The organism is Janthinobacterium sp. SUN128 (assembly GCF_030587275.1).
In the GTDB taxonomy this organism is placed as follows: Bacteria; Pseudomonadota; Gammaproteobacteria; order Burkholderiales; family Burkholderiaceae_D; genus Janthinobacterium; species Janthinobacterium lividum.
Genome location: NZ_JAPWHY010000003.1, coordinates 56487 through 287172, shown reverse-complemented (window position 1 = coordinate 287172; position 230686 = coordinate 56487). Strand labels below are relative to the sequence as shown.

Here is a 230686-nt window from a genome sequence, read left to right as displayed (position 1 = left end):
CGGTACCCGTATTTTTGGACCTGTCACGCGCGAACTGCGCACTGAGAAGTTCATGAAAATCGTGTCCCTGGCACCGGAAGTCCTGTAAGGAGTCGTAATGGATAAGATTCGTAAAAACGACGAAGTCATCGTTCTGACCGGGAAAGACAAGGGCAAACGTGGTGTGGTACAGCAGCGTATCGATGCTGAACATATCGTGGTTGACGGCATTAACATCGCTAAAAAAGCGACTAAGCCAAACCCGATGACTGGCGTAACTGGTGGTATCGTCGATAAGACCATGCCAATTCACGTGTCCAACGTTGCATTGTTTAATGCAGCGACTGGCAAGGCAGATCGCGTGGGTTTCAAAGAAGTGGACGGCAAGAAAGTTCGCATCTTTAAATCCTCCGGCGAAGTAGTGAAGGCTTAAGAAATCATGGCACGTCTCCAAGAATTCTATAAAGAAAAAGTCGTTGCCGACCTGACCAGCAAGTTTGGTTACAAGTCGGTAATGGAAGTTCCACGCCTGACCAAGATCACCCTGAACATGGGTGTTGGTGAGGCTATCGCGGATAAAAAAGTTCTCGAGCACGCAGTTGCTGACTTGACCAAGATCGCCGGCCAGAAGCCAGTGACCACCAAGTCCCGCAAAGCGATCGCAGGCTTCAAAATCCGTGAAGGTTACCCGATCGGTACGATGGTCACCCTGCGCGGCGCTCGCATGTACGAGTTCCTGGATCGCTTCATTACCGTGGCTCTGCCGCGCGTACGCGATTTCCGTGGTGTGAACGGCCGTGCATTTGATGGTCGTGGCAACTACAACATCGGTGTCAAGGAACAGATCATTTTCCCTGAAATCGAATACGACAAGATTGACGCGTTGCGCGGTATGAATATCAGCATCACGACAACCGCTAAGACCGATGACGAAGCCAAAGCTTTGCTCGCCGCCTTTAAATTCCCTTTCAGGAACTGATCATGGCCAAACTGTCACTGATTAATCGTGAGATCAAGCGTGCTGACCTGGTGGCGAAATTCGCCCCTAAGCGCGAAGCTCTCAAGGCCATCGTCGATGACCAATCGAAATCGGAAGAAGAGCGCTACGAAGCTCGCCTGAAATTGCAGGCGCTGCCACGTAACTCGAACCCGACGCGTCAACGTAACCGTTGCGCCATCACTGGTCGTCCGCGCGGCACATTCCGTAAATTCGGTCTGGGTCGTATCAAGCTCCGTGAATTCGCCATGCGTGGTGAAATTCCGGGTATGACAAAAGCAAGCTGGTAATAGGAGAATATGCAATGAGTATGAGCGATCCTATCGCCGATATGCTGACCCGCATTCGCAATGCACAAGGCGTGCAAAAGACGACCGTGGCCATGCCATCGTCGAAAGTCAAAATTGCGATTGCCAGCGTCCTGAAGGACGAGGGTTACATTGAAGATTTCGCTGTTGCCGAAGCTGGTGGCAAAGCGGAACTGAAAATCGGTTTGAAGTATTATGTTGGCCGTCCCGTTATTGAGCGCTTGGAGCGCGTGTCCCGTCCGGGTCTGCGCGTCTACAAGGGTAAAGACGAGATCCCTGTTGTGATGAATGGCTTGGGTGTGGCGATCGTGTCGACTCCGCAAGGCGTCATGACTGACCGCAAAGCACGCGCTACCGGTGTCGGCGGCGAAGTTATTTGCTACGTGGCTTAAGGAGTTACACATGTCTCGAGTAGCTAAAATGCCTATCGTAGTGCCAGCTGGCGCCGAAGTCGCCATCTCCGCACAAGCGATCACCGTAAAAGGCCCGCTGGGCGTACTTTCCCAGGCCCTCACCGGCCAGGTCAAAGTGGAAAACAATGCAGGAACCCTGAGTTTCGACGTGGCGAACGACAGCCGCGAAGCCAATGCCATGTCCGGCACGCTGCGCGCACTGGTCAACAACATGGTTGTTGGCGTCACCAAGGGTTTCGAGAAAAAGCTGAACCTGGTAGGCGTGGGTTACAAGGCGCAAGCTCAAGGCGACAAGTTGAATCTGTCCCTGGGTTTCTCGCACCCTGTAGTGCATGACATGCCAGCCGGCGTTACCTGCGCAACACCAACCCCGACCGAGATCCTGATTAAAGGTATCGACCGTCAACAGGTTGGCCAGGTAGCCGCTGAAGTTCGTGCTTACCGCGCTCCTGAGCCTTATAAAGGCAAGGGCGTTCGCTATGCGGACGAAGTGGTTAAGCTTAAAGAAACCAAGAAGAAGTAATTAGGGGCTGACGATGGATAAGAAAGAATCACGGCTTCGCCGCGGACGCCAAACCCGCATCAAGATTGCGGAATTGAAAGTAAATCGCTTGTCGGTGCATCGCACCAACCTGCACATTTACGCCAACCTGATCAGCCCGGACGCTAAAGTCCTGGTTTCGGCCTCGACGGCTGAAGCGGAAGTTCGCGCTGAACTGGCAGGCCAATCCGGCAAAGGCGGCAATGCCGCTGCTGCAGCCTTGATCGGCAAGCGCGTCGCTGAAAAAGCGTTGAAAGCAGGGATTACCGAAGTTGCGTTTGACCGCTCCGGTTTCCGTTACCACGGCCGTGTGAAAGCGTTGGCAGAAGCCGCACGCGAAGCCGGTCTGAAGTTCTAAGGATCAATCATGGCAAAAATGCAAGCAAAAATGCAAAGCGACAAGCCGGATGATGGCATGCGCGAAAAAATGATCGCGATCAACCGCGTGACCAAAGTGGTCAAGGGTGGTCGTATCATGGGTTTCGCCGCGCTGACCGTAGTTGGTGATGGCGATGGCCGCGTCGGCATGGGCAAGGGCAAATCGAAAGAAGTGCCAGTTGGCGTGCAGAAGGCAATGGAAGAAGCCCGTCGCAACCTGATCAAAGTACCGCTCAAAAACGGTACCTTGCATCACACGGTTGTTGGTCGTCACGGCGCCTCCAAGGTCCTGATGAACCCAGCTAAGCCTGGTACTGGCGTTATCGCTGGTGGCGCAATGCGCGCTATCTTCGAAGTGATGGGCGTGACGGACGTGGTGGCGAAATCCACCGGTTCGAACAACCCATACAACCTGGTACGCGCTACGCTGGACGGCCTGTCGAAAATGAGCACTGCTTCCGATATCGCTGCCAAACGCGGCAAGTCGGTCGAAGACATTCTGGCTTAAGGTGGACAAAATGACAAACACAGTCAAAGTGCAATTGGTCAAGGGCTTGATCGGTACGCGCGAATCGCATCGCGCTACCGTGCGCGGTCTGGGTCTGCGTCGTGTAAATTCGGTTTCCGAATTGCAAGACACCCCATCCGTACGCGGCATGATCAATAAAGTATCGTATCTCGTTAAAGTTGTCGGGTAAGCCTTCGGGCTTACACGAACGGAGCAAATCATGGAATTGAATACTATTGCACCAGCCGAAGGCGCTAAGCACTACAAGCGTCGCGTCGGTCGCGGTATCGGCTCCGGCCTGGGTAAAACCTCGGGTCGTGGTCACAAAGGTCAGAAATCGCGTTCGGGCGGCTTTCATAAAGTCGGTTTCGAAGGCGGTCAGATGCCTCTGCAACGCCGTCTGCCTAAGCGCGGTTTCAAATCGATGCACGCAACCTTCAAAGCTGAAGTGCGCCTGTCCGATCTGAACAACCTGGCTGTTGGCGATGTCGACATTCTGGTCTTGAAGCAAGCTGGCGTTCTGGGCGTGTTGGCCCGTGACGTGCGCGTGATCTTGTCCGGCGAAATCACCAAAGCGGTGAATTTGAAGGGCTTGAAAGTGTCCGCTGGCGCGAAAGCAGCCATCGAAGCAGCCGGCGGCTCGGTAGCCTGAGTTGACCGCTAACAGCTTGATCGGAGCGAAAATTGGCGACTAATCCACAACTTGCTAAAAGTGCAGCGGCCGGTTTCCCTTGGGGACGGCTCTGGTTTTTGCTTGGCGCATTGGTGGTTTATCGTATCGGTGCTCACGTCCCGGTTCCCGGGATTGACCCGACACAATTAGCCTCGCTGTTCAAGGAGCACGAAGGCGGCGTCCTGGGCATGTTCAACATGTTCTCGGGCGGTGCCTTGTCTCGTTTTACAGTGTTTGCGCTGGGTATCATGCCTTATATCTCGGCCTCGATCATCATGCAATTGCTGTCGATCGTGTCACCGCAGATGGAAGCGTTGAAAAAAGAAGGCGAAGCAGGTCGTCGCAAGATCACCCAGTACACCCGGTATTTCACGGTTGCCCTGGCACTGTTCCAAGCGTTAGGCATTGCAGTCGCACTGGAGTCGCAAGCTGGTCTGGTGTTGGAACCTGGTCTTGCATTCCGCTTCGTGACGGTCGTCACTTTGTTGACCGGAACAATGTTTTTGATGTGGTTGGGTGAGCAAATTACCGAGCGTGGCTTGGGGAATGGCATCTCGATCATCATTTTTGCCGGGATTGCAGCAGGTCTGCCGTCGGCGTTGGGTGGCTTGTTCACTCAGGTGTCGAATGGTTCGATCGGCAGCTTCAGCGCGATTTTCATCGTGATCCTGGTAGCACTGGTAACGTACTTCGTTGTATTCGTTGAACGTGGTCAGCGCAAAATATTGGTCAATTACGCGAAGCGCCAGGTAGGCAACAAGATTTATGGCGGTCAAACCAGCCATTTGCCGTTGAAGCTGAACATGGCCGGCGTGATCCCGCCGATCTTTGCTTCTTCGATCATCTTGTTCCCGGCCACTATCGTGGACTGGTTTTCAAAGGGCGCCGACAACGCTAACCCTGCGGTGCGGTTCTTGAAAGATTTGGCAGCATCGATGGGGCCTGGTGAGCCTATCCATGCGCTGTTGTACGCAGTGGCGATCGTGTTTTTCTGTTTCTTCTATACAGCGCTGGTCTTTAACAGCAAGGAAACAGCGGATAACTTGAAGAAAAGCGGTGCGTTCATTCCCGGGATCCGTCCAGGCGAGCAGACAGCCCGTTACATCGACAAGATCCTGACACGCTTGACACTTGCCGGCGCAGTCTACATCACCCTGGTGTGTTTATTGCCGGAATTTATGCAAGCCCAGTGGAAAGTACCATTCTATTTCGGCGGTACTTCTTTATTGATTATTGTAGTTGTCACCATGGATTTCATGGCGCAAGTACAGAACTACGTGATGTCGCAGCAATATGATTCGCTGCTGCGCAAAGCAAATTTCAAGGGCGGAATTCCGACGCGTTAAGCGCGGTAAACATACCGAATGGCAAAAGACGACGTCATACAGATGCAGGGCGAGATTCTTGAGAATCTCCCAAATGCAACATTTCGAGTGAAGCTGGAGAACGGACACGTGGTGCTCGGGCATATTTCAGGTAAAATGCGGATGAACTATATTCGCATTCTCCCTGGAGACAAGGTGACGGTGGAGTTAACGCCGTACGACCTGAGCCGAGCCCGCATTGTGTTCCGTACCAAGTAACACACTGAATCAAACCAAAGAAGCGAAAGAAAGAGCCCAAAAATGAAAGTTCTCGCATCAGTCAAGCGGATCTGCCGCAACTGCAAGATCATCAAGCGCAAAGGCGTAGTCCGCGTTATCTGCGTGGAACCACGTCACAAGCAGCGTCAAGGTTAATCGAGGAATAACAAATGGCACGTATTGCAGGGGTTAATATCCCAAATCATCAGCATACCGTTATCGGCCTGACGGCCATCTACGGTGTGGGCCGTCCACGCGCAGAGAAAATCTGTGCATCGACCGGTGTAGCAACCAACAAAAAGATCAAAGATCTGGATGACAGCGAACTGGAAAAGCTGCGCGATGAAGTAGGTAAATTCATCGTCGAAGGCGATCTGCGTCGTGAACTGTCCATGAACATCAAGCGTTTGATGGATCTGGGTTGCTACCGCGGCATGCGTCATCGTAAGGGTCTGCCTTGCCGTGGCCAGCGTACGCGTACGAACGCACGTACCCGCAAGGGACCGCGTAAAGCCGCTCAATCGCTGAAAAAATAATCCGCTAGGGAATAATTATGGCTAAGTCGCAAAATAACGCCGCATCAGCACGCGTGCGTAAAAAAGTTAAAAAGAACGTCGCTGAAGGCATCGCACATGTCCACGCTTCGTTCAATAACACCATCATTACCATCACCGATCGTCAAGGCAATGCCTTGTCGTGGGCTACCTCCGGCGGTGCAGGCTTCAAGGGTTCGCGTAAATCGACCCCGTTCGCAGCGCAGGTCGCCGCGGAAGCCGCTGGTAAAGTGGCTGTTGAGTGTGGCGTGAAGAACCTGGAAGTACGTATCAAGGGCCCAGGTCCTGGTCGTGAATCCGCCGTTCGCGCGCTGAACAACCTGGGCATCAAGATCACCGAGATCCAGGACGTGACGCCGGTACCGCACAACGGTTGCCGTCCACCGAAACGTCGTCGTATCTAAGATAGTGTTGCAGAGGGCGCTTCGGCGCCAGCTGCTTTGCTGTCTGTTGTAACTCAGTACAGTTGTGTGAAAACGCTGGAGCAGGGAGCCGGAAACGGTTATACTGCCCGGCTGTTCTTGCCTGTCAAATTCTGTTTGACGGGTTTTTCGTTTTCAGCCACCGTCTGATTGAAACCAAATCAGACTAGCGCCTAACCGCATCAGTGTGTTTGATCATGCATGTGGCTGGGGCGTTATCATTTAAAAAAAGGAAGTATCGTGGCACGTTATATCGGACCTAAAGCAAAACTTTCCCGCCGTGAAGGTACAGACCTGTTCCTGAAGAGCGCACGTCGCTCGCTGGACAGCAAGTGCAAACTGGACGTCAAGCCAGGCCAACACGGTGTCAAATCCGGCGCCCGCACCTCGGACTACGGTAACCAACTGCGCGAAAAGCAAAAAGTCAAGCGCATGTACGGCGTGCTGGAACGTCAATTCCGCCGCTACTTCGCTGAAGCAGACCGTCGTAAAGGCAACACCGGCGAAACGCTGTTGAAGTTGCTGGAAACGCGTCTGGACAACGTTTGCTACCGCATGGGCTTTGGCTCGACCCGCGCTGAAGCGCGTCAATTGGTCAGCCACAAAGCGTTCACCGTGAACGGTATCGTTGTGAACATCGCTTCGTACGCAGTCAAAGTTGGCGACATCGTTGCTGTTCGTGAAAAATCGAAAAAGCAAGTGCGTATCGTTGAAGCACTGTCGCTGGCTGAACAAGTTGGTATGCCTAGCTGGGTTTCGGTTGATGCCAAGAAAATGGAAGGTACTTTCAAGTCCCTGCCAGAGCGTAACGAAATCGCTAACGACGTCAACGAATCGCTGATCGTCGAGCTGTACTCGCGTTAATAGCAGTTAGCACCATCACCGCCCACTCGTTTTCTTTCGGGTGGGCGTTTTACTAATGCCATCAGCCTTATCGGTGTAATGAGCCGAGGGTATTGAAAAGGACATTTCATGCAAAACAGTTTGTTGAAGCCACGTATTATCGATGTTGAAGCTCTCGGTGCAGGTCACGCCAAGGTCGTGATGGAACCGTTCGAGCGCGGCTATGGCCACACATTGGGTAACGCGTTGCGCCGCGTTCTGCTGTCGTCGATGGTAGGCTACGCGCCGACCGAAGTGACGATCGCTGGCGTAGTCCACGAATATTCCTCCCTCGATGGCGTGCAAGAAGACGTCGTCGATCTGTTGCTGAACTTGAAGGGTGTGGTTTTCAAAGTCCACAACCGCGATTCGGTAACCCTGACCCTGAAAAAAGAAGGCGAAGGCGCGATCCTGGCCTCCGATATCGACCTGCCGCATGACGTCGAACTGATCAACCCTGACCACGTGATCGCCCACCTGACCGCTGGTGGCAAGCTGGACATGCAGATCAAGGTTGAAAAAGGCCGCGGCTACGTTCCTGGTAACGTGCGTCGCCTGTCGGAAGACACGAACAAGACCATCGGCCGCATCATCCTGGATGCGTCGTTCTCGCCAGTGCGCCGTGTATCGTACTTCGTTGAATCGGCCCGCGTTGAACAGCGTACCGACCTGGACAAGCTGATCATCAACATCGAAACCAACGGCGTGATCTCGCCGGAAGAAGCGATCCGCCAGTCGGCCCGCGTCCTGGTGGACCAGTTGAATGTGTTCGCTGCCCTGGAAGGCACGGAAGCCGCCGCCGAAGCGCCATCGCGCGCTCCGCTGGTCGATCCTATCCTGTTGCGTCCAGTCGACGACCTGGAGTTGACCGTGCGTTCGGCGAACTGCCTGAAAGCGGAAAACATCTACTACATCGGCGACCTGATCCAACGTTCGGAAAACGAACTGCTGAAAACGCCAAATCTGGGCCGCAAGTCCCTGAACGAAATCAAGGAAGTGCTGGCATCGCGCGGCTTGACCTTGGGCATGAAGCTGGAAAACTGGCCGCCTGCCGGCCTGGAAAAGTAATCGCAGTAAAAGCAAGTTGCAGCAAACTGCCTGGGACAGGTGTCCCAGGCTTTTATTTTGTAGTACCAAACCGGTCCGCGGCTGTAAGGGGTTTCCCACTCAGCTGATCGAAGAACTGGAATTTAAACACTCACCGAAAGGATTTATCATGCGTCACGGTCACGGCCTCCGTAAACTGAATCGTACCTCGTCCCACCGTCTGGCAATGCTGCGCAACATGACAGTATCGCTGCTGCGTCACGAAGCGATCAAAACCACCCTGCCAAAAGCAAAAGAACTGCGCCGCGTTGTCGAGCCAATTCTGACCCTGGGCAAAACCGACTCCCTGGCAAACAAGCGTCTGGCCTTCAACCGCCTGCGCGACCGTGAAATGGTCGTCAAACTGTTCGCTGAACTGGGCCCACGTTTCGCCAACCGTAACGGTGGTTATGTGCGTATCCTGAAAATGGGTTTCCGCGTCGGCGATAACGCTCCTATGGCGTTCGTTGAACTGATGGATCGTCCAGATACGACCGAAGCAGTTGAAGTTGCTGGCGAGTAATCCCAGTAATTGCATCAATGAAAGCCAGGCCTAGCCTGGCTTTTTTGTTTTCTGCTGCAGCTATCCTTGCTGCGGTGTACTATTCTTCTTTCGCGCCGGCCCTGCAGCCACTGCACGCCCCGCGCGTCCTCTGTCGAATGGTTGAAAAGGTAGTTCATGTCCCGTTTCCCCTCCAGCGCCACCGCGCGCGCCGCTCCCCTACATCAACTGCTGATCTGGTTTGCCACCTGTTTGCTGCTGGCCATGGCCGTCTTTGGCACGGGTCAAGCCCGCGCCGACGATGAATTCCTCGACCCCGAACTGGCCTTCAAGTTTTCCGCCCGCATGCAGGATCCGGCCACCATCGCCGTCACGTATGTGATTGCCGATGGCTACTATATGTACCACGAGCGCTTCAAGTTCGAGGCCGTGGGCGCCAAGCTGGGCACGCCGGTGTATCCGGCTGGCAAGGTCAAGTTCGACGATACCTTCCAGAAGAACGTGGAAACCTTCCGCAAGACCCTCACCATCACGATTCCCGTGGAAGCTGCCGGGCCGTTTACCTTGAAAGCGACGGGACAGGGCTGCTCCGACAAGGGGCTGTGCTATGCGCCGCAGGATGCGACAGCCCAGCTGGTGGGCGGTGGCGGCGGCCAGAGCATGGCGCCGGGCGGCTTGCCGTCGAAGTTTGCCTTGCCGGCCGCGCCCGCAGTCGACACGGCGGCCGTCAACGGCCCGCAGGCGCAAGCATCGCCTGGCGTGTCCGTAATGAGCATTCCGCAGGCCGATATCACCAGCACGCCCGAGCCGGTCGCGGCGGCGCCCGTGGCGGCAAGCTCCGCGCCCGCGCAAAGCGAGATGGGCAAGATCGAAGCGGCGCTGAAGAGCGGCAAGCTGCTCGTCATCGTGCCCCTGTTCATGCTGCTGGGCCTGGGCCTCGCATTTACGCCGTGCGTGCTGCCGATGGTGCCGATTTTGTCGTCGATCATCATCGGCGATGGCGCCAAGGTCAGCCGCTCGCGCGGCTTGCTGCTGTCGCTGACGTACGCGCTGGGCATGGCCATCGTCTACACGGCGCTGGGCGTGGCGGCCGGTCTGGCGGGCGAAGGCTTGGCGGCCCAGCTGCAAAACCCGTGGGTGCTGGGTTTCTTTGCCCTGCTGATGGCGGGCCTGGCGCTGTCGATGTTCGGCTTGTATGAACTGCAAGTGCCGGCTTTCCTGCAAGGCAAGCTGACGTCCGTATCGAACCAGCAGTCTTCGGGCCGCCTGGCGGGCGTGTTCGTCATGGGCGCCATTTCCGCCCTGATCGTGGGACCCTGCGTGGCCGCGCCGCTGGCCGGCGCCTTGCTGTACATCAGCCAGACGCGCGATGTCGTCATCGGCGGCAGCGCCCTGTTTGCCATGGCGGTGGGCATGAGCGTGCCTTTGCTGCTGGTGGGCGTGTCGGCTGGCACCTTGCTGCCCCGTGCCGGCGCCTGGATGGATGCCGTCAAGCGCTTCTTTGGCGTGCTGCAACTGGGCGTGGCCTGGTGGCTCGTCTCGCCCGTGCTGCCGGGCGCCGTGCAGATGCTGGGCTGGATGGTCTTGTTCGTCGGCTATGGCATGTATTTGTTGGTGGGCAAGAGCGGCGCGAAGAATGCCTGGGTAGCCAAGGCCTTCGGCCTCGTGTTTGCCTTGCTGGGCGCGATGCAACTGGTGGGTGTGGCCAGCGGTGGCCGCGACCCGCTGGCGCCGCTGGCCCACCTGGGCGGCGGGCAGGTGCATGCCCAACCGTTTACGCGCGTGAAGACCGTGGCGCAGCTGGACGCGGCGCTGGCCCAGCTCAATGGCAAGCCGGCCCTGCTGGACTTTTATGCGGACTGGTGTGTGTCGTGCATCGAGATGGAAAAACTGACCTTCGTCGATCCCGCCGTGCGCGAGAAGATGGGGCAAGCCGTACTGCTGCAAGTGGACGTGACGGCCAATGACGCGGACGACAAGGCCATGCTGAAACGTTTCCAGCTGTTCGGCCCGCCGGGCATCATCATGTTCAACCCGCAAGGGCAGGAAATTGCCCAGTCGCGCGTGATCGGCTTCCAGAATGCAGCCACCTTCCTGGCCTCCTTGCGCAAGCTCGACGAGTAGGTCGGGTTAGCCCGTAAGGGCGTAACCCGACACCACCATACACGCCAACAAAGTTGTCGGATTACGGGCCTGCGGACCTAATCCGACTTACCCAGCTTTCGGCTGCTGATGCATGCCATGGTGGCCGCCGCGATGGCCGCCGTGCTTGCCGCCAGGCACGTTCTCATCAAACACTTTCTTTTGCTCCGGCGTCAGCACGGCGTAGAAGGTTTTCAGCGAGGCCAGACGGCTTTCCTGGCTGGCGATGCGTTCCTTCGACATGGCGATCCATTGCTCCATGCGTTCCGGCGCCGACAGCTTGGCCATCGCTTCGCGCTTGGCCTTCCAGTCACCCATCGGTTTTTTCGGCGCGTTGGCGGCCGTGAATGTGGCCCAGGCCGGTTCCTGCGCGGCCGTCAGCTTCAGCTTGTCATGCAGGCGGGCCTGGTACTTGGCCATGCGCTCGGCAGGATTGCCGCCGCGGTGCTGGCCGCGGTGGCCGTCGTGTTGCATCTTGGTACTGGCGGCAGGCGCGCTGGCGGCCGCTTCCTGGGCGTGGACGGTCAGCGATGCCGCACCCATGCCGAGTACGCTCATGGCGATGATCAAGTTCTTGCGCAAGGTTGTCATTGAGGCGTTCATCTGGATTCCTTTGTAAAAGTGAGGGATGTACATGTTGCTGCACATGAATCCATGTTGGACGCGCCATGTTTCCCCGAAGTGTCCGCTGCCAGACAGTTTGTATCTATATGTTTCTTCGGGTCTTCTATATACAAGACGATACAAATGCGTTGTGCAAGGGCGGGGGAAGTGGGGATAATTCGTACCATGGAACCCACTTCTACAATTCTCATCGTCGACGATGACCGCGATATCCGCAGCTTGCTGGCGGACTACCTGGAAACGAACGCCTACCGTACCCTGGGTGCGGCGGATGGCACGGCCATGTGGAAAATCCTCGATGAAACGCGGCCCGACCTGATCGTGCTCGATTTGAACCTGCCTGGCGATGACGGCCTGACCTTGTGCCGCAAGCTGCGCGCCCAATCGACCGTGCCGGTGATCATGTTGACGGCGCGCAACGAGCCGCTGGACCGCATCCTGGGCCTGGAAATGGGTGCCGACGATTACTTGCCGAAACCGTTCGAGCCCCGCGAATTGCTGGCGCGCATACGCAGCGTGCTGCGCCGCAGCCATGCCATGCCGTCGAACGTGCCGTCGGACAAGGCGCAGCAAATCCGCTTTTCCGGCTGGACGCTGGACCTGACGGCGCGCCACCTGCTCAATCCCAGCGGCCTGGTGATCATGCTGTCGGGCGCGGAATTCCGCTTGCTGCGCGTCTTCCTGGAACACCCGAACCGCGTGCTTAACCGCGACCAGCTGCTGAACCTGACGCAGGGCCGCGACGCCGATCCGTTCGACCGCTCGATCGATATCCAGATCAGCCGTCTGCGGCAAAAGCTCGGTGAAGATGCCCGCTTGCCGCAAATTATCAAGACCGTGCGCAACGGCGGCTACGTGCTGGCTGGCCAGGTCAATGTGGAGCCGCACGCGTGAAGGCCTTCCTGGGCTCGATGACGGGCCGTGTCTTCATGTTCTTGTTGATCGGCATCGTCGCTTCGGCCGCGCTGACGCAGTGGCTGGCCGTGGGCGAACGCCAGCGCGCCATCGAGCAATACCGCGACTACCATGCCGTCGAGCGAGCCGAGCAGCTGGTGATGGCGGCCGACGTGGTGCCGCTGGCCTCGCGCGCCGCCTACCTGAAAGTGGCCAACAAGGGCAGCGTGCGCCTGGAATTGCGTCCCGATACGGAACATAGGCCCGGTGCGCCGACGGAATTTTCCACCGCCCTGCAAGCCAAGCTGGGCGAAGGCTTCAAGGTCAGCGCGCTGGCCGAACGTCCGGCCGCCTGCGTCAAGCCGCGCCAGTCGCCGGGTATGTTTTCCGCCAAGCCATGGGGCGGCACCTGCGAAAACCTCGACGTGCGCATGCAGGATGGCCACGTGCTGCGCCTGATGGTCTTGCCACCGCGCCAGCAGCCACCGTTCAATGAACATAACGACTGGATGACCCTGCTGCCTTTCCTGATCAGCATCGCCATCCTCGCCTATCTGGTCACGCGCATGACCATGCGCCCGCTCAAGCAGCTGGCGCAGGCGGCGAAAGACCTGGGCAATGACATCAACCATCCGCCGCTGACCCTGTCGGGCGCCAGCGAGATCCGCCAGGCCAGCGCCGCCTTCAATGCCATGCAGGCGCGCATCCGCCAGCATATTTCCCAGCGGACACAGATGCTGGCGGCCATCACGCACGACTTGCAGACGCCGCTGACGCGCTTGCGCTTGCGCCTGGAAAAAGTGGCGGATACGGAATTGTATGATCGCCTGGTGGGCGACCTGTCGGCCATGCAAAGCATGGTCAAGGAAGGGCTGGACCTGGCCCGCTCGATGGACAGCACGGAAGCGATGCAGGCGCTCGATCTCGATTCCCTGCTCGATAGCGTCTGCTCCGACGCGGCCGATGCCGGCCAGAAAGTCACCCTCAGTGGACAGGCGGGCATGGCCCTGATGGCGCGCCCCATTGCCATGCGGCGCTGCCTGGTGAACCTGATCGACAATGCCGTCAAATATGGCCTGTACGCGCAGGTGACCGTCGAGCGCATCGCCGGTGCCGCGCGCATCTGCATCCGCGACGGCGGGCCGGGTATTGCGCCAGATCAACTGGCTAAAGTGTTCGAACCGTTTTACCGCATCGAGACGTCGCGTTCGCGCGAATCGGGCGGCACGGGCCTGGGCCTGACCATCGCGCGCAATATTGCCGAGCAGCACGGCGCCACGGTTTCACTGCGCAATCACGTCGACGGTGGACTGGAAGTCACCCTCATCGTGCCAGAGTATTACGCAGGAAAGTGAGCATTTCCGTGCGACAATATTGTGCTTTATGCCCCCCTGGCAACTACATTCAACCTGCAGCCCTGCGCTGCAACAGCGTGACAGAACAATGAAAAAGACTAGTCTGGCAATCCTCGTGGGTGCGGCCCTGTGTATCGGTGGCGGCATCTGGTATTTCAATCATCAGTCCGGTGCGGCGACCAGTGGGCAGGATGGCAAAGGGGGCAAGGGCGGACAGGCGCCGACGACCGTGAGCGTGGTCGCGCCGGTGCGCCAGGATGTGCCGATGGTGCTGCAAGCCAATGGCAGCGTGATGCCCATCAGCAGCGTCGACTTGCACCCGCAGACGACCAGCACGATCACCAAAGTGCATATCCGCGAAGGCCAGTTCGTCAAGCAAGGCGAGCTGATGTTTACGCTGGACGCGCGCAGCGAGCATGCGAATGTCGACAAGGCGCAGGCGCAGGTCTTGCGCGACCGCGCCTCGGTGCAGGACTTCGAGCGCCAGCTCAAGCGCAACCAGGATTTGCTGAGCAAGAATTTCATCGCCCAGGGCGCCGTGGATACCCTGCAAAGCCAGCTCGACGCGGCACGCGCCTTGCTGGCCGCCGACCAGGCTGCCTTGCGCGCGGCCCAGGTCGACTCCAGCTACACCGTCCTGCGCGCGCCGCAGGCGGGCAGGGTGGGCGCCATCAATGTCTACGCCGGCAGCCTGGTGCAGCCGACCACGTCGCTCACCAGCATCACCCAGCTCGACCCGATCGACGTGTCGTTCACCTTGCCGGAAAGCAGCCTGTCCGGCTTGCTGGCGGCGCAAAAGGCGGGCGAGGTGCCTGTCACGGCACTGCTGTCCGATGCGGGCGGCAAGCAGCTCGATGGCAAACTGAATTTTATCGACAATGCCGTCGATCCCGCCACGGGCGTGATCAGGATCAAGGCCCGTTTCAATAATGGCGGCACCGATTTGTGGCCCGGCCAGTACGTGAATACGCAGCTGACCGTGCGCACCCTCAAGGATGCGCTGGTGATCCCGCAAAACGCCATCATCACGAGTACCGCCGGCACCTTCGTGTATTCGATGGAAGCGGACAACACGGCCAAGATGCGCAAGGTGACGCGCGTGTATGCATTCGGACCGAACGCCGTCGTTACCGGCCTGGCGGGCGATGAAAAAGTCATCGTCGATGGCAAGCAGAACTTGCGTCCAGGTAGCAAGGTGCGCCTGGTGGAAAAACACAAGGCTGCCGATGGCGCCGCCGCACCGCAGGACAAGCCAGCATGAACCTGTCCGAACTGAGCATCCGCCGCCCCGTCATGGTGGTGCTGCTGTCCCTCTCCATCATCCTGGCCGGCGTGCTGGCCTATCTGCAAATTCCCGTGGCGGCCTTGCCGAGCTATAACACGCCCGTCATCAACGTCAGCGCCGACCTGGCCGGCGCCAGCCCGGAAACCATGGCCTCGTCGGTGGCCTTGCCGCTGGAAAAGCAATTTTCCACGATTTCCGGCCTGAGCCTGATCACCTCCACGAGCACCCTGGGCAATACCTCGCTGACTCTGGAATTTGACGCCAGCATCAATGTCAACGAGGCGGCTGTCGACGTGCAGGCGGCCCTGCTGCGCGCGCAGCGCCAGTTGCCGACGGAAATGACGGACTTGCCGTCCTACCGCAAGGTCAATCCGGCCGATGCGCCGGTGCTGTTCATCCAGATGACGTCGCCATCGCTGAACTTGTCGGACCTCAACGATTACGCGGAAAACCTGATCGCCCCCAGCCTGTCGACCTTGCCGGGCGTGGCCCAGGTCATCGTCAATGGCCAGAAGCGCTTTGCCGTGCGTGTGCGCGCCCGTGCCGACCTGATGAATGCTCGCAATCTGACGATGGACGAATTGGCCACCGCCTTGCGCACCTCGAACACGAATTCCCCGCTGGGCATTCTTGACGGCCCGAGCCAGACCCTGACCATCCAGGGCAATCCGCAAATGATGAAGGCGGCCGATTTTGCCGAACTGATCGTCGCCAGCCGCAACGGCCAGCCCGTGCGCCTGAAAGACGTGGCCGAGGTGGAAGACAGCTTTCAATCGATCAAGGCCGTCGGCAGTTTCAATGGCGAGCGCTCGATCAGCCTGATGGTGCAGCGCCAACCGGACGCCAACACCGTGCAAGTGGTCGATGGCGTGCGCCGTTTGCTGCCGGGCTTCAAGGAACAATTGCCGCAGTCGATACAGATCAGCCTGGTCAACGACCGTTCGCTGTCGATCCGCGAAGCCATCCACGACGTGAATCTGACCTTGGCCCTGACGGTGGTGCTGGTGGTGCTGGTGATCTTCCTGTTCCTGCACCGCGCGGCGGCCACCTTCATTCCTGCCGTCACCATGCCGATTTCCCTGCTCGGCGCGCTGGCCCTGCTGTACTGGCTCGGCTACAGCCTCGACAACGTTTCCCTGCTGGGCATTACCCTGGCCGTGGGCCTCGTCGTCGACGATGCCATCGTGGTGCTGGAAAACATCGTGCGGCATATCGAGATGGGCAAGAAACCCATACGCGCGGCGCTGGAAGGGGCGAAAGAGATGGGCTTTACCATCATCTCGATCTCCGTCTCGCTGGTGGCCGTGTTCATCCCCATCTTCTTCATGCCGGGCGTGATCGGCTTGCTGTTCCATGAATTCGCCGTTGTCGTCTCGCTGGCCGTGCTGGTGTCGGCCGTCGTGTCGCTGACCCTGGTGCCGATGCTGGCCAGCCGCTTCCTGCCGGCCGATTCGCGCGAGCACAATGACAGCGACCCCAGCCATGGCGAAAAAACCTTCATCGGCCGCCATTTCGAAGCGGGTTTCACGAAATTGCGCAACGGTTATGTGCATCTGCTCGACAAGGCCCTGGCGCACCGCAACGTGGTGCTGTTCGTTGCCGTGTGTACCTTTGCGCTGACGGTGCTGCTGTACGCGACGATACCGAAAGGTTTCTTCCCGGAAGAAGACCTGGGCCAGATCCAGGTGAATACGGAAGCGTCGGAAGATATTTCCTCGGCCGCACTGCAAGACTTGCAAGCGCGCGTGGCGGCCGTGCTCAAGGCGGACCCCAGCGTGCAGGACGTGACGTCGTTCGTTGGCGGCGGCAACACGGGCCGCATGTTCATGGTCTTGAAACCGCGCAGCGAGCGGCCGAAAATGCCGGTGGTGCTGGAAAACCTGCGCCGCGCGGCGGGCACCGTGCCAGGCATGGCCGTGTATTTCCGGCCCGTGCAAAACTTGCAGCTGGGCGGGCGCCAGAGCAAGAGCCGCTACCAGTACACCTTGCAAAGCGTCAGTCCCGACGCCTTGAATGACTGGGCGGAAAAGTTTATTGCCGGCATGCGCACGGATCCCGCCTTCCGCGACGTCACCAGCGATTCGCAGATTAAGGGCTTGCAGGCATCGCTCAGGATCGACCGCGACAAGGCCAACCTGCTGGGCGTGCAAATGTCCGACATCCGCACGGCCCTGTACAGCGCCTTTGGCGAGCGGCAAGTGTCGACCATCTATTCCTCGGCAGCCAGCTATTACGTGATCCTGGAGGCGGCCACGGCCGACCGCCAGTATGATGATGCGCTCACGCGCGTGTCCGTGCGCAGCAAGACGGGCGAACTGGTGAAACTGTCGAGTATTGCCTACGTGGAACGCACGATTGGCCCCACCTCCGTGAATCACCAGGGGCAGTTGCAGGCCGTCACTATTGCCTTCAACCTGGCGCCCGACGTGCCGCTGGGCATCGCCACAGGCAAGATCGATGCGATGGCCAAGGACATGAGCTTGCCGGCCTCCATCATCACGCGCTACGGCGGCGACGCGGCCGTGTTCCAGAGCTCGCAGTCCAGCCAGATCATCCTCATCATTGCCGCGCTGGCCGTGATCTATGTCTTGCTCGGCGTGCTGTATGAAAGCTATATCCACCCGCTGACCATCCTGGCCGGCTTGCCATCGGCGGCCGTGGGAGCGCTGCTGACCCTGCGCCTGTTCGGCATGGACCTGACCATGATCGCCATCATCGGCATTTTGATGCTGATCGGCATCGTCAAGAAAAACGCCATCATGATGATCGACTTCGCCCTGCATGCGCAGCGCAACGACGGGCTGGCGCCGGCGGAGGCCATCCGCCAGGCGTGCATCCTGCGTTTCCGCCCCATCATGATGACGTCGGCGGCGGCCTTGATGGGCGCCTTGCCGATCGCCCTGGGCCTGGGCGCCGGCGCCGAGCTGCGCCAGCCGCTGGGTCTGGCCGTGGTCGGCGGCTTGCTCTTTTCGCAAGTGATCACCCTGTTCATCACCCCCGTGATCTATTTGTTCCTGGATAAGTACAGCGGCACGGGACCGTTGACGGACGAGCAATTGGTGGCGCTCGACAACAAGGCCTGAGTCGCCACACGGCCAGCACCGGCGCCCCGTTCCTCAGTGAATGCGGCGCCGGTTTTGTATGGGCCGTGATACATACGGTAACAACCGTCAAGCGACGGCTCGGGTACTCTGGTTACCGCTGCAAGGAATGTCGCTATCCTGTACGCTTCGGGTTGGATATGCCGAGGAAGTGTTCCCAAAAGCAAGGGACTCTGGCACTATGGCTGCCCTGTAAGATTACTTTTGTCGCTACACAGAAAGCACGATTCATTTTGCATGACACGACCCATTTGATGGCTGCCGATTCCGATGTTTGCCCCACCTGCGGGCAAGTGATCCAGCCACCACCGGCCTACGGGTCCACGACCAGCACCATGCGCAAGGTGGCGCTCGGCGTGTCCGTCTTGCTGCACGTGCTGCTGGCGGCGTATGCATTGTTTCGCAGCGATACGATCGAAAAGATCCCGCCGCCGAAGAAGGAAAGCGCGATGGTCTACATTGCGCCGCTGAAAGACAAGCCGCAGCCGCAGCCGCAGCCGAAACCCACGCCGAAGCCGAAGGACACGAAGGTGGCCAAGGTCAAACCGCCACCGGCGCCGAGCAAGCGCGTGGTCACAAAAGACGTGCCGCGCGACAAGCCAAAACTGGAAACATTCACGCCGCCGCTGGTGTCGAAGGTGCCGTTGCCGCCGCCGCCGGCTGAAGACATGAGTTCGATGATCGAGCAGCGCCGCAAGCAGCGCGAGGCGCAAAACCCCGCGCCGCCGGCCGAGGAAAGCGAAAACGACCGCGCCATGCGCGTGGCCAAGGCGAATATCGCCGGCGCCCAGGGACGCAATTCCGGCAGCGACCGCGAGGATTCGGGCGGGGTGTTTTCCATCGTCAACCAGACTTCGTTCAGTGCCGAAGTCAAGTTCAAAGGCTGGAACGGCAACTTCAAGCGCAACTGGCTGAAGCAGGAAAAAGTCGAGCTGGGCAATGAGCCCGATATCGAAACGGCCATCTTGAAGAAGATGATCCAGCTGATCCGTGCCGAAAAGCCCGGTGATTTCGTCTGGGAATCGCGCCGCCTGGGGCGCAACGTCAACCTCAGCGCCCGCGTGGAAGACACGGCCGAGCTGATGGCCTTCCTGCGCCAGGAATTCTTTTCCGAGAAACGGCCAGGGCCGGGACGGCGCTAGGCGCTCGTAAAACTGGCAATAAAAAAGGCTGCACCGTGTGAACGGGCAGCCTTTTTTTACGCAGCGTTGATCTCGATCAAGCCGATTTGTCGGTTCCTGCTTCCGGTTCGACGTCGTCTTCCATGTCGATCAGTTCGACCATCTGGGCCGCGCCATCTTCGCTGATGCCGGCCAGTTCCATAATCTTGTCGTTGGCTTCGTCGATGCCGACGCGCTTCAGGGCCGAGAACAGTTGCACGGTGAACGGGAAACCGACGCCGTCTTCATCCACGTAGCTGTCGAGCTTGGCTTTCGCCTGGCGCAAGGCATTCACGGATTCATTGCGGTTCAGCTTATCGACTTTCGTCAGGATGCAGTGGATCGGTTTACCCGTCGGGGCGAACCATTCCAGCATCTGGATGTCCAGGTCGGTGAATGGGCGGCGCGAATCCATGATCAGGATCAAGCCGGCCAATTGCTCGCGGCGCTGCACATAGTCGCCCAGCAGGCGCTGCCAGTGCAATTTGGCCGAGCCCGAGACTTCCGCATAGCCGTAGCCCGGCAAGTCGACCAGCAGGCATTCGATCTCTTCGACGATGGTGGCATCCTTGCGGTGCTGCGCCACGTGGGCGCCGCCGATGGAGAAGTAGTTGATATGCTGGGTACGGCCAGGTGTCTTGGAGGCGAACGCCAAGCCTTTCTGATTACACAAGATGTTGATGGCGGTCGATTTACCGGCATTGGAGCGGCCGGCAAAGGCGATTTCCGGCACCGTGGTATCGGGCAGGTCACGCAATTGGTTGACGGTCGTAAAGAAGCGGGCTTGCCAGAGTTTTGACATGGGAGTAGTAAAGCAACAAAAGGGAGCGATAAGGGAGCGATAACGCCAAGAAGCTATTGTACAATAAGGGGTTGTTTATTGTTGCCGGCGTAGCAGCGATGCGGCTTGCGGCCCTGAAAATAAAGCAAAAATCCACAGGGCGCGGCAATGTCCACCACTAATTTCTCACTGTCTCAGGGTGCCTGAATGAATCGTGCGTTTTCACCGTTTATCAAATCCATGCTGCTCGCTTTGCTGGCTGTATCGGCAACTGCCTCTGCGGTCGAAGCAGCGAAACCGGCCGTCAAGGTCGACGCGGCCAAGGGCGCTACCCTGTACGCCGATGGCGATGCGGCACGCGGCCTGCCTGCCTGCGTCTCCTGCCATGGCGCGGCCGGCAATTCGACCATCACGGTCAATCCGAAGCTGGCCGGCCAGCACGAAAGCTATATCTACAAGCAACTGGTCGACTTCACCACGCCGGAGCGCAACCAGCCCGTCATGACGACGTACGCGAAGATGCTCAGCGACGCCGACAAGAAGAATATCGCCGCCTACCTGGGCGCGCAGCTGTCCAAGCCGGGCGCCGCGAAAAACAAGGATACGATCGACCTGGGCAAGAAAATCTACCGTGGTGGCATTGCTTCCAAGCAAGTTGCCGCCTGCGCCAGCTGTCATGGTGCGACGGGCAATGGTATTCCCGTCCAGTATCCGCGCATCGCCGGCCAGCACCAGGACTACACGGTGGCCCAGCTGGCCATGTTCCGCAGCACCAAGGCTGATGCCCGCAAGAACAGCGCGCAAATGCACACCATCGCCGCCCGCATGTCGGATGACGAGATCGCCGCCGTTGCCGATTACATCGCCGGCCTGAAGTAAGTTTTCATAGTGGCAAGAGATTGCCAGGCGCACCAGCGCGCATGAACCAGGGCGGCCGTCTCGACAGGCTGCCCTTTTTTATGGCAGGGGCCAAACAGGAGTATGCTGCCGCCTTGCGCGGAGAAACTATCTGCTCCATGCCTAAATTTTCTTGAAGATTGCATATCCCGTATGAGTATCAACGTATGAGCACAGGCACGACCGGAATCGAGTTAAAGACCCAACGCCGCAGCCTGGCTGAATTCGTCGAGCTGGTCTCGTCGATGCGCTTTGCCATCAGCCTGCTGACCCTGATCGCCGTCGCGTCCATCATCGGCACCGTGCTCAAGCAAAATGAGCCCATGCCCAATTATGTGAACCAGTTCGGTCCGTTCTGGTTCGCCGTCTTCGACAAGCTGAGCCTGTACTCCGTGTATTCGGCCTGGTGGTTCCTGGTCATCATGGGTTTTCTCGTCGCCTCGACCTCGCTGTGCATCGTGCGCAATGCACCGAAGATGCTCAAGGATATGCGCAGCTGGCGCGACAATGTGCGCGAACAATCCCTGCGCAATTTCCATCACAAGGCGGAATGGCAGGCGCCGCTGCCACGCACCGTGCTGGCGCAGCAGATGGTGATGCGCCTGAAAGACGCCGGCTACGCGGCCAAGGTGGTCGAGAAGGACAACGCCACCCTGGTCGCCGCCAAGCGGGGCGCGGCCAATAAATGGGGCTATATCTTTGCCCACGGCGCTATCGTCATCATCTGCGTGGGAGGCTTGCTCGATTCGGAAATGCCGATCCGCGTACAGCAATGGTTCTTTGGCAAGACGCCGTTTTCCGGCAGCGGCGTGATCGCCGACATTCCCGCCCAGCACCGCCTGAGCCTGTCGAACCCCACTTTCCGCGGCAACACCATGATCCCGGAAGGCGCGTCGAGCAACACGGCCATCATTCCCCAGGCCGATGGCGTGCTGATCCAGGACCTGCCCATCACCATCCTGCTGAAAAAATTCCACATCGATTTCTACAGCACGGGCATGCCCAAGCTGTTCGCCAGCGATGTCGTGGTGACAGATCATGAAACAGGGAAAAGTTTCCCTGCAACCATCAAAGTCAACCAGCCGCTGCTGTACAAGGGCCTGGCCCTGTACCAGTCCAGCTTTGAAGATGGCGGCAGCAAGCTCAAGTTGACGGGCTTTCCCATGACGGGCAAGACGACGAAACGCTTCGATATCGGCGGCGAAGTGGGCGGCAGCACGCCGCTCGAGCGCAGCGATGGCAATTCCTACACGGTGGAATGGTCGGGTTTCCGCCCGTTCAACGTGGAAAACCTCAGCGCCGGCCAGGACGTGCGGGCCGTCAGCAAGGCGGAAAGTTTCAACGATAAGTTTGCCGTCGGCCTCGATAAACGCCTCGGTTCGGCCGCCAAGAACGCGAACAACAAGGATCTCAAGAACGTCGGCCCTTCGGTGCAATACAAATTGCGCGACAAGACGGGCCAGGCGCGCGAGTACCAGAACTACATGCAGCCGGTCACCGTGGATGGCACGACGGTGTTCCTGGCCGGCATGCGCGTCAACCCCAGCGACCCGTTCAGCTATCTGCGCATTCCCGCCGATGACAATTACAGCGTGAACGAATGGATGCGCTTGCGTGCCGCGCTGCAAGATCCCGCGCTGCGCCAGCAGGCCGCCACGCGCTATGCGGCGCGCGCCATGCCGCAACCGGGTGCGGAAGCCTTGCGCGGCCAGTTGCAGGAATCGGCGGCGAAAAGCCTGGGCATCTTTGCCGGCAATGGGCACGAGGGCGGCTTCCTCGCCATTTCGCGCTTCCTGGAGAAAATTCCTGCCGCCGAGCAAGAAAAAGCGGCCGATATCTTCATGAAGATACTGAATGGCAGCCTGTGGGACTTGTGGCAGGCGGCGCGCGCCCAGGATGGCTTGAAAGCCATCGAGGCCGATGACAAGCATGGCCGCTTCCTGCAACTGGCCACGAATGCGCTGTCCGACAGCTTCTTCTATGGCGCGCCCGTGTATCTGCAACTCGACGACTTCACGGAAATCAAGGCGTCCGTGCTGCAGGTGACGCGTTCGCCGGGCAAGAGCGTGGTCTACCTCGGCTGCCTGTTCCTCGTGATCGGCGTGTTTTCCATGTTTTATATCCGCGAGCGCCGCCTGTGGGTGTGGATCAAGGATGGCGAGGGCGGCAGCGATGCCTTGATGGCCATGAGCACGCAACGCAAGACGCTGGATTTTGAAAAAGAATTTGAGAACTTGAAGGCAAAGCTGCCGCAATCGGCGTAAGCTGCGCTGTGTCTGGGACGCTTGCGCGTCGCCTGCAATGGAGAAAATGATGGAATTGGCAAACAAGCAAATATATACGCAAGAACCAGGATTTTTCAAGCGCCTGAGCCTGATCGATTGGCTGTATGGCGCCGGCTTGCTAGCCGCATCCCTGTTCGGCCTGGTGCGCTTTGGCGCCTTCATGGATATCTATGAAAAAGCCATCTTGCTGGCCGCGGCGCCCACGTTCGCGTGGCTGGGCTGGTACTGGAAGCCCGTGCGCTGGCTGATCCCCGTGGCAGCCGTGCTGTCGCTGTTCGCCATCGAGCTGTACGCTGGCCACCTGGAGATGGCGAACCAGAAATTCTTCCTGAAATATATCTTGTCGAGCCAATCCGCCATCTTGTGGATGGGCACCCTGTTCGTGTTGTCGACCCTGTTCTACTGGATCGGCCTGGTGGCGCGCTCGGAATTCGGCTCGTCCGTCGGCTCCCTGCTGTGCTGGGCCGGCGTCGTGCTGGGCCTGACGGGCATGCTGGTGCGCTGGTACGAGTCTTACCTGATCGGTGCCGACGTGGGCCACATTCCCGTGTCGAACCTGTATGAAGTGTTCATCCTGTTTTCCTTGATCACGGCCATGTTCTACCTGTACTACGAGCAGCATTACGCGACGCGCCAGCTGGGCGCCTTCGTCATGCTGGTCATTTCCGCGGCCGTCGTGTTCCTGATGTGGTACACGGTCACGCGCGACGCGGCCGAGATCCAGCCGCTGGTGCCGGCCCTGCAAAGCTGGTGGATGAAGATCCACGTGCCGGCCAATTTCATCGGCTATGGCACCTTCGCCCTGTCGGCCATGGTGGCGGCGGCCTACCTGCTCAAATCGAGCGGCTACCTGGTCGACCGCCTGCCGTCGCTGGAAGTGCTCGACGACGTCATGTACAAGGCTATTTCCGTCGGCTTCGCTTTCTTCACGGTAGCGACCATCCTGGGCGCCTTGTGGGCGGCCGAAGCATGGGGCGGCTACTGGTCATGGGACCCGAAAGAAACGTGGGCGCTGATCGTCTGGCTCAACTATGCAGCCTGGCTGCACATGCGCCTGATGACGGGCTTGCGCGGCCGCGTTGCCTCGTGGTGGGCGCTGGTGGGCTTGCTGGTGACGACCTTCGCGTTTTTGGGCGTGAATATGTTCCTTTCTGGATTACATTCTTACGGCAAGCTTTAATTGTTTTTTGCATGACAGAAGCGTCATGAACGGCCCGGGAAAACTGGTGTAAGGTACAAACAATCACCTTTTCCCGGAGCCGCCATGTTGATCAAGCGCAGTCCCAACGGCATTGAGTTGCCGTATTCTTCCGAAATCACGCCGCGTGCCGTGTTTGAATCGCGCCGCAGCTTCATCAAGCAAATCGCCCTGGGCTCCGTGTCCAGCGCGGCCTTGCTGGAAATGGCCAGCCGCGAAGCGTTCGCGCAAGGCACCAATCCCAAGCTGGCCGCCAAACTGAATCCTGCCTATTCGGCGTTGGAAAAGCAGACGGCGTATAAAGACGCCACCAGCTACAACAATTTCTACGAGTTCGGCACGGACAAGAGCGACCCGGCGCAAAACGCGGGCACCCTGCGCACGCGGCCCTGGACGGTCAGCATCGAGGGCGAAGTCAAGAAGCCCATGACCCTGGACCTCGACGCGCTGCTGAAGCTGGCGCCGCTGGAAGAGCGCGTGTACCGCTTGCGCTGCGTGGAAGGCTGGTCGATGGTCATCCCGTGGGTCGGTTATTCATTCTCGGAAATCATCAAGAAGGTCGAGCCGACGGGCAATGCGAAGTACGTGGAATTCATCACCCTGGCCGACAAGAAGCAGATGCCAGGCGTGGGCAGCCGCGTGCTGCAGTGGCCCTATACGGAAGGCTTGCGCATCGATGAAGCGAATCATCCGCTGGCGCTGCTCACCCTGGGCATGTATGGCGAAACCTTGCCCAACCAGAATGGCGCGCCCGTGCGCATGGTGTTACCGTGGAAATATGGTTTCAAATCCGCCAAATCCATCGTCAAGATCCGTTTCGTCAAGGAGCAGCCGCGCACCTCCTGGAACCTGTCGGCGCCGTCCGAATATGGTTTTTACTCGAACGTGAATCCCAACGTCGATCATCCGCGCTGGTCGCAAGCTTCCGAGCGGCGCATCGGCGAAGACGGTTTTCTCACCCGCAAGCGCAAGACCCTGATGTTCAATGGCTACAACGATGTCGCTTCCTTGTATGCGGGCATGGATCTGAAGAAGTTCTTTTAAGGAAATACCATGGCCATCAATCCCACGAGCAGGCAGTTGTCGCTGCTGAAAAGCCTGATCTTCTTGCTGGCGCTGCTGCCGTTCGCGCGCATGGTCTGGCTGACGTACACGGGGCAACTGGTGGAGCCGCTGGAATTCATCACGCGCGGCACGGGCGACTGGACCCTGTATTTCCTGTGTATCAGCCTGGCTGTCACGCCCTTGCGGCGCCTCACGCAATGGAATTGGCTGATCAAGCTGCGGCGCATGCTGGGCCTGTTCGCCTTTTTCTACGCGGCGCTGCACTTCACCACTTTTTTATGGTTTGATCACTTTTTCGATGTGCAGGAAATGTGGAAGGATGTGCTCAAGCGTCCGTTCATCACGGTGGGTTTCATCGCTTTCGTGCTACTGATTCCGCTGGCCGTGACGAGCACGAACGGCATGGTGAAACGCCTGGGGGGCAAGCGCTGGCAGTGGCTGCACAGGTTGATCTATGTCATCGCGCCGCTGGGTATCTTGCACTTTTGGTGGATGAAGGCGGGCAAGAATAATTTCGCGCAACCGATCCTGTTTGGCAGCATCGTCGCGCTACTGCTGTTAATACGCGTGTATTTCGCCTGGGGCAAGCGAGAGAAGAGCGCCAGGGCGGCCAAGGCTGCCACCCCGGTACGCTCGGCTTAGGTTGCTGGCACGATCACTGGTGGCGGCGGCACGGGGGCCGGTTCGACCGGGCCTTTGGCTGGCGCGCCCTTGGCCGCTGGCGGCTTGGGCAGGTACAGGGGGCCGGGCTGGCCGCAGCCGGCCAGGACGCTAGAAACCACAATGGCGGTGCCGATATAAAACGCTGAGGATGACTTCACGATTAGAATCACGGTTTGATTAAGATCTTTGGAGTGTAGCATGAGCGAATCGGAATTCCTGGCCCTGGCCGAAGCCACCCTGACCCAGATCGAGGCGGCGCTGGACCGGCTGAACGATGAAGACGTGCTCGACGTCGAATGCAGCCGCAGCGGCAATGTGCTGGAAATCGAGTTCATCGATAACGGCACGAAAATCATCGTCAACAGTCAGGCCCCCATGCGCGAAATGTGGGTAGCCGCCCGTTCCGGCGGTTTCCACTACAAGCGCGTGGGCGACGAGTGGATCAACACGCGCGACAGTTCGGAACTGTTTGCGGCTTTGTCGGCCATGGCCAGCGAGCAGGCGGGCGCGGCAGTTGTATTGAAGTAAGTGTTTGAAGTGATGCATGAAAAATGGGCAGCCTTTGCGGGCTGCCCATTTTTTTGTGGTCCAGTGTCGGGTAGGTCGGGTTAGGCCGCAGGCCGTAACCCGACACCACCACCGGCGTCAACGATGTTGTCGGATGACGCGCTTGCGCGCTAATCCGACCTACCCGGCCTACGTGTTTAAAATAGCTCGTTCTTCACAGCCTCTTTCGCCTTCTCTTCCTCCGGCGTGCCGCGCGCCGCGCCTTCCAGGCTGCCCACGCCCGTGCCCGGTGGATTTTCCGCATAGTAATACTCGTCGCCCACGTGGATCAGGCCTTCCGGCACGGCGCGTTCCTCGACGGGGATGCTCTTCAGGGCTTTCGCCATGTAGCTGATCCAGATCGGCAAGGCCAGGCCGCCGCCCGTTTCCCGGTTGCCCAGGTTGCGCGGCTGGTCGTAGCCGATCCAGGCGATGCCCACCAGCTTGGCCTGGTAGCCGGCGAACCACGCGTCGATCGAATCATTGGTCGTGCCCGTCTTGCCGGCCAGGTCGGGGCGCTTCAAGGCCATGGCTTTATTGGCCGTGCCGAAGCGCACGACGTCGTTGAGCATGCTGTTCATCATGAAGGCGTTGCGCTCGTCGATGACCCGGTTGGCTTCCTCGCCCGCCAGGTCCGGCTTGGCTTGCGACAACACATTGCCGTCGCTATCGGTCACCTTGGCGATCAGGTACGGGTTGATCTTGTAGCCGCCATTGGCGAACACGGCGTACGCGCCCGCCATCTGCAGCGGCGTCACGTTGCCGGCGCCCAGGGCCAGGGTCAGGTACGGCGGGTTCTTGTCCGCATCAAAGCCGAAGCGCGTCGCGTATTCCTGGCCATACTTGGCGCCGATCTTGTGCAGGATGCGGATGGAAATCATGTTCTTCGATTTCATCAAGCCCTTGCGCATGGTCATCGGGCCATCGTATTTGCTGTCGTAATTCTTCGGCTCCCACGCCTGGCCGCCCGTCTGGCCCGCGTCGAATGAGATCGGCGCATCGTTGATGATGGTGGCCGGCGACAGGCCCCGTTCCAGCGATGCGGAATAGATGAAGGGCTTGAAGGCGGAACCTGGCTGGCGCCACGCTTGCGTGACGTGGTTGAACTTGTTGCGGTTGTAATCGAAGCCGCCCACCATGGCGCGAATGGCGCCGTCCGTGGTGCTGGCCGACACGAACGCCGATTGCACTTCCGGCATCTGCGTCAAGACCCAGGCGTTGCCTTCTTGCATGACGCGGATCACGGCGCCGCGCTTGATGCGGCGGTTCGGCGCCGCTTTTTCCGACAGCCAGGCCGCGCCGAAGGTCAGGCCGGGGCCCGTGATCGTGATTTCCTCGCCGGCCGACGTGACTGCCTGTAGCGATTTGGGCGAAGCTTGCAGCACCATGGCGGCGATGATGTCGTCGCTGTCCGGGTGGTCGGCCAGTTCCGTCTCGATCGCGTCATCCGCTTCGGCCTTGGTTTTCGGAATCTCGATATACGCTTCCGGGCCGCGGTAGCCGTGGCGCTTTTCGTAATCCATCACGCCCTTGCGCAAGGCGATATAGGCGGCGTCCTGGTCTGCCTTGGTGATAGTGGTGTAGACATTCAGGCCGCGCGTGTAGGTGTCTTCCTTGAATTGCTCGTAGACCAGCTGGCGCGCCATTTCCGACACGTATTCCGCATGCACGCCAAAGGCGCTGCTGTCGGTTTTCACTTTCAGCTCTTCATTCTTGGCTTCCGTGTATTGTTCTGGCGTGATGTAGCCCAGCTGCGCCATGCGCTGCAGGATGTACTGCTGGCGCATGCGCGCGCGTTTCGGGTTGACAACGGGATTGTAGGCCGACGGCGCCTTCGGCAAGCCGGCCAGCATGGCCGCTTCGGCCACGGTCAGGTCCTGGATGTTCTTGCCGAAATAGATTTGCGCGGCCGAAGCGAAACCGTAGGCGCGCTGTCCCAGATAAATCTGGTTCATATACACTTCGAGGATCTGGTCCTTGCTGAGATTTTTCTCGATCTTCCAGGCCAGCAAGACTTCATACGCCTTGCGCTTCAGGGTCTGTTCGCTGGACAGGAAGAAATTGCGCGCCACCTGCTGCGTGATGGTCGAGGCGCCTTGCTTGGCGCCGCCCGTCAGGTTGTGCAGGGCCGCGCGGGTGATGCCCAGGTAATCGACGCCGCCATGTTCATAGAAGCGGTCATCTTCGATGGCCAGCACGGCTTTCTTCATGACATCGGGAATATCCTTGATGTGCACCATGTTGCGGCGTTCCTCGCCGAATTCGCCGATCAGCACGCTGTCGGACGTGAACACGCGCAGCGGCATCTTTGGCTTGTAATCGGTCAAGGTATCGAGCGCCGGCAGGTTCGGATAGGCCATGGCCAGGCCAAAGACCACCAGCAAGACGCCGACGATGCCCAGGCCCAGCAGCGATGCCAGGGCCATTAGCAGGAAACGTTTGGGTTTGCTGCCCTTGGTGGGCGGCTTCGAGCCAGCGGGGCCAGCGGATTTTGAAGATGTCATGCGTCGTATGTCTTTCGGTTAATTATGCCGGCCAATTATAAGCGAGCTTGCCGGGGTGGCAGCGCGCTGTGGCGCTTGCCGGGGGGAGTGTCGAAACTTGCCGATACTCTATATAAGCGTGTATTGGCCCGCTGGCAACCAGGATTTGGTAACAATTATTCTGCGCCAGATCACGGCCCGGCCAGATAGGCGCCGCGCGCAGCACACTCCGGCGTGAAATCCGTTTACAAGCCAGCGCTGCCGGGACTAGGCTTTCGGATGGCAGGAACCCTTCCCACGCTGACGTTTCTCTATGAAAAACATGTCCATCAGCAATTTTCTTGGCACCAGCTTGCTGGGCGTCGATATCGCGGACGATGCCGTGCGCGTCGTCGAGTTGAGGCGCCGGCGGGGAAAGCTGTCGTGCCGGCATTGCGGCGCTGCCACGCTGGCGCCCGGCGTGATACTGGAAGGTAATGTCGAGGACATGCTGGGTCTGGCCGATGCCCTGCGCCAGGCACACCGCGACAGTGGCAGCGCCAGCACGCGGGTGGCGCTGGCCATGCCGGCCACGGCCCTGATCACGCATGCGATCCGCTTGCCCGCCGGATTGGCGGAAGAACAGCTGGAAATCCTCGTGGAACTGGAAGCGGCGCAATACATGCCGTTTGCGCTGGAAGACGCCAGCCTGGATTTTTTCATTCTCGGCCCCGCGCCGCCGCTGCTCGGCACGGCAGGCAAGGAGGTCGACGTGCTGCTGGTGGCGGCGCGGCGCGCCAGCGTGCAGCGCCGTCTCGATGCGGCCAGGGCCGCGGGCCTGCTGGCCGTCGTCATGGATAGCGAGGCGCTGGCCTTGCAGGCGGCGCTCGCGCAGGGTGGCTGGCAAGCCTTGCCCGACGGTGGCGTGGCGTACCAGCTGGCCTGGGGCCTGGCCTTGCACCGGTACGCCCGATGACGGTCCGGGGGCAAGTCCAGCGCATCAACCTGTTGCCGTATCGCCCTGCGGCACGGCGCAGGCGCATTCAGCTGCTGCTGGGGCAACTGGCGGGCGGGGCGCTGCTGGGATTGCTATTGGCCCTGGCGACAGGCGCTTGGCAGCGGCACGAGCTCGACGCGCAGCTGCGCGGCCAGGAGGGCTGGCGCAGTGCCATGCAGCAAGTCGATGCCGTCCTTGCCACCAGCAAGCGGGTGCAGGGCGAGACGGCGGCGCTGCTGCTGCGCCAGCAGGCCATTGCCAGTTTGCAAGAGCAACGCAATGCCTGGGTGCGCATGCTGGACGCGCTGGCCCGGGCGATGCCGGCCGGCGTGGCCTTGCACAGCGTGCGCCAGGAAGCGGCGATGGTGCGTCTGCAGGGGCAGGCTGCGTCGCAGGACAAGGTCGCGGCCCTGCTGCTGGCGCTGGAACAGGCGGCGCCCTGGTCCCGACCGGAATTGCTGGAAGTGCGACTGGAAGTGCGCGGCGCGGCCGATGGCGCCGTGGAGTGGACGGTACGGCTGGCTTTGGCACCTAGTCCTGGAGGTTGATCATGCTGAGCTTGAAGACTGCGTCGCTGTGGCCGCTACCTGCGCGCCTCGCTTGTGCTGCCCTGGCCGGTACGCTGGTGGCGGCCGTACTGCACCTTGCATGGCTGGATGGCCTGAGTGTTGCCGTGCAGGCGGCGCAAGGCGAGCAGGCCCGTTTGCGCGCCGCCTATCTGTCGGCGCAGGCCAGGGCGAAGCAGTTGCCGCAATGGCGCACACAGCAGCGCCAGGCCGGCGCCGAACTGGCCCTGCTGGAACAGCAACTGCCCGACCAGCAGGCGATGGCGCTGCTGTTGACGCAGATTAATGCCGCAGGCCAGTCGCGCGGACTGCAATTTTCCCTGTTCAAGCCCGGTGCGGCCCAGCCGCAAGCGCCGTATGTCGCCTTGCCGATCGCCATACAGTTGCGCGGCGAATACCACGCCATGGGCGCGCTGCTGGCGGACCTGGCGCGCCTGCCGCGCATCGTCACGGTGCATGGGCTGGCCTTGACCCTCGGCAAGGATCGCTTGCTGACCCTCGATGCCGTGCTGCACGCGTATCGCTTGCCCGCAGCGGGGGAACGGTTGGTACAAGCGGCTTTGGCACCCAAGGCCGGCGCGCCGGCATGGCGTCCGCTTGCCGCTGTCGCCCCGCATCCCTACCAGGCCGCCGCCTTGCCCGATCCTTTCAATGCATTGCCACCAGCGTCCGAGCCCGGTCAGCGGGGTGGCGTGGCTGGGCCCGACCCACGCCGTGTGCGCGAAGCGCTGGAAAGCGTGTCCTTGACGGCCATCAGCATGGTCGGCAGCGTGCAGCAGGACGGGCGTCTGAGCGCGCTGCTGCTGGCGGGCCAGCGCGTGTACCGGGTAGCGGTGGGCCAGTACCTGGGGCAAGACCACGGCGTGGTGACGGGTATCAGTGAACAGGCTGTGCAGTACCGTGAATTGCTGCGCGAGGCGGATGGTCCCTGGCGCGAGCGGCGCGGCAGCCTAGCCTTGCAGGTGGCGGGGGCGGGGCCGAAGGCCAGCGTGCCCGAGGCGGCGCCATGAGGCCGCGCCGCATGCTCCTGGCCGCTTTGCTGTGTCTGCATGCCTGCGGGCTTGCCCGCGAGGCCGTGGTGCACGTGTCGGCCCCGCGCCTGTATGCGGGCGAGAAGATTTCCGTCGATTTCCAGAACGTGGGCGTGCGCGCGGCCCTGCATATCCTGGCCGATGCGTCGGGCCAAAACATCATCGCCAGCGATAGCGTGGCGGGCAATGTGACCCTGCGCCTGCGTGACTTGCCGTGGGACCAGGCGCTCGACGTGCTGCTGCAGGCCAAGGGCCTGGACATGCGGCGCAATGGCAGCGTGCTGTGGATCGCGCCGCGCGAGGAAATGCTGGCGCGCGAAAAACTGGAACTGGAACAGCGCGCGCAGATCGCGGAACTGGAGCCGTTACAGTCGGCCATCTTCCAGCTCAACTACCAGAAGGCCGAAGCGTTCCGCACCGTGTTCGGCCTGGACGCGGGGGAAGGGCGCAGCCGGCTGCTGTCGCGCCGTGGCAGCGTGCTGATCGAGCCGCGCACCAACCAGCTGTTCGTCACCGACGTACCGGCGCGCCTGGAGCAGATCCGTCAACTGATCGCCAAGACAGATATTGCGACACGGCAGGTAATGATCGAGGCGCGCATCGTCGAGGCGAACGACAGTTTCAGCCGCAACCTGGGCGCGCGCCTGGGTTTTACGGACCAGCGCCTGGCGGCGGGCCAGCTGCCCGGTTTTTCCCTGGGCGGCAGCGGGCGCCGCGCGGCCATCGGCGGCAGCTACCAGGGCGTGGGCGAGGCGACGGGGCAAACGGTGGCAGGTAGCGGCGCCTTCGTGCCGAACACGCAATTCGTCAACTTGCCAGCGGCCAGCATCAATGGCTTGCAGCCGGCCAGCTTCGCCCTGAGCCTGTTTTCGGCGGCCGCCAATCGCTTCCTGAACCTGGAACTGTCCGCGCTGGAGGCGGACGGCAGGGGCAAGATCATTTCCAGCCCCCGCGTGGTGACGGCCGACAAGGTGCTGGCGCTGATCGAGCAAGGCATCGAACTGCCGTACCAGGTGGCCACCAGCAGCGGCGCCACGTCGATCACATTCCGCAAGGCGAACCTGCGCCTGGAAGTGACGCCGCAGATCACGCCGGACGGCAACGTGGTGCTGGAAGTGGATGTCAACAAGGATAGCGTGGGCCAGGAAACCCGTTCCGGCTTCGCCATCGACACCAAGCACGTGCGCACGCAAGTGATGGTGGAAGACGGCGGCACGGTGGTGCTGGGCGGCATCTATCAGCAATCCGAACGGGGCACGGACAGCAAGGTGCCGCTGCTGGGCGACATCCCCGTGCTCGGTGTTTTTTTCCGCAGCACGGGCCGCAGTCAAGAAAAAACGGAACTGATGGTGTTTATTACGCCGAAAATAGTGGCAGATCGGCCAGCAACACGTTAATGTCACATCTTTACGTTTAAGTAACAATGCAAACGAAAGCGGACTGATGGCGACTATGCGGAATGTATCTTGGGGCAACACTTATTGGAGTCGGGTATCGAATTGGCTGGTCTTGCTGGCGCTGGGCACCTTGCTGGCCGCGTGTGGCGGCGGTGGCGGTGATCCGACCTTGGGCGTCAAGGATGGCGCGAACGCCGGCGTCGGCAGTGTGGTACTGGTTGCAGGTGCCACAACGATTGTTGCCTCGGGCGCGGACGGCACGGAAGTCGTGCTGACGGCAGTGGTGAAAAATCCCGGCAACAATGCCATGACAGGCCAGACGGTGACCTTCACCGCCAGTTCCGGCATCATCAGCAATACCAACCGCGTGACGGATGCCAATGGCACGGTGACGGAAAAGCTCAGCGTGAAAGGCGATGCGAGCTTGCGCGACATTACCATCAAGGCCAGCAGCGGCGGCGTTGAATCGGCCCCCGTAGTGGTGAAAGTGGTGCCCGTCACCTCCGGCATTGCCAGCTTGCTGCTGACGTCTTCCGGCGGTACCCTCGCTTCGTCGGGCGGCACAGCCGTCAACATGATCGCCTTTGTCAAGGATGCCAACAATGCCGTTGTGCCCAATGCCAGCGTGACATTCAGCGCCGATTCGGGCGCGCTGGGCGCGACCAAGGTGAATACCAATGCGCAGGGACAGGCGCAGGTCAGCCTGAATACGGGTGGCGACGCCAGCTTGCGCACGATCAAGGTCACGGCCAGCGCAGGCGCGCAGACGGCCAGCACGGATATCGGCGTCAGCGGCACCCGGCTGGTCATCAGTGCCTTTTCGACGGTGAACCTGAAGACGAGCACCGACATGGTGGTCAAGCTGGTCGATTCGAGCGGCAATCCCCTCGTCGGCAAACCGGTGACCTTCAGCGCCCGCAGCAATGCCATCACGGTCAAGGGCGGCGGCGCCAGTCCTGCGCTGACCGACAACAACGGTCAACTGGTGTTGAGCTACAACGCCCAGGCCGGCAGCAGCGACAGCATCAGCGTCAAGGCGCAGGGTGACAGCGTCGTGTTGCCAATTGTAATTAATGCATCGAATTTCACGATCAATGCCGTGTCGGGCGGCAATGTGGCGTTGACCACCCTGAACACGAACACCTGCTATGCGGTGACGGTGCATAGCGATGTGGCTGGCGTGCCACAAACGGGTAATGTGCGTTTCAGTACGTCGCGCGGCGCCATTTACCAGGATGCCGCCTGCGGCACGCCATTGCAGGCACCGCTGGCGCTGGCGGGCGGCAATGCCATCGCCTACGTGCAGGCCAGCGGTGCCGGCCTGACCGCATTGACGGCGAAGTACGAAGACAGCGGTGTTTCGGTGCAGTCGGAAGTGGAGTTTGTCGCGCCATTGACGGCCCAAGCCACGATCAGCCTGCAAGCCGACCCGGCGGTCATCGGCGCCAACACGGCCGGCAGCACGGCGCAGCGCAGCGCCTTGCGCGCCATCGTGCGCGATGGCACGGTGGAAAACAACCTGGTCAAGAATGCACAGGTGAGTTTCTCGATCCAGTCCGATGCCAGCAATGGTTCCCTGAGCTCGCCTTCGCTGGTCGCCACCGACAGTGATGGCGTGGCCACGGTCAGCTACATCGCGGGGCAGGGCACCACCGGTGTCGATGGCGTCGTTGTCAAGGCGCAACTGCAGGGCGTATCGAGCAATGCCGCCACGGTCAAACTGACGGTGACGAAAAAATCGCTGTTCATCAGCGCTGGCAGCGGTAATGCGCTGGACGCCTCCGACAGCAGCACCTATCGCAAGACGTACAGCGTGTTTGTGACGGACGCCGCCGGCAACCCCGTGCCGGATGTGATCATCACGGCCGCCGCCTGGCCCCGCTATTATTACAAAGGCTATCTGCAATATTCCCAGGCAGCCCAGTCGTGGATCGTCGTGAGGACAGCGAACGCATGTGATAATGAAGACCGGGACCGCAGCGGCACCTTCCATCCGAATAACGACTTCAACCTCAATGGCCGTCTCGACCCGGGTATTCCACTCAATCTGTCGACCGGCGGCAAGACCGACAGCTCGGGAACAGCGATCGTCACCCTGACTTATCCGCGCGACAGAGCCAACTGGCTGGACGTCGAATTGACGATTCGTGGCAATAGTTCCGGGACGGAGGCAACTTATGTCGGTTACACTTTGCTTCCGGGGCTGGCTACGGACTTTAACCGCGTGGATGTTTCACCTCCAGGCGTCAATAGTCCGTATGGACAAGCCACTGATTGTCGTAATCCAAATTAACTGTCGCAGCACATGCAAAATCTGTTTTTAGTAGGCCTCATGGGCGCAGGCAAAACCACGATCGGGCGCATCCTGGCCCGCAAGCTGGGCTTGCGCTTTGTCGATTCCGACCACGAAATCGAGGCACGCACGGGAGCGACCATTCCGTGGATCTTTGAAATCGAGGGCGAGGCCAGCTTTCGCCGGCGCGAGGCCGAGGTCATCCGCGACCTGAGCGCCCAGGAAGGCATCGTCATGGCCACCGGCGGCGGGGCCATCCTCAACGCTGACAGCCGCGCCTACCTGAAGGAGCGGGGCACGGTCGTCTACCTGCGCGCCAGCGTCAGCAACATCCTCGCGCGCACCAGCCACGACAAGAACCGTCCCCTGTTGCAGACGGCGGACCCGCGCGGCAAGCTGGAAGAGTTGACGTCGCAGCGCGAGCCCCATTACATGGAAGTGGCCGACATTGTGATCGACACGGGCCGTCCTAACGTACAATCGATGGTCCAGACCATCCTGATGCAGCTGGCCAGCCTCGAATGCGAGGCCTCGCCCAACTGCGTCATTCATGCAGAGCCTTCGATGAACGAGCAATCCAAAATGTTGTTGAGCGTAGACCTCGACGAACGCAGTTATCCGATCGCCATCGGTCCTGGCCTCCTGGCCGACGCCGACGCGCTGCTGCGCCATATCAGCGGCCACAAGGTGGCCATCGTCACCAACACCACCGTCGCGCCCCTGTACCTGGGCCGCCTGCAGGCGGCGCTGGCCAGCGATGGTCGCGAAGTGATCAGCATCGTCCTGCCGGACGGCGAAGAATATAAAAACTGGGCCAGCCTGATGCAGATCTTCGACGCGCTGCTGGCCAACAAATGCGACCGCAAGACCACTCTCGTGGCGCTGGGCGGCGGCGTGATCGGCGACCTGACCGGCTATGCGGCGGCCAGCTACATGCGCGGCATCGGCTTCGTGCAGGTGCCGACCACCCTGCTGGCGCAGGTCGATTCCTCCGTCGGCGGCAAGACGGGCATCAACCACCCGCTGGGCAAGAACATGATCGGCGCCTTCTATCAGCCGCGCGCCGTGATCGCCGACACCTCGACCCTGGAAACCCTGCCGGCGCGCGAGCTGTCGGCCGGCCTGGCCGAAGTGATCAAGCATGGCGCCATCATCGATGCGGCCTTCTTCGACTGGATCGAGGCGAACATGGCCAAGCTGATGGCGCGCGACAAGGGCGCCCTGGCGTATGCGATCGCCCGCTCGTGCGAAATCAAGGCCGACGTGGTGCGCCAGGATGAGCGCGAAGGCGGCTTGCGCGCGATCCTGAATTTCGGCCATACCTTCGGCCACGCCATCGAGGCGGGTCTCGGCTACGGCCACTGGCTGCACGGCGAAGCCGTCGGCTGCGGCATGGTGATGGCGGCCGACCTGTCCTGCCGCATGGGCTATATCGACCAGGCGGCCGTGGAGCGCGTGCGCAAGCTCGTCGCCGCCGCCGGCCTGCCGATCAAGGCGCCGGACCTCGGTGTCGAGCGCTGGCTGGAACTGATGGAAGTGGACAAGAAGAACGAGGGCGGCGCCATCAAGTTCATCTTGCTCAAACCCTTGGGCAGCCCGAACATCACGTCCGCGCCGCACGAACTGGTGCTGGCCACCCTGGCCGCCGGAGTGCAATAACATGCTGCCAGAAGACTTCCTCGCTCCCTACGCAGCTCACTCGGCACAGGGGCAGGGACGTCGCTTTGCCGAGGCGCCGCACGCCTCGCGCAGCCAGTTCCAGCGCGACCGCGACCGCATCATCCACTCCTCGGCCTTCCGCCGCCTCGAATACAAGACGCAAGTTTTCCTCAACCACGAGGGAGACCTGTTCCGCACGCGCCTGACGCACAGCCTGGAAGTGGCGCAGGTCGGCCGCTCGATCGCGCGCAACCTGCGCCTCAATGAAGACCTGGTGGAAGCCATCGCGCTCGCGCATGACCTGGGCCACACGCCATTCGGCCATGTGGGCCAGGACGTGCTCAATGAGTGCATGCAGGAGCATGGCGGCTTCGAACATAACCTGCAAAGCCTGCGCGTGGTCGACACCCTGGAAGAGCACTACGGCGCCTTCGACGGTTTGAACCTGATGTTCGAGACGCGCGAAGGCATATTGAAACACTGCTCGCTGGCGCATGCGCGCGAACTGGGACCCGTGGCGCAGCGCTTCATCGACCGCACGCAACCGACCCTGGAAGCACAGCTGACCAACCTGGCCGATGAAATCGCCTACAACAGCCACGATATCGACGATGGCCTGCGTTCCGGCCTGATTACCATCGACCAGCTGGAAGAGGTGGAATTCTTCGGCCGCCTGTGGCGCGAGGTGCAGCAGGCGTTTCCCGGCCTGTCGGGCCGGCGCGCCATCTATGAAACCCTGCGCCGTCTGATCACGGCGCTGGCCGACGATCTGATCGTCACGTCGAATGCCCTGATTGCGGACGCCGCTCCCCGCGACATCAGCGAAGTGCGCGCCAGTCCCCCGCTGATCCGTTTTTCGGATGCCATGCGCCGTGATGCGACGGAGCTGAAACGCTTTTTAAGGGCGAACCTGTACCGCCACTACCAGGTCAACCGCATGCGCGTCAAAGCGAGCCGCATCGTGCGCGAACTGTACGACAGCTTCATGGCCGAACCGGCCCTGCTGCCGCCCGACTATCAACTCAAGGATGGCGACGTCACGCAGCAGGCGCGCAAGATCGCCGACTACATCGCCGGCATGACGGACCGCTACGCGATCCGCGAGCATCGCCGGTTGTATTCTCTGGATGAGTTGTAGGTCGGCTTAGCCGGAACGGCGTAACCCGACACCACCACCATCCCTGCCAACAAGGTTGTCGGATTACGCGCTTGCGCGCCTCGGCGGCCCCGCCAATCCGACCTACTCCGCATTTTCGGTCCTGTCAATCGGCATGATCATCTAGGCTCCCGCACTATCACCCCAATACCCCCGCAGCGCCTTCTTTTCTATCATGGCAGCAAGTCAACAAGGGCTTGCCGCCCATAGTCAAGGAGAGTGCCATGATTGAATCGCGCCGCAGTTTCTTGCGCGCCTTGCCAGCCGTAACCATCGGGGCGGCCATCGCGCCGCTGCCCAGCAAGGCGGCCACCAAGGGCGAAGGCGGCCAGCGCTGGGCGATGGTGGTCGATGTGCAGAAGTGCATCGGCTGCCAGGCTTGCACGGTCTCCTGCATCATGGAAAACGCCGTGCCGGAAAACAGCTTCCGCACCGTCGTCTCGACCTATGAAGTCAAGGAAGAGAACCGCTGCGGCACCTACATGCTGCCGCGCCTGTGCAACCATTGCGCCAATCCCCCCTGCATTCCCGTCTGTCCCGTGGGCGCCACCTTCCAGCGCAAGGATGGTGTCGTCGTCGTCGACGGCGACCGCTGCGTGGGCTGCGCCTACTGCGTGCAGGCCTGCCCGTACGACGCGCGCTTCATCAACCACGAGACGGGCAAGGCCGACAAATGCACGTTCTGCGCGCACCGGGTCGACGAAGGCTTGCTGCCGGCCTGCGTGGAAACCTGCGTCGGCGGCGCGCGCATTTTCGGCGACCTCAATGATCCGGAAAGCCTGGTGCACCAGCTGCTCACCGAGAACAAGGTGAAGGTGCTGAAACCCGAGCAGGGCACCCAGCCCCACGTGTTCTACCTGGGACTGGATACGCGCTTCGCCGGCCACGTCGAGGGCGAAGCGACTCTTTGGCAACCGAGCAAACACGGGAAATAAACCATGGACAGCCACATCACCGAAATTGTCAACGTCACGCGCGAAGCGGCATGGCTGCCGTGGGCGGTGCAGTATTTTTTCCTCATCGGCCTCAGTTATGGCAGCTTCATGCTGACCTTGCCGTACTTCGTCTTCGGCCGCAAGGCGTATGAACGCCTGGGGCGCATAGCGCTGCTGGCGTCGCTCGTCTGCGGCATGACGGCGCCCGTGGCGCTGCTGGCCGACTTGCACGGGCCGGGCCGCTTCTATCACTTCTATCTTTACTTCCAGCCGCAGTCGTGGATGTCGTGGGGCTCGTTCTTCATTCCCCTGTATCTGGGCTGTTTGATGCTGTACGCGTGGCTGGCGCTGCGCGTGGACTTCGCCACGCGGGGACAGGGCCAGGACCGTTTGGCCTTTGCCTATCGCCTGCTGGGGCGCGGTGGCGCCGCATCGCGCAAGGCCATCATTACCGCTGCCGCCTTCACCTTGCTGGCCGCCTTTGTCGTGGGCCTGTACACGGGCATGGAAGTGATGGTGGTGCGTGCCAGGCCCCTGTGGTTCACGCCGTTCCTGCCGGCGCAATTTGCCGCCACGGCCTTTGTTGGGGCGGTGGGCCTGGCGCTGCTGTTCAACCGCTTCCTGCCGGGCCGCGATCAGGTGCTGGAAGTGGCGCTGAACCGCGCGTTGGCCCTGTCGCTGGCGCTGGTGCTGGCGCTGGGCGGGGGCTGGCTGTTCGTCAGTCTGTCCGGCGTGAGCGCCAGCCACAGCATGGCATTCACCCAGGTGGCCGGCATGCCGCAATGGCAGTTCACTGCCGTCTGGGCCGTGCTGTCGTCCATCGTGCCGATGGCCCTGGCCATCTGGCGCCCGGCCAGCAGTGGCCTGGTCAATGGCCTGATCGCGCTGCATAGCGCCTGGATGATGCGCTGGACGATTTTCATTGGCGGCCAGACGATCCCGAAGACGGGCGCGGGCCTGTACGACTACCACTTGCCGATGGGGAACGATGGCTTGATGGGGATTATCGGCACGGCCGGCCTGTGGATCGCGCTGCTGTTGCTGATGCTGGAATTTTTGCCATGGGCCGGACGCGTTGTCGCTGCACGCACCCGTCCTGCCATGGCCACGCACTGAGGAGTCAACAATGAACGAACACATACACAACGACGTCCCTGAAGACGAGAATGAAAAACGCCGCAAGCTGCTGCGCTACGGCGCCATCGGCGGCGGGCTGGCCGCATTTGCCGCCAGCTTTTCCACCACGGCCGGCCGCATGGTCGACCATGCGCTGGGCAAGGATAAACCTGTGCAGAAACTGCATGGCAATTCCCTGCAACCCGAGTTTTCCGTCGACACGGCGACGGGGAAATTGACGGTCAATCCCGACCAGCAGGTGAGCTACACCATGTGCATGGGCTGCACCACGTTTTGTGGCGTGCGCGTGCGCCTCGACAAGAAAAGCGGCAAGGTGCTGCGCGTGGCGGGCAATCCCTACAGCCCCCTGTCGGCCGACCCGGCGCTGCCATATCAAACCTCGGTACGCGACAGTTTCGTGTCGCTGTCGCGCTTCCAGGAGCAGGGCTTGAAAGGGCGCTCGACCGCTTGCGGCCGCGGCAATGGCGTGCTGGAACAGATGGAGTCGCCGTTCCGCGTGCTGGCGCCCATGAAGCGCGTGGGACCGCGCGGGGGCGGCCAGTGGGAACCGATCGCCTTCGACCAGCTGGTGAAGGAAGTGACGGAAGGCGGCGACCTGTTTGGCGAAGGCCACGTGCAGGGGCTGCGCGCCTTGCGCGAGCTGGAAAAGCCGATCGATCCGGCGCAGCCGGAGCTGGGTCCGCAAGTGAACCAGGTGGGCCTGATGTGCAGCACCGACGATGGCCGCCTGGCGTTCGGCACGCGTTTTTTCAAGCAGTCGTACGGCAGTTTGAACCTGGTCAACCACGGTTCGTATTGCGGTGGCGCCTACCGCAGCGGCTCGGGCGCCATGTTCGGCGACATGAAGAAAATGCCGCATGCGAAAGTGGACCTGGAAAACACGGAGTTCTGCATTTTCGTCGGCACGGCACCGGGCAATGCGGGCAACCCGTTCAAGCGCCAGGGCACCCTGATCGCGAAAGCCCGCTCGGGCAAGCGCGAATTCAGCTACGTCGTCGTCGACCCCGTGCTGACGAATGCGGACAGCCTGGCCGCGGGCGACCGCAGCCGCTGGGTACCGATCAAGCCGGGCACCGATGGCGCGCTGGCCATGGCCATGATCCGCTGGATCATCGAGCACGAACGCTATGACCGCAACTTCCTCGTGCAGCCGAACCTGAAGGTGGCGGAAGCGGCGGGCGAAGCCGCCTGGTGCAACGCCACGCATTTGATCATCAACGAGAAGGGCCATCCGCGCGACGGCCGCTACCTGCGCGCGTCCGATATCGGCGCGGTGGAACTGGCGGAAGACGAGCGCTACAAGGATGGCGACGCCTTCTGCGTGATCGACGCCGCCACCCAAGCCATCGTGCCGCACAATGCCGCCAAGGGCGAGGCGCGCCTGTTCTTCGACGGCCCGCTGGACGTGGCCGGCGCGCCGCTGCACTTGAAGACGGCCATGACGATGCTCAACGAGGAAGCGCAGCGCCACAGCATGGATGACTATGCGGCCGCCTGCGGCATCGCGCGCGACATCATCGAAGGCCTGGCGCAGGAACTGACCAGCCATGGCAAGCGCGCCGCCGTCAATGCGCACGGCGGCATGATGTCGGGCGCCGGATTTTATAACGCGTACGCGCTGGTCATGCTCAACACCCTGATCGGCAATTTGAACCGCAAGGGCGGCACCCTCGTCAACGGCGGCAGCTTCAAGGATGCGGGACCCGGTCCGCGCTATAACCTTGAGAGTTTCGACGGAGAGATCAAGGCGGCCGGCATGCCGATCGGGCGCAATGTGCCATATGAAAAAACCTCGGAATTCAAGCTGAAGAAAGAAGCGGGCAAGGCGTATCCGGCCAAGGCGCCGTGGTATCCGAACGCGCCCGCGCTGGCGACAGAATGGCTCACCAGCGCCATGAACGGCTACCCGTACACCCTGAAGGCGCTGATCCTGTGGAGCTGTAATCCTGTCTACGGCATCACGGGCTTGCGCGCGCAGATCGGCAAAGAACTGGCCGATCCGAAGAAGATTCCCCTGATCGTCGCCATCGACCCCTTCATCAATGAAAGCTCGGCCTTTGCCGACTACCTGCTGCCCGACACCTTGCTGTATGAAAGCTGGGGCTGGGCCGGCGCCTGGGGCGGCATGCCTGTCAAAATGAGCACGGCGCGCTGGCCCGTGGTCGAACCGCGCGTGCAAAAGACGCCGGACGGCCAGACCATCTGCATGGAATCGTTCTTCATCGCGCTGGCAAAGACGATGGCCTTGCCCGGCTTCGGCCCGGAAGCCTTGCAGGACATGGATGGCCAGCGCTTCCCCTTGCTGCGCGCGGAAGACTGGTATCTGCGCGGCGGCGCCAACATCGCCTGGCAAGGCAAAACATCCGTGCCGGAGGCCAGCGACGACGATATCGATTTGTCCGGCGTGGCGCGCATCCGCCCTGAACTGGAGCGCACCCTGAAGCCGGAAGAGTGGCGCAAGGTGGCCTTCATGCTGGCGCGGGGAGGGCGCTACCAGAGCTATGGCGAGATGTTCGGCCTGCGTTTGCCGCCGCCGACGAATCCCAAGGCGCCGGCAGCGCCTGCACCCGTGATCGACGAGACGCCGTATCCGCAGGACTGGTCCACGCACCGCTATCTGAAACCGATGATGCTGTACAACGAGGGATTGGGCGTGAGCAAGAACAGCTTGAGCGGCAAGCGTTTCCCCGGCACGCCCGCGTGGAGAGTGGCGGCGTTTGCCGACGGCACGCCCGTGCGCAAAACCTATCCTGCCAGCGAATGGCCGTTCGAGCTGATCAGTTTTAAATCGGCGCTGCAGAACTCCTACAGCATAGGCGCGCGGCGCTTGCGCGGCATCCATCCGGACAACCCCGTCGCCGTGCATCCCGATGACGCGGCGCGCTTGAAGCTGGAAAATGGCGATGAAATATACCTGGAAACGCCGGGCGGCAGGGCCAGGGCGACGGTGATGCTGCGCCATGGCGTGCAGCGGGGCGTGATCGCCATCGAACACGGTTTCGGCCACAAGGAGCATGGCGCGCGCGCGCACCGCATCGGCAAGCTGCGCCAGCCAGACGAGCCGGCCATCGGCGCGGGCATCAACCTGAACGACCTGGGGCTGACGGACCCGAGCCGCGGCGACAAGAACGTGTTTGTCGATCCTGTCTCGGGCACGTCGGTGCGGCAGGGACTGCCGGCGCGCATCGTGCGGGCCTAGATCTGGCCACCTGCCATCAGCAGCCGGGCTACCTCGGCTGCCGAATGCAGGCCCAGTTTTTCCATCGTGTTATGGCGGTGCACCTGCACCGTCTTGTCGCTGATGCCCAGTTCGCGGGCGATGACTTTCGAGGCTTTGCCTTCGGCCATCAGCAGTGCCACTTCACGCTCGCGCGCGGTGAGCCTGGCCAGCGCCGATTGCGCCGTATTCGCGCTGGCGGCGCTGCGGCTTTCTTCCACGCTGCGGGCCACGGCACGCGAGACGGCGTCCAGCAATACCTGGTCCTTGCATGGCTTTTCCAGAAAATCGCAGGCGCCCGCCTTCATCGTCTGCACGGCCATGGCCAGGTCGCCGTGGCCGCTGAGGAAAATCACGGGCAGCGATATGGCGTGCCCGGTCTTATTATTCAACTCCTGTTGCAGTTCCAGTCCGCTCATCAGGGGCATGCGCACGTCGAGCAGCAGACAGCCGGGCACATGGCCATCGTAGCGCTGCAGGAAATCGCGTGCCGATTCAAACGTCTGCACTTGCCAGCCGGCCGAATCGAACAGATAGGCCAGCGAGCGGCGCATGGCGGCGTCGTCGTCGACGACAAAGATGATCGCATCGCTTTCATTCATGGTGTTTCCTCTTGTATTTCCTTGTGTGCGTCCATGCCGGTATCTTCGGGCAGGCGGAACCAGACCGTCAAGCCCGGCGCATCGGCATTGGCATGTGCCGACAGGCTGCCGCCGAACGATTCGATGATGCTTTTGCTGAGCGACATGCCCAGTCCCAGGCCTTCGGCCTTGGTGGTAAAAAACGGTTCGAACAGGCGCGCCATCTGCGCCGTCGGCAGGCCGCAGCCGGCGTCGCGCACGGCCACCGTGCAGGCGCCGTTTTCGCGGTGCAGCAGCACGCCGATGGCGTGCTGCGGATTGCCGTTTTCTACCTGCGCATCGAGCGCATTCTTGAACAGATTGAGCAGCACCTGCTGCACCTGCTGCGGGTCGGCCAGCACGCGCGGTGCGGCGCTGACCGTCTCGTGGCGCCAGGCTATCCTCGCTTGCGGATGGGCCGCGCGGAACAGCGATACCGCTTGCTCGACGGCGTCGGCCAGGGCGAAGGCCGTGCTGTGCGCGGGACGCTTTCGCGCCATCGCGCGGATGTGGCGGATGATGGCGCCCGCGCGTTCACTTTGCGTGGCGATTTCCTGCGCGCCGTCGAGCAGGGGCGCCGCATCGAGCCGGCCCGCCGTGATGCGGCGCGCCATGCCGCGCGCGAAATTGCCGATGGCCGCCAGCGGCTGGTTCAATTCGTGCGCGATGGCGCTGGCCATCTCGCCCAGGATCGCCAGGCGCGCCGTGTGGTCGAGCGTGGCCTGGCGCTGGCGCGCCTGTTCTTCCAGTGCGCGCTGCTGGTGCTGGGCGGCGCGCAATTGCTCCGTGCGCCGGCTGACCAGGTATTCCACGCGTACCGTGTGCACGGCCCAGGCGACGAGCAAGGCCAGCACCAGCAGCATCCAGCCCCAGTAGCGGCGCAGCGCCGTCTCGAACGTCAGCTTGTCCAGGTAAGCGTAGGGGCCGATGCGCAAGTCGCGGAACAGCTCATCGACGATCTGGTAATCGCTGGGCACCGTCCAGCTGTAGCCTTCATCTGTGCGCGGCATGGCCAGCAGGGCCTGCGCCACTTTTTTTGCCAGCGCGGGCGGCGTCTGGCGCAGGGCCACGAAGGGCCAGTCCGGATACAGCCGCGACGAGCTGGCGCAGCGAAACCCGGGAATCGGACGCGTGGTGATCACGCGCAGTTCATCGGTCCGCACTTCGCCGCGCGCCACCATCTGTTCCAGCAAACAGGTGCGCACGATGCCCGCATCCATGTGCCCTGACCGCACGGCGTCGATGATCTGCTGCGAGGGGAAACCGCTGTAGCGCAGGCTGGCAAAATCATGCGTGGGATCGATGCCCGCTTCGCGCAATTCGCGCGCGGCGATCTGGTAACCGCCAAACGCATCGGGCGCCACGGCCATCACGTTCTTGCCCGCCAGGTCGGCCAGGTCATGCAGCGGCGAGGCGCTGCGCACGACGATGGCCGAACCGATGGCCTGGCGCGGAGAATCCGTCCACGGCGATTCCAGGGTGGCGATGCGGCTGGCGCCATCGCTGTGTTCGAGCGCCACGTAATGGCCGCTGCTGGTGATGGCAAAGGCGATGGCTTGCGACTGCACGGCGCGCGTGAGGCCCGCCTGGTCGTAGTCGGCCAGGATGAAACGGATGCCGGGAATGCTGGCCTGCAGGTGGCGCGTCACGTACGACCAATCCTGCTGTACGGCGTCGCCACCCTTGTAGGCCAGTACGCCAATTCTTACCTCGGGCAGCTCGTCAGCCGCGTGGGCGCCGTGCAGACACAGCGCCGTCAGTGCGAACAGTAAAAAACGCCGCACTAGAACATGCTGCGCTGCGCCGAACGCGCATCGCCGAACAGGTCCAGCAGCAGTTTCTTGATGGGCGCGGGCAGTGGCGCGTCCGCGATTTTCGCGCCGTCGTACCAGACGTGCGTGGACTCTCCGGCCAGCGCCAGGCGCCGCGCCAGGGTGATGCGGCAGGGAACGATGTGCAGCTTGTAGTGGGTAAACACATGCACGATGGGCAGCAGCCGTTCCTGCGTTTCGATCTGGCCGAATGGCGCCACGGCGCGCGCCAGCGCATCCTGGTCGATGTCGCGCGGACAGTCCTCGCCGGCCAGCACGTGGCCATCGAGTTCGGGCAAGGATAGCAAGCCGCCCCAGATGCCCGAGCCCGGGCGCTGCTCCAGCAGCACCTTGCCGTCGTCGATGATGACCAGCATGACGGCGTGTTTTTCCGGGCTGGTTTTCTTCGGTTTGCGCACGGGCAGATCCTTGGTGCGGCCGGTGGCGTAGGCCACGCAGCGCGGCTGCAGCGGACAGCGGCCGCAATCGGGACTGCTGCGCGTGCACAGGGTGGCGCCAAAGTCCATCAGGCCCTGTGTGTAGGCTTCGATGCCTGAATCTATTCCCGCTGCGGGCAGCAGTGCTTCGGCGCGGCGCCACATGGCTTCCTCGACGCGTTTTTCGCCGGGATAGGCGTCGATGCCAAACGTGCGCGCAAAGACGCGCTTGACGTTGCCGTCCATGATGGCTGCGCGCGTGCCGCTGGAAAACGCGGAGATGGCGGCGGCCGTCGAGCGACCGATGCCGGGCAGGTCGGCTAGCAGGGCCGGATCGGTGGGGAACACGCCGTCGTATTCGGCCACCACGCGCTGCGCGCACTTGTGCAGGTTGCGCGCCCGCGTGTAGTAACCGAGGCCGCTCCACTGCGCCATCACGTCTTCCACGGGGGCTGCCGCCAGATCGCGCAGGGTAGGGAAGCGTTCGAGAAAGCGCGCGTAGTAGCCGAGTACGGCGGTGACCTGCGTTTGCTGCAGCATGATTTCGGACAGCCAGATTAAATAGGCGTCGCGCGTGTTTTGCCATGGCAGCGCATGGCGGCCATGCTGCTTTTGCCAGGCGATGACGGTGGCGGAAAAACTAGGGTCGATATAGTCTTCTAAAGGTGCCGCGCCCGTGGCGGGCGAGAGCGGATGCAGCAGACGTTTCATGCAGGGTTCCAGTGTTCTGTTGTTTGATGTTGCTGATGTTGCGCTCAGCTTGCGCTGGCGGCGCGCAAGGTAGCGAGCAATTGCGCCAGCTGGGCCTTGTCGCGTTCGAGCGCCGCCAGGCTGGCTTCAAAGCCGGCGATTTTCTGTTCCAGGCTGCCCGTGGCGTCGTGGATGCGCTGGATCGAGGCAAAGCGCAGTTTCAGCTGTTCCTTGTATTCGACGATCTGCGCTTCGAGCGGCGCCATGATGACTTTCAGCCAGGCGCTGGCATCGTCGTTGGCGTTGGTGAAACTGCGGCGCACGCGCGAGGCGATGGTGTCGAAGAATTTTTCCATCAGCACGACCCGGCTGGTAGTGAGCAGGGTCGCCGTGCCGAACTGCTTATGGTAGACGGCTTCGATGTCGGCGATCTCCTGGCGGTAGCGGGCCAGCGAAAACGGCATCGGCAAGGCCAGCGCCAGGCCATGTTCGGTGGCGAATTTGCGGTACATCACGTTCATCATTTCCGTGATCTCGGCCGTCTTGCCTTCCGAGCGGTCGAGGTTCTGGCCGATGCGCTCGAAATACTGGCGCACGGCTTCGCGCAAGCCCGTGAAAAAGCGGCTGCGCTGCATGGCCGTGCGCACGCCGTCGATATCGTCGCGCACGATGTCCATGCCCAGGCTCGTGTACAGCTCCGTCGACAGGCGGGTAAACACGGCGCGCGTCGCTTGCAGCTTGAACAGGCTGCTGTCGAATTCCTTCTTCTCGATATCGATGCGCCGCATCATGTGCGCGATCACGCTCTGGTTCTTGCCGCGCAGGCTGTGAAGCTCGTGCAACTGCTCGGCGATGCCGCGCGCGCGCGCCGCCGCCTGCACCTGCTGCGCCGCTTCGATGGCGTCCAGGTCGAACGCCAGCTGGCGCCGGATGATCTCCTTGCGCGCGGGGATCAGCTCCTCGAACAGGGCCGTCTCCAGCGCCTGCAAGCGGCTCTTTTCCAGCAGCGCCGCGTCCTGGTTGATCTTGCCCACCAGGGCCTTTTGCGCCGAGACGGGAAACACCTGGCCAGCATCCAGCATCAGCAGGTGCGCCACGCTGGCCTGCTGGCGTTCGATGGCTTGCGCCACCTCGGCATCGCCGCGCAACTCATCCCACATGCTGTCGATCTTGTTGAGCACCACCAGGCGCCCCGCGCCGGCACCGATATGGTTGCGCCATACCTCGATGTCGCTGCGCGTGACGCCCGTGTCGGCCGCCAGGATGAACAGCACCGCGTGCGCATTCGGGATCAGGTTCAGGGTCAGTTCCGGTTCCGTGCCGATGGCGTTCAGGCCAGGCGTGTCGAGGATCACCAGGCCCTGCTTCAGCAGCGGATGGGGGAAGTTGATGATGGCGTGGCGCCACATGGAGATTTCCACCTGGCCGTCCTCGTCCAGCATGGCGGGGGCGTCCGCATCGTCGGCGTCGTACAGGCCGTAGCGTGCCGCCTCCTCGATGCCGACTTTTTTCGTCAGGCTGACCTGGCGGATGGCTTCCTGCATGTCGCCGCCCGCCTCGATGTTCAGGGGCAGGACGGTCCAGGCGGCGGGCAGGTCGCGGTAGTCGCTGGTCGACAGGTTCTGTGCGCGCGTCTCGATGGGCAGCAGCCGGATGGACGGCGGCCAGGCCGCGTCGTACAGCAGCTCGGTGGGGCACATGGTGGTGCGGCCCGCGCCCGAGGGCAGGATGCGCTGGCCGTAGCCGGCAAAGAAGATGGCGTTGATCAGCTCGGATTTGCCGCGCGAGAATTCCGCCACGAAGGCGACCGATAAACGGTCATCGGCCAGGCGGGAGACACAGCGGGCCAGGCGCAGCGCGGAGGCGCCGTCAACCAGGCCCGCCGCGCTGGCGGCTTGCCGGTATGCCTGCAAGGCGGCCTGTACGTCCTGCCGCCATGCGCTGTATTGTTCCAGGTCCCTGACCATCTGGCTCCCTCCGTGAGTGTGTGAGTGTGTTTACTTTTGACAATTCACGCAGTAAAACGTGGAACGCTGTCCCTGGACGATCTGGCGGATCGGCGCGCCGCATACACGGCATGGCTTGCCCGCGCGGTTGTACGTGAAATACGTCTGCTGGAAGTAGCCGGACTGGCCGTTCACGCCGATGAAATCGCGCAGGGTGCTGCCGCCCTGCACGATGGCTTCTGCCAGCACGTCGCGGATCGATTGCGCCAGTTTCTCATAGCGGGCCAGGCCGATGCGCCGGGCTGGCGTCTTCGGATTGATCCCCGCGCGGAACAGGCTTTCGGAACAATAGATATTGCCCACGCCGACGACGATGTCGCCCGCCATCAGCACCTGCTTGATATTGGTGCCCTTGTTGCGCGTTTTCTCGAACAGCAGCTGGCCCGTGAAGCCGCCTTCCAGCGGTTCCGTGCCCAGGCCGCGCAGCAGCGCGTGGCCATCGAGCGGGCCGTCGGCCTCGTCGTGCCACAGCACGGCGCCAAAGCGGCGCGGGTCCGTCATGCGCAGCACCTGGCTGCCGCCTTCCGCGTCTTCCACGACGAGGTCGAAATGGTCGTGCTTTTGTGCCTCCGTCCCCGTCGGCAGTACGCGCAGATGGCCCGACATGCCCAGGTGGATGATCAGCGTGCCGTGGCGGAAGTGGATCAGCAGGTATTTGCCGCGCCGCCCCGTCAGGCCGATGGTTTGCCCCGACAGTTGTTCGCCCAGGGCGGGGGGGAAGGGCCAGCGCAGGCCGTCGCGGCGCAGCACGACGGAGCGCACGGCGCGGCCTTCGAGATGGGGCGCGACACCGCGCCGTGTGACTTCGACTTCTGGCAATTCTGGCATAGGGCTCGAATGGTGGAAAACCGGGTAAAAAAACAGGCGGGTTGCCGGCGGATGGCGGGCCCGGGCGCGCTACGCCGCCACGACGTATATATTTCGTTACATACGTGAAGTACGCGATAGCCGCGTTGGGCGTAGAATCAAACTTTGCCGTTCAGCCAGGATCAGCCTTTGAAAAACGCTTTCGCCATTGTAACCTTGTCCGCCCTGATGGCCACGCATGCCATGGCACAGACGCCTGTTGCCCCTGTCGATGGGGCGGCCAGTCCCGCTGCGGCCGCTGCGCCGCAAGCGCCCGGTACCGAGTCCGGCGACGACGCCAAGGGCGAGAAGCTGCCCAAGGTCGAGTTGAGCAGCGATTTGCTGTACAAGCTGACCAAGGCGGAAATGGAATTCAAGAGCGGCCAGTGGCAAGGGCCGTACGTGACGATGATGGTGGCGGCGCAGCAGACGCGCGACCCGCGCCTGGCGCGCCGCGCTTCCGAAATGGCGCTGGCCGCCAAGCAGGGCAGCGAGGCGCTGGCGGCCATCCGCCTGTGGCGCGACCTGGCGCCCGAATCCGATGAGGCGACCCAGTTCTTCCTCGGCTTCGTCGTATTGACGGACAAGATCGAAGAAGCGGAACCGATTTTTGCCGAGCGCCTGGCCAATGCGCCGCAGGGCGCCCGCGGCGTGGCCCTGTTCCAGATGCAGCAGATCCTGTCGCGGGCGAATGACAAGCTGTATGCCTACGCGATGGTGACGCGCCTGGTGCAGCCCTACCTGGACATGTTCGAAGCACACCTGGTGCTGGCGCAGGGCGCGCTGTCGCTCGGCGAGCGCGAGCGCGCCATCGGCGAAGCGAACAAGGCGCTGGCCATCAAGCCGAACTCCGAGCTGGCCGCGCTGACCCTGGCGCAGGTGACGGGCGAGCCCGAGGCGGCAGGCAAGGTGCTGGCCACTTTCCTGCAAAAGAATCCCGATGCCGTCGAAGTGCGCGGCGCGTATGCGCGCCTGCTGGTCGAGCAAAAACAGCTGGAGCCGGCGCGCGACCAGTTCCTGCTGCTGCTGAAAAGCCAGCCCGATAACGTGGGGGGCCTGTATGCGCTGGGCATCGTGGCGCTGCAGCTGGAAGACACCAAGGGCGCGGAGCAGTACTTCAAGCGCTTCCTGGCCGTGCTGGATAAAAATCCTGGCGACGCGCGCGATCCGTTCAAGGCCCTGATGATACTGTCGCAGATCGCCGAGACGCGCGGAGACACGGCCGGCGCCATCGCCTGGCTGGACAAGGTCGACAACAGCGCTTCCGCCGGCTATGTCGAGGCGCGCTTGCGCCGCGCCCAGCTGATCGCCCGCGGCGGCAATCTCGATGCGGCGCGCAAGGCGCTGACGGAAATCGAAACGGACGATCCGGCAAGCCAGGCGCAGGTGCTGCTGGTCGACGCGCAATTCCTGCGCGATGCCGGCTATGTGCAAAGCGCCTACACGGTGCTGGAAAACGCCTTGCTGCGCTTCCCCGACAATCCGGAACTGCTGTACGACTACGCGCTGCTGGCCGAGCGCCTGGATAAACTCGAGCTGATGGAAGCGAGCCTGCGCCGCGTGATGGCGCTGGCGCCCGACAATCAGCATGCGTATAACGCCCTCGGCTACTCGCTGGCCGAACGGGGCATCCGCCTTGAGGAAGCCCATGCGCTGATCGAAAAAGCCTTGCAGATGGCGCCGGGCGACCCGTTCATCATGGACAGCATGGGCTGGGTGCAGTTCCGCATGGGCAACCTGGCCGCCGCGGAAAATGCGCTGCGCCGCGCCTATGCCGTGCGCAGCGATCCGGAAATCGCCGTCCACCTGGGCGAAGTGCTGTGGCAGAAGGGCGACAAGGCCGAAGCGCAAAAGCTGTGGCGCGAGGCGCAGGGCAAGGACCCGAAAAACGATGCGCTGAAAAGTACGCTGGCGCGCTTGAATGTCAGTCTGTGATTGAATCGATTAACTCAACTATAAAAAACCAGCGCCATGGCGCTGGTTTTTCCTTTTGCCCATGTTCAAACATTTCTTGCCCCTGACTGTTCTGTGCCTGTCCCTCTCGGCCTGCTCGACCCTGACTTCCCCCTTTTCGTCCGGCGCCGCGCCGTCCGGTAATGCTGTCGCGCCTTACCGCGAACAGGTGGAACTGACGGGCCGCCTGAACGTCGTGTACCAGAAGGATGACAAGCCTGAATCGGCCACCGTCAATTTCAACTGGCAACAGACGGCGCAGCGCACGGACGTGACCCTGTATTCGCCTGTCGGCAGTACGCTGGCGACGATTGCCGTCACGCCGCAGCAAGCCGTATTGACGCAGAGCGGCAAGGCGCCGCGCAGCGCGCCCGATGTCGATACCCTGAGCGCGCAGATGCTGGGCTGGTCCTTGCCCGTGTCGGGCTTGCGCGACTGGCTGCAAGGCTATGCCGTGGGCGCCGATGGCAAGCGTTTCGTCGCTTCGCCGGCGAACGACAGCGTCACCACGAAAGACGGCTGGCGCTTGCGCTATGTGTCGTGGCAAGAAATAGGGCAAAATGCGGCCGACAATACACCGGGCGCCTTGCCCCAACCGCGGCGTATCGATGCCGAACGCAATGCCAGCGCGCAGGCCGATGCCGTCTCGCTGCGCATCGTGCTCGATCCCGCCCCATCCGCTCAAGCACAATGACGTTGACTACCCTGAATAACTGCCCGGCTCCCGCCAAGCTGAACCTCTTTTTGCACGTCAACGGCCGCCGCGCCGATGGCTACCATCTGCTGCAGACGGTGTTCCAGTTGCTCGATCATGGCGACACCTTGCACTTCGCGCTGCGCGACGACGCGCTGATCCGCCGTGTGACGGCACTGGCCGGCGTGCCGGAAGAACAGGATTTGATCATCCGCGCCGCCAAGCTGCTGCAGGCGGAAGTGATGCGCCGCACGGGCGCCTTGCCGCGCGGCGTCGATATCGCCATCGACAAGGTGCTGCCCATGGGTGGCGGACTCGGCGGCGGTTCATCCGATGCGGCCACGGCTCTGATGGCATTGAACCGCCTGTGGCAGGCGGGCTTGAGCCGCGAGGAATTGATGGCGCTGGGCTTGCCGCTGGGCGCCGATATCCCGTTTTTCATCTTTGGCGAAAACGCCTTTGCCGAAGGCGTGGGCGAGGCCTTGCAGCCCGTCGCCACGCCCGAATGCTGGTACGTGGTGATCGAGCCGGGCGTGCAAGTGCCGACCGCCGCAATTTTTTGCGCGGAAGGCTTGACGAGAAATACCGAACCCGTCACAATAGCGGACTTTTCCAGGCACCTCGCAGAAGGCAACGATGCGGGCGGGTTTGGCAAGAATGATTTACAGCAAGTGGCATGCAGTCTTTTCAAGCCGGTAGCAGATGCGGTAGAATGGCTGGGTGCTTACGGTGAGGCCAGGATGACTGGCTCCGGTGCTTGTGTATTCAGTGCGTTTGGCAGTCAGGAAGAAGCGGATGCGGTGCTCAGCAATGTGCCACCAGTCTGGATCGCCTGGAAGGCAAAAGCGCTGAGCCGCCACCCGATGCTCACCATGTTGTAGAGAGCAAAAAAAGATTTTGCTTAGCGTCAAATAGTCGGTATAATACTGGCCAACATGACGGCAAGCAGTCAGTAACGTAGGGGAATCGCCAAGCTGGTTAAGGCACTGGATTTTGATTCCAGCATGCGAAGGTTCGAATCCTTCTTCCCCTGCCACCATTTCACCGTAGTCTGTCGATGCGAAGTTGGCGTCCAGTACGGGAAAAAGCAGATATGTTGCCACGCGGCATATTCTAAACAATGACTGACCGGGCCTATGCCCGGTTAGTGCTTTTCAAGACTTCTATATCACCTCTTGGGACTCCCATGGCTTACGAAAACCTGATGGTTTTTACCGGCAACGCGAATCCAGCGTTGGCAGAGGGGGTCGCAAAAAACCTCGGCATCCCTCTCGGTAAAGCAAACGTTTCGAAATTCTCCGACGGCGAAGTAATGGTCGAGATTAACGAAAACGTGCGCGGCAAGGATGTTTTTGTTTTGCAATCCACCTGTGCTCCAACCAACGACAGCCTGATGGAAATCATGCTGATGGTTGATGCCTTGAAACGTGCTTCCGCTGGCCGCATCACCGCCGCAATTCCTTACTTCGGCTACGCCCGCCAAGACCGTCGTCCACGCTCCGCGCGTGTGGCGATTTCGGCCAAGGTGGTGGCGAACATGCTGGAAGAAGCCGGTGTCGAGCGCGTCCTGATCATGGACTTGCACGCTGACCAGATTCAAGGTTTCTTCGATATCCCAGTCGACAATATTTACGCTTCGCCAATTTTGCTGGGCGACCTGCAAAAGAAAAACTACCAGGATCTGCTGGTGGTGTCGCCGGACGTCGGCGGTGTGGTACGTGCGCGCGCCCTGGCAAAACGCCTGGGCTGCGACCTGGCCATCATCGACAAGCGTCGTCCAAAAGCGAACGTGTCCGAAGTGATGAACATCATCGGCGAAGTCGAAGGCCGCAACTGCGTGATCATGGATGACATGGTCGACACGGCAGGCACCCTGACCAAGGCTGCCGAAGTGCTCAAAGAGCGCGGCGCGAAAAAAGTCGTGGCGTATTGCACGCACGCGGTGCTGTCGGGCCCGGCGATTGACCGTATTTCGGCGTCGCCACTCGATGAGCTGGTCGTGACCGATACGATCCCCCTGTCCGAAGCGGCCCTGGCCTGCGGCAAGATCCGTCAATTGACGTGCGCGCCGCTGCTGGCCGAGACGTTCAAGCGCATCATCAAGGGTGATTCGGTTATTTCCCTCTTTATCGATTAATTCGACAAGAGCAGCAACAGACGTAATGCCTGCGGCGCGACCGGCTTTTTGCCTGTTGCGCCGCAGTGTTTTCATTTTCGGGGTGTTTTGCACCCCATTTTCGAGGATTCCTGGTCGCGGGAGTCTTCATAACACAAGGCGCAAGCCTTGTTCTTCTTGGAGTTTCACATGAAAGTTATCGCATTTAAACGCGAATTGCAAGGTTCCGGAGCGAGCCGCCGCCTGCGCATTTCCGGCCAAACCCCTGGTATCGTCTACGGTGGCGCTGAAGCCCCGGTGCTGATCTCGCTGGATCACAACGCCCTGTACCACGCGTTGAAAAAAGAAGTGTTCCACTCGTCGATCCTGGACCTGGAAATCGACGGCGTTTCCCAGCAAGTTCTGTTGCGCGACTTCCAAGTCCACGCATACAAACAACTGGTTCTGCACGCTGACTTCCAGCGCGTTGACTCGAAGCAAGCTATCCACGTGAAAGTGGCGTTGCACTTCGTCAACGCTGACGTTTCCCCAGCAGTCAAACTGCACGGCGCGACCATCAGCCACGTAGCCAACGAAATCGAAGTTTCGTGCCTGCCAGGCCAACTGCCAGAATTCATCAACGTTGACCTGTCGAACATCGACGTCGGTCACTCGCTGCACGTTGGCGACCTGGTCCTGCCAGCTGGCGTGACCGCTGTCACCCACGGCGCCAACCTGACCATCGCTACCGCTTCGGTACCGGCTGGCCACGTTGCTGCTGAAGCCGCTGCTGCTGAAGTTGTTGCTGACAAGAAGTAATTTTGCCGCCGCAGCAATGCGGTAGTCGCAAGGAAAAACCCGTCCGGTTCGCTCCGGACGGGTTTTTTTCTGCCTGTTTTCACCGATAATACGTTTTTACACTGCAGACACAGCCATGCCCATACGCCTGATCGTCGGCCTCGGCAACCCGGGACCCGAATACGAACAAACCCGCCACAATGCCGGCTTCTGGCTGGTGGACAACCTCGCCAACAGCTTGCCCGGCACGCGCTTGCAGCGCGATTCGCGCTACAACGCCATGCTGGCCAAGACTTCCATCGGCGGCAATGAAGTCTGGCTGCTCGAACCGCTGACTTTCATGAACCGCTCGGGCCAGTCCGTGGGCGCGCTGGCGCGCTTCTTCAAGATTGCCGCAGATGAAGTGCTCGTCGTGCACGACGAACTCGATCTGATGCCTGGCATCGCGCGCCTGAAGAAGGGCGGCTCGGCCGGCGGCCATAATGGATTGAAGGACATCACGGCCGCGCTGGGCACGCAGGATTACTGGCGCTTGCGCCTGGGCATCGGTCATCCGCGCACCTTGAGCCTGCAGCAGCAGGTGGCCGATTTCGTGCTGCACCGCCCGCGCCGCGAAGACCAGGAGCTGATCGAGCAGGCGATCGAGAAATCCTTGCAGGTGATGCCGCAGATCGTCGAGGGCAAGTTCGAGGCCGCCACGATGAAGTTGCACACGGCATAGTCATTTCCCCGCTTTGCCGAAGCCGGCCATGATGGTTTTCGCCATCTGCTGCTGGCTGGCCTGAGCGCTGCTGCCTTCGCCCGCGTTGGCGGCGATCAGCAAGCCATCGCCGCTGCCGGGCGCCAGCGCGATCAGCGCGTGCCAGTAGCCGTTCGAACCCAGGTGCGTGAGCACGCGCTGCGGGGCCTGGGGCGGAAAGTGCATCACGCCCCAGCCCAATGCCGCATTTGTGTCGCCCTGCGCCGTGTGCAGCAACACATACGTTTCCTGTTTCAGCAGTTTCCCCTTGCCTTGCTCGCCATGCAGTTGATCGAGCGCAAACTTGGCCCAGCCTTGCATGCTCAGGTGAATTTCCCCATCGGGCGCCATCATCAGCGGATTGCTGGCCATCAAGCCGGCGATCGGCTTGTTTTCCTTGTGGCCCAGGTTTTGTCCCCGCACGGTGGGGCCGAAGGCGGCCTGCATGCCCAGCGGGCCGAACACCTCCGCCTGCATCAGTTCCTCATATGTCTTGCCCGTGACCCGCTCGGCGATGGCGGCGGCGATCATGGCGCCGCTGTTCGAGTAGTGCGATTCGCCGCGCGGCGCGGCCACCGGCGCATCGGCCAGCGCCCGCTGCGCGTATTCCAGGCGCAGCAGCGGCAATGGCCGCGTGTCCGTATAGGTGGAATTGATCCATGCCTCATCGGGATTGGGCGGCAGGCCGGCGCGGTGCGACAGCAGATCCATCAGGTTGACATCGCGGTACTCGGCGCGCATGCCGCCGGCCAGCGCGGGCAGCATGGCTGACAACGGCGCATCCCACGACAGCACGCCCCGTTCCACCAGCCGCGCGATCAGGGTCACCGTCATGGCCTTGCCGTTGGAGCCGATATTCCACACGTCATCGGCGCGCACGGCGTCCTGGCCGTCATTGGCCCGCACGCCCGCTTGCGTTTGCGCCTCGATCTTGCCGTCACGGATGACGAGAATGGCCATGGCCGGCACGCTCTTGTCGGCCAGCGCCTGCTGCAGCATGGCATGCAAGTCATGGGCGCGGGCGGCGCCGCTGAGCAAAAAGGCGGTGCTGCAAACGAGTGAGGCAAGCAGGGTTTTCATGGTGTCTCCAGTCGATAGGGGTGAGCGAACATGTTAAAATGGTCGCAAAACATGATTTAATTATTGTTTTACGATAATTTATTCTAACGACACTTGACGCTTTCGTATACTTTTAAATATGAAAAAAAATCCAGAGGGACCGGCGGCGCTGAGCCGGCGCGTGCGCTACGGCGTCTCCGCGTTCTTTGTGCTGTACCTGCTGCTGACGGTGCTGGGCTGGCTGGCGCCCGCGCCGGCTGCGCACGGCAGCCTGGGCGATGCGGGCATGTATGAATTGTTGCTGCAATTGCAGAGCCAGCCATTCGAGCGCCTGGCGGCCATGCCCTTGTGGCAGCGGGGTCTGGGCCTGGCGCTGGCCTTGCCAGCCTTGCTGGTGCTGGGCGACGCCGTGCGCCAGCTGGCCGTGGTCTTGCGCCAGTTCGAGCAGGGCGTGTTTTTTACGCCGCAGGTGGCGCAGCGCTTTCGCCGTTTTGCCGGTGGCTTGCTGCTGGGAACAGTGTTGACGTTGCTGGAGCCGACCGTGCGCGGCATGCTGTTTGGCTTGCTGGACGAGGGGACGAGCCAGTTGCGCCTGGTCATCGACATCACGGGCGGCGACTTGTGGACCTTGCTGCTGTGCACGGTTTTCCTTGCGCTGGCGCAAATCCTCCACGAAGGCCAGCGCCTGGCCGATGAAAACAGCGGGTTTATCTGATGGGCATCGTCGTGCGCCTCGACCTGGTACTGGCCAGGAAAAAAGTGAAATCGAAGGAACTGGCGGCCTTCATCGGCATCACGGAACAGAATTTGTCCCTCTTAAAGTCGGGCAAGGTGCGCGGCGTGCGTTTCGATACCCTGTCGAAAATCTGCGAGATGCTCGAATGCCAGCCCGGCGACATCCTGGAATTCGATGCGTCGCAGCCGGACGACGGGGATGGCGACAGTTAGCGGCACAGAGGGCGGTTTTTTTGAAGAGTAGGGTGCATAGAGGTACAATTGACCCTTACAAGCATTAATACAGCAAGATTATCCAGAAAACGCCCGCAACGGCCGTTTTGCACCAGCCGCTTGCCGGCAATATTGATTATTTAAAGGTTTTCCATGAGTCTCCAATGCGGTATCGTCGGCTTGCCGAACGTCGGCAAGTCCACCCTGTTCAATGCACTGACGAAAGCCGGCATCCCGGCTGAAAACTATCCGTTCTGCACCATCGAGCCGAACGTCGGCGTCGTCGAAGTGCCGGATCCGCGCATGGATGCGCTGGCCGCCATCGTCAAGCCGGAACGCATGGTCAACGCCATCGTGGAATTCGTCGACATCGCCGGCCTGGTGGCCGGTGCATCGAAGGGCGAGGGCCTGGGTAACCAGTTCCTGTCGCACATCCGCGAAACGGACGCCATCGTCAACGTCGTGCGCTGCTTCGAAGATGACAACGTCATCCACGTGGCCGGCAAGATCAATCCGCTCGACGATATCGAAGTCATCCAGACTGAACTGGCGCTGGCCGACATGGGCACCGTGGAAAAAGCCATCCACCGCGAAAACAAGAAAGCCCGTTCGGGCGACAAGGACGCGGCCAAGCTGCTGGCCATCATGGAACGCATGATGCCTTACCTGAACGATGCCAAGCCCGTGCGTGCCATGGGCCTGGACGCCGACGAAATGGAACTGATCAAGCCGCTGTGCCTGATCACGGCCAAGCCGGCCATGTTCGTGGCCAACGTGTCCGACACGGGCTTCACGAATAACCCGTTGCTGGACCAGCTGACGGCCTATGCGCAATCGCAAAACGCGCCTATCGTCGCCATCTGCGCCGCGCTGGAAGCGGAAATCGCCGACCTGGACGATGCCGACAAGGGCGCTTTCCTGGCCGACATGGGCATGGAAGAGCCAGGCCTGGACCGTCTGATCCGCGGCGCGTACAAGCTGCTGGGCCTGCAAACCTACTTCACGGCTGGCGTGAAGGAAGTGCGCGCCTGGACCATCCATGTGGGCGACACGGCACCGCAAGCGGCCGGCGTGATCCACACCGACTTCGAACGCGGCTTCATCCGCGCGCAAACCATCGCCTATGACGACTTCATCGCCTACAAGGGCGAAGCGGGCGCCAAGGAAGCGGGCAAGATGCGCGCCGAAGGCAAGGAATACATCGTCAAGGATGGCGACGTGCTGAACTTCCTGTTCAACGTCTAAGGACAGATGCTTGCTGGCGAGCGCCAGCAACATACTGCATTCGTCCATTGCGAAATGCCGCTCAATGTATTTGGGCGGCATTTTTTGTCTGTGATGTGAAAGGCTTGCCATGCAGTCAGAGAAACACCCGCTCGTTTCCATTGTCATGGCCACGTATAACCGGAGCAATATCCTCGGGTATGCGATTCAATCGGCACTCGCCAGCACCGTGCAGGATTGGGAACTGATTATCGTCGGCGATTGCTGCACCGACGACACTGCCGAGGTGATTGCCGCGTTCGGCGATGCGCGTATCCGCTTTGTGAACCTGGACACCAATTACGGCGAGCAGACGGGACCCAACAATCTCGGTGTCAGCCTGGCGCGTGGCACCTATCTGGCATTCCTGAACCACGATGACCTGTGGTTGCCTGATCATTTGCAAAGCAATATCGATGTCCTCGAGCGCGCCGGAGCCGATTTGGTCTTTGACCAGGGACTGGGCATTGGCCTGTCGGAACATCACATTGACGGGGCACTAACTGATGAACTGTGTCCTTATCGTCCGTGGATGAATGTGCCGGCTACCTTGTGGGTCATGCGGCGTGAACTGGCCCTGCAAATTGGTCCATGGCAACCTTCGTGGGAGCTGCGGTGCTGGCCGTCGCAGGCCTGGTTGCACCGGGCCTATCGTGCAGGACGATTGATGCTGGGCCAGCCCCGTATCGGCGCCATTCTGATCCAGTCTGGCAGGCGCAGCAATGCGTACCTTGAGCGGCAGAATAGCGAACATGCGTTCTGGTGGGAGTATATGCAAAATCCCGTGAATATTTTGCAAGCGGTCGCAACACTATGTGGCAAGCTGAGTCAGGAACGCTACATTTCTCCGGTCCGGTGTGCAGTCATTGCCATGAAAGCTTTGCTGCGGCGAATCTTTTATTTATTGGCTCTATGGCCGCCACAACCCATCTATTGGCTCAGGTATTGGCGTAGAGGTACTTTTCTACGTGAATTGCGCCGCCGCCGGGGATTGAAGGACCTGCCGCGGCGATAGATAATACGGTTGCAATACATAAGAGTATTTTTATAAAATTTCTGGGGATAATTTGGTGGCTGAGAAAGATAACTGGTTGTTGGCTGACGCGAAGCAGGATGGCGAAAGCATTACCAAGGAATGGAAGCCGACGACGCCTTCCTTGATCGATGGCGTGATTTTTCAGGAAATCAAGCCTGTCTTGACGGCGTACGGTAGCCTGACTGAAATTTTCCGTACGGAATGGGTGCCCGATGCGGCGCAGATAGGCCAGATATTCGCCTCGACCCTGGAGCCGGGCGGGCTGAGCGCCTGGCATGCGCATGCCATCACGACGGACCGCCTGTTCGTGGCGGCGGGCCAGATGCGCGTGGTGCTGTACGACGCGCGCGCAGATTCGCCCACCTTTGGCATGCTCAACGAATTCAAGCTGGGCACCAAGCGTCCCGGCCTGCTCGTCGTGCCGCCGCGCGTCTGGCATGGCGTGCAGAATTACTGCAGTACGCCAGCCATCCTCGTCAATGCGGTGGACCATGCATATCGCTATGATGCGCCGGATCACTGGCGCGTGCCAGCCGATTCGGACACGGTGCCATATCGTTTCTCCAACGACAGGCATGGCTGAGATGTCCTGCCTGCCTGGCTGATGCGCCTGACCCGTCTCGCGGGTTTTTCAGCCGGCCCCATCTTGTCGCTGCTGGGCAGCCTTGCCACCGTGCCTGCCGTGGCCTGGCTGTTTCCGCCTGCCGACATCGGCAAGCTGGATTTCTTCATGACCGCGTGCACGGTGGCCAGTTTGCTGCTGTCGCTGGGGCTGGATAAGGCCTTTCTGCATGAATACCATTACAGCACCGCGCGTAGCGGCTTGCTGAAGGCGTGCCTGTTGCCGGCCGTGCTGCTGGCGCCCGTGGCACTGGCCGTGATACTGCTGTTTGCCGCGCCGGTAGCGCAATTGTTATTTGACGTTGCGCAACCCGCCCTGGCCATCCTGTTCGCTGCAGGCATGCTGAGCGCCCAGGTCAATCGCCTGATCGCGCAACTCTTTCGCATGCAGGAGCGCGCCTGGGTATTCAGCCTGGCGCAAGTGCTGCCAAAAATCACACTGCTGATGCTGTTGCCTGTCCTGTGGTGGGATCCGCAGCGAAATTTCGTGCACCTGGCAAGCCTGGTCGTGACCACCACCTGGATGGTCACGCTCTGGCTGCTGTGGCATGCACGCGCATCGCTGGCGCAAGCCTGGAACGCCGCCCTGGACTGGGTGCTGTTGCGGCGTCTGCTTTCCGAGGCCGGGCCCCTGCTGGTGAGCAGCATTTTTTACCTGTCCATGCTGTCTGCCGGCATGGGCTTGCTGCGCCTCTTTGCCGGCTTTGACGAGCTCGGTATTTATGCGTTGGCCATGCGCGTGGCCGCCGGCGCCTGGCTGGTGCAGTCGATTTTTACGATTGTCTGGGTACCGCAAGTGCACAAATGGGCCGCCGCCGGTGGCGACCTGTCGAATATTGCCGCCATTTGCCGCCATGCGCAGGCCATCGTGGTCGTGGGCTTTTGCCTGGCTGGCGCCCTGGCCTGGCTGATCGGATGGATATTGCCTCCCAATTATCATGGCGTCGCCTACCTGGCAGTGGCCACTGTGGGCCAGCCGCTGCTGTACGCCCTGGCGGAAGTGAGCGGTGTCGGCATCAGCCTGGCCCGCCGTCCTTCCTTATCCATCGCCGCTTTCGCGGCAGGCTTGCTGGGCACCTTGCTGGCGGGCGCCGTGCTGGTGCCGCGCTGTGGCGCCACGGGCGCCGCCGTGGCGCAGCTGCTGGGTTTCCTCGTGTATTTTGTCGTCAAGACGGAACTGGGCATGCGCGTCTGGCGTCCGCTGCCGCGCCGTTCGCTGTACCTGAACGCCATCGTGCTGTCGCTGCTGGCGATGGGGCATGCCCTTTTTGCCCAGCGCCTGGGGCTGCTTGCTCCGCTGGCGTGGGGCGTGCTGCTGGCGGCCGCAATGCACGTCTACCGGCCTTCGCTATGGGCCGCCTTCAGCCTGCTCAAGCCGGCCAGGCAGCAGGGCTGACCGAGTTTGCTGCCCGCCGCCGTGTTGCGCTTTCCTTGTTACTCCGCGTACAATGAGAATAATTCTCATTTATAATCCGATGCGCCTGTTCTTGCCGGCCGTTGGCGACAGGAAGGGTATCGTGAGCACCGCCGAGTTAGCGCTTCAGCAGCAAGTCAGCAGTCTTTACACCGACCACCATCACTGGCTGCGTGGCTTGCTGCGCCGTAAACTCGGCAATGCCTTCGATGCGGCCGACCTGGCGCACGATGTGTACCTGCACCTGATGAAGACGGGCAGGGTGCCGCCGGCCGGGGAGTCGCGCCGTCACCTGACGCAGATCGCCAACGGCATGGTCATCGACCTGTACCGCCGCCGCCAGATCGAAGCGGCCTACCTGGAAGTGCTGGCCCTGGTGCCCGAAGCGCTGGCGCCGTCCGAGGAAGAGCGCGCCCTGGTGATCGAGGCACTGACGGAAATCGATGCCGTGCTGCACCGGTTGCCCGCCAAGGCGCGCAAGGCATTGCTGCTGTGCAAACTCGATGGCCTGAGCTACCGCGACATCGCCGCCGAACTGGACGTCTCGGTGTCCTCCGTCGAAAAATACATCGCCGCCGGCTTGCTGGCCTGCTACGAGGCCATGCATGCGCCGGACGCCTGAGCCATGGAGCTGGTGATTGCACCGGCCATCGTGCAGCAGGCAGCCCAGTGGATGGCGCGCCTGTGGTCCGATGACGCCAGCGAGGAAGACCGGGCTGCCTGTGCCCGCTGGCGTGCCGCCCATCCGCACCACGACCTCGCCTGGCAGCGTTTGCAAGCGTTCGAAGGCAAGCTGCACAGCGTGCCGCGCGATGCGGCCCGGCACGCGCTGCGCGAACCGGCGCCGGCCGCCTACCTGAACCGCCGCCGTGCCCTGAAGCTGCTGGCCGTGCTGCTGCCCGTGGGCGGCATGGCGTACCTGCTGCGCGGCACGGATGCCTGGCAAGTGGCCACGGCCGGCCACGGCACCGGCACAGGCGAGATCCGCGAGATTACTTTGCCTGACGGCACGTGCGTGACGCTCGCTTCCGCTTCCGCCATCGACGTGCGCTTCGACGCCAGCGAGCGCTTGCTGATCCTGCGCAGCGGCGAAATCCTCGTCACGACGGCGCACGATCCCGATCCGGCGCAGCGGCCTTTCCGCGTGCAGGGACGCCACGGCACGGTGCGGGCGCTGGGCACGCGTTTTACTTTGCGGCAAGACGAACACACGTCGCGCGTGGCCGTCTTCGAGGGCGCCGTCGAAGTGCGCCTCGCGCATGCGCCTGGCCAGGCCGTGCGCATCGACACGGGCTACAGCGCCATCTTCTCGGCCGATATCGTGCAGTCTGGCGCACCCGCGTCCGCCAGCGCCATGGCCTGGAGCAAGGGCGTGCTGGTGGCCGACAACATGCGCCTGGACGAGCTGCTTGCGGAACTTGCCCGCTATCGCCCCGGCCTGCTGCGCTGCGACCCTGCCGTGGCCAGCTTGAGCGTCAACGGCGTGTTTTCCCTGCGCGACACGGACCGCGCGCTGCATAACCTGGCGCTGGCCTTGCCCGTGCAAATCGTTGCGCGCACGCGCTACTGGGTGACGGTGCAAGCCATACCCTAACCTCTGCCTGACAATTTCGCGGGCCCGATTGAGGGTTTCGCATTCTCGTTCGGGATATAGGGTGAGAGCCACCCTTAATCATTGACCTTATGCCCGTTTTTTCCCGCCTTTCCCATGAGTAGCCCAAGCCGCCAGGCCGGCCCGATCAGCCGGATACTCCAGCCCATCCGCGGACGCCTGATCGCCGCCGCCGTGCTGGCCGGCGCTGGTTCTATGCTTACCCTGGTACCGCTGGCAGGCATCGCGCAGATCGCGCACATCGCCCTGAACCCCGCGCTGGTTCGGGGCGATGTATGGCAGATCATCATCGCCAGCGTCGCTTGCCTGTTTGCAGGCATGGCCCTGATCTCGCTGGGCGAGCTGGCCGCGCACCTGGCCGACAACCGCCTCACCCATCAACTGCGCCTGCAAGCCATGCAGCGCCTGGGGCAAGTGCCGCTGGGCTGGTTCACCAGCCGCGCTTCGGGCGAGGTCAAGCAGGCGATGCAGGACGATATCAATACCCTGCACAGCCTCACCGCGCACTTCTACACGACGACGGGGCGCGCCGTGGGCGCCATCGCCATCTCCATTATCTACCTGTTCGCCATGGACTGGCGCCTGGCCCTCATCGCCATCCTGCCATTTCCAGGCTTCTTCCTGTTCTTTGGCCGTGCCATGAAAGCCAGCGGCGGCAACATGGAACAATTCGTCGCCGGCATGGGACGCATCAACAATGCCGTGGTGGAGTTCGTCAACGGCATCCCCGTGGTCAAGGCATTTGGCGCCACGGGACGCGCGCACGGCAGCTACCGCACGGCCGTCGATGCGTTTGCCGAGGCGTTTGCCGCGTTTACCCGTCCGCTGGTCGGCTCGATGGCCAACGCCAACGCGCTGATCGCGCCCGTCGCCGTGCTGGGCGTGGTGGTGCTTGCCGGCACGGCCTTCGTGGCGCTGGGCTGGATGGCGCCCGTGGATATCCTGCCGTTCGCCCTGGTGGCGCCCGGCATTTCCGCGCCCATGCTATTGCTGCATTACCTGACGCATGACCTCAACAATGCGACGGGCGCCGCCCAGCGCGTGCAAGCCTTGCTCGACACGCCCGTACTGGCGCAGCCGGCACCGGATGAGCAGCAGTTGCCTGACGGCACCGAGATTCGCATGGAGCGTGTGGGCTATGCCTACGATGGGCACAACAAAGTGCTGTCGGACATCACGCTCACTTTGCGTCCTGGCACGGTGACGGCCATCGTCGGCGCCTCCGGTTCCGGCAAGTCTACCCTGGCGCGGCTGCTGCTGCGCTTTTTCGACCCGACCGAAGGACGCATCACCCTCGGTGGCGTCGACCTGCGGCACATCGCCACGCCCGAGCTGTACCGGCGCATCGGTTTCGTGCTGCAGGAAGTGCGGCTGATCCACGCCAGCGTGCGCGAGAACATCGGGCTGGGTCGGCCGTCGGCCAGCTTGCAGGAAATTGAAGAGGCGGCGCGCCTGGCGAACATCCACGAGCGCCTCCTGGCCTTGCCACGCGGCTACGATTCCGTCATCGGCGAGGATGCGCAACTGTCCGGTGGCGAGTTGCAGCGCGTGAGCATCGCGCGCGCCGTGCTGCTCGACCCGCCCGTGCTGGTGCTCGACGAGGCGACGGCCGCGGCCGATGCGGAAAACGAAGTGGCGATCCAGGACGCGCTGTCGCGCTTTGCCCAAGGCCGCACCCTGCTGGTGATCGCGCACCGGCTCGACACGGTCATGCATGCCGACAATATCGTCGTTGTCGAGAACGGTGTCATCGTCGAGCAGGGCAGCCATGCCGGCTTGCTTGCCCACCAGGGCCGCTATGCGCAACTGTGGGCGCTGGGCGGCTATCAAGACACCTTGAAAGAAACGCTGCTCCCATGCTGAAAACATTCATTCAACTGCTGGGCGATGATGCGCCCGTGTTCCGCCGCTACTGTGCCATGGCGCTTGCGTACGGCGTGCTCAGCGGGCTGACGATCACGGCGCTGGTGCTGGCCCTGGGCCGCTTGCTGGCCGGCGATACGGGCGGCGCAGCCCTGTGGCTAATCGTGCTGCTGGCCGGGCTGGTCGCTTGCTGGGCCTGGCGGCGTCAGGTGGAAAAAGCGGGCGTGCGTGTGGGCGTGACGGTCTTGCAAGGGGCGCGCCAGCGCCTGGGCGACCACGTGGCGCGCCTGCCCGTCGGCTGGTTCACGCCGGAGCATACAGCGAAGCTGGGCCACGTCATCACGCAAGGCATGATGAATGTGGCCCAGCTGCCCGCCCACGTGCTCACGCCCGTGATCTGTGGCGCCGTCACGCCCGTGGTGATGCTTGCCGCGCTGTTTGCGCTGCACTGGCAACTGGGTGTCATCGCGTTGCTGGCGCTGCCCTTGCTGGCGGGCGCCTTGCGGCTCACGGCATACCTGGGCCAGCGCGCCGACGATGCCTACCACCATCATTTTGCCCAGACCAGCCAGCGCCTGGTGGAGTTTGCGCAAGCGCAATCGGTGTTGCGCGCCTTCAATGGTAACGGCGGTGGTGCAGCTGACGGCGGCACGCGTTTCCTGCAGCAAGCCATCGACGCGCAGCGCCACGCGGGCACGCGGCTCATTTACCTGTCGGCGCTATCGTCCGTACTCAACGCCTGGACCGTGCAAGCCATCTTTGCCGCCTTGCTGGCCGCCGCCGCGCTGTGGCTGAACGCGCTGCTGGGCGGTGCAGCCGGCACGGGCGATGCCATCGCCGTCATCGTGGCCTTGCTGCTGGTGGTGCGCTTTGTCGACCCGCTGCAGGAAGTGGCCAGCTATGGCGAAGTGCTGCGCGGCGCGCGGGGGCCGCTGGACGCTGCGCGCGATATTTTCGCCGTGCAGCCCTTGCCGGAAGCACACAAGCCGCAAGCGCCGCGCGATGGCTCCGTTGAGCTGCGCGGCGTGGCTTTCCGCTATGCACAGGACCAGCCAGATGTATTGACGGACATCAACCTGCACATCGCGCCGGGCAGCATGACGGCGCTGATCGGCACCTCCGGCTCCGGCAAGACGACCCTGGTGCGCCTGATCGCGCGCTTCTTTGACGCCAGTGCCGGCACGGTGCGGGTGGGCGGCGTCGATGTGCGCGACATGTCCAGCGAGCAATTGGCCGGCCAGATCAGCCAGATATTCCAGGACAGTTATCTGTTCCAGGGCAGCATCGGCGACAACATCCGCATCGGCAAGCCGGATGCCACCGATGCCGAGGTGCTGGAAGCGGCGCGGCAGGCGGGAGTGGGCGAAATCATCGCCCGCTTGCCGCAGGGACTCGATACCCTGGTGGGCGAGGGCGGCGCGCGCCTGTCCGGCGGCGAACGCCAGCGTATTGCGATTGCGCGCGCGCTGGTCAAGGATGCGCCGATTCTGCTGGTCGACGAGGCGACAGCCGCGCTCGACGCGGAAAACCAGGCCGCCATCGCCGAAGCGCTGGCGCGGTTGCGCGGCAGGCGCACGGTGATCGTCATCGCGCACCAGCTGTCGACGGTGGCCATGGCCGACCAGATCGTCGTGCTGGACGGTGGCACGATTCGCGAGCAGGGCACGCCAAGCGCCTTGCGCGCGCAGGACGGCCTGTATGCGCACTTCCTGGCGCAGCGCCAGGCGGCCAAGGGCTGGCGCATCGCCTCCGCCGCGCCGCAGCAATGAACGGGATGACGATTTGACGCGCGCGAGTCTGCTGTGCCTATTCTTCCTCCTGTGCTGCGCGTCCTTGCTGGTCGGTGCACGGCAGATGGAGTGGGCGCAGCTATTGTCCTCGTCCGACGCGCTGTCCGCCGATGCTTGGCTGACCCTGACGGCCAGCCGCCTGCCACGCCTGGCCGCGCTGGTGCTGACGGGTGTGGGCCTGTCTGTCTGCGGCGTCATCCTGCAGCACATCGTGCGCAACAAGTTTGTCGAACCGGCCACCTCGGGCGGCCTCGACGCGGCCAAGCTGGGCATCCTCGTGGCGCTGACCGTGGCGCCCGCGGCGGGCACGGCCGGCAAGATGGCGTTCGCGCTGGCCTTCTGTTTTGCCGCCAGCCTGATTTATGTGGCGCTGATCCGCCGCATCCGCTTCAAGAACACGATACTCGTCCCCGTGATCGGCCTCGTGTATGGCGGCGTGCTCAGCGCCTTGGCCGAATTCTATGCCTACCGCAACAACATCCTGCAAAGCATGCAGGGCTGGCTGCTTGGCGATTTTTCGCGCATCGTGCAGGGCAATTATGAAATCATTTATCTGATCCTGCCCATCGTTGCCCTCACGTACTTGTACGCGCAGCGTTTTACGGTTCTGGGCATGGGCGAGGGCATGGCCACCAGCCTGGGCTTGAACTATGCGGGCACGGTGGCGCTGGGCTTGATGCTGGTGGCCGTCACGGTGGCGGCCACGGTGATCACGGTGGGGGCGATCCCGTTTGTCGGGCTGGCCATTCCCAACCTGGTGGCCTTGCGCTACGGCGACAAGCTGGACCGCACCCTGCCCATCGTGGCGCTGGGCGGCGCGTCGCTGCTGCTGGCCTGCGACATCGCCGGGCGCTTGTTGATCTATCCATTCGAAGTGCCGATCGGCCTGACGGCAGGCGGCGTGGGCGGGGTGCTGTTCCTCGTCCTGATCATCCGGGGGCGGCGATGAGGCGCAGTTTGAACCAGCGCACGCTCTGGCTGGCCGTGTTGGCCCTGGCGCTCGCTTTCCTCTTCATCGGCGCAAATCTGGATTTCGATTACGTCATTCCCAAGCGCATGTCGCGCCTGGCCGCCATCGTCATCGGCGGCGTTTGCGTGGCCGTCTCGTCGATTGTGTTCCAGACCATCGCCGGCAACCGCATCCTGACGCCGGCCGTCATGGGCTATGAAGCCGTGTACCTGCTGTTGCAATCGCTGCTGATCCTCGCGATGGGCATGCACAGCGTGGTGCTACTGGGGCAGAACGGCAACTTCGTGCTGTCCATCGCGCTGATGCTCGCGTATTCCTGGGCCATCCACTATTGGTTGTTTCGTGATGGCAAGAACAACGTGTATTTCCTGTTGCTACTGGGATTCGTGCTGACGATGGTGATCGGCACATTTACCCAGTTCATCCAGCTGCGCATCAGTCCCGGTGAATTTGCCATTTTGCAGGGTTTCAGCCAGGCATCGTTCAACAAGGCGCAGCCCGCACAATTGCTGTACTCGGCCTTGCTGGTGGGCGCTGCCTGCGTGGCCGTGGTGAAAGCCCTGCCGGCGCTCGACGTGCTGGCGCTGGGGCGCGAACAGGCCATCTCGCTCGGTATCGATTACCGGCGCATGGTGCAGTTGCAGCTGGCGCTGATCGCCGTGCTGGTGGCCGTGTCGACGAGCTTGCTGGGACCGACCGCCTTCATGGGCATCTTTGTAGCGAACACGACTTACGCCCTGGCCCGCACGGCGCGCCATCGCGTCACCTTGCCCTTGGGTTGCGCCATCGCCATCGCCATCTTCCTGGCCGCCCAGCTGCTGGTCGAGCACGTTTTCAACTACCGGACCACCGTTGGCATCCTCGTCAACCTGGTGTGCGGCGCGTATTTCCTCGCGCTCATGGTCCGCACCCGAGGCACCGCATGATCCACGTCAACCATATCGAAAAAAGCTACGGCGCCAGGCGCGTGCTGGACAACGTCAGCGCGCAGTTTCCCAAGGGCAAAGTGACGTCCTTGATCGGCCCGAATGGCGCTGGCAAGACGACCTTGCTGATGCTCATCGCGCGCCTGCAGGAAGCGAATGGCGGCGAGATTACGATAGACGGGCGCAGCATCGCACACATCAAGATCCAGGACTATGCGCGACTCGTCGCCACCCTGCGCCAGTCGCCCGATTTTCATTTGCGCCTGATGGTGGAAGAGCTGGTCGCCTTCGGCCGCTTTCCTTACAGCCGAGGTAGCTTGACGCCGCAAGACCGGCAAGCCATCGATGACGCCATCGCCTTCCTGTCGCTGGAGCATCTGCGCCTGGCGTATGTCGATGAGCTGAGCGGCGGCCAGCGGCAGATGGCTTTCCTGGCCATGACGATTGCCCAGCAGACGGACATTTTGCTGCTTGACGAGCCGCTCAACAACCTCGACATGAAGCACGCCGTACAGATCATGCGCGCGCTGCGGCGCCTGTGCGACGAGCAGGGCCGCACCGTGATTCTGGTGATCCACGACATCAATTTCGCCGCCAATTATTCCGACCACATCGTCGCCATGCAGGGCGGCGCCGTGCGCTTTTCCGGCCCCGCCCACGAGGTCGTAACGGAACAGCGCTTGCGGGCGCTGTACGACATCGATTTTCACATCGTGCGCAACGAGCGCGGCTGCGTCTGCAATTACTTTACCCCCACAGGAGCTTGAGATGATCTGGAACAAATCCCGCTGCGCGCTGGCCGTGCTGCTCGCCGCCATGGCCGCCCTGCAAGGCTGCAGCGACAAGGCGGCCACGGCGCCGCCAGCGCCTGCCGCTTCCGCGTCAGAGCAGGCATTTACCCCCATCACCATCGAGCACAAGCTGGGCACGACGGTGCTCACACATCGTCCGCAGAAGGTGGCCGTGCTCGACATGAACGAAGTTGATTTTCTCGACCAGCTGGGCGTGCCCGTGGCCGGCATGGTGAAGGATTACGTGCCGCATTTTCTCACGCGCTACAAGGAAGACCAGGGCATCCGCGACCTGGGCGCCATCGTGCAGCCGAATCTCGAACACATCCACGCGCTCCAGCCCGACCTGATACTGATGACGTCGATCCAGGCCAACCATTACAAGGAACTGAGCCAGATCGCGCCCACCTTGCATTTCGACGTGGATTACCAGAACAGCGAGAGCAAGCACATCGAAGTGGTCAAGCAACACTTGCTGACACTGGGGCGCATCTTCGGCAAGGAAGACATCGCCAGCCGGAAAGCGCAGGAGCTGGACGCCAAGGTGGCGGACGCGCGCAAGGTGACGCAGGAGCGTCCCGAGAAGGCGCTCATCGTGCTGCACAACAATGGCGCCTTCAGCGCGTTCGGCGTGCAGTCGCGCTACGGTTTTGTCTTCGATGCGCTGGGCGTGAAACCTGCCAGCACAGCCATCGAGGCGGGCTTGCATGGCCAGCCGATTTCCAGCGAATTCATCCAGCAAGCCAATCCCGACATCATCTATGTGGTGGACCGCACGGCCGTGATGGAACACCGTCCCGTCATGACGGCCGAGCAGATGGCCAATCCACTGCTGCGCCAGACCAATGCCTGGAAGAATGGCCGCGTGGTCTTTGTCGATGCTGACGCCTGGTACATCACGGCGGCCAGCGTGACGTCGCTGAAGCGGGTGATCGACGATGTGCTGAAGGGCTATCAGTAATCAATAGTTTTCGTAATGATTCGCATTTGCATTGAGGGTTTTGCCTTTTCGTTCGGGAGATAGGGTGAGAGCAAGCAATCATCCCATCTGAAAGGATTTACTGTATGACCCAACGCATGGCAACGCGCCACCTTCCCGCCTTGAACCTGAGCCGCATCGCCGCCGCCGTGCAACTGGCGCTTATCACGGGCTTGACCGTAGGGGTGTTGGGCGTGGCGGCCCCGTCAGCCTACGCGCAAGCGGGGGCGGGCCAGGCCCGGCAAGCGTTCAGCGTGCCGGCCGGTACACTGGGCCTGGCCCTCAATACCTTTGCCGCCGAAGCGGGGGTTGAATTGACGGTCGAGGCTAGCCTGCTGCAAGGCAAGAGCAGCACCGGCCTGTCCGGCAGCTACAGCGTGCCCGAAGGCTTTTACGAATTGCTGCGCGGCCATGGCTTGCAAGCCGTGCGCGAGGGCAATGGCAGCTATACGGTGCGCCGCGAAGCGGCACATAGCGCCGCCGCCGAGGCTGCCGCCACCATGCCGGCCGTGACGGTGTGGGGCAAGGGCAACGCGGTGACGGATGCCTACGCAGGCGGCCAAGTGGCATCCGGCGGCCGCGTGGGATTCCTGGGAGACAAGGACTTCATGGAAACCCCGTTCAACACCATCAGCTATACGGATAAATTCATCGAAGACCGGCAGGCGCGCGACATCACCGATGTGATTTCCGCCACCGACCCTACCGTCTTCAGCAGCGGCATGACGGGCATCATCGGCGAGAATTATTCGATACGGGGCTTCAGTTCGAATATCGGCGACGTCGCGTTTGGCGGCTTGTACGGCATCTCTCCCTACTACCGCACCTCGCCTGAAATGTTCGAGCGCATCGAGGTGCTGAAGGGACCGTCGGCCTTGCTCAATGGCATGCCGCCGGGCGGTTCCGTGGGCGGCAGCATCAACCTCATGCCCAAGCGCGCGGGCGATACGCCGCTGGCGCGGGTGACGGCGTCGTATATGTCGGATGCGCAATGGGGCGGCCATGTGGACCTGGGCCAACGGTTCGGCGAGCATCAACAGTTCGGCATCAGAGTCAACGGCGTCTACCGCGATGGCGACGGCGCCATCGACCATCAGAAAAAGAAGACCGAGCTCGTCTCCGTGGGCCTGGATTGGCGTGGCAACGGTGCGCGCCTGTCCGCCGACCTGTATCACAGCGAGGACCGCGCCGACGGCTTGAACCGGGGCGTCAACCTGGCCCCCGGCTTGCCCGTGCCGCGTCCGCCGAAAGCGGAAACCTTATTAAATCCCAGCTGGGCGTTTTACGATACCAGGGACAAGGGCGCCATGCTGCGTGGCGAACTGGACTTGAACGCGCAAGTGATGGCGTATGCCGCCGTGGGCGCCAGCCGGGCCGACTACCAGTCGACGGGAGCGTACCTGATCCAGGTGTTCAACACGGCTGGCGACTACCGCACCAATCTTGCCGACCTGGGTTTTGACGTGGAAAAGCAATCGGCGGAAGCGGGCTTGCGGGGCAAGCTGCGCACGGGCGGTATCGGCCATCAATGGGCCGTCAACGCCACCTATTATCACCATACGGACAAGCAGTACGGCCGCAGGAATACCCTGGCGAAAGACTGGATCACGAATATCTACAACCCCGTCTGGGGTCCGGCGACGCACTTTGAGGCGCCGCAAATTTCCAAGGCAGAACTGCGCCTGGCCAGTGTCGGCCTGGTCGATACGCTTTCTTTTGCGCAAGACACCGTGCAGCTGACGGTAGGCTTGCGCCGCCAGGAAGTGCTCAGCGATAACTTCAACATCAAGACGGGCGCGCGCACTTCGCGCTATGACGAAAGCGCCACTACGCCGGCCGTCGCCGTGCTGGTCAAGGCCAGCAAGACGATTTCCCTGTACGGCAACTACATCGAAGGCTTGAGCCAGGGCGCCACGGCGCCGTTGACGGCGGCCAATTCGGGCGAGGTCTTTGCGCCGTACAAGTCGAAGCAGGCGGAACTGGGCTTCAAGGTCGACCTGGGCGAGTTCGCGCATACGGTCAGCGTGTATGAAATCAAGCGGCCCAGCAGCTATGTTGACCCGGTCAGCAATATCTTTTCCTTTGGCGGCGAACAGCGCAACCGCGGCATCGACTGGGGCTTCTTCGGTTCGCCCTTGCGCGACGTGCGCCTGATGGGCGGCGTGGCGTATGTCGATCCCGTCTTGAGCAAGACGGTGGGCGGCGCCAACCAGGGCAAACAGGCCACGGGCGTGCCCAAGCTGCAAGCCAAGCTCGGTGTCGAATGGGATACGCCCGCCATTCCCGGCGTGACCCTGACCGCGAACGCGACGGCGGCATCGAAGCAATACATCAATGCCGACAATTCGATGTCCGTGCCGGGCCGTACCGTGTTTGACGTGGGTGCCCGCTATGCGACACAGGCGGCTGGCCGGCCCCTGACCGTGCGCGCCAGCGTGACGAACGTCGGCAACAGGGCGTACTGGGCGCTGCCGCAATGGACCAGCCTGGGCCTGGGCGCGCCGCGCACCGTCATGCTGTCTGCCACGACGGAGTTTTAAGCCTATTCGTCCGGGCCCCGTGCCAGCTTGCTTGAACGTTGCCACGTCCACATCAGGCCGATCCCCGCCGAGGTGCCGCTGTTCTGGCGCAGCAGGGGACTGGCGCGGTTGGCGGCGCCTGTGTAAGTATCGTAGCGTACAAAGGCAAAGGCGCGCCAGTCCTGGTGCAGCCGGTACGAACCGCCCAGGCCCAGCCGCGTGAGCATCAGCCCGCCTTTTGCCGCATACGCCGGGCGCTGAGCGGTGGCAAACGCGGGGCGCACGCCATACAAGTAATCGTTGATGGCGGCATTGCCCAGCACGGCGCCCAGGCTGGCATCGACATGCCATGCCTGCTGCTCGCCTTGCAGCGCGTAGACGAAGCGGGGCTCGAACGTGGCGCCCTGGCGGCGCAGGCCGCCGCGCGCTTCGATGACGGCGCGCAAGGGCAATTCCAGCCCCAGGCGGCTGTGCTGCGTCGGTTCGGCCAGCTTGATTTTCAGGCGCGGACCAAATTCCACCAGGGTGCCCAGGTCCGGCATGCCGCGCCGGGCCGGCACGTCGCTGGAGCGGGCCGGCAAGGACAGGGCAAAACCGATATCGAAGTCGAGGCGATCCGTGTTGAGCAGGCGCGCGCCCACGCCGGAGCGGTCGGCGCGCAACACTTTCCCCCGATAAATCAGATAAGGCAGGGCCAGGCTGCGCGTCGAGCGTTCGCTGGCGCCGGGATAGGCGGGCGTGACGGCCGTGCCGCCAAATACGCCCGCTTCCCATAAGGGCAGCGGTGCTTCGGCGGCGCGCGCCGGCGCCATGGCAGTGCAGAGGGAGGTGGCGGCCAGCAAGGTGCGTGCGATATTCATCGGGGGACTCCGCAAGGTTTGCCCTCCGGCAGCGATTCCAGGTCGGCAAACGCCCCCAGCGCCTGCGATTGATGCCAGCCCAGTTCATTGCGCACGGCCAAGGCTTCCGTCGCCTTGCCCTGGCGTTCATACTGGTCGATCAGCGCCTTGTAGCTGAGGGCGCTCGATTGTTTGCTGCGTTTCGCCAGCGCGATGGCCTGGCGGAAATGAAATTCGGCTGCATCGTAGCGGCAGGCTCCGCTGGCGGCGCGTCCCGCCTGGTGGTGCAGCCGCGCCTGCCAAGCGGGATCGCCATGGCCCAGTTCGACATTCCCGACGGCGTCCGCGTAGCTGCGCATGGCTTGCGCCCAGTCGCCCTGGCTGGCCGCCTCGCGTCCGAACTGCTCCTGCTGCGCCGCCATGCGCAGTTCCACCTGCGTGGCGCAGGCTGCCAGCGTCATCAAGACCAGCGGCACGACGAGGCAAGAGCGGAAGGGGAGCAGTGTGGACATGGCGCCACTGTAGCGCATGGGAAGGGGCGCACGTTTGCGCGATACGCATGAATTCGGGATTTGCCCCGGCATGGATGACATATAATTTGCACACGACTTTGTTATTTTTGACAGTACACTTCACGGGAGCACCATGTTTTCACGCAAATTCCATTCTTGTGCACAGCTGATGCTGGCTACCTTGCTGATGGGCTTTATCGCCGCCTCCCCGGCGCGCGCGCAGCAGGCGGCCGTCAAATTGCCGAACGTGGTGATCCTGGCCACGGGCGGCACCATCGCCGGCAGCGGCGCCGACAGCACCACCACCGTCGGCTATACCTCGGCCACCGTGGGCGTCGAGCGCCTGATCGCGGCCGTGCCGGAATTGAAGAAAGTGGCGAATGTGAAAGGCGAGCAAGTGTTCCAGATCGCCAGTGAAAGCATGGGCAACAGCCACTGGCTGACCCTGGCCAAGCGCATCAACGTGCTGCTGGCCTCGAACGATGTCGATGGCGTCGTCGTCACGCACGGCACGGACACGATCGAGGAAACGGCGTACTTCCTGAACCTGACCGTGAAAAGCCATAAACCGGTGGTGGTCGTGGGCGCCATGCGTCCATCGACGGCCATTTCGGCTGACGGTCCCATCAACCTGTACAACGCCGTCATGCTGGCGGGCAGCAAGGAAGCCGTGGGCAAGGGCGTCTTGGTGGCCTTGAACGACCAGATCAACGCGGCGCGCGAAGTGACCAAAACCAATACCTCGACCACCGACACCTTCAAGTCGCCGGAACTGGGCATGCTCGGCTACATCCAGGGCAGCAAGGCCTTCTTTTACCGCCAGTCGACGCGCAAGCACACCTTGGAATCGGAATTTGACATCAGCAAGCTCGATGCTCTGCCGCAAGTGGACATCGTCTACGGCTACGCGAACATGAACCGTGTCGGCATCGATGCCTTCATTGCTGCTGGCGCCAAGGGCATCATCCACGCGGGCGTGGGCGATGGCAGCGTGGCCGCGCAGATGAAGCCGGCCCTGGTGGAAGCGCGCCAGAAGGGCGTGCTGATCGTGCGTTCGAGCCGCGTCGGCCAGGGCATCGTGGCGCGCAATGGCGAAGCCAACGACGATGAACTCGACAGTGTCGTATCCGACACCCTGAACCCGCAAAAAGCCCGCATCCTGCTGATGCTGGCCCTGACCAAAACGAATAGCACGCAAGAAATCCAGCGTATCTTCTATACCTATTGATCGCTGTCACGCCGGCCCGGTCGCTTCGGCTGGGCCTGGTAGATTTACGCTTGCCCGCTTTGCTGCCATACTTCGCTTCTGAATAATTTCCTGGCAGAAGCAGCAATACTGTTCCTTCTCCCCTGTCCATGGCTATCCTGTCCGACATCATTCTGTATCCGATCAAATCGTGCGCCGGCATCCATTTTCGCGAGGCCGTCCTGACGCGCTCCGGGCTGATGAGCGAGCACGTGTTCGACCGCGAATGGATGGTGGTGGACGCGCAAGGCCGCTTCCTGACCCAGCGTGAATATCCGCGCATGGCGCTGATCGTGCCATCCATCAAGGCCACGACCCTGGAGTTGCGCGCGCCGGGCATGCTGCGCCTGGAAATCGAGCTGGGCTTGCCGCACCCGCAACTGGCACCGATGCTGGACGTGCAAGTGTGGGACGATACCGTGCGCGCCTACGATTGCGACGACGTCACGGCCACGTGGTTTTCCAAGGCCATCGGCGTGCCGTGCCGCCTGGCGCGCTTTCACCCGGACGTGGTGCGCGCCACCAGCACCAAATGGACGGATGGCGTGGCTGCCTCGACCATGTTTGCCGATGGCTATCCCGTGCTGATCGCCGGTGCCGCCTCGCTAGCCGATGTCAATGGCAAGCTGCGCGCCGCCGGCCGTGAAGCGCTGCCGATGAACCGTTTCCGTCCCAACCTCGTCATTGGCGACATCGGCGCCTTCGAGGAAGACTACGCGGACTTCCTGCAATTCGGCGCGACCACCTTGAAACCCGTCAAGCCGTGTTCGCGCTGCCCGATCCCGTCGGTGGACCAGGCCACGGGCGTGCCCGGCCCGGACCCGCTCGACGTCATGCATGGCTATCGCGCCAAACCCGAGCTCGACGGCGCCATCTGCTTCGGCATGAACGCCATCGTCACCGAAGGCGGCGATGAGCGTATCGTGGTGGGGCAGGACATCGGTTTCGAACTGGCATTTTAAGCATGGCGCCCGCACACAAGGGTTTAAGGTTTCTATGAATCAAGCAATACCGCCGGACCCGCGCATTGCCAGCCTCGAAGCCGAAAACCAGGCTTTGCGCGCGCGCATGGCTTTCCTGCTGGAACAGGTCGAGCGCAACCACGACATCATGTGCCGGCACCAGGCGTTCGACCTGGAAATCGTCAGCGCGTCCACCTTTCCCGAATTGATCGGCACCATCTTCCGCACCTTGCCCGTGATTTCCGACCTCGACGGCGTCACCCTGAGCCTGCTCGACGAGGATGACGATATCGTGCTGGTGATGGAAAAGCTGGGCGTCGATTTCAGCGCCTTCCCGCAGTTGCTGTTTGTGCATGCCGTGGCGGAGCTGGGTTTTGCTCCGCCGGCGTCCGTGGCCGAGGGGGAGGCGGCCTTGCCGCCGTTGCCGCTGCTGGGTGCCTTCGACGCGGCCGTGCATGGCCCGCGTTTTCCGCAGATCGACGCTCTGCGCAGCGTGGCGCTGGTACCCTTGCTGCGCAACAAGCGCCTGATTGGCAGCCTGAACCTGGCCAGCAGCGACGTGACGCGTTTTACGCCCGCGCTGGGCACGGATTTCATCAAGCACATGGCGTCCATCATCGCCATTTGCCTGGAAAACGTGATCAGCAATGAAATGCTCAAATACATCGGCTTGACCGATTCCTTGACGGGCGTCTACAACCGGCGCTATATCGACCGCCGGCTGCTGGAAGAAATCGCCCGTGCGCGGCGCCAGAATTATTGCATCTCATGCATGTATATCGACATCGACCATTTCAAATTGGTCAATGACACGCATGGACACCAGGGCGGCGATGAAGTGCTGCGCGAGGTGGCCCAGCGCATCCGCACGGAATTGCGCCGCTCCGATGCGCTGGGCCGTTTCGGCGGCGAGGAATTCGTCGTCCTGCTGATCGACGCCGACCTCGATAGCGCGACCTTTGTTGCCGAACGCATTCGCGCCAGCATCGCCGGCACCATGTTTGACTTGCCGGGCAGCGCGCAAGCGTGGGTCAGCGTGTCGATCGGCGTGGCCAGCCTGGAAGCGGACGCGGCGCTACTCCCCATCGAAACTGTGGCGCAGCAGCTGGTGGCGCACGCCGACCAGGCCCTGTATCAGGCCAAGGCCGATGGCCGCAACAAGGTCGTCAGCTGGCAGGCGCAGTCCGGTTAATTATTTCAATAGCAAGGTTTCTGCTTTGGCCACGGCGTCGGCCGTGCCGCGCAGCACCACCACGTCGCCGCTGGCCAGCTGCGTCTCGGGGGTGACATCAAGGCGGCCCCGGCCGCGGCGGATGGCGGTCACAAACGCGCCGCAGCCGGCCACGTCGATCGTGCTCAAGGGCAGTCCCACACAGTGCGCGCCCTCGTTGACGGTGACCGTATGCAGGCGTTCCAGCTCGGCATCGTCGCCCGCGTCGCTGGAACCGTGGAAATAGCCGCGCAAGGACGCATAGCGTTCTTCGCGCGCCGCCTGCACCCGGTGCACGACGCGGCGCAGGGGCACGCCCATCATGATCAGCGCATGCGAAGCGAGCATCAGGCTGCCTTCCATCAATTCCGGCACCACTTCGGCCGCGCCCGCCTTCTTCAGTTGGTCGAGGTCGGTATCGTCGTGGCTGCGCACGATGACGGGCAGGGTTGGGGCCATTTCGTTAAGCAAATGCAATAACTTCAAGGCCGAGGGCGTGTTGGCATACGTGATCACCACGGCGCTGGCCCGGTAGATGCCGGCCGCCACCAGGCTTTCGCGCCGGCCCGCGTCGCCATACGAGACATGGGCGCCGGCCAGCTGCGCTTCCTGTACCCGTTCCGGGTCCAGGTCCAGCGCGTGGTATTCGATCTTTTCTTCCGCCAGCAGGGTGGCCAGGCTTTGTCCGCTGCGCCCGAAGCCGGCGATCAGCACGTGTTTCTGCGATGCCATGGTGCGCGTGGCGATCTTGGTCAGCGCCAACGATTGCATCATCCAGTCGTTGGCCGCCAGTTTCATGACGATGGCGTCGGACTTGGCGATGAGGAAGGGCGCCACCAGCATCGACAGCACCATCGACGCCAGCACCACCTGCACGACGAACGGGTCCATCAGTTTGATGCCGCCAGCCAGGTTCAGCAGCACGAAGCCGAACTCGCCCGCCTGCGCCAGTCCCAGCCCCGTGCGCAAGGCCACGCCGTTGCTGGAGCCGAACAGCCGGGCCAGCCCCGCGATCAGGGCGAATTTCAGCAGCACGGGGCCGCACAGCAGCAGCAGGACGAGCCACCAGTTCTCAAACACCACACGGATATTGAGCAGCATGCCGACGGTGATGAAGAACAGGCCCAGCAGCACGTCGCGGAAGGGCTTGATATCCTCTTCCACCTGATGCTTGAATTCCGTCTCGGAAATGAGCATGCCGGCAACAAACGCTCCCAGGGCCAGCGACAGTCCTGCCCGTTCCGTGATCCAGGCCGCGCCCAAGGTAATCAGGAGCAGGTTGAGCATGAACAACTCTTGCGAGCGGCGCTTGGCGACGATGGTCAGCCAGCCGCGCACCAGCTTCTGGCCGATGAAAAGCAGCAAGATCAGCACCACCAGGGCCTTGCCGCCGGCCCAGGCCAGGGTTTCGGCCAAGTTGTCCGAATCGCGCGTGAGGGCGGGAATCAGGATCAGCAGCGGCACGACGGCCAGGTCCTGGAACAGCAAAATGCCGATGATCTTGCGGCCGTGTTCGCTTTCGAGTTCCAGCCGTTCCGTGAGCATTTTCGAGACGATGGCCGTCGACGACATGGCCAGCGCGCCGCCCAGGGCGAAGGCGGCTTGCCAGCTCAGGTGGATGTAGGCGGACAGGTAATGTCCGACGAACCAGCCGAAGAAGACGGTGGCGATGATGGTGGTGACCACCTGCGCCATGCCAAGGCCGAAGACGATGCGCCGCATGGCGAGGAACTTGGGCAGGGAAAATTCGAGCCCGATGGAAAACATCAGGAAGACGACGCCGAACTCGGCCAGGGTGTGGCTGGCCTCGTTTTCCGCCGCCAGGCCCAGCGCGTGGGGGCCGATGACGATGCCGACGGCCAGGTAGCCCAGCATGGGCGGCAAATGCAACATTCTGAAAGCGACCACGCCCAGCACGGCGCTGCCGAGTAACATCAGGGTCAGTTCAAGCGAGGAAAACATGGGTTGCCCGGTACGGTCAATGGAAATCGTTGTTTGTTGTGACTGGCAAGTTTTTTGCTTTCCTAATTCGTTTATACTTTGGGCATGAGTGTAACCCATGAAAAAACAATGCTGAAAGCTTTTGATCGAATTGACATGCAAGCGACGACCGAGCGCGCCGTCGCGCTGGCCCGCACCACCTTGCAGATCGAGTCCGACGCCATCGTTGCGCTGCACGCGCGCCTGGCCACGGACGACAGCGTGGGCCGCGCCGTGGCGATGTTGTTGCAATGCAAAGGAAGAGTCGTCGTCTCCGGCATCGGCAAATCCGGCCATATCGCGCGCAAGATTGCCGCCACCCTCGCTTCCACCGGCACGCCGGCCCTGTTCGTGCATCCGGCCGAAGCGGCCCATGGCGACCTGGGCATGGTCACCTCGGAAGATGCTTTTATTGCCATATCGTACTCCGGCGAATCGTCGGAACTGATGGCCATCATGCCCGTCGTCAAGCGCATGGGTGGCGTGCTGATTTCCATGACGGGCAAGCCGAATTCGAGCCTGGCGCAATTGGCCGACGTGCACCTGGATATTTCTGTTGAGAAAGAAGCCTGTCCGCTGAACCTGGCGCCGACGGCCAGCACCACCGTCACTCTGGCCCTGGGCGACGCGCTGGCCGTGGCCTTGCTCGACTTGCGCGGCTTCAAGGAAGAAGATTTTGCCCGCTCGCACCCGGGCGGCGCCCTGGGCCGTCGCCTGCTCACGCACGTGCATGACGTCATGCGCAGCGGCGAACGCGTACCCAAGGTGCCCGTGGACGCTTCCTTGCTGCAGGCGCTGGAAGAAATGACGAAGAAAGGCATGGGCATGACGGCCATTGTCGACGCGGACAACCGCCCCGTGGGCGTGTTTACCGATGGCGACTTGCGCCGCATGTTCGAGCGCGTGCAGGATTTCACGCAAGTGGCGATCCGCGACGTCATGCATGCGCAGCCGCGCAGCATCGCGCCCGAACGCCTGGCCGTGGATGCCGTGGCCGTGATGGAGCAGTTCCGCATCAACCAGATGCTGGTCGTCGATGCCGACGGCAAACTGGTGGGCGCGCTGCATATCCATGATCTGACGCAAGCGAAGGTGATCTGATGGACAGCGTCGCGGACAACCTGGCACGCGCGGCCAAGGTCAAACTGATGATCTTTGACGTCGATGGCGTGCTCACCGACGGCAGCCTGCATTTCGGCCCGGACGGCGAGATGATGAAAACGTTTAATGTGTATGATGGCCTGGGCATCAAGCTGCTGCAGGAATCGGGCGTGCAGACGGCCATCATCAGCGCGCGCCGCTCGCCCATCACGGCGCGCCGCGCGCAAGACCTGGGCATTACCCACGTGCACCAGGGCGGCCACGACAAGCTGACGCCGTTTCGCGAACTGCTGGCGCTGACGGGCTTGACGGAAGAGCAATGCGGCTATATCGGCGACGACGTCATCGATGCGCCCATCCTGAAACGCGTCGGCTTTGCCGTCAGCGTGCCGGGCGGGCGCCCGGAAGTGCAGGGCCTGGCCCACCATGTGACGCAGGCCGGCGGCGGCCGCGGCGCGGTGCGCGAGATCTGCGAATTCCTGCTGCGTGCCCAGGACAATTATGCGCGCGTCATGGCGCCGTTCCTGGAGTGAGGCGCGCCGCCTCGCCAGTGACATTTGAAAGAGTGAAGCCCTATGCGTAAGCCAGGAGGCGCCCATCGCTGGCGCATGATTTTTACCGTGCTGGGCGCGGTTGTTGTCGCGCTGGGCAGCTTTTGGCTGCTCGAGGTGATGAACAAGAATAGCCAGGACATCACGGCCAGCAAGCATCTGGATGAGCCCGACTATTTCATTACCAATTTCAGCCTGGTGCGCATGGATTTGACGGGAAAACCCAGCTATATCGTGTCGGGCGCCAAGCTCACGCATTATCCGCTGGACGATTCGTCCGATATCGACCGGCCCTTCGTGCGCAAGCTCACGCCAGGCATGCCACCGATGAACATGAATGCGGAACTGGCGCATATCGACCAGGACAATACCCGGCTGCAACTGCACCGCAATGTCGTGATCGACCGCGTGGCCAGTCCGAAGGCGCAGAACCTGACGGTCAAGACGGAAGCGCTGACGGTGTTCCCGGATGAGGAAAGAATGGAAACGGACGTGCCTGTCGATATCCTGACGGGCACCTCGCGCCTCAATGGCATCGGCATGAAAGCCAATAACGCCACCGGCGTGGTGGAAGTGCAGAATGCGCTGCGCATGGTCCTCCCGCCGAAACCGCGCCCGGCCGCGGCGGCAAAATGACAGAATGAAACAAGGAAACCATACTATGAAGAACATCTTGCTGTTGACCGTATTTTCCCTGGCCATCATGGGCGTGGCGCATGCCGAGAAGGCCGATTCCGAGAAGGAAGCCGTCATCACGGCACGTAGCGGCCACGTCGATGACATCAAGCAGGTGCGCACCCTGACGGGCGACGTCGTGCTGGTCAAGGGGACCCTGACCATGAAGGCGGGGCGCGCCGTGATCACGGAAGATCCGCAAGGCTACCAGTTCATTACCTTCTGGGCCGATCCCGGCAAGCTCGCCACCTTCCGCCAGAAGCGCGATGGCGCGGGCGACCTGTGGGTGGAAGGCGAAGCGGAGCGCGTGGAATACGACAACAAGACGGAAGTGGTGAAACTGTTTTCCAGGGCCAAGCTGACGCGCCTGGAAGGCACGAAAGTGACCGACGTGGCCAATGGCGCCTTCATCTCGTATGACAGCCGCAAGGAAGTGTTTGCGATGGAAAATTCCAACAGCGGCACCAGCACCCCGGATGGCGGCAGCGTGCGCATGGTGATCCAGCCGAAAACCAAGGCACCGGCGGCGGAGAAAGCGCCGGCCACGCCTGCGCCAGGAAAGAAATAATGGACAATACTCGTTGCGGCAGCACCCTGATCGTTCGCGGGCTGCAAAAAACCTATGGCAAGCGGCAAGTCGTGCATGATGTCTCGCTGCAAGTCGAATGCGGTGAAGTGGTGGGTTTGCTGGGCCCGAACGGCGCCGGCAAGACCACCTCGTTCTACATGATCGTCGGCCTGGTGCCGTCCGATGGCGGCAGCATCGATATCAGCGGCGTGGACATCTCCAGCCTGCCGATCCACCGCCGCGCGCAGATGGGCCTGTCCTACCTGCCGCAGGAAGCGTCCGTCTTCCGCAAGCTGACGGTGGAAGACAATATCCGCGCCGTGCTGGAAATCCAGACCGTCGAAGGCCGTCCGCTGACGAAGGCCGAGATCGAGGTGCGCCTGGATAAATTGCTGGCCGACTTGCAGATTGAAAAGCTGCGCGAGAACCAGGCCCTGTCCCTGTCGGGTGGCGAGCGCCGCCGCGTGGAAATCGCCCGCGCGCTGGCCACCGATCCCCGTTTCGTGCTGCTCGACGAACCGTTCGCCGGCGTCGATCCGATCGCCGTGATCGAGATCCAGCGCATCGTGCGTTTCTTGAAGGAGCGCAATATCGGCGTGTTGATCACCGATCATAATGTGCGCGAGACGCTGGGTATCTGCGACCGTGCCTACATCATCAACCAGGGCTCGGTACTGGCGTCGGGACGCCCCGACGACATCATCGCGAACGAGTCGGTACGCCGGGTCTATCTGGGCGAACACTTCCGCATGTAAGCCAATGAAACAATCATTGCAGCTGCGCACTTCGCAGCACCTGGCACTGACGCCGCAGTTGCAGCAATCGATACGCCTGTTGCAATTGTCTACCCTGGAATTGCATCAGGAACTAGAGCAATTGCTGACGGACAATCCCTTGCTCGAACGCCTCGATGATCCGCTCGACCGTTCGCTGCGCCTGCTGTCCGACGGTGCCTTGAGTTCCACGGCAGCGCCGGCCGAAGCGCCGCCCCAGCCGCCAGGGCAGGAAGCGCCCGCAGCGCCGGCCGAAGCGGAAACTTTTGATGGCGATGCCGGCGACGGCCCGGCCGCCGCCGATGGCGGCGACAGCGACTGGAGCGAGGCGAGCCGCGGCAAGGCGCCCGACGACGAAGATTCGCGCCCGCAACTCGAAGCCCATCACTGCACCCTGCGCGAACACCTGATGGAGCAGATGCGCGTGACGGTACTCGAATTGCGCGACCGCGCGCTGGTCGAGCTGATTATCGATGCGCTCGACGACAATGGCTACCTGGAAGAGTCGCTCGACGACATCCTGGCGCGCCTGCCGGAAGAGCTGGAAATCGACGCCGACGAGATGCGCACGGCCTTGTCTCTCTTGCAAAGTTTCGATCCGCCCGGCGTGGGCGCGCGCAATGCGTCCGAATGCCTGGCGCTGCAAATCAAGCGCTTGCCGCACATCGCCATGGTGACGCGCCGCATGGCCCTCGTCATCGTGGAAAAGCACCTGGCCTGGTTTGCCCAGCGCGATTTCAACAAGCTGAAAAAAGCCCTCGATTGCGACGATGAAGACTTGCGCGAAGCGCAGACGGTGATTCGCCAGTGCAATCCGCATCCGGGCGCCGTGTTCGCCTCGGACGTCTCCGATTACGTGGTGCCCGACGTCGTCGTCAAGCGCGCGCGCAATGGCTGGCAAGTGACCTTAAACAACGATGTCATGCCGCGCCTGCGCGTCAATGCCATGTACGCCAACTTGCTCAAGCAGGGCAAGGGCGAGGGCGCCATGGGCGCACAGTTGCAGGAAGCCAAGTGGCTGATCAAGAATATGCGCCAGCGCTTCGACACGATCCTGCGCGTGGCGCAGGCGATAGTAGAAAGACAAAAGAACTTTTTCTCGCATGGGGCCGTTGCCATGCGTCCCCTTGTGCTCCGTGAAATAGCTGATACACTGGGTTTACACGAGAGTACTATCTCGCGGGTAACAACTCAAAAGTACATGCTGACCCCGCACGGCATGTTCGAGTTGAAATATTTCTTTGGTAGCCACGTCGCCACCGAAGCGGGGGGCGAAGCGTCATCGACGGCGATACGGGCATTGATCGTGCAACTGACAGGAGCAGAAGACCCTAAAAATCCTTTATCCGACAGTAAGATTGCGGACATGCTGGGGGAACAAGGCATGGTGATTGCGCGACGTACTGTTGCCAAATACCGGGAAGCGTTGAAAATTCCGCCAGTGAGCCTGCGTAAGTGTTTGTAAGTTTTTTTCGGTTCCTCTGCGGGCCGGATAGGATGGACCGCACGAACCCGATCATCTTTAGGAGTGTGTATGAATCTCACCATCAGCGGACATCATCTCGAAGTGACACCAGCCATCCGTGAATACGTACAAACGAAGCTGGAGCGCGTGAAACGTCATTTCGATCAAGTCATCGATATCGCCGTGATTCTGACCGTGGATAACCTCAAAGAGAAAGAAAAACGTCAAAAGGCTGAAGTCAACCTGCGTTTGAGCGGCAAGACTGTCTATGTGGAAAGCTTGGCGCACGACCTGTACGCCGCGATCGATACCCTGATCGACAAGCTCGATAGGCAAGTGATGAAATACAAAACCAAAGTGCAAGGGCACGGTAAAGAGGCGATCAAGCATCTGCCAGACAACTCCGAGGAAGAAGCCGTCGTCGCCGTCTAAGGCCACCCGCTTCCAGCAGTTGTGATCAACTAAGGGCGCACATCTTGCGCCCTTTTTTGCGCCTGGACCTTTTGAGCGCAATGTTCGCCGCGCAGGGGCTAAAATGTTTGCACTTTCACTTCTTTCCTGCCTGCCATGAGCGACTTCGTCCAGACTTCCATCCGCAACCGCACGGGCCATATCGTGCTCGACCGTCCGAAAGCCTTGAATTCCCTGTCGCTGGAGATGGTGCGCGCCCTGAGCGCGGCCTTGCTGGCCTGGCGCGACGATCCGCAGGTGGATGCCGTGGTGATCCGCTCCAGCAGTGAAAAAGCCCTGTGCGCCGGCGGCGACATCCGTTTCTTTTACGATGCGGGCCTGGCCACGCCGCAAGGCGGCAGTGCCTTGCTGGAGGATTTCTTTACGGAAGAATATGCTTTAAATCATTTAATTCATTTCTACCCAAAACCGTATATTGCCGTGATGGATGGCGTGGTGATGGGCGGCGGCATGGGCGTGGCGCAAGCCGGGCCGGGCAACCGCCTGCGCATCGTGACGGGCCGCACGCGCATGGCCATGCCGGAAGTCAATATCGGCTTGTTTCCCGACGTGGGCGGCAGTTATTTTCTATCCCGCCTGGCCGGCCAGCTGGGCCTGTACCTGGGCTTGACGGGCTTGACGATTAACGCGGCCGATGCCCTGTACACGGGGCTGGCCGATGTCTACGTGCCTGAGGCGCAGATGGGGGCGCTGCTGGATCTGTTCGAATCGACGCGGGGCGAGGCCTTGCCGGTGGCCATCAAGGCGCTGGCGGCGCCTTTCCAGGCCGAGGCGGGGGTGTCTCCCCTGGCCACGGCGCGCGCGGCGCTGGACCGCCATTTCGGCGCCCCTTCTGTGGCCGCCATCATGGCCTCGCTGGCGCAGGATGACAGCGCGTTCGCGGCCAAGGCGCTGGCGGCCATGCGCCAGCGTTCGCCCTTGATGATGTCGGTGACCCTGGAATTGCTGCAGCGGGGCGCCCACCTGGGCGTGGCCGATTGCCTGCGCATGGAGCGCACGGTGGTGCGCCACAATTTCGAACATGGCGAAGTGCTCGAGGGCGTGCGCGCGCTGGTGGTCGACAAGGACAATGCACCGCGCTGGAACCCTGCCAGCCTGGACGACGTCGATGCGGCCATGGTGGCGCGCTTCTTTGCCCCCGTCTGGCCAGCCGCGGCGCATCCGCTGCGCCACCTCGACTAATTAGCTGCGTTCGCGGTGGCGCAGGACGACGCGTTCATTCGGGCCGAAATACTGCGCCAGCCGCTCCGCCATGTACACGGAGCGGTGCTGGCCGCCCGTGCAGCCCAGGGCCACCGTCAGGTAGCTGCGGTTGTCGGACTTGAATGACGGCAACCATTTCTCGATGAAGGCGCGGATGTCGGCCAGCAGTTCCAGCGCGCTCGGCTGCGCGTCGAGGAAGGCGATCACGGGCGCATCGCGGCCGTCGAGCGGGCGCAGCGCGAGGTCGTAATAGGGATTCGGCAAGGCCCGCACGTCGAAGACGAAATCGGCGTCCAGCGGCACGCCCAGCTTGAAGGCGAACGATTCGAAGAACAGGGTCAGCGGTGCGCGTTCGGAGGCGACGATATCCTTGATCCAGGCGCGCAGCTTGTTGGCGCTCAGTTCAGACGTGTCGATCACATGGCCCAGCTGTTCGATGGCTGACAGGCGTTCGCGTTCTTCCGAGATGCACTCGATCAGCGTGCGGCGGCTGGCCGGATTCTGGTTCGGACGCAATTCGTGCGACAGCGGATGGCTGCGCCGCGTTTCCGAGAAGCGCGCCACCAGCGAATGCGTGGTGGCCGTCAGGAACATGACCTTGACGTCATGCCCCTGGTCGCGCAGCAGGGCCACATTGTGCGGCAGGCTGGTCAGCGACTCGGCGCTGCGCGCATCGACGGCGACGGCCAGTTGCGGTGTACCTTCGTCGAGCAGGGTCTGCACCAGGCTGGGCAGCAAGGCCGGCGGCAGGTTGTCGACACAATAGTAGCCGGTATCTTCCAGCACATTGAGCGCGACGGATTTACCGGAGCCGGATATTCCGGTGATAAGGACGATATGCATACGCCGATCATACAATAAAGATCGGCGCTCTGCTTCCAAGGCAATTATCTTTACAAATTATTGCAATTTGGAATGTGATATTGCCGGGATTGGCAGGGCGCTCTCGTCACGACCGTAGGTCGGCTTAGCGCGTCGCGCGTAAGCCGACACCGCGGCATGGGCCAACAATGTCGTCGGATTACGCACGGCGTTGCCGCGCTAATCCGACCTACTTGCTAGTCGCCACTCATTGCCAACCTCTGCCGCTCCATGAACTCCTGCAAGGTATCGATGCCGCGCAGTTGCAAAATCGTGTTGCGCACGGCCGCTTCCAGCAGTACGGCGATGTTGCGGCCGGCGGCGACGGGGATGACGACCTTGCGCACGGGCAAACCCAGCACGTCTTCCGTGGGGAACAGGAAAGGCAGGCGCTCGACTTCCTCTTCCAGCGCGTTGCGGCGCACCAGATGCACGATCAGTTTCAGGCGCATCTTGCGGCGCACGGCCGTTTCGCCAAAGATGGCCTTGATATCGAGCAAGCCCAGGCCCCGCACTTCCAGCAGGTTTTGCAGCAAAGGCGGGCAGCGGCCTTCGATCATGTTGGGCGCGATGCGCGAGAATTCGACGGCGTCGTCGGCCACCAGGCCGTGGCTGCGCGAAATCAGTTCCAGCCCCAGCTCGCTCTTGCCCAGGCCCGAATCGCCCGTGATCAGCACGCCCACGCCCAGCACGTCCATGAACACGCCATGCATGATGATGCGTTGCGCCAGCTTTTTAGACAGGTAGACGCGCAGGAAATCGATCACTTGCGCGGCCGGCAGCGGGGTGGAGAACAGGGGAATGTTTTGCTCGTCGCAGATGGCGAGGATGTCGGGCGGCGTTTCCAGCCCTTGCGCGATGATCAGCGCGGGCGGACCGCCGGCGATCAGCTCGCCGATCACGTGGGTGCGCGTGTTGACCTTCAGGCGCTGGTAGTAATTGATTTCCTGGTGGCCGAAGACCTGGATGCGGCCCGGATGGATCAGGTTCAAGTGGCCCACCTGGTCGGCGGCCGACGAGACATCGCCCGAGATCAGGCGCTCGCCGCCGGGGAAGCCGGCGAACCAGCCCAGTTGCAGACTTTCACGATTGTCGTCGTACAGGCGTTGTATCGTCAGTGGCGTTTGCAACATGGCAGTCTTCTTCTTCAGGAGTGGAGGAATACCTGAAGTTTAACCCGCCGCTTGCAGACTAGGTTGCCAATTGACGATGCGCGAATGTACGGATTTCGGTTCCGGATCCGTGGCCAGTGCCGTGCGGAAGGCGTCATCGGAAAACATTTCAGCGATTTCCGACAGGATTTCCAGATGTTGCTGAGTGACATGATCGGGAATCAGCAGGAAAAACAGCAGATTGACAGGCTTGCCATCGGGCGACTCGAACGGAATCGGCTCGGCTAGGCGGACGAAGGCGCCCAGCGGCGATTTCAAGGTTTTGCTGCCCTTGACCCTGCCATGCGGCACGGCTACGCCATGGCCCAGACCAGTCGAGCCCAGGCGTTCGCGGGCAAACAGATTGTCCGAGACGGTAGAGCGGGCGATGCCGTAATTGTTTTCGAAGATCAGGCCGGCTTGCTCGAAGGCACGTTTTTTACTGGAGACTTCCAGGTCCAGCAGGACGTTTTCGAGAGATAGTATTTTGCTAAGATTAGTCATGACACTCAATGAAATGGTGCAATGCGCAGAGGGCTTGCGAGCCGAATTATAGGCCTGTTTCGGCGGCCTGTAACGCCAATTCTCAACAGTATACGCCCGCTGCGGGCGCAGTGGGCGCTACAGCCCATGTCACCATCATTTTAGCAAAAAAATAACATCGGCGTGTATCGGCTATTTCTTGATTAAAAACACGCGGCGCGCCGGTTTTTCCGCCGCCGAATGCCGATTTTCCGATTTTTCAGCGTCTTTGACATGCTCTGCGGCACTACTGCAACGTTGTTTTAAAACACAGCCAACATTCCTGTTGGCATGGTTTCATGGTGTTGCGCGGTGTTGCCTAATGTTACTGACGGGCGTTGCGCAGATTGCCCGGCATCGCTCCCGTGCTGAAGTTGCTGCGCCAAGGATTGATATCGAGGCCGCCGCGGCGCGTATAGCGCGCATACACGGACAGTTTTTGCGGCTTGCACTGACGCAAGATATCGACAAAGATGCGTTCCACGCACTGTTCGTGGAATTCATTGTGCTCGCGGAAACCGATCAGGTAACGCAACAGGCTTTCCTGGTCGATCTGCGGTCCTGCATACTCGATCTGCACGCTGCCCCAGTCGGGCTGGCCCGTCACCAGGCAATTCGATTTGAGCAAGTGCGAGACGAGTTTTTCTTCCACGGGCGCTTCGTCCAGCGCTGCCTTCAGCAGCAGCGGCGAGGGCGTGTATTGCGTGATTTCCAGGTCCAGGCGGTCCAGCAGCACGCCATCGAATTCACCCATTTTCAGCTTGCCGAAATCTTCCTGCAAAGTCAGTTCCACTTGCACGGGCGCGCCGAAGCCGTTCGATAAATCTTGCTTGAGCAAGGCCACCAGCGCATCCGGGCTGTCCAGCTTGGTCTGGTTGAAGGAATTCAGGTACAGCTTGAACGATTTCGACTCGATGATGTTCGGCGAATCGGCCGGCGCGCTGACCTTGGCGATGGCCACCTGCGGCTTGCCACGCTGGTTCAGCCACGACAGTTCATAGGCATTCCAGATATCGAGGCCGAAAAACGGCAAGGTGCCGTGCAATTCCAGCTCGTCGCGCTTGCCCTGGCGTGGAATGGGAAACAGCAATTCCGGCGCGTAGTCGGTGCGGTAGGCGGAGCTTTTGCCCAGCGGGGATTGTTCGGCGAGGTCGTTGGTGGTGGTCATGGTCGTGTGGCGTGAATTCAGTCAAGGACGCATGGTAGCCTAATTCCCCCGACGGCGAGTAGCCGCCGCCGGGAGGTGATGCTTAACCCAGGAACAGCTTGTAGACGGGATTGCTGCTTTCATCCCAGTAACGGTACCCCAAGGTATCGAGGAAGCGGGCGAACTCTCCCATTTCATCGGGCGGCACTTGCAAGCCGATCAGGATGCGGCCCACGTCGCCGCCCTGGCTGCGGTAATGGCAAAGTGAAATATTCCAGTTCGGCGCCATGCTGTCGAGGAAGCGCATCAGCGCGCCCGGGCGCTCGGGGAACTCGAAGCGGTACAGCAGCTCATCCTGCGCCAGCCGGCTCTTGCCGCCCACCAGATGGCGGATGTGCGACTTGGCCAGCTCGTCGTGGGTCAGGTCCAGCGTCTTGAATTCGTGTTCCTCGAAGGTCTTTGCCAGCACGCTCGATTCATGCCGGTCGGCAATTTGAATGCCGACGAACACGTGCGCGGCTTTTTCATCGCTGATGCGGTAATTAAATTCCGTCACGTTGCGCGCGCCGATGAGCGAGCAGAAACGTTTGAAGCTGCCCCGCTGTTCGCGCATGGTGACGGCAAACACGGCTTCGCGGAATTCGCCCAGTTCGGCCCGTTCCGCGACGAAGCGCAAACGGTCGAAATTCATGTTCGCGCCGCTGGCGATGGTGACCAACGTTTCATTGTTGACGGGATGCTTGGTCAGGCTGGCCCGTTCCACATAGGCCTTGGCACCGGCGATGGCCAGCGCGCCGGACGGTTCCAGAATGCTGCGCGTATCCGTAAACACATCCTTGATGGCGGCGCAGATGGCGTCCGTGTCGACGGTGATGATTTCATCGACATACGCCTGCACCAGGCGGAAAGTTTCCTCGCCGGCCAGGCGCACGGCCGTGCCGTCGGCAAACAGGCCCACGTCGTTCAGGGTCACGCGCTCGCCCGCCTTCAGCGAGCGGGCCATGGCGTTCGAATCGACGCTTTGCACGCCGATGATCTTGATGTCGGGACGGATCTGTTTCACGTAGGCGGCAATGCCGGCGATCAGGCCGCCGCCGCCGATGGGTGCGAAGATGGCGTGGATGGGGCCGGCGTGCTGGCGCAGGATTTCCATGCCGATCGTGCCCTGGCCGGCGATCACGTCCGGATCGTCGAACGGGTGCACGAAGGTCAGCTTCTGTTCCTTTTCCAGGGTCAGCGCGTGGTTGTAGGCATCCGTGTAGGACTCGCCGTGCAGCACCACTTCCACGTTCACACCGCCGCGGCCCTTGACCGCCTCGACCTTGACCAGCGGCGTGGTGGTCGGCATGACGATGACGGCGCGGCAACCCATGCGGGCGGCCGACAGGGCCACGCCCTGGGCATGGTTGCCGGCCGAGGCGCAAATCACGCCGCGCTTGCGTTCCGCTTCGCTCAGCTTGGACATCTTGTTGTAGGCGCCACGAATCTTGAAGCTGAACACGCTTTGCATGTCTTCGCGCTTGAAGTAAATCTGGTTGTTCAGGCGCTGCGACAGGGCAGGGGCCAGTTCCAGTGGCGTTTCGGTAGCGACGTCATAGACGCGGGCGGTCAGGATTTTCTTGAGGTAGTCGATGTTCATAGTCTGCAAGCAAGTGATTCTGGGCCAGAAAGGGTCTGGAACGTGTCGGGCGATAGCGGCGGCGCTGCGGCGGATAGCCTGGCGACAATAATGCTCTATGGAACTGCGGGCGGGTAGGCCTTTGCCGGCCGGCGCGGATTGTGCGGCGCGCAAGCTGCTCTTCATTATAATGGAGAGCCTTACTGCATCGCGAAGTGTTCCATGATCGAATCCGCAATCGCCTGGCTGCTGCAACTGATCGCAGCGCCGGAAGTCGGGCTGACATCGGTCTTTCTGATCAGCTTTATTTCCGCCACCTTGTTGCCGCTCGGCTCGGAACCGGCCGTCTTTGCCGTTATCAAGGCCAATCCCGCGCTGTTCTGGGCCGCCATCGGCGTCGCCACCCTGGGCAATACTCTGGGTGGTATCGTCGACTACTGGATGGGCTACCGGGCCAAGCAGGCGTTTGCCAAGGAGCGCGACACGCGCTGGTTCCGCTGGCTGGCCCGCTATGGGGCCAAGACCATGCTGCTGGCCTGGCTGCCGCTCGTGGGCGACCCCCTGTGCACGCTGGCCGGCTGGCTCAAGCTGCCGTTCTGGCCCAGCGTGGCCTACATGGCCGTCGGCAAGTGCGCGCGCTACCTGACCATGACGGGCTTGCTGCTGTACGTACCCGATGGCGTATGGCACAGGATTGGACAAATGCTGGCGTAAACGGCAGGCAAACGGGCGTAATGCAACGCCAGTTTGCCCCATTTTTGGGCAGTTCGATAGTTTGCAGCAGAGTCCGATTCTTGGCATTTTTGCGTCAAAAAATCACCAAGACTGATTTTTTATTCATGCAAAAGAAGGCTTTTCCGTATTTGCTATGGTGGCGGATGGGGTGTTTAAACCTTAGGCGGCCTAAGGCTGTTCCGGCATGGTGCGGCGCAATAAGATAAAATGGGCCTTTAGGGTCCAGTCCACATCGTCACCACACTCCATGAACGCTCCCGCACATATCCAAGCTTTACTGGCAGAAACGCCGAATGGTCCCGCAGCAAGCCGCCTGCGCGAAATCCCGTATAACTACACGTCGTTTTCCGATCGCGAGATCGTCATACGCCTGTTGGGGGAGGACTCCTGGCGCCTGCTCGACGAGCTGCGCGGCGCCCGTCAGACAGGCCGTTCGGCCCGCATGCTGTACGAGGTGCTGGGCGATATCTGGGTCGTGCGCCGCAATCCGTATCTGCAAGATGACTTGCTCGACAACCCGAAGCGCCGCCAGGGCTTGATCGATGCCTTGCATCACCGCCTGGCCGAAGTCGACAAGCGCCGCCTGTCCATCGATGCGGCCGGCGGCGACGTGGCCGCCAGTGGCGAATCGCCCGAAGTTGCCAAGGCGCGTAGCGCCAATGTGGAGTTGCTGCTGAAAGCGGCCAGCAAGGCCGTGGCCGACTTTGGCGACGAATTCCGCAAGACCTACGACTTGCGCAAGCGTACGGTCAAGGTGCTGGGCCGCTACACGGAAAAACATAATGTGCGCTTCGACGGCATGACGCGCGTGTCGCACGTGACGGACGCCACCGACTGGCGTGTGGAATACCCGTTCGTCGTCCTGACGCCCGACACGGAAGAGGAAATGGCCGGCCTGGTGAAGGGCTGTATCGAGCTGGGACTGACCATCATCCCGCGCGGCGGCGGCACCGGCTACACGGGCGGCGCGATTCCATTGACGCCGATGTCGGCCGTCATCAACACGGAAAAACTCATTACCCTGGGCGCCGTGGAAATGACGGTCTTGCCGGGCCTCACGCACGAATACGCGACGATCAATTCGGGTGCGGGCGTGATCACGAATAAAGTGTCGGAAGCGGCCGAGAAGGCCGGTTTCGTGTTTGCCGTCGACCCGACCTCGGCCCACGCCTCTTGCATCGGCGGCAACGTCGCCATGAATGCGGGCGGCAAGAAAGCCGTGCTGTGGGGCACGGCGCTGGACAACCTGGCTTCGTGGCGCATGGTCGACCCGAACGGCGACTGGCTCGACGTTACCCGCCTCGACCATAACCTGGGCAAGATCCACGATATCGCGCTGGCACGTTTCCAGCTGGAATGGCGTCATCCGAGCACGCGCGACGCGACGAAGCCGAACGCACCGTTCAAGACGGAAATCCTGGAAATTCCTGGCCGCAAGTTCCGTAAAGAGGGCCTGGGCAAGGACGTGACGGACAAATTCCTCGCCGGCTTGCCGGGCATCCAGAAAGAAGGCTGCGACGGCCTGATCACGTCGGCGCGCTGGATTCTGCACAAGATGCCGAAGTTCGCCCGCACCGTCTGCCTGGAATTCTTTGGCCAGGCGCGCGATGCGATCCCGTCGATCGTGGAAATCAAGGATTACCTCGATGGCTTGCCGGCCAAGGGCGAGCAATACACGACCATCCGCCTGGCGGGCCTGGAACACCTGGACGAGCGCTACCTGCGCGCCGTCGGCTACGCCACCAAGTCGAAGCGGGGCGTGCTGCCGAAGATGGCCCTGTTTGGCGACATCGTCGGCGACGATGAAAACGCCGTCGCGCAAGCGGCGTCGGAAGTGGTGCGTATCGCCAACACCCGCGTGGGCGAAGGTTTTGTTGCCGTCAGCCCGGAAGCGCGCAAGAAATTCTGGCTCGATAGAGCCCGCACGGCGGCGATTGCCAAGCACACGAATGCGTTCAAGATCAATGAAGACGTGGTGATACCGCTCAATCGCATGGGCGAATACACGGATGGCATCGAGCGCATCAATATCGAGCTGTCGATCAAGAACAAGCTGCAACTGGCGGATGCCTTGAGCGAATTCTTTGGCAAGGGCAACTTGCCTGTTGGCAAGAGCGACGATGCATCGGACGACCGGGTCGACGATGCGGAAATGCTGGGCGACCGCGCCGAGCAGGCACAGCAGTTGCTGGCGCAAGTCACGGCACGCTGGACCTATCTGCTGGCCCAGCTGGACCGTCCGCTGGCGGACGTGAAGGGTGAATTGGCCGAACTGGGCATGGAACGCTTGCTGCCCGTGTTTGATGCGCGCCTGGAAACGCAGCCCGACGCCACCCTGTTCGACGTGGTGCAGGACCGCACCGTGCGCATCACCTGGAAGCAGGAAATCCGCGCCCAGTTGCGCCAGATCTTCAACGGCGCCGCATTCAAGCTGATCCTCGACGAGGCCACCGCCATCCACGCGCGCATCCTGCGTTCGCGCGTCTTTGTCGCGCTGCACATGCACGCAGGCGACGGCAACGTGCACACGAACTTGCCCGTCAACTCGGACAATTACGAAATGCTGCAGGACGCCCATGAAGCCGTGGGCCGCATCATGATTTTGGCCCGCTCGCTGAATGGCGTCATTTCCGGCGAACACGGTATCGGCATCACCAAGCTGGAATTCTTGACGGAAGAAGAGATCGGCGAGTTCCGCAGCTACAAGCAGCGCATCGATCCGGAAGGCCGTTTCAACAAGGGAAAATTGTTGAACCTGCCAGGCATGGGGGCCGACTTGCGCAATGCCTACACGCCATCGTTCGGCCTGATGGGCCACGAATCCTTGATCATGCAGCAAAGCGATATCGGCGCCATCGCCGACAGCGTCAAGGATTGCTTGCGTTGCGGCAAGTGCAAGCCCGTGTGCTCGACCCACGTGCCGCGCGCCAATTTGCTGTACTCGCCGCGCGACAAGATCTTGGCGACCTCGTCCCTGATCGAAGCGTTCCTGTACGAAGAGCAGACGCGCCGCGGTATCTCCATCAAGCATTGGGAAGAGTTCGAAGACGTGGCCGACCATTGCACGGTATGCCATAAGTGCGTCACGCCTTGCCCCGTGAATATCGATTTCGGCGACGTGTCGATGAACATGCGCAACTTGCTGCGCAAGATGGACAAGAAGAGCTTTAATCCGGGCACCAAGGCAACGATGATGTTCCTCAACGCCACCGATCCCGTGACCATCAACGCCACGCGCAAGGTCATGATCGGCTGGGGTTACAAGGCGCAGCGCCTGGGCCATGACTTGCTGAAGAAGTTTGCCAAGAAGCAAACCAAGGCGCCGCCGCCATCGACGGGCAAGCCGCCCGTCAAGGCGCAGGTGATCCATTTCATCAACAAAAAGATGCCGGGCAACCTGCCGAAGAAATCGGCGCGCGCGCTGCTCGACATCGAAGACGACAAGGTCATCCCGATCATCCGCAATCCGAAGACGACGACGGCCGATACGGAAGCCGTGTTCTACTTCCCTGGTTGCGGTTCGGAACGTTTGTTCTCGCAAGTGGGCCTGGCTACGCAGGCGATGCTGTGGGAAGTGGGCGTGCAGACGGTCTTGCCGCCGGGCTACCTGTGCTGCGGTTATCCGCAGCGGGGCGCGGGCGAGTTCGACAAGGCCGAGAAGATGATGACGGATAACCGCGTCCTGTTCCACCGCATGGCCAACACGCTCAATTACCTCGACATCAAGACGGTGCTCGTCTCGTGCGGCACGTGTTACGACCAGCTGGCCACGTATCAGTTTGAAAAGATTTTCCCTGGCTGCCGCATCATGGATATCCATGAGTATCTGCTGGAGAAAAACGTCAAGCTGGAAGGCGTCAACGGCACCCGTTATATGTACCACGAGCCATGCCACAATCCGATGAAGCTGCAGGAATCGGGCAAGACCATCAATTCCCTGATCAGCACGGTGGATAACGTGAAGATCGAGAAGAATGACCGTTGCTGCGGCGAATCAGGTTCGCTGGCCGTCACGCGCCCCGACATTTCCACGCAAGTGCGTTTCCGCAAGGAAGAAGAGATGGTCAAGGGCGCCGACAAGCTGCGCGGCGACGGTTTCACGGGCGACGTGAAGATCCTCACCAGCTGCCCGTCGTGCCTGCAAGGCTTGTCGCGCTACAATGACGATTCGGGCACGACGGCCGACTACATCGTCGTCGAGATCGCCAAACACTTGCTGGGAGAGAACTGGATGCCGGATTACGTGAAACGCGCCAATGACGGCGGCATTGAACGGGTGTTGGTGTGACCTGCGATCTGTGCACATTGCTCGACGGCTTTGCCAACAAGCAGGGCTGTGAAGCCTTGCTGTGGCGCAGCGAGCGCCTGTCCGTGGTGGCGGTTGATGACGCCGCCTATCCCGGCTTTTGCCGCGTGATCTGGAACAAGCACGTCAAGGAAATGACGGACCTGACGCCCGGTGAGCGCAACTATGTGATGGAAGTCGTGTGGCAAGTCGAACTGGCCGTGCGTGAAGTGATGCAGCCGGAAAAGGTCAATGTGGCCAGTTTCGGCAACATGACGCCGCACGTGCATTGGCATGTGATTCCCCGCTACCGCGACGATGCGCATTTCCCCAATCCCAGCTGGGCGGTGATTCAGCGCGAGACGGCGCCCGAGGTGCTGGCCGCGCGCCGCGCCCTGTTGCCAGTCTTGCGCGACGCCATCATTCAACGTTTATCCGCATAAAGTATTGTCATGACTGAAAAAGTAGCAACGCCCCAACCCACCGGCTTGACCGTGCATAACCAGTCGCGCGTGCTCGACGTGGCTTTCGATGATGGCAGCGAATTTGCGCTGCCATTCGAATACCTGCGCGTGTACTCGCCGTCGGCCGAAGTGCAAGGCCATGGCAAGGGCCAGGAAACCTTGCAATTAGGAAAACGCCTGGTTGGCATCACGGGCCTGGAACCGGTCGGCAACTACGCCGTGCAGCCCACCTTCAGCGATGGCCACAATTCCGGCCTGTACACTTGGGCTTATCTGTACAAGCTGGGCGCGGAGCAGGCGACCCTGTGGCAGGATTATCTGGACCGCCTGACGGCAGCTGGCTATCCGGGCGACAGCGGCCGCGACGCCAAGGCCGACATGACGGTCAAGCAATCTTCCGGCGGTCATGTTCATGGGCCCAGTTGCGGGCACAAACACTAAGGTGAAAAAATAATGCGGTAAGCTTGTCGGATTGCCGCATATCCATTCGTCGTATGAATGCCCGCGCTTGCGGGCATTTTTCTTTTGGAGAAGAGACTATGGAATACATGATCCTGATCTACGCCGACGAGGCGCGCTATGAAGCCATGGAGGAGGGCCAGATGGCCAGCCTGATGGCCGACTTTGCCAGCTATACGCAAGACCTGGAGGCCGCCGGCGTGCTGCGCGGGGGCGCGGAACTGGCGCCCGTGCGCAGCGCCACCAGCGTGCGTGTGCAAAACGGCAAGCCCGTCATCACGGATGGGCCGTTCGCGGAAACCAAGGAGCAGCTGGGCGGCTATTATCTGCTGGATTGCGCCCACCTGGACGAGGCGCTGGCCTGGGCCGGGCGCTGTCCGGCCGCCTCCCTGGGCACCATCGAAGTACGGCCTGTCACGGCATAAACATGGCCGGCGACGCCCTGTCGGCCGTCGAGCACGTCTTTCGCCAGGAAAAGGGCAGGGTGCTGGCCGGCCTGATGCGGCGCTTCGGCGACCTGGGTCTGGCGGAAGATGTGTTGCAGGAAGCGTGCCGCAAGGCGCTGGAACTGTGGCCGCGGGCGGGCATCCCCGATAATCCCGCCGCCTGGCTCAGTGCCGTGGCGCGCAATGCGGGCCTCGATCACGTGCGCCGGGCAGGCAAGAGCGTCAGCGAGGCCGAAGCCGTGCTGTCCTGCCTGCCGGCGGCCGTGATTGAAGACGCGCACGCCATCGGGGACGACCGCCTGCGCCTGCTGTTCATCTGCTGCCATCCCGCGCTGGCACCCGAGGCGCAAGTGGCGCTGGCCCTGCGCACCCTGTGTGGCTTGTCCACGGCCGAGATCGCGCGTGCCTTCGGCGTGGCGGAAGCGGCCCTGTCGCAGCGCTTATTGCGCGCCAAGTGCAAGATCGCCGAAGCGCGCATTCCTTTCGAGTTGCCACCTGAGCAAGAATTGCAGCAACGGCTGGCGCAAGTGCTGCACGTGATTTACCTGGTGTTCAGCGAAGGTTATTGCGCCAGCGGCGGCGACACCCTGCTGCGCGCCGACCTGTGCGCCGAGGCGCTGCGCCTGGGGCGGCTGCTTGACAGCCTGCAGCCCTGCCAGCCGGAAGTGCAGGGGCTATTGGCCCTGATGCTGTTGCAGGCGTCGCGTGGTCCGGCTCGCCTGTCGCCCGAGGGGCATTTGCTGACCCTGGAAGAGCAGGACCGGCGCCTGTGGGATGACGCCCTGATTGCCGAGGGACTGGCGCTGCTGGAACTGGCTTTGCTTGCGCGCGCGCCAGGGGCATATCAGCTGCAGGCAGCCATTGCCGCTTTGCACGCCAAAGCTCCCACGGCCAGCCAGACGGACTGGCGCCAGATCAGCGCCCTGTACGGCGCCTTGCTGCGGCACAAGCCGGAACCGTTGATCTTGCTCAATGCCGTGATCGCCTGCGCCATGGCGCACGGTGCCGCACACGGCCTGGCCTGGCTGGCGCGGCTGGAAACCGTGCCCAGCCTTGCTAATTCGCACTATCTGCACGCGGCCCGGGCCGACTTGCTGCGCCGCCAGGGCGACCGGCCGGGGGCGCTGGCGGCGTATGCCCGGGCGGCAATGCTGGCTTCGAATGCAGTGGAAAGGCAATACCTTCTCCGGCGTCACGGGGAAATGCGCCTGCCGCTTGTATAATGCTCCCAAGTTCAAACAGACTGCCTACCATGACCAATACGACCCATTTCGGATACAAAACAGTTGCAGAAGACGACAAAGTGCGCGAAGTCGCCAAGGTGTTCCATTCCGTCGCTGCCAAATACGACGTGATGAACGACTTGATGTCGGGCGGGCTGCACCGTCTGTGGAAGACGTTTACCATTGCCAATGCGGGCGTGCGCCCCGGTTTCAAGGTGCTCGACATTGCCGGCGGCACGGGCGACCTGTCGAAGGCATTCGCCAAGCAGGCGGGCCCTACCGGCGAAGTCTGGTTGACCGATATCAATGAATCGATGTTGCGCGTGGGCCGCGACCGCCTCTTGAATCGCGGCTTGCTCACCCCCACCTTGTTGTGTGACGCGGAAAAACTGCCATTCCCCGATAATTATTTTGACCGTGTCAGCGTGGCCTTTGGCTTGCGCAACATGACGCACAAGGATGTGGCGCTGGCGGAAATGCGCCGCGTGCTGAAACCGGGCGGCAAGCTGCTGGTGCTGGAGTTTTCCAAGGTGGCAGCACCCCTGCAAAAGCCGTACGACCTGTATTCGTTCTCGGTCTTGCCGTGGTTTGGACAGAAAATCGCCGGCGACGCGGAAAGCTATCGCTACCTGGCAGAATCGATCCGCATGCATCCGGACCAGGAAACGCTGAAGACCATGATGGAAACGGCGGGCCTGGAGCGCGTGCAGTACTACAATTTGACGGCAGGCATTGCCGCTTTGCATACCGGCATCAAGATGTAACTCAAGCTGTAACTCACCCTTGCCGGTGATTTTAGGAGATGGAATGAAATTGAAGAAATTTATGGTCGGCATGATGCTGGCCGCGACCACGGTATCCATGCTGGGCGAGGCGCTGGCCCGTCCCATGGGCGGTGGCCGTTCGTTTGGCCGCCAGTCGCAAAACGTGGGCCGCCAGGCGCCCGCACCGGCGCCAACGCCGGCACCGGCTGCCGCGCCACGCCAGGCGCAACCTGCGCCGGCCCCCGCGCCAGCGCCTGCCGCCAAGGCGCCGAGCCGCTGGAAGGGTTTGCTGGGCGGCGCCTTGCTGGGCCTGGGCCTGGGCGCGCTGCTGTCGCATTTTGGCCTGGGCGGCGCCCTGGCCAGCATGATCAGCACCCTGCTGATGGTGGCCTTGCTGGCCGGCGTGGCGTTCTTCATCTACCGCATGGTGCGCGGCAAGCGCGACAACAATGCTGGCGGCAATGCGCCGTTCGCGGGTTTTGGCGGCAACCAGCCTGCGCCAGCCGGCAACGTGCCTGACATCGGTTCGCGCATTCCACCGCTGCCGCCGCTGCAGCCTGTCTCGTCCGGCGTAGGCCTGGATAAGCCGGTCCCGGCACCGGCCGCGCCATGGGGCGTGCCAGGCGACTTCGACAAGGATGCCTTCCTGCGCCACGCGAAAAGCAATTTCATTCGCCTGCAAGCGGCCTGGGACAAGGCCGACGTCAACGATATCCGCGAATTCACGTCGCCGGAAGTGTATGCGGAACTGCGCATGCAAATCCAGGAACGGGGCGCGCAGCCGGACTTTACGGATGTCGTCACCATCGATGCCGAACTGCTGGGCATCGAGACGAGCGTCAACGATTACCTGGCCAGCGTGAAGTTTACGGGCCTGATCCGTTCGGCGCCTGGCGCGGCAGCGGAACCGTTCGCGGAAGTGTGGAATATGTCGAAACCCGTCAGCGGCAACAGCGGCTGGGTCCTGGCAGGCATCCAGCAATTGAATTAATTGTAAAAACTTGCTGAATAATGGCTTAAGTCCATGCGGAATGCATGATGCTTAACAGATATTTCCTGCTGAACTGGTAAGATCGAAACCGCCCACGTTGTTTTACGGGCGGTTTTTTCTTTTTAGGGGCGCGCCTGGCGCGCTGTATATAGATGGCACCACTTCCCGATCTCTCCCTGATGACGCCCGTCATCGCGACAATCAACCATTTGCTGGCGCAAGAACCGTGGGCGCGCCAGCAGCTGGCCGTGCACGCTGGCAAGCTGGCCTGTATCGACACGGGCGCCGTGGCCTTGCGCCTGCGCGTCGACAGCGCAGGCATGCTGGAGGCGGCGCCGGCCGACATGCCGGCCAACGTCACCATCCGCGTGAAATTGTCCGATGTGCCGCTGATCCTGCAAAACCGCGAGCGGGCGTTTTCCTACGTCAAGATCGAAGGCGATGCCGAGTTTGCCAATGCGATTTCGCAATTGAGCAAGGGCTTGCGCTGGGAAGCGGAGCACGACCTGGAAAAGGTCGTGGGACCCATGCTGGCCACGCGCCTGGTTGCCGGTGCCAGGGATGCGGCCGCCTTTGTGCGCACGGGCCAGCAAAAACTGGCGGAAAACGTGGCCGAATATTTTCTCGACGAACAGCCCATGCTGATCCGTCCTTCTACCTTGCAAGAGTATTCCGCTGGCGTGACGCGCGTGCGCGATGACGTCGAACGCCTGGCCAAGCGCCTTGCCCGGCTGGAAAAGGCGGCCGCCGCCGTCCAGCCGCAGTCCTCCTCACCGGATTTGTCTACATGATATTGAAATTCCTGCGCCTGTTTAAAATCATCCGTGTTTCCATCAAGTACGGTCTGGATGAGATAGCGATTTCTGGTCTGCAAGTTCCCCGCACCGCCAAATTGATCGACACCCTGATTTTCTGGCGCGACCTGTCGTCGCCACGGGGCTTGCGCCTGCGCCTGGCGCTGGAAGAGCTGGGTCCGATTTTCGTCAAATTCGGCCAGGTGCTGTCGACCCGGCGCGACCTGATGCCGCTTGACATCGCCGAAGAACTGGCGCGCCTGCAAGACCGGGTGCCGCCGTTTGATTCCGACCTGGCCATCGCGCAGATCACCAAGTCCCTCGGCGCGCACCCGGATCAGCTGTTTGCCAGCTTCGAGCGCGAACCGGTGGCATCCGCCTCGATTGCCCAGGTGCACTTCGCCACCTTGAAAGATGGCCGCGAAGTGGCCGTGAAGGTCTTGCGTCCAGGCATGAAAAAGCTGATCGACGAAGACGTGGCGCTGATGCACATCGCCGCCGACTGGACCAGCCGCCTGTGGGCCGACAGCAAGCGTCTGAAACCCAAGGAAGTGGTGGGCGAGTTCGATAAATACTTGCACGACGAGCTGGACCTGATGCGCGAGGCGGCCAACGCCAGCCAGTTGCGCCGCAACTTCGCCAACTCGGAATTGCTGCTGGTGCCGGAAATGCACTGGGATTATTGCTCCAGCAGCGTCATCGTCATGGAGCGCATGTATGGGATTCCCGTGTCGCAGACCGAGCGCCTGGTGGCGGCCGGCGTGGATTTGCGCAAGCTCTCCAGCGATGGCGTGGAAATTTTCTTCACGCAAGTGTTCCGCGACGGTTTTTTCCATGCGGACATGCACCCGGGGAATATTCTTGTGTCGATCGCGCCCGAATCGTTCGGCCGCTATATCGCGCTCGACTTCGGCATCGTGGGAACGTTGAACGACTACGACAAGGATTATCTGTCGCAAAACTTCCTCGCCTTCTTCCGCCGCGACTACAAGCGCGTGGCCGAGGCGCATATCGAATCGGGCTGGGCGCCGAAAGATACGCGCGTCGATGAGCTGGAAGCGGCCGTGCGCGCCTGCTGCGAGCCGATCTTCGACCGTCCGCTGAAGGATATTTCTTTCGGGCAAGTTTTGCTGCGTCTGTTCCAGACCTCGCGCCGCTTCAACGTGGAAGTGCAGCCGCAACTGGTGCTGCTGCAAAAGACCCTGCTCAATATCGAAGGCCTGGGCCGCCAGCTGGACCCGGAACTGGACCTGTGGCAAACGGCCAAGCCGTATCTGGAAAGATGGATGAGCAACCAGGTGGGGCCGCAAGGCTTCATGGAGCGCCTGCGCGCCGAGGCGCCCCGTTATGCGCACATCTTCCCGCAATTGCCGCGCTTGCTGCACCAGGCCTTGACGGTGCATGGCGAGCCGCGCGAAAACGATGTGGAACTGATGAAAACCTTGCTGGCTGAGCAACGCCAGACGAATCGATTGCTGAGCTTTATCGTGTACTTCGTGGGTGCCTTCGCCCTCGGCGCGCTGGGCTTGCAAGTGTTCATGCGCTGGCATCAACTGCCGTTTTAACGGCCTGAGGACGTAAGTGATGGCTGACTTCACCACCCGCGATCCGCTCTCGCCCGCCTTCTGGGACGAGCGTTTCGAGAAGCAATTCACGCCGTGGGACCAGGGCGGCGTGCCGTCGCGCCTGCGCAGCTTTGTTGCAGGCAGCCCGGCGCCGCTGCGCTGCCTGATTCCTGGCTGCGGCTCGGCCTATGAACTGGTCTTCATGCTGGATCACGGCTGGGATGCCACGGCCATCGACTTTTCGCCGGCCGCCGTGGCCGCCGCGCGCGCTGTCGTCGGTGCGCGGGCAGGGCAGGTCGTGGAAGCGGATTTCTTTGCCTGGGAACCCGTTGCGCCGCTGGACCTGATCTATGAACGGGCCTTCCTGTGCGCCATGCCGCGCGCCATGTGGCCGCAGGTGGCGGCCCGCTGGGCGCAGCTGCTGGCGCCGGGCGCCATGCTGGCCGGTTACTTTTTCTTTGATGACAATGTCAAGGGGCCGCCATTTGGCATATCGCGTGAGAAACTGCAGGAATTGCTGGCGCCGCATTTCGACTGCCTGGCCGACGAAGTCGTGGACGATTCCATTGCCGTCTTCGCCGGCAAGGAGCGCTGGATGAGCTGGCGCCGCCGGGCGGAGTGAGGCGGGCGGGGCATTTTCCGCTGGGGACAAAGGAAAAGCTTTATAATTCAGGGTTTTTGATGATTTTCTCGGAGTAGAGATGCCGATTTACGCTTACCGTTGTGACGAGTGTGGTTTTGCCAAGGATGTCTTGCAAAAGATCTCCGATCCAGTACTGACGGTGTGCCTGTCGTGCGGCAAGCCCAGTTTCAAGAAACAATTGACGGCCGCCGGTTTCCAATTGAAGGGCACTGGCTGGTACGCGACCGATTTCCGCGGCGGCACGGCGCCCACCACGGCCATTCCAACGGGCCCGGCCGATGGCGCCAAGCCCGCCCCGGCTGCCGAGAGCGCGCCTGCTGCCGCACCTGCACCTGCCCCGGTTGCCACTGCGCCGAAAGCGGACTGAAAAGCGCGCCTCGCCGATACGATCCATTACCGAGAAACTGATGCGTAAATACTTTATTACCGGATTGCTGATTTTGGTTCCCCTGGCCATTACCGCATGGGTCCTGAATCTGGTGATCAGCACGATGGACCAGTCGCTGTTGCTGGTGCCCGGCAGTACGCAGCCCAGCGTATGGTTCGGGCACAAGATTCCCGCGCTGAGCACCATTCCCGGCCTGGGCACGGTATTGACGGTACTGATCGTGTTCTTCACGGGTTTGCTGACGAATAACCTGGTCGGCAATTACGTGGTGAAACTGTGGGAAAAATTGCTGCAACGCATACCCATCGTCAATTCCCTGTATTCGAGCGTCAAGCAAGTGTCGGATACCCTGTTTTCTCCGTCGGGCAATGCCTTCCGCAAGGCCGTGCTGGTGCCGTATCCGCACCAGAACTCCTGGACCATCGCTTTCCTGACCGGCGTGCCGGGCGGCGATGCGGCGAACCACCTGGTGGGCGACTTTGTCAGCGTGTATGTGCCGACGACGCCGAATCCGACATCGGGCTTTTTCCTGATGATGAAGCGCAGCGATGTCGTCGAACTCGACATGAGCGTCGATGCGGCGCTCAAATATATTGTCTCGATGGGCGTGGTGGCGCCTGCGGAAGTTGTTGCTGTACCGGCCCCGGCAGCCAAAGAATAAAGGCAGGCGTCCCATGCGGGACGTGGCCGGATTGAACACTCACTAACCTGAACTGAGAATTTTATGTCTATGCGTACTGAATACTGCGGCCTCGTTACCGAAGCCATGCTGGGACAAACCGTCAGCCTGTGCGGCTGGGTACATCGCCGCCGCGACCACGGCAGCCTGATCTTCATCGACTTGCGCGACCGTGAAGGCCTGGTGCAAATCGTCTGCAACCCGGAACAAGCGGAGATGTTCAAGGTCGCCGAAGCCGTGCGCAACGAATTCTGCCTGCGCGTAACGGGCGTCGTGACCAACCGTATCGAAGGCACCATCAACAACAACCTGAAATCCGGCAAGATCGAAGTGGTCTGCTCGGAACTGGAAGTGCTGAACCCTTCCGTGCCCGTGCCGTTCCAGCTGGACGACGACAACCTGTCGGAAACGACGCGTCTGACGCACCGCGTGCTGGACCTGCGCCGCCCGCAAATGCAAAACAACCTGCGCCTGCGCTACAAGGTGACGATGGAAGTGCGCAAGTACCTCGACGCGCTGGGCTTCATCGACATCGAAACGCCGATGCTGACCAAGTCCACGCCAGAAGGCGCGCGCGATTACCTGGTGCCGTCGCGTGTCAACGCGGGCAGCTTCTTCGCCTTGCCGCAATCGCCACAGTTGTTCAAGCAACTGTTGATGGTCGCCAACTTCGACCGTTACTACCAGATCACCAAGTGCTTCCGCGACGAAGACTTGCGCGCTGACCGCCAGCCTGAATTCACGCAGATCGATTGCGAAACCTCGTTCCTGACGGAACAGGAAATCCGCGACCTGTTCGAAGACATGATCCGCGTCGTCTTCAAGAACACCCTGGACATCGACCTGCCGAACCCATTCCCGGTGATGGATTTCGCCGAGGCGATGGGCCTGTACGGTTCCGACAAGCCGGACATGCGCGTCAAGCTGGCCTTCACGGACTTGACCGAAGTCATGAAGTCGGTCGAATTCAAGGTCTTCAACGGCGCCGCCAACATGAAAGGCGGCCGCGTGGTTGCCCTGCGCGTACCGCAAGGCGGCAGCATGCCCCGTTCGGAAATCGACGCCTACACCCAATTCGTCGCCATCTACGGCGCCAAGGGCCTCGCTTACATCAAGGTCAACGAGAAAGCCAAGGGTCCTGAAGGCTTGCAGTCGCCGATCGTCAAGTTCCTGCCTGCCGACGTGCTGGCCACGATCCTCGAGCAGACGGGCGCGCAAGACGGCGACCTGATCTTCTTCGGCGCGGACAAGGCCAAGGTCGTCAACGACGCCATCGGCGCGCTGCGCGTGAAGATCGGCCACAGCGAGTTCGGCAAGAAAGCCGGCCTGTTCGAAGACGTGTGGAAGCCATTGTGGGTGGTCGACTTCCCGATGTTCGAGCATGACGAAGAAGCGGATCGCTGGACGGCGACCCACCATCCATTCACGGCGCCGAAAGACGGCCATGAAGACATGCTGGAAAGCGATCCGGGCGCCTGCATCGCCAAGGCTTACGACATGGTCTTGAACGGCTGGGAACTGGGTGGCGGTTCGATCCGTATCCACCGCGAAGAAGTGCAAAGCAAGGTCTTCCGTGCACTGAAGATCGATGCCGAAGAAGCACAGCTGAAATTCGGCTTCCTGCTCGATGCCCTGCAATACGGCGCGCCACCGCATGGCGGCCTGGCATTCGGCCTGGACCGTATCGTGACCATGATGACGGGTTCCGAATCGATCCGCGACGTGATCGCCTTCCCGAAAACCCAACGCGCGCAAGACTTGCTGACCCATGCGCCGTCGGAAGTGGACGAGAAGCAATTGCGTGAACTGCACATCCGCTTGCGCAGCACCGAGCCAAAAGTAGCGTAATGGCCAAGGCGGCCGTTCACGCGGCCGCTACCGTTTTTACTTGCTGAGGCAAAAAAGGCGCTGCAAGGCGCCTTTTTCATTCTTGATATGAGCCATAAAATTCCCGTTTCCGTGCTGGTCGTCATCCATACGGCTGACCTTGATGTCTTGCTGATCGAGCGCGCGGGCCAACCCGGTTTCTGGCAATCGGTGACGGGTTCCGTCGATGCCGTCGACGAACCGCTGCTGCAGACGGCCGCGCGCGAATTGTGCGAGGAAACCGGCATCGTTGCCGATGGGCGCGACATCGTGCTGCGCGACTGGAACTTGTCGAATGTGTACGAGATCTATCCGATCTGGCGCCACCGCTATGCGCCTGGCGTGACGCGCAACACGGAACACGTGTTCAGCGTGCAAGTGCCGCGCGACATCGCCATCACCTTGAGTCCCCGCGAACACTTGCAGTACGCGTGGCTGCCCTACCTGGCGGCGGCCGACCGCTGTTTCTCGTCGTCCAACGCGGAAGCGATTTTGCAATTGCCGGCCATGACGGGCCTGGCGCGCCCCACCTGATCTTCCTAGAAAGCATTCCATGTTGAACTGGTTACATTTGACGACGCAGCAAAAACTGCTGGGCACCCTGGGCATCGTTTTTTGCCTGTGCTTTATCTTCCTGCTGTTTGGTTCCACCGTGCCCGGCCGCACGCCACCGATCGGCATGCCGCTGATGGCGATCGGCTGGCTGCTGCACCCGGGTGCGTTTGCCAAGGGCAAGCGCACCGTGGCCTGGCGCGGCGCGCCCTTGCTGGTCAAGATTGTCTGGGCGGCCGGCATTACCGCGCTGATCGTCAGCGTGACGGCGGGCGTGGGACGCATGCTGGCCTGATTGTGCGTGGTAGGTGCGCACGCGCACCTACGCCGGCGCCGTGCGGGGCCTGTCAGGGAGTAGAATCAAGGCATGAAAATCCGCGTAGCAACTTATAATATTCACAAGGGCGTCTCCTCCGTGCGGGGCTTGCCCCGCGTGCATGCCTTGAAGCAGGCGATTGCCCTGTTCCATGCCGATGTCGTCTTTTTGCAGGAAGTGCAAGGCAAGCACGACCGCAATGCGGCCCGCTTTGGTGCCGAGAAAAACGGCCACAAGCATTGGCCGGAAGCGTCGCAGCATGAGTTCTTTGCCGGCGCCGAGCACCATTCCGCCTACGGCATGAATGCCGTGTACGACCATGGCCACCATGGCAACGCCTTGCTGAGCAAGTTTCCCATCGCCTCGCAAACCAATCACGACGTGTCCGACCACGCTTATGAACAGCGCGGCATCCTGCATTGCGTGCTCAAGACGCCGCAGGCGGACGTGCACTGCTACGTCGTTCACCTGGGCCTGTTCGAATCGGGACGGGGCCGCCAGACGCAGGCGCTGATCGACGCCGTCATGGAGTCGGCGCCGAATGGCGAGCCCGTCATCATTGCCGGCGATTTCAACGACTGGCGCAACACGCTCAGCGACAAGCTGCGCAATGCGCTCGGCGTGGTGGAAGTATTCGACCAGCGCGCGTCGAACTCGGCCCTGGGCGACTTGGTGCGTACCCTGGCGCGGCGCCAGACGAAGACGCCGATCCCCGTGCCGGCGCGCACCTTTCCCGCCGCCTTGCCGTGGTTCCGCCTGGACCGCATCTATGTGCGCGGTTTCCACGTGGAAGGCGCGCAAGTGATGCATGGCACCCTGTGGGCAAAACTGTCGGACCACGCGCCGATCGTTGCCGCTTTGAAACTCGCGTAGACTGCCAGCATGCGCACAGTCAATTTCATCGCCCACAATGACATCAAGCTGCTGTATTGCGGCACCGATTATTTCCCCGCGCTGATTGCCGCCATCGACGGCGCGCGCTCGGAAGTCTATTTCGAAACGTATATCTTTGCCGACGACGCCACGGGCACCCTGGTGCTCGATGCGCTCAAACGTGCCGCCGCGCGCGGCGTGCTGGTGTGCATGATCACGGACTGGTTCGGCACGGGCAACCGCCGGGTCAAGGCCATGCATGCGCAGCTGGAAGCGGCTGGCGTGCACCACCGCATCTTCAATCCGTGGTTCCGGCGCGGCATCACGCGCACGCACCGCAAGATTTGCGTGGCCGATGGCGAGATCGCCCTGGTGGGCGGCATCAATATCAACGACGACATGTTTTGCGACTACGACCACAACATCAGCCTGGCAGCGCCGCGCTGGGATTTCGCCGTGCAAGTGAAGGGCCCACTGGTCGACGCCATCCACGAGGAGGTGCAGGCGCAGTGGGCGAGGCTGGGCAAGATGAACCTGGTGCGGCGTATCAAGCTGTACCGCAAGATGCGCGTGGTCAGCAAGGAGCTGGCGAAGAACCCCGTCGTGGCCGGTTTTGTCGTGCGCGACAACCTGCGCAACCGCCGCACCATCCAGCGCGCCTACCTGCAGGCGCTGGGCCAGGCACGCAAGAGCGTGATGCTGGCCAACCCGTATTTCGCGCCCGGGCACAAGCTGCGCCACGCCCTGGCCCAGGCGGCCCTGCGGGGCGTGGACGTGGTCCTGTTGATCGGCGTGGGTGAGTTCCGCATGCAAGATGCCGTGGCGCATTCGTTTTACCCGAAACTGCTGGCCGCCGGCGTCAAGATCGTCGAATACCGCAAGACGCAGCTGCACGCCAAGGTGGCCGTCGTCGACGATGACTGGGCGACGGTGGGCTCCAGCAATATTGACGCGCTGAGCCTGTTCCTGAACCAGGAAGCGAACGTGGTGATCAAGGACGTGGCGTTCGCGCAAAGCCTGCGCCAGCACATCGAGCAGGGCGTGGCCGACGGCATCGTCATTCACCAGGATGATTTCAAGCACATCGGGCGTTTCCAGCGCATCGGCTATGAAGCCGCATTTCTCGTGTACCGGTTGGTGATGCGCATTTTTTCAGTAGGCAAGTACGCATGAACGAGATGACAACGGTAAGGCTGGACAAATGGCTGTGGGCGGCGCGCTTCTTCAAGACGCGCTCGCTGGCCAGCGAAGCCGTCGACACGGGCAAGGTCAAAGTGGGCGGCGAGCGCGTCAAACCGGCGCGCAGCGTGCGCGTGGGCGACGAGCTGGCCATCGATAATGGCGCGGAGACGTGGGAAGTGGCCGTGCTGGGCCTGTCCGACAAGCGCGGCGCGGCCCCCGTGGCACGCTTGCTGTATGGCGAAACGCCGGCCAGCATCGCCCGCCGCGAGCAACTGGCCGAGGAACGCAAGCTGTTCCGCGAGCCGGGCACCACCATCAAGGGGCGGCCGACCAAGCGCGACCGTCGTCAACTGAGCAAGGCAGGCGACCTTTCCTGAGGTTCGTCTGTTGTGGGCAGGCACGGGCGCGCGACGCTTTTGCCTGCCTGAAATCAATAGAAACACGCGGCTTAAAAATGCTGCGCTGCACCAATAGAACGCCGGCTCTAAAGTTCCCGTTTGACTTTTACGTGGTAGTGGATAATAGTACGAGCGTTCGGATTTTTTCGGAGCGTGCTTTTTTTTACTCTCGCTTCAGTCCGCCAAATCGGCAACATCACTTTTAGAACGGTACTCTTGAATACTTCAGTCAAATTCATGCGCAAGGGCGAACTGACCCGTGCAGCCATCCTCGACGTGGCGCTGGACCTGTCCAGCCGCGACGGCCTGGAAGGCCTGACCATCGGGTTGCTTGCGGACAAAATGAACATGAGCAAGTCGGGCGTGTTTGCCCACTTTGGCTCGCGCGAAGACTTGCAGATGGAAGTGCTGAAGCTCTATCACTATCGTTTCGAGCAAGAAGTATTTTTCCCCAGCATGAAAGAACCACGCGGCATCCAGCGCCTGCAATCGATGTTTGCGCGCTGGGTCAAGCGGGTCAGCGTGGAAATCGCTTCCGGCTGCATCTATATCAGCGGCGCCGTCGAGTATGACGACCGTCCGGGCCCCATCCGCGAAGCTCTCGTGGCCATGGTGCGGGCCTGGCAGGGTGCGCTGCTGCGCTGTGTCGAGCAATCGATCGCCACGGGCGACCTGAAAGCGGACACGGACGCCCAGCAGCTGGTGTACGAGATGTATGGCCTGATCCTGGCCCTGCATCACGACGCGCGTTTCCTGCGCGTGCCGGGCAGCATCGAACGGGCGCAAGCGGGCTTTATCCGCCTGCTGGCGTCGTACCAGAATTCCGTCACAAGCAAATAAGCCGTCAGGCAGTATCCGCAATAACGCACACGCACTACAAGTACAACACTTTAGCTAATCGCCTTCAGGAGAAAATTATGGGTCAATACGTCGCGCCAATCCGGGATATGCAATTCGTCCTGCATGAGTTCCTGCAAGTGGAAGAGGAACTGAAGCAAATGCCGTCGTACGCCGACGTCGACGCCGACATCATCAACCAGGTGCTGGAAGAGGGCGGCAAATTCACCTCCGAAGTATTGTTCCCGCTGAACCACTCCGGCGACCGCGAGGGCTGCCACCACGACCCTGTCACGAAAAGCGTGACCACGCCGAAAGGTTTCAAGGAAGCCTACAAGCAGTACGTCGAAGGCGGCTGGGCGGCCTTGGCGTGCGATCCGGAATACGGCGGCCAGGGCTTGCCTGTCGTGCTGAACAACTCGTTCTATGAAATGCTGAACTCGTCGAACCAGGCCTGGTCCATGTACCCTGGCCTGTCGCACGGCGCCTACGAGTGCCTGAAGGAACACGGCACCGACCACCAGAAGGAAGTGTATCTGCCGAAGCTGGTGTCGGGCGAATGGACGGGCACCATGTGCCTGACCGAACCGCACTGCGGCACCGACCTGGGCCTGCTGCGCTCGAAAGCGCTGCCTGAGGCGGACGGTTCCTGGACCATCACCGGCAACAAGATCTTCATCTCGGCCGGCGAGCACGACATGGCGGAAAACATCCTGCACCTGGTGCTGGCCCGCGTACCGGACGCACCGGAAGGCTCGAAAGGCATCTCGCTGTTCCTGGTGCCGAAATTCCTGCCGAACGCGGACGGCACGGTCGGTGAGCGCAACCCGATCACCTGCGGCGCCATCGAAGAAAAAATGGGTATCCACGGCAATTCGACCTGCCAGATGAACCTGGACGGCGCGAAAGGCTGGATCATCGGCCAGCCGAACAAGGGCCTCAACGCCATGTTCGTCTTCATGAACGCGGCCCGCCTGGGCGTGGGCATGCAGTCGCTGGGCCTGACGGAAATCGCTTACCAGAACGCGCTGATCTACGCCAAAGACCGCACGCAAATGCGTTCGCTGTCCGGCATCAAGAACCCGGAACTGCCGGCCGACCGCATCATCGTGCACCCTGACGTGCGCCGCATGCTGTTGACGGGCAAAGCCTACGCCGAAGGCGCGCGCGCTTTCACTTCCTACGTGGCGCTGCAGATCGACCGCGAACTGCACCACCCTGACGCCGACGTGCGCAAGGAAGCGGCCGACGAAGTAGCGCTGCTGACGCCCGTCATCAAGGCCTTCATCACCGATAACGCCTGGATCGCCACCTCGGACGCGATGCAAGTGTTCGGCGGCCACGGCTACATCTCGGAATGGGGCATGGAGCAGTATGTGCGCGACGCGCGCATCAACATGATCTACGAAGGCACGAACACGATCCAGTCGCTGGACCTGTTGGGCCGCAAGATCCTCGGCGACAACGGCGCCAAGCTGCGCAAGTTCGGCGAAAAGATCAAGGCTTTTGTCGAAGACAACGGCACCGATGAAGCGATGAGCGAATTTGTCACCCCACTGGGCGACCTGGGCGACAAAGTCACCAAGCTGACCATGGAAATCGGCATGAAGGCCTTCCAGAATCCGGACGAAGTGGGCGCGGCATGCGTGCCTTACCTGCGCGTCGTCGGCCACATGATCTACAGCTACCTGTTCGCGCAGATGGCCAAGATCGCCCTCGAAAAAGAATCCAGCGGCGACAAGTTCTACACCGCCAAACTGGCTACCGCACGTTTCTACTTCGCCCGCTTGCAGCCTGAAACGGCAACCCTGATCCGTCAGGCGCGTTCCGGTTCGGCCAACCTGATGGCACTCGACGCAGACCTGTTCTAAGACTTGAGGAAAATATGACCAATTTCATCGTTAAAAAAGTAGCCGTCCTCGGCGCCGGCGTGATGGGCGCGCAGATCGCCGCCCACTGCATCAACGCGAAAGTGCCGGTCGTGCTGTTCGACCTGCCGGCAAAAGAAGGTCCAAAGAATGGCATCGTGCTGCGCGCCATCGAGAACCTGAAAAAACTGTCGCCTGCGCCGCTGGGCAACAAGGATGACGCCGCGCTGATCCAGGTGGCCAACTACGAAGACAACCTGGACTTGCTGGCCGGTTGCGACCTGATCATCGAAGCCATCGCCGAGCGCATGGATTGGAAGCACGACCTGTATCAAAAGGTCGCACCGCACATCGGTCCGAACGCGATCTTCGCCTCGAATACCTCGGGCCTGTCGATCACCAAGCTGGCCGAAGGCTTCGACGCCGACCTGAAATCGCGCTACTGCGGCGTGCACTTCTTCAACCCGCCGCGCTATATGCACCTGGTCGAGATCATCCCGACCGAGTTCACCAAGCCCGAGATCAGCGATCAGCTGGAAGGCTTCCTGACCACCACCCTGGGCAAGGGCGTGGTCCGCGCCAAGGATACGCCGAACTTCATCGCCAACCGCGTTGGCGTGTTCGGCATCCTGGCCATCGTGCACGAAGCCGAAAAATTCGGCCTGTCCGTGGACGTCGTCGATGACTTGACCGGCGCCAAGCTGGGCCGCGCCAAGTCGGGCACCTTCCGCACGGCGGACGTGGTTGGCCTGGACACCATGGGTCATGTGATCAAGACCATGCAGGACTACCTGCCGAACGATCCGTTCGCTGCCGTCTACAAGACGCCGGCCGTGCTGGCGCAGCTGGTGGAAAAAGGCGCGCTGGGCCAGAAGAGCGGTGCGGGCTTCTACAAGAAAGTCGGCAAGGAGATCCAGCGTCTGGACTTCGCCACCGGTGAATACGTGGCCGGCGGCGCCAAGGCGGCCGACATCATCGCCCGCATCCTGAAGGAAAAGGATCCGGTCAAGAAGATGAAGGCGCTGCGCGAATCGACGAATCCGCAAGGCCAGTTCCTGTGGGCGATCTTCCGCGACGCTTTCCACTACATCGCCATCCACCTGGACACCGTGGCCGACAATGCGCGCGACATCGACTTCGCCATGCGCTGGGGCTTCGGCTGGAACGTCGGCCCGTTTGAAACGTGGCAGGCATCGAACTGGCTGCAAGTGGCCAACTGGGTCAAGGAAGACATCGACGCCGGCCACGCGCTGTGCAATGCGCCGCTGCCAGCCTGGGTCTTCGAAGGTCCGGTCGCTGAAAAAGGCGGTGTGCATACGCCGGAAGGTTCGTATTCGGCCGTGTCGAACAGCTTCGTGCCGCGTTCGACCCTGTCCGTATATGACCGCCAGCCATTCCGCGCGCCGGTACTGGGCAGCGGCGCCATCGACGGCAAGACCGCCGGCACCACCGTCTTCGAAGACGAATCCGTGCGCGTCTGGCATACGGGCGACGATGTGCTGATCATCTCGTTCAAGACCAAGATGCATGTGATCGGCGAAGGCGTGATCAATGGCCTGAAACTGGCCCTGGCTGAAGCGGAAAAGAACTTCAAGGGCCTGGTGATCTGGCACGCCGACGCAGCCGAAGGCGGCGCCTTCTCGGCCGGCGCCGACCTGCAATCGGCCCTGCCGGCGTTCATGCAAGGCGGCGTGAAAGCCGTCGATCCGATCATCGCCGAACTGCAGAACACCTTCATGTCGCTGAAATACGCAAACGTGCCGGTGATCGCCGCGGTCGCTGGCCTGGCGCTGGGCGGCGGTTGCGAACTGGCGCTGCATGCATCCAAGCGCGTGGCCTCGATCGAGTCGTACATCGGTCTGGTGGAAGTGGGCGTGGGCCTGATTCCAGCCGGCGGCGGCCTGAAGGAAGCGGCGCAGCGCGCCTACAAGGAAGCCAAGGGCAACGACATCCTGCAATTCCTGAAAACGGGCTTCACCAATGCGGCCACCGCCAACGTGTCGAAATCGGCACTGGAAGCGAAAAAAATGGGCTACCTGAAGGAAGACGACGTGATCGTGTTCAACGCCTACGAGCTGCTGCACGTGGCCAAGGTCGAAGCGCGCGCCATGTTCGACGCGGGCTTCCGTCCGCAACTGCCGTCGCTGATCCAGGTGACGGGCCGTTACGGCTGGGGCACCATCAAGGCGCAGCTGGTCAACATGCGCGACGGCGGCTTCATTTCGGCGCACGATTTCAAGCTGGGCGAGATGATCGCCGAGATCGTATCGGGCGGCGACGTGGACCAGGGCAGTTTCGTCAGCGAACAGTGGCTGCTGGATATGGAACGCAAGGCATTCCTGGAGCTGTTGAACCATCCGAAAACCCAGGAACGGATCATGGGCATGATGCAGACCGGTAAGCCGGTCCGCAACTAAGCACAGCGTCGATGACGATCCTGTCCCTCGTATTTAAAGTATTACTGCGCGTGAGGCCAAGCATGGTGTATGACCGTATCAAACAACAGATGATGGACACCTTGCCCTTCGTGCGGCTGCTGGGGATCAGCATCGACGACATCGGCGCCGGCACCTCGAAGGTGTCGATGCCGGAAGATCCAAAACTGAATAATCACCTGGGCACGCAGCATGCGGGTGCCTTGTTTACCCTGGCCGAAACGGCTTCCGGCGCGGCCATGGCTGGCGGCTTCGCCGAGCTGATACTGGGCTTGCGCCCGGTGGACAAGGAGTCGCGCATCGCCTACCAGAAGGTGGCCCGGGGCGCGACGCGCGCCGAAGGCCGGGTACCGGGCGACCTGGCTGCCTTGAAGGCGCAGCTGGCGCAGGACGGCAAGGTGGCGTTTCCCGTGGAAGTCGATATTTTCGACTCCGAAGGCACGCTGGCGGCACAGGTGACGGTGGACTGGTATTTGTCGCAGAAGCGATAAGCCTCTACCCCGGACATTCGACAGAACACGAACCTCGTTCAACATCTTTGAAAGCATAAAATGAGCAAACAACTTCAAGACGCCTACATCGTCTCTGCAACCCGCACCCCGATCGGCAAGGCGCCGCGCGGCATGTTCAAGAACACCCGCCCGGACGACCTGCTGGTGCGCGTGCTGCAATCGGCCCTGGCGCAAGCGCCTGGCCTCGACCCTGCGCTGATCACCGACGCCATCATCGGCTGCTCGTTCCCGGAAGCGGAGCAGGGCTTCAATATCGCGCGTAACTCGGTGCTGCTGGCCGGCTTGCCGAAAACCGTCGGCGGCGTCACCGTCAACCGCTACTGCGCTTCGGGCATCACGGCCATTGCCATGGCAGCCGACCGCATCCGCGTGGGCGAAGCCGACGTGATGATCGCCGGCGGCATCGAATCGATGTCGATGGTGCCGATGATGGGCCACCATCCATCGATGAACCTCGACATGTTCAGCGACGAGAACATCGGCATGGCTTACGGCATGGGCCTGACGGCCGAAAAAGTGGCGCAGCAATGGAAAGTGTCGCGCGAACAGCAGGACGCGTTCTCCGTTGAATCGCACCGCCGCGCCATCGCCGCGCAGCAAGCCGGTTTCTTCAAGGCGGAAACGACGCCCGTGGAAATCATCACGCGCACGCCGAACCTGGCTACCGGTCAGGTCGACGTGAGCCGTCGCACCGTCGACACGGACGAAGGCGCGCGCGCCGATTCGTCGATGGAGTCGCTGGCCAAGCTGAAGCCCGTCTTCGCCGCCAAGGGCAGCGTTACCGCTGCCAACAGCTCGCAGATGTCCGACGGCGCCGGCGCGCTGCTGATCGTCAGCGAAAAAATCCTGCGCGAGCATAACCTGACCCCGCTGGCGAAATTCTCCTCGTTCGCCGTGCGCGGCGTGCCGCCGGAAATCATGGGCATCGGTCCGAAATTCGCCATTCCCGCAGCGTGCGCCGCCGCCGGCATCACGCAAGACCAACTGGACTGGATCGAGCTGAACGAAGCGTTTGCGGCACAGGCACTGGCCGTCATCGGCGACCTGGGCCTGGACCCGGCAAAGGTCAACCCGATGGGCGGCGCGATCGCCCTGGGCCACCCGCTGGGCGCCACCGGTGCCATCCGCGCCGCCACCGTGATCCACGCGCTGCAGCGCACCAAGCAGAAGTACGGCATGGTCACGATGTGCGTGGGCGCCGGCATGGGCGCGGCCGGAATTTTTGAACGCGTATAAGTCTGGCTGAGTAAAGCAATAAAACAGGGCGCTGTGGGATGACTCCGGCGCCCTTTATCTTTTTGGAGACGACATGGATATTTTGTGCAGCAAGAGCGAGGGCATCCTGACCCTGGAATTCAACCGCCTGGAACGCAAGAATGCGATCACGGGCGCCATGTACCAGACCCTGGCCGATGCGCTGGTGGCGGCCGAGACGGATGATGAAGTACGCGCCATCCTGATCTGCGGCAAGCGCGAGATTTTCACGGCCGGCAACGACCTCGATGACTTCATGAAGACGGCGCGCCCGAAGGATGGCTCGCTCGACCACGACCGTCCCGTGTTCCAGTTCATGCGCGCCCTGTACGGCAGCAGCAAGCCCGTGGTGGCAGCCGTGTCCGGCCCGGCCATCGGCATCGGCACCACCTTGCTGATGCACTGCGACCTGGTCTACGCGGCAGACAACGCCAGCTTCTCGATGCCGTTCACGCAACTGGGCCTGTGCCCGGAATTCGGCTCCAGCCTGCTGCTCACGCAATTGGCCGGCTACCCGCGCGCGGCGGAAAAGCTGATGCTGGGCGAAGCGTTCCCGGCCAGCGAAGCGCTGGAAATGGGCCTGGTGTCGAAGGTCGTGCCCCTGTATGACTTGATGACCTTCGCGCAAGGCCAGGCGGCCAAGCTGGTGGCCCTGCCAGCTGCCTCGATCCGCGCCACCAAGCGCCTGATGAAGCAAAGCCGCATGGAACCGATGAAGGCGGCCATCGCCGACGAAAACAAACTGTTCAGCGCCATGCTGGGCGGCGCCGAAGCGAAGGAAGCGTTTACGGCCTTCTTTGAAAAGAGGAAGCCGGATTTCAAGAAGTTTGCCTAAGCTGGCTGGCCGACTGCGGCTGCCGGGGTCAGACCCCCGCGCCCTCTGGCGCAAGCCTCTGCGTTAGCGGCCTTGAGGGTCTGACCCCAGAATTTGTTTCTGGGTTTAATTTATTCTAGACGACTGGTCTAATTGTGCTACAATGCCTCGCATGAAAGCTGAATACACCGACGTGCGCCAGCACATTATCGACCAGGGCAAGGCCATCATCACGCGCAAGGGCTTTGCCGGCGTGGGACTGAACGAGATCTTGTCGGCCGCCGACGTGCCCAAGGGCTCGTTCTACCATTACTTCAAGTCCAAGGAATTGTTTGGCGAAGCGATGCTGGAAGATTACGTCACCGGCTACCTGGACGAAATGGAGCTCGTGCTGGGCCAGCCCGGCCAGAACGCGGCGCAATCGCTGATGGCGTATTGGGCCAGCTGGACGAGCGAAAGCCTCGATGGCAGCGGCTGCGACTGCCGCTGCCTGGTGGTCAAGCTCAGCAGCGAAGTGGCGGACATGTCGGAACCGATGCGCGTGGCGCTGCTCGATGGCACCCACCGCATCATCGCCAGGCTGGCGCTGGCCATCGCGCGGGGCAGGGTGGACGACTCGCTGCCATCGGTGGCTGATCCGGCGCAGATGGCTGCCACCTTGTACCAGCTATGGCTGGGCGCGGCGATGCTGACCAAGCTGCGGCGCGATGCCAGCGCCCTGCAAACTGCCTGGCGGGCGACCCTGGCGATGTTGCAGCTGCCGCCGGACTAATGAGCGGGCGCCAGGTACGCGGATGACAATCGTCCGCATTTTTTTGAACTGCATTCTAGACGACCAGTCTAATAATAAGGAGCGACATGATGAAAAATTTTGAATTCCATAACCCGACCCGTATCGTCTTCGGTCTTGATACCGTCGCCAAATTGTCCACGCTGGTGCCGCCCGATGCGCGCGTGCTGATTTTGTACGGCGGCGCCAGCGCGGAAAAGACCGGCACTCTGGTCGAGGTACGCGCCGCGCTGGGCCAGCGCAGCGTGCAGGAGTTTGGCGGCATCGAACCCAATCCCAGCTATGAAACCCTGATGCGCGCCGTGGCCCAGGTGCGCAACGAAAAGCTGGACTTCCTGCTGGCCGTCGGTGGCGGCTCGGTGATCGATGGCACCAAGTTCGTCGCCGCCGCCGCCCTGTACGACGGCGAGCCGTGGGAAATCGCCGAGCGCGGCGGCGCCAATGTGCAGCGCGCCCTGCCGTTTGGCACGGTACTCACCTTGCCGGCCACGGGGTCGGAAATGAACAGCGGCGGCGTGGTGACGAAAAAAGCCACGCATGACAAGCTGAGTTTTCGCAACCCGCTGCTGTATCCGCAATTTTCCGTACTCGACCCCAGCAAAACGTTTACCTTGCCGGCCACGCAGGTGGCCAACGGCCTGGTCGACGCCTTTGTGCACACCACGGAACAGTATCTGACCTATCCGGTGCAGGCGAAGGTGCAGGACCGCTTTGCCGAAGGCTTGCTGCAGACCCTGGTCGAAATCGCGCCGCAGGCCGTCGCATCGCCCGACGATTACGCCACCCGCGCCAACCTGATGTGGACCGCCACCCTGGCGCTGAATGGCCTGATCGGCGCCGGCGTGCCGCAGGACTGGGCCACCCACATGATCGGCCACGAACTGACGGCCCTGTACGACATCGACCATGCGCGCACCCTGGCCCTGGTGCTGCCCGCGCTGCTGGACGTGCAGCGCGAGCAGAAACGCGGCAAATTGCTACAGTATGGCGAGCGTGTCTGGAACATCACGGAGGGCAGCGACGACGAGCGCATAACCGCGGCCATCGCCCGCACCCGCGCCTTCTTTGAAGGGCTGGGCATCCCGACCCGTTTGTCGGCCTATCAGCTGGGCCAGGAAGCGGTGGAAGCGGTACTGACGCAATTGGAAGCACATGGCATGACCTCCCTCGGCGAACACCGCGATATCGACCTCGCGCGCAGCCGCCGTATCCTCGAAGCAGCACTGTAACCCTGACATAAAAGGAAGCAACATGAACATCCTGATGGTACTCACCTCGCACGACAAACTCGGTAACACCGGCAAGAAAACCGGTTTCTGGCTGGAAGAATTCGCCGCGCCCTACTATGCGCTGCAAGAAGCGGGCGCGAAGCTGACGGTCGTTTCGCCGCTGGGCGGCCAGCCGCCGCTGGACCCGAAAAGCGACGAGCCGGATTCGCAAACGGATGCCACGCGCCGCTTCAAGCAGGACGCCGATGCGCAAGCCGTGCTGGCCAACACGGGCAAGCTGGCCGACGTGAAGGCCGCTGACTTTGACGCCGTGTTCTATCCGGGCGGCCATGGCCCGCTGTGGGACCTGGCCGAAGATCCGCACTCGATCGCGCTGATCGAACAGATGATCGCCGCCGGCAAGCCGGTCGCCGCCGTCTGCCACGCGCCCGGCGTGCTGCGTCACGTGAAGGCAATCGACGGTACGCCGCTGGTGCGTGGCAAGCAGGTGACGGGCTTTACGAATACCGAGGAAGACGCCGTCGGCTTGAGCGCGATCGTGCCTTTCCTGGTCGAGGACATGCTGAAGGCAAACGGCGGCGTCTACTCGAAGCTGGGCGACTGGCAGCCGTATGCCGTCACCGATGGCTTGCTGGTCACGGGCCAGAATCCCGCGTCGTCGGAAGCGGCCGCGCAGGCGCTGCTCAAGCTGCTGGCCTGATGCCCGGCTAGTTCCGGGCGGCCATGCCTGCCAGGATCAGGCCGACCGAAGCATGCCAGGCTGTGTCGCTGGCGGGCCTGCCCGCCAGCGCATAGCCGTGCAGGAAATCGACAAGCGCATCGCGCCCGCGCTGACGGGTTTTCTTGTCCAGGTCGAGGCCCTCCACAGCCAGCTCGAACAGTGCCGCAAACCGCTCGGCCACATCGGCTTGCGCCACCAGTCCGCGCGCCATCAGGCGCACGAAATACGGCGTGGCGCTGACCAGCTCCAGGTATAGCGCGCACAGCGCGAGCACACGCCGTGGCGCCGCCTGGCGCCGCGTAAACGGCGGCTGGCACGGATCGAGCGCGGCAAAACGCTGCGCCATCAACGCTTGCAATAATTCCTCTTTTCCCGCGTAGTAGTGATACAGGGCCATGGCGTCGACGCCCAGGCTTTGCGCCAGCGCGCGCATGGAAAACGCTTCGCCCTTTTCTTCCAGCAGGACCAGGGCCGCTTGCAGGATGCTGGCGTTGTCCAATGCGGGGAGGGCGCGGCGCGGACGCCCGGCGCGGCGCACGGCAGATCCGATGACTTGAAGTTTTGGGGTTTTCATGGGCATAATTCTACACTGTAGAATTAAATGAAAGCACACCCATGAAAAAAACTTCTGTCAGCGTTTTTCTCGGCATCAGCATCGACGGCTGCATCGCCGGAGAAAATGGAGACTTGTCCTGGCTGGCCGAACTGGCCCCCGACTCGCCCGACGCCACCGGCTACACGGCATTGATGGATCAAGTCGATACCCTGCTGATCGGCCGCACCACGTATGACGCTGTGCTGGGCTTCGAACCGTGGCCATATGCGGGCAAGCGCGTGGTGGTACTCAGCCACCGCGACTTCGCGCCGCGCCATGGCGAGCAGCGCCGCGAAGGCAGCGTGCGGACAGTGCTGGAGGGGTTGGCAGAGGAGGGCTGCCGCCACGTGTATCTCGATGGCGGCGCCGTCATCCGTGCCGGCTTGCGCGAAGGCGCCATCGACAGCCTGACCTTGTCCGTGCTGCCCGTGGTGCTGGGCAGGGGCGTGCGCCTGTTCGAGGATGGCTTGCCGCGCAGCGACTGGCGCCTGGACTTCACGCGCCAGCTGCCCAGCGGCGTGGTGCAGCTGCGCTATCGGAAAAATTAAACCGCGCTGGAGAGGTCGATGATGAAGCCGGAATCGTAGCGTTCATTCTCCGGCGTGCCATCGGGCCGCTTGTAGCCGCAGGGGTTGCAGACCACGCGGCAGTCCTGGACGCGGTAGTCGAGCGAAGCGTGCATGTGGCCATGCACCCACAGATCCGCCTGCGCCACCAGCGCGTCCAGCTGCGAGGCGAAGGCGGGCGAGCCCAGGTTCGTCGCGTATTGCTCTTCCACCGACAGCATCGAGGGCGCCATGTGCGTGATGACGACGGTCTTGCCATCGAAGGGTAGCGCCATTTGCTGCTCCAGCCAGGCGCGGTGCTGCGCGTGCAGCTGCGCTGTGTCGGCCGCGCACAAGAGACGCGGCGTGTCGCCGCCCGTGCTGATGCGCTTGTAGTCGGGCATGTAGCTTTGCGCCGCGTTCAAGGCTTCGTTCCGGCGCTCCACGCCGAACAGCAGAAAATCCGTCCACAGCGTGACGCCGAGGAAGCGCACGCCGTTCAGTACCACGGCATCGCCGTCGAGCAGGCGGATGCTGGCGCCCTGCGCATTGGCGCTGGCGCAGGCGTCGCGCACGGCATCCTGCATGTGTTCCAGCTGATGCCCATAGCCCTCGTGATTGCCGTGCACGTACAGCACGGGCAGGGAGCCGAAGGTGCGCGCGGCCCAGGCGATGGCATTGCTGCCCGTATCGATGTCGCCGGCCAGGATCACCACGTCGGGTCGGCAGGCGGCAAGATCGATGGCGGGCGTGTCTTCGCCCCAGACTTCCAGGTGCAGGTCGGACAGGATCAGCAAACGCATGGCAGGAGGCGCGGCGAGGCGCACGGCAGTCAATGGGCCTCTATCGTAGCGCATGTCGCTGCGTCCGTCCGCTTGACCGCGCGAGGGTAGCGACGTTACCCTGTGGCATCGAATACCGCACACTCATTATTGGAGCCGCATGCCGCCTTTCTTCTTTCCCAAGACCTTGCTCAGTATCGCGCTGGCCGCCATGGCGCTGCCGTTTGCCGCGCATGCCGCCACGCCCGCCGCCGATCCCTTGACGCAGCCGATCGCCTCGCCGTATGCGGCGCAGTGGAACCGTCCGCAGCAACCGGCGCGCATCCATGGCGACACGTATTATGTGGGCGTGGGCGGCTTGAGCGTGGTGCTGATCGACACGCGCGAAGGTTTGATCCTGATCGATGGCGCGTTGCCGCAATCGGTAGCCGCCATCAAGGAACATATCCTCGAGCTGGGCTTTCGCCTGGAAGACATCAAGTTCATTCTGAATACGGAAGCGCATTTCGACCATTCGGGCGGCATCGCCGCCCTGGCCCGCGACAGCGGCGCGCAAGTGATCGCCAGCCCGCTCGGCGCGCAGGCGCTGCGCGCGGGATCGGTGCTCGCCATGGACCCGCAAGCGGGCGAAATCGATCCCATGCCGGCCGTGGAGAATGTGCGCGAGATTGCCGATGGCGAAACCCTGCAGCTGGGCGACGTGACCATCACGGCGCGCTACACGCCAGGCCATACGCCTGGCAGCACCAGCTGGACCTGGGTGTCGTGCGAGGATGCGGAGCGCAAGGAATGCCTGAGCGTGGTGTTCGGCGCGAGCCTCACGCCGGTGGCGGCCGACGATTTTCACTACCTGGGCGATGAACGCCATGCGGACCTGACGCCGGCTTTCCGCCGCGTCATGCAGGACTTTGCCCGGCTACCGTGCGATATCCTGATCTCGGCCCACCCCGACCACTCCGGCGGCGACCAGAAGCTGACGCAATTGCTGGAAGGCATCACGCCGAATCCCTTCATCGATGCGCAGGCGTGCAGCCATTACGCGGCCAAAAATGAAGCCAAGCTCGATGCCCGCATCGCGAAAGAAAAAGCGGCTGCGACAAAATAACAACGTTGGCGTCTTCGCCATGAAAAGCGGTTGACGCACTGCAGCATAAGGTGCAGAATCGTCGTCCGCAGTTCAGATTAACCAGATAAAAGAAAGGAAACCCATGTTCGAGCAGGCTGGCAGCAAGTACGACCACTAGCCCCGTGCATGACGCTCGGGGCCATCGGCACATTGCCGATCCCGAGCCGGTGTCCTTCAAACCCCGGTGAGGAAACTCGCCGGGGTTTTTTGTTTCATAGGGGCCCCGGCATAACGACAAGACCAAGGAATACGTTATGCCCATCCATCAGACATTGCACGGCACCTATGTGCCCGTGCATATTTTTACCGACGATATCGACGCGCAGGCGCTGCGCCAGTTGCACAATATTGCCAGCCTGCCCATCGTCCATCCGCATGTGGCGGCCATGCCTGACGTGCATGCCGGCATCGGCGCCACCGTCGGCAGTGTGATTCCCACGCGCGGCGCCATCATCCCGGCCGCCGTTGGCGTCGACATCGGCTGCGGCATGAATGCTGTGCGCACGACCCTGACAGCCAGCGACCTGCCCGACAACCTGGCGCGTCTGCGCAGCGCCATCGAAGCGGAAGTACCCGTCGGCTTCGAGCAGCACGAATGGAGCCGCGTGCAAGGCTCGCGCCAGGCGCGCGCCGTGCGGCCCCTCGGCGACCGCCTGGCGCACATCGTCGAGCGTCACCGCGGCATCGCCAAGATGCTGCGCCAGTTCGAGCGCACGTGGATCTGCCAGGCAGGCACCCTGGGCGGCGGCAATCACTTCATCGAAATCTGCCTTGACGAGGAACAGCGCGTGTGGATCATGCTGCATTCGGGTTCGCGCGGCATCGGCAACGTGATTGGCCGTTACTTCATCGCTGCGGCGCAGAAGGACATGCGGCGCCACCAGCTGCAGCTGCCGGACGCCGACCTGGCGTACCTCAGCGAAGGTTCCACGGTCTTCGACGACTACGTGGAGGCGGTGGACTGGGCGCAGGATTATGCGCTGCTCAACCGCAGTGAAATGATGCGCCGCGTGCTCGACGCGCTGGCGAAGCATGCACCGCCGTTCCGGCTTGATGGCGAAGCGATCAACTGCCATCACAACTACATTGCGCACGAAACGCATGGCAATGAGGATTTATATGTGACGCGCAAGGGCGCCATTTCAGCGCGGCAGGGCGAGCTGGGCATCATCCCCGGCAGCATGGGGGCACGCAGCTTCATCGTGCGCGGCAAGGGCAACCCGGAATCGTTCTGTTCCTGCTCGCACGGGGCGGGGCGCAGCATGAGTCGCAGCGAGGCGAAGCGCCGCTTCAACCGCTTCGACCTCGCCGAGCAGACGGCCGGCATCGAGTGCCGCAAGGATGGCGGCGTGGTCGACGAGATCCCGGCCGCCTATAAAAATATCGACGCCGTCATGGCGCACCAGAGCGACCTGGTGGAAGTGGTGCATACCTTGCGCCAGGTCGTCTGCATCAAGGGCTGAAAGGAGAAACCATGAAGATCAAAGTAAAAGCCTCGCCCAAGCCGCGCAATCCGCTGGTGGCAGCCGCCAGGCTGCGCGGCGGCGCCGGCGCGCACCAGTCGGTAGCGTCGCCGCGCGCGGCACGCCGGGCCGGCAAGCACCGCCTGCAGCAATTGCTGGCGGGGCGCCTGAAGGCCGACGACTAGGGCGTGCCCAGTTCGACGATGAAGTTCGGGTTGAACTGGGGATTTTGCGGCGTGCCGCTGCGCGTCTTGTAGCCGCAGGGGTTGGATACGACGCGGCACTGGCCGATGCGGTAGTCGCGCGAGGCGTGGATGTGGCCATGTACCCACAGGTCCGCCTGCGCGGCCAGCTCGTCCAGGCGAGAGGCATAGGCGGGCGAACACCCTTCGTTGCCGTAGGCATCATCGACCGAAAGCAGCGACGGCGCCATGTGGCTGATGACGACGGTAGCGCCATGGAATGGCTGCGCCAGTTCGCGCGCCAGCCAGGCTTTTTGCTGCGCGTGGAACATGGCCGTGTCGGCCGCGCGCAGCTTGCGAAAGCCCATGCTGGCCAGGCGGATGCGCTTGTAGTCGTTCATGACGGCTTCCGCGTCGCGCATGGCCGACTGGCGCGTATCGTCGCCCAGCAGGCGGAAATCCGTCCACAGGGTGGCGCCCAGGAAGCGCACGGCGTTGCCAGCCTTGTCGGTGATGACGTGGGTATCAGCGTCGAGAAAATGCACGTTGTCAGTGGCCGCACAGAGCGCGCGCAGCTCCTGGCGCACCTTGTCGAGGTGGTGGCCATAGCCTTCGTGGTTGCCATGCACGTACAGCACGGGCAGGCCCGCGAATGTGCTGGCGGCCCAGGCGACGGCGCGGGCGCCCGTGTCGATGTCGCCGGCCAGGATCACGGCGTCGGGGCAGCTGAGTGCGAGGTCGCCCTGCGGCGCTTCGTCGCGCCATAATTCGTGGTGCAGGTCCGACAAAATCAATAAACGCATGCGGTATCCAGGCGATTGGAGGGTATGCCATCGTACCTGAAAACCCTCACTCTTCCTCCAGCGCGGCGAAGCTGTGCGCCAGGTAGTCGATCAGCGTACGCACGGCCGGCAGCAGGCCGCGCCGCGACGGGAAAACGGCGTGGATGATTTCGCGCTGCGGCCGCCACTGCTCCATCAGCGGCAGCAGGCTGCCATCGGCCACCTGTTCGGTGATCATCATGGTCGGCAGCTGCACCACGCCCACGCCTGCCACGGCCGCATCGCGCAGGGTCAGCATGTCGCCCGTGACGAAGCGCGGCACGTGGCGCAACTGGGCGCGCGCGCCATCGGGGCCGTACAAATCCCACTGGTAGTGCTGTTGCGGCGTGCCCAGGGCCAGGCTGGGCCAGTCGGCCAGGTCGGCCGGCGCCTTCGGCACGGGCGCGCCGGCGAACAGCAGCGGACTGCCCACCATGCACTGGCTGCGTTCGGCCAGCACGCGCAGCACCAGGTCGCTGTCGGGCAGCGGCGGCGGACGCACGCGGATGGCCACGTCGATGCCTTCGGCTACCAGGTCGACGCGGCGGTTGCTCGCTTCCAGCAGCAGCGTGACCTGCGGATGTTCGCGCATGAAGCCGGCCAGCATGGGCGCGACCAGGGAGTGCAGCAGGGCGATGGGACAGGACAGGCGCACCGTGCCCCGTGGCGCGGCCCGCGTCAGTTCGATCGCTTCCTGCGCCGCCTCCGCTTCCACCAGCATGGCCTTGCAATGCTCGTAAAACGTCTGGCCCACGTCGGTGACGGAAAAATGCCGCGTCGTGCGCTGCAGCAGGCGCGCGCCGAGGCGCTCTTCCAGCAGGGCGATGCGCCGGCTCAGTTTTGATTTCGGCATGCCCAGCGCGCGCCCGGCCGGCGCGAAGCCGCCATGGTCGACCACCTGCACAAAGTAATACAAGTCATTCAAGTCCTGCATGCCATCTCCTTGATCGTTCTATTTTTGGAACGCTGATGGCGGATTTTACCGTCTACCGGCTTCATCGTTGCAAGCGTATTCTGTCTTCATCGTAATGCAAACCCCAACAGGAGATCGAGATGAACACAGTCACAGGTATCTACAGCGCACCCCGCCAGCACTGGGTCGGCGACGGTTTCCCCGTGCGCTCGATGTTTTCATATAACGGCCATGGCAAGCAGCTGAGCCCCTTCCTGCTGCTCGACTATGCCGGCCCTGCCGAATTTGCCCCCGGCACCCGTCCGCCCGGCGTCGGTTCGCACCCGCACCGCGGCTTTGAAACGGTGACCATCGTCTACAAGGGCGAAGTGGCGCACCGCGATTCGACGGGTCAGGGCGGCGTGATCGGCCCCGGCGACGTGCAATGGATGACGGCCGGCGCCGGCATCCTGCATGAAGAGTTTCACTCGCCTGCCTTCACGCAGTCGGGCGGCACCCTGGAAATGGTGCAGCTGTGGGTGAACCTGCCGGCCCAAAACAAGATGACGGCGCCCGGCTACCAGGCCATCACCGGCGATACGATTCCCACGGTGGCGCTGCCGGACGATGCCGGTTCGTTGCGCGTGATCGCCGGCGACTTCGACGGCCAGCATGGCCCGGCCCGCACGTTTTCGCCGATGCAGGTGTGGGACATGCGCCTGGCTCAGGGCAAGCTGACGGAGCTGCCCGTGACGAGGGGTTGGAGCACGGCGCTGATCGTCCTGCACGGCACGGTGCTGGTCAATGGCGAGAGCGTGGTGCGCGAAGCGCAGATGGCGCTGTTCGAGCGCGATGGCGACAGCATCACCATCGAAGCGAACAACGACGCCGTGGTTCTGCTGCTGAGCGGCGAGCCGATCGACGAACCGATCGTCGGCCACGGTCCGTTCGTCATGAACAGCGAAGCGGAAATCGTGCAGGCATTCGAGGATTTCAACAGCGGCCGCTTCGCCCGTATCGCGCCGTAATGTGCGTCATTAATTTATGCAGTACCCATGCCGCATCCCGCGGCATGGTTTTTGAGGAGACCACCATGAGCACCCCCGCCAACTTCCAAGGTTTGCCACCGATGATCGATCCCGACGACGCCGTCATGCTGCTGATCGACCACCAGAGCGGTTTGTTCCAGCTGGTGCGCGACATCGAGCAGCACGTGCTGCGCGGCCACGTCACGGCGCTGGCCAAGCTGTCGCGCCTGGCCAACATGCCGACGTTTACCACCGCCTCCGTGCCGGACGGCCCGAACGGCCCATTGATCCCGGAAATCCACCATTTCAACCCGGACGCCGTCTACATCCCGCGCACGGGCCAGATCAACGCCTGGGACAATCCGGCCTGGGTCGACGCCATCGAAAAGACGGGCCGCAAGACCCTGCTGATCGCCGGCACGCTCACCAGCGTGTGCATGGCTTTTCCCACCATCAGCGCGCTGGCGGCCGGCTACAAGGTGTTTGCCATCATCGATGCCTCGGGCAACTGGTCGAAGATGGCCACCGATATCACCATGGCGCGCGTGACGCAGGCCGGCGCCGTGCCGATCGACACGTATGCCGTGCTGGCTGAAGTGATGAGCACCTGGAACCGCGCCGACGCGATGGAATTCGCCGCCATCATGACCGACCATATCGTGCCGCCGTACCGCGCCCTGATCGAAAGCTACGACAAGGCGCAGGGCGTGCAAAAGAATGGCCGCGAAACGAAGCTGGAAATCCTCGAGGCGGCATCGAAGGGCTGACCTCCGCTACGGTGCTTCGTAGCTGTTGCGTATCGCCGCCAGCACGCCGCGCTGTTCCAGGTGCGTGATGGCGGCGTTCAGGCGCGCCAGGTCGGCGGCGCTGGTCGTGCGCGCATTGAGCATCAGGTGCACGGGGGCGCGCAGGGCCAGGAAGGGCAGGATGCTCAAGGCGACGCCCTGCAGGCGCGCTTCGTGGCGCACGGCCAGCACGTCGCCCAGCAGCAGGTCGGCGCGGCCCGCATCAAGCATGCGCACGCCTTGCTGGAAGCTGCCGAACGCATTCAGGCGGCCAGCCTTTTCCAGCACCGGCCGGGCCGCCGCGTACTGCGCGCCATACCAGCCCACTTTGGGCGCCAGCAAGGTCGCATTGCCGCGCGCGAGCTGCGCAAAGCTGGCGATCTGGCGCTGGCTGCCGGGCGCGCCGGATTTGCTGAAGAGTCCCACGGCTTCGTCGCGATACGGGATGGAAAAGCGCGCATAGGACTGGCGTTCCGGCGTCTCCGACGCGGCCAGCATCAGGTCCAGTCCCCCTTTCTGGAACAGCAACTGGCGCCGCGCCGTGGGCAGTTCCGGCAAGGTGACCAGGGTGCAACGGGCTTGCTTGAAAATGGCTTTCAGCAAATCCAGGTCCAGGCCCGTATAGCGGTCCTGGGCATCGCGGTAGACATAGGGCGGCCACTGCTCCAGCGCCATCGTCATGCGGCAAGCCACGGCGGGCAGGGCAGATACGCCGAGCACTGCCGCAAACAGGAGATGGCGCATGCGCATATGGGAGCTTCCCTGGAGTTTCAACTTGATAGTCAATTTGCCAGAATGGCCAGGGAAGTCAAGGGCTGCGGCCGCTGAAGGCCGGCCTGGTTCGCATTTCCTCGATGTTTGCGCGTTTTTTGCCGCTTTCCCCCATGGGTGCCGCCTCCGGCGCGGCGAACACCGTGCAGTGTAATCGGCTATAGTGGCGCGGTGCCACCACTGCCCCGCAAAGGAAGACCGCTTGACTGCCCCGCTCGAGATCGCCGCCAATGTGCTGATGACTGCCTCCATCATCCTGGCTGGACGCAATAATATTCATTCCTGGTGGATCGGCATGGTCGGCTGCGTGCTGTTTGCCGTGCTGTTTTTCCAGGTCAACCTGTACGCCGACGTGATGCTGCAGCTGTTTTTCATCGTCACCTGCGTCATCGGCTGGCTGCAATGGCGGCGCGGCGACAACGGCAAGCCCTTGCCGATCACGCGCACGGGCTGGCGCAGCCTGGCCTGGGTGGTACCGGCCGGTATCGCCTCCGTGGCGATCTACGGCCTGCTGCTGCACCGCTTTACGAATGCCTACGCGCCCTTCATCGATTCGGCAGTGTTGGTATTTAGCATCATCGCGCAATTCTTGCTGATGAGCCGGCGCATCGAAACCTGGGCTTTCTGGCTGCTGGTCAATACCGTGGCCGTGCCGCTTTACTATAGCCGCGGCCTGCACCTGACGGCCGTGCTGTATGCGGCCTACTGGATCAATGCCCTGATTTCCTGGTACTGGTGGGGCGTGCAGGCACGCCGCGCGGCGCAGGCGCCTGCGGTGATTGCCGACGCTTGATATTGCCATATACCAAGTCCTTAGATTCAAATCATATATACAATCAATTTTTAATTCGTTCACGCGCTAAAGACACCGGGATATAGTGGCCTTTCCCCGCTTACCGGTGTTTTTTATGTTGCGTTTTGCCATTTTTGCCTGTTTTTCCGCCGCCCCGCACCAGCTGACCATGCAATGCATGGCGCAGTGGATGCCGGTGCGTGCCCGTCCACGCATCCCCTAAGTCAATCCATCCATTTCGTTGTCGTTTGCCCGCTGGCCCACCCGGTCCGCGTGCCCCTGCTCGGCCTTTTTTATCGGAAAAAGGCTGCAATCCCAATAAGAGGAAACCATGTTCAAACCACTCGCCATCAGTCTTGCCATCGCCGCCGCCTTTCCTGCCTTCGCCCATGCCGAGGACGACATGCTGCGTGTTAACGTCACCGGATCGAATATCCGCGTCAGCGAAAAGGAGGGCGCCAGCGCCGTGCAGGTCATCACGGCCAAGGAATTGAAAGCCAGCGGCAAGACCAGCGTGTCGGACGTGCTGCGCGCCATCTCCGCCAACAGCGGCAACAGCTACAACGAACAATATACGGGCAGCTTCTCGGCCGGTACCTCGGGCCTGTCGCTGCGCGGCATCGGCCAGAAAAATACCTTGATCCTGGTTAATGGCAAGCGCGTGGCCAGCTATGCGACGGCGCAAAACCTGCAGGAAACCTTTGTCGACCTGAACAGCCTGCCAATGGCGGCCGTGCAGCGCATCGAGGTGCTCAAGGATGGCGCGTCGTCCGTCTACGGTTCCGACGCCGTGGCCGGTGTGGTCAACATCATCCTGTACAAGGAATTCACGGGCACGGATATCACGGCGCAGTGGGGCGGCTCGACGCAAGGCACGGGCCAGCATGAAAAGAGCGCGGCGCTGCAGACGGGGTTTGGCAAGCTCGAGGAAGACGGCTACAGCCTGGTCTTCTCGATCGATGCGCAGCAGCGCGACAAGCTGCAGCAAAGCGACGTGGGGTGGATGCGCGATGCGGACTTCCGCAACCAGCAGCGGGGCAGCCTGGGCTGGGCCATTACCAACTATGCGGGCACGGACCCGACCCGTACCTTGGGCGGCGTGCGCGGACCATTGCAGCTGGTCAATTATGGCGACATTACGCCCGGCAAGACGGGCCAAGTGCTGGCCTACAACCCCTCGCCGTATAAAACCCTGATTCCAGGCATCCAGCGCGTGCATACGGCCGCGCGTGCCACATTCAAACTGAACGCGGACACGGAGGCGTATGTCGACTTGCTGCACAGTTATTCGCGCGCCGACCAGACCTTCAGCGCGCCGTTGACGGTCAACAATGCCACGCGCGTGTGGAACAACGCCACCCAGGCGCTCGACACGATTCCCGTCGTGCTGCCTGTCGGCCACCCGAACAATCCGGGCGCGACGCCCCTGCCGTTCACGGCCACCCTGTTCGACCTGGGTCCGCGCCTGAAGCAGGACAAGGTCACCTTCTACCGCGCGCTGGCCGGCGTCAAAGGCACCCTGGCGGGCTGGGACTGGGATGCGGCCGTGGGCCACTCGAGCAGCAAGCTGGAAGAAACCGTGCAGAACTTCGTCAACCGCTACGAATTCCAGAAGGTGCTGGCCGACGGCAGCTACAATTTCTTTGACCAGTCGCAAAACAGCGAAGCTGTGCGCAACCGCCTGCGCCTGTCGACCCTGCGCCCGGCCGAATCGACGCTCGACACGCTCGACTTCTCGGCGGCCAAGGATATCTGGGACCTGCCGGCCGGTCCGCTGGGCTTTGCCGCCGGCGCCCAGTGGCGCCGCGAAAAGATGGATTCGCAAACCTCGACAGCCGTGCTGTCGGGCACGGAGCTGCGCCCGGCCATCAACATCATCAACGGCTCGCGCAATGTGTCGGCCCTGTTTGCCGAATTCAACGTCCCGGTGGTGAAGGACCTGTCCGTCAACCTGGCGGGACGCGCCGATCATTACAGCGATTTCGGCAATGCGTTTTCGCCCAAGGCCAGCGCGCGCTACCAGGCGGCGCCGTGGCTGCTGGTGCGCGGCACCGTGTCGCGCGGTTTCCGCGCGCCATCGCTGCCGGAAATCACGCAAAGCACGGCCGTCAGCTATGTCAGCGTGCTCGATCCGAGGGATCCCGTCACGCCGACACAGACGCGCGGCGTGACGGCCATCACCATCGCCAATACGGCGCTGCGTCCCGAACGGTCGAATAACCTGAACCTGGGCGTGGTGGTGTCGCCGACCAGCAGTTCGAGCATCGGCCTCGATTACTACCGTATCAAGCAGGATGGCGTGATCGGCACAGAAAGCGCCACCACCACGCTCGCCAACGAGGCGACCGCGCCGCAAAAAATCACGCGCGATGCCGATGGGCGCATCACGACCCTGTACCGCCAGTACCGCAACCAGGGCCAGCGCGAAGTGTCGGGTATCGACCTGGACCTGCGCCAGCGCTTCGTCGACAAGGACTGGGGCAAGCTGACGCTGGCCGGCCAATTGAGCCGCGTGCTGCGCTTTGCCGAACCGTTGTCCGATGGCGCGCCGCTGACCGATGGCGCCGGCACCAACTACTTCGGCTCCATCCCGAAATGGCGCGGCGTCACGTCGGCCACCTGGGAGCAGGGCAAGTGGTCGTCCACGCTCACATGGAACTACGTGGGCAGCTATGCGCAGCAGCAGCACCTCGATGAATCGGTGGCTGCCTTCAGCACGTTCGACGTGACCAGCAGCTGGCAAGTCACGCCGGCGGCAAACGTCACCTTCATCGTGCAAAACCTGGCCAACAAGCGCGCGCCCTGGGATTACTCGGCCTCGGGCTTCGACTATACGCAAGCCGATCCGCGTGGACGCTTCGCCTCGCTCAAGCTGAACTACAAGTTCTAACCGCCCGCCGCCTGCCGCTGTCCCGTCTGCTCCTGCAGGCGCTGGCGGTAGGCGCTGGGGGGAACGCCCATGCGTTCGCGAAAGGCGGTGGCGAAGTTGCCCGCGTTGTGAAAGCCGATCAGCAGGGCGATATCCTGCACGTCGATGTCCGTCTGCTGCAGCAATTCCACGCCGCGGGCAATGCGCGCTTCGCGGATGAAGGCGAAGACCGTCATGCCCGTTTGCTCGCGGAACATCAGGGTCAGTTTTTCGCGGTAGGTGCCCACGCTGCGGGCGATTTCGGACAGGTTCGGCAGGCTGCCCAGGTTGTCGAGGATCAGCTGTTTGACCGCATTGACGAACACCAGGTCGGGATGCTGCAGCTTGTCGCTGATCGGCGCCGTTGCCGGCAAGGTACTGTTGCTTTTACGCATCAAACCCAGGTGGATATGGATGCGCGCGGCCAGTTCTTCCGGCGTGAACGGCTTCGAAATGTAGTCGACGCCTCCCACCTGCAAGCCCATGATGCGTTCCTTGGCTGCATCGGCGCCGCTGAGAAAGATCACGGGAATCTCTTCCGTTTCGGGATTGGCCTTGAGCAGACGGCATGCCGTGTAGCCATCCATCTCGGGCATGCGCACATCGAGCAGGATCAGGTCGGGATGCGTGGCCAATGCCAGCTGGTAGCCCTGGTAGCCATTGAAGGCAATGCTGAAACGGTAGGGCTGCTCGCTGAGCAGCTCCATCAGCATGCGCTGCTCGAACGCGGAATCATCCACGATCAAGATGTTTTTTTTGATGGTTTCGCTGGTCAATGGCATGGCATGGATGACTTAACCAAAAAGCAAGTTGTGGCTTATTATGCCTCGCTTTTTCTTTTTTTTCTGCTTTTCTCGTATTTCAAAAGATGTTTCTCCGCGAGAAGAAGCGCGGATTTCCCAGATCGCCAATAATTCACTCATGCATTGATTTTAAGCAATGTCGATTGCCAAAAAATCTGTTTTGCCAATGCTGCAAACAATGCCGGAGTCCCTTGATTCCTGACTCCCGGCGCAAGTATTTTGTCGTCCTGGTTTGCGTGCCCAAGAAAACGCCGGCAATACCGTGACTATCCTCGACGCCCTCCATATTGGCGGGCTCATTAATGATGTTTCATCATCAGGAGGTATCATGTTGCGAGTTATTTTTCCCCGCCTTATCGTTGCTGCCAGCGTGGCTATTGCCGCCACGGCGCTCCTGCCTCGTGGCGCCGACGCAGCCGTGTATCTGAATGGCAGCGCCAACACCACCTTTGACGTCACCCTGAAAATCATCGCCAATTGCACCATCGCGGCGGCCAATCTCGACTTTGGCCAAAGTCAGGGCGTACTGGCTACTGCCGTGAACGTCAATACGACCGTGAACGTCACCTGCACCAATACCACGCTGTATAACGTGGGCTTGACGGCCGGCTCGGGTACCGGCTCGACCGGCACGACGCGCTATATGAGCGGCACGGGCGGCAACCTGGGGACGGTGCAATTCAATCTGTACCAGACGGCCGGCAGCACCTTGTGGGGCGATACCCAGGGCACGAATACCGTCGGCGGCACCGGCAACGGCTCATCGCAGCCGATCACGGTGTACGGCAATATTCCGCCGCAAGCGACACCGGCCCCCGATACCTACAAGTCGACGATCACGGCTACCGTTTACTTTTAAGCCAGGCGCTGCGTGAAGGCCTGTGCTGCTTCCCTGATGAAAGGCGTGCTGGCGCTGCTGGCTTGCTGCGCGGCGGGCGCGCACGGCGCCAGCCTGCAGATTTCGCCGGTGACGCTCAATTTGCGTGCCGCACAGAGTGCGGCCGGCATCAGCCTGCAAAACCTCGGCGACCAGCCCATCTACGGGCAGGTGCGCGTGTTCGTCTGGGATCAACGCGATGGCGAGGAAACGCTGGCGCCGACGCAGGAACTGGTGGCCAGTCCGCCGATCGTCGAAATCGCCGCCAACAGCCGGCAGATGATCCGCCTGGTGCGTGCCCAGGCTGGCCCTGTCGCGCAGGAAAAGACGTATCGCGTGCTCATCGATGAAGTCAGCCGCGAAGATGAGGCGGGCCGCAGCGGCGTCGATATCCGCCTGCGCTACTCGGTGCCCGTGTTCGTGCTGCCGGCCGGTGCGCCGGGCAAGGAAGTGCTCGACTGGCAAGTGTTCCGCGAACAGGGCGAGTGGATGTTGCGTGTCAAGAATAGTGGCAATTTCCATGCGCAGATCGGTGCGATGACGTTGACGAACCAGGCGGGCAAGGAGTTTGTCATCAGCAAGGGGCTGTTTGGTTATGTCCTGGCGGCACGCATGCGCGTATGGCGCCTGCCCGTTGCCAGGGAGGCTGAACTGGATGGGCCGTTGAGTATTGCGGTAAATGTGAATGCCAAGGCACTCATTGCCAAGAATTCGACACCTTGAACATGGCTGCCATGACGGGCCGGCTTGCTGCGCGCCTTGGGCGCAAGCGGCGAAACCATGAAATGCGTCCTTGCATCCTTGCTGCTGCTGGCCATGGTACCGCTGGCCAGGGCCGATGCGGCGGCCGTGACGGGCGCCGATCCGGGCCCCGCCAGCTTGCCCAGCGATCCGGCGGCGCCGAATGAACTGTATCTGGAGGTCACTGTGAATGCTGAATCAACCGGGCTGATCTTGCGCTTTACCCAGGTGGGCAAAGGCTTGCGCAGCAGTGTGGCGAACCTGCAGCAGCTGGGGCTGGACCCGGCGCGCCTGGGCGCATCCGGTCAGGCCGAGGTGGCGCTCGATGCGATTCCCGGGCTTCGCTATGACTATGACGCGGCGCGCCAGAGCGTGTCGCTGCAGGTGGCGGACGACTTGCGCTCGCCTTACCGCATCAGCGCGCGCACGGCGGCGCAGACGCCACCATCGCGCGTCACGCCCGGCGCCGTGCTCAATTACGAAGCGTATGCGGAGCTGGGCCAGACGCGGCGCGCCGCCATCTTCAACGATTTGCGTTATTTCAATGACAGCGGCGTCTTCAGCAATACCGGCACCTTGAACCTGGGGTCGGACCAGCGCAAATACATGCGCTTTGACACCTTCTGGAGCCACGCGGACCCCGAGACCTTGCAAACGTGGCAGGTGGGCGACCTGATTTCCTCGTCGCTCAGCTGGAGCCGCGCCGTGCGCGTCGGCGGCGTGCAGTGGCGCAAGAATTTCCAGCTGCGCCCTGACCTGCTGACCTTTCCTGTCGCCTCCGTCGATGGCACGGCGCTCGTGCCTTCGTCGCTGAGCCTGTATGTCAACGGCGTGCAGCAATATGCTGCCAGCGTGCCCAGCGGTCCATTTGTGCTGAACCAGGTGGCCGGCATCAATGGCGCAGGGCAAGCCACCATCATCACGCGCGATGCACTGGGGCGCAGCGTGACGACCGTGCTGCCCCTGTATGTCGATACACGCATGCTGGCCGGCGGCTTGAGCGATTACTCGGTCGAGGCGGGCGCCGTGCGGCGCGACTATGGCCGCCGCCTGTTCGGCTATGAACGGCAACTGGTTGCCAGCGCTTCCGGCCGCCACGGCGTCAGCGACAATTTGACGATTGAAGGCCATGCGGAATTGGCCGCCGGCCTGTATCAGGCGGGGGCGGGCGCACTGGTGCGGCTGGGCCAGGCGGGCGTGCTCAACGGTTCGCTGTCGGCCAGCGCCGGCCGCAGCCGTGGCGTGCAGCTGGGCGCCGGCTACCAGTACATGGGGCCGCGCTTCAGCGTGGATGCGCAAAGCGTGCGCGCCAGCGCCGGGTTTGGCGACCTGGCCTCGCGCGACGGCAGCCCCGTGGTGCGCGCGGCCGACCGCCTCACCGTCAGCCTGCCATTGCCGGCAGGAAGCAGCATCAGCAGCAGCTACATCAGCTACCGCACGCCTGGCGCGCCGCCATCGAAGCTGGCCACGTTTGGTTATTCGGCCACCCTGTTTCACGGCCTGTTCTTCAACGCCAGCCTGTTCCAGGACTTGCGGCAACGCGAGAAACGGGGCTTCTACTTTGGCCTGAGCATGGCCTTCGACAACAATCTGGCCATCAGCGTAAACAGCAGCCGGCAGAACGGCGAGAGCGGCCGCAGCATCAGCGCACAGCGCGCGGCGGACTTTGGCGGCGGCTTCGGCTGGAACTTGCAGGCTGGTACGGCGGGCAGCAATGCCTATCGCCAGGCGCAGGTGGAATACCTGGGCAATGACGGCCGCGTGAGCGCGCGCACGCAAAGCAGCAGCATGGGCAATGCCTCTTCGCTGGGCGCGGCTGGCGCGCTGGTGCTGATGGATGGCCATATCGAGACGGCGCGCCAGGTGGGCAACGGTTTTGCGCTGGTCTCCACGGGCGGCGTGGGTAATATTCCTGTGCTGCATGAAAACCGCCAGATCGGCGTGACGGGCAGGAGCGGCTATCTGCTGGTGCCGAATTTGAATCCCTATGGCAATAACCAGATCAGTATCGCCACGGATGAACTCGATGTTGACGCACGGGTACCCGTGAGCAATATCAATGTCGTGCCGCAGCACCTGGCGGGCGTGCTGGCGGCCTTTCCGATCGAGCGCTACAGCGCGGCCACCGTCATCGTCCAGGATGCGCAGGGCAAGCCGCTGGCCACGGGCTTGCCCGTGTTGCACGTGCAAAGCGGCAAGCAGACGGTGGTGGGATTTGACGGCATCGTTTTCGTCGATGATCTGCTTGAGCAGAATCAGCTGCAAGTCGGCGAGGGCGACAGCGCATGCACGGTGCGTTTTGCCTATGCGCGTCCGGCGGCGGGCGGCTTGCCCGTGATCGGGCCGCTGCACTGCGTTAGCGCTGCTGCCGGCGCCGGGGCAGGCCGCTGATGCGCCGCCTGCTGTTATCGCTGACTCTGCTGCTGGGCTGCGCCTGGGGCAGCGTGGCGCAGGCGGCAGATACCTGCACGGTCAGCATGACGAATATCAATTTCGGCTCCGTCAGCCCGATTTCCGGCACCGATTATGTGGCGCAGGCCACGGGCACCTTCAGCTGCCTGTTTTCGTCGCTGAACCTGGGGCAGTTGCTCACGCCCAATGCGCAAGTGTGCATCTCGCTGGGGCTGGGCACGAATTCCACGTCGGCCCTGCCGCGCAAGCTGGGCAACGGCAGCAATCGCATGGAGTACAACGTGTACGTGGACAATTCGTATGCGACGGCGAAGATCTGGGGCGGCGCCGGCGTGACGGGCGCGCCGTCGACCTTCGGCATGATCCTGTCGGCCGGCTTGCTGGCGCCGCCCGGCACGTATTCCACCACCTTTACCGTGTACGCAAAGATCCCCGCCGGCACGGCCCTGGCCGCCGTGCCCACGGTCGCCAACGCCAATACCGCCTATACGTCGAGCTTTGCCGGTGTGGGCACCTATACCTACACCACGTATGGCCTCATCAACCTGCAGGGGTGCACGGCCAGCAGCGGCAGCTTCGGTTTCACGGTGAATGCCACGGCCATCAACGATTGCACCATCACGGCCACGCCGATGGCGTTTGCGAATGCTTCCATCCTGACGGGCAACCTGCGCAGCACCAGCACCTTGTCCGTGCGTTGCGTGAACAACAATGCCTACCAGATTGCTCTCAACGGCGGCAGCGTGGCGCTCAATGTGGCCAACCGGCAAATGAAGAACACCGTCACCACGGACAAGGTCAGTTACCTGCTGTCAGCCACCCTCGACGGTGCGCCATGGGGCGATGGCACGGCTGGCACCAGCATGGTGACAGGCACGGGCACGGGCGCCAGCGTGCCGCTGACGATCTACGGCCGCGTGCCGGCGCAGGTGTCGCCGCGCCCCGGCGACTACAAGGACACGGTGACGGCAACGATTTATTTTTAGAACGTGACGGTGACGAGGCCGTTGCCCGATGGCGTTGCCTGCTGGAGCAGCAGATAGGGCGTGTTGTGCTGGCAGCGTACCTGGGCGCCGCCGCGCTGCGACACGATGGTGCACGCATCGTGGACGACGAAGGTGGCCTGGAACGATGCGGAAGAGACGGTACCGGCGGTGGTGGTCTGGCAAACGGCAAGGGCAAACAGGGCTGGCAGTACGGCAAGCTTCAAAGGAGTCATCTTGGATGCATCTGGCGAAAAACGGGCGTGGTCAGCGACGCCGCATGGCAAGGCTGACACCATTTTTCGTACCGGGTTGAGGGGGACAGAACGAGCCATGATTTTACTGGAACAAGAAAAGTGTGAGTTTGTGCGTATTTTCAGGCCGCCATCATGGGGCGAGCGTAGCTTTCAAGATGATAGTAACTAAGTTTCCGTATTGCAACTGAAATACTTTTTCGATTGTTGTGTTGAATCAACGTGAGGAGATGGCCATGAAACATACCAACTTTAATAATTTGCCTTGCCCGATTGCTCGCAGCCTGGGCAAGGTGGGTGAATGGTGGAGCATCCTCATCCTGCGCGAAGCGTTTTATGGCAAGACGCGCTTCGACGAATTTGAAAAAAGCCTCAAGATCGCGCCCACCATCCTGACGCGCCGCCTGGCCGACCTGGTGGAAGGGGGCCTGATGACGCGCCGCCTGTATTGCGCCAAGCCGCCCCGCTACGACTATGTGCTGACCAAGTCCGGGCGCGCCTTCAAGCCCGTCTTGCTGGCGTTTATTGCCTGGGGTAATGAAAACTTCGCGCCGGAAGGCGCCAGCCTCGTCATCGCCAGCCGCGACACGGGCCTGGCAGCCGATCCGGTACTGGTCGACGCCACGACGGGCTTGCCCATCAATGACGAGTACTACGCATTCGCGCCCGGACCTGCCGCCAGCGACAGCATGCGCAGCATCATCCTCGACGCGGAAAAAAGCAGCGGCATCGCACCCAAGCCGAAGGCGCCGGCCGCCAACCGCGGCTGGGTGGCGGAAGGCCACCTGGCCTGAGGACGCGCTGGCAGGCGAGCAGCAAGTTTGGCGTACAGCAAAGCGGACACGGCGGCATGGCGTTACTGTCGCACTATGCAACTCAAGTGCGGCGCAAGCCCGGCCCGGCTGTGTGGGCGGGGCAGGGCGCCAGCCGTGAGCCGATGTCCGTGAAAGGAGTACTGCGATGAGCACACTGCAACAACACGCTTGCCGCGCCGCCAGCGTGCTGGCGCTGGCCGCCCTGCTGGGCGCCTGTTCCCATGGCCCGCATCAGCCGGGCGGCCATGACGTCACCTTGACGGGGGCGCAGGAAGTGCCTGCCAATACCAGCACGGCCAGCGGCAGCAGCAATCTCCGCGTCGCCCGTGACCGCAGCGTCAGCGGCGGCGTGCGCTACACGGGCATGGTGGCGACCGTCGCGCATATCCATGAAGCGCCCGCCGGCGCCAATGGTCCCGTCATCGTGCCGCTGGTGAAAACCGCCGAAGGCATGTTTGCCGTGCCGGCCGGCGCCATGCTCACGCCGCCCCAGTATGCGAGCTACCAGGCCGGCAACCTGTACGTGAACGTGCACAGCGTCGCCTATCCGGCAGGCGAGATCCGCGCCCAGCTCAAGCCCTAGCCGGCCAGCGGCGTTATCCCCGAAACCTCCTTGGGCCGCGCGAGCGGCCTTTTTTTGCGCCAGACGGCCGGTGCACGGTGCGCGCTACAATGGCGCTCCATGCTGACCATCCTCGCCATCACCTTTCCCTTCTTCGCCCTGGTGCTATGCGGCTACCTGGCCGTGCGGCGCAAGCTGCTGCCGCTGGCCGCCATCGGCGGCTTGAACAGTTTTGTCCTGTACTTCGCGCTGCCCTGCATGCTGTACCGTTTCGGCGCCGCCACGCCCATCGCGCAGCTGCTCGACGCCAGCGTGTTCGGCGTCTACCTGCTGTGCGCGCTGATCATGGTGGGCGTCACCATGGCCATGACCCTGAGCCACCGCATCGACTGGAACAACGCCGCCTTCGGTGCGCTGGTGGCGGCCTTCCCGAATACGGGCTTCATGGGCGTGCCCCTGCTATTGACCTTGCTCGGCCCCCGTTCGTCTGGTCCCGTCATCGTCACCATCGTCGTCGACATGTTGATTACCAGCTCGCTGTGCATCGCCCTGTCGCGCATCGGCAGCGGCGGCGCGCACGGCAGCCGCGCCGCCGTCGTCAATGCCATGAAAGGCATGGCCGGCAATCCGATGCCGTGGGCGATCGTGCTCGGTGCCTTGTCGTCGTGGCTGGAACTGGCCTTGCCCAAGCCGTTGATGCAGACGGTGGGCCTGCTGGCCGACGCCGCCTCGCCTGTCGCCTTGTTTACCATCGGCGCCGTGCTGGCCCGTTCGCAAATGAGCACGAGCGACCCCGCTCCCTTGGGAGAATATGTGCCCGTGGCGCTGAAAAAACTGCTGCTGCATCCGCTGCTGGTGTGGGGCATCGGCCACGCGGCCATCGCGCTGGGCGCGCCGCTCGATCCGTTCGCGCTGACCTGTATGGTGCTGGTGGCTTGCCTGCCCAGCGCCAGCAACGTCTCGCTGCTGTCGGAACGCTTCGGCGCGAACACGGCGCGCATCGCCCGCATCATTCTGGTCTCGACGGCGCTGTCGTTTCTGACGTTTTCAGCGGCCGTCAGCTGGCTGGCGTGACGTTGGCGGCGATCAGCGCGCCCAGGGCCTGCGCCGCACCGGGCTGGGTGTCCAGCGCCAGGCCATGCGCCATGCTGGCCTGGTCTTGCATGCTGCGGTTTTGCCCCAGCTTCCATTTTCCCGTGATGCGCGTGAGGGGGATTTCGATGCCGACGATGGTTTTCAAGAGTTTCTCGATATAGCCGGCCGGCGCATCGGCCACCCGCCACGGCGCGACTAGCCCCGCTTCATGGCGCGCCGTCAGCCGCTCGACCAATCCCAGCAGCCACGCCGCATCGTCGATGGCGCGCAAGGGGCCGTGGGCATGCACCACGGCGTAATTGAAGGTCGGCACTTCCTTGCCGCTGCGCTGCTTTTCCGCATACCAGGCGGGCGTGATGTAGGCGTGCGGCCCCTGGAAAATCACCATGGATTCATCGTTCCCGCCGGCGCCGCGCCACAGCGGGTTGGCGCGCGCCACGTGGGCGCGCAGGATGCCGAACGGGGCCTCGGGCGTGGGTGCGGCGATCTCGAACGGCAGATGGTCGGCGCACAAGCCATAGTCGTCATGGCGCACCAGCGCGCCCAGCGGATGCGCGCCTATCAGGCCATGCAGCACGTCGAGGCGCTCTTCGCGGAAGGTGGCGGGCGTGTACATCTAGTGGGCTCCTTCCACGACCACGTCGGCCGTCAGCGAATTGGCGATGTAGCAGCGCTCGTGCGCGTCGTGGTGCAGGGCGGCCAGCGCGTCGGGCGAGGGTGGCGTTCCCGCGAAGGCGATGCGCGGACGCAGCACGATGCGCGTCATGGCCAGGCGGCCTTGTGCATTCTTGCCCAGTTCGCCGACGGCATCGTCGCGGTAGTCGTCGATGACGTAGCCGCGCTGCGCCGCCAGCGACAGGAAGAACAGCATGTGGCAGCTCGACGTGGCGGCCACCAGCGCTTCTTCCGGATCGATATTTGCCGCCACCGACATGGGTAGCGGCACGGACAGGGGCGACGACGAGGCGGGTACCGTCAGGCCGCCGTCGAACTGCCATGCATGGCCACGGCTGTAGCGCTGGCTGGCGAAATCCTGGCCGTCGCGCTGCCAGGCGACGGTGGCGAAAAACTGATGCATGGGTGCTCCGCAAGAGTAGAAGGGATGCGCCATCTTAGCGTCAGTCTTGGCTATTTAAAACAGCCAATAAGTGCTATCTTTAAGCTACCAATTCAAGAGCGCCACCATGCCAGCTTCCCACCTGCACCAGATCATCGCCGCCTTGCCGCTGCAGCGCGGCGCCAGCGAGCCGCTGTTTCGCCAGCTGTATGCGGCCATCAAGGCGGCCATCCTCGATGGCCGCATGAGTCCCGGCATGCAGCTGCCACCCACGCGCGAGTTTTGCCGCCTGCTGGCCGTGTCGCGCCAGACGGTGCTCAATGCATATGCGCTTCTGACGGCCGAAGGCTATCTCGACGGCGCAGTGGGGCGCGGCACCTTTGTCAGCATCGACGTCCCCTTGGCTGCGCCGCCCGCCAGGGCGGACGCGCCCGGCCTGCTGCGGCCCCTGTCGGCGCGCGGGCAGGGCGTGGTGGCGGCCATGCGCCAGGTGGCGTTCCACCGGGGGCCGCTGCGCGCTTTCCGTGTCGGCATGCCGCGCATCGACCACTTTCCGTTCGACGTGTGGAACCGCCTGGAAGCGCGGCGCTGGCGCCGGCCCGACCACCATTTCGGCTACAGCGACCCGGCCGGCTACCTGCCGCTGCGCGAACTGCTGTGCGTGTACTTGAAAGCCTCGCGCGGCGTCCAGTGCACGCCGCAGCAGATCGTCATCACTTCCGGTTCGCAGCAGGCGCTGTTCCTGCTGTCGACCATCCTGCTGGCGCCGGGCGACGCGGCCTGGATGGAGTCGCCCGGCTACCGGGGCGCCAGCGGCCCGCTGCGCGCGGCCGGCGCGCGCGTCTTCCCGGTTCCCGTCGATGCGCAGGGGCTGGACGTGGCGTATGGCGTGGCGCACTGTCCGCAGGCGAAGCTGGCGTACGTGACGCCATCGCACCAGATGCCGCTGGGCGTGAGCATGAGCTTGCCCCGCCGCCTGGCCCTGCTGGCCTGGGCCGCGCACAATAAAGCCTGGCTGGTGGAAGACGATTACGACAGCGAATACCGCTACACGGGCGCGCCGCTGGCCTCGCTGCAAAGCCTGGACCGGGCCGGCTGCGTGGTGTACGTGGGTACTTTGTCGAAGGTGCTGTTCCCGGGGCTGCGCCTGGGCTATATGGTGGCGCCGCCCGCGCTGGCCGACGCGCTGGTGCAAGCCAAGGCCGTGATGGACCGGCACACGGCCATCGTGCCGCAGATGGCGCTGGCCGACTTCATCGCCGAAGGGCACTTTGGCCGGCATATCCGCCGCACGCGCGACAGCAATGCCGAACGGCGCGACCTGCTGGTGCGCGGCATCGCGCGCGAACTCGGCGACCAGCTCGCGTGCGGCCCGGCCGACAGCGGCCTGGAACTGTGCGCGTATTTTCGCGCCGGCCACGATGAGGAAACCGTCGCGCGCGCAGGGCTGGAACATGGCATCGAATTGCGTCCGCTGGGCCACTATGCGGATCCGGCGGCGGGCCCGGAATGTGCCACGCCACGCGGGCTGCTGCTGGGCTTTGCGGCGATTCCCCCGGCCGAGATGGCGCACGGCTTGCAGGAACTGGGCCGCATCCTGCGCGGCCGATAAACTATACTGGGACTTGCCTGCACATGAAGAACACGACCATGAATATTACCCGCTGCGCCTGGGCCAACCCGGCCAATCCTCGTTATCTCGACTACCACGATACAGAGTGGGGCGTGCCCTGCCACGACGAGCGCCGGCTGTTCGAGATGCTGAACCTGGAAGGCGCGCAGGCGGGCCTGAGCTGGGAAACCATCCTCAACAAGCGCGATACCTACCGCGCCGCCTTCGACGGCTGGGATGCTGAAAAAATCGCCGCGTATGGCCCGGACAAGGTGGCGCAGCTGCTGCTCGATCCCGGCATCGTGCGCAACCGCCTGAAGGTGGCGGCCGCCATCACGAATGCGCAAGCCTACCTGCGCCTGCGCGCGGAAGGGCAGACCCTGGACAGCTTCCTGTGGGCGTATGTCGATGGCCAGCCTATCGTCAACAGCTGGCAGCCGGGCGAGTTTCCCGCCAAGACGGCCTTGTCCGACAAACTCTCGAAAGACTTGCTCAAGCGGGGTTTCAAGTTCGTCGGCTCGACCATCATCTACGCCTACATGCAGGGCATCGGCATGGTCAATGACCATGCGCCCACCTGCTTTTGCCGGGCGGGGCGCTGATGCGCCGCGCTCTCGTCCTGCTCGACACGGATTTTGACGGCGCCCGCTTGCGCGCCGCCTGTGCGGCGCATGGCGGCCGCCGCCTCCATTACATCGCGCTGGCGCCGCGTCCCGTCGATGCGCGCCACTTGCCCGAGCAGTGGCGTGCACAGTGGCCGCCCTGCGTGCCGGGCCTGCACCGCATGGTGTCGCACGATGGCCTCGTCACGCTCGATGTGCTGATCGGTGAGCCCGATGCCTGCCTGGCGCAATTGTCGGCGCGAGTCGATGAAGTACACCTGGCCTGGGTGCCCGCAGCCACGCCGGTGCTGGCGCGCCTGATGATGGACGGCGCCCGCCTGCAGGCCGTGCACCTGGACGAGGCGCAGCGCGCCGCCCTGCAAAAGAATGGGTTTGTCTTCGACGAGAGCCGCCTGCGCGCCGTGTTTTATGCGCGGCGCGAAGAGTACGCGGCCGTCACCGTGCCCGAGCGGCGCGCCATCGTCATCGGCGCGGGCGTGGCCGGCGCGGCCGCCTGCGAACGGCTGGCCGCGCGCGGCTGGAAGGTGACCTTGATCGAGCGCCACGCGCAGCCGGCCAGCGAGGCGTCGGGCAACCTGGCCGGCATCTTCATGCCGCTGATGTCGAAGGACGACAATATCGCCACGCGCCTGGTGCGCACCGCCTACCTGTACTCGCTGAGCCGCTGGAAAGACCTGGGCGGCATCGGCGCCGCCATCGAGGGTGTGCAAAGCGGCGTGCTGCACCTGGCGCGCGACGGCGCGCATGCGCAGGTGCAGCGGCAGATCGCCGCCAGTGGCCTGTATCCGCGCGAATTCGCCCGCTGGCTGGAAGCGCCCGAGGCGAGCGCCATGCTGGGCGCGCCGGCGCCCGATGGCGCCTGGTGGTTCGAACAGGGCGGCTGGGCGCGCCCGTCTTCCGTCTGCGCGGCCATGCTGGACGCCTGCGGCGCCTCGCTCACGCGGCGCTTTTCCAGCAGCGCCCTGCGCCTGGAGCGTGGCGAGGAGGAATGGCTGGTGCGCGATGCGCAAGGCACCTTGATCGCGGCCGCGCCCACCGTCATCCTGGCGGCCGGCACGGGGGCAGTCGACTTCGAGCAGGCGGCGGGCCTGCCGCTGGACGCCGTGCGCGGCCAGGTCACGCACCTGGCCGAAGGCAGCTTGCCCTCGTTGCCGTTCGTCGTCTGCCGCGAAGCCTACATGACGCCGGCGCACCAGGGTGTCGTCTGCGTGGGCGCCAGCTACGATGCCGATGCGGACACCGACTTGCGCCCATCGAGCCAGGAAGACAATATCGGGAAGATCGCCGACATCCTGGGCGTCGCCCCGTTCGATGCGCCGCTGGCGGGCCGCACGGGATTTCGCTGCATGGCGCCGGACCGCCTGCCGCTGGCGGGCGCCTTGCCCGACCCCGGCGTCCCAGGCCGCTGCGAGCGCCTGCGCGACGTACCGCGCTGGCCCGGCCTGTTTGGTTTGCTCGGTTACGCCTCGCGCGGCCTGATCTGGGCGCCGCTGGCGGCCGAGCTGCTGGCATGCCAGCTGGAGGGCGAGCCGCTGCCGCTGGAACGTCAGTTGGCAGAGGCGCTCGATCCTGCCCGTTTTTTACTTCGCGAACGCCGCCGCGCTGCTTGAGCGTAGGCGCAGAGCAGGCGAGGGCTGGGGTCAGACCCCCAACACCGCTGACGCCAAGCCTGGCGCCAACGCGTGTGAGGGTCTGACCCCATACACCGACCCCATATACGTTTTTCAGCTTTCCAAACTCTTTTTAATTTGTTTTCCGAACAACATAAGTTCGCTACAGTGGACTCGTGCTGGTTTTTGACGACGGAATAAAGAGGTGGAAAGATGGCTGCTGCAGAACTGATTTTCGATCCCCGCGCCGGGCACGGCGAGGCGGCTTTTGACGAAGTACTCAATCTCGCGCGCGCCCAGGCGCAGGCGCAGGGCTTGCCGTATGCGGGTATCGTCAGCGCGCAGGATGCGTGGCAGCTGGTGCAGGCCGGCAAAGCCGTGCTGGTCGACGTGCGCACCAACGAGGAACGCACCTTCGTCGGCTACGTGCCGGCCTCGCTGCACGTGGCGTGGGCGACCGGCACGTCCATGAACCGCAATCCCCGCTTTACGCGCGAACTGGAAGCGAAGGTGGGCGGCAAGGATGCCGTCGTGGTGCTGCTGTGCCGCAGCGGCAAGCGCTCTGCCGCAGCTGCCGAAGCGGCCGCCAAGGCGGGTTTCACGCATGTCTTCAATATCGCGCAAGGCTTCGAGGGCGACCTCGATGAGCAGCAGCAGCGTGGCCACAGCGGTGGCTGGCGCTGGCATGCGCTGCCTTGGCTGCAAGATTAACTCTCTTCCCGGGACCACCATGAACCAGCGAGCCATTCCCCCTGTCTCCCTTGCCGCGCAGCCGCAATGGGAACTGCGCCAGATCGTCGATGAATTGCGCGCCGTGCGCGAGCAGTGGCGTGAAGGACTGGCCAGCAATCAGGAGTGCGGCGCGCGCGAATTCCCGTCGCGCCAGCATTTGCACGACATCATCAAAGCCCTGTGCGCAGCCCTGTTCCCCATGCGCCTGGGTCCCCTCGACCTGCAGCAGGAGAGCGAGGATTTCTTTGTCGGCCATACGCTCGACACGACCTTGACGGGGCTGCACGAACAGGTGCGGCGCGAACTCAGTTACCACGCGCGCCAGCATGGCTTGCAGCAGACGGTCTCCATCGAACAGCAGGCGCTGGCCATCGTGCAGCGCTTCGCCCGCGCGCTGCCGCGCATCCGCGCCCAGCTCGACACGGACGTGGCGGCCGCCTTCCATGGCGACCCGGCCGCGCACAGCGTCGATGAAGTGCTGCTGTGCTATCCGGGCATCCTGGCCATCATCCACTACCGCCTGGCGCACACCCTGTATGCGCTGGGCGCGCCGCTGGTGGCGCGCATCATCGCCGAAGTGGCCCATTCGCAGACGGGCATCGACATCCACCCGGGCGCCATCATCGGCAGCAGTTTTTTCATCGACCATGGCACGGGCGTGGTGATCGGCGAGACGGCCATCATCGGCGAACGGGTGCGCATTTATCAAGCCGTCACCCTGGGCGCCAAGCGCTTTCCCGCCGGCGCCGACGGCGTGCTGAAAAAGGGACTGGCGCGCCATCCCATCGTGCAGGACGACGTGGTCATTTATGCGGGCGCGACGATCCTGGGACGGGTGACCATCGGCCAGGGCTCCGTCATCGGCGGCAATGTCTGGCTGACCCGCAGCGTGGCGCCCGGCAGCCATGTCACGCAAGCGCATAACCAGCAGGAGGCGCAGGAGTTGCCGGAATTGCCGGCGCCATCCCACCCCGCTTTTGCCCACCACCCATGAGGACAGCATGTTGATCAAACAGTTTGGACTGGCCGTGCGCCAGTTGCGCGAAGGGCATGGCTGGTCGCAGGAGCGCCTGGCCGAAGCGGCCGACTTGAATCGCTCGTTCATCGGCGAGATCGAGCGGGGCGCCGCCACGCCGTCGCTGCTGACGGTGGAAAAGCTGGCCGGCGCGCTGGGCATCGGCCTGGCGGGATTGATGGCGCGCTGCGAACCGGAATTGGTGGATTAAAAACAGGTAAAACGCATAACAAAACCGTAGCGAGCGGCAGTGAGTTGTGGCCGAGAAGCGCAGCTGTGCGAATGCACAGTGAGCATTGCAGGCTGCAAATCGCGACGCGCAGTAGGTTTGGTTAAGCGTGTTTTGGTGGCGATAGCATGTTGAGAGAAGAGGGGAGACGTCCGATACTTTATTCGTTTTTCAGATAAGCATATTCACTTTTCTCATCAGGAGTAGTCATGGCAGAAGCAACAGAGAACCAGTTCGCGCTGGGCGACAACGCCGCGCGCCAGCTGGCCAATGCAAGCAAGAGCGTCCCCCAGTTATCCACGATCACGCCGCGCTGGCTCGTGCACCTGCTGCAATGGCTGCCCGTGGAAGCGGGTATCTACCGCCTGAACCGCGTGAAGAATCCGAAGGACGTGCGCGTCGCCTGCTCGCAGCGCGACGAGTCGGAACTGCCGCAAACCTTCGTCGACTACGATGACCAGCCGCGCGAGTATTTCCTCAATGCCGTCAGCACGGTGCTCGACGTGCACACGCGCGTGTCGGACCTGTACAGCAGCCCGCACGACCAGATCAAGGAGCAGCTGCGCCTGACCATCGAGACGATCAAGGAGCGCCAGGAAAGCGAGTTGATCAACAATCCCGATTACGGCCTGCTGGCCAGCGTGCACGACGACCAGCGCATCTTCACCCTGACGGGCGCGCCCACGCCGGACGACCTCGACGAACTGCTGACGAAAGTGTGGAAGGAGCCGGGCTTTTTCCTCGCGCATCCGCTGGCCATTGCCGCTTTTGGCCGCGAATGCACGCGCCGCGGCGTGCCGCCGCCGACCGTCAGCCTGTTCGGCTCCCAGTTCCTCACGTGGCGCGGCGTGCCGCTGGTGCCATCGGACAAACTGCCGATCGAAGACGGCAAGACGAAAATTATTTTGCTGCGCGCGGGCGAACAGCGGCAGGGCGTGATCGGCCTGTTCCAGCCTGGCTTGGCGGGCGAGCAAAGCCCGGGCCTGTCCGTGCGCTTCATGGGCATCAACCGCCATGCGATTTCGTCCTATCTGATTTCGCTGTATTGCTCGCTGGCCGTGCTGACCGACGATGCGCTGGCCGTACTGGAAGACGTGGAGATCGGTAAATACCATGACTACCCAGACACCTACAAGTGATGGCGCGGCGGGCTTGCCTGCCGTCCCGTTCTTACCTGATGAAGCGACCCTGAACCGCCTGGCCGGTGAATTCTTTGCCCGCCTGCCGGGCGTGGATAAATCTCCCAGCCTCGGTGGTTCCGGCAGCGTGCTCGATGCGGCGCCCCGCTATGCGAACCGGCCGCCGCCGCAGCCCGGCCCTTCGTTTGCCGCCATCGCCCCCGGCGTGGCGACGGCGCAGGTGCCGCCCGTGACGGCGCCGCTGGAGTCGCCGATTGCGCCGGCGCCGGCCTCCGTGCCGACGCCACGCCTGTCCGCCCTGAGTGCGCCGTCGCCTTATTATTTTGTCGGCGGCGCGCATGGCTATCCCGTGTCGAACGGCAAGCTCGACGGCCTGGTGCAGCAGGGGCTGGGACAAGCCGCACCCGACGATGTGCGGGGACTGTTTGCCACGCCGCAGCAGACACCCGCGCGCCAGCTGCCCGTATCGCCGGCTAACAGCCAGCCCGCGTTCTATTTCCAGACCGAGCTGCCTTCGGCGGCGAAGCCTGGCCAGCACCAGACGCCGGCGCCGTTCGACGTGCATGCCGTGCGGCGCGATTTCCCCGTGCTGGCCGAACGAGTCAATGGCAAGCCGCTGGCCTGGTTCGACAATGCTGCCACCACGCACAAGCCGCAGTCGGTGATCGACCGGGTGTCGTATTTCTATGCGCACGAAAATTCGAACATCCACCGCGCGGCGCACGCATTGGCGGCGCGCGCCAGCGATGCCTATGAAGCGGCACGCGCCAAGGTGGCGCAGTTCCTCGGCGCCGCTTCGCCCAATGAAATCATCTTCGTGCGTGGCGCCACCGAGGGCATCAACCTGGTCGCCAATACCTTTGGCCGCAAATACATCGGCAGCGGCGACGAGATCATCGTCTCGCAGCTCGAGCACCACGCCAACATCGTGCCGTGGCAGCAGCTGGCGGCGGAAAAGGGCGCGACCCTGCGCGTGATTCCCGTCGACGACAGCGGGCAGATACTGCTCGATGAATTCCGCAAGCTGCTCAACGGGCGTACCAAGCTGGTGTCCGTGACGCAGGTGTCGAACGCGCTGGGGACGGTCACGCCCGTGGCGCAGATCATCGCGCTGGCGCATGCGGCCGGCGTGCACGTGCTGGTCGATGGCGCGCAAGCCGTGTCGCATTTGCGCGTGGACGTGCAGGCGCTGGGCGCCGATTTCTATGTGTTTTCGGGGCATAAAGTGTTCGGCCCGACGGGCATCGGCGCCGTGTATGGCAAGGCGGACTTGCTGGAGCAATTGCCGCCATGGCAAGGGGGCGGCAACATGATCGCCGACGTCACGTTCGAGCGCACCGTCTACCAGGGCGTGCCGAATCGTTTCGAGGCGGGCACGGGCAATATCGCCGATGCCGTCGGCCTGGGCGCTGCCATCGATTACGTGCAGCGCATCGGCCTGGAAAACATCGCCGCCTACGAGCACGCGCTGCTGGACTATGCCACGCACCACCTGCAGGCCATTCCCGGCGTGCGCCTGATCGGCACGGCGTTTGACAAGGCCAGCGTGGCCTCGTTCGTGCTGGCCGGTTACGAGCCGGCGGAAGTGGGGCGGGCCCTGAACGACGAGGGCATCGCCGTGCGCTCGGGCCACCACTGCGCCCAGCCGATTTTGCGCCGTTTCGGCGTCGAAGCGACCGTGCGGCCATCGTTCGCCTTCTACAATACGTATGAGGAAATCGACCGCATGATCGTCGTGGTCAAACGCCTGGCGGCCGCACGCCGCTGATCTTGCCGGCTTGGCCATCCAATGCCGCCCTTGCGCAAGCGGGGGCGGCATTGTTGCGTCAAGTCAGGGACTTTACGCGCGGCTGGCAGGCGCGCGCATGCTGGCGGTATAATTTATCCTTGGCAATATTCAAGCTGCGGCCCAAGGAGATATCCGGTGGAAGATCAACACAGCTCGCCCGAGCTTTTCCTGTTCCTGGCGTCGACCGTGCACGACATGAAAAACTCGATCAGCGTTGTCAGCGGCACCCTGGAGTCGCTGCTGGCGGCCGAGCAGGCCAAGCCCTCGCCCCAGGCCGACCCCGCCTACCTGCAGATGGCGCAGATGCTGTACCAGACCAAGCGCCTCAACGATAATCTGATCCAGCTGCTGGCCCTGTACAAGGAAGTGGGCAAGCCCGGCTACCCGTTCGATGTGCAGCCGCAGCTGGTCAGCCAGGTGGTCGACCAGGTGGTGGACCAGGAAAAGATCCTGCTGGCCTCGAAAGGCATCCAGCTGGAGACGGCCTGTCCGCCCGAGCTGATCTGGACCCTCGATGAAGACCTGGTCATCGGCGTGCTCGCGCACGCCATCAACAACGCCATCCGCTACACGAAGGACACGATCCGCCTGTCGGTCTGCGAGGCCGATGGCTTGCTCGAACTGCGCGTGGAAGACAATGGCGACGGTTATACGCAGGCCTTGCTCGACGCGGGCAGCGCGGCCATGGATGGCATGGCGGCCGGCGTGAACTTTTCCACCAACAGCACGGGACTGGGGTTGTATTTTTCCAGCGAAGTGGCAAAGATGCACAAGCACCGGGGCAGCAGCGGCAGCATCGCGCTGGAAAATGGCGGCGCCCTGGGCGGCGGCTGTTTCATCCTGCGCCTGCCCTGAACGAGGAATCCATGACGACAGACAGCCACGCCACCGCCGCCGAAGCGGGCAGCACCGACTGGGCGGACAAACATTATCTGCTGGTCGACGACTTCATCGGCATCCGCATCCTGCTGCGCGAATCCCTGCGCAACCTGGGCGCGCGCCATATCGACCAGGCGGCCAGCGGCGGCGAAGCCATGAAGCTGCTGGCCAAGACGCGCTACGACGTGGTGCTGTGCGACTACAACCTGGGCGAAGGCAAGAATGGCCAGCAAGTGCTGGAAGAGACGCGCGTGCGCAACCTGACGGCGCCTTCCAGCGTCTGGCTGATGGTATCGGCCGAGAAAAGCGTGGAATCCGTGATGGGCGCGGCCGAGCACCAGCCCGACGCCTACCTGATCAAGCCGATCACGGAAGGCGTGCTGCTGACGCGGCTGAACCGCGTATGGCACAAGAAGCAGGTGTTTCGCGAGATCGACCAGGCTTGCATGGAAAAGGATTATCTGCGCGCGGCCAAGCTGTGCGATGCGCAGATCGAGCTCAACAAGCTGCACGAGCTGGAACTGCTGCGCATGAAGGCCAGTTTGCTGCTGAAGAGCGGGGAACCGGAAAAGGCCCGTGCCGTGTACGAGAAAGTGCTGGCCGAGCGCGATTACAGCTGGGCCAAGGCGGGTCTGGGCAAGATCCGCATGAATAACGGCGAACACGAGGCGGCGCGGCAGATCTTCCAGGGCGTGATCGTTGAAAACAAGTATTACATCGACGCCTACGACCAGATGGCCGTCGCCTACCAGTTGATGGGCCAGCACGAGGAAGCGTGCGGCGTGCTGGAAAAGGCGGCGCGCCTGTCGCCCAATTCCGTGCCGCGCCAGCGCAATCTGGGACTGGCGGCCTTGAAGGTCGGCAATGTCAGCATGGCGGAAAAGGCATTTCGCAAGTGTATTTCCATCGGCGAATTTTCCGTCATGAAGACGCCGGACGCCTATCTGGGCCTGGCGCGCGTGTGCGGCCTGAAGAAGGATGCCAAGGAGGCGCTGCAATGGCTGTTGCTGGCGCAGCGCGAATTCTCGCCCGAGCAGATTGGTTTGCGCGCGAAGATCACGGAAGGCATGGTGCACCATGAAACGGGCGATTACCGGCGCGCCCGCAAGTGCGGCGACGAGCTCGAAGCCATGCTGCTGGAAGACCCGGCGCGGCCCGAGAAAAGCATTTGCATGGAACTGGCCACCTTGCTGTTCGCCGTCGGCGTCAAGGATGCGCCGGCCGGCCTGCTGTGCTACGTGGTGAAGAACAACCACGACAACCAGGTGGTGCAGGACGAAGTGCAAAAGATTTTCGACAAGGCGAAGATGGGCGACGAAGGCACCAGCTTGATCATCGCTTCGCGCAAGGAGGCGTCGGACTTGATGAACAAGGGCGTGCTGCTGTGGAAGACGGACAAGCTCAACGAAGCGGTCGCCTGGATGCGCGCGGCGCGCGAAAAACTGCCGAACAATTTGCGCATCCTGTTCAATTCCGCGCAAATCATCGTGTCCTTCCTGCAGCAGCGCGGGTTTCAGGCCGACTTGGCGGCCGAGGCCATGGAAGTGTTGTTGTATGTAGACAAAATTGCACCAGGGCAGCAACGCTTCGCGCAATTGATGGAGCAACTGGTGCAGCTGACGCCGCCGCCCGGGCCGGAAGAGGCCGTCGTGGTCGCGGAAAAAGCGCCGCCGGCGCCGGAAAAAGGCGGAAAATCCATGCGCGAGCGTGCCGGATGATAAACTAGGGGCCAGCGTGGGTTCGCCCGTGCTTGAGTTGCTTTACAACAATAAGGAAGAAACTATGCGTGATGTGGTCAATGAAGTGTACAAAAAAATGAAAGTCGGCAGTATTGCCTGGGTACGCCCGGTCGCCGCCAAGGGAGACACGCTGGAAACATTCCAGTCTTCGTACGAGCACGCCAAGGCGCTGGCTGACGAAGGCCTGATCACGATCGGTGACGTAAAACGCCAGGCCGACAACATGATCGAGGCGATCCGCATTCATCGTATCGCCTGATCATATCGCCGGCTTGCAGCATCAGGCCTTGCCTGGCGCTTTAGTCTTGGGTGCCGCGCGTTTCGCGGGCGCCTTGCGCAGCGGGGCCTTGGCCTTGGCTGCCGTGCCTGCCTCTGCAGGTTTGGCCGGCTTGCTGGCCGCTGGCTTGGCTTTGCTCACGCTGCCAAAGCTGGCCGCTGCCGCACTGGCCGCATCGGGCGACATGGCCGTCGATACGGCTTGCTTGAACTGATCTTGTAACAAATTCCACCAGGCACTTGGATTGGCCAACTGGCTGCCGGCATCGCCGGACGCCGCCGCAGCGGGTTCCGGTGCGGGCGCAGGTGCGGGCGCCGGTTTCGGTTCAGGCGCCGCAGGCGCGGCCTGCTGGAAAAACGCGGAAGCGTAGGGTACCGATTCAAACACGGTTTTCTCGCTGGCACCCGGTTGCGTGATGGCCGCCGCCAGTGATGCACCCATCGATTTCAATGTGGCGATGGTGCCGCGCTGCACTTCCAGCGCCTGGATACTGCCGCGCAGCATGCTGGTATTGAGGTTCAGCCACGCTTCGACGGCTTTCAAGTCGTTGATTTTCTTGTCCAGCTCTTCCACCGACATGGTGGGCGCCGTGATGCCAGGCACGCCCATGCCGGGCACGCTCATGCTGCCCCACAGGTTTTTGACGAAGTCGAGCGTGTCGGTCACAACTGCTGCGCCCGGAATTTGGGGCATTTGCGGGTTTGCCATGCGAAATCTCCTGGTAGATGGATAGGCTTAGCGTAGCAGATATCGGCTTGCAACTGACGCAATGCCGCCAACATTTTCTTACATAAAACATTAAGAGTTGAGCACGGGCAAGAAGCGGGAAGCGGGGCGGAAGCGTTACACTACGCCTCATGATGCCTGCTTCCTTCTTTTCGTCACCGCGCCGCCGTACCGTCATCTTTGTTGCGGTCATCGGCGCACTGCATTACGTGGCGCTGGAATGGCTCACCTCGCATGCCAGCATGGTGCCGCTGGGGCAGGATCATGCAAAGGTGGTCAGCATGGCCTTGATCGCCGAGCCGATCCAGCCCCTGCCGGTGGCGCCGCCGCCACCGCCGCCCGAACTGCGGCCCGTGCCCAAGCCCAGGCCGCCGCCACCACCGCCGCTGACGGAGCTGGCGTCGAGCGAAACGCCGCAGTTGACGGCGCCTGTCAGCGACGTGCCGGAAGGCCCGGCCACGACCGCGCCGGCTGCGGTGGCTGCGCCGGCCATCACGGCGCCCGCACCCGCCGTGGCAGCGGCACCCGTGCCGGCCAGCGCGCCGCCGCCACCGCCCGTCGAGCAGGCACGGCACTACAAGACGAATGCGCCCGCGTCGGCCCAGTTCGACCTGCACGTGGACCGGCGCGATGCGGACGGCACCAAGTGGCAGGGCGTGGCCGCGATGGCGTGGGAAAACCGGGGCGACGCGTATCAGCTGAAGCTGGAGGTGGGCTTGAGCATGCTGATCACGCGCATCAACCTGCTGGTGCTGACCAGCGAAGGCGTGATCGATGGCAGCGGCATCGTGCCCGTCACGGCCACGGAGAAACGCAAGGGCCGCGCGCAAACGGCCACGCATTTCAACCGCGACGCCAAGGCCATCACGTTTTCGGCCACGACGGCCACGGCGCCATGGCAGGAAGGGGTGCAAGACAAGGCCACGGTGCCGTTCCAGCTGGCCGCCATCGGCCGCGCCGACGTCAACCAGCTGGTGGGCAATATCGACATTCTCGTCGGCGAGGAAAAGGAAGCGACCGTGTTCCGCTTCCACCTGGTGGGCGAGGAAGAACTGGAGACCAAGATGGGGCGGCTGGTGACCTGGCATTTGCGCCGGCCGCCGAAGCCCGGCACGTATTCGTCGCAGCTCGATATCTGGCTGGCGCCATCGATGCAATGGTATCCGGTACAAATACGCAATACCGAAGCGAACGGGGCGCTGACCACGCAAACCGTGACCAAGATCTCCGTAAATGAATCAACAGGAAAATAAATGACCACTTTGACTACCTTGAAACGCATCCTGGCGGCCAGTCTGCTGGCCGCCACCCTGACGCCCGCCATGGCGGCGGACGAGCCCGTGGACCATCCCGTCATCAAACGTCCGTACAAGCTGGCGCCATCGGCCGACCTCGTGTATTCGATCAAGGCCAAGCAGCGCGGCATTGCGCTGTCGGGCGAATCGGTCAGCAACTGGCGCGCCGGCGACGGCAAGTACTCGCTGCTGGCCGAAACCAAGGCCGCCCTGTTCGGCAAGATCCTCGAGCAGCGCAGCGAAGGCACGGTCGACGATTTCGGCCTGGCGCCGGCGCAGTTCGTGGAAAAGCGTTTCCGCAAGGAAGCGGCCACCACCACCTTCAAGCGCGACAGCAAGACCATCGTCTTCAGCGAGGGCGATGACAGCTATCCGCTGAAAGGCGGCGAGCAGGACCGCAACAGCACCGTCTGGCAACTGGTCAGCGTGGCGCGCGCCGCGCCCGAAAAATTCACGCCCGGTTCGGAATGGAGCTTCTTCGTTGCCGGCCGCCACGACGCCGAACCGTGGACCTTCAAGGTCGTCAAGCAGGAGACCGTCGCCACCGGCCAGGGTCTGGTGGAGGCCGTGCACCTGGTCAAGGCGCCGCCGCCGGACAAGAAGGGCCAGCAAGTGGACCTGTGGCTGGCGCCGTCGCTGGAATGGTATCCGGTCAAGGTGACGTTCGCCGATGAAGACGGCGACTACGTCGAGCAAACCCTGCAAAAGATCGTCAAGAAGTAAGTGTTCACTAATGGTTTTGGGCCAGGCATGCCGTGTTTGGCCCCCCATTTCATCCTCCTGGCCCGGCACGGCGCACCGGCCGTGTTGCGCCGTGTCCGCACCTCCCCCTCCCATGCGCTAAATTGCATGTCAGAACTGATATACTGACGCCCCCGCCCCGCAGTGCCGCGTTAGCCCGCAGCGCCGCCCGCTGAACACTCATCCGGAAAAGAATGATTGATATAATGGCAAGTGCAGCCGTGGCTACGGATGCAAATCAGACAGAGCAAGAGCATCACGATTCCTTGCAGGCGCATTTCCAGCCCAATATTTCGGCCGACGAGATCGAGCAGGTATTTCACTTGAAGCGGGCGCAGCCCCTGCTGCAAGTGTTTACGGCCCTGTTCCACGGCGGTTTCGATGGCGTGCTGGTGCGTCTGCTGGTGTTGCGCGAACTCGCCTCCGATGCGGCCACGTCCGCCTATACGCGCGCCGATATCAATACGAAACTGGCGTATCTGTTGCCGGAAAGCCTGGAAACGGTCTTGCTGCGCCTGCGCTCGAACCAGTTGCTGGCCTGGGATGCGCAGCAGGGCGTGTACCGCGTGACGCCGATGGCGCGCAATGTGCTGTCCGCCATCGACAGCCTGCTGGGCCTGGGCCAGACGGAAGATGAAGCGGAAATGGGTTTCCTGCTGTCGCAGGTGGCGGGCGCGCAAGCCGTCGGCGGCGTGTCGGTCGAGCAACTTCAGCATTTGCTGGGGCGCCTGGTGGACTTGACGGAAGAGTTCTCCGACGCCATCGCCTCCGGTTCCGAGTTCCGCTTGCGCACGGCGCAGGCGAAGTGGAACATGGCGTGCGACTGGGTCGAGAAGGGTTCCGAGATTCTCGTGGCGATTACTTCCGACGAAAACGCGGACAGCGCCACGCACAAGGCGGCGCAGGCGATTGGCCGCGCGCAAAGCAAACTGCTGAACATGCAAGGCATGTTTTCGCGCGCCCTGAACCAGATCGAGCGCCAGCGCGTGCACCTGGGCCAGTCGGGCCTGTCGACCACGGACATCAAGCGCTGGCTCTTGCTGCATGACGACCTGGCCAGCCTGGCCGAAGGCGCCATTGACCAGCCCGTCGTGCCGCTGTTCTCCACGCCGGCCGAGATGATCGACGTGGCCGAAACGGAACTGCTGTCCGAACGGGCGGCAGGCGTCATCAACACGGGCCTGCCCAGCGGCGAGGACGCGCCCACCACCATCAGCGACGGACCCGCCATGCAGCTTGAACTCGATGACTTGCTCGAACGCCTGTCGAACTTCGCCAGCTTGGGCAATTTCCCCAGCATCGGCGAAGAGGGGCCGAAATCGGTGCCCGTGCAGGATTCGCTGCTGCCGGCCAGCTTTGCCGTGGCCTCGTACCGCGCCTCGATGCTGCCGCTTCTGGGCGACGTGTCCGAAGCGAGCTTGCAGGGATCGACGGCGGAACTGGCCCGTCTGCCGATTACCTTTACACCGACCGACGAGATGGTCCAACTGACCGACCCCCACGTGGCGGCCATGTCGATCGCCTCGCTTTCACTGAATGTTTCACTTGATTTAGATAGCGGCACCGCCGATGAATGACGATTCCCAAATCCTGATTGCGCGCCTGCTCACGCATCAAACCCTGCGCCGCGACGACAAGCTCGTCAAGCGCGTGCTGTCCGACGAGCTGTTCCGCGCCGAGATCGATGCGCGCCTGCTGGCCTGCGGCCTGAAACTGCTCGACAACGTGTATGCCGACCATGTCACCCTGGCCCTGACGCGCACTATCGAGCCGAAGATCTTCGGCGCGCGCGACGTGTGGCAAAACAATAATTTCGGCCTGGCGCGCGATGGCGTGGCCTTGCTGGTAGTGCTGTGGGCGCAGATCATCCTGCCCAAGCGCGAACGCCAGGAAACGCACCAGCACGCGGACGACGACCAGAACGATATGTTCGGCACGGAAAAGCCGTTGCCGCGCGCGGAAGACGCGTCGATCGGCATTTCCTACAAGGCGCTGCTGTCCGACTTCGGCGACAAGCTGGGCAAGAAGACGCGCATGGACATGAACCTGGGCACCCTGGCCAAGCTGGGCTTTATCGAGCGGCGCGGCGATTTCATCCTGGAAGGTCCGCTGCTGGACCTGATGATGGACACGGACGTCTTGAAAGAGCGCATCATCAATGGCGCTCTGGCCGACGTGTTCAAGCGGGCGCCGGCACGCCTGGTGGCCGTCAGCGGCGATTCACTGCTCGACGCCGACCTGGCAGACGACCTGTCCGCCGACATCGGCGACCTGCCTGACGCCGGCGACGAGCCCGCGTCCGACCTCCCTCACTGAAAGCGCCCATGTTTCATATCAAATCACTTGAACTGGTGCACTGGGATTACTGGCAGCGCATCAAGAATATTCCGCTCGACGCGAAGATCATCACCATCGCGGGGCAGAACGGCTCCGGCAAGACCACCTTGCTCGACGCCTTGCGCACCCTGTTCGGCCTCGATTGCTCGATGGGCCGCACGTATAAACACTATGCGCGCCACTCGGGCCAGCAGACGGCCTGGCTGCGCGCCGTGGTCGACAACAAGAACGTGGGCAAGCAGCTGTCGAACCGCCCGTTCCGCAGTTCCGGCTTCTTCAGCGACGATGAAGTGACCCTGTTTTGCCAGATCCAGAAGAACGGCGGCGACTGGAAGCGCCAGTATCTGATGCGTCCGGGTAATGTGCAGATCGAGGACATCACGGATGCCAACGACTGGCTGGGCGTGGAAAACTACCGCAAGCGCCTGGCCAATGCGGGCCTGTCGCCCGCCATGTCGAAAGTGCTGGCGCTGGAGCAGGGCGAGACGGACAAATTGTGCGAATACGCGCCGCGCCAGCTGCTCGACCTGGTGTTCCAGGTGTTTGGCGACAAGGAAGTGCTGGACGCCTACGACGAAGCCAAGCGCCACCAGCGCGATACGGAAGTGGAGCTGAAACGCTTCGAGACGGAACTCGAGGCGTCGAAAACCAACCTGGAAGGCTTGCGCCTGCGCGTGGCCAATTATCACCAGTGGGAAGGCTTGCACAAGGAACGCCGCAACCTGCTGGAAGAAGTGCTGCCCAGCTTGCAGTACCACGAGGCGCGCGAAAAGGCGGCCATCGCCAGCCGGCAATTGCGCGATGCGCGCAAACCGATGGCGCAGGCCGACCAGCAACTGACGGACAAGCGCAATGCGCTGGCTGCGCAAGCGAAGGCCCTGTCCGACGCACAGATGAACGAGACCCTGCTGGAGCAGGAATCCATTGGTCTGCAGAGCCGTTTGTCCCTGATCAATGCGAAACTGAAACCGCTGGACAGCCTGCTGGAACAGAAGGACCGTCTGCACAAGCTGGCGGCCGACTCGGGCAGCGACATCGCCGAAGTGGCGGCCCAGCTGGAACAGAAGGAAGCGGAATTGCTGCGCCAGCGCCAGCAGCGCGACGCCCTGTCGGCCCGTATCGCGGCTGAGCAGGCGACGATTGCCGCGCTGCAAGGCAAGACGGCCATGCCGGAGCCGGACAATGTGCGCGGCATGCGCCGCGCGCTGCGCGACGCGGGGATCAGCCACGCCATGCTGTCGGATATCGTCGAAGTGACGGACAGCCGCTGGCAGGGCGCCGTCGAAGGCGTGCTGGGCGGTTATGCCTCGGTGGTTCTGCTGGACAAGGCCAAGGATGCGGCTGCCGCCTACCGCCTGGCCGAGAAGGAACGCTATCGCCACTTCATCGTGCCCGACCTGGTCACGGCGCCCGTCGCAAAAGACGAAAGCTTGCTGGCTGTGGTGAAATTTTCCGCGCCCGTGCCTAGCTGGCTGATCGAGCAGCTGTCGCGCATTTCCCGCGTCGATTCCGTCGAAGCGGGTTTCAAGCTGGGCAACCACGAAGAGTGGATCACGCCCGAGGCGTACCACCGCGAACGCCGCGGCGGCCGCTCGCTGTTCGTGGAAGCGTCGCGCTACCGCTTCGGCCAGGCTGGCCGCAGCGGCCGCCTGGAAGCGCTGCTGCGCTCCCTGCCGGGCCTGGAAGGCCAGGAAGACACACTGACGTTGGCGATCTCGAAACTGGCGGCCGAAGTGGGCGCCTTGAAAGCGCGCATCGCCGGCGTCGACGCGGCCAAGGAACTCAGTGCGCGCCAGGAAGAATTCGCCGAAGCGCTGCGCAACTCGAAGCCGCTCAAGGAAGAGCGCCTGGAAGTGGGCGGCCGCCTGGGCGAGCTGCAAAACCTGACGAAGAACGCCACCGTGGCGCGCACGCGTGCCGATACCGTGTGGCAAAACGCGCGCCTGGCCCTGTCCGAGGCGGAAGCCGGTTCGCGGCTTGGCTACAAGAAGCAGATTGAACAGCGCGCCGAGCATGCGCGCGCCTTGCTGGCCCTGCGCCATGCATGGCGCCACTTGCCGAAAAGCTGGCGCAGGCCGGGCCGACGCGCGGCGCTTGTCGCCGAGCACCAGAATGCGCACCAGGTCGACTTGCGCGTGGCCAGCCTGCAAAACAGCCTGGCGCGCGACGACTGGGAACTCGACGCCACCGTCATCGACCAGCACCACCGCCTGTCGGACCAGCTGCATGGCCGCCAGTCGGAGACGGACGAGCGCCGCTACCAGAACAACCGGGCCATCGAAGCGACGGGCAATGCCCGCGGCGCCTACATGGAGCGCTTGCGCTACACCATCAAGACGTACAGCAAGAACATCAAGGAGCTGGGCGAACTGGCCGGCATCGAAGTGCATGCCGACCCCGTGCGCCTGGAAAACGACGACGTGCAGCTGTCGCAGGCGGGCTTGCATGTGCGCTTCAAGTTCGATGGCAAGGGCGTAATCGGCATGAATGACGGCGAAGCGTCGGGCGGCCAGCAGGTCATGAAGTCGCTGGTGCTGTTGATCGGCTTGCTGAAATCGGAAGACGGTTCCGGCGGCTTCGTCTTCATCGACGAACCGTTTGCCCACCTCGATATCCGCAACATTCAATTGGTCGGCGAGTTCCTGAAAAACACGGAAGCGCAATACCTGATGACGACGCCGTTGACGCACAACACGGATGTCTACGATCCGTCGGAGCTGACCTTGATCACCAGCAAGAAGAAAAAGGATACCCAATGGGCGCAACCGATTTTCGTGCTGCAGCGCCGGGTCGATCCCGTCTCGGGCAAGGCGGCGTGATGCTGGTGCGCACCTTGCTGGCATCTGCCGCGCTGGCGTGTTCGGCGCCGGCAATGGCCAACGACGGCATCGGCTCGGTCGGTACCGGCGGCATTATCGTCGGCAAGAGCGACGCCGTGGCCATGAAAAAGGAGGTGCTGACGGTCAGCCCGGACTTGATCAAGGTCGAGTACGAGTTTCTCAATGAATCGAAAAGCGATGTGGAAGAGACCATCATCTTTCCGCTGCCTGCCTACGAGGCCGGCTACCACCAGTCGCCCACGTATTACGGCCAGCCGCAGCAGTTCTCGATCGAGGTCGACGGCAAGCGCAAGGATTACCAGACCGTGCTGGTCGCCAAACTCGACAGCCGTGACGTGACGGCGCGCCTGGCCCAGCTTGGTCTGTCGGACGCGCAAGTCGCTTATTTTCCGTCCTTCAGCCCGTTCGAAAAAAAGGTGGCGCCCTTGAGCGCCGCGCAGCAAAAAGCCATGATCGCCGAAGGCTTGCTGGCCAAGCTGTCCGAAGACGAAGAATGGGTGCCAGCCTGGTCCGTGACGGTGGTTTACCAGTGGCGGCAGAAATTCCCTGCCGGCAAAACGGTGCGCGTGCGCCATCAATATGCGCCTTTCGTGGCCGCCGGCCCCGGTGCCTCCTACTTGGGCGACGGCAAGGAGTTTGAACAAAAGTATTGTGGCGACAAGGCTTTCTACAAGACGTGGAACCGTCTGGCGGCGCAACAAGGCGAGAGCGGCTTCGTCAATGCCAAATGGGTCTCGTACATCTTAAAGACTGGCAACACCTGGAAGAATGGCATCGAAGACTTTACCTTGAACCTGGTCAAGGGCAAGCCGGACGAGCTGATCAGCCTGTGCTTTCCCGGCACGTTCACCAAGATCAATCCCACCACCTTGCAAGTCAAGCTGCGCAACTTCCGCCCGCAGCAGGATCTGAACGTATATTTCGGCAACGTCGAGAATGGCAGCGAGAATACGGGCGAGGCGCCTGCGTTGCGTAGCAATTACTTGATGACGAAATAGAAAGAACGCGCCTTGGAAACTGCTGCTCATCAGCACCCACTGCGTATGCTGTTCCCTGGCGCGCTGCTTGCCGTGCCCGCCGCCCGGGCCGACAGTGATGCCGCTTCCAGCAAGCCGGCGCGCGCCTGGAAGCGATCCTGGACCCGCGCGTGAGTACGCAGCCAGAACTGGCAGCGCGGCTGCGCGCCATCGTCAGGAGCACGCCATGGTGCATGCAAGTCCTGCAGGCCGTGGCGCAGCTGGGCTTGCCGGACTGCTGCATCGGCGCCGGCGCCGTGCGCAACCTCGTGTGGGACGCCTTGCACGGCTATGCGCATCCATCGGCATTGAGCGATGTCGACGTGGCGTATTTCGATGCGCATGATTCAAGCCCGGAAAGCGAAACGCAGCTGCGCCAGCGCCTGGCCACTTTGCTGCCGGGCGTGCCGTGGGAGGTGTGCAACCAGGCCAGGGTGCACCTGTGGTTCGAAGACGAGTTTGGCTACGCCGTACCGCCCCTGCTGTCGCTCGACGATGCCATCGCTACCTGGCCCGAGTTTGCCACCTCGGTTGGCATCTATCTGCAGCCTGACGGCGAGATCGGCATCGTCGCGCCGCATGGCCTCGATGACCTGTTCAGCATGGTGGTACGGCGCAACCCGGCGCGCATCAGCCTGGATGGCTATGCGCAGCGCCTGGCCAGCAAGGACTATGCGGCGCGCTGGCCGCGCGTCACCATCATCTCCCAAGCAAGTGATGGTGTAAAACGCAATTAAATGCACTATGGATACAGATTGCCTATAATTACCAATTATCCAATAGTATTCTTCTGATCTGATGTCCCTATCGATTTCCCCGCCGCTGCGCCGCATCGGCCGCCTGCTCTGCCTTTCCTCCGCCCTCGTGGCGCCCGCCGCCTGGGCCGACAGCTATACCGATTTCCAGCAAGCCAGCGCGCGCCTGGAAGCGATGATGGCCAAGGCGACGCCACAAGGCGGCTTGCCGCGCCTGGGCGACCCTGACGTGGCCGCGTTGTTTGCCCGGATGACCGATGCGCCGCGCCTGTTCCAGGCGCCCGTCGCGGCGCTGCAGGACATGAACCAGAGCGTGGCCCTGTGCGAGCGTGCCACCAACGTGGGCAAGACCTATTACCAATTTGGCCTCGCGCTGCCGCTGCCGCTGTCGGGCGCCGAATTGCAGCAGGCGCGCAAGGAGCAAGTGACGCAGAACCTGGCCAATTATGGCGATGAGATGAGCACCATGTTCGCCTTTGGCCTGCATTGCCATGCGCACTTGATCCGTCTAATGGAGCAGGAATTCAGTCACCAGCCGGGGCAGGAGGTGAGCGGGGCCGAGCGCATGCGCGCGCGCGCCTTCAGCAAGGGATCGAGCACGGCTTACTCCGGCGTGGTGCAGTTCGTGCAGGTGGCGTTCTGGAACGTGGCGCAAAAGAAAATGATGCTGGAAGCGGCCGCGCAGCACGCCACGGCAAACGCGGGCCTGATGCCGCCGCCCTTGCGCGAACGTCTGCTGAACAGCCTGGCGGATGCGGACAAGGACCTTGATCCGGCGCTGGCGCCGGCGCTGGCGACGATACGCCAAGCGCTGTCGGTGACGACGTGTACCGGCCTGTGCCAGTACTATTGACGGGATGACTTACTCGGGCGCCTGCAGCGGCTGGTTGCGCTGGCGCCAGCGCACGAGGCCCCACGCATACACGGCGTAGTAGCCGATGACGAGGCCGTAGGCGGCCATGGTCAGCGCGCTCTGGCCAAACGGTGGCGGCGGCACGGGCACGTCGAGGCGCGAGTTCAGGTAGATTTGCATGCCGCGGTACAGCAAGCGGGCGATGAACAGCATCGTGATGGTCAGGCCCAGGTAGCGGTGCTGGGTAAAGAAAAAGTCCTTGCCGACGTGTTCGAAGCGCGTCAGCTTCAAGCCCAGCACGCCCAGCCAGCCGCCGGCCAGGGCAGCGGCGCCCAGGCTGGACAGGGGCAGGACGTCGAATTTCGTCGTTGTCGCCAGGAACAGCAGCAGCGCGGGAAACGCGATCGCCACGGTCCAGTGCCGCCACAGCTGCGATTTCTGGCGCGCCACCAGTTTTTTCAGGCGCGAATAAATGCGCCAGACCAGCAGCGGGACCAGTAACAGCAGGGCGAGGGTGGTGGTTTCCATGTATGCAATCAGGTACGGGTAAAACAGCGATTGTAAGCCAGATGGGGACGGGCGACGATGCTTGTCAAACGGCAAAGTTGCATGTTGACATTTTTATGGCATGAACGCACTATGCCCTGTCACAAAGCGCCGCCATGAGCGGTGCGGTGCGCTCGCTTGTTGTCACCACCTTCATACACTGGAGTTCCATGTCTACTCGTTTGCCTTTGCTGCCCATCACTGTCGGCCTGATGGCCTCGTCTTCCCTGGCCATGGCGCAAGATGGTGCCTATCAAGCCCCGCCAGCGCCCCTGCAAGCCATCGTCGATGCGCCGCGCGCGCCGACCCTGAGCCTGAGCCCGAAACGCAACCTGGCCGCCGTGCTGCCTACGCCATCCTTGCCCAGCATTAGCGAAGTGGCGCAGCCGGAACTGAAGCTGGCGGGCTTGCGCATCAATCCGCGCACGTATTCGGCCAGCCGTTTCAGTTTTCACACGGGACTGGGCTTGCTCGACATCGATACGCAGAAGGAAATCAAGGTCAGCGGCTTGCCGGTCGCACCCCGCATCGCCGACCTGGCCTGGTCGCCCGACCAGCGCTACCTGGCGTTTACGCACGTCGCCTTTGCCGATCCTGCCAAGGGCGTGAAGGAATCGGGCGTGGAACTGTGGTTGCTCGACGTGCAGACGAAAGCGGCGCGCAAGCTGGCCAGCCAGCCTTTGTCGGCCGTGTATGGTCGCGGCTTTTCCTGGATGCCGGACAGCAAGACCTTGCTGGTGCAGTTGAAGCCGGCCAAGCTGGGTGCGGCGCCCGTGGCGAGCGGCATCCCGACGGGCCCGTCCATCCAGGACAGCGTGCCGGGTGGTGGCGTCAAGCAATTGCGCACCTATCCCGACCTGCTGAAAAACGAACAGGATGCGCAGCTGTTCGAACATTACATTACCGTCCAGCTGGCCTTGCTGGACGTGGCGGGCAAGCAGCGCCTCGTGGGCCAGCCCGGCCAGTTCTCGCGCGTGTCGGCCTCGCCCGATGGCAAGCATCTGTTGACGACCAGCATCGTGCGTCCGTATTCCTATATCGTGCCGGCGCATGACTTCGGCCACAAGATCGACGTGCGCGACCTGAATGGCAAGGTGGTGCATGCGCTGGCAGCCCTGCCGCTGGAAGAAGGGCTGCCGCCAGGTAATGATGCCGTGTCCGCCGGCGTGCGCTCCGTCAGCTGGCGCGTCGATGCGCCCGCCACCCTGGTGTGGGCCGAAGCGCAGGATGGCGGCGATCCGGCCAAGGTGGTCGAGATCCGCGACATCGTCTACACGCAGGCGGCGCCGTTCACCGCCAAGCCGGCCGTGCTGGCCAGGCTGGCTTCGCGCTATGCGGGCGTGGCCTGGGGCCGTGGCGACCTGGCCCTGCTCAGCGAAGCGTGGTACAAGACGCGCGCCGTCAAGCAGTGGCGTATCCAGCCGGACCAGCCATCCGCCGTGGCGGGCACACCTGGCGACCTCGTGTACGCCGGTTCCTTCGAAGACCGCTACAACGATCCGGGTCAGCCCGTCATGCGCGCCGACGCTGCCGGCTTGCCGCGTTTGCTCATCGCCGCCGATGGCTCCATCCTGCTCGACGGCCAGGGCGCCTCGAAGGAAGGCGACCGTCCCTTCATCGACCGCCTGAACCTGGCGACGAAACAGAAGGAGCGCCTGTTCCAGAGCGCCGCGCCGTATTATGAAAACGTGGTAGCCGTGCTGGACGAGGATGGCAGCCGGCTGCTGTCCACCCGCGAATCGCCGACCGAGCAGCCGAATTATTATGTGCGCAACCTGAAACAGCAGGGCGCCGCGCAATTGACGGCCCTCACGCATTTCCCCCATCCGCTGCCGCAATTGAAGGACGTGCAGAAAGAGTTGATCCGCTACAAGCGCGCCGACGGCGTGGACTTGACAGCCACCCTGATGCTGCCGCCGAACTACGACGTCAAGCGTGACGGCCCGCTGCCGACCCTGATGTGGGCGTACCCGCAGGAATTCAAGACGGCCAGCGCCGCCAGCCAGACCAAGGGTTCGCCGTACAAATTCAATGCCGTCAGCTACTGGGGCCCGGCCGCCTTTCTTTCCATGGGCTACGCCGTGCTCGACAATCCATCGTTCCCCATCGTCGGCAATGGCGAGCAGGAACCGAACGACACGTATCTGCCGCAACTGGTGGCCGACGCCGAGGCTGCCGTCGACGAGGTGGTGCGCCGTGGCGTGTCCGACCGCAACCGCATCGCCATCGGCGGCCACTCGTATGGCGCCTTCATGACGGGCAATTTGCTGGCGCACACGCGTCTGTTCCGCGCCGGCATCGCCCGCAGCGGGGCCTACAACCGCACCCTGACGCCGTTCGGCTTCCAGGCGGAAGAACGCTCGTTCTGGCAGGCACCGGCCGTCTACCAAGCCATGTCGCCATTTAATTATGCGGACAAGATCAAGGATGCGCTGCTGATGATCCATGGCGAGCAGGACAACAACTCGGGCACCTTCCCGATCCAGAGCGAGCGCATGTTCCAGGCCGTCAAGGGACTGGGCGGCACGGCGCGCCTGGTGATGCTGCCGAACGAGAGCCACGGCTACCGCGCGCGCGAATCGATCATGCAGATGCTGTATGAAAGCAACAACTGGCTGGAGAAATATGTGAAGAACGCGGCACCACCGGCTGCCGACCTCAAGCCGGCAGGCAAATAAGGGCAGCGGCGGGCATCTCGTGGTATGGTCTTCCTTTGTCCGCAGGGGAGGTCCGCCATGTCAGTCATCCATGCCCACCGCGCGCCCGACCCGGCGCCCGTCGATGAACCCATGCCGGCGCCGGAGCCGCAAGAAGCGCCCGGGCATCATCCGGGGCCCGTGCATCCGGTGCCGCAGGACGATCCCGTGCCGCACCCGCATCCCAGTTAATCTCGTCAAGAAAGGCTGTTTTAGATGGCAATTGTCAAGGAAGTCTACACACGCAAAGTCAGCGGAGAATCGTTCGACTATGAACTCGATTACACCCAGGGCGCGGACGTGGCCTGGATTGCGCGCGTGTACCACGACGGCGTGCTGAAAGGCTCGCCGCACGGCGCGCTGACGGCCAACGTGCTGTCCGGCCCCGCGCTGGAACAATACCTGCGCGCGTACGTCGAAGGCATGATCGAGCGCGGGCTCGACGTGGCCGAGTAAGCCGTTGGCGTCCTTTGCCGCAAGAGTGCGGCATGCACCCGCGCCCCATCATTCCCGGCGATATGGACGCGAAAATCCGGCCCTCATCGCGCTCCTGGAATGTATTTTTAAAAGTTCTGGAAAGATAAAGCCCGCATTGCGGGCTTTATTTTCGGAACAACATGACATTTCCAGGGTCTGGTGCTCATGTTTTTAAAAGTGCAATATTCACGAATGCCAAATACATGCTGCTCCGCGCTTCACAATATTCTATTATTTATGCGCAAAGATTTTATGGGTAGCCGTGGCCAGTTCCTGGCAATTCCGGTCCGGTGGATGAGCATGGCATTTGCATGTCTTCCAAGCGGTACGGTGTTTGTTCGCCCCAATAAATCATCCTGCCCGAGCAGGTGAACTCTGCACCGCCTACATGATCCGAGTACGATGGATCGGAATAGTAGGAATAAGTGATGGAATACATCGGCCGGGCGTAGGCCGCGGCGGCAACCAGCAATGTTGCAAGTGTAGCGGCAAAAGCAATTTTCTTTTTGGTTTTCATCTATTTTCCTTCATTATAAAATTCAAAAAAATATATCCCCATAAATTTGCTGCGAGTTGATTGTATCTTAATAATTTAATTCTTTATCGTAATTTTTCGGTATTCTTGGTTTCGCCAATTTCGCCAATTTCGCCATTGTTTGTTTTTACGCCTATGCGTTTCGTTATTGGCCATCGATAAAAAAATGCCGCTCAGTTTGCACTGAGCGGCATTGATTACCGGCGGTCCGTATTTCCGAGTGGTCTGACGATCAATCGAACGCCCACGTGTACAGCACGTCGAGCGCATTGTTCGTGCCCGTCTGGAATTGCAGGGTGATGCGGCGGTTCAGCTTGTAGCGCAGCTTGACCAGGCTCGTCGCCGTGCTCGTGCCTTGCTCGAACGTCAGGTAGGCGCGCGAGGACAGGCGCTTGCCGACGGTGACGACCGTGCTTTCCAGCCCTTGCGCCTGCGACAGGCCCACTTCATCGAGTCCCAGCGAACTGGCCAGCTTGCCTTGCAAGCCGCCGCCGGAGCCGCCGAAGAGGGCGCCTGCAGCCGTCGTCAAGAGGGCCATTTCATCACCGGCCGCCGTTTCCGCGCCGTGGCCCAGGATCAGCCAGGCCAGCTTGTCGCTGTCCGACACGCTTGGCGTGGAGACCAGCTTGGCCGTCGGCGCCTGGGCCGTGCCGCGCACTTCCACGCCCGCTTCCACATTCGTTTCCGACAAGGCTTCGCCCTCGGGGCGCTTGCGCACGGCGAGGATGTTCAGGGACGGGTTGTCGTAGGCGCCCGTGAAGGCGATCAAGCCCCGTTCGATGGCCAGTTTCTGCCCATATGCCGCATACAGGCCATTGACGACCCGGATGCTGCCCGTCACGCGCGGCGCGGCGCGGTTGATGACCCTGGCGCGCACATTGCCCGCCAGGTCCGCATCGATGCCCATGCCGCGCAGGTGGAAGGCATTGCCCAGGTCGAACTCGAGGTCGATATTCAGGGGGAGCGAAGGCGCTTCCTTGCCGCCCTTGACTTCCTTGCCCAGCACCACCACGTCGCTGCTTTGCGTCGGCGTGTCTTGCGGCGCCAGCTCGATCAGCGCGCGGTTGGCCTTGAACTTGCCCTCGAAGCTGAAGCGCTTGTCGTTGCGCACCAGGGTGCTGTTGCCCGACAGGATCAAGGTACGGTCGGGGCGCGACAGCGCCTGCAGGCGGTCGGCCATCAGTTTCAGTTCCAGGCTCGCTTCGCCATTCGCAAAGCGTACCCAGCCATCTGCCTGCACCTTGCCATCGCCGCCGTCAAAGCTCAGGCGCTGCAATTGCAATTGATCGCCGGCCAGCTTGGCTTGCAGTACGCCATTGCGCAACTTCAAGCCCTGGTCGGCCCAGTTCACCAGCAGCTTGCTGCCGTTGATGTCGCCATTCAATTGCGGCGCGCCGATGGTACCGCTGCCGGCCAGCGCGATTTTCAGGGCGCCGCCCAGTTCCAGGCCCGGCTGGCCCGTCAGCGGCGCCAGCCACGCCAGCGAATCGATGCTGGTCGTGCCCGTCAGCGAGAGGGCGCTGTCGTTGCTGATGCGCCCGCCCAGCATTTGCACGGTGGCATTGATGTCGCTCTGGCCCGCGCGCGCGCCATCGAGTTTCACGGCCAGGCGCAGCTGCTGGTTGGCGACATCCACGCGGGCATCCAGGGTGCGCAAGCCCAGCGCCAGCGGCTGTTCCACGCCTACCGTCACGTCGCCTTTTTCGCGGTAGATATGCAGCATGCCGGCCAGGGACGGATCTTTCTGCTTGGCCGTCGGCACCTGCATGTCGAGCGACCACTGCGCGCCCAGGGTCAGGTCGCTGCGCGCATTGGCCTGCAGCGCGGGGATCACTTGCGCCAGGTAGGTCAGCGCCACGCCGGCCGCCTGGCCGGAACTGGTCCAGCGGGGGCCGTTCTTGACCAGGTTTTGCATGGTGATGCTGCCTGCTGGCAATTTGATGACGGTGTTGCCCACGCTGATCTGCTCGGGCTGACCGAGACCCGCTACGCCGCTGCCGGAAGGACCGGCCACCTTGACGGGCACGGGCGCTTGCAGCACCAGCGCATAGCGGCCCTTGTTTTGCAGGCTGTCGATGGTGCCCGTCCAGCCGGCGCCGCTCTGGCTGCCGCGAATTTGCACCGTGGCGTCGAAATCGTCGTTGCGCGCCGCCAAACTCACCGTATGGCTGCCGCGCGTGCCCGTCGTGCCCAGGCGGGCGCTGGCCAGCTTGAAGGTGGGCGTGCTGTAGCCCGTGATGTCCAGGCTGCTGACCATGGGGTCGAGCGCGCCCTGGCCGGCGCCCACGCTGGCGCTGCCTTTGATGGATTTCAGTTGCTGGTCGCCAAAGAAGGTCAGGTCACGGCCATCGAGCGTCAGTTGCGCGGCGGGCGCGTCCATCTTGCCGCTGACGGAGCCGGCTGCCTGCAGCACGCCGGCAAAGCGCGGACCCAGGGTCGACAGTTGCGGCGCATCGAGTTTCCACGTCAGCTTGTCGGTGGCGCCGCCCAGCGCGCCCTTGGCCAGCAGGCTGTTCGGTCCCAGGCGCAGTTCCGTATCCACGCTGTCGATGCGTTTCGCGTTGGCCGACAGCTTGGCGTAGCCGGCCAGCGGGGCGTTTTGCAGGGTCGATTCGCGCAGGGCCAGGTTGAGGGCCACTTGCCAGTCGCCGCTCAGGCGGCCGTTGCCGTTGAAATCCGCATTGACGTTGCCGTTGGGCAGTGATGCGCCAAACGCGGCTGGGTTGATCTTTTGCAAGGAACCCGTCATTTTCAGTTCCGCTTCCTTTTTCGGTCCCGTCAAGCCCACGTCGCCGCTGGCGTGGATGGCGCTGTCCGGCGCAGGGCGCTTGCCGCTGGTGAGGCCCAGTCCTTTTGCATCGGCAACAAAGCTCGTGCGCGGCTGCTGCATAGTGCCTTGCACCACGCCGCTGGCCAGCACGGTGCCCAGCAAGTCTCCCTGCAGGGCGGAAAGTTGCCGTGCATCGACATTCCAGTTGAGCTTTTCGCCGGCGCCGCCAAAGTTGCCCTTGGCCGTCACGTTGTTCTTGCCCAGCGCCAGCTGTACGTCGATGCCGCTGAAGTGGGCCGCATCGGCCGTCAGCTTGCCCTTGCCCGACAGTGGCTGGTCGAGCAGCTTGCTGGGGCGTACGGTGAAGTCCGCATTCGCCAGCCACTGGGGCGCCACGTGACCATTGGCGCGCACGTCGAGGTTCAGGTCGGCCACGGGGAAGGCGCCGAAGTCGGCGGGATTGAGGCGGCTGGCATTGGCCACGGCCTTGAAGGGCTGATCGTCCTTCAGGCTGATCTGGCCCGTCGCATTCACGCTGCTTTTGCCTGCTTGCAAGGTTGCCTTGCGCAATTGCACGAGCGAGTCGGCCAGGGTGGCTTCCACGTCCAGGCGCAGCTTGGCTTCGCCCAGCTTGGCGCGCAGGGTCTGCGTCTTGCCATCGCTGTCGAGCACGATGTCGCCGACGATCTTCGTGCTGTTGATGCTGCTGTAAATGTGCTGCAAGTCGATCTTGTCGGTGTGCAAGGTCAGCTGCGCGTTGCCGATGGGGCCGTCGACGGCATCGCGGTTGAGCTTGCCGCTACCCGTGAATTTGCCCGCGTTGCCGAAATCGATGATGGCCGACTCGAGCGTGGTGGCCGTCAGGGTGCCGCCCAGGCGCGCCTCGAACTGGCGCAGCGGCAGCTTTTGCTGGTCGATGGGGCCGGGCGTGGCGTGGTTGAGGATGGCCAGCTTGCCCGACACGGTTTGCGCGTTGGGCCGCGTATCGATGGCGGCGTCGAGTTCCAGGCTCAGGTCCGCCTGCGGCAGGGTCGCGTCAAACTTGCCCGGATTGATGTTGCGGCCACGGATGCTGGCCGAGCGCAGGATGATGACAGGGTCGAACGGCGCCAGCGCCAGCTGGGCGTCGGCCGTGGCCGCGCCCGCGCTGCCCTTGGCTGTCACGTTCAGCACATTCAGGTCGCCGCCCAGTTGCAGAGCCAGGGCGGCGGGTTTTTCACCGGCAGCGGGGGTGAGCTGCGTCAAGCCGGCCTTGCCTGACAGTTTGAACGGTTGCGTGGCGGCAATCGTCGCGCTGGCCGTGGCCTGGCCGAAGGGCGTCAGGGCCGAAGCGTCTTCCAGCTGCCATTGCGTCTTGTCGCCCGACAGGCTGAAATGGATCTTTTCAAACACCGTGTTGCCGCCCGCGCTCACCAGGGTCACCTTGTCCAGGCGCGCGTCGCTGATGCCGATCTTGAACGGCGAGGCCAGGCTGGCAGGCATGGTCGATGGTTCTTCGGACGGCGCCGTGCTTTCCACGGACAGGCTGGCCACGTGCAGTTCGCTGATGGCGATGCCTTCCGAGAAGAACTGGAATGGCGACCAGTTGATATCGATGTTGTTGGCCGTGATGTGTTGCGTCTTGCTGCGGTAGCTGACGTGGCCCAGGTGCATGCGGTTGTACAGCGAGCCGGACACGCCCGACACTTCGATTTCGCCGCCGCTGGCGCTGGCCACTTTTTGCACCAGCATCTGCAAGGTCGATTCGCGGCCCAGGAACCAGAAGGCGCCGCCCAGCAGCACGGCCAGGCTGGCGACGGCGATCAGCACATAGCGCACCCAGCGGCGCGGTTTTTTCGCCGGCGGTGGCGGGGCGGCGTCGTGGGACTCGGTAGTAATATCGGACATCAGAAAGTGAATCCCAGAGAGAAGTGCAAACGGTAGGCGTGGACGGCGTGGCCATACGCCACGTCGACATTGATGGGGCCGACGGGGCTCTTGTAGCGCCCGCCCAGGCCATAGCCCGATTTCGGCGTCATGGCCGCTTTCACGGTATCGGCCGCGTTGCCGGCGTCATAGAAGGCGGCGATGGCCCACTTCGGCTTGAACCAGTACTGGTATTCGGCGCTGCCGGTGAGCATGTAGCGCCCGCCGATGGTGGCGTCGCCTTCCTTGACGCCCAGTTCCTGGTAGGCATAGCCGCGCACCGACTGGTCGCCGCCCGCGCGGAACAGGTAGACGGCCGGCACGCCGCGTTTTTCCTTCGAGCCCAGCGCGCCCATTTCGCCGCGCACGATCAGCTCGCCCTTTTCGCCGAGCGGACGGTAATACACGGCCTTGCCGGCCACGCGCACGAAGCGCTCGTCCGTCAGCACGGGCAGCAGGGCGCCGCCCACCTGGGCGTTGATGACATAGCCCTTGGTGGGGAACAGCAGGCTGTCGAGGCTGCGCTTGGTGATGGCATAGGTCAGTGGCAAGCTCTTGCTGCGCGTCTGTTCCAGGCCGACGACGGTCTTGTCTTCGCTGAGGAACTCGAACGTCAGGCTGCGTTCGAGGTTGGTACCACCCCAGTTGCGCTTGGCCGAGATGGTGGTGACGGCCGTGATTTCGTTGGAAATGTCGCTGCGCTCGAACGAGGCGCCCGCGCTGTCGTTGTAGCCGCGTTCGGTCGTTGGAAAGTAAAAATTGGCGTGCGCCGCCTGCTTCTTCGTTTCCATGGTGATCGCGCTCTTGAAGCGCGTGCCCCACACGTTCAGGTTGTCATAGTTGAGCTGGGCGCGATTCCCCGTGTTCGTACTGAAACCGAGACCGGCGCTGACGTTCTGCTGCTTGTTTTCCGTCACGCGCACCACCAGCGGCAGCAGCGGCGCGGGGCCGCGGTTGGCCGGCTTGGCTTCGGCGGCGGCGCTGGCACCTTCGACCTCGGCTTGCTGGCTTTCCTGACCTGCCTCGATCTGCTCGTTGAGGATGCTGCTCATGTCGGCGCTCACTTCCACGCTGGCAAAATAGCCCGTGTCCTGCAGGCGCGCCTGGAACGATTGCAGCGCCGATTCGCTGTAGTACTCGCCAGGGCGTATCTTGTCGAGGTTGCGGATGATGCTGGCATCGTAGCGCTTCAAGCCTTCGATGCGCAGTTCGCCGAAGCGCAGCTCGGGGCCGCTGTCGAGCACCACCAGCAGGGAGACCTTGTGCGTTTCCGGGTCGACCACGGCTTGCGTATCGACCAGCTGGGCGCGCGGGTAGCGCGTCTGCACCACTTCGCGCAGCAGGGCGCGCTTGGCCGATTCCCAGTCGGATTGGCGAAACACGCTGCCCGTTTTCAAGGACCAGCTGCGCTTCAGGGCTTCCGTATCGTAGGGTTCGCTGGCGGCCAGCGGCGGCGTGGGGTCGAAGCCGCGCAATTCCAGCTCGACCTTGTCGATGGTCACCGGCTGGCCCGGATCAAGGTCGACGATGACGACGGGTTTGGCGCCCGTCGTATCGACGCGCACCGTGACGACGGGCGTGTAATAGCCGGCCGTGGCGACGAGGTTTTTGGCTTGCTCGGGCGTATCGCGCACGAGGCGCTGCAATTGCTCGCGGTCCATGCGCGGGTTGCCGCGGAAGCGTTCCAGATCCAGGTTTTTTTCGAGCAACTCATCGAGGTCGCCCGGTGCGTTGACCTTGACCTCGTACTGCAGCGGGGCGGGCGCCGCTTCCGTGGAAGGGGTGTCGGCGGCCGCGTCTTGCGGACGCTCTTGCGTTTCCTCCTGCGCGCGCGCCTGGACGGCCGGGCATGCCAGGATGACACTGCCGGCGGCCGCCAGTGTCAGTTGACCCATTACTTTTGTCACTACTTGTGCCAAAATCCGTGGTCGTATCGCCTTGCCGGCAGCCGTATGCCGTATGGGTCGTGCAGAAAACATGGTGCTCCAGATGAGTAAATGCTGACTGCATGTTACCGGAATAGGTAAACTGATGGCGGACGAATAAGTATTTTTTGCATGGGGAATCCTGTTTCCCTGCGCACTATTGGACAGAATAAAACTGAAAGAAAGAAATTATGCTAGCAACGGACTCCGCACTGGTGCTCTTCAGCGGTGGACAAGATTCCACCACCTGCCTGGCCTGGGCCTTGAAACACTATAGCCGCGTGGAAACCATCGGCTTTGATTACGGCCAGCGCCATGCGATCGAATTGACCGTGCGCCCTGGCGTACTGGAACAGATGCGCCAGCAGTCGCCCGAGTGGGACAGCCGCCTGGGCCAGGATCACATGATCGACCTGTCCCTGATTTCCGCCATTTCCGATACGGCCATGACGCAGAACGTCGAGATCGTCATGCAGGAAAACGGCTTGCCGAACACTTTTGTTCCTGGACGCAACTTGCTGTTCATGACCGTGGCCGCCACCGTGGCGTACCGCCGCGGCTTGACGGTGCTGGTCGGCGGCATGTGCGAGACGGATTTTTCCGGCTACCCGGATTGCCGTGACGACACAATGAAGGCCCTGCAAGTGGCCCTGAACCTGGGCATGAATACGCGATTGAAGCTGGAAACGCCGCTGATGTGGCTGGACAAGGCGCAAAGCTGGGACCTGGCGGAAGACCTGGGCGGCCAGCCCCTGGTCGACCTGATCCGCAGCGGCACGCATACCTGCTACCTGGGCGAGCGGGGCGAGCTGCACGACTGGGGCTATGGCTGCGGCACCTGCCCCGCCTGCGCCCTGCGCGCGAATGGCTACCAGCAATACGCGGCGAGAAAGGCTGCAAAGCAGGCCAAATAAGCAGTTTGCGCCGTTTCTTCAAGCGGCGGGGAGGGGGACAAGGCCAAGCTGTGGTTTTTGCCACAGGAGTCCCTTGCCATGAAATCCCTCTTTGCCGCGCTGTACGGCCCCGTGTTCTGGGCCGGCTTCATCGGCGCCGCCAGTTACCTGATTGCGGTGTGTCATTATTCTCTCTGGGTCTTGCCGCCCTTGCTGCTGCTGGCCCTGCTCACTTCCTTTCTTGCCGAACGCTATCTGCCGTATGACGGCGCGTGGAACCACGATCATGGCGACGGCTGGCGCGACAGCCTGCATGCGCTCGTCAATGAAGCGCTGTATCTGCTGGGCCTGGCTGCCTTTCCCTTGCTGGCCGGGCATCTGGCGCTGGGCGCATTCTGGCCAGTCCAGCTGCCGTTCTGGGCGCAACTGTTGCTGGCGATCGTCATCGCCGATTGCGGCATCACGCTCGTGCATTACCTGAGCCACCGCTATTATCTTCTGTGGAAACTGCATGCCGTGCACCACAGCGTACAGCGCCTGTATGGCTTCAATGGCTGGATGAAGCACCCGCTGCACCTGTTGCTGGAAGCGGCGGGCGGCATGCTGCCCTTGTTGCTGCTGGGCATACCGGAGCGTGTCATGGCCGTGCTGGCGTTTGCCGTGGCGATCCAGCTGTTGCTGCAGCATGCGAATGTCGACATGCGCATGGGCCCGCTGCGCCAGATATTCGCCTGGGCGCCACTGCACCGTTTTCATCACATGAAATACGGCACGGCCGGCGACGTGAACTTCGGCCTGTTTTTTACCTGCTGGGACCGTTTGCTGGGCACGCGTTTCGATGCACCGGGCTACCGCATGCGGGGCGAGGACCTGGGCATCGGCAGCCGTCCCGATTATCCGGCCGCATACGGGGCGCAACTGCTGGAACCGTTCCGCGCGGAAGAGGGCGTGCGCGCCCCCGAGCCGCCAGCCGGTTTGCGTAAAGTCATCAATCGAGCAGCTTGACGTCGAGCTGGCGCAAGCTGCGGTCGGCGCGCACGCCAAACAGGCTGCGCATGGTGCGCGAAAAATGCGCGGCATCGGCAAAGCCGGCGCCGTGGGCCGCTTCCGTCAGGGTACTGCCGAGCAGGATGAAACGGATGGCCAGGCGCAGGCGGCGCCACAGCACCAGGCGTCGCACGGGCAGGCCCAGCTGGGCGCTGAACAGGCGTTCCAGCTGGCTCAGCGACAAATGCGCCGCCTCGGCCACGGCGGCCGCGCTGACCTTGCCCGACAGCAGCGCATCGACCTTGTCCAGCGCCCGCAGCAAGCGGGGATCGGGCAAGCGCTCGCGTGGCTGCGCCTGCAGCGCGGCGGCCAGATTCTCCAGGCTGGGTACGCCGGCGCTGGCGGCTGCTGCCAGCAGGGCCGCGCCGCCCAGGCGCTGCGGCTCCGCATAGATGGTCAGCATGGGCGCTGGCGCAGCCAGGATGGCGTGCGGGCGCAGGCTGTCGATCAGCAAGTGCCGCGCCGTGTGGACGATGCCGTCGAGCTCGGCCGTGAAGGGCGCGCCCGTGCTTAGCATCAGCTGGTGCGCATAATGGGCGTGGCTGTCCGTGGCGCCCGCTGCGCCATGCAAAATGGCAAAGTCGGATGCCAGCCATAGGGTTCCCTGCCAGCGGTCGTCGTGCAAGCGATGCTCCCGTATCTGCAATCGCCAGCACTGTACAGCAGAGCGCTCAGGCCCGCTGGCGTTGCTGCGCCAACTGGCGCGCCAGCAGCATGGCCAGCAGGGCGCAGACGATGCCGAGCGTGAAACTGCCGCCGTAGCCGGCCGTGGCCGCCACGCCCGTCAAGGTGGACGAGGTGAGGATTTCACCGCCGTCGCGCATGCTTTGCACGGCCGTCATGTCCGTGCCCGCCTGGCCGCTCTGGCGGGCAAACTGCATCGCCATGGTCAGCATGGACACGGAGGCGCAGCCGGCGCCGAAGCAGCCCAGCGCCGTCGCCAGCCAGACCAGGCTGGACGGCAGGGGCGCCGCCATCGCTGCCAGCCACAGCCACAGGCCGGCAGCGGCCGCCGAGGCGCCTATGCCCAGCAGGAAGATGCGCTGCGGGCCATGGCGGCCGATCAGCCAGGCGCCACCGCCGCAGCCCAGCAGCACGGTGATCATGCCACCGGCCATACCCACCTTGCCGACGTCTTCCAGCGGCCAGCCGGCGTCGACCAGCAGCAGCTTCGACAGGCCATAGCCGGCCACGGCTGTCATGGACGACAAAAAGGCGATGCCCAGCAGCGCCGGCGCACCGGGCCGGCGGATGAAGCCGCGCAAGCTGGCCTTGCGTGGCGCCGGGACCGGGACCGGGACCGATGCGGGCAGCGTGGCCGCAAGCGGCGTTTCGCGCCACAGCACGACAAGCGCCAGGCTGGTGGCACCGATCACCGCCAGTGCCAGCAGCGCCACGCGTTGATCGAACATGCCCGACAGCATCAATACGCCGGAGCCGCCCGTGAAAAAGCCCACCATGGTGCCGCCCACCTGCAAGGCGTTGGCGCGGCCCAGCGCGGCGCCTTCGAAGCGTTCGGCCAGCAGGCCGTCGGTGGCGATGTCCTGCGTGGCGCTGGCCAGCGAACCGAGCGCGGCCAGGGCGACGATCAGCGGCGCCGTGGCCGCAGACAGCCCCAGCAGGGCGGCGCCCAGCAGGCAGGCGGTGGCCAGCGCCTGCATCGGAAGCAGCCAGCTGCGGCGCCGGCCCAGGCGGGCATTCCAGCGGTTGTCGACTTGCGCCGCCCAGAGAAATTTCAGGACCCAAGGCAAGCCCACCAGCGGCAAAAAAGCCAGGGCGTCGAGTGGTGCGCCGTCGCGGCGCAGCATGGCCGGTAGCGCTTCCATGGCCAGCCCCAGCGGCACGCCTTGCGTGAAGTACAGGGCCGCCACCATCAGCCACAGGTGCGCCCGCCGCAGTGCCGGCCTCATGCGGCACCGCCCACTTTGCGGTGTTCGCTGCCGATGCTGGGCGTGATAAACAGCAGGCGTCCGGGGACGTCCACCTGCAGCCGGTGCCAGGTGCCGCGCGGCACGATGCAGGCTTGCCCCGCCTGCAAGACGATGCGGCGTTCCGCGCCATCGTCCGTTTGCAGCACCAGTTCGATGCTGCCTTCGAGCAGGCACAGGGTTTCGTCGCCACGCGGGTGGCGCTCCCAATGGTCGCCGTGCACGGACTGGGCGTCGCTGACGTGCTTGACGCCGATGATCCAGTCGGCGCGGCTCTTGCCGCGCGCATGGTAGGGAATGGCCAGGGCCAGCGCATCGGGGTGCAGCGCGAGCAGGTGGCCATCGAGCGGGAAAATGGTCAAGGTGTTGTCGTTCATGGGGGCCTCAGTACTGGGCGCGCAGGGACAGCATCACGCTGCGCGGCTCGCCATAGCGGTTGTTCCAGGCCGTGCCGGACAGGCTCTGGTAATAGTGTTTGTCGAACAGGTTGTTGATATTGAGCGCGGCCGTGAAGTGGCGGTCGATGCGCCAGCCCAGGCGGGCATTGGCCAGCGCATAGCCGCCCTGGCGCAGTGTCACGCCGCCCGAGGTGACGCTGTAGCGGCTTTGCGCCTGCACGCCCAGCCCGGCGCTCAAACGGCGTCCGGCCCATGGCAGGGTGGCGTTGGCCCACGCGCGCAGGATGTGGGCGGGCGCGAAGCTGGCAAACGGCTGGCCCTGCGATGCGGCATCCTTCAGGTAGCGCGTCGTGTTGTAGCTGTAGCCGGCCGACAGGTTCAGGTCGGGCGTCAGCTGGCCGTTCGCTTCCGCTTCCAGGCCGCGGCTTTGCACTTCGCCGCCGGCGATGTAGTAGCAGACGTTGCCCGCGCAAGGGAAATTCGGGTCTTCCTGGGCCCGCTTGTTCTGGCGGATCTGGTACACGGCCAGGGAAACGTCGAGCTTGCCATTCGCCAGCGCGCCCTTGATCCCCGCTTCCAGGTTGTTGCCCGTTACCGGGTCCAGCGTCTTGCCGTCGACGGTGGCCTGGCTTTGCGGCTGGAACACTTGCGTGTAGCTGCCATAGCCGGACCATTGCGGCGACATGGCGTAGACCAGGCCGCCATACGGTGTCAGCTGGATATCCGGTTCCACGCGCGCCGTGCGCGTTTCCTGTTTCCAGCGGCTCAGGCGCGTGCCGGCGATGGCCGTCAGCGCGTCGTTCACCTGGAAGCGCCCCATGGCATAGGCGCCCCACTGGCTGACCTTGGTCGGGCCGCGCGAGGCATACGCGCTGGTGGCCGGTTCCGCCAGCGCGTAGGGGTTCCAGTGGAAGACGTCATGGATGCCCTTCGGCGGCGGCAGGAAGCTGGCGGAGAACTGCTCGCTGGACGTGTGCTGGACGTTGGCGCCCAACAACAGTTCATGCTGGCGTCCGCCCAAGCGGAAAGGGCCGCTGGCGTAGGCGTCCACACTGTTCTGGCCATTGTCGAAGCGGTAGGCGGCGCCCATCACGCTCGAGGATGGGCGCTGGTCGCGGCGTGCGGCGCCATATGCGCCCGCGTATTTCAGGAAGGAATCCCCGGACAGGTGATTGGCCTGCACCTTGGCTTGCCAGCCATTGGCAAAATGCTGCTCCAGGCTGGCGAAGACGCGCTGGGTATCCCAGTCGAACTGGTCCCAGGCCGCATCGAGATAGGTGGAACGGGGCAAGCCGATATCGCCGCCGTCCGCATAGCGGGGCACGCCTGCCATGTTGGTGATGGAACGGATGCGCTGTTTCTGTACACCCACGCTGAGCGTGCTGCCCGGCGTCAGGTCCAGTTCGGCGACGCCATACAGATTGCTGCTGTTCTGCTGCGCCACGTCATAGAAAAAGCCCCGTTCCTCGTGCGTGGCGACGACGCGCGCGCGTAGCGTGGCCGCGGCGTTCAGGGGGCCGCCGATGTCGGCTTCGCCACGGCGCCGGTCCCAGCTGCCGGCCGACAGCGCACCTTGCGCGGCGAAGTTCTTTTGCGGCCGCTTGGCCACCAGGTTGACGGTGGCGGCAGGGTTGCCGCTGCCATGCAGCAAGCCATTCGCGCCGCGCAGGATTTCCACGCGTTCCAGCATCGCCATGTCTTGCTGCGGACTGGCCATGTGACCCATCAGCACGGGCACGCCGTCCTGTTCGAAGGAATCGATCTTGAAGCCGCGCGCATAGTAGGCCGTGGTCAGCAGCTGGAACGGCTGCACGGTGGTGCCCGTCGCCTGCTGCAGCACGTCGTCGAGCGTCTGCAGGTTTTGTTCCTGCATGCGTTCCTGGCTGATGATGCTCAGCGACTGCGGCGTGTCCTTCAGCGAGGCGCCCGTCTTGCCCATGCTGGCGCCCGCTTCGCGCGTGGCCGTGACGGCGATGACGGGCAGACTGGCCTCGGGTGCCGGCGCGTCGGCCGCCTGCGCCAGGGGGCTGCAGCCGAGGGCGGCCAGGACGTGCAGGGTATGCCGGGGCCAGCGCACGCCGCGTGGGGGGAGGGGAAACATTGCCATGAAAAACCAGACCTTTCGTATTGAGAATCAATCTCAATATGGTAAGGACCGAGGGCGTCAGGGCGTTAAGGATTGCCGCTGTTTTCCTGGCGATTGCGCGTATTGCGTCAGGCGCAGCGCAGGTCGCTGGGGGAAACGCCGTAGCGCTGCCGGAACACCTTGCTGAAATGCGAATCCGTATAGCCGCAGGCATGCGCCGCGTCGGCCACGCTGATGTTGCCGGCCGCCAGCATGCGGTACGCCAGTTCCAGCCGCTGCTCGCGCACGTAGGCGAAGACGCTGGTGCCGAACTGCTGGCGAAAGCCCTGGCTCAGGGTGCTGGCGTTGGTGCCGGCCAGGCGCGCCAGTTCCGGCAAGGTGGGCGGTGCGTGCAGGCGCTGCAGCAAGATGTCGCGCGCCTGCTGCAGGCAGCGCAGCTGGCGCGTGCCGGGCGCCGTCTCGGCCGCGGCGCCGGTGCCGGTCAGGCCGTCCATCACGGCGGCTGTCAGTTCCAGTGCCTTGCCGGATAAATACAGCTGACGCAGCGGACCGGCCAGCGGGCACAGCATGATTTGCCGGCCCAGCGCCTGCACGGCCTTGCCGGCATATCCGTTCGCCGTGGCCATGGTCTGCCGCGCGGCCGGAGCGATGCGCCGCGCCAGCGAACCCAGCTCGGCGCCGAAGGTGTCGTGCAAGGCCTGCATCGGCATGCGTACGCTCAGGTACTGCAGCGGTTGCCGTGCCGCATAGTGGTGGCTGACGGAAAACGGCGTGTCGCTCAGGCTGATATGGAAGGCCGGGCCTTCGACACTCACGGCGCCACCGCTTTGCAGTTGATAATCCAGCTGGCCGCCCAGGACCAGCACCAGTTTCAGTCCTGCCTCATTGTGTTCGATGCTGTGCGCCGGCGCCGGAAAGGACAGGGTGCCCGCGCTGAGTTCCAGCGTTGGCGTGGCCAGCGGTAGTTGCCAGGAAGTGTCATGGGAGGAAGGCGGCTGGGAGGGCATCGTCGAGGGTGTGGAGGAAAAGCGGGATGATCATTATAAATGAGAATCATTATCAGTTGCGATGGCGTCGACTTTGTGCTGGGAAAACTCAGTTGCAGCTTCGCAATTCGTGGTCTTTTTAATACAATATTCAGCATTGCAAGGGCGCCCGCTGTAACGTACTATCATTCTCATCGACTACCGATGGTAGTCGTGCGGCCCGCCGCCAGCCATGTTGCTGGCCGTGTAGCGGTTTGATGTCCGTCCTGCTTTTTCGCCTGCCATGTCTACACGCGCGTCTACGTCGTGGTTTGCTCGTTCAGTGTCGCACTGGCTGGGACCGCGCGCGTTGGCCGCGCTGGTGCTGGCGCTGTGCCTGGGATTGACGTATGGCGCCTGGCGCAATGCCGACGACGCCAGCGAACAGCAGGTGCAGGCCGATTTCGATTTCCGCGTGCGCGAACTGGTGGGCAACATCGTCGGCCGCATGCAGACCTACATCCAGGTGCTGCACGGGGTGCAGGGCCTGTATGCCAGTTCGCAGGAAGTCACGCGCCGCGAATTCCACGCCTATCTGGCGGTGCAGCAAGTGGACCGCCACTTTCCCGGTATTCACGGCATCGGCTACCTGCCGCTGCTGTCCGGCGCCGCCCTGGCACGGCATGAGGCCAGCGTGCGTGCTGACGGCTATCCCGGCTATGCCGTGCGTCCGCACGGCCAGCGCGATTGGCATGCGCCCATCACTTATCTGGAACCTTTGAGCGAGAGTAACCTGCTGGCCTTCGGCTATGACATCGGGTCCGAATCCGTGCGCCGGGCCGCGCTGGAGCAGGCGCGCGACACGGGGCAAGCCGCCATGACGGGCAAGATCCACCTGGTGCAGGATGGCGGCAGCGCCCGGGCGCATGGCTTCCTGGTCGTATTGCCCGTGTATGACAATGGCTTGCCGCACGCCAGCGTGGAGCAGCGGCGCGCCGCCTTGCGCGCCTGGGTGTTTGCGCCGTTCCGCATGGGTGATCTGATGGCGGGCGTGGGCGGCGAGGGCGCGCGCCAGCTGGATCTGGAAATCTATGATGGCGCGCAACTGGCCGAGGCGGCCCTGATGTATGACAGCTTGCCGGGCGCCTTGTCGTCTGTCGCCTCGGACAGCCTGGTGTCGCAGCAGGCGATCACCATCGCCGGCCATGCCTGGACCTTGCGCATGCGCGCCATGCCGGGCTTTGATGGCGAACTGCTGGCGCGGCCCCGCCTGGTGGCCTGGACCGGCTTGCTGGCCAGCATCGGGCTGGCGCTGGCCACCTGGCTGCTGGCGGCGGGCCGCGCCCGCGCCCAGGCGGCGCTGGCGCGCTCGAGCGAACTGACCGGCCAGCTGGAGCAGGGGCAGGCGAGCGTGCTGGCCATGGCCGAGGCGGCGCAGCGCAGCCAGGCCATGCTGCGCAGCATCCTCGATTCGACCATCGACGGCATTCTGGTCGACAATACCGATGGCCGCATCTTCACGTCGAACCGGCGCTTCCGCGACCTGTGGCAAGTGCCCGACGCGCTCGACTGGCAAGCCGATGGCGCGGCGCTGGTGCGCCATGTGGAAAGCCAGCTGGAGCAGGCGGCGCCGTTCCTCGGGGCACGCGCCCACGCGCCGCATGGCCACCGCGAGCGGCGCGACGTGCTGCACCTGCGCGATGGACGGGTGGTCGAGCAATATGTGCGCAGCATGCAACTAGGCAATGAACAGGCGCGCCTGTGGACCTTCCGCGATATCAGCGAGCGCAGCCAGATGGAACGGCGCGAACATACGCGGCGGCAAGTGCTGGAAATGCTGGCCACGGGCGCGCCGCTGGAACGGGTGCTGGAAAGCGTGGTGCTGAGCGTGCAAGCGGACCATCCCGCCATGCTGTGCAGCATCTTGCTGCTCGATGAAAGCCGCCACCGCCTGGTGCTGGGCGCGGCGCCGAGCTTGCCTGCGTTTTTCAACCTGGCCAGCCATGGCCATGACCTCGATACCCTGCAGGGCGTGCATGGCATCGCCGCGCAAGCCGTGCGCGACGGCCAGCGCGTGATCGTCGGCGACCTGCATGCCGATGCGCAGGAAACGATGGAACTGGCGTGGCGGGCCCAGCTGCAATCGTGCTGGGCCGAGCCCGTGCGTGGGGGCTCGGGCAAGCTGCTCGGTGTGCTGATGGCGTATCACCGCCAGCCGACGCTGCCGGGCGCGGCGCATCTGGCGCGGCTGAGCGAGGCGGCGCACCTGGCCGGCATGGCCATCGAACAGGCGCAAGTGGCGCTGGCTCTGCGCGCCGGCGAAGCGCGTTTCCGCAGCCTGTACGACCATGCGCCCGTGGCCCTCTGGGAACAGGACTGGTCGGCCGTGCGCGCCGCGCTCGATGCCTTCGAACAAGCGGGCGTGCGCGACCTGGGCGCCCACTTCCAGGCCAATCCGGACGCGCTGCGGCAACTGGCGGGGCTGGTGCGCATCATCGATGCGAATGGCGCCGCGCTGGCGCAGGTGCGCGCCAACGAGGACGATCAGCGCCGCGGCGCGCTGGGCCTGGCGCAGAATTTCGACGACAGCGCCTTGCCCCGTTTCGGCGACGCGCTGCTGGCGCTGGCTGGCGGCGCCCACCTGTACGAGTGCGAGAGCAGCTTCGTGCGTCTCGATGGCGCGGCGCGGCAAAATGAATTGAGCTTGCTGGTGATGCCCGGCCATGCGGACAGCCTCGATTTCGTCATGGTGTCCTCGCTCGATATCACCGAGCGCAAGCGCATGAACGCGGAACTGCTGCAACTGGCTACCACGGATTTCCTGACCGGTTTGCCGAACCGGCGCCACTTCATGGCGTCACTGGAAAACGAGCATGCCCGCTTGCAGCGTGAGCTGGCCAGCTGCGCCAGCGTGCTGATGCTCGACATCGATCACTTCAAGCGCGTCAACGACGAGTATGGCCACGCCGTGGGCGATGCCGTGCTGCGCCACCTGGGCGCGCTGATGTGCCAGGCGCTGCGCAAGGTCGACGTGCCGGGCCGCGTGGGCGGCGAAGAATTCGCCATCCTGCTGCCGGGCACCGACCTGTCGGCAGCGGCCGTGTTTGCCGAACGGCTGCGCCGGCGCGTGGCGGAAAGTTCGCTGACCATCGATGGCGGCATCGTGATCACCGTCACGGTGAGCATCGGCATGGCCGCCATGGCCGGCACCGATGCCGATTGCGACGCCGTGCTGGCGCGCGCCGACGAGGCGCTGTACCGGGCCAAGCGGGGCGGGCGCAACCGCATCGAGCAGAATGACGGCGGCAGCGACGGCGTGCTCAGCAAGTTCATGGCGCAATGATTACAGGCTGTGCTGACGCGCTTGCGCCTGCTTGCGGTTGCGGCTGACGATCAGCCAGACGATGGCGACGGGAATGAGCAGCGGCAGCAGTACGGGCGTGCTCAATGCCAGCGCCAGTACCACGCAGAGCGCCACCACCGCGATCAGCACCACGCCCACGCCGGCCAGGACGACGCCGGTGATGACGGCGGCGCACACCACCGCAATGGCGGCGATCAGCAAGCCGCCGCCGGCAAACACCAGGCCGAACAGCCATTCCAGCGGACCGTCGACATCGTCGCCGTTGAACTGCATGTGCATGTCGCTGCCGCCGATCTTGTCGAGGAACAGGCAGGCGAGCATGACGATGAGGACGAAGGTGAGCAATTTTTTCATGGTGAGCCTCGGTGTGTGGGTGATGGGGTGTTGCATGATCACACTGTAGGGGCGCGCCCGGCTTGCCGCCAGCGGCGTGCGACAGGCCGTCATTTTCACGGTATGGAAGGCGCTGGCGGGGCGAAAAACGCTGATCTGGAACAAGATTTCTTTTCTTGTAATGTGCGCAAGCCGTCCTATACTGAATACCTCAGTCTCGCAAGGAGGGCAACATGCTTTTGTTTGCAGATACCGGGGATCAATCGCTATCCCCCCCTGACCATCGAATCACGCGCCAGCGTAGCGCCACGCAGTCCTGCGCCGAGCCCGTCGGCGCGCCATCGGCGATACCGCCGATCATCATCACCCCATTCAACTACCATGCACCGCTGCCGGCCATCGACCCGCGCTGGGTACCGCCCGGTCCTCCGCTGACCTGGCCCAGCCGGCCTGCCATGTCCATGTGTTGAGGCGGCTATAAGGCGTTGCCGTCCATGCGATGGCTGGTTGTGAAAAAAGCCCGCATCGCGGGCTTTGGCTTGCGCATGGCCGTGTTATGACGCTTTGCGGCGCAGCATGAAACCCAGCAGGCCCAGACCGGCCAGCAGCATGGCGTATGTTCCCGGTTCCGGCACGGCGGCGATGTAGGCGTGGTTGTCGCTTTCAAACGCGTTCGTGTTTGGCGAATGGAAGGCGACCGAGGTGAAGCTCGCCCCTTGGCCGGCCCAGGCGTTGATATACAGGCCGACGGACTGGTCGCCATTCGGGCTGACGCCGCCCAGGGCGGCCATTTGCGAACCGGTCAGGACGACTGTGCTGCTGTCGCCCATGGTGAAGACGATGCTGTTGTACGTGTCGGGCGATCCCATGTAAAAACCAAAATAGCTGAGTCCGCCACTGAAGGTGGCCGTGCCTGGCGTGATCTGGCCATCCGAGACGCCGACGGAATAGAAGGCCGTCAAGTCATTCGGCGGTTGCGCGGCATAGCTGGGGTGGTTGCTGGTAAACACGGCGCCCGTGTAGTTGCTTGGTAGTAAGCCATCGTTGAAGTTGATCGTCGTGGCGCCTGCGACCGAGGTGACAAGGCCTTCCCCTGCCAGTGCCGTGCCGCCGGCAGTGAAGGTGGGGACGGCGCTTGCGGTACCTGCGGCGACCGTTAGCGTGGCCAAGGCCAGCGTAGTCAAGATTTTCATGTGAGTCCCTCTGATGAGTATAGTTATATGCAGCGGTAATGGACGATAGAGATGCCTGGCGTGGCGGGGCAATGCGGCGTGCGGGGACGAGGGACGTCGCGTGAGAAAAGAATTTCTTGGAGCCAAGCATTACTACATGCAATATTTAAATACAAAAAACACAATTCAGATTGCAAAATAATAATAGGTTTACTTGAGAAATATCAAAGCTCGATTACTAGAATAAAGCTACTACATTGATAGCTTGTCTTCTTGCCGGGATCGACTATGGCGGGCCGCGCCTTACCTTGCGGCAAGGCGGCACGGGTGGGCGTTTTCGACTATCATGCTAGCCCCGACCTTCCATCACGAGCACCGCCATGAGTACCGATTTTCCCGACTTTTCCGACGAAGCAGCCGAGCAAGACAATGACGCCCCGATCCAGGAGCCGCGCCTGTGGGTAGGCAATGGCTGGACGGCGCGCGTGATCAAGAACGAGGAAGATGAGGGCTGGGCCGTGGCCATGATCAAGGATGGCGAACCGGAGCCGGCCCTGGTGGGCCCGTGGACCATGGGGCGCGACAAGAAAAATCCGAAGCCGCTCGACGTCAACGCGTTCAACACGCTGGTCAAGACGGCTTCGGAAGTGCTGCGCCGCCATGAGCAGCAGCTGCATGCCCAATTGCACAAGAACCTGTTTGTCGCCACCGACGAGGGGCAAGTCAAGGTGATGTTCGACATCGTGCCCGACGAAGAGCACCCGTATGCGGAACTGAGCGCCTACGACGCCGACGGCGAGCAGATCGCCAAGGTGCGCACCTCGGCCGCCTTCAAGTTCAACGCCACATCAGCGGCGAACTGGATCGAAGGCGGCTACCGCCGGCCATGATCAGGTAGGTCGGATTAGCGGGGCAAGGCCACGCGTAATCCGACATATTGTTAGCGCCAATGGTGATGTCGGATTACGCTCCTCCGGACCTAATCCGACCTACCTCTTGCGGCATACGCCAGCCGGTACAGCAGCGGCAGCACCAGCAGGGTCAATGCCGTCGAAGATAAAATGCCGCCGATCACCACGGTGGCCAGCGGACGCTGCACTTCAGCGCCCGTGCCCGTGGCGATAGCCATCGGCACGAAACCCAGCGACGCCACCAGCGCCGTCATCAGCACGGGCCGCAAGCGCGTGATCGCCCCTACACGTATCGCCTCCTGCAAGGGCATGCCCTGTTCGCGCAGCTGGCGGATATAGGCGATCATCACGAGGCCGTTCAGCACGGCCACGCCGGACAGGGCGATGAAGCCGACTGCGGCCGAGATCGACATGGGAATGTCGCGCAGCCACAGGGCGACGATGCCGCCCGTCAAGGCGAACGGGATGCCGCTGAACACCAATAAGCCATCCTTCACGTTGCCGAACATGGCAAACAGCAAGACGAAGACGAGGGCCAGCGCCACCGGCACCACCAGCTCCAGGCGTTTCGTGGCCGACTGCAATTGCTCGAACTGGCCGCCCCAGCTGGTCCAGTAGCCGGGGGGAATGGCTACCTGCGCTTGCAGCTGCTGCGTGGCGTCGGCCACGAACGAGCCGATGTCGCGGCCGCGCACGTTGGCGCTGATGACGATGCGGCGCTTGCCGTCTTCGCGGCTGATCTGGTTCGGCCCCGGCGCCACTTGCAGGCTGGCCACTTCGCCCAGCGGGATGAAGCGGGCGCGGCCTTCCGCCGCCGCGCCCAGGGGCAGGGCGATGGGTAGGCGTTTGAGTTGCTCCAGGTCGCTGCGCAGGCTGTCGGGCAGGCGCACGACGATGTCGAAGCGGCGGTCGCCCTGGAACAGGGTGCCCGCTTCCTGCCCGCCGATGGCCGTGGCAATTGCCGCCTGCACGTCGGCAATGTTGAGGCCGTAGCGGGCAGTCTGCTCGCGGTCGATCTGCACCGTCAGCATGGGCAGCCCCGTCGTCTGCTCGACCTTCACTTCCGTGGCGCCCGGAATCTTCCCAAGCACGCCGGCGATCTTCGCCGCCGTGCCGTCGAGCACGGCCATGTCGTCGCCGAACAGTTTGACGGCCACGTCGCTGCGCACGCCGGAAATCAGTTCATTGAAGCGCAGCTGGATCGGCTGCGAAAACTCGTAGTTGTTGCCCGGCAAGCTGGTGGCCGTCGCTTCGATTTCCGCCAGCAATTGCTCGCGCGATTTCCCGGGTTGCGGCCACTGGTCGCGGGGCTTGAGCATGATGTAGCCGTCGGAAATATTCGGCGGCATGGGGTCGGACGCGATCTCGGCTGTACCCGTGCGGGCGAACACGCGCGCGATTTCCTTGTGGTTTGCCATCAGCTTGCGTTCCAGCTGCTGCTGCATGGCCAGCGATTGCGTCAAGCTGGTGCCGGGGATGCGCAGGGCCTGGATGGCGATGTCGCCCTCGTTCAGGCTGGGCACGAATTCGCTGCCCATGCGCGTGGCCAGCAAGCCCGACAGCACTACGGCCACGGCCGCGCCCGTCAGCACGACAGGCGTGTTGCGCATCACCTTGTCCAGCAGCGGCGCATACCAGCGCTTGGCCGCGCGCATGATGGCGTTTTCCTTTTCCGCCACCTTGTCGCCGATAAACAGCGCCACGGCGGCCGGGATGAAGGTGATCGACAGCAGCATGGCGCCCAGCAGGGCGATGACGACCGTCAGGGCCATCGGCGTAAACATGCGGCCTTCCACGCCCGTCAGGGCAAAGATGGGCAGGTACACGACCATGATAATCAGCTGGCCATACAGCAGGGGGCGGCGCGCCTCCTGCGATGCCGCAAACACTTCGTGAAAACGTTCCTGCAAGGTCAAGGGCCGTCCCAGTTTCTGCTGCGCATGGGCCAGGCGGCGCACGCAGTTTTCCACGATCACCACGGCGCCATCGATGATGATGCCGAAGTCCAGCGCGCCCAGGCTCATCAGATTGGCGCTCACATGGTATTGCACCATGCCCGTAAACGTGAACAGCATGGCCAGCGGAATCACCATGGCCGTGATGATTGCCGCGCGGATATTGCCGAGGAACAGGAACAGGATGGCGATCACCAGCACGGCGCCTTCGAGCAGGTTTTTCTTCACCGTATTGATGGCTTTGTCGACGAGCACCGTGCGGTCATACACGGTGACGGCGTGCACGCCTTTCGGCAGGCTGCGGTTGATCTCCAGCATCTTCTTGTCGACGGCTTGCGAGACGGCGCGGCTGTTCTGGCCGATCAGCATGAAGACCGTGCCGAGCACCACTTCGCGGCCGTTTTCCGTGGCCGCGCCCGTGCGCAGCTCGCGCCCCAGCACCACGTCGGCCACGTCGCGGATGCGGATCGCCACGCCCTGCACATTGGCGACGACGATGTTGGCAAGGTCGCTTTTTGATGCCACCTGGCCCGGCGCGCGTATCAGCAACTGCTCGCCCTGCCTTTCGATGTAGCCGGCGCCCACGTTGCTGTTGTTGCGCTCGAGCGCCGTCACCACGTCTTGCAGGCTGATGCCGTAGGCGGCCAGTTTTTCCGGATACGGCGCCACCTGGTATTGCTTGGCGTAACCGCCGATGGCATTGATTTCCGTGACACCCGTGACATTGCGCAACTGCGGCTTGATGATCCAGTCCTGGATTTCGCGCAAGTCCGTCGGCGTGTAAGGCGTGCCATCGGGCTTTTTCGCGCCGTCCTGCGTTTCCACCGTCCACAGGTAGATTTCGCCGAGGCCCGTGGAGACGGGGCCCATCTTCGGCGTGATGCCGGCCGGCAGACTTTCCTTCGCCTCCTGCAAGCGCTCGTTGATCATCTGGCGCGCAAAATAGATGTCCGTGCCATCCTTGAAGATCACGGTGACCTGCGACAGGCCATAGCGTGACAGCGAACGCGTCTGTTCCAGGTTCGGCAAGCCGGCCATGGCCGTCTCGATGGGGAACGTCACGCGCTGCTCGGTTTCCAGCGGCGAATAGCCGGCGGACTGGGTATTGATTTGCACCTGCACATTGGTGATGTCGGGCACGGCGTCGATGGGCAGCTTTTGATAGCTGTAGATGCCCAGGCCAGCCATGGCGGCCACGGCCAGCATCACCAGCCAGCGCTGGTCGATGGCGAAGCGGATCAAGCGTTCAAACATGATGGTTTCCTTAGCCTTGACGTGATCAGTGTTCGTGACCGGCGGAGTCCTTGCCCAGCTCGGACTTCAGGACAAAACTGCCTTGCGCCGCGTACGGCGTGCCGGCGGCAAGCCCCTGCTTGATGTGCGTCAAGGTGCCATCGCTGCGGCCCAGCACCACGGGCGTGGCCTGGTAGCCATCTTTCACCTGCACGAAGACGACGGGCTTGTCTTCCACCGTCTGGATCGCCGTGCTGTGCACGGTGACAGGCGCGTCCGCTTCGCCGGAGACCACTTCCACCGTGACGAAGAGGCCCGGGCGCCAGGCCATGTCGGGATTCAGCAAGCTGATGCGTGCCTTGGCCGTGCGCGTCTGCTCGCCCAGCAGCGCGCCCACATAGGTGATCGTGCCTTGCGCGCTGGCATCGAAGGCGGACGCTTTCACTTCCGCCTTGCCTCCCATGCGCACGGTGGCCAGGTCTTTCGCCGGCACGGCGATTTCCGCCCACACGGTCGACAGGTCGGAAATGACGAAGATGTTCGCGTCTTCCTTGACGGCTTCGCCCAGCGTGATGTGTTTTTCCAGCACCATGCCGTCGAACGGCGCGCGGATGTCGTAGCGGTTCAGCGGCCCCTTGCTGGTCCCGGTCCCGGTCCCGGAACCACTGGCGCCCAGCGCGCTGAGCTTTTGCTGCGCGTTCTGCACGGCGATTTCCGCCTCGCGCCACGCTTGCTGCGCCTGCAGGTAATCCTGTTCGGCCGAGATTTTTTCGCGCCACAGCTTTTCTTCGCGCTCATAGGTGGAACGGGCCAGCGACAGCCGTCGCTGCGCCGACAGCAGCGCGCTGCGTTGTTCCGACAGTTCCGTGCTGGCGATGACGGCCAGCACTTGTCCCTTTTTCACCAGCTGGCCCAGGTCCGCGTGCACGGCTTCCACCACGCCAGCCAGGCGCGGCACGACGTGGGCCGTGCGGTCTTCATTGAAACGGATTTCACCGGGCAGGGCGACCGTCGTCTTGATGCGGCCAGGCGCGGCCGTGGCGATGACGACGCCGGCTGCCTTGCTTTGCGCAGCCGTCAATTCCAGCTTGCCTTCCACTTCTTCGTGGCCGTGTTCGTCTTTCTTTTCCACATGTGCTTCCGCCTTGGCGGCCGGGACTGCCGGGGCGCTGGACTTGCCCGTGCCGAGGATGAGGATTGCCAGCACGATGCCGGCGGCGGCGATGGAGACGATGGCGATCGCCTGCTTTTTGTTCAGTGTGATATTCATGGTCGGGGATTCCTTACAGGGGAGCTGGTGTGCCCAGCAGGCGCTCGATGTCGGCGGCGGCGTGCTGCGCTTCCGTCAGCGCGCGCAGGTATTGGTTTTTGGCTTGCAGCAAGGTGCGCTGGGCATCGAGCACGTCGAGGAAGGCGAACTTGCCGAACTCGAAGCCCTTGCTGGCCGCGTCGTAGGCGCTCTGGGCGCCAGGCAAGATGTCCTGGCGCAAGCTTTCCACGTCGAGCCGGGCCGTGGCCAGGCGTTCGGTGGCGGCGGCCACGTCCGTTTGCACGGCGATGCGGGCGGCGGCCAGCTCGTCGCTGGCCTTGTCGCTGCGCCGCAGTGCGTCGAGCTTGTTGCCGGCATTGCGGTCGAACAGGGGCAGCGGCAAGGCCAGGCCGATGATGGCCTGGTTGCGGCCCAGCTCTTCCGAACGCTTCATGCCGATACTGACCGTAACGTCGGGCGTGGCGCGCCGCTGTTCCACGTCCAGCATCGCTTGCCGCTGGGCCAGCGCGCTTTGCGCCTGGCGCACGGCCGGGGCCTGGGCCAGGCGCGCCGCCAGTTCGCTGGCCGGGGGCAGCTCGGGCACGGTTTCCAGGCGTCCCTCCGCGAGGGTAAAACGTGGCGTGGCGTTGCCCCACAGGGAGGCCAGGCGCTTGCGGGCGCTGGCCAGGGTGCTGCGGGCCAGGTTCAGCTCCAGCCGCACGCTCGCTTCGGCGACCCTGGCGCGGGTTTCCTCGACGGGCGAAGCCTTGCCTGCCGTGACCCGGCGCGCCGTGATGTCGCTGGCGCGCGCGGCCAGCGCCTGCGCGCTGTCGGCCAGGCGCAAGCCTTCCTGCGCCGCCAGCACGTCGACAAAGGCGGAAGTCACGGCGGCGCGGGTTTCCGCCTGCTGCAGCGACAGGCCCGCTTGCGCCAGGTCTTCGCCACGCTGGGCGACGGCGGCGCGCGCCCCCCGCTTGCCGCCCAGTTCGATGAGCTGGTTGAGCTGCACGGTGGTGCTGCGCGAGGCGCGCCGCGTGTCTTCCAGCACGGTTTGCAGTTCCGGATTGGGCAGGGCGCGCGCCTGTTGCAGGGCGCCCCCTTGCGCCGCCAGTTCATGGCGGGCAGCGGACAAAGTGGCGTTGCCGCCCTCGGCGAGCAGCAGCGCGGCAGGCAAGGTCAGGGGGCCGGCAGGCTCCTGTGGAGCTTGCGCATGGACAAAGTTGCCAGCCAACAGGCTGGCGGAGAGTAATAACAGATAGATGGATCGGTACATCGAATTCTCCAAAAGCATGGAAAAGAATTCGACGGGACGCGCAGGCTGGCGCCTGGCTTACTGCGAAAAGTGATTGAAACGTCCCGTCGGCCTAGGTGGCCGACGACCAGTCAGGGCGCTTGGGAGCGTCCGGGATGTGGGAAGCGTAAAAGAAGGGGGAAGTGTCCGCATTCACGGAAGCCGTGTCGCCGATGGGCAGGCTGGAGCCGGCCGGCAGCCATGCATGGCCGATGCCGTGGCAGACGTTGCAGTCGCTGTGCGGCTGGCCTTTTTTCTGCTGGTCCGCCACTTTTTTGTCGCCAAAGGGCTGCTTGTCCGCATCGGCCTCTGCCTTGTGCTGGTGGCTGTGGTGGCCCAGGTGCTGCGCCGCCTTGCCTTCCTCGTGCAGGCAATACGCGCTCGCCGCAGCCCAGGACATCTGGAGCGGAAGCACGAACAGCAGCAAAATGAGGAAGAATCGGCGCATGGTGACGACTATTGTACAGAAAGGCGGGCGGCCGTGCCCATGTCAGCGTGCCTGGGCACGCCACGCCTTCAGCTGCGCGGCGATGGCCTTGCCCTGGAACAGCTGCGGCTCGGAATGCTCTTCCGTCTCCATGCCGCCTTCGCGGAAATCGGCTTCTTCACGGGCCTGCACCAGCACCTTGGCCTTGTCGAAGGCTTCGGCAAAGCCGGCGCTCCTGGGCAGCGCTTCCTTGAAATATGCTTCGCTGAAGTAGGTAAAATCGTTCTGGTCATCGCAGCCGAACGAGGTGCGGTCGCTGCGCGCGGCCGTGATGATGAGGGTGTTGTCATCCTTTAGTGGCGCAATGAAGCCGCCCGCATAGCAGGCCGAGATCACGATGACCTTCCAGCGGATGCCGCTGTGTTTGAGCATGGATGCCAGCTCTTGCGCGGGCAGGCTGTGCAGGTCCATGCCGTTTTGCGCCAGCGCCAGCTCGTGCTCGGGCGAGCCGTGGCTGGTGAGGAACAGGAACAGGATATCGTTATTCTTGTCCATCTTCGCCCCCAGGGCATCGAGGCTGGCGGCGATGCTGGTGCGCGTGGCCATCGGCTGCTGCGCCACCGTGTTGCGGCTGTTGACGAGCATCAAGGAGCGGCCTACGGTGCCGTAATCGCGGTCGAACTGGCGCTGCACGAAGGCCGTTTCGCGGTGAAACACTTCCTGCGCGCCGTCGCCGGCCACGCCCAGCAGGTACAGATTGATCTTTTTCGCCGCATCGCGCGGCAGTACACGGGCCAGGCTGCGATCCAGCAAGGATTGCTGGCCGTACAAGGCCAGCTCGATATTGTCGCGCGTGAGCTTGTCCAGGGCCGGATCGTCCAGCTGGCCTTCCGTCCAGTTGCCGCTGTCTTCGCGCCGTCCATCCGCCTGCGCCACTGCATAGCGCAGCACGCCCTTGCCGTCGAACTGGCCATTCTTGAAGCTGCCCCGGTATTCGTCGCCCTCGGCCGTGCGCAGCACGCCTTCGCCTTCGAATTTCCAGTCTTTCAATTCGCCTTCGTAATGGATGCCGTCGCTGGTGGTGACCCTGGCCTTGCCCTGCACCTGGCCCTGGACGAATTCGCCTTCGAAGACGGTGCCGTCCGTGTCGGTCAGCTTGCCGGCGCCATGCGGTCGCCAGTGCTTGAAATGGCCTTCAAAGGTGGCGCCATCGGCGCCCTGGAAGCGGCCTTGTCCCTCGAAGCTGCCCTTGACGAAGCTGCCCGCATAAATCTCGCCCTTGGGCGAGGTGTAGCGGCCGATGCCGTCGAAGGCACCCTGGCGGAAGGCGCCCGTGTATTCGACGCCGGAAGCCTGGCGCAGCTTGCCCTGGCCGGAAAACACGCCGCGCGCGAAGCCCCCTTCGTAAAACGCGCCGCTCGCGTATTCGAGCCGGCCCTGGCCATGCATCTTGCCCGCGACGAGGGGGCCGAAATAGCGTCCGCCATCGGCCGTTTCCGCCGCCGGCGCCTTGGCTGGCGCGGCGCACAGCGGCGGCATGCCCAGCGCGGCAAAGGCCAGCAGGCCGGCGAGGGTGTAGGGGCGAAGCGAGGCGCGTAGCGTGGCAGTCATGAGGACGGTCTGGTCTGTAGGAAGGGGCCTAGTCTGCCACTGTATTGCCATCGTGGCAAATGCGCGCGTGGCGTGTGTTGCTCTGCTTCAAGGCAAGATTCTCCGTTTTATGCCGTGCCAAGGCTGGGCTGAACTGATAATATTGATTTTCAGAACATATACTTGCACAAGGTACATAGTCACCCATGGAAAGCCGTCTCAGCCGCCTGGAAGCCGTCCAGACCGTGTTGCTGGAAATCGGGCAGCGCTCGAGCACCTGCAGCGATATCAGTGAATTCCTGCAGGCGGTGCATGCAGCCTTGGGACGCATCATGTATGCGGCGAACTTTTACGTGGCGCTCAGCGACCGTGACGACGGCCTCGTGCGTTTTCCCTATTTTGTCGACGAATTCGACGCCGCGCCCGACCCGGACGAGGGCGTGCGCCTGGCCAGCGCCGCGCAGTCGCCCACGGCGTGGGTCATCGTCAACCGCAAGCAGCTGGTGATGACGGCCGACGACGACGCCATGCGCGCCATCGGCGGCGGCGCCTGGGGCGGCGGCACGGCGGCCGAGCACTGGATCGGCTGTCCGCTGCTGGACCAGCAGCACCAGGTGCTGGGCGCCATCGTCATCCAGAGCTATGACGCGCAACACCGTTTCAGCCTGGAAGACCAGGCCCTGTTCGCGCTGATCGCCACGCACGTATCGAGCGCGCTGCAAGGCATGCAAAGCATGGACCGGCTGGAAAAGGCGGTGCAGGAGCGCACGGCCCTGCTGGCGCACGAGGTGGCCGAGCGGCGCCGCGCGGAAAACCTGCAGCATGCGCTGTATGAAATCGCCAACCTGTCGGCGCAGGCTTCCGATGCGACGACCCTGTACGCGCGCCTGCACGCCATCATCAGCGAGCTGGTGACGGCAAAGAATTTCCTCATCGCCCTGTACCACCCGGACAACAAGGACATCACGATCCCGTATTTCGTCGATGAAAAGGATGCGCAGGCACCCGTGAAACGCTTTCATTACGGCATCGGCATGAGCTCGTATGTGCTGGCGCGCCGGCAAGCCTGTCTGCTGGATGCTGGCAGCTATGCGGCGCTGGTGGCCAGCGGCGAGATGGACGAGCCGCTGGGCAATGTCGGCATCGCCAGCTGGATGGGCGCGCCCATGCTGCTGGGCGACCGGAAATATGGCGTGATCATCGTGCAAAGCTACGACACGTCCGTCGTATATGGCCAGGCGGAACTGGACGTGCTGGCCTTCATGGCCAGCCATGTGGCCGTGGCGATGGCCCGCATCCAGGCCGACAACGCCATGCGCCAGGCCAAGGAAGCGCTGGAAGAGCAGAACGCGGCCCTGAACAGCGCCCTGAGCGCCTTGCAGGAAGCGCAGTCGGAACTGGTGCGGCAGGAAAAACTGGCCTCGCTGGGCCGGCTGGTGGCGGGCGTGGCGCATGAAATCAATACGCCGCTGGGCATATGCGTGACGGCTACCAGCCACCTGGTGCAGGAATTGAAGCTCACGCGCGAAGACCTGGAAGGGGGCCAGCTCGATGAAGATGGCTTGCGGCAATTTTTCGACATCATCGACCAGACCCTGCGCATCATGACGACGAATACCCAGCGCGCCGCGGCGCTGGTGCGCAGCTTCAAGCAGGTGGCCGTGGACCAGTCGTCGGACGAATTGCGCAGCTTTAACTTGCGCAAATACCTCGATGAAATCCTGCTGTCGCTGCAGCCCAAGCTCAAGGGCAAGCCGATCAAGGTGGACATCGATTGCCAGCCCGAGGTGCAGCTGCGCAGCTATCCGGGCGCCGTTTCGCAGATCGTCACGAACATGGTGGTCAACTCACTCGTGCATGGCTTTGCCGAAGGCGAACCGGGCAAGATCAAGATCAGCGTGCGGACGGCCGGCGAGATGCTGGAACTCGACTACAGCGACGACGGCATGGGCATGGACAGCGCCACCCTGGGCCAGCTGTTCGACCCCTTCTTCACGACGAAGCGGGGCTCGGGCGGCAGCGGCCTGGGCGCGCATATCCTCTACAACCTGGTGACGGGGCCGCTGGGCGGCACGGTGAAGGTAGTCAGCGCGCCGGGGATGGGGTTGCATTACAAGATACGCTTCCCGCTGGAGCCAAAGAGTGCATGAAATTTGAAACTTGAAAACAGCGGGCCGGAGACGCGGGCCTGAGAAAATGCCGATGGCGGCGTTGCAGCTCCTTGCCGTACATGCGTACTGTCTGCGTCGCCGCGCCTTGCCCTCGACATTTTTCAGGTCCGCTTGGCCCGGAATGCCCGTGTTGGGGGCTTGGGCCGAAACGTGTTTCGCTGGCGTGCGGGGGTCAGACCCTCAGGGTCTGACCCCGGTATTTGTACTTGGGTTAAATGTGGCCCCTAATCAGGAAAGCGTTGATTTAACGCAAGCGCCTCATCCAGATTTGCAATCAGCAATTCCACATACTGCGGATCGAGGTGGCTGCCGCTCACTTCGCGCAGGTAGCCCACCACGCGCTCCAGGGGCCAGGCGTCCTTGTAGCAGCGCTTGTGCATGAGCGCGTCGAAGACGTCGGCCACGGCGGCGATGCGCGCGTATTTGTGGATGTGCTCGCCGACCAGGCCCTGCGGGTAGCCGCTGCCGTCGTATTTTTCATGGTGCTGGTGGGCGATCACGGCGGCCGCCTTCAAGAGCGGGCGCTGTGAGCCGTCGAGGATGGACATGCCCACCGTCGGATGCTGCTTCATGATTTCCCACTCGGCCGCGTCGAGCTTGCCCGGTTTGAGCAGCACGGCGTCGGGCGTGGAAATCTTGCCGATGTCGTGCATGGGCGCCGCGTGGCGCAGCACCATGGTTTCCTCTTCCGACATGCCGGAGGCCTGCGCCAGCAGCTGGCACACTTCAGCCATGCGGCGCACGTGGTTGCCGCCTTCGTGCGAGCGCGATTCGACGACGTCGCCCAGGCGCAGGATCAGCTCGGCCTGGGTATCGGTGATTTCCTGCGTCAGCAGGATGTTGTCGAAGGCGATCGCCACGCCGGAACAGAAGACTTCCAGCAATTGCGCGTCGAGGTCGGAAATTTCTTCCACGCCTTTCAACACCAGCAGCGAGGCCTTGCCGCTGCTGTTGGGAAAGTAGCCGACATAGGTGTCGCCATGCAGGCGCGAGATCTTGTTGCTCTTGGCATCGTCCAGCTGTGACAGCAGGGACGGGCTGAGGATGCCGTCGTCCGTGTCGCCGATCTGCGCGAGGATTTCATAATCCTGTTCGCCCGAGATGGCGCTGGCGCCACGCAGGCGCAGCAGCATGCTCGTTTCCAGGCGCAGCAGGGCGACGACTTGCTGCAGCAGGCCGCTGGCGAAGTCGCGCAGGTTGCGCTGCTTGAAAATGTGCGCCGAGGCGGCGATGACGCGCTCGAGCCCCTCGCGGTAATGGAGCTGGGCCTGGCGTGCCTCTTCCACCTTCATGATGTCGCGGTAGGCGCGCAGGGCGGCAAAGGTGGTGGTGAACAGCTTGGTGCGGTCCAGTTCCGTCTTTTCCTTGTAGTCGTTGATGTCGTAGTTGACGATCACCCGTTCTTCCGGCGCCTGTCCCGGCTGTCCCGTGCGCAGCACGATGCGCGTAAACTGGTTGCCGAGGTCTTCGCGCATCCAGCGCGCCACTTCCAGGCCGCTGTCTTCGCGTTCCATCACCACGTCGAGAAACACCAGCGCGATGTCTTCTTCGCGCGCCAGCACCTGCTTGGCCTCGGCGCCGCTGTATGCATGCACGAAACTCAGGGCGCGGCCTTCCAGGCGAAAACGGCTCAGCGTCAGTTTGGTGATGTCGTGGATGTCGGGTTCATCATCGACGAGCAGGACTTTCCAGGGAGGTAACTTGGGTGAGGCTGAAGACAAAAATGACATAAGGGCGAGTTCCGCTAAAAGGCATAACTGACGCAATGCTGAGACGCCCGCGCCAGGCTAGCCTGTGCGCCACTACTGGCGTTGCGCGTTTTTCGGGCGCATTTTATCGATTGTAGACTGACAGCCAAGTATTAACAACAAGCAAGAATAATTGACTAAATTCATGCAACATGTATATCAAAAAAGCACTTTAAATCCATGCTGGCGACACGATGTATACTTTATCGCTTAGGCAACTATATGTTCAAGACAATACTTTGTTTTAATTAATATTGCCAATGAATCTGGAAAAAAAGTCTGTGGTCTGCGCCATGTTCGTTACACTGCGCAAGAAAAGTAACAATGTATTAGTTTCTCTTTAGAATGAAACGCATCGCGCTATATTAAAACGTAAAAAATGGCCGGAGCGCCATCCACATTCCTGAAAGGACTCATCATGACAACGAAAACGACGCGTACCTTCATTGCTGGTCTTGCCTTGCTGGCGAGCAGCGCCGCCTGGGCGGGCACGGAAGTGCATTTCACCAAGCCGGAACAATTCACGGACCTGTCTTTCGATCAGACGGAGCGTGAGAAAGTGCTCAAGGACTTGACGGCGCATTTCGAGAAACTGGGAGAGTCGCTCAAGCCTGGGCAAACCCTGAAGATCGATGTGACGGATCTGGACATGGCTGGCCGTGAAAATCCCTCACTGCGCGCCACCCAGGATTTCCGCGTGATGACCGGCGGGGCCGATTGGCCGCGCATGCGCTTGCACTATGTGCTGGAGCAAGATGGCAAGGTCATCGGTAGCGCCGATGCGGCTCTGTCCGATATGTCCTATCTGACGCGCATCAACCGCTATTCCAGCGGCGACAAGCTGCGTTACGAGAAACAGATGATCGACGACTGGTTCTCGAGCACGTTCGGCACGCAAGTGAAGCGTCCGGCACGCAAATGACCTTGCCGCCACGCGAAGTGCCGGGCTGATCAACGCAAATAAGCCTGTTCGATGCGCGCCAGCTGGCCGTTCTGCCGCAGGGCCAGCAGGGCGGCATTCATCTGCACAACGAAGTCGGCCTTGTAGGCCGGGGTGTTGCGCGCGCTGTAGGCGATATAGGTGGCTTCGGACGACAATTCCAGCACTTCGTGCAATTGAAAGCCGTAGCTGCCCAGTTCACCTTGCAGCTGGCGCGCCGTATGGCGTGCAGCGCCACGGTCGCTGGCGTAGCAATCGATGCGCCGCAAGGCCAGTTTTTTCAGGTTGGCTTCATTGCCTTTGGCCGCTTCCAGGCGCAGCAGCCCCTCGCGGGCCGGCGCCATCAGTTTTTCCGAGAGCAAAAATCCTGTATTGACGCCGATGGTCAGGCCGGCAAAGTCGGCGGGAAACCGCGTGCGCGGCGTGCGCATGACGGCATCATGGCAAAACAGGACCACTGATTCGCGGTACAGCATGGCCGAATACGGTTGTACGTACGGCCGTTCCGTTTTGCGTCCGGGTGGAAACAGGCCGAAAACCTGGCCCTTTTCCAGCGCGGCTAGCCCCCGTTTCCAGGGGCGTGGCTGCAGTTCCAGCCGGTAATCGGGCATCGCACTGGCTGCCAGGCGCAGGATGTCGATATACATGCCCTTGAAAACGCCGTTTTCCACATAGCTGTACGGTGCATAATCGTCGTCGCCGTACAGGATGACGGTTTGCGGCGCGGCATGGCCGATGCCGGGTGCCGCCATCGCGCAGGCGGCCAGCAGGCAGGCGCCGGCGTGGCGCAGATTGATTTTGCATGTCATCCTGATAAGCATACAGGATGATGGCCAGAATGTACCGCGCCTCAGTCGATCCAGTTTACCTGTGGGAACTTGCTGCCGAAATCTTCCGCCATGGGCACGACCTGGCTGAGCTTATAGTTGAAGAACACAAAACCGGACTTGGCCATGGCGATCAGGGTGTTGTCGCGCGGGCGCGTGATGCGGAAGGTGATGTCGCCGCCATACTTGTTGAAATCCATGACGCCCACTTCGAACAGCAGCTGGTCGCGCGCATGGGCTTCGGCGCGGTAGGTGGTGGCCAGGTCGGTGACGATGATGCCGGTGCCGTCCGCTTCGATGTCGCGCACGCCATATTCGAACAGGAAGCGGGCGCGCGCCTCGGAAATCATGGAAATCATGGAATCGTTGCCGAGATGGTTGCCGGCATTGATGTCCGTCGTGCGTACCGTCAGTTGCGAGGAATAGCAGTACTGGTCTTCAGGAAATTCAAGTTTCAAACGGGCCATGGTGTTCTCTTGGTCTGATGCGCAGGGCGCGGCGGAAATGTCAATTCTAGCCGGTTCCCCGCGTCCCGTCGAAAAATGCCCTCAGCCGCGTGCGTGCCGTCCGCTGCACTGGCACGCAGGTTTGCGTACGCCTATTTACGGACGATCTTGTACACCTTGCCCGTGCCGCTCAGCATGTACAGCTCGTTTTGACCATCCTGGCCAAACGACAGGATGTTGCCCACGTTCGCGATGCCCCAGTCTGTCACGGCCGATGCCGTGCCATTGCTGTAGCTGAAACTCTTCAGCCAGCCGCTGCAGTAGTCCGAATACAGGTACTGCCCCGCCAGCTCCGGCAAGGCCGCCCCCCGGTACACATAGCCGCCCGTGATCGAGCAGCCGCCGGCCGCATCGTGGCCGTATTCGATGGCGGGCAGGACCAGCCCCGCCTGGTTGCAGCTGGCACTGTTGTAGCAGTGCGCGCCTTCCATGATGTTCCAGCCATAGTTGTTGCCCGCCTGGCCCACGGGACGCACATCGACCTCTTCCCAGTTGCCCTGGCCCACGTCGGCGAGGTACAGCAGCTGGGCCGGCACATCGAAAGCGTAGCGCCACGGGTTGCGCAAGCCGTAGGCCCAGATTTCAGGGCGCCCGCCTGCCGCCGCAAATGGGTTGCCCGGCGGAATGGCATACGGTTGGGCGACGCTGCTGGCGTTGACGTCCAGGCGCAGCAGTTTTCCCAAGAGCACGTTGGTGTTTTGCGCATTGCCGGGCGGGTCGCCCGCGCTGCCGCCGTCGCCCGTGCCCGCATACAGATAGCCGTCCAGTCCAAAGCTGAGCAAGCCGCCATAGTGGTTGCTGAACGTGGGGTGGGCAATCGTCAGGATGGTCAGCGCGGACAGGGGATCGGCCACGTTGGCGTTGCCAGCCGACACTTGCCGCCGCTCGATGACGATATCGCCGGCCAGGTTGGTGTAATACAGGAAGAAATAGCCATTGCTGGCGTATTGCGGATGGAAGGCCAGCGACAGTAGGCCCCGTTCGCCGCTCGTGGTGGTGATCGTACTGATGTCGAGGAAGGGCGTGGCCAGCAGGTTGCCATTTTGCATCACGCGGATGCGGCCGGCCCGTTCGATGATGAACAAACGGCTGTCGCCGGGCGGCGCCGTGAGGAAGATGGGCGCGCTCAAGCCGCTGGCCACTTCCTGCAGCCCCAGGGCCAGCGGCGTGGCGGCCGCATACAGGACGCTGGCGCTGGCCGTCTCCCCCGCATTGACTTGCACCTGCTGCGTGACGGGCGTGGGCGCCAGCGTCCCCGTGCCTTGCGCCACGCTGGCGGCGCTGAGCGTGTAGGCGCCGGGCGCCAGGCCGGTGAGCGTGGTGCTCGCCGTCAGCGCCTTGCTGTATGACGCGGGCCCGCCCACCGTGACGGCGCCCGCCACGCCGGCCGGCAAGCCGCCGATGCTGACATTCAGGCTGCCGGTGCCGGCGGCAGGCGGATGGTGGCCGCCGCCCCCGCCACACGATGTCAGCAGGCTCAGGCAGCAGGCCAGCAGCAAGGCTGGCCAGGCAGGGGAAAACCGGGATAGGACGTGGCGCATGTCAGTCTCCTGCTGGCTGCTCGGTATGGCGCTAGGTTTGCTGCAAGAATGCGCGTTTTGGCGTCGGCATGATTGAGCTTGCGCAAGCATACCCCGCGTGGCGGCCGCACTTCCGTGCGCTGCTGCACCGTGCGGCGGCATCGGACAAATGCGCCGCGTTTTCAGACAAGCGCGGGTCCAGCGGTACCGCCGCGCCCGCAGCCGCCCGATAATGGCGCATCTGAAACCGAGCAGGAATGACACACATGAAAACCAAAGCCGCGATTGCCTGGAAGGCGGGCGCCCCGCTGACCATCGAAGAAGTCGACCTGGCTGGCCCGCGCGCCGGCGAAGTGCTGGTCGAGCTGAAAGCCACGGGCATTTGCCACACCGATTACTACACCCTGTCCGGCGCCGACCCGGAAGGCATCTTCCCCGCCATCCTCGGCCATGAAGGCGCCGGCGTCGTCGTCGACGTGGGCCCGGGCGTGACCACCCTGAAAAAGGATGACCACGTCATTCCCCTGTACACGCCGGAATGCCGCCAGTGCAAGTTCTGCCTGTCGCAAAAGACGAACCTGTGCCAGGCCATCCGTTCCACGCAGGGCCGCGGCCTGATGCCGGACGCCACCAGCCGCTTCTCGCTGAATGGCCAGCCGCTGTTCCACTACATGGGCACATCGACCTTCTCGAACTACATCGTCGTGCCGGAAATCGCTCTCGCAAAAATCCGCTCCGACGCGCCGTTCGACAAGGTGTGCTACATCGGCTGCGGCGTGACGACGGGCGTGGGCGCTGTCCTGTTCTCGGCGAAGGTCGAGGCGGGCGCCAACGTGGCCGTGTTCGGCCTGGGCGGCATCGGCCTGAACGTGATCCAGGCGGCGAAGATGGTCGGCGCCGACAAGATCATCGGTATCGACATCAACCCGGCGCGCCAGGCCATCGCGCGCAAGTTCGGCATGACGCATTTCATCAACCCGAACGAGGTGGAAAACGTCGTCGACGCCATCGTGCAGCTGACGGATGGCGGCGCCGATTACTCGTTTGAATGCGTGGGCAACACGACCCTGATGCGCCAGGCGCTCGAGTGCACGCACAAGGGCTGGGGCAAGTCTTTCATCATCGGCGTGGCGGCGGCCGGCCAGGAAATTTCCACGCGGCCATTCCAGCTGGTGACCGGGCGCGAATGGCGCGGTTCGGCCTTCGGCGGTGCGCGGGGGCGCACGGACGTGCCGAAGATCGTCGACTGGTATATGGAAGGCAAGCTCAATATTGACGACCTGATCACGCACCGCCTGAAGCTCGAGGATATCAACCAGGGCTTCGACCTGATGAAAAGCGGCGAATCGATCCGTTCGGTCGTGCTGTATTAAGCGCGCTGGATTGAGCTGAATGTACGTATTGCGCAACACTTGACGGACGGGGCAGGGCGGCAGGCTGTACTTCGCCGCCTGCCCCTGCTAGTGTGAAGACATCCGCCTTGCTTTGGGAGCCGTCCATGTTTGCCACTGCCTACCTCGCGACCTTGCGCCGCATGCTGCCCGTCTTCCTCGGCGCGGCCCTGTCTTCCCTGCTGGCCTTGTGGTGGAGCAATGCCGCCAGCCTTGCCACGCCCGCCATCTGGCTGGCGCTGCTGGCCACGTATCTGCTGTGCGCACTATTGTTTACGCCGCTGGCCCGTCAGAGCCGCCAACTGGCCACGCGCCACGTGCGCCACGGCAAGCCGCGCTGATTCCCGCTGCGCCTAGCGTGCCGTGCTGGAAAAGCGCTCGCGGTAGTCGCGCGGCGTGATGGCGAGTTTCTTTTGAAACAGGCGGCGCAGCCTCTCTTCGCTATGCAAGCCCGCCTGCACGGCCACCTGTTTTAAGGAAGACACATTGTCTTCCAGCAAGCGACGCGCCACTTCGAAGCGGGCCGTGTCGATGAATTCCGTGGGACTGGTGCCCGTTTCGCGCTGAAATACGCGCGTAAAATTGCGCTCGCTCATGGCCAGCCTGGCCGCCAGCAGCGGCACGGTGAGCTCTTCGGCAAGATGCTCCATGATCCAGCCCTGCAACTGGCGGATGGTCGGATGCGTCGTCATCTGGCTCGACAGGTGCACGGAAAACTGCGACTGGCCGCCCGGCCGCTTCAAATACACCACCAGGTCGCGCGCCACTTCCAGCGCGATATCGCGGCTGAAATCGTCTTCCACCAGGGCCAGCGCGAGGTCGATGCCGGCCGTCACGCCGGCCGACGTCCAGAATTTCCCTTCCCGCACGAAAATCGCATCGGCATTGACCTGTATCAATGGATAGCGCTGGCGCAAACTGTCCACGGCGCTCCAGTGCGTGGCCGCGCTCTTGCCGTCAAGCACGCCCGCCTCGGCCAGGAAGAAGCAGCCCGTGCACAGGGCCGCCAGGGTATCGATGCGGGGTGCCGCTTCGGCCACCCAGGCGGCGAGGGCGGGAATGTCCTGCAAGACTTGCTCGACGTGGTGGCAGCCGACGATGACGGCCAGATCGGGCAAGCGGCTGGCATCGAGCGCCTTGCTGGCGTGCAACGACATCAGGGTGTCCGATTCGACCGGGCCGATGGCCGTCGAGGCGATGCGCACGTCGTAGCCGCCGGGCAGGTTACGCAGGCGCAAATGGGTGTTGGCGTAGTCAAACACCTTCATGGCGCCGATGGCTTCGAGTGCCTTGAAACCGGGATAGACGATGATGTCGACGGTGCGCAGGGGGAATTCTTTGGGGTTTTGCTTGATCATGCGATATGCGCGAGGGGGATAAATACTGCCATAATGCAACAACGGCGATGGCGTAGGTTAGCATGAAATAATCCGCGCGCCCGCTGGCTCCCCACCCATCGGATTCCTGAATATCGTGCGCTTACTCCATCTTTTTGCCGCCCTGACATTACTGTTGGGCTCATCCCTTGCCCACGCGGTTACGCTCAACTTCAATGGCGGCGCCGTCAGCGGCTGCACTCTGCCGGCGTCCAGCAACCAATATACTTGCGCCAGCCTGATCATGGGCAGCACCGACAACGTCGTCATCGCCAGCGGCTATGGCGTGACGGTCAACAGCGATGTGAGCATCGACTACAACCAGGGCCTGAGCATGAGCGGCACGGCGGCCCTGACCGCCAACAAGAATATCGACATCGGCAATGTCAATCCGCCCAACCTGAAAATCACGGGCGGCAGCCTGACGGCCAAGGGCGGCAATTTCAAGGTGGGGGCGCAGGGCGGCACCGTGCTCGTGGCCGATATCTCGGCGGCGTCCGTCTCCCTGGGCGGCACGCCCGTGAAGGTGACGGGCAATATCACGGCCACGGGCAATATCGACATTTCCTCCGGCTCGACGCTGAATGGCGCCATCAGCGGCGGCTCGATCAGCGGCAACTCCAAGGTCACGATCACGGGCAGCGTGAAGGCCAGCGGCAACGTCAGCATCGGCTCCAGCTCGACCATAACGGGACCCGTCAACGGCAGCAGCATCACCACCAGTTCCGGCGTGTCGATCACGGGCGACGTGACGGCTGTCAATGCGTTCAGCCTCGGTTCGGGCAGCAACCTGAATGGCACCACCAAGGCGCCCGTCGTCAGCATCGAGGCAGCGAACAGCCAGGTGCAGGGCGATATCACGGCCAGTACCTCGCTGACAGTCGGTTCGGGCAGCCAGGTAAAGGGCAACCTGACGTCGCCGACCATCGACTTGAAGGCCTCGGGCCTGCTGGTCACGGGCGACGTGAAAGCGTCCAGCTCCCTGAGCATCGCCTCCGGCAATGGCGTGAAGGGCAATGTCGAGGGCGGCAACGTCACGCTGGACTCGTCCAACGCGTATATCACGGGCAATGCGCTGGTCGACCACATCACCCTGGGCTGGCAGGGCCGGGTGCAGCAAACCATCACTTGCAAGGCGTATACGCCATCGAACCCGTGCAGTTGCGTGACAAACAACAGCGGCTGGGCCTTCAATGAACCGATGGGACCGAAGTGCGGGCCCGGCACGCTGAGCGGACTGCACCATTTCCAGATCGAGCACCCGCTGACGGCGCTTACTTGCCAGGTGCCCACGGTGAAGGTGACGGCCTGCGCGGATGCCAGCTGCAGCGCGGTCTACAAGAATGGCGTGAGCGTTACCGTCAGCCCGGGCGGCGTGCCGACGCAGATCGATACCAGCGGCGTCAACGCCAATGTCACGGTGCGCCAGACCACGGTGGGCATCGCCACCCTGAACCTGGTCAGCACGCCCGCCACGACGGGCGCGCTGGTGTGCAAGAGCGGCGGCAACACGAGCAATTGCCAGATCAGCTTTCTTTCCAGCGGCTTCCAGGTAAGCGGCGTTCCGCGCTACGCGGAGGACGTGGCCGTACTGGAAATCAGCGCCTTGCAGACCTCGTCCGGCAACAGGGACGTGTGCGTGCCCATGTTCGCCAGCCAGACCAAGGACTTGAACCTCAGTTGCGGGTACAGCAATCCGGACAAGGGAACATTGCCTGCGCGCATCTTTGACAGTGCCAAAAATAGTTATGTTGCCCTGGCGGCCAGCGACCAGAGCAGCTGCAGCGGGTCGAGCACCAAGGTGACGGTGACGTTCGGCGCCGACGGCGTAGCCAAGCCGAACATGCTGTATGCCGATGCGGGAGCGCTGCTCCTGACAGCCTCCTACAAGCCGGACAGCGGCAGCGACAAAGGTTTGGACATGAACGGCAGCGGCACGGTCGTCGTGGCGCCGAAGAAATTTCTGTTCACGAAGCTGGCGCCGACGCAGCGCGCGGGCCTGGCGGCAGCGCCCCTCGTGGCGGGGACGACCATCACGTTATCGGCCGTCAACGCGCTCGATGCCGTGACGAAGAACTTTGGCAACGAAAGCGGTGTCGCTGTGCAAAAAGTCGTGCTCGACCGTAATCTGCAGGCGCCGCTCTACACAAGCGTAGTCAATCCGCAGGTCAGCGGCGATCTCGATTTCGTGAAGAAAGGGGGCGTCATCGCGGCGCCGCCGCTGGTCTGGCCCGAAGTGGGCAAGATCAATTTCACGGCCGCGCTGCAAAACGGATATCTGGGCAGCAGCTTGACGTCGCCGGGACCGAGCGACACCGTGCTCTTCTACCCGCACCACTTTGTGACGGAACTGGTCATCAAGCAAGTGGACATCGGGGGGGGCGTGAAGATGCCGTTTCCTTTCCCGTGCAGCGCGCCGCTCGTATGCGCCGGCGACCGTGCCGTGTATTCGCGCCAGCCCTTTGATCTGACCATCCGTGCGCAGACGGCCGCTGGCAATGAGACGAAGAACTTCGACGCCAGGAATGACGGCATCAACACGACGCAGGTGTCGCTGGTCCCCTATGACGCGGCCACGGGGAAGAACAGCTATCCGCCCACGGCGCCATCGGGCAGCACGCTGACGGATGGGGCAAAAGCAGCTGCGGCCGTGACGGGCGTGCCTGTCACCAGTTTTACCAATGGCCTTGCCACGCGTACCATCGCCTACAGCTTCCCCGCCGCCTATGCCGTGCCCAAGGAGCCGACAGCACTGGCATCGCCGACGGGGCTGCTGCTGCGCGCGACGTATGCCTATCCGGCTGCCGGGAATGTGAGCTCGGCGCCGGCCGATGGCATGGAGGCGCAACTGACCGTGCTCACGGGCCGCCTGATGGTGCCGCATGACTACGGTTCCGAGCGCTATCCCGTACGCCTGGCGGTGCAGGCGCAGTACTGGGATGGCAAGACCTGGGTTACCAGCCTGCTGGACAGCATCAGTGCGTTCGACAACACGCTGGTGGTGTTTGCCAATTGCAAGAAAACCCTGGTGTGCAAGGATTTTGCATTCCCCGTTGGCACTACTATTACTTATACGTTCGACAAGGGTATCTTGCCGCCGAATAGACGCCTGACCCTGGCGGCGCCCGGCGTCGGCAAGAGCGGCAGCGTCGATGTTTCCGTGCCCGGCATTGCATACCTGCCCAGCACCGTGGGCACCGTCGTCTTTGGCGTCTTCAAGTCGGGTCCCGTGATTTACCTGCGCGAGATGTATTAAGAGCCTGTCCCAGTAGATGAATACATCCTCCGCTGTCGCCCCTCCGAAGCGGGGACTGCGTTGATCGTCTTCGCGTGGCTTGCCACGCGTCCTCCTCACGCCTTGTCCGCGCTCCGGATGAACTGCCAGCAGAGGACGCTCACTAATGGGATAGGCTCCAAGCCTGGACAAAGGGCGGGCGCAGAAAGTGGGGAAAACCAGTAACATGCCTGGCTGTGGCATTCCCCCAACCTCAGACTGGAGTTTTCTATGAGCACAACATCGCAGTGGATCGATATCGCCGGCCCGGACGGCAGCTTCCAGGCCTACCTGGCCGTGCCGCACGTGGGCAAGGGCCCCGCCATCATCCTGTTGCAGGAAATTTTCGGCGTCAACGAGCACATCCGCGCCGTGGCCGACCAGTACGCGGCCGATGGCTACGTGGTGCTGGTACCCGACCTGTTCTGGCGCGCCGGCGCGCACATCGAGCTGGGCTATGACGCGGACGGCTGGAAGCGCGCCGTCGAACTGATGCAGGCTACCGACAATCCGCATGCCGACGCCGATATCGCGGCCACCATCGCCGCCCTGCGCGCGCGCCCGGAAGTGACGGGCAAGCTGGCTTCCGTCGGCTACTGCTTCGGCGGCCGGCTGTCGTTCCAGGCGGCCGCGGCCGGTCTGGTCGATGTCGCCATCGCCTATTACGGCGGCGGCATCCAGAACAAGCTGGACCTGGCTGACCGGATCCAGGTGCCGCTGCTCATGCATTTCGGCGGCCAGGACAGCCACATCCCGCCGGAAGCCGTGCAAAAGATCGCCGAGCGCTTCGAAGACCGGCAAGACGTGGAAATCCATATCTACCCGGGCGCCGAGCACGGTTTCAATTGCACCCACCGCGACAGCTACCAGCAGCGCGCCGCTGCCCAGGCGCATGGCAATTCCTTGATTTTCCTGGCAGAAAATCTGTAAGACTGCCTCGCCAGGCTGGCCTGTTGCTATTTTCCGCCCAGCAGCAACGCCGCATGGGCGTTAAAATAGCGGCTGTGCCGGGCAACTCCGGCCGGCCGGGCACGGCGCCCGGCAAACCTGGATGAGGAACCGAATTAAAGATGGCCCAAGTAATTGTTTCTGTAACATTGGCGGCAAGCGCCGAACGCGTGTGGGATTTTATCGGCGGCTTCCAGTCGCTGGCTGAATGGTCTAGCTCGATCAAGACCAGCCTGTCCGAGCACGGCGGCCGCGTGCGCCGCCTGAAAACCACGGACGGCGCCATCATCGCCGAACGCCTGCAAAGCTACAGCGAAGCGGACAAGAGCTACAGCTACACCATCGTTTCGGGCCCGATCCCCGTCAAGAACTACCGTTCTACTTTGCGCGTCACGGGCGAACCGGGCGGCGCTTCCTGCGTGGCGCAATGGTCGAGCGAGTTCGACGCGGCCGAAGGCGTGGAAGAAGTCATGACCGGCGCGTTTCAACATTTGTACGAAACCGCGTTCGTGGACCTGAAACGCATCATGGCAATTTGATTTGCCAGGGCTAACGGCAAATACTGGGGGCAGACCCTGAGGGTCTGACCCCGGCCTTTTTTGCTTTGCGGGTTAGTTCACCGCTATCTGCTTACCGTTTTACTTTTCCAAACGCCTCGCCCTTGTTCCATGTAGGCAAATTCTTGTCATTCGCCACTTCATAGCCCAGATTCAGGGTGAATTGCGCCTGCTGCACCATGCCCGACAGGTCCCATGACGGGTTGTACTCGTCCGTCACCTGGTGGTAATCCTTTTTAAAGGCCACCAGGCGCTCGCTCGATGCTTTCGGGTCCTTGAGGAAATCGAAAGAACCATCGCCGGAGAACACGGCCGAGCCCACGTTGAAGGCGGGTACGCCGGCCTTGGCGAAGGCAAAATGGTCGGCCCGGTAAAACGCGCCGGACAGGTCTGGAATGGTGGGCGCCAGGCGTAGGCCCATGCGCTTGGCGACCTTGGCGGCACTCGCGTACAGGCTGCTGCGCTCGGCGCCGGCCACGCCGATGTCGTGCGTCTTGCCGACGAAATTCATGCTGTCGAGGTTCAGGTCGGCTGCCGTCTTGGCCAGTGGCCACAGGGGCTTGCGCGTATAGGCCGTGCTGCCCAGCATGCCCGTTTCTTCGCCGGCCGGCCACAGGAAGATTTGCGTGCGGCGCGCCGGTTGTTTCACGGCCACTTGCGCCATGGCCAGCAGGGCCGCCGCGCCCGAAGCGTTGTCGATGGCGCCGTTGTAGATATGGTCGCTTTGTCCGGCGCGTTGGCTGCCTTCGTCATCCTTGCCCAGGTGGTCCCAGTGGGCCGAGTAGATCACGGCTTCGTCCTTGAGTTTCGGATCCGTGCCCGGCACGATGCCTGCCACGTTGAATTGCTCGATGCTGCGGATCTGGCTGTTCAATTGCACCTTGACCGTGGCGTTCAGGGCCACGGGGCGGAATGCGCGCGTTTCCGCCTGCGCGCGCAAGGCGTCCAGGTCCTGTCCGCTGGCCTGGAACAGCGTGCGCGCCAGGTCTTCCTGCAGCCAGCCTTCCATGGCATTGCCCGCGCCGGCCAGGTTGAAGCGCTCATGGCCGAAACCGTTGGCCGGCACCGACCATGGGTACGAGGCCGATGCCGTCGTATGGATCAGCAGCACGCCGGCGGCGCCCTGGCGCAGCGCTTCCTCGTACTTGTAGACCCAGCGGCCGTACCAGGTCAGCGACTTGCCGGCAAAGCGGTTCGGTTCGGCTGCTGTCGGTTGCGGGTCGTTGACCATCATGATGACGAGCTTGCCTTTCAGGTCGACGCCCTTGAAATCGTCCCAGCGTTCCTCTGGCGCGCGGATGCCGTAGCCGGCGAACACGACGGGCGCGTCGAACGCCACTTTTTCCTGGCCATTCGCCGCGCCGAAGACGATGTCCTGGCCGAAGGCGGGAGACAAGGTCTTGCCGCCCGCGCTGAAGGTCACCTTGCTCGATGGCAAAGCCTTGCTGCCGACGATGGTCAGCGCCTGGCGATATGTGCCGTCCGGCAAGGGTTGCAAGCCGGCCACGGCCGCCTGCGTTTCCAGGTAGCGCACGGCTAGGTCGCCGCCGCGCTGGCCCGTGCCGCGTCCTTCGAGCAAATCGTCGGCCAGGAAGGACAGGTGGGCGCGCAGGGGCGCTTCGGTAACGAGCGGTTGGGCGAGGACGGCCGTGCTGAACAGGCTGGCGGCGAGGACGAAGGGAAAACGCATGGCAACTCCAAAAGTGAATACGGGAAAACAAAGCAGCGGCAATCTTACTCTACCGCAATGCTCTGGCGTAGCGCGCGGCGCGCGCAAGGCGATTGCGGCCACAATGGCTGCTGGTCCACCGACAAGGAGCGTTCCATGACTACCCCTGACTTGCAATCGAGCAATACCCTGCGTACCGCCGACGGCACCCTGATCTACTACAAGGACTGGGGCAGCGGCCCGCCCGTCGTCTTCAGCCACGGCTGGCCATTGTCGTCCGACGCGTGGGAAGACCAGATGTTTTATCTGGCCTCGCGCGGCTACCGCGTCATCGCGCACGACCGGCGCGGCCATGGCCGCTCCAGCCAGCCGTTCGACGGCAACGACATGGATACCTATGCCGACGACCTGGCCGCCTTGATCGCCGCACTGGATTTGACGGGCGCCACCCTCGTGGGCCACTCGACGGGCGGCGGCGAAGTGGCCCGCTACATCGGCCGCCATGGCACGCAGCGCCTGGCCGGCGCCGTGCTGGTGGGCGCCGTGCCGCCGCTGATGCTGCAAACCGCGGAGAACCCGCTGGGCTTGCCGCTATCCGTTTTTGATGACATCCGCGCCGGCGTGCAGGCGGACCGCAGCCAATTTTTCCGCGACTTGAGCGAGGCCTTCTATGGCTACAACCGGCCCGGCGCCACCCCGTCGCAGGGCGTGCGCGACAGTTTTTGGCGGCAAGGCATGCAGGCGGGCATGCCGGCCGCCTACCTGTGCATCAAGCAATTTTCCGAGACGGACTTTACGGCCGACCTGGCCAGATTCGACGTGCCGACCCTGGTGATCCACGGCGACGACGACCAGATCGTGCCGATCGCCGCCTCGGCGCGGCGCACTGCCGAGCTCATTATCGGCAGCAAACTGCTCGTGTATGCGGGCGCGCCGCATGGCCTGGCGACGACGCACAAGGACCGGCTGAACGAGGACTTGCTGGAGTTCTTGCGCACCTGAAACGGGGCGGGCGCCATCGTCTCGAGGCGCCCGCCGTAGCTGTTGCCACGCAGAACAGGCGCAGGCCGCAGATTGTTGTGTATCGTTTAATGTTGGCAAAATCACGCGCCAAATGCGTGCGGATCGCCGATTTTTCTGGCGTTTTTACGTAGATATGGCGCAAAAAACGGCGTTCTGCGGCATGCGGCCACCCGGTAAGGTCCAGTAAAGAGTAAACTAGCAGATACACTCTTTCGCATTGGGCGATTCGAGCGAACTTGTGAGTGATTTCATGTCTGATACACCAATTTCCTTATTTTCCGACCTTAACCTGAGCGAGCCGCTGATTCGCGCGCTCAAGGATGTCGGTTACGAAACACCGTCGCCTATCCAGGCGGCCACGATTCCATTATTGCTCGCGAACCGCGACGTGCTGGGCCAGGCGCAAACAGGCACGGGTAAAACCGCCGCCTTCGCTTTGCCGATCCTGTCGCGCATCGATCTGAAACAAAGCTCACCCCAAGCCCTGGTCCTGGCACCGACGCGCGAACTGGCCATCCAGGTCGCCGAAGCGTTCCAGGTGTATGCCGCCCACATCCCCGGCTTCCACGTGCTGCCGATCTACGGCGGCCAAAGCTACGGCCCGCAACTGTCGGCCCTGCGCCGCGGCGTGCACGTCGTCGTCGGCACCCCTGGCCGCGTCATCGATCACTTGGACAAGGGTTCGCTCGACCTGTCCAAACTGAAGACCCTGGTGCTGGACGAAGCCGATGAAATGCTGCGCATGGGCTTTATCGACGATGTCGAACGCATCTTGCAAGAAACGCCTGAAGGCCATCAAACGGCCCTGTTCTCGGCCACCATGCCTTCCGTCATCAAGCGCATCGCCACGACCTACCTGGTGAACCCGGCCGAAGTGACGGTTGCCGCCAAGACGGGCACGGCCGACAACATCCGCCAGCGCTACTGGCTGGTGTCGGGCATGCACAAGCTCGACGCGCTGACCCGCATCCTGGAAGCGGAAGCGTTTGACGGCATGATCATCTTCGCCCGCACCAAGCTGGGCACGGAAGAGCTGGCCGGCAAGCTGCAAGCGCGTGGCTTCTCGGCTGCCGCCATCAATGGCGACATTCAGCAAGCCCAGCGCGAGCGCACGATCCAGCAGTTGAAAGACGGCAAGATCGACATCCTCGTGGCAACCGACGTGGCCGCCCGCGGCCTGGACGTCGAGCGCATCAGCCACGTCGTCAACTATGACGTGCCGCACGATCCGGAAAGCTACACCCACCGCATCGGCCGTACGGGCCGCGCCGGCCGCAGCGGCGAAGCGATCCTGTTCATCACCCCGCGTGAAAAGAACCTGTTGAAAGCCATCGAACGCTCGACCCGCCAGCCTATCGGCATGCTGGAACTGCCGACGATCCAGGCCGTCAACGACGTGCGTATCGCCAAGTTCAAGGAACAGATCAGCGAAACCCTGGCCCTGGGCGAACTGGAACAGTTCCAGTCGCTGATCGAGGATTTCGAACGCGAACAGAACATTCCCGCCATCGAAATCGCCGCCGCCCTGGCGAAGATGGCGCGTGGCAATGTGCCTCTGCTGCTGGACAAGAACAAGGCGCGCGAGCAAGCCACGTGGCAGGACGACCGTCCCGTGCGCCAAGACCGCTTCGAACGCAACGACCGTCCGGAACGGGGCGACCGCTTCGACCGTAACGAGCGCAGCGACCGTGGCGAACGCCCGGCCTTTCCGAAAAAGGAACGCATCCAGCGTCCAGCCGACGCCGGCATGCAAACCTTCCGCATCGAAGTCGGTCATCAGCATGGCGTGAAGCCGGGCAATATCGTGGGCGCCATCGCCAACGAAGCGGGCATCGATTCGAAAAACATCGGCCGCATCGAAATCTATGACGATTACAGCGTCCTGGACTTGCCGGACAGCATGCCGAAAGAATTGCTGGACCAGCTGAAAACCGTGTGGGTGGCGGGCCAGCAGCTGCGCATCAGCCGCGACGGCGACGCGCCGGATCTGGCGCCGCCAGCCGCGCCACGCAAGCCGTTTGCCGCCAAGTCCGCGCCAGCGTTCAAGGATGCGCCGGCGGACGCGGGCGAAGTTGCCCCGCGCGCGCCGAAGAAGGAACGTCCACGCCCAGGCGTGACGGCCTACCGCATCGAAGTGGGCCGCGAGCATGCCGTAACGCCAAGCAACATCGTCGGCGCCATCGCCAACGAAGCGAACCTGGAAGCCAAGCATATCGGCCGCATCGATATCTTTGACAACTACAGCGTGCTGGACCTGCCGGAAGGCATGCCGCCGGAAATCCTCGACCACCTGAAATCGGTCGTGGTCTCGGGCCAGAAACTGCGCATCAGTCTTGACGATGGCACGACGGAGCGCAAGCCTGCGCCACCGCGTCCGAAGTCGCCACCCCGTAAAACGTACAAGTAAGCCATTCCCACGGGCGCTCCGGCGCCTGTGTCGCGGATTGGAGACAGTTCCCCCACTGGCGCATTCGCGCCAGTTTTTATTTTCCCTCAAGAAATGAACATGGTTGCCGCGTTATGGTTGGCAACTGGCGCCGCCATGTGCCGGTAATTGGCATGCCCCTCTGCGCATTTTTATCGGCACAAGCAGCGTATTTATCGGCTGGTGCATCGATACATAATTTTTTATTAATTATTTTGTATGCGCGCAATTTAAATTTTACATTCAATAAAATCAATCAAGTTGAATCAAAGTAAATTCTAAAACATAAATGAATTGGCTTTTATTAAATTATTTGACTGGCGTCACTGTCGCCGAGGCGATATATCATGGGTGCTTGATGTGGTATATTGTTTTTATGTTTTTGTTATGCTAGTTGAAAAAAAATAGAGGAGCGACGATGCGGGTCAATACACCTATCACGCAAAATGAATACGTATTAAATGAAGGCATGACGATTGTTTCCACCACGGATTTACAGGGAAACATCAATTACGCCAATCAGTATTTCATTGAAGTCAGCGGTTTTTCAGAAATGGAATTGCTGGGTGCGCCACAGAATATCTTGCGTCATCCCGATATGCCGGCCGAAGCGTTTGCCGACCTGTGGGACACCATCAAGACGGGCATGCCATGGACCGGCATGGTCAAGAACCGCTGCAAGAATGGCGATTTCTACTGGGTCTTCGCCAATATCACGCCCGTCATCGAAAACGGCCGCCCGATCGGCTATATGTCCGTGCGCACCAAGCCCACGCGCGAGCAGATCAATGAAGCGGCAGCCCTGTATAAAAGTTTCAAGGACGGCAATAGTGCCAACCTGGCGATCCGCAATGGCCGCGTCGTGCGCCAGGGCTGGGCCGCCAAGCTGGCCGAGTGGCGCAAGCTGAGCCTGTCGCAAGACCTGGCCCTGCATTGCATCGTGTTTGGCGTGGTGCTGGCCATCCTCGGCTGCGCCGTGTGGAATATCGACGGTGACACGAGCATGGCCACGCGCAGCTGGCTCAGCGGCGCTGCCGCCGCGGCCGTGGCGCTGATGCTGTATTTCTGGGCCCATCTGCACAATTCCCTCGTTGCACCGCTGGGCGACGCCATCACCGTGGCGCGCAAGATGGCGGGCGGCGACTTGACGGGCGTCATCGACAAGGTGCGCGACGACGACATGGGGCAATTGATGGCGGCCTTGCGCCAGACCAACATCAACCTGCACAGCATCATCGGCGACGTGCGCGCCAACTTCGAGGATATTCGCATCACCACGGCGGAGATCGCCACGGGCAATATGGACCTGTCCAGCCGCACGGAATCGCAGGCGTCCAGTCTGGAGCAGACGGCGGCCAGCATGGAAGAGCTGACCTCCACGGTGCAAAACAGCGCCGACCACGTGGCCACGGCCAATGACCTGGCGGCGCAGGCGTCGACCGTCGCGGCCAAGGGCGGCACCATCGTCAGCGAAGTGGTCACCACGATGGACGAGATCAGCACGTCGTCGCGCAAGATTCTCGACATCATCGGCCTCATCGACGGCATCGCCTTCCAGACGAATATCCTCGCCTTGAACGCGGCCGTGGAAGCGGCGCGCGCGGGCGAACATGGCCGCGGCTTCGCCGTCGTGGCCGGTGAAGTGCGCAGCCTGGCGCAGCGCTCGGCGACGGCCGCAAAAGAGGTGAAAAACCTGATCGACCATTCGATCGCCACCGTGAACGCGGGTAGCGTGCTGACCAGCAATGCGGGCGCCACCATGACGGAAGTGATCGCCTCGGTGGCCCGCGTGACGGAAGTGATGGACGAGATTTCCTCCACCACGCGCGAGCAGAACCAGGGCATCGGGCAAGTCAACCAGGCCGTCATCCACATGGATGGCATCACGCAGCAGAATGCGGCGCTGGTGGAGCAGGCGGCGGCGGCCGCCACCAACCTGGCGCAGCGCACCGACAGCGTGGCCCAGTCGATCGGCATCTTCAAATTGAAGGCGTCGCCCAAGCGCAAGGTTGCCGGCGTGGGGCGTAGTCCCAGCGTGGCGTCGCGGGCCTTGCTGAAAGCACGCTAATTACCCCAACGGCGAAAGACCGGGGTCGTACGGGGACGCCGAGTCCTCAGGGTACGACCCCAGTTTGTTTTTTGGGTAGTTTTACTTCTTCACCCGGTACACTTCGCCGCTGCGCACCTTCCGCACCACCCCATCCCCGCCAAATAGAATCACATATTCTCCCTGCGCGCCCGAGGCGGCCGGGTAGGTGTACATCCACACTTCATTGCCGCTGTCGAAACGGATGGATGTGCTGTCTCCCAGCGCGGCGCGCACCTGTTCGCGCGTGCTGCTGCCCGGCTGCACCGTTTGCTCCAGCGTTGCGTAAGGCACATTCTTGCTTGCCTGCAAGGCGCGCGTGCCGGAGCAGGCGGCCAGCAGAGCCAGCGCGAAGACACTGAGCCATTTCATGGTGCAACCTCGTCCATATAAGTAAATTCCAGCAGGGTATCGTCGGGCCAGCTGGCATCCCACAGGGGGGCGTAATACGTGCGGTCAAGCAAGACCTGGCAATCGCAATAGGGCAGCGAGGCGGGCGTTTGTTCGCCGCCCGCATACAGCATGGTGAACGGCAGGGCCAGGCGGCGCTCGCCATGCACGAGGGTGACGCCGAACAGGGGGCGGTCCGTGAAAAACAGATAGTTGCCGTCCGGCTCGGAACACACCTTGTCCGTGCTGTAGAGCATGCTGGACAGCCAGGCGATGATTTGCGGGTCGTTCGAGATCAGGCCGGAATCCATGCCGGCGCGGCATTCCAGGCGCAAGTCGCCCAGGCGCCGCGTGCCGGGCGGCAAGCCGGGCGTGATCACTTGCGCGCGCCAGCTCATGGTGGTGGCCTTGCGGTTGGCGATCAGCACGGCGTCTTCGCGCGCCGCTTGCGCATGGCGCACGGGGGCAAAGCTGTTGTCCTCGGCCAAGGGCAAGGGGATGCTGACCGTGTCGCCAGCAATGCGCAGCTGCACGCCCGTCATGTCCACGCCGGGCTGGCGCGGCAGCAAGCGAAAGCGCAGCACGGCCTGCGGCGCCAGCGCATGGTCGCGCTCGAAGCGGTCCACGCCCTGCAGCATCTTGCGATACGATTTATCGACGGGGTCGCGCGTGGCGTCCACTTTGACTTGCGGCACGGGCGCGGTTTGCGCCAGCGCAACGGGGCCAGTGAGCAGGCAGGCAAGCAGCAGGGAAAGAGAGATACGCATGGCCCGATGCTACGCCTTTTTGCGCATCAGCCACGCACGCGTGGGCGTGTCAGTATTCGCTGTATTTGCGCGCATCGCCACGCACCTGCTGCGCCGGGTATTTCTGTGCGTTCAGTTCCATCTTTTCCAGCACGGCCCCATGCAGGTCGACGCCACTCTTGTCGGCCAGGCGCACCAGATACATCAGCACGTCGGCCAGTTCGTGGCGGATGCCCGTGCGCTTCGCTTCGTCCAGTTCCGCGTCCGCCCCCGTGGGCAGCCACTGGTAGTGTTCCACCAGTTCCGCCACTTCCACGGACAGGGCCATGGCCAGGTTTTTCGGCGTGTGGAATTGCTCCCAGTCGCGTTCGTCGGCAAAGGCGCGCAGGCGCGCGCGAATGTCGAGCAAGCTGTCGGTGGGCGCGCTCATGCCGCCACCTGCAGCGTTTTTTCCATGAAGACACTGAACGGATCGTCGGGATAGTCGCCGTACGGTCCGCGCCGCTGGTAGCCGTGGCGCGCGTACAGGGCGATGGCTTCTGGCTGGTGGATGCCCGTCTCCAAGGTCAGCAAGCGGCAGCCGCGCGCCAGCGCCTGTTCTTCCAGCAAGGCCAGCAGGCGTTTGGCCAGGCCCAGGCCGCGGCTGTCCGGGTGCACGTACATGCGCTTGACCTCGCCGAAAGCGGGCGTGACGACGATGGCGCCGCAGGCGCGCGCCGCACCGGCCGCATCGCGGGCGACGGCAAACAGCAGGGTCTCTGGCGGCAAGGATGCCAGGTCCAGCGAGTAGACGCACTCGGCCGGGTACAGGGTCTGTTGATAGGCATCAAGCTCGGCGATCAGGGTTTGCACATCGGCTTGCTGCGGCGATTCCAGGCGGATAGTCATGAGGGAGGTCGAATGAATGGGACTTCTCCCATGGTATCACTGCGGCTGCGTCAGGCGCATGGTCAGGCCGATGGGCGACATCACAAAACCCATCAGTTCCTGCGCCTCGCCGCCATCGGGCGTGTCGACGCCGGCGATGTCGAAGCTGCCCAGCAGCATGGCCATGGCGATCTTGATTTCCAGCAAGGCCAGGTAGCGGCCCGGGCACGTGCGCAAGCCGGCGCCGAACGGCATCGAGGCGCGCTTGTTGTTCGCCTCGCCGCTTTCGGCCAGCCAGCGTTCGGGCTGGAAGGCACTGGCATCGGGAAAGTGCGCATCGGATACGGTGTCGTTGCGCATCACGCACCACACGAGGGTGCCGGCCGGCACGGCGATGTCGGCGATGACCGTGTCGCGCAGCGCTTCGACGGGCAGGAAGGGCGCCACCGGTTTCAAGCGCATGGCTTCGCTGGCGCAGGCGCCCAGGTAGTCGAGGCCATCCATCTGCTCGATCGTGAAGTGCGCCACGTCGGGCGCCAGGCGCCGCACTTCCTCGCGCGCCCGCGCCAGGGTGTGCGGATGGCGTTGCAACATGTAGATGATCCAGGAAATCGTGTTGGCCGTCGTATCTTCACCGGCCAGCAGCATGGTCAGCACATTGCCGGCCACGTTGCGGTCCGTCACGCCGCTGCCTTCCAGGTCGGCGGCGGCGATCATGGCTTCGAGCAGGTTGGGCGGGTGTTCGCGGCGCGCCGGGTCGTGCGCCATGCGCGTGCGCGCCTGCTGCACCAGGTCGTCCACGGCGGCGGAAAGGGCCGCTACGTCGCGGTCCAGCCGGCGGTCGACGGGCAGCTTGACATAGCGCCAGTACGGGAACATGGACAGGCTGCGCCGCGCCACGGCGGGCAGGATGTCGTCCATGTGGCGCTGGATTACGTCCTCGCCCGATTCGAGCGTGTTGACTTCCGTGCCAAAGGCCAGGCCGGCGATGATGTCGACCGTGTAGCGTTTCAGGTCGCCGTCCAGGTCGATCGCCTGGCCTTGCGTGGCGGCAAGATGCCAGCGCCGCTGCAAGCGCTGCGCCACCGTCACCAGCGCGGGGAAATAGGCCTTGATGGCGCCGGGCGCCATGCCGGCCATGACCATGCGGCGCTGGTTGCGCCACTCCGTGCCCTCGGCCAGGAACAGGCCGGGGATGCCGCCCATTTCCTCGGACACGATGGAGCTGCTGAGCGGGCGGCGAAAACCGTCGGGCCGGTCGCGCAGCACGGCGCCGACGGCCTCGCTGTCGGCCACCACCAGCACCAGGGTGCGGCCGAACCAGGCGCGCATGTAGGGGCCGTAGCGCCGCACCCACGCTTCCACGTCGCGGTGGATGCGCGTGAGCTTGAGTTGCAGGCTGTTGCCGACGATGGGCAGGGCGAAGGGCCCCGGCAAGCGGCGGATCTGGCGCAGCGGCCGGGCAATGTCGGGTGCGGCGGCGTGGTCGAGTGGCGGCATGGCAAGCTCCTGTTTCAGTGGGAACGATGGCATGACTGTAGCGCGCTTGCGCGCCCGCGTCTTGAACGAATACGACATCGTGCGCGGCCAGAAATTGCCGGTACAATCGTCGCCATGCCTGCCGCCCCTATGCCCCTGACCCGTTTGATCGCGCCGCGCACCGCGCTCGCTTCCTGCGTACGCGCCTTCCTCGTGCGCGACACCACGGGCTGCGCGCCCCTGCCGCCGGTGCAGCGCCTGAACCGCTTTCCCGCCGCGCCCATGTGCAGCATCATCTGGACCGTCGCGGGCGACGTGGAAGCGGCCGCGCCGGGCCTGTCGCTGCGGGACGTGCGCATGCCGCCCGCGCTGTTCGGCGGGCCCCGATCGTATCCGCTGGTCAGCTACAACCCCGGTCCCGTGCGTTCGTTTGTCGTCATGTTTTATCCGGCCGCGCTGCATGCGTTGACGGGCGTGTCGATGGATGCCTTGCTGGACCAGTTTCGCCCGCTCGACGCGCTGTTCGATGCCGACTGGCAGGCCCTGTCGGACGCCGTGCTGGCGGCGCCGGACGACGAGGCCCGCGTCAGGCTGGTGGAAGATTTTCTCGCGCCGCGCTGGCAGCTGGCGCGCAAGAGCGGCGACCATCCTGCCGGTGCCGTGCAGGACTGGGTGCGCCGCCTTGGCGTGCAGGCGGCATCGACGGGCCTGGCCAGCAGCGCGCGCAATGTCGAGCGCCGCATCAAGGCCTGGGCCGGCCAGCCCATGCGCACCTTGCGCCGCATGCGCCGCGCGGAACAGCTGTTTCTCGACGAACGCGGCGCCATCCTGCAAGGCACGGCGTCCTGGTCCGACGTCGCCGCCAGCGGCGGTTACGCCGACCAGGCCCATTTCTGCCGCGAGACGCGCGAAATCACGGGCTTGAGTCCCACCGAGCTGGTGCGGGCCATGCGCGACGATGAAAGTTACTGGATTTACAGAATCTGGAATTGAGGGCGTAGGTCGGATTAGCGAGGCCTGGTCTCGCGTAATCCGACCTACCGCTCGCTGTACACCTTGCCCTTGGATAGGGTTACTTCATGGTGCCCCGCGCCGGGCGCCATCATGGGGAAGCAGTTTTCCGCGCCATGCACGCGCACGTCGAGGAAGTAGGGGCCGCTGGATTCCAGGCAGGCCGCCAGCGCCGCGTCGAGCTCCTCGCGCCGGCTCACCGTCTGTGCCTGCCAGCCGAACGCGCGTGCCAGGGCGACGAAATCGGGCAGCGCCTCCGTGTAGCTGTGGCTGTAGCGCTCGCCGTGGTGCAGTTCCTGCCACTGGCGCACCATGCCCATGTAGCCATTGTTCGACAACACCACTTTCACTGGCAGGCGGTGCTGCACGGCCGTGGCCAGTTCCTGGATATTCATCAGAATCGACGCATCGCCGCTGACGCACACCACGCGCTTGCCGGGATGGGCGATCTGCGCGCCGATGGCCGCTGGCAATCCATAGCCCATGGTGCCGGCGCCGCCCGAGGTGAGCCAGCGGCGCGGCTGCTCGAAGCGCAAGTGCTGTGCCGCCCACATCTGGTGCTGGCCCACGTCGGTGGCGACGATGGCGTCGCTGCCATCCATGCTTTCCAGCGCGGCCTGCAGCCGGCTCATCAGCGCCTGCGGCGCGATGACGTCAGGCGTATCGTTGAATGCCAGCGAAGCCTGCGCGCGCCAGCCGTCGATGCGTTGCCACCACGGCTGGCGGTCGGCCAGCAGGCGGCCGCGCAGCTGCGCCAGCAATGCCGCGAGCACGGGTGCGCAATCGCCGCGCAGGGCCACGTCGGCGCGCACCACCTTGCCGATCGACGCCGGGTCGATATCGATGTGGATGATTTTCGCGCCGGGACAAAAGGCATCGAGCCGCCCCGTGACCCGGTCGTCGAAGCGGGCGCCGACGCAGACGATCAAATCCGCATGATGCATGGCCAGGTTGGCTTCCAGCGTGCCGTGCATGCCCAGCATGCCGAGGAAGGCCGGGTGCGAGGCGGGAAAGGCGCCCAGGCCCAGCAGGGTCAAGGTGCACGGCGCGGCCGCCAGTTTCACCAGCTGGCCGAACGCGGCGCAGGCATCCAGGCCGGAATTGATAAGCCCGCCGCCGCCATAGAATACGGGCTGGCGCGCGCCGGCGATCAGGCTGGCGGCTTGCTCGATATCAGCCGCGCCGGGCAGGGGGGCAGGGACGGCGGCGACGGACGGCCGCGGCGTGCCGGCCGCGACCCGCGCCAACTGCATATCCTTGGGAAAATCGATCAGCACGGGACCGGGCCGGCCCTGCGTGGCCTGCGCGTACGCTTCCTGCACCACGCCAGCCGTCTCGTCAGCCGCGCGGATTTGCCGGTTCCACTTGGTGACGGGGCGCGAAATGCCCAGCGCGTCGCATTCCTGGAAGGCGTTCGTGCCGATGCTGGTGGTGGCCACCTGGCCGCTGATGCAGATGAGGGGAATCGAATCGCACAGGGCGTCGAGCAGGCCCGTGGTGGTGTTGCTCATGCCGGGGCCGGACGTGACGAAGACGACGCCGGGCCGGCCCGTGCTGCGCGCATAACCTTCGGCCGCATGCACGGCTGCCTGTTCGTGGCGCACCAGCACGTGGCGCAAGCGCGGCTGCGCGTGCAGCGCATCGTACAGGGGCAGCACGGCGCCGCCCGGGTAGCCGAAGACAGTGTCGACGCCCAGGGCCAGCAGGGTGTCGATCAGGACGCTGGCGCCGTTGCGCGGCGCAGTATCGGTGGCGGGAGCGAGGAGGGGAGCGGGATCGGGTTTCATGTGTCTATTTTCTGCTTGCCCCGACAGAAAAGGCTGCTTGTTTTCTCGTATAGAATGCAATCTTCAGCAAAATTTGCTGTGAAATATGGAGATGACAGAATGAAGCTGGATAAATTCGACCTCGCCATCCTGACGGCCCTGCAACAGGATGCCCGCATCAGCTTGCACGAGTTGAGCGCCAAGGTGGGCCTGACCTCGTCGCCATGCTGGGCCCGCATCAAGCGCATGGAAGACGATGGCGTCATCGAAGGCTATACGGTGAACGTCAACGCGGCCAAGGTGGGGCTGGCCGACACCGTCATCGTGCAAGTCACGCTGGACGACCATTCCGACCAGGCCCTGTTCGAATTCGGCCACGCGCTGGCCATGATCCCGGAAGTGCTGGAAGCGTTTCTCGTCTCCGGCGACTACGATTACTACCTGCGCATCGCGGTCAGCGACACGCGCGACTACGAACGCCTGCTGCGCGAGCGCCTGTATAAAATTCCCGGCATCCGCCACAGCAAATCGAGTTTCGTGCTGCGCCAGCTCAAACAGAGTTACCTGCCCTTGCAACGCTAGTTCCCCCGCACGGCGGGAGTTTTTCCCTAGTCCATCCCCTGTGGCTGTCCGATACTGGACGCAATAAAAACCACGATAAAACTGGGGATACGCATGAAACTGACTTTATTGGCCGCCGCTGCCATGGCGCTGTGCCAGGCGCAGGCCGCCGACCTTGCCGCTGACGCCAGCCTGGCCGCGAGCCTGGCCACTTCGGGTGACTTGCCCACCGTCATCATCACGGGCAGCATGCCGCTGCCCACCGTGGAGCAGCCGCGCGATGCCTTGGCCGCGCCCGTGCAGACGGCCAGCGCGCAGCAGATCGCCCGCAGCGGCGCGCTCGATATTTCCGCTTTCCTGCGCCGCAACCTGGGTAGCGTGGTTGTCAACGAGGTGCAGAACAACCCGTTCCAGCCCGACGTCAGCTACCGCGGCTACACGGCTTCGCCCCTGCTGGGCACGCCGCAGGGACTCTCCGTGTATCTGGATGGCATGCGCCTGAACCAGCCGTTTGGCGACGTCGTCAGCTGGGACTTGATCCCGCGCATGGCCATCGCATCGCTGACCCTGATGCCGGGCTCGAATCCCCTGTTCGGCTTGAATACCCTGGGCGGCGCGCTGGCCCTGCAGACCAAGGATGGGCGCAGCCACCCCGGTACCGCCATCGAGGCGCGCCTGGGTTCCGATAAACGGCGCGGCGTCGAGGTCGAGCATGGCGGCAGCAATGCGCAGGGCTGGCACTGGTATGTGACGGGCAACCGCTTCAAGGAGGCGGGCTGGCGCGACGATTCGCCGTCCGACGTGCGCCAGGCGTTTGGCAAGCTGGGCTGGAGCGATGCGCGCACGGACATCGCCGTCACTGTGGCCCACGCGGACAATGCGCTGACGGGCAACGGCTTGCAGGAACAGCGCCTGCTGGCGCGCGACTACCGCAGCGTCTACACCAAGCCGGATTTGACGCAAAACAAATCGACCCTGCTGAACCTGACGGGCAAGCACCAGGCCGGCGTTGGTTTGCTCTTGTCCGGCAATGTGTACTACCGCAAGATCGACACGCACACGTTTAACGGCGACCTGAACGATGAGTCGCTCGACCAGTCCGTCTACCAGCCCGGCGCGGCCGAGCGTGCGGCCCTGGCGGCGGCCGGCTACACGGGCTTTCCCGCCAGCGGGGCGAATGCATTCAACACGCCATTCCCCAAATGGCGCTGCATCGCCAACGTGCTGCTGAACGATGAGCCGGCCGAAAAGTGCAATGGCATGCTCAACCGCAGCCATACGCGGCAGGAAAACTATGGGTTTTCCGGCCAGGTCACCGCCCTGGCCGACGTGGCGGGAGCACGCCATGCCGTCACGGCCGGCGCCGCCTACGACACGAGCCACGCCACCTTCCGCCAGACGAGCCAGTTTGGCTATCTGAATCCCGACCGCAGCATCACGCCCGTGGATTTCTTTGCCGATGGCACGCAGATCGATGACGATGGCACGCCGGTCGACAACCGGGTCGACTTGAGCGGGCGCATGCGCACGTGGAGCGTGTATGCGAGCGACAGCATGGCGTTCAATCAAGACCTGACCCTGACCATCTCCGGCCGTTACAACCGCAGCACGGTGCGCAACCGCGATGCCATCACGCCCGGTGGCGGCAGCGGCTCGCTCGATGGCGACCATCGTTTCAGCCGCTTCAATCCCGCCATCGGCCTCGCCTATGCGCCGGCCGGAGGTATCGGCGCGTATTTCGGCTACAACGAAGGCAGTCGCACGCCGACGGCCATCGAACTCGGTTGCGCCGACCCGGAAAACCCATGCCGCCTGCCCAACGCCATGGCCGGCGACCCACCACTAAAGCAGGTGGTGACGAAGACGTGGGAGGCGGGCGTACGCGGCCAGTGGCGCGACGTGGCCCGCTGGAGTGCGGGCGTGTTCCGCGCGGAAAACCATGACGATATCCTGTTCGTCGCCGACAACCAGGCCGGTTTCGGCTATTTCAAGAATTTCGGCAAGACGCGCCACCAGGGCGTGGAGCTGGCGGTCGACGGCAAGGCGGGCGCGCTGGACTTCGGCGTCAACTACACGTGGCTGCAGGCGACCTACCAAAGCCGGGAAACCGTCAACGGCAGCGCCAACAGCAGCAGCGACGCGGAGGCGCCCGGCCTGGAAGGCAATATCGTCATCGCGCCGGGCAACCGGATTCCCCTGACACCGAGGCATATCCTGAAGGCGCACGTGGATGTCCAGGGAGGGCGCGACTGGACGGTGGGCCTGGCCATGACGGCCGTCTCCAGCGCGTATGCGCGCGGCAATGAAAACAACCAGCACCAGGCGGGCGGGCCAGCCTACCTGGGCGCGGGCAAGAGCGGCGGCTATGCCGTGGTCGAGCTGAACGGCAAGTACCAGCTGACGCCCCGGCTCAGCGTGTTCGCCCAGGTGAATAATCTGTTCGATCGGAAATATGCGACAGCGGCCCAGCTGGGCGCGACGGGTTTCGATGCCAGCGGCAATTTCAGTGCCCGGCCGCTGCCCGCCGTGAACGGCGAATATCCGATGGTCAATGCCACGTTTTATGCGGCCGGCGCGCCGCGCAGCGTGAACGTGGGCCTGCGCTACGCGTTTTAAGGGTGGATATGCTCAATGACACCATTGCGCAGCGCAAGATGGACAAGGGCGGCGGGGCCGGGCACGTCGAGCTTTTCCTTGATGCAGGTCTGGTGGTTGGCCACCGTCTTGCTGCTTACGTGCAGCAGGCGGGCGCAGTCGGCGGCGCTGCGGCCTTCGGCCAGCAGGCGGAAGATTTCGAATTCGCGCTGGCTCAGGCTGCTCAAGCGCTGCGCTTCCATGCGGGCCGTGCCTTGCAGCACGCCCGGTGCGCTGTGCGGGTCCAGGTAGCGCCGGCCCGCGTGGGCGGCGCGCACGGCGTCGACCAGGTGTTCCGGGTCGGCCTGCTTGCTGACGAAGCCGCAGGCGCCGCCATCGAGCGCGCGCGCGATCAACTGCGGCGTGTCGTGCATGGTAAACACCAGCACGCGGGCGGCGGCATCGCGGGCGAGCAGCTTGCGCAGCAATTCCAGGCCGCCGATGCCGGGCATGGACAAATCCGTCACGCAGACGTCGGGCGCCTGCTC

At 62.9% G+C, this 230686-nt stretch carries 211 protein-coding genes, 1 tRNA gene and 1 pseudogene (2 of these 213 only partly in view); 156 read left to right on the top strand and 57 right to left on the bottom strand.

All coding sequences use genetic code 11. The annotated features are described in order from the left end of the window. The 19 genes from rplN to dsbD all read left to right on the top strand — a co-directional run. A protein-coding gene (rplN, locus tag O3297_RS24030; protein WP_008444317.1) for a 50S ribosomal protein L14 crosses the window boundary here: on the top strand, window positions 1–88 show its 3' portion. The gene continues 281 nt to the left of window position 1, outside the view; the window shows 88 of its 369 coding nt (coding positions 282–369); its start codon lies off the left edge, out of view; its stop codon occupies window positions 86–88. A 9-nt stretch (window positions 89–97) separates the two neighbouring features. Then, window positions 98–412: a 50S ribosomal protein L24 gene (rplX, locus tag O3297_RS24025; protein WP_034753204.1), complete on the top strand. Its 315-nt coding sequence runs from the start codon at window positions 98–100 to the stop codon at window positions 410–412. Window positions 413–418: 6 nt separating this feature from the next. Then, window positions 419–958: a 50S ribosomal protein L5 gene (gene rplE / locus O3297_RS24020; protein WP_010394421.1), complete on the top strand. Its 540-nt coding sequence runs from the start codon at window positions 419–421 to the stop codon at window positions 956–958. Window positions 959–960: 2 nt separating this feature from the next. Continuing rightward, window positions 961–1266: a 30S ribosomal protein S14 gene (rpsN, locus tag O3297_RS24015; RefSeq protein WP_010394423.1), complete on the top strand. Its 306-nt coding sequence runs from the start codon at window positions 961–963 to the stop codon at window positions 1264–1266. A 14-nt stretch (window positions 1267–1280) separates the two neighbouring features. Further along, window positions 1281–1676, top strand: a complete 396-nt coding sequence (gene rpsH, locus O3297_RS24010; RefSeq protein ID WP_034753208.1) for a 30S ribosomal protein S8 — start codon at window positions 1281–1283, stop codon at window positions 1674–1676. Between the two features lie 10 nt (window positions 1677–1686). Next, complete coding sequence (gene rplF / locus O3297_RS24005; RefSeq protein ID WP_034778281.1) at window positions 1687–2220, top strand: 50S ribosomal protein L6; 534 nt, start codon at window positions 1687–1689, stop codon at window positions 2218–2220. 13 nt (window positions 2221–2233) lie between these two features. Next, the gene (rplR, locus tag O3297_RS24000) at window positions 2234–2596 is read left to right on the top strand and encodes a 50S ribosomal protein L18 (protein ID WP_010394431.1); all 363 of its coding nucleotides are present in this window, start codon (window positions 2234–2236) and stop codon (window positions 2594–2596) included. A gap of 9 nt (window positions 2597–2605) precedes the next feature. Continuing rightward, window positions 2606–3124, top strand: coding sequence for a 30S ribosomal protein S5 (gene rpsE / locus O3297_RS23995; protein WP_010394433.1), 519 nt, complete (start codon window positions 2606–2608; stop codon window positions 3122–3124). Window positions 3125–3134: 10 nt separating this feature from the next. Beyond that, window positions 3135–3314 (top strand): 50S ribosomal protein L30, encoded by a 180-nt coding sequence (gene rpmD, locus O3297_RS23990; protein ID WP_010394435.1) that lies wholly within the window; start codon window positions 3135–3137, stop codon window positions 3312–3314. Window positions 3315–3344: 30 nt separating this feature from the next. After that, entirely contained in the window at window positions 3345–3776 is a 432-nt protein-coding gene (gene rplO, locus O3297_RS23985; RefSeq protein WP_034753211.1) for a 50S ribosomal protein L15, read from the top strand. 32 nt (window positions 3777–3808) lie between these two features. Continuing rightward, window positions 3809–5143 (top strand): preprotein translocase subunit SecY, encoded by a 1335-nt coding sequence (gene secY / locus O3297_RS23980; protein WP_010394438.1) that lies wholly within the window; start codon window positions 3809–3811, stop codon window positions 5141–5143. An 18-nt stretch (window positions 5144–5161) separates the two neighbouring features. Then, entirely contained in the window at window positions 5162–5380 is a 219-nt protein-coding gene (infA, locus tag O3297_RS23975; RefSeq protein WP_005663428.1) for a translation initiation factor IF-1, read from the top strand. Window positions 5381–5422: 42 nt separating this feature from the next. Further along, entirely contained in the window at window positions 5423–5536 is a 114-nt protein-coding gene (rpmJ, locus tag O3297_RS23970; protein WP_010394471.1) for a 50S ribosomal protein L36, read from the top strand. A 14-nt stretch (window positions 5537–5550) separates the two neighbouring features. Beyond that, complete coding sequence (gene rpsM / locus O3297_RS23965) at window positions 5551–5916, top strand: 30S ribosomal protein S13 (RefSeq protein WP_046681666.1); 366 nt, start codon at window positions 5551–5553, stop codon at window positions 5914–5916. A 17-nt stretch (window positions 5917–5933) separates the two neighbouring features. Beyond that, on the top strand, window positions 5934–6338 hold the full coding sequence (gene rpsK, locus O3297_RS23960; RefSeq protein ID WP_010394475.1) for a 30S ribosomal protein S11: 405 nt from the start codon (window positions 5934–5936) through the stop codon (window positions 6336–6338). Window positions 6339–6596: 258 nt separating this feature from the next. Further along, a complete protein-coding gene (gene rpsD, locus O3297_RS23955) occupies window positions 6597–7220 on the top strand; it encodes a 30S ribosomal protein S4 (protein WP_010394478.1) in 624 nt (207 codons plus the stop codon). A 108-nt stretch (window positions 7221–7328) separates the two neighbouring features. Then, window positions 7329–8306, top strand: coding sequence for a DNA-directed RNA polymerase subunit alpha (rpoA, locus tag O3297_RS23950; RefSeq protein ID WP_008444343.1), 978 nt, complete (start codon window positions 7329–7331; stop codon window positions 8304–8306). A gap of 148 nt (window positions 8307–8454) precedes the next feature. Beyond that, the gene (gene rplQ, locus O3297_RS23945; protein WP_034753219.1) at window positions 8455–8847 is read left to right on the top strand and encodes a 50S ribosomal protein L17; all 393 of its coding nucleotides are present in this window, start codon (window positions 8455–8457) and stop codon (window positions 8845–8847) included. A 156-nt stretch (window positions 8848–9003) separates the two neighbouring features. Continuing rightward, window positions 9004–10950 carry a protein-disulfide reductase DsbD gene (gene dsbD / locus O3297_RS23940; RefSeq protein ID WP_305050448.1) on the top strand — a complete coding sequence of 649 codons (1947 nt, stop codon included), beginning with the start codon at window positions 9004–9006 and terminating at the stop codon, window positions 10948–10950. A gap of 87 nt (window positions 10951–11037) precedes the next feature. Here dsbD and O3297_RS23935 read toward each other — a convergent pair whose 3' ends face one another. Further along, a complete protein-coding gene (locus O3297_RS23935) occupies window positions 11038–11571 on the bottom strand; it encodes a Spy/CpxP family protein refolding chaperone (RefSeq protein ID WP_305050447.1) in 534 nt (177 codons plus the stop codon). Between the two features lie 186 nt (window positions 11572–11757). Between O3297_RS23935 and O3297_RS23930 the strand changes: the two genes are divergently transcribed. From O3297_RS23930 to O3297_RS23910, 5 genes are all read left to right on the top strand, one after another. Then, entirely contained in the window at window positions 11758–12486 is a 729-nt protein-coding gene (locus tag O3297_RS23930; protein ID WP_034753223.1) for a response regulator, read from the top strand. Then, window positions 12483–13841 carry an ATP-binding protein gene (locus O3297_RS23925; RefSeq protein ID WP_305050446.1) on the top strand — a complete coding sequence of 453 codons (1359 nt, stop codon included), beginning with the start codon at window positions 12483–12485 and terminating at the stop codon, window positions 13839–13841. Before O3297_RS23930 ends, O3297_RS23925 begins: the two co-directional genes overlap by 4 nt. Window positions 13842–13929: 88 nt before the next feature. Next, window positions 13930–15102, top strand: a complete 1173-nt coding sequence (locus O3297_RS23920) for an efflux RND transporter periplasmic adaptor subunit (protein WP_305050445.1) — start codon at window positions 13930–13932, stop codon at window positions 15100–15102. Next, entirely contained in the window at window positions 15099–18209 is a 3111-nt protein-coding gene (locus O3297_RS23915) for an efflux RND transporter permease subunit (protein WP_034778288.1), read from the top strand. The genes O3297_RS23920 and O3297_RS23915 overlap by 4 nt, the downstream gene beginning before the upstream one ends. Before the next feature lie 272 nt (window positions 18210–18481). Continuing rightward, window positions 18482–19369 (top strand): hypothetical protein, encoded by an 888-nt coding sequence (locus O3297_RS23910; RefSeq protein ID WP_240317554.1) that lies wholly within the window; start codon window positions 18482–18484, stop codon window positions 19367–19369. Between the two features lie 76 nt (window positions 19370–19445). On the opposite strand, the gene yihA is transcribed toward O3297_RS23910, so the two are convergent. Next, window positions 19446–20189, bottom strand: coding sequence for a ribosome biogenesis GTP-binding protein YihA/YsxC (gene yihA, locus O3297_RS23905; protein ID WP_099395868.1), 744 nt, complete (start codon window positions 20187–20189; stop codon window positions 19446–19448). A gap of 186 nt (window positions 20190–20375) precedes the next feature. Here yihA and O3297_RS23900 point away from each other — a divergent pair, with 186 nt between their 5' ends. The 5 genes from O3297_RS23900 (at window position 20376) to O3297_RS23880 (ending at window position 26255) form a co-directional block, all read left to right on the top strand. After that, the gene (locus tag O3297_RS23900) at window positions 20376–21047 is read left to right on the top strand and encodes a cytochrome c (RefSeq protein ID WP_034778295.1); all 672 of its coding nucleotides are present in this window, start codon (window positions 20376–20378) and stop codon (window positions 21045–21047) included. Between the two features lie 185 nt (window positions 21048–21232). Further along, window positions 21233–23329, top strand: coding sequence for a cytochrome c biogenesis protein ResB (locus tag O3297_RS23895; protein WP_305050441.1), 2097 nt, complete (start codon window positions 21233–21235; stop codon window positions 23327–23329). A 49-nt stretch (window positions 23330–23378) separates the two neighbouring features. Beyond that, window positions 23379–24530, top strand: coding sequence for a c-type cytochrome biogenesis protein CcsB (gene ccsB, locus O3297_RS23890; protein WP_034778299.1), 1152 nt, complete (start codon window positions 23379–23381; stop codon window positions 24528–24530). Window positions 24531–24614: 84 nt separating this feature from the next. Continuing rightward, window positions 24615–25592 carry a protein-methionine-sulfoxide reductase catalytic subunit MsrP gene (msrP, locus tag O3297_RS23885; protein WP_034778301.1) on the top strand — a complete coding sequence of 326 codons (978 nt, stop codon included), beginning with the start codon at window positions 24615–24617 and terminating at the stop codon, window positions 25590–25592. A gap of 9 nt (window positions 25593–25601) precedes the next feature. After that, window positions 25602–26255, top strand: a complete 654-nt coding sequence (locus O3297_RS23880; RefSeq protein ID WP_305050439.1) for a sulfite oxidase heme-binding subunit YedZ — start codon at window positions 25602–25604, stop codon at window positions 26253–26255. Here O3297_RS23880 and O3297_RS23875 read toward each other — a convergent pair. Beyond that, on the bottom strand, window positions 26252–26434 hold the full coding sequence (locus tag O3297_RS23875; protein WP_034778304.1) for a lipoprotein: 183 nt from the start codon (window positions 26432–26434) through the stop codon (window positions 26252–26254). The two genes, O3297_RS23880 and O3297_RS23875, sit on opposite strands and share 4 nt — an antisense overlap. A 40-nt stretch (window positions 26435–26474) precedes the next feature. Here O3297_RS23875 and cyaY point away from each other — a divergent pair, with 40 nt between their 5' ends. Continuing rightward, window positions 26475–26804 (top strand): iron donor protein CyaY, encoded by a 330-nt coding sequence (cyaY, locus tag O3297_RS23870; protein ID WP_034778305.1) that lies wholly within the window; start codon window positions 26475–26477, stop codon window positions 26802–26804. A 176-nt stretch (window positions 26805–26980) separates the two neighbouring features. On the opposite strand, the gene O3297_RS23865 is transcribed toward cyaY, so the two are convergent. Then, window positions 26981–29326, bottom strand: coding sequence for a penicillin-binding protein 1A (locus tag O3297_RS23865; protein WP_046681678.1), 2346 nt, complete (start codon window positions 29324–29326; stop codon window positions 26981–26983). Window positions 29327–29627: 301 nt separating this feature from the next. Between O3297_RS23865 and pilM the strand changes: the two genes are divergently transcribed. From pilM to O3297_RS23815, 10 genes and pseudogenes are all read left to right on the top strand, one after another. Then, window positions 29628–30260, top strand: a complete 633-nt coding sequence (pilM, locus tag O3297_RS23860; RefSeq protein ID WP_305050437.1) for a pilus assembly protein PilM — start codon at window positions 29628–29630, stop codon at window positions 30258–30260. Further along, on the top strand, window positions 30257–30829 hold the full coding sequence (locus O3297_RS23855; RefSeq protein WP_305050436.1) for a PilN domain-containing protein: 573 nt from the start codon (window positions 30257–30259) through the stop codon (window positions 30827–30829). Before pilM ends, O3297_RS23855 begins: the two co-directional genes overlap by 4 nt. 2 nt (window positions 30830–30831) lie before the next feature. Then, window positions 30832–31857: a pilus assembly protein PilP gene (locus tag O3297_RS23850; protein ID WP_305050434.1), complete on the top strand. Its 1026-nt coding sequence runs from the start codon at window positions 30832–30834 to the stop codon at window positions 31855–31857. A 92-nt stretch (window positions 31858–31949) separates the two neighbouring features. Then, window positions 31950–33275 (top strand): annotated as a pseudogene (locus O3297_RS23845) (type IV pilus secretin PilQ); the annotation flags it as partial. 55 nt (window positions 33276–33330) lie between these two features. Further along, window positions 33331–35568: an Ig-like domain-containing protein gene (locus O3297_RS23840; protein WP_305050433.1), complete on the top strand. Its 2238-nt coding sequence runs from the start codon at window positions 33331–33333 to the stop codon at window positions 35566–35568. Between the two features lie 39 nt (window positions 35569–35607). Then, a complete protein-coding gene (gene aroKB / locus O3297_RS23835) occupies window positions 35608–37227 on the top strand; it encodes a bifunctional shikimate kinase/3-dehydroquinate synthase AroKB (protein ID WP_034778314.1) in 1620 nt (539 codons plus the stop codon). Window position 37228: 1 nt separating this feature from the next. Beyond that, window positions 37229–38365, top strand: coding sequence for a deoxyguanosinetriphosphate triphosphohydrolase (locus tag O3297_RS23830; protein WP_305050432.1), 1137 nt, complete (start codon window positions 37229–37231; stop codon window positions 38363–38365). A 242-nt stretch (window positions 38366–38607) separates the two neighbouring features. Then, window positions 38608–39318: a sulfate reduction electron transfer complex DsrMKJOP subunit DsrO gene (dsrO, locus tag O3297_RS23825; protein WP_051991383.1), complete on the top strand. Its 711-nt coding sequence runs from the start codon at window positions 38608–38610 to the stop codon at window positions 39316–39318. Between the two features lie 3 nt (window positions 39319–39321). Continuing rightward, window positions 39322–40434 carry an NrfD/PsrC family molybdoenzyme membrane anchor subunit gene (gene nrfD / locus O3297_RS23820; RefSeq protein WP_305050429.1) on the top strand — a complete coding sequence of 371 codons (1113 nt, stop codon included), beginning with the start codon at window positions 39322–39324 and terminating at the stop codon, window positions 40432–40434. A 10-nt stretch (window positions 40435–40444) separates the two neighbouring features. After that, complete coding sequence (locus O3297_RS23815) at window positions 40445–43654, top strand: molybdopterin dinucleotide binding domain-containing protein (protein ID WP_305050427.1); 3210 nt, start codon at window positions 40445–40447, stop codon at window positions 43652–43654. Here the strand turns inward: O3297_RS23815 and O3297_RS23810 are convergent. The 5 genes from O3297_RS23810 to mutM are packed head-to-tail and all read right to left on the bottom strand — an operon-like array spanning window position 43651 to window position 50064. Further along, window positions 43651–44274, bottom strand: a complete 624-nt coding sequence (locus O3297_RS23810; protein WP_034778325.1) for a response regulator transcription factor — start codon at window positions 44272–44274, stop codon at window positions 43651–43653. The genes O3297_RS23815 and O3297_RS23810 overlap by 4 nt on opposite strands. Beyond that, window positions 44271–46076, bottom strand: coding sequence for a sensor histidine kinase (locus O3297_RS23805; protein ID WP_305050426.1), 1806 nt, complete (start codon window positions 46074–46076; stop codon window positions 44271–44273). Before O3297_RS23805 ends, O3297_RS23810 begins: the two co-directional genes overlap by 4 nt. Continuing rightward, window positions 46076–47251, bottom strand: a complete 1176-nt coding sequence (mutY, locus tag O3297_RS23800) for an A/G-specific adenine glycosylase (RefSeq protein WP_305050425.1) — start codon at window positions 47249–47251, stop codon at window positions 46076–46078. Before mutY ends, O3297_RS23805 begins: the two co-directional genes overlap by 1 nt. 44 nt (window positions 47252–47295) lie before the next feature. Next, on the bottom strand, window positions 47296–49197 hold the full coding sequence (locus O3297_RS23795) for a dynamin family protein (RefSeq protein WP_305050424.1): 1902 nt from the start codon (window positions 49195–49197) through the stop codon (window positions 47296–47298). 30 nt (window positions 49198–49227) lie between these two features. Continuing rightward, entirely contained in the window at window positions 49228–50064 is an 837-nt protein-coding gene (gene mutM, locus O3297_RS23790) for a bifunctional DNA-formamidopyrimidine glycosylase/DNA-(apurinic or apyrimidinic site) lyase (RefSeq protein WP_211551940.1), read from the bottom strand. A gap of 168 nt (window positions 50065–50232) precedes the next feature. Here mutM and O3297_RS23785 point away from each other — a divergent pair, with 168 nt between their 5' ends. From O3297_RS23785 to pth, 7 genes are all read left to right on the top strand, one after another. Beyond that, window positions 50233–52017: a tetratricopeptide repeat protein gene (locus O3297_RS23785; RefSeq protein WP_034778524.1), complete on the top strand. Its 1785-nt coding sequence runs from the start codon at window positions 50233–50235 to the stop codon at window positions 52015–52017. A gap of 76 nt (window positions 52018–52093) precedes the next feature. Further along, window positions 52094–52729: an outer membrane lipoprotein LolB gene (locus O3297_RS23780; RefSeq protein ID WP_370385443.1), complete on the top strand. Its 636-nt coding sequence runs from the start codon at window positions 52094–52096 to the stop codon at window positions 52727–52729. Continuing rightward, complete coding sequence (gene ispE / locus O3297_RS23775; RefSeq protein WP_305050422.1) at window positions 52726–53610, top strand: 4-(cytidine 5'-diphospho)-2-C-methyl-D-erythritol kinase; 885 nt, start codon at window positions 52726–52728, stop codon at window positions 53608–53610. The genes O3297_RS23780 and ispE overlap by 4 nt, the downstream gene beginning before the upstream one ends. Before the next feature lie 78 nt (window positions 53611–53688). Beyond that, a tRNA-Gln gene (locus tag O3297_RS23770) sits at window positions 53689–53765 on the top strand. Between the two features lie 150 nt (window positions 53766–53915). After that, on the top strand, window positions 53916–54866 hold the full coding sequence (locus O3297_RS23765) for a ribose-phosphate pyrophosphokinase (RefSeq protein ID WP_034753270.1): 951 nt from the start codon (window positions 53916–53918) through the stop codon (window positions 54864–54866). 168 nt (window positions 54867–55034) lie between these two features. Continuing rightward, window positions 55035–55643, top strand: coding sequence for a 50S ribosomal protein L25/general stress protein Ctc (locus tag O3297_RS23760; RefSeq protein ID WP_034778340.1), 609 nt, complete (start codon window positions 55035–55037; stop codon window positions 55641–55643). 115 nt (window positions 55644–55758) lie between these two features. Beyond that, window positions 55759–56343 carry an aminoacyl-tRNA hydrolase gene (pth, locus tag O3297_RS23755; RefSeq protein WP_086145733.1) on the top strand — a complete coding sequence of 195 codons (585 nt, stop codon included), beginning with the start codon at window positions 55759–55761 and terminating at the stop codon, window positions 56341–56343. On the opposite strand, the gene O3297_RS23750 is transcribed toward pth, so the two are convergent. Further along, entirely contained in the window at window positions 56344–57441 is a 1098-nt protein-coding gene (locus tag O3297_RS23750) for a serine hydrolase (protein WP_305050420.1), read from the bottom strand. A gap of 118 nt (window positions 57442–57559) precedes the next feature. Between O3297_RS23750 and O3297_RS23745 the strand changes: the two genes are divergently transcribed. From O3297_RS23745 to O3297_RS23675, 15 genes are all read left to right on the top strand, one after another. Then, on the top strand, window positions 57560–58135 hold the full coding sequence (locus tag O3297_RS23745) for a DUF2975 domain-containing protein (RefSeq protein WP_070278949.1): 576 nt from the start codon (window positions 57560–57562) through the stop codon (window positions 58133–58135). Further along, window positions 58135–58368, top strand: coding sequence for a helix-turn-helix transcriptional regulator (locus tag O3297_RS23740; RefSeq protein ID WP_034778346.1), 234 nt, complete (start codon window positions 58135–58137; stop codon window positions 58366–58368). The genes O3297_RS23745 and O3297_RS23740 overlap by 1 nt, the downstream gene beginning before the upstream one ends. A 153-nt stretch (window positions 58369–58521) precedes the next feature. After that, on the top strand, window positions 58522–59613 hold the full coding sequence (ychF, locus tag O3297_RS23735; protein WP_305050419.1) for a redox-regulated ATPase YchF: 1092 nt from the start codon (window positions 58522–58524) through the stop codon (window positions 59611–59613). Window positions 59614–59722: 109 nt separating this feature from the next. Continuing rightward, window positions 59723–60646, top strand: coding sequence for a glycosyltransferase family 2 protein (locus tag O3297_RS23730; protein WP_305050417.1), 924 nt, complete (start codon window positions 59723–59725; stop codon window positions 60644–60646). A gap of 55 nt (window positions 60647–60701) precedes the next feature. Further along, on the top strand, window positions 60702–61250 hold the full coding sequence (locus tag O3297_RS23725) for a dTDP-4-dehydrorhamnose 3,5-epimerase family protein (protein ID WP_305050415.1): 549 nt from the start codon (window positions 60702–60704) through the stop codon (window positions 61248–61250). Window positions 61251–61271: 21 nt separating this feature from the next. After that, a complete protein-coding gene (locus tag O3297_RS23720) occupies window positions 61272–62684 on the top strand; it encodes a lipopolysaccharide biosynthesis protein (protein WP_305050413.1) in 1413 nt (470 codons plus the stop codon). A gap of 121 nt (window positions 62685–62805) precedes the next feature. Beyond that, on the top strand, window positions 62806–63324 hold the full coding sequence (locus O3297_RS23715; protein ID WP_099389969.1) for a sigma-70 family RNA polymerase sigma factor: 519 nt from the start codon (window positions 62806–62808) through the stop codon (window positions 63322–63324). Between the two features lie 3 nt (window positions 63325–63327). Beyond that, entirely contained in the window at window positions 63328–64296 is a 969-nt protein-coding gene (locus O3297_RS23710) for a FecR domain-containing protein (RefSeq protein WP_305050412.1), read from the top strand. A 114-nt stretch (window positions 64297–64410) separates the two neighbouring features. Continuing rightward, complete coding sequence (locus tag O3297_RS23705) at window positions 64411–66177, top strand: ABC transporter ATP-binding protein (protein ID WP_305050411.1); 1767 nt, start codon at window positions 64411–64413, stop codon at window positions 66175–66177. Continuing rightward, complete coding sequence (locus tag O3297_RS23700; protein ID WP_305050409.1) at window positions 66171–67946, top strand: ABC transporter ATP-binding protein; 1776 nt, start codon at window positions 66171–66173, stop codon at window positions 67944–67946. The genes O3297_RS23705 and O3297_RS23700 overlap by 7 nt, the downstream gene beginning before the upstream one ends. A gap of 13 nt (window positions 67947–67959) precedes the next feature. Continuing rightward, entirely contained in the window at window positions 67960–68916 is a 957-nt protein-coding gene (locus O3297_RS23695; protein WP_305050408.1) for an ABC transporter permease, read from the top strand. Then, entirely contained in the window at window positions 68913–69863 is a 951-nt protein-coding gene (locus tag O3297_RS23690; RefSeq protein ID WP_305050406.1) for an iron chelate uptake ABC transporter family permease subunit, read from the top strand. The genes O3297_RS23695 and O3297_RS23690 overlap by 4 nt, the downstream gene beginning before the upstream one ends. Continuing rightward, on the top strand, window positions 69860–70630 hold the full coding sequence (locus O3297_RS23685; protein ID WP_305050405.1) for an ABC transporter ATP-binding protein: 771 nt from the start codon (window positions 69860–69862) through the stop codon (window positions 70628–70630). The genes O3297_RS23690 and O3297_RS23685 overlap by 4 nt, the downstream gene beginning before the upstream one ends. Window position 70631: 1 nt before the next feature. Then, a complete protein-coding gene (locus O3297_RS23680) occupies window positions 70632–71615 on the top strand; it encodes a siderophore ABC transporter substrate-binding protein (RefSeq protein WP_305050404.1) in 984 nt (327 codons plus the stop codon). Window positions 71616–71719: 104 nt separating this feature from the next. Further along, entirely contained in the window at window positions 71720–74173 is a 2454-nt protein-coding gene (locus tag O3297_RS23675) for a TonB-dependent receptor (RefSeq protein WP_305050403.1), read from the top strand. Between the two features lie 2 nt (window positions 74174–74175). On the opposite strand, the gene O3297_RS23670 is transcribed toward O3297_RS23675, so the two are convergent. Then, a complete protein-coding gene (locus tag O3297_RS23670; protein ID WP_305050402.1) occupies window positions 74176–75012 on the bottom strand; it encodes a MipA/OmpV family protein in 837 nt (278 codons plus the stop codon). Further along, a complete protein-coding gene (locus O3297_RS23665) occupies window positions 75009–75503 on the bottom strand; it encodes a hypothetical protein (RefSeq protein ID WP_305050401.1) in 495 nt (164 codons plus the stop codon). Before O3297_RS23665 ends, O3297_RS23670 begins: the two co-directional genes overlap by 4 nt. Before the next feature lie 133 nt (window positions 75504–75636). Here O3297_RS23665 and O3297_RS23660 point away from each other — a divergent pair, with 133 nt between their 5' ends. The 3 genes from O3297_RS23660 to O3297_RS23650 all read left to right on the top strand — a co-directional run bounded on the left by O3297_RS23660 (window position 75637) and on the right by O3297_RS23650 (window position 78903). Beyond that, window positions 75637–76731 (top strand): type II asparaginase, encoded by a 1095-nt coding sequence (locus tag O3297_RS23660; protein ID WP_070259582.1) that lies wholly within the window; start codon window positions 75637–75639, stop codon window positions 76729–76731. A gap of 128 nt (window positions 76732–76859) precedes the next feature. After that, entirely contained in the window at window positions 76860–77711 is an 852-nt protein-coding gene (locus tag O3297_RS23655) for an MOSC domain-containing protein (RefSeq protein WP_305050399.1), read from the top strand. A 34-nt stretch (window positions 77712–77745) separates the two neighbouring features. After that, window positions 77746–78903 (top strand): diguanylate cyclase, encoded by a 1158-nt coding sequence (locus tag O3297_RS23650; protein ID WP_305050398.1) that lies wholly within the window; start codon window positions 77746–77748, stop codon window positions 78901–78903. Here O3297_RS23650 and O3297_RS23645 read toward each other — a convergent pair whose 3' ends face one another. Beyond that, window positions 78904–80883, bottom strand: coding sequence for a monovalent cation:proton antiporter family protein (locus O3297_RS23645; RefSeq protein ID WP_034778378.1), 1980 nt, complete (start codon window positions 80881–80883; stop codon window positions 78904–78906). Window positions 80884–80967: 84 nt separating this feature from the next. On the opposite strand from O3297_RS23645, the gene O3297_RS23640 reads away from it, so the two are divergent. From O3297_RS23640 to O3297_RS23605, 8 genes are all read left to right on the top strand, one after another. Continuing rightward, window positions 80968–82002: an SIS domain-containing protein gene (locus tag O3297_RS23640; RefSeq protein ID WP_370385442.1), complete on the top strand. Its 1035-nt coding sequence runs from the start codon at window positions 80968–80970 to the stop codon at window positions 82000–82002. Then, window positions 82002–82535 (top strand): HAD family hydrolase, encoded by a 534-nt coding sequence (locus tag O3297_RS23635; protein ID WP_230523046.1) that lies wholly within the window; start codon window positions 82002–82004, stop codon window positions 82533–82535. Before O3297_RS23640 ends, O3297_RS23635 begins: the two co-directional genes overlap by 1 nt. Before the next feature lie 42 nt (window positions 82536–82577). Beyond that, window positions 82578–83189 carry an LPS export ABC transporter periplasmic protein LptC gene (lptC, locus tag O3297_RS23630; RefSeq protein ID WP_244517503.1) on the top strand — a complete coding sequence of 204 codons (612 nt, stop codon included), beginning with the start codon at window positions 82578–82580 and terminating at the stop codon, window positions 83187–83189. 25 nt (window positions 83190–83214) lie between these two features. Then, window positions 83215–83796, top strand: a complete 582-nt coding sequence (gene lptA, locus O3297_RS23625; RefSeq protein ID WP_034778381.1) for a lipopolysaccharide transport periplasmic protein LptA — start codon at window positions 83215–83217, stop codon at window positions 83794–83796. After that, window positions 83796–84551: an LPS export ABC transporter ATP-binding protein gene (lptB, locus tag O3297_RS23620; protein WP_034778383.1), complete on the top strand. Its 756-nt coding sequence runs from the start codon at window positions 83796–83798 to the stop codon at window positions 84549–84551. Before lptA ends, lptB begins: the two co-directional genes overlap by 1 nt. Before the next feature lie 4 nt (window positions 84552–84555). Next, window positions 84556–86034 (top strand): RNA polymerase factor sigma-54, encoded by a 1479-nt coding sequence (locus tag O3297_RS23615; RefSeq protein ID WP_305050393.1) that lies wholly within the window; start codon window positions 84556–84558, stop codon window positions 86032–86034. 69 nt (window positions 86035–86103) lie between these two features. Continuing rightward, complete coding sequence (gene hpf, locus O3297_RS23610) at window positions 86104–86466, top strand: ribosome hibernation-promoting factor, HPF/YfiA family (RefSeq protein WP_034778388.1); 363 nt, start codon at window positions 86104–86106, stop codon at window positions 86464–86466. A 135-nt stretch (window positions 86467–86601) separates the two neighbouring features. After that, entirely contained in the window at window positions 86602–87687 is a 1086-nt protein-coding gene (locus O3297_RS23605; protein ID WP_305050390.1) for an enoyl-CoA hydratase/isomerase family protein, read from the top strand. Here the strand turns inward: O3297_RS23605 and rapZ are convergent, their stop codons facing one another. The 5 genes from rapZ to ilvA all read right to left on the bottom strand — a co-directional run bounded on the left by rapZ (window position 87688) and on the right by ilvA (window position 93028). Then, the gene (gene rapZ, locus O3297_RS23600) at window positions 87688–88551 is read right to left on the bottom strand and encodes an RNase adapter RapZ (protein WP_035824128.1); all 864 of its coding nucleotides are present in this window, start codon (window positions 88549–88551) and stop codon (window positions 87688–87690) included. 215 nt (window positions 88552–88766) lie between these two features. Beyond that, window positions 88767–89702 (bottom strand): HPr(Ser) kinase/phosphatase, encoded by a 936-nt coding sequence (hprK, locus tag O3297_RS23595; RefSeq protein WP_034753337.1) that lies wholly within the window; start codon window positions 89700–89702, stop codon window positions 88767–88769. A 39-nt stretch (window positions 89703–89741) separates the two neighbouring features. Next, entirely contained in the window at window positions 89742–90224 is a 483-nt protein-coding gene (locus O3297_RS23590; protein WP_034753339.1) for a PTS sugar transporter subunit IIA, read from the bottom strand. A 343-nt stretch (window positions 90225–90567) separates the two neighbouring features. Next, window positions 90568–91410: an NADPH-dependent 7-cyano-7-deazaguanine reductase QueF gene (gene queF, locus O3297_RS23585; RefSeq protein WP_070278970.1), complete on the bottom strand. Its 843-nt coding sequence runs from the start codon at window positions 91408–91410 to the stop codon at window positions 90568–90570. A gap of 82 nt (window positions 91411–91492) precedes the next feature. Next, window positions 91493–93028, bottom strand: a complete 1536-nt coding sequence (gene ilvA, locus O3297_RS23580) for a threonine ammonia-lyase, biosynthetic (RefSeq protein WP_034753344.1) — start codon at window positions 93026–93028, stop codon at window positions 91493–91495. Window positions 93029–93229: 201 nt separating this feature from the next. Between ilvA and O3297_RS23575 the strand changes: the two genes are divergently transcribed. From O3297_RS23575 to O3297_RS23440, 28 genes are all read left to right on the top strand, one after another. After that, window positions 93230–93721 (top strand): YqaA family protein, encoded by a 492-nt coding sequence (locus tag O3297_RS23575; protein WP_034778395.1) that lies wholly within the window; start codon window positions 93230–93232, stop codon window positions 93719–93721. Window positions 93722–93989: 268 nt separating this feature from the next. After that, window positions 93990–98030 (top strand): DUF3683 domain-containing protein, encoded by a 4041-nt coding sequence (locus O3297_RS23570; RefSeq protein WP_070278971.1) that lies wholly within the window; start codon window positions 93990–93992, stop codon window positions 98028–98030. Continuing rightward, window positions 98027–98470 (top strand): HIT family protein, encoded by a 444-nt coding sequence (locus O3297_RS23565; RefSeq protein WP_305050386.1) that lies wholly within the window; start codon window positions 98027–98029, stop codon window positions 98468–98470. The genes O3297_RS23570 and O3297_RS23565 overlap by 4 nt, the downstream gene beginning before the upstream one ends. Window positions 98471–98479: 9 nt before the next feature. Continuing rightward, on the top strand, window positions 98480–98932 hold the full coding sequence (locus O3297_RS23560) for a gamma-butyrobetaine hydroxylase-like domain-containing protein (RefSeq protein ID WP_070278973.1): 453 nt from the start codon (window positions 98480–98482) through the stop codon (window positions 98930–98932). A 98-nt stretch (window positions 98933–99030) separates the two neighbouring features. Continuing rightward, window positions 99031–99375 carry a YciI family protein gene (locus O3297_RS23555; RefSeq protein ID WP_034778403.1) on the top strand — a complete coding sequence of 115 codons (345 nt, stop codon included), beginning with the start codon at window positions 99031–99033 and terminating at the stop codon, window positions 99373–99375. A gap of 2 nt (window positions 99376–99377) precedes the next feature. Further along, window positions 99378–100619: an RNA polymerase sigma factor gene (locus O3297_RS23550; protein ID WP_305050383.1), complete on the top strand. Its 1242-nt coding sequence runs from the start codon at window positions 99378–99380 to the stop codon at window positions 100617–100619. Window positions 100620–100648: 29 nt separating this feature from the next. Continuing rightward, window positions 100649–101383 carry a bifunctional demethylmenaquinone methyltransferase/2-methoxy-6-polyprenyl-1,4-benzoquinol methylase UbiE gene (ubiE, locus tag O3297_RS23545; RefSeq protein WP_034753359.1) on the top strand — a complete coding sequence of 245 codons (735 nt, stop codon included), beginning with the start codon at window positions 100649–100651 and terminating at the stop codon, window positions 101381–101383. 43 nt (window positions 101384–101426) lie between these two features. Further along, entirely contained in the window at window positions 101427–102374 is a 948-nt protein-coding gene (locus tag O3297_RS23540; protein ID WP_070278976.1) for a Tim44 domain-containing protein, read from the top strand. 152 nt (window positions 102375–102526) lie between these two features. Further along, window positions 102527–103165 carry an SCP2 domain-containing protein gene (locus tag O3297_RS23535; protein ID WP_070257694.1) on the top strand — a complete coding sequence of 213 codons (639 nt, stop codon included), beginning with the start codon at window positions 102527–102529 and terminating at the stop codon, window positions 103163–103165. After that, window positions 103162–104733 carry a ubiquinone biosynthesis regulatory protein kinase UbiB gene (gene ubiB, locus O3297_RS23530; protein WP_099389884.1) on the top strand — a complete coding sequence of 524 codons (1572 nt, stop codon included), beginning with the start codon at window positions 103162–103164 and terminating at the stop codon, window positions 104731–104733. The genes O3297_RS23535 and ubiB overlap by 4 nt, the downstream gene beginning before the upstream one ends. Before the next feature lie 19 nt (window positions 104734–104752). Beyond that, window positions 104753–105355 (top strand): methyltransferase, encoded by a 603-nt coding sequence (locus tag O3297_RS23525; protein WP_305050379.1) that lies wholly within the window; start codon window positions 104753–104755, stop codon window positions 105353–105355. A 79-nt stretch (window positions 105356–105434) separates the two neighbouring features. After that, window positions 105435–105743: an FmdB family zinc ribbon protein gene (locus tag O3297_RS23520; RefSeq protein ID WP_070278979.1), complete on the top strand. Its 309-nt coding sequence runs from the start codon at window positions 105435–105437 to the stop codon at window positions 105741–105743. Between the two features lie 40 nt (window positions 105744–105783). Then, window positions 105784–106425 (top strand): DUF502 domain-containing protein, encoded by a 642-nt coding sequence (locus O3297_RS23515; RefSeq protein WP_034778417.1) that lies wholly within the window; start codon window positions 105784–105786, stop codon window positions 106423–106425. A gap of 63 nt (window positions 106426–106488) precedes the next feature. Next, on the top strand, window positions 106489–108291 hold the full coding sequence (gene aspS, locus O3297_RS23510; RefSeq protein ID WP_071653294.1) for an aspartate--tRNA ligase: 1803 nt from the start codon (window positions 106489–106491) through the stop codon (window positions 108289–108291). Between the two features lie 87 nt (window positions 108292–108378). Continuing rightward, complete coding sequence (nudB, locus tag O3297_RS23505) at window positions 108379–108843, top strand: dihydroneopterin triphosphate diphosphatase (protein WP_070257697.1); 465 nt, start codon at window positions 108379–108381, stop codon at window positions 108841–108843. A gap of 19 nt (window positions 108844–108862) precedes the next feature. Beyond that, the gene (locus O3297_RS23500) at window positions 108863–109156 is read left to right on the top strand and encodes a hypothetical protein (protein WP_070257698.1); all 294 of its coding nucleotides are present in this window, start codon (window positions 108863–108865) and stop codon (window positions 109154–109156) included. Between the two features lie 72 nt (window positions 109157–109228). Then, on the top strand, window positions 109229–110050 hold the full coding sequence (locus O3297_RS23495) for an endonuclease/exonuclease/phosphatase family protein (protein WP_034778424.1): 822 nt from the start codon (window positions 109229–109231) through the stop codon (window positions 110048–110050). Window positions 110051–110059: 9 nt separating this feature from the next. Then, window positions 110060–111223 (top strand): cardiolipin synthase ClsB, encoded by a 1164-nt coding sequence (gene clsB / locus O3297_RS23490; RefSeq protein WP_034778426.1) that lies wholly within the window; start codon window positions 110060–110062, stop codon window positions 111221–111223. Further along, window positions 111220–111609 (top strand): RNA-binding S4 domain-containing protein, encoded by a 390-nt coding sequence (locus O3297_RS23485; RefSeq protein ID WP_034778428.1) that lies wholly within the window; start codon window positions 111220–111222, stop codon window positions 111607–111609. Before clsB ends, O3297_RS23485 begins: the two co-directional genes overlap by 4 nt. A gap of 258 nt (window positions 111610–111867) precedes the next feature. Continuing rightward, entirely contained in the window at window positions 111868–112470 is a 603-nt protein-coding gene (locus O3297_RS23480; RefSeq protein ID WP_034753385.1) for a TetR/AcrR family transcriptional regulator, read from the top strand. Between the two features lie 77 nt (window positions 112471–112547). After that, window positions 112548–114338, top strand: coding sequence for an acyl-CoA dehydrogenase C-terminal domain-containing protein (locus O3297_RS23475; RefSeq protein ID WP_034753387.1), 1791 nt, complete (start codon window positions 112548–112550; stop codon window positions 114336–114338). 14 nt (window positions 114339–114352) lie between these two features. Continuing rightward, window positions 114353–116752 carry a 3-hydroxyacyl-CoA dehydrogenase/enoyl-CoA hydratase family protein gene (locus O3297_RS23470; protein ID WP_072457014.1) on the top strand — a complete coding sequence of 800 codons (2400 nt, stop codon included), beginning with the start codon at window positions 114353–114355 and terminating at the stop codon, window positions 116750–116752. A gap of 11 nt (window positions 116753–116763) precedes the next feature. Then, a complete protein-coding gene (locus tag O3297_RS23465; RefSeq protein ID WP_305050376.1) occupies window positions 116764–117261 on the top strand; it encodes a PaaI family thioesterase in 498 nt (165 codons plus the stop codon). Window positions 117262–117321: 60 nt separating this feature from the next. Then, window positions 117322–118518, top strand: coding sequence for an acetyl-CoA C-acyltransferase (locus tag O3297_RS23460; RefSeq protein WP_034778434.1), 1197 nt, complete (start codon window positions 117322–117324; stop codon window positions 118516–118518). 73 nt (window positions 118519–118591) lie between these two features. After that, complete coding sequence (locus tag O3297_RS23455) at window positions 118592–119371, top strand: enoyl-CoA hydratase (RefSeq protein ID WP_034778437.1); 780 nt, start codon at window positions 118592–118594, stop codon at window positions 119369–119371. A gap of 151 nt (window positions 119372–119522) precedes the next feature. Beyond that, window positions 119523–120122 carry a TetR/AcrR family transcriptional regulator gene (locus O3297_RS23450; RefSeq protein ID WP_034778440.1) on the top strand — a complete coding sequence of 200 codons (600 nt, stop codon included), beginning with the start codon at window positions 119523–119525 and terminating at the stop codon, window positions 120120–120122. A gap of 89 nt (window positions 120123–120211) precedes the next feature. Next, entirely contained in the window at window positions 120212–121369 is a 1158-nt protein-coding gene (locus tag O3297_RS23445; RefSeq protein WP_305050474.1) for an iron-containing alcohol dehydrogenase, read from the top strand. A 22-nt stretch (window positions 121370–121391) separates the two neighbouring features. Next, complete coding sequence (locus O3297_RS23440; RefSeq protein ID WP_305050373.1) at window positions 121392–122069, top strand: type 1 glutamine amidotransferase domain-containing protein; 678 nt, start codon at window positions 121392–121394, stop codon at window positions 122067–122069. Between the two features lie 7 nt (window positions 122070–122076). Here the strand turns inward: O3297_RS23440 and O3297_RS23435 are convergent, their stop codons facing one another. After that, a complete protein-coding gene (locus O3297_RS23435; RefSeq protein WP_305050372.1) occupies window positions 122077–122664 on the bottom strand; it encodes a TetR/AcrR family transcriptional regulator in 588 nt (195 codons plus the stop codon). 41 nt (window positions 122665–122705) lie between these two features. Here O3297_RS23435 and O3297_RS23430 point away from each other — a divergent pair, with 41 nt between their 5' ends. Next, window positions 122706–123233, top strand: a complete 528-nt coding sequence (locus O3297_RS23430) for a dihydrofolate reductase family protein (protein ID WP_305050371.1) — start codon at window positions 122706–122708, stop codon at window positions 123231–123233. On the opposite strand, the gene O3297_RS23425 is transcribed toward O3297_RS23430, so the two are convergent. Continuing rightward, window positions 123230–124087, bottom strand: a complete 858-nt coding sequence (locus tag O3297_RS23425; protein WP_305050370.1) for a metallophosphoesterase family protein — start codon at window positions 124085–124087, stop codon at window positions 123230–123232. The genes O3297_RS23430 and O3297_RS23425 overlap by 4 nt on opposite strands. An 85-nt stretch (window positions 124088–124172) precedes the next feature. On the opposite strand from O3297_RS23425, the gene bla reads away from it, so the two are divergent. The 3 genes from bla to O3297_RS23410 all read left to right on the top strand — a co-directional run bounded on the left by bla (window position 124173) and on the right by O3297_RS23410 (window position 126786). Next, window positions 124173–125117: a subclass B3 metallo-beta-lactamase gene (gene bla, locus O3297_RS23420; RefSeq protein WP_305050369.1), complete on the top strand. Its 945-nt coding sequence runs from the start codon at window positions 124173–124175 to the stop codon at window positions 125115–125117. 275 nt (window positions 125118–125392) lie between these two features. Beyond that, window positions 125393–126601 (top strand): RtcB family protein, encoded by a 1209-nt coding sequence (locus tag O3297_RS23415; protein WP_305050368.1) that lies wholly within the window; start codon window positions 125393–125395, stop codon window positions 126599–126601. A gap of 11 nt (window positions 126602–126612) precedes the next feature. Next, entirely contained in the window at window positions 126613–126786 is a 174-nt protein-coding gene (locus O3297_RS23410; RefSeq protein ID WP_305050366.1) for a hypothetical protein, read from the top strand. Here O3297_RS23410 and O3297_RS23405 read toward each other — a convergent pair. Both O3297_RS23405 and O3297_RS23400 read right to left on the bottom strand, forming a co-directional pair. Continuing rightward, window positions 126783–127586, bottom strand: coding sequence for a metallophosphoesterase family protein (locus O3297_RS23405; protein WP_099395822.1), 804 nt, complete (start codon window positions 127584–127586; stop codon window positions 126783–126785). The two genes, O3297_RS23410 and O3297_RS23405, sit on opposite strands and share 4 nt — an antisense overlap. 46 nt (window positions 127587–127632) lie before the next feature. Then, window positions 127633–128538, bottom strand: a complete 906-nt coding sequence (locus O3297_RS23400) for a LysR family transcriptional regulator (RefSeq protein ID WP_034778462.1) — start codon at window positions 128536–128538, stop codon at window positions 127633–127635. A gap of 119 nt (window positions 128539–128657) precedes the next feature. Between O3297_RS23400 and O3297_RS23395 the strand changes: the two genes are divergently transcribed. Then, window positions 128658–129524 carry a pirin family protein gene (locus tag O3297_RS23395; protein WP_305050364.1) on the top strand — a complete coding sequence of 289 codons (867 nt, stop codon included), beginning with the start codon at window positions 128658–128660 and terminating at the stop codon, window positions 129522–129524. A gap of 65 nt (window positions 129525–129589) precedes the next feature. After that, a complete protein-coding gene (locus tag O3297_RS23390) occupies window positions 129590–130291 on the top strand; it encodes an isochorismatase family protein (protein WP_208672447.1) in 702 nt (233 codons plus the stop codon). A gap of 6 nt (window positions 130292–130297) precedes the next feature. Here O3297_RS23390 and O3297_RS23385 read toward each other — a convergent pair whose 3' ends face one another. Beyond that, window positions 130298–131053: an ABC transporter substrate-binding protein gene (locus tag O3297_RS23385; RefSeq protein WP_305050361.1), complete on the bottom strand. Its 756-nt coding sequence runs from the start codon at window positions 131051–131053 to the stop codon at window positions 130298–130300. A gap of 229 nt (window positions 131054–131282) precedes the next feature. Here O3297_RS23385 and pnuC point away from each other — a divergent pair, with 229 nt between their 5' ends. Together pnuC and O3297_RS23375 are read left to right on the top strand one after the other, a co-directional pair. Then, window positions 131283–131873, top strand: coding sequence for a nicotinamide riboside transporter PnuC (gene pnuC / locus O3297_RS23380; protein WP_305050360.1), 591 nt, complete (start codon window positions 131283–131285; stop codon window positions 131871–131873). 331 nt (window positions 131874–132204) lie between these two features. After that, window positions 132205–134763 carry a TonB-dependent receptor gene (locus tag O3297_RS23375; protein WP_305050359.1) on the top strand — a complete coding sequence of 853 codons (2559 nt, stop codon included), beginning with the start codon at window positions 132205–132207 and terminating at the stop codon, window positions 134761–134763. On the opposite strand, the gene O3297_RS23370 is transcribed toward O3297_RS23375, so the two are convergent. Then, complete coding sequence (locus O3297_RS23370; protein WP_034778482.1) at window positions 134760–135563, bottom strand: response regulator; 804 nt, start codon at window positions 135561–135563, stop codon at window positions 134760–134762. The two genes, O3297_RS23375 and O3297_RS23370, sit on opposite strands and share 4 nt — an antisense overlap. A gap of 349 nt (window positions 135564–135912) precedes the next feature. Here O3297_RS23370 and O3297_RS23365 point away from each other — a divergent pair, with 349 nt between their 5' ends. From O3297_RS23365 to O3297_RS23350, 4 genes are read left to right on the top strand one after another with little or no spacing between them, the layout of a single operon-like run. Then, on the top strand, window positions 135913–136443 hold the full coding sequence (locus O3297_RS23365) for a spore coat protein U domain-containing protein (protein ID WP_305050358.1): 531 nt from the start codon (window positions 135913–135915) through the stop codon (window positions 136441–136443). 12 nt (window positions 136444–136455) lie between these two features. Then, entirely contained in the window at window positions 136456–137184 is a 729-nt protein-coding gene (locus tag O3297_RS23360; protein ID WP_305050357.1) for a molecular chaperone, read from the top strand. 57 nt (window positions 137185–137241) lie between these two features. Further along, a complete protein-coding gene (locus O3297_RS23355; RefSeq protein ID WP_305050356.1) occupies window positions 137242–139593 on the top strand; it encodes a fimbria/pilus outer membrane usher protein in 2352 nt (783 codons plus the stop codon). Beyond that, entirely contained in the window at window positions 139593–140600 is a 1008-nt protein-coding gene (locus O3297_RS23350; protein WP_305050355.1) for a spore coat U domain-containing protein, read from the top strand. Before O3297_RS23355 ends, O3297_RS23350 begins: the two co-directional genes overlap by 1 nt. On the opposite strand, the gene O3297_RS23345 is transcribed toward O3297_RS23350, so the two are convergent. Next, a complete protein-coding gene (locus tag O3297_RS23345; RefSeq protein WP_034778491.1) occupies window positions 140597–140833 on the bottom strand; it encodes a hypothetical protein in 237 nt (78 codons plus the stop codon). The genes O3297_RS23350 and O3297_RS23345 overlap by 4 nt on opposite strands. 254 nt (window positions 140834–141087) lie before the next feature. On the opposite strand from O3297_RS23345, the gene O3297_RS23340 reads away from it, so the two are divergent. From O3297_RS23340 to O3297_RS23330, 3 genes are all read left to right on the top strand, one after another. Then, entirely contained in the window at window positions 141088–141645 is a 558-nt protein-coding gene (locus O3297_RS23340) for a helix-turn-helix domain-containing protein (RefSeq protein ID WP_034753667.1), read from the top strand. Between the two features lie 166 nt (window positions 141646–141811). Then, window positions 141812–142249 (top strand): CHRD domain-containing protein, encoded by a 438-nt coding sequence (locus O3297_RS23335; RefSeq protein WP_305050353.1) that lies wholly within the window; start codon window positions 141812–141814, stop codon window positions 142247–142249. A gap of 99 nt (window positions 142250–142348) precedes the next feature. Then, the gene (locus O3297_RS23330; protein ID WP_034778494.1) at window positions 142349–143302 is read left to right on the top strand and encodes an AEC family transporter; all 954 of its coding nucleotides are present in this window, start codon (window positions 142349–142351) and stop codon (window positions 143300–143302) included. Here O3297_RS23330 and O3297_RS23325 read toward each other — a convergent pair. Both O3297_RS23325 and O3297_RS23320 read right to left on the bottom strand, forming a co-directional pair. After that, window positions 143286–143939: an FMN-binding negative transcriptional regulator gene (locus tag O3297_RS23325; RefSeq protein ID WP_305050351.1), complete on the bottom strand. Its 654-nt coding sequence runs from the start codon at window positions 143937–143939 to the stop codon at window positions 143286–143288. The genes O3297_RS23330 and O3297_RS23325 overlap by 17 nt on opposite strands. Beyond that, window positions 143940–144401, bottom strand: coding sequence for an OsmC family protein (locus O3297_RS23320; RefSeq protein ID WP_305050350.1), 462 nt, complete (start codon window positions 144399–144401; stop codon window positions 143940–143942). A 106-nt stretch (window positions 144402–144507) separates the two neighbouring features. Between O3297_RS23320 and O3297_RS23315 the strand changes: the two genes are divergently transcribed. From O3297_RS23315 to O3297_RS23265, 11 genes are all read left to right on the top strand, one after another. Further along, a complete protein-coding gene (locus tag O3297_RS23315) occupies window positions 144508–145992 on the top strand; it encodes a PLP-dependent aminotransferase family protein (protein ID WP_305050349.1) in 1485 nt (494 codons plus the stop codon). Between the two features lie 38 nt (window positions 145993–146030). Next, window positions 146031–146594: a DNA-3-methyladenine glycosylase I gene (locus O3297_RS23310; protein WP_034784387.1), complete on the top strand. Its 564-nt coding sequence runs from the start codon at window positions 146031–146033 to the stop codon at window positions 146592–146594. Further along, window positions 146594–148225, top strand: a complete 1632-nt coding sequence (gene mnmC / locus O3297_RS23305; RefSeq protein WP_305050348.1) for an FAD-dependent 5-carboxymethylaminomethyl-2-thiouridine(34) oxidoreductase MnmC — start codon at window positions 146594–146596, stop codon at window positions 148223–148225. The genes O3297_RS23310 and mnmC overlap by 1 nt, the downstream gene beginning before the upstream one ends. Before the next feature lie 213 nt (window positions 148226–148438). Continuing rightward, complete coding sequence (locus O3297_RS23300) at window positions 148439–148936, top strand: rhodanese-like domain-containing protein (protein WP_080753547.1); 498 nt, start codon at window positions 148439–148441, stop codon at window positions 148934–148936. Window positions 148937–148955: 19 nt separating this feature from the next. After that, a complete protein-coding gene (gene epsC, locus O3297_RS23295) occupies window positions 148956–149951 on the top strand; it encodes a serine O-acetyltransferase EpsC (RefSeq protein WP_052140296.1) in 996 nt (331 codons plus the stop codon). Window positions 149952–149958: 7 nt separating this feature from the next. Next, window positions 149959–150183 (top strand): helix-turn-helix domain-containing protein, encoded by a 225-nt coding sequence (locus O3297_RS23290; protein ID WP_034784364.1) that lies wholly within the window; start codon window positions 149959–149961, stop codon window positions 150181–150183. Between the two features lie 227 nt (window positions 150184–150410). Then, window positions 150411–151340: a family 2A encapsulin nanocompartment shell protein gene (locus O3297_RS23285; protein WP_034784363.1), complete on the top strand. Its 930-nt coding sequence runs from the start codon at window positions 150411–150413 to the stop codon at window positions 151338–151340. Beyond that, window positions 151315–153108: a family 2A encapsulin nanocompartment cargo protein cysteine desulfurase gene (locus O3297_RS23280; RefSeq protein ID WP_305050344.1), complete on the top strand. Its 1794-nt coding sequence runs from the start codon at window positions 151315–151317 to the stop codon at window positions 153106–153108. The genes O3297_RS23285 and O3297_RS23280 overlap by 26 nt, the downstream gene beginning before the upstream one ends. 156 nt (window positions 153109–153264) lie before the next feature. After that, a complete protein-coding gene (locus O3297_RS23275; protein ID WP_070257721.1) occupies window positions 153265–153984 on the top strand; it encodes a sensor histidine kinase KdpD in 720 nt (239 codons plus the stop codon). A gap of 11 nt (window positions 153985–153995) precedes the next feature. After that, entirely contained in the window at window positions 153996–155726 is a 1731-nt protein-coding gene (locus O3297_RS23270; protein WP_070257722.1) for a response regulator, read from the top strand. A 16-nt stretch (window positions 155727–155742) separates the two neighbouring features. Next, window positions 155743–156006 carry a hypothetical protein gene (locus O3297_RS23265; RefSeq protein WP_225317168.1) on the top strand — a complete coding sequence of 88 codons (264 nt, stop codon included), beginning with the start codon at window positions 155743–155745 and terminating at the stop codon, window positions 156004–156006. Between the two features lie 21 nt (window positions 156007–156027). Here O3297_RS23265 and O3297_RS23260 read toward each other — a convergent pair whose 3' ends face one another. Continuing rightward, on the bottom strand, window positions 156028–156732 hold the full coding sequence (locus tag O3297_RS23260) for a PhaM family polyhydroxyalkanoate granule multifunctional regulatory protein (RefSeq protein WP_305050342.1): 705 nt from the start codon (window positions 156730–156732) through the stop codon (window positions 156028–156030). A 149-nt stretch (window positions 156733–156881) separates the two neighbouring features. Between O3297_RS23260 and O3297_RS23255 the strand changes: the two genes are divergently transcribed. The 8 genes from O3297_RS23255 to O3297_RS23220 all read left to right on the top strand — a co-directional run bounded on the left by O3297_RS23255 (window position 156882) and on the right by O3297_RS23220 (window position 166587). Continuing rightward, on the top strand, window positions 156882–158003 hold the full coding sequence (locus O3297_RS23255; RefSeq protein ID WP_305050340.1) for a DUF3108 domain-containing protein: 1122 nt from the start codon (window positions 156882–156884) through the stop codon (window positions 158001–158003). Beyond that, complete coding sequence (locus tag O3297_RS23250; protein WP_070257724.1) at window positions 158004–158768, top strand: DUF3108 domain-containing protein; 765 nt, start codon at window positions 158004–158006, stop codon at window positions 158766–158768. Window positions 158769–158992: 224 nt separating this feature from the next. Next, window positions 158993–160363, top strand: coding sequence for a hypothetical protein (locus O3297_RS23245; protein WP_092608970.1), 1371 nt, complete (start codon window positions 158993–158995; stop codon window positions 160361–160363). Then, window positions 160356–161102 carry a hypothetical protein gene (locus O3297_RS23240; protein WP_070257725.1) on the top strand — a complete coding sequence of 249 codons (747 nt, stop codon included), beginning with the start codon at window positions 160356–160358 and terminating at the stop codon, window positions 161100–161102. Before O3297_RS23245 ends, O3297_RS23240 begins: the two co-directional genes overlap by 8 nt. 8 nt (window positions 161103–161110) lie before the next feature. Continuing rightward, window positions 161111–163942 carry an ATP-binding protein gene (locus O3297_RS23235; protein WP_092608967.1) on the top strand — a complete coding sequence of 944 codons (2832 nt, stop codon included), beginning with the start codon at window positions 161111–161113 and terminating at the stop codon, window positions 163940–163942. Then, on the top strand, window positions 163942–164961 hold the full coding sequence (locus O3297_RS23230; RefSeq protein ID WP_305050336.1) for a DUF4424 family protein: 1020 nt from the start codon (window positions 163942–163944) through the stop codon (window positions 164959–164961). Before O3297_RS23235 ends, O3297_RS23230 begins: the two co-directional genes overlap by 1 nt. 149 nt (window positions 164962–165110) lie before the next feature. Beyond that, a complete protein-coding gene (locus O3297_RS23225) occupies window positions 165111–165716 on the top strand; it encodes a nucleotidyltransferase family protein (RefSeq protein WP_370385441.1) in 606 nt (201 codons plus the stop codon). A gap of 61 nt (window positions 165717–165777) precedes the next feature. Further along, window positions 165778–166587, top strand: a complete 810-nt coding sequence (locus O3297_RS23220) for a hypothetical protein (protein WP_305050334.1) — start codon at window positions 165778–165780, stop codon at window positions 166585–166587. Between the two features lie 9 nt (window positions 166588–166596). Here the strand turns inward: O3297_RS23220 and O3297_RS23215 are convergent, their stop codons facing one another. Then, window positions 166597–167115 (bottom strand): hypothetical protein, encoded by a 519-nt coding sequence (locus tag O3297_RS23215; RefSeq protein WP_034784345.1) that lies wholly within the window; start codon window positions 167113–167115, stop codon window positions 166597–166599. 188 nt (window positions 167116–167303) lie between these two features. Here O3297_RS23215 and O3297_RS23210 point away from each other — a divergent pair, with 188 nt between their 5' ends. From O3297_RS23210 to O3297_RS23200, 3 genes are read left to right on the top strand one after another with little or no spacing between them, the layout of a single operon-like run. Continuing rightward, window positions 167304–169811: a prolyl oligopeptidase family serine peptidase gene (locus tag O3297_RS23210; RefSeq protein WP_305050331.1), complete on the top strand. Its 2508-nt coding sequence runs from the start codon at window positions 167304–167306 to the stop codon at window positions 169809–169811. Between the two features lie 57 nt (window positions 169812–169868). Then, window positions 169869–170021: a hypothetical protein gene (locus tag O3297_RS23205; protein WP_168208500.1), complete on the top strand. Its 153-nt coding sequence runs from the start codon at window positions 169869–169871 to the stop codon at window positions 170019–170021. A gap of 24 nt (window positions 170022–170045) precedes the next feature. After that, window positions 170046–170285: a hypothetical protein gene (locus tag O3297_RS23200; RefSeq protein ID WP_034753464.1), complete on the top strand. Its 240-nt coding sequence runs from the start codon at window positions 170046–170048 to the stop codon at window positions 170283–170285. Between the two features lie 271 nt (window positions 170286–170556). Here O3297_RS23200 and O3297_RS23195 read toward each other — a convergent pair whose 3' ends face one another. From O3297_RS23195 to O3297_RS23185, 3 genes are all read right to left on the bottom strand, one after another. Further along, the gene (locus tag O3297_RS23195; protein WP_151092380.1) at window positions 170557–170823 is read right to left on the bottom strand and encodes a DUF6289 family protein; all 267 of its coding nucleotides are present in this window, start codon (window positions 170821–170823) and stop codon (window positions 170557–170559) included. Between the two features lie 250 nt (window positions 170824–171073). Then, window positions 171074–175498, bottom strand: a complete 4425-nt coding sequence (locus O3297_RS23190) for a translocation/assembly module TamB domain-containing protein (protein WP_305050324.1) — start codon at window positions 175496–175498, stop codon at window positions 171074–171076. Beyond that, window positions 175498–177411, bottom strand: coding sequence for an autotransporter assembly complex family protein (locus O3297_RS23185; protein ID WP_230523012.1), 1914 nt, complete (start codon window positions 177409–177411; stop codon window positions 175498–175500). Before O3297_RS23185 ends, O3297_RS23190 begins: the two co-directional genes overlap by 1 nt. 221 nt (window positions 177412–177632) lie before the next feature. On the opposite strand from O3297_RS23185, the gene queC reads away from it, so the two are divergent. Both queC and O3297_RS23175 read left to right on the top strand, forming a co-directional pair. Then, the gene (gene queC / locus O3297_RS23180; protein ID WP_034784336.1) at window positions 177633–178355 is read left to right on the top strand and encodes a 7-cyano-7-deazaguanine synthase QueC; all 723 of its coding nucleotides are present in this window, start codon (window positions 177633–177635) and stop codon (window positions 178353–178355) included. 78 nt (window positions 178356–178433) lie between these two features. Continuing rightward, entirely contained in the window at window positions 178434–179339 is a 906-nt protein-coding gene (locus O3297_RS23175) for a sterol desaturase family protein (protein ID WP_305050321.1), read from the top strand. Here O3297_RS23175 and O3297_RS23170 read toward each other — a convergent pair. The 5 genes from O3297_RS23170 to O3297_RS23150 all read right to left on the bottom strand — a co-directional run bounded on the left by O3297_RS23170 (window position 179323) and on the right by O3297_RS23150 (window position 184800). Beyond that, complete coding sequence (locus O3297_RS23170) at window positions 179323–180006, bottom strand: AraC family transcriptional regulator (RefSeq protein WP_305050320.1); 684 nt, start codon at window positions 180004–180006, stop codon at window positions 179323–179325. The genes O3297_RS23175 and O3297_RS23170 overlap by 17 nt on opposite strands. A 46-nt stretch (window positions 180007–180052) precedes the next feature. Next, window positions 180053–181291: a RhtX/FptX family siderophore transporter gene (locus O3297_RS23165; RefSeq protein WP_305050319.1), complete on the bottom strand. Its 1239-nt coding sequence runs from the start codon at window positions 181289–181291 to the stop codon at window positions 180053–180055. Continuing rightward, entirely contained in the window at window positions 181288–181686 is a 399-nt protein-coding gene (locus O3297_RS23160; protein ID WP_305050318.1) for a cupin domain-containing protein, read from the bottom strand. The genes O3297_RS23165 and O3297_RS23160 overlap by 4 nt, the downstream gene beginning before the upstream one ends. Window positions 181687–181693: 7 nt before the next feature. Beyond that, window positions 181694–183808, bottom strand: a complete 2115-nt coding sequence (locus O3297_RS23155) for a TonB-dependent siderophore receptor (protein WP_305050317.1) — start codon at window positions 183806–183808, stop codon at window positions 181694–181696. A gap of 113 nt (window positions 183809–183921) precedes the next feature. Further along, window positions 183922–184800: a helix-turn-helix transcriptional regulator gene (locus tag O3297_RS23150; protein ID WP_083300060.1), complete on the bottom strand. Its 879-nt coding sequence runs from the start codon at window positions 184798–184800 to the stop codon at window positions 183922–183924. A 301-nt stretch (window positions 184801–185101) separates the two neighbouring features. On the opposite strand from O3297_RS23150, the gene O3297_RS23145 reads away from it, so the two are divergent. Next, window positions 185102–188101 carry a CHASE domain-containing protein gene (locus O3297_RS23145; RefSeq protein WP_305050313.1) on the top strand — a complete coding sequence of 1000 codons (3000 nt, stop codon included), beginning with the start codon at window positions 185102–185104 and terminating at the stop codon, window positions 188099–188101. Here the strand turns inward: O3297_RS23145 and O3297_RS23140 are convergent, their stop codons facing one another. Further along, entirely contained in the window at window positions 188102–188476 is a 375-nt protein-coding gene (locus O3297_RS23140; protein WP_052140298.1) for a hypothetical protein, read from the bottom strand. 212 nt (window positions 188477–188688) lie between these two features. Between O3297_RS23140 and O3297_RS23135 the strand changes: the two genes are divergently transcribed. Continuing rightward, complete coding sequence (locus tag O3297_RS23135) at window positions 188689–188925, top strand: hypothetical protein (RefSeq protein WP_151092395.1); 237 nt, start codon at window positions 188689–188691, stop codon at window positions 188923–188925. An 84-nt stretch (window positions 188926–189009) separates the two neighbouring features. On the opposite strand, the gene O3297_RS23130 is transcribed toward O3297_RS23135, so the two are convergent. Beyond that, window positions 189010–189648 (bottom strand): PEP-CTERM sorting domain-containing protein, encoded by a 639-nt coding sequence (locus O3297_RS23130; protein ID WP_151092397.1) that lies wholly within the window; start codon window positions 189646–189648, stop codon window positions 189010–189012. A gap of 359 nt (window positions 189649–190007) precedes the next feature. Here O3297_RS23130 and O3297_RS23125 point away from each other — a divergent pair, with 359 nt between their 5' ends. Further along, window positions 190008–190517, top strand: a complete 510-nt coding sequence (locus O3297_RS23125) for a hypothetical protein (RefSeq protein WP_034784327.1) — start codon at window positions 190008–190010, stop codon at window positions 190515–190517. An 89-nt stretch (window positions 190518–190606) separates the two neighbouring features. Here O3297_RS23125 and O3297_RS23120 read toward each other — a convergent pair whose 3' ends face one another. From O3297_RS23120 to O3297_RS23100, 5 genes are all read right to left on the bottom strand, one after another. Continuing rightward, the gene (locus tag O3297_RS23120) at window positions 190607–193747 is read right to left on the bottom strand and encodes an efflux RND transporter permease subunit (RefSeq protein ID WP_305050312.1); all 3141 of its coding nucleotides are present in this window, start codon (window positions 193745–193747) and stop codon (window positions 190607–190609) included. Between the two features lie 25 nt (window positions 193748–193772). Continuing rightward, complete coding sequence (locus O3297_RS23115; RefSeq protein ID WP_151092401.1) at window positions 193773–194996, bottom strand: efflux RND transporter periplasmic adaptor subunit; 1224 nt, start codon at window positions 194994–194996, stop codon at window positions 193773–193775. A 13-nt stretch (window positions 194997–195009) separates the two neighbouring features. Then, window positions 195010–196248 (bottom strand): TolC family protein, encoded by a 1239-nt coding sequence (locus O3297_RS23110; RefSeq protein ID WP_143451094.1) that lies wholly within the window; start codon window positions 196246–196248, stop codon window positions 195010–195012. 91 nt (window positions 196249–196339) lie between these two features. Next, window positions 196340–196714, bottom strand: coding sequence for a cation efflux protein, CzcI family (gene czcI, locus O3297_RS23105; protein ID WP_034784321.1), 375 nt, complete (start codon window positions 196712–196714; stop codon window positions 196340–196342). 42 nt (window positions 196715–196756) lie between these two features. Beyond that, the gene (locus tag O3297_RS23100; protein ID WP_191909575.1) at window positions 196757–198304 is read right to left on the bottom strand and encodes a C13 family peptidase; all 1548 of its coding nucleotides are present in this window, start codon (window positions 198302–198304) and stop codon (window positions 196757–196759) included. Between the two features lie 185 nt (window positions 198305–198489). On the opposite strand from O3297_RS23100, the gene O3297_RS23095 reads away from it, so the two are divergent. Continuing rightward, window positions 198490–200433: a GAF domain-containing sensor histidine kinase gene (locus O3297_RS23095; protein WP_151092405.1), complete on the top strand. Its 1944-nt coding sequence runs from the start codon at window positions 198490–198492 to the stop codon at window positions 200431–200433. A gap of 245 nt (window positions 200434–200678) precedes the next feature. On the opposite strand, the gene O3297_RS23090 is transcribed toward O3297_RS23095, so the two are convergent. Next, the gene (locus O3297_RS23090; protein ID WP_070259910.1) at window positions 200679–202184 is read right to left on the bottom strand and encodes a DUF3369 domain-containing protein; all 1506 of its coding nucleotides are present in this window, start codon (window positions 202182–202184) and stop codon (window positions 200679–200681) included. Window positions 202185–202620: 436 nt separating this feature from the next. Between O3297_RS23090 and O3297_RS23085 the strand changes: the two genes are divergently transcribed. Further along, window positions 202621–203124: a DUF3016 domain-containing protein gene (locus tag O3297_RS23085; protein WP_305050308.1), complete on the top strand. Its 504-nt coding sequence runs from the start codon at window positions 202621–202623 to the stop codon at window positions 203122–203124. 29 nt (window positions 203125–203153) lie between these two features. Here O3297_RS23085 and O3297_RS23080 read toward each other — a convergent pair whose 3' ends face one another. The 3 genes from O3297_RS23080 to O3297_RS23070 all read right to left on the bottom strand — a co-directional run bounded on the left by O3297_RS23080 (window position 203154) and on the right by O3297_RS23070 (window position 206016). Further along, window positions 203154–203951 carry an ABC transporter substrate-binding protein gene (locus O3297_RS23080; protein WP_305050307.1) on the bottom strand — a complete coding sequence of 266 codons (798 nt, stop codon included), beginning with the start codon at window positions 203949–203951 and terminating at the stop codon, window positions 203154–203156. Between the two features lie 41 nt (window positions 203952–203992). Beyond that, window positions 203993–204436 (bottom strand): thioesterase family protein, encoded by a 444-nt coding sequence (locus O3297_RS23075; protein ID WP_034784316.1) that lies wholly within the window; start codon window positions 204434–204436, stop codon window positions 203993–203995. A 131-nt stretch (window positions 204437–204567) separates the two neighbouring features. After that, on the bottom strand, window positions 204568–206016 hold the full coding sequence (locus O3297_RS23070; RefSeq protein ID WP_305050306.1) for a sorbosone dehydrogenase family protein: 1449 nt from the start codon (window positions 206014–206016) through the stop codon (window positions 204568–204570). Window positions 206017–206261: 245 nt separating this feature from the next. Between O3297_RS23070 and O3297_RS23065 the strand changes: the two genes are divergently transcribed. Beyond that, window positions 206262–207368 carry an S-(hydroxymethyl)glutathione dehydrogenase/class III alcohol dehydrogenase gene (locus O3297_RS23065; RefSeq protein WP_034784313.1) on the top strand — a complete coding sequence of 369 codons (1107 nt, stop codon included), beginning with the start codon at window positions 206262–206264 and terminating at the stop codon, window positions 207366–207368. A gap of 125 nt (window positions 207369–207493) precedes the next feature. Continuing rightward, window positions 207494–207727, top strand: a complete 234-nt coding sequence (locus O3297_RS23060; protein ID WP_034784311.1) for a hypothetical protein — start codon at window positions 207494–207496, stop codon at window positions 207725–207727. 12 nt (window positions 207728–207739) lie between these two features. On the opposite strand, the gene O3297_RS23055 is transcribed toward O3297_RS23060, so the two are convergent. After that, the gene (locus tag O3297_RS23055; protein WP_151092413.1) at window positions 207740–208744 is read right to left on the bottom strand and encodes a GlxA family transcriptional regulator; all 1005 of its coding nucleotides are present in this window, start codon (window positions 208742–208744) and stop codon (window positions 207740–207742) included. A gap of 154 nt (window positions 208745–208898) precedes the next feature. Between O3297_RS23055 and O3297_RS23050 the strand changes: the two genes are divergently transcribed. The 3 genes from O3297_RS23050 to O3297_RS23040 all read left to right on the top strand — a co-directional run bounded on the left by O3297_RS23050 (window position 208899) and on the right by O3297_RS23040 (window position 213523). Then, window positions 208899–212018, top strand: a complete 3120-nt coding sequence (locus O3297_RS23050) for a DUF6701 domain-containing protein (protein ID WP_305050303.1) — start codon at window positions 208899–208901, stop codon at window positions 212016–212018. Window positions 212019–212267: 249 nt separating this feature from the next. Continuing rightward, the gene (locus O3297_RS23045) at window positions 212268–212966 is read left to right on the top strand and encodes a dienelactone hydrolase family protein (RefSeq protein ID WP_305050302.1); all 699 of its coding nucleotides are present in this window, start codon (window positions 212268–212270) and stop codon (window positions 212964–212966) included. Between the two features lie 140 nt (window positions 212967–213106). Further along, entirely contained in the window at window positions 213107–213523 is a 417-nt protein-coding gene (locus O3297_RS23040) for an SRPBCC family protein (RefSeq protein WP_092608892.1), read from the top strand. A 91-nt stretch (window positions 213524–213614) separates the two neighbouring features. Here the strand turns inward: O3297_RS23040 and O3297_RS23035 are convergent, their stop codons facing one another. Next, the gene (locus O3297_RS23035; RefSeq protein ID WP_305050300.1) at window positions 213615–215231 is read right to left on the bottom strand and encodes a M28 family peptidase; all 1617 of its coding nucleotides are present in this window, start codon (window positions 215229–215231) and stop codon (window positions 213615–213617) included. Window positions 215232–215366: 135 nt separating this feature from the next. On the opposite strand from O3297_RS23035, the gene O3297_RS23030 reads away from it, so the two are divergent. The 3 genes from O3297_RS23030 to O3297_RS23020 all read left to right on the top strand — a co-directional run bounded on the left by O3297_RS23030 (window position 215367) and on the right by O3297_RS23020 (window position 220726). Then, window positions 215367–216212 carry an alpha/beta fold hydrolase gene (locus tag O3297_RS23030; RefSeq protein WP_092609893.1) on the top strand — a complete coding sequence of 282 codons (846 nt, stop codon included), beginning with the start codon at window positions 215367–215369 and terminating at the stop codon, window positions 216210–216212. A 271-nt stretch (window positions 216213–216483) separates the two neighbouring features. Continuing rightward, on the top strand, window positions 216484–218640 hold the full coding sequence (locus tag O3297_RS23025) for a DEAD/DEAH box helicase (protein ID WP_071653749.1): 2157 nt from the start codon (window positions 216484–216486) through the stop codon (window positions 218638–218640). Between the two features lie 436 nt (window positions 218641–219076). Continuing rightward, a complete protein-coding gene (locus O3297_RS23020; protein ID WP_305050298.1) occupies window positions 219077–220726 on the top strand; it encodes a PAS domain-containing methyl-accepting chemotaxis protein in 1650 nt (549 codons plus the stop codon). 81 nt (window positions 220727–220807) lie between these two features. Here the strand turns inward: O3297_RS23020 and bamE are convergent, their stop codons facing one another. From bamE to O3297_RS22995, 5 genes are read right to left on the bottom strand one after another with little or no spacing between them, the layout of a single operon-like run. Next, complete coding sequence (bamE, locus tag O3297_RS23015) at window positions 220808–221116, bottom strand: outer membrane protein assembly factor BamE (RefSeq protein ID WP_099389928.1); 309 nt, start codon at window positions 221114–221116, stop codon at window positions 220808–220810. Further along, window positions 221113–221901 (bottom strand): hypothetical protein, encoded by a 789-nt coding sequence (locus O3297_RS23010; protein ID WP_305050296.1) that lies wholly within the window; start codon window positions 221899–221901, stop codon window positions 221113–221115. The genes bamE and O3297_RS23010 overlap by 4 nt, the downstream gene beginning before the upstream one ends. Window positions 221902–221950: 49 nt before the next feature. Next, window positions 221951–222310 (bottom strand): nucleotide pyrophosphohydrolase, encoded by a 360-nt coding sequence (locus O3297_RS23005; protein WP_070259888.1) that lies wholly within the window; start codon window positions 222308–222310, stop codon window positions 221951–221953. Next, complete coding sequence (locus O3297_RS23000) at window positions 222307–222768, bottom strand: GNAT family N-acetyltransferase (RefSeq protein ID WP_034784299.1); 462 nt, start codon at window positions 222766–222768, stop codon at window positions 222307–222309. Before O3297_RS23000 ends, O3297_RS23005 begins: the two co-directional genes overlap by 4 nt. Before the next feature lie 36 nt (window positions 222769–222804). Beyond that, the gene (locus O3297_RS22995) at window positions 222805–224247 is read right to left on the bottom strand and encodes a cytochrome P450 (RefSeq protein ID WP_305050295.1); all 1443 of its coding nucleotides are present in this window, start codon (window positions 224245–224247) and stop codon (window positions 222805–222807) included. Between the two features lie 114 nt (window positions 224248–224361). Between O3297_RS22995 and O3297_RS22990 the strand changes: the two genes are divergently transcribed. Next, window positions 224362–225219 carry an AraC family transcriptional regulator gene (locus tag O3297_RS22990; protein WP_305050293.1) on the top strand — a complete coding sequence of 286 codons (858 nt, stop codon included), beginning with the start codon at window positions 224362–224364 and terminating at the stop codon, window positions 225217–225219. A gap of 44 nt (window positions 225220–225263) precedes the next feature. Here O3297_RS22990 and ilvB read toward each other — a convergent pair whose 3' ends face one another. After that, window positions 225264–227024 (bottom strand): biosynthetic-type acetolactate synthase large subunit, encoded by a 1761-nt coding sequence (gene ilvB / locus O3297_RS22985; RefSeq protein WP_305050292.1) that lies wholly within the window; start codon window positions 227022–227024, stop codon window positions 225264–225266. A gap of 99 nt (window positions 227025–227123) precedes the next feature. On the opposite strand from ilvB, the gene O3297_RS22980 reads away from it, so the two are divergent. Together O3297_RS22980 and O3297_RS22975 are read left to right on the top strand one after the other, a co-directional pair. Then, window positions 227124–227585, top strand: coding sequence for an Lrp/AsnC family transcriptional regulator (locus tag O3297_RS22980; RefSeq protein WP_034784295.1), 462 nt, complete (start codon window positions 227124–227126; stop codon window positions 227583–227585). A gap of 93 nt (window positions 227586–227678) precedes the next feature. Then, window positions 227679–230180: a TonB-dependent receptor gene (locus O3297_RS22975; RefSeq protein WP_305050291.1), complete on the top strand. Its 2502-nt coding sequence runs from the start codon at window positions 227679–227681 to the stop codon at window positions 230178–230180. On the opposite strand, the gene O3297_RS22970 is transcribed toward O3297_RS22975, so the two are convergent. Continuing rightward, window positions 230177–230686, bottom strand: partial view of a response regulator transcription factor gene (locus tag O3297_RS22970; protein ID WP_305050290.1) — the 3' portion only. The gene runs 159 nt beyond the window's last position; the window shows 510 of its 669 coding nt (coding positions 160–669); its start codon lies off the right edge, out of view — the gene reads right to left on this strand; it ends in the stop codon at window positions 230177–230179. The genes O3297_RS22975 and O3297_RS22970 overlap by 4 nt on opposite strands.

Coding starts and splice junctions, on each gene's coding strand:
- O3297_RS23020 (WP_305050298.1), top strand. CDS start 219,077: ATGCGGGTCAATACACCTATCACGCAAAATGAATACGTATTAAATGAA.
- O3297_RS23415 (WP_305050368.1), top strand. CDS start 125,393: ATGCCCATCCATCAGACATTGCACGGCACCTATGTGCCCGTGCATATT.
- O3297_RS23560 (WP_070278973.1), top strand. CDS start 98,480: ATGACTGAAAAAGTAGCAACGCCCCAACCCACCGGCTTGACCGTGCAT.
- O3297_RS23065 (WP_034784313.1), top strand. CDS start 206,262: ATGAAAACCAAAGCCGCGATTGCCTGGAAGGCGGGCGCCCCGCTGACC.
- O3297_RS23290 (WP_034784364.1), top strand. CDS start 149,959: ATGTTGATCAAACAGTTTGGACTGGCCGTGCGCCAGTTGCGCGAAGGG.
- rplR (WP_010394431.1), top strand. CDS start 2,234: ATGGATAAGAAAGAATCACGGCTTCGCCGCGGACGCCAAACCCGCATC.
- O3297_RS23395 (WP_305050364.1), top strand. CDS start 128,658: ATGAACACAGTCACAGGTATCTACAGCGCACCCCGCCAGCACTGGGTC.
- rplO (WP_034753211.1), top strand. CDS start 3,345: ATGGAATTGAATACTATTGCACCAGCCGAAGGCGCTAAGCACTACAAG.
- O3297_RS23855 (WP_305050436.1), top strand. CDS start 30,257: ATGACGGTCCGGGGGCAAGTCCAGCGCATCAACCTGTTGCCGTATCGC.
- O3297_RS23795 (WP_305050424.1), bottom strand. CDS start 49,197: ATGGTCAGGGACCTGGAACAATACAGCGCATGGCGGCAGGACGTACAG.
- O3297_RS23310 (WP_034784387.1), top strand. CDS start 146,031: ATGAATATTACCCGCTGCGCCTGGGCCAACCCGGCCAATCCTCGTTAT.
- O3297_RS23150 (WP_083300060.1), bottom strand. CDS start 184,800: ATGCCCTCCCAGCCGCCTTCCTCCCATGACACTTCCTGGCAACTACCG.
- O3297_RS23315 (WP_305050349.1), top strand. CDS start 144,508: ATGCCAGCTTCCCACCTGCACCAGATCATCGCCGCCTTGCCGCTGCAG.
- O3297_RS23900 (WP_034778295.1), top strand. CDS start 20,376: ATGAATCGTGCGTTTTCACCGTTTATCAAATCCATGCTGCTCGCTTTG.
- rplX (WP_034753204.1), top strand. CDS start 98: ATGGATAAGATTCGTAAAAACGACGAAGTCATCGTTCTGACCGGGAAA.
- O3297_RS23750 (WP_305050420.1), bottom strand. CDS start 57,441: ATGAAAACCCTGCTTGCCTCACTCGTTTGCAGCACCGCCTTTTTGCTC.
- O3297_RS23700 (WP_305050409.1), top strand. CDS start 66,171: ATGCTGAAAACATTCATTCAACTGCTGGGCGATGATGCGCCCGTGTTC.
- O3297_RS23120 (WP_305050312.1), bottom strand. CDS start 193,747: ATGTTTGAACGCTTGATCCGCTTCGCCATCGACCAGCGCTGGCTGGTG.
- O3297_RS23125 (WP_034784327.1), top strand. CDS start 190,008: ATGAGTACCGATTTTCCCGACTTTTCCGACGAAGCAGCCGAGCAAGAC.
- O3297_RS23250 (WP_070257724.1), top strand. CDS start 158,004: ATGACCACTTTGACTACCTTGAAACGCATCCTGGCGGCCAGTCTGCTG.
- O3297_RS23260 (WP_305050342.1), bottom strand. CDS start 156,732: ATGGCAAACCCGCAAATGCCCCAAATTCCGGGCGCAGCAGTTGTGACC.
- O3297_RS23215 (WP_034784345.1), bottom strand. CDS start 167,115: ATGGAAACCACCACCCTCGCCCTGCTGTTACTGGTCCCGCTGCTGGTC.
- O3297_RS23270 (WP_070257722.1), top strand. CDS start 153,996: ATGACGACAGACAGCCACGCCACCGCCGCCGAAGCGGGCAGCACCGAC.
- O3297_RS23675 (WP_305050403.1), top strand. CDS start 71,720: ATGACCCAACGCATGGCAACGCGCCACCTTCCCGCCTTGAACCTGAGC.
- ubiE (WP_034753359.1), top strand. CDS start 100,649: ATGACCAATACGACCCATTTCGGATACAAAACAGTTGCAGAAGACGAC.
- O3297_RS23570 (WP_070278971.1), top strand. CDS start 93,990: ATGAACGCTCCCGCACATATCCAAGCTTTACTGGCAGAAACGCCGAAT.
- O3297_RS23075 (WP_034784316.1), bottom strand. CDS start 204,436: ATGGCCCGTTTGAAACTTGAATTTCCTGAAGACCAGTACTGCTATTCC.
- O3297_RS23185 (WP_230523012.1), bottom strand. CDS start 177,411: ATGGGTCAACTGACACTGGCGGCCGCCGGCAGTGTCATCCTGGCATGC.
- O3297_RS23345 (WP_034778491.1), bottom strand. CDS start 140,833: ATGACTCCTTTGAAGCTTGCCGTACTGCCAGCCCTGTTTGCCCTTGCC.
- O3297_RS23730 (WP_305050417.1), top strand. CDS start 59,723: ATGCAGTCAGAGAAACACCCGCTCGTTTCCATTGTCATGGCCACGTAT.
- O3297_RS23060 (WP_034784311.1), top strand. CDS start 207,494: ATGTTTGCCACTGCCTACCTCGCGACCTTGCGCCGCATGCTGCCCGTC.
- O3297_RS23710 (WP_305050412.1), top strand. CDS start 63,328: ATGGAGCTGGTGATTGCACCGGCCATCGTGCAGCAGGCAGCCCAGTGG.
- rpmD (WP_010394435.1), top strand. CDS start 3,135: ATGACAAACACAGTCAAAGTGCAATTGGTCAAGGGCTTGATCGGTACG.
- O3297_RS23010 (WP_305050296.1), bottom strand. CDS start 221,901: ATGCGTATCTCTCTTTCCCTGCTGCTTGCCTGCCTGCTCACTGGCCCC.
- O3297_RS23230 (WP_305050336.1), top strand. CDS start 163,942: ATGCTGGTGCGCACCTTGCTGGCATCTGCCGCGCTGGCGTGTTCGGCG.
- O3297_RS23465 (WP_305050376.1), top strand. CDS start 116,764: ATGACGATCCTGTCCCTCGTATTTAAAGTATTACTGCGCGTGAGGCCA.
- O3297_RS23480 (WP_034753385.1), top strand. CDS start 111,868: ATGCGCAAGGGCGAACTGACCCGTGCAGCCATCCTCGACGTGGCGCTG.
- O3297_RS23590 (WP_034753339.1), bottom strand. CDS start 90,224: ATGACTAATCTTAGCAAAATACTATCTCTCGAAAACGTCCTGCTGGAC.
- O3297_RS23335 (WP_305050353.1), top strand. CDS start 141,812: ATGAGCACACTGCAACAACACGCTTGCCGCGCCGCCAGCGTGCTGGCG.
- O3297_RS23720 (WP_305050413.1), top strand. CDS start 61,272: ATGCGCCTGACCCGTCTCGCGGGTTTTTCAGCCGGCCCCATCTTGTCG.
- rpsM (WP_046681666.1), top strand. CDS start 5,551: ATGGCACGTATTGCAGGGGTTAATATCCCAAATCATCAGCATACCGTT.
- O3297_RS23550 (WP_305050383.1), top strand. CDS start 99,378: ATGGCCGGCGACGCCCTGTCGGCCGTCGAGCACGTCTTTCGCCAGGAA.
- O3297_RS23690 (WP_305050406.1), top strand. CDS start 68,913: ATGAGGCGCAGTTTGAACCAGCGCACGCTCTGGCTGGCCGTGTTGGCC.
- O3297_RS23740 (WP_034778346.1), top strand. CDS start 58,135: ATGGGCATCGTCGTGCGCCTCGACCTGGTACTGGCCAGGAAAAAAGTG.
- O3297_RS23435 (WP_305050372.1), bottom strand. CDS start 122,664: ATGAAAACCCCAAAACTTCAAGTCATCGGATCTGCCGTGCGCCGCGCC.
- O3297_RS23475 (WP_034753387.1), top strand. CDS start 112,548: ATGGGTCAATACGTCGCGCCAATCCGGGATATGCAATTCGTCCTGCAT.
- O3297_RS23410 (WP_305050366.1), top strand. CDS start 126,613: ATGAAGATCAAAGTAAAAGCCTCGCCCAAGCCGCGCAATCCGCTGGTG.
- O3297_RS22990 (WP_305050293.1), top strand. CDS start 224,362: ATGCCTGCCGCCCCTATGCCCCTGACCCGTTTGATCGCGCCGCGCACC.
- O3297_RS23515 (WP_034778417.1), top strand. CDS start 105,784: ATGCGTAAATACTTTATTACCGGATTGCTGATTTTGGTTCCCCTGGCC.
- ychF (WP_305050419.1), top strand. CDS start 58,522: ATGAGTCTCCAATGCGGTATCGTCGGCTTGCCGAACGTCGGCAAGTCC.
- O3297_RS22995 (WP_305050295.1), bottom strand. CDS start 224,247: ATGCCGCCACTCGACCACGCCGCCGCACCCGACATTGCCCGGCCGCTG.
- O3297_RS23210 (WP_305050331.1), top strand. CDS start 167,304: ATGTCTACTCGTTTGCCTTTGCTGCCCATCACTGTCGGCCTGATGGCC.
- O3297_RS23055 (WP_151092413.1), bottom strand. CDS start 208,744: ATGATCAAGCAAAACCCCAAAGAATTCCCCCTGCGCACCGTCGACATC.
- O3297_RS23165 (WP_305050319.1), bottom strand. CDS start 181,291: ATGAGGCCGGCACTGCGGCGGGCGCACCTGTGGCTGATGGTGGCGGCC.
- O3297_RS23520 (WP_070278979.1), top strand. CDS start 105,435: ATGCCGATTTACGCTTACCGTTGTGACGAGTGTGGTTTTGCCAAGGAT.
- rpsH (WP_034753208.1), top strand. CDS start 1,281: ATGAGTATGAGCGATCCTATCGCCGATATGCTGACCCGCATTCGCAAT.
- O3297_RS23155 (WP_305050317.1), bottom strand. CDS start 183,808: ATGTTTCCCCTCCCCCCACGCGGCGTGCGCTGGCCCCGGCATACCCTG.
- O3297_RS22980 (WP_034784295.1), top strand. CDS start 227,124: ATGAAGCTGGATAAATTCGACCTCGCCATCCTGACGGCCCTGCAACAG.
- aroKB (WP_034778314.1), top strand. CDS start 35,608: ATGGGCGCAGGCAAAACCACGATCGGGCGCATCCTGGCCCGCAAGCTG.
- queF (WP_070278970.1), bottom strand. CDS start 91,410: ATGACCACCACCAACGACCTCGCCGAACAATCCCCGCTGGGCAAAAGC.
- O3297_RS23070 (WP_305050306.1), bottom strand. CDS start 206,016: ATGCGCCACGTCCTATCCCGGTTTTCCCCTGCCTGGCCAGCCTTGCTG.
- O3297_RS23760 (WP_034778340.1), top strand. CDS start 55,035: ATGAAAGTTATCGCATTTAAACGCGAATTGCAAGGTTCCGGAGCGAGC.
- O3297_RS23650 (WP_305050398.1), top strand. CDS start 77,746: ATGAATCAAGCAATACCGCCGGACCCGCGCATTGCCAGCCTCGAAGCC.
- O3297_RS23205 (WP_168208500.1), top strand. CDS start 169,869: ATGTCAGTCATCCATGCCCACCGCGCGCCCGACCCGGCGCCCGTCGAT.
- O3297_RS22975 (WP_305050291.1), top strand. CDS start 227,679: ATGAAACTGACTTTATTGGCCGCCGCTGCCATGGCGCTGTGCCAGGCG.
- hprK (WP_034753337.1), bottom strand. CDS start 89,702: ATGTTGCAAACGCCACTGACGATACAACGCCTGTACGACGACAATCGT.
- hpf (WP_034778388.1), top strand. CDS start 86,104: ATGAATCTCACCATCAGCGGACATCATCTCGAAGTGACACCAGCCATC.
- rpmJ (WP_010394471.1), top strand. CDS start 5,423: ATGAAAGTTCTCGCATCAGTCAAGCGGATCTGCCGCAACTGCAAGATC.
- O3297_RS23140 (WP_052140298.1), bottom strand. CDS start 188,476: ATGAAAAAATTGCTCACCTTCGTCCTCATCGTCATGCTCGCCTGCCTG.
- O3297_RS23245 (WP_092608970.1), top strand. CDS start 158,993: ATGGCAAGTGCAGCCGTGGCTACGGATGCAAATCAGACAGAGCAAGAG.
- O3297_RS23030 (WP_092609893.1), top strand. CDS start 215,367: ATGACTACCCCTGACTTGCAATCGAGCAATACCCTGCGTACCGCCGAC.
- O3297_RS23350 (WP_305050355.1), top strand. CDS start 139,593: ATGCGCCGCCTGCTGTTATCGCTGACTCTGCTGCTGGGCTGCGCCTGG.
- O3297_RS23235 (WP_092608967.1), top strand. CDS start 161,111: ATGTTTCATATCAAATCACTTGAACTGGTGCACTGGGATTACTGGCAG.
- O3297_RS23575 (WP_034778395.1), top strand. CDS start 93,230: ATGATCGAATCCGCAATCGCCTGGCTGCTGCAACTGATCGCAGCGCCG.
- O3297_RS23670 (WP_305050402.1), bottom strand. CDS start 75,012: ATGAATATCGCACGCACCTTGCTGGCCGCCACCTCCCTCTGCACTGCC.
- O3297_RS23920 (WP_305050445.1), top strand. CDS start 13,930: ATGAAAAAGACTAGTCTGGCAATCCTCGTGGGTGCGGCCCTGTGTATC.
- O3297_RS23880 (WP_305050439.1), top strand. CDS start 25,602: ATGGCCATCAATCCCACGAGCAGGCAGTTGTCGCTGCTGAAAAGCCTG.
- O3297_RS23095 (WP_151092405.1), top strand. CDS start 198,490: ATGGAAAGCCGTCTCAGCCGCCTGGAAGCCGTCCAGACCGTGTTGCTG.
- O3297_RS23330 (WP_034778494.1), top strand. CDS start 142,349: ATGCTGACCATCCTCGCCATCACCTTTCCCTTCTTCGCCCTGGTGCTA.
- O3297_RS23300 (WP_080753547.1), top strand. CDS start 148,439: ATGGCTGCTGCAGAACTGATTTTCGATCCCCGCGCCGGGCACGGCGAG.
- O3297_RS23495 (WP_034778424.1), top strand. CDS start 109,229: ATGAAAATCCGCGTAGCAACTTATAATATTCACAAGGGCGTCTCCTCC.
- O3297_RS23660 (WP_070259582.1), top strand. CDS start 75,637: ATGTTTTCACGCAAATTCCATTCTTGTGCACAGCTGATGCTGGCTACC.
- O3297_RS23915 (WP_034778288.1), top strand. CDS start 15,099: ATGAACCTGTCCGAACTGAGCATCCGCCGCCCCGTCATGGTGGTGCTG.
- O3297_RS23850 (WP_305050434.1), top strand. CDS start 30,832: ATGCTGAGCTTGAAGACTGCGTCGCTGTGGCCGCTACCTGCGCGCCTC.
- O3297_RS23640 (WP_370385442.1), top strand. CDS start 80,968: ATGAGTGTAACCCATGAAAAAACAATGCTGAAAGCTTTTGATCGAATT.
- O3297_RS23285 (WP_034784363.1), top strand. CDS start 150,411: ATGGCAGAAGCAACAGAGAACCAGTTCGCGCTGGGCGACAACGCCGCG.
- infA (WP_005663428.1), top strand. CDS start 5,162: ATGGCAAAAGACGACGTCATACAGATGCAGGGCGAGATTCTTGAGAAT.
- O3297_RS23190 (WP_305050324.1), bottom strand. CDS start 175,498: ATGTCCGATATTACTACCGAGTCCCACGACGCCGCCCCGCCACCGCCG.
- O3297_RS23685 (WP_305050405.1), top strand. CDS start 69,860: ATGATCCACGTCAACCATATCGAAAAAAGCTACGGCGCCAGGCGCGTG.
- O3297_RS23450 (WP_034778440.1), top strand. CDS start 119,523: ATGAAAGCTGAATACACCGACGTGCGCCAGCACATTATCGACCAGGGC.
- dsbD (WP_305050448.1), top strand. CDS start 9,004: ATGTCCCGTTTCCCCTCCAGCGCCACCGCGCGCGCCGCTCCCCTACAT.
- O3297_RS23615 (WP_305050393.1), top strand. CDS start 84,556: ATGAAACAATCATTGCAGCTGCGCACTTCGCAGCACCTGGCACTGACG.
- ubiB (WP_099389884.1), top strand. CDS start 103,162: ATGATATTGAAATTCCTGCGCCTGTTTAAAATCATCCGTGTTTCCATC.
- O3297_RS23115 (WP_151092401.1), bottom strand. CDS start 194,996: ATGAATATCACACTGAACAAAAAGCAGGCGATCGCCATCGTCTCCATC.
- rpsK (WP_010394475.1), top strand. CDS start 5,934: ATGGCTAAGTCGCAAAATAACGCCGCATCAGCACGCGTGCGTAAAAAA.
- O3297_RS23400 (WP_034778462.1), bottom strand. CDS start 128,538: ATGCAGGACTTGAATGACTTGTATTACTTTGTGCAGGTGGTCGACCAT.
- O3297_RS23810 (WP_034778325.1), bottom strand. CDS start 44,274: ATGAATGAAAGCGATGCGATCATCTTTGTCGTCGACGACGACGCCGCC.
- O3297_RS23130 (WP_151092397.1), bottom strand. CDS start 189,648: ATGAAAATCTTGACTACGCTGGCCTTGGCCACGCTAACGGTCGCCGCA.
- O3297_RS23555 (WP_034778403.1), top strand. CDS start 99,031: ATGGAATACATGATCCTGATCTACGCCGACGAGGCGCGCTATGAAGCC.
- msrP (WP_034778301.1), top strand. CDS start 24,615: ATGTTGATCAAGCGCAGTCCCAACGGCATTGAGTTGCCGTATTCTTCC.
- O3297_RS23390 (WP_208672447.1), top strand. CDS start 129,590: ATGAGCACCCCCGCCAACTTCCAAGGTTTGCCACCGATGATCGATCCC.
- lptA (WP_034778381.1), top strand. CDS start 83,215: ATGAAGAACATCTTGCTGTTGACCGTATTTTCCCTGGCCATCATGGGC.
- O3297_RS23080 (WP_305050307.1), bottom strand. CDS start 203,951: ATGACATGCAAAATCAATCTGCGCCACGCCGGCGCCTGCCTGCTGGCC.
- bamE (WP_099389928.1), bottom strand. CDS start 221,116: ATGAAATGGCTCAGTGTCTTCGCGCTGGCTCTGCTGGCCGCCTGCTCC.
- aspS (WP_071653294.1), top strand. CDS start 106,489: ATGTCTATGCGTACTGAATACTGCGGCCTCGTTACCGAAGCCATGCTG.
- O3297_RS23000 (WP_034784299.1), bottom strand. CDS start 222,768: ATGACTATCCGCCTGGAATCGCCGCAGCAAGCCGATGTGCAAACCCTG.
- O3297_RS23830 (WP_305050432.1), top strand. CDS start 37,229: ATGCTGCCAGAAGACTTCCTCGCTCCCTACGCAGCTCACTCGGCACAG.
- O3297_RS23865 (WP_046681678.1), bottom strand. CDS start 29,326: ATGACATCTTCAAAATCCGCTGGCCCCGCTGGCTCGAAGCCGCCCACC.
- O3297_RS23320 (WP_305050350.1), bottom strand. CDS start 144,401: ATGCATCAGTTTTTCGCCACCGTCGCCTGGCAGCGCGACGGCCAGGAT.
- rplQ (WP_034753219.1), top strand. CDS start 8,455: ATGCGTCACGGTCACGGCCTCCGTAAACTGAATCGTACCTCGTCCCAC.
- mutY (WP_305050425.1), bottom strand. CDS start 47,251: ATGAAACGTCTGCTGCATCCGCTCTCGCCCGCCACGGGCGCGGCACCT.
- O3297_RS23220 (WP_305050334.1), top strand. CDS start 165,778: ATGTCCCTATCGATTTCCCCGCCGCTGCGCCGCATCGGCCGCCTGCTC.
- O3297_RS23840 (WP_305050433.1), top strand. CDS start 33,331: ATGCGGAATGTATCTTGGGGCAACACTTATTGGAGTCGGGTATCGAAT.
- clsB (WP_034778426.1), top strand. CDS start 110,060: ATGCGCACAGTCAATTTCATCGCCCACAATGACATCAAGCTGCTGTAT.
- O3297_RS23445 (WP_305050474.1), top strand. CDS start 120,212: ATGAAAAATTTTGAATTCCATAACCCGACCCGTATCGTCTTCGGTCTT.
- O3297_RS23910 (WP_240317554.1), top strand. CDS start 18,482: ATGGCTGCCGATTCCGATGTTTGCCCCACCTGCGGGCAAGTGATCCAG.
- O3297_RS23680 (WP_305050404.1), top strand. CDS start 70,632: ATGATCTGGAACAAATCCCGCTGCGCGCTGGCCGTGCTGCTCGCCGCC.
- cyaY (WP_034778305.1), top strand. CDS start 26,475: ATGAGCGAATCGGAATTCCTGGCCCTGGCCGAAGCCACCCTGACCCAG.
- O3297_RS23635 (WP_230523046.1), top strand. CDS start 82,002: ATGGACAGCGTCGCGGACAACCTGGCACGCGCGGCCAAGGTCAAACTG.
- O3297_RS23025 (WP_071653749.1), top strand. CDS start 216,484: ATGTCTGATACACCAATTTCCTTATTTTCCGACCTTAACCTGAGCGAG.
- O3297_RS23645 (WP_034778378.1), bottom strand. CDS start 80,883: ATGTTTTCCTCGCTTGAACTGACCCTGATGTTACTCGGCAGCGCCGTG.
- rapZ (WP_035824128.1), bottom strand. CDS start 88,551: ATGCATATCGTCCTTATCACCGGAATATCCGGCTCCGGTAAATCCGTC.
- O3297_RS23425 (WP_305050370.1), bottom strand. CDS start 124,087: ATGCGCTACGATAGAGGCCCATTGACTGCCGTGCGCCTCGCCGCGCCT.
- O3297_RS23385 (WP_305050361.1), bottom strand. CDS start 131,053: ATGCGCCATCTCCTGTTTGCGGCAGTGCTCGGCGTATCTGCCCTGCCC.
- O3297_RS23005 (WP_070259888.1), bottom strand. CDS start 222,310: ATGAGCGCGCCCACCGACAGCTTGCTCGACATTCGCGCGCGCCTGCGC.
- O3297_RS23035 (WP_305050300.1), bottom strand. CDS start 215,231: ATGCGTTTTCCCTTCGTCCTCGCCGCCAGCCTGTTCAGCACGGCCGTC.
- O3297_RS23470 (WP_072457014.1), top strand. CDS start 114,353: ATGACCAATTTCATCGTTAAAAAAGTAGCCGTCCTCGGCGCCGGCGTG.
- ilvA (WP_034753344.1), bottom strand. CDS start 93,028: ATGAACATCGACTACCTCAAGAAAATCCTGACCGCCCGCGTCTATGAC.
- O3297_RS23040 (WP_092608892.1), top strand. CDS start 213,107: ATGGCCCAAGTAATTGTTTCTGTAACATTGGCGGCAAGCGCCGAACGC.
- mutM (WP_211551940.1), bottom strand. CDS start 50,064: ATGCCAGAATTGCCAGAAGTCGAAGTCACACGGCGCGGTGTCGCGCCC.
- O3297_RS23340 (WP_034753667.1), top strand. CDS start 141,088: ATGAAACATACCAACTTTAATAATTTGCCTTGCCCGATTGCTCGCAGC.
- O3297_RS23485 (WP_034778428.1), top strand. CDS start 111,220: ATGAACGAGATGACAACGGTAAGGCTGGACAAATGGCTGTGGGCGGCG.
- O3297_RS23430 (WP_305050371.1), top strand. CDS start 122,706: ATGAAAAAAACTTCTGTCAGCGTTTTTCTCGGCATCAGCATCGACGGC.
- O3297_RS23255 (WP_305050340.1), top strand. CDS start 156,882: ATGATGCCTGCTTCCTTCTTTTCGTCACCGCGCCGCCGTACCGTCATC.
- O3297_RS23930 (WP_034753223.1), top strand. CDS start 11,758: ATGGAACCCACTTCTACAATTCTCATCGTCGACGATGACCGCGATATC.
- rpsN (WP_010394423.1), top strand. CDS start 961: ATGGCCAAACTGTCACTGATTAATCGTGAGATCAAGCGTGCTGACCTG.
- O3297_RS23090 (WP_070259910.1), bottom strand. CDS start 202,184: ATGTCATTTTTGTCTTCAGCCTCACCCAAGTTACCTCCCTGGAAAGTC.
- O3297_RS23455 (WP_034778437.1), top strand. CDS start 118,592: ATGGATATTTTGTGCAGCAAGAGCGAGGGCATCCTGACCCTGGAATTC.
- O3297_RS23540 (WP_070278976.1), top strand. CDS start 101,427: ATGAAATTGAAGAAATTTATGGTCGGCATGATGCTGGCCGCGACCACG.
- O3297_RS23365 (WP_305050358.1), top strand. CDS start 135,913: ATGTTGCGAGTTATTTTTCCCCGCCTTATCGTTGCTGCCAGCGTGGCT.
- O3297_RS23200 (WP_034753464.1), top strand. CDS start 170,046: ATGGCAATTGTCAAGGAAGTCTACACACGCAAAGTCAGCGGAGAATCG.
- lptB (WP_034778383.1), top strand. CDS start 83,796: ATGGACAATACTCGTTGCGGCAGCACCCTGATCGTTCGCGGGCTGCAA.
- O3297_RS23535 (WP_070257694.1), top strand. CDS start 102,527: ATGGCACCACTTCCCGATCTCTCCCTGATGACGCCCGTCATCGCGACA.
- mnmC (WP_305050348.1), top strand. CDS start 146,594: ATGCGCCGCGCTCTCGTCCTGCTCGACACGGATTTTGACGGCGCCCGC.
- O3297_RS23280 (WP_305050344.1), top strand. CDS start 151,315: ATGACTACCCAGACACCTACAAGTGATGGCGCGGCGGGCTTGCCTGCC.
- O3297_RS23085 (WP_305050308.1), top strand. CDS start 202,621: ATGACAACGAAAACGACGCGTACCTTCATTGCTGGTCTTGCCTTGCTG.
- O3297_RS23135 (WP_151092395.1), top strand. CDS start 188,689: ATGCTTTTGTTTGCAGATACCGGGGATCAATCGCTATCCCCCCCTGAC.
- O3297_RS23370 (WP_034778482.1), bottom strand. CDS start 135,563: ATGCCATTGACCAGCGAAACCATCAAAAAAAACATCTTGATCGTGGAT.
- ilvB (WP_305050292.1), bottom strand. CDS start 227,024: ATGAAACCCGATCCCGCTCCCCTCCTCGCTCCCGCCACCGATACTGCG.
- O3297_RS23110 (WP_143451094.1), bottom strand. CDS start 196,248: ATGTACCGATCCATCTATCTGTTATTACTCTCCGCCAGCCTGTTGGCT.
- O3297_RS23500 (WP_070257698.1), top strand. CDS start 108,863: ATGTTGAACTGGTTACATTTGACGACGCAGCAAAAACTGCTGGGCACC.
- rplE (WP_010394421.1), top strand. CDS start 419: ATGGCACGTCTCCAAGAATTCTATAAAGAAAAAGTCGTTGCCGACCTG.
- O3297_RS23375 (WP_305050359.1), top strand. CDS start 132,205: ATGTTCAAACCACTCGCCATCAGTCTTGCCATCGCCGCCGCCTTTCCT.
- dsrO (WP_051991383.1), top strand. CDS start 38,608: ATGATTGAATCGCGCCGCAGTTTCTTGCGCGCCTTGCCAGCCGTAACC.
- O3297_RS23100 (WP_191909575.1), bottom strand. CDS start 198,304: ATGACTGCCACGCTACGCGCCTCGCTTCGCCCCTACACCCTCGCCGGC.
- O3297_RS23440 (WP_305050373.1), top strand. CDS start 121,392: ATGAACATCCTGATGGTACTCACCTCGCACGACAAACTCGGTAACACC.
- pilM (WP_305050437.1), top strand. CDS start 29,628: ATGTCCATCAGCAATTTTCTTGGCACCAGCTTGCTGGGCGTCGATATC.
- nudB (WP_070257697.1), top strand. CDS start 108,379: ATGAGCCATAAAATTCCCGTTTCCGTGCTGGTCGTCATCCATACGGCT.
- O3297_RS23705 (WP_305050411.1), top strand. CDS start 64,411: ATGAGTAGCCCAAGCCGCCAGGCCGGCCCGATCAGCCGGATACTCCAG.
- O3297_RS23325 (WP_305050351.1), bottom strand. CDS start 143,939: ATGTACACGCCCGCCACCTTCCGCGAAGAGCGCCTCGACGTGCTGCAT.
- lptC (WP_244517503.1), top strand. CDS start 82,578: ATGCGTAAGCCAGGAGGCGCCCATCGCTGGCGCATGATTTTTACCGTG.
- ccsB (WP_034778299.1), top strand. CDS start 23,379: ATGGAATTGGCAAACAAGCAAATATATACGCAAGAACCAGGATTTTTC.
- yihA (WP_099395868.1), bottom strand. CDS start 20,189: ATGTCAAAACTCTGGCAAGCCCGCTTCTTTACGACCGTCAACCAATTG.
- O3297_RS23175 (WP_305050321.1), top strand. CDS start 178,434: ATGAAATCCCTCTTTGCCGCGCTGTACGGCCCCGTGTTCTGGGCCGGC.
- O3297_RS23525 (WP_305050379.1), top strand. CDS start 104,753: ATGGCTGACTTCACCACCCGCGATCCGCTCTCGCCCGCCTTCTGGGAC.
- O3297_RS23815 (WP_305050427.1), top strand. CDS start 40,445: ATGAACGAACACATACACAACGACGTCCCTGAAGACGAGAATGAAAAA.
- O3297_RS23765 (WP_034753270.1), top strand. CDS start 53,916: ATGGCTTACGAAAACCTGATGGTTTTTACCGGCAACGCGAATCCAGCG.
- nrfD (WP_305050429.1), top strand. CDS start 39,322: ATGGACAGCCACATCACCGAAATTGTCAACGTCACGCGCGAAGCGGCA.
- O3297_RS23355 (WP_305050356.1), top strand. CDS start 137,242: ATGAAATGCGTCCTTGCATCCTTGCTGCTGCTGGCCATGGTACCGCTG.
- O3297_RS23605 (WP_305050390.1), top strand. CDS start 86,602: ATGAGCGACTTCGTCCAGACTTCCATCCGCAACCGCACGGGCCATATC.
- pth (WP_086145733.1), top strand. CDS start 55,759: ATGCCCATACGCCTGATCGTCGGCCTCGGCAACCCGGGACCCGAATAC.
- O3297_RS23240 (WP_070257725.1), top strand. CDS start 160,356: ATGAATGACGATTCCCAAATCCTGATTGCGCGCCTGCTCACGCATCAA.
- O3297_RS23460 (WP_034778434.1), top strand. CDS start 117,322: ATGAGCAAACAACTTCAAGACGCCTACATCGTCTCTGCAACCCGCACC.
- O3297_RS23895 (WP_305050441.1), top strand. CDS start 21,233: ATGAGCACAGGCACGACCGGAATCGAGTTAAAGACCCAACGCCGCAGC.
- O3297_RS23745 (WP_070278949.1), top strand. CDS start 57,560: ATGAAAAAAAATCCAGAGGGACCGGCGGCGCTGAGCCGGCGCGTGCGC.
- bla (WP_305050369.1), top strand. CDS start 124,173: ATGCCGCCTTTCTTCTTTCCCAAGACCTTGCTCAGTATCGCGCTGGCC.
- O3297_RS23655 (WP_305050399.1), top strand. CDS start 76,860: ATGGCTATCCTGTCCGACATCATTCTGTATCCGATCAAATCGTGCGCC.
- queC (WP_034784336.1), top strand. CDS start 177,633: ATGCTAGCAACGGACTCCGCACTGGTGCTCTTCAGCGGTGGACAAGAT.
- epsC (WP_052140296.1), top strand. CDS start 148,956: ATGAACCAGCGAGCCATTCCCCCTGTCTCCCTTGCCGCGCAGCCGCAA.
- rpsE (WP_010394433.1), top strand. CDS start 2,606: ATGGCAAAAATGCAAGCAAAAATGCAAAGCGACAAGCCGGATGATGGC.
- O3297_RS23195 (WP_151092380.1), bottom strand. CDS start 170,823: ATGAAAACCAAAAAGAAAATTGCTTTTGCCGCTACACTTGCAACATTG.
- O3297_RS23405 (WP_099395822.1), bottom strand. CDS start 127,586: ATGCGTTTATTGATTTTGTCGGACCTGCACCACGAATTATGGCGCGAC.
- O3297_RS23935 (WP_305050447.1), bottom strand. CDS start 11,571: ATGAACGCCTCAATGACAACCTTGCGCAAGAACTTGATCATCGCCATG.
- O3297_RS23665 (WP_305050401.1), bottom strand. CDS start 75,503: ATGTCCACACTGCTCCCCTTCCGCTCTTGCCTCGTCGTGCCGCTGGTC.
- rplF (WP_034778281.1), top strand. CDS start 1,687: ATGTCTCGAGTAGCTAAAATGCCTATCGTAGTGCCAGCTGGCGCCGAA.
- O3297_RS23160 (WP_305050318.1), bottom strand. CDS start 181,686: ATGAACGACAACACCTTGACCATTTTCCCGCTCGATGGCCACCTGCTC.
- ispE (WP_305050422.1), top strand. CDS start 52,726: ATGACGTTGACTACCCTGAATAACTGCCCGGCTCCCGCCAAGCTGAAC.
- O3297_RS23045 (WP_305050302.1), top strand. CDS start 212,268: ATGAGCACAACATCGCAGTGGATCGATATCGCCGGCCCGGACGGCAGC.
- rpoA (WP_008444343.1), top strand. CDS start 7,329: ATGCAAAACAGTTTGTTGAAGCCACGTATTATCGATGTTGAAGCTCTC.
- czcI (WP_034784321.1), bottom strand. CDS start 196,714: ATGCGCCGATTCTTCCTCATTTTGCTGCTGTTCGTGCTTCCGCTCCAG.